General features: G+C 64.0%; 231 protein-coding genes and 2 tRNA genes (1 of these 233 cut by a window edge). 135 read left to right on the forward strand and 98 right to left on the reverse strand.

Annotated elements, in window-relative coordinates:
* Positions 1–38 precede the first annotated feature (38 nt).
* A complete protein-coding gene (locus Q0L48_RS00005) occupies positions 39–740 on the reverse strand; it encodes a pirin family protein (protein WP_296715893.1) in 702 nt (233 codons plus the stop codon).
* Between the two features lie 132 nt (positions 741–872).
* On the opposite strand from Q0L48_RS00005, the gene Q0L48_RS00010 reads away from it, so the two are divergent.
* Together Q0L48_RS00010 and Q0L48_RS00015 are read left to right on the forward strand one after the other, a co-directional pair.
* On the forward strand, positions 873–1,763 hold the full coding sequence (locus tag Q0L48_RS00010; protein WP_296715894.1) for a LysR family transcriptional regulator: 891 nt from the start codon (positions 873–875) through the stop codon (positions 1,761–1,763).
* Between the two features lie 288 nt (positions 1,764–2,051).
* Complete coding sequence (locus Q0L48_RS00015) at positions 2,052–2,447, forward strand: VOC family protein (RefSeq protein WP_054118497.1); 396 nt, start codon at positions 2,052–2,054, stop codon at positions 2,445–2,447.
* Positions 2,448–2,798: 351 nt separating this feature from the next.
* Here Q0L48_RS00015 and Q0L48_RS00020 read toward each other — a convergent pair whose 3' ends face one another.
* From Q0L48_RS00020 to Q0L48_RS00040, 5 genes are all read right to left on the reverse strand, one after another.
* The gene (locus Q0L48_RS00020) at positions 2,799–4,667 is read right to left on the reverse strand and encodes an ABC-F family ATP-binding cassette domain-containing protein (RefSeq protein ID WP_296715895.1); all 1,869 of its coding nucleotides are present in this window, start codon (positions 4,665–4,667) and stop codon (positions 2,799–2,801) included.
* 64 nt (positions 4,668–4,731) lie between these two features.
* Positions 4,732–5,385 carry a glutathione S-transferase gene (locus tag Q0L48_RS00025; protein WP_296715896.1) on the reverse strand — a complete coding sequence of 218 codons (654 nt, stop codon included), beginning with the start codon at positions 5,383–5,385 and terminating at the stop codon, positions 4,732–4,734.
* The gene (locus Q0L48_RS00030; protein ID WP_367273977.1) at positions 5,382–6,308 is read right to left on the reverse strand and encodes a rhodanese-related sulfurtransferase; all 927 of its coding nucleotides are present in this window, start codon (positions 6,306–6,308) and stop codon (positions 5,382–5,384) included. Before Q0L48_RS00030 ends, Q0L48_RS00025 begins: the two co-directional genes overlap by 4 nt.
* Positions 6,305–7,384, reverse strand: coding sequence for a branched-chain amino acid aminotransferase (locus Q0L48_RS00035; RefSeq protein WP_296715897.1), 1,080 nt, complete (start codon positions 7,382–7,384; stop codon positions 6,305–6,307). The genes Q0L48_RS00030 and Q0L48_RS00035 overlap by 4 nt, the downstream gene beginning before the upstream one ends.
* Positions 7,385–8,171: 787 nt before the next feature.
* Positions 8,172–8,729 (reverse strand): hypothetical protein, encoded by a 558-nt coding sequence (locus tag Q0L48_RS00040; protein WP_296715898.1) that lies wholly within the window; start codon positions 8,727–8,729, stop codon positions 8,172–8,174.
* Between the two features lie 49 nt (positions 8,730–8,778).
* On the opposite strand from Q0L48_RS00040, the gene Q0L48_RS00045 reads away from it, so the two are divergent.
* Complete coding sequence (locus Q0L48_RS00045; protein ID WP_296715899.1) at positions 8,779–9,543, forward strand: TlyA family RNA methyltransferase; 765 nt, start codon at positions 8,779–8,781, stop codon at positions 9,541–9,543.
* A gap of 106 nt (positions 9,544–9,649) precedes the next feature.
* Here the strand turns inward: Q0L48_RS00045 and Q0L48_RS00050 are convergent, their stop codons facing one another.
* Positions 9,650–9,901, reverse strand: a complete 252-nt coding sequence (locus tag Q0L48_RS00050) for a hypothetical protein (RefSeq protein WP_296715900.1) — start codon at positions 9,899–9,901, stop codon at positions 9,650–9,652.
* Between the two features lie 294 nt (positions 9,902–10,195).
* Here Q0L48_RS00050 and Q0L48_RS00055 point away from each other — a divergent pair, with 294 nt between their 5' ends.
* From Q0L48_RS00055 to Q0L48_RS00075, 5 genes are all read left to right on the forward strand, one after another.
* Positions 10,196–10,744: a TspO/MBR family protein gene (locus Q0L48_RS00055; protein ID WP_296715901.1), complete on the forward strand. Its 549-nt coding sequence runs from the start codon at positions 10,196–10,198 to the stop codon at positions 10,742–10,744.
* A 143-nt stretch (positions 10,745–10,887) separates the two neighbouring features.
* Positions 10,888–11,139 carry an accessory factor UbiK family protein gene (locus tag Q0L48_RS00060; protein ID WP_296715903.1) on the forward strand — a complete coding sequence of 84 codons (252 nt, stop codon included), beginning with the start codon at positions 10,888–10,890 and terminating at the stop codon, positions 11,137–11,139.
* Between the two features lie 15 nt (positions 11,140–11,154).
* Positions 11,155–11,754 (forward strand): recombination protein O N-terminal domain-containing protein, encoded by a 600-nt coding sequence (locus Q0L48_RS00065; RefSeq protein ID WP_296715905.1) that lies wholly within the window; start codon positions 11,155–11,157, stop codon positions 11,752–11,754.
* A gap of 13 nt (positions 11,755–11,767) precedes the next feature.
* Positions 11,768–12,826 (forward strand): 3-isopropylmalate dehydrogenase, encoded by a 1,059-nt coding sequence (leuB, locus tag Q0L48_RS00070; RefSeq protein ID WP_296715907.1) that lies wholly within the window; start codon positions 11,768–11,770, stop codon positions 12,824–12,826.
* Between the two features lie 27 nt (positions 12,827–12,853).
* Positions 12,854–13,942, forward strand: coding sequence for a glycosyltransferase family 2 protein (locus tag Q0L48_RS00075; protein WP_296715909.1), 1,089 nt, complete (start codon positions 12,854–12,856; stop codon positions 13,940–13,942).
* 129 nt (positions 13,943–14,071) lie between these two features.
* Here Q0L48_RS00075 and Q0L48_RS00080 read toward each other — a convergent pair whose 3' ends face one another.
* Positions 14,072–15,382 carry a phospholipid carrier-dependent glycosyltransferase gene (locus tag Q0L48_RS00080; RefSeq protein ID WP_296715911.1) on the reverse strand — a complete coding sequence of 437 codons (1,311 nt, stop codon included), beginning with the start codon at positions 15,380–15,382 and terminating at the stop codon, positions 14,072–14,074.
* 66 nt (positions 15,383–15,448) lie between these two features.
* Positions 15,449–15,841 carry a hypothetical protein gene (locus Q0L48_RS00085; RefSeq protein WP_296715913.1) on the reverse strand — a complete coding sequence of 131 codons (393 nt, stop codon included), beginning with the start codon at positions 15,839–15,841 and terminating at the stop codon, positions 15,449–15,451.
* A 74-nt stretch (positions 15,842–15,915) separates the two neighbouring features.
* On the opposite strand from Q0L48_RS00085, the gene Q0L48_RS00090 reads away from it, so the two are divergent.
* The 4 genes from Q0L48_RS00090 to Q0L48_RS00105 all read left to right on the forward strand — a co-directional run bounded on the left by Q0L48_RS00090 (position 15,916) and on the right by Q0L48_RS00105 (position 18,793).
* Positions 15,916–16,464 (forward strand): TetR/AcrR family transcriptional regulator, encoded by a 549-nt coding sequence (locus Q0L48_RS00090; RefSeq protein ID WP_296715914.1) that lies wholly within the window; start codon positions 15,916–15,918, stop codon positions 16,462–16,464.
* A gap of 10 nt (positions 16,465–16,474) precedes the next feature.
* On the forward strand, positions 16,475–17,692 hold the full coding sequence (locus tag Q0L48_RS00095) for an aminotransferase class I/II-fold pyridoxal phosphate-dependent enzyme (protein ID WP_296715916.1): 1,218 nt from the start codon (positions 16,475–16,477) through the stop codon (positions 17,690–17,692).
* 13 nt (positions 17,693–17,705) lie between these two features.
* Entirely contained in the window at positions 17,706–18,326 is a 621-nt protein-coding gene (locus tag Q0L48_RS00100) for a 2-hydroxychromene-2-carboxylate isomerase (RefSeq protein ID WP_296715918.1), read from the forward strand.
* Positions 18,327–18,538: 212 nt separating this feature from the next.
* The gene (locus Q0L48_RS00105; protein ID WP_296715920.1) at positions 18,539–18,793 is read left to right on the forward strand and encodes a hypothetical protein; all 255 of its coding nucleotides are present in this window, start codon (positions 18,539–18,541) and stop codon (positions 18,791–18,793) included.
* Positions 18,794–19,383: 590 nt separating this feature from the next.
* Here Q0L48_RS00105 and Q0L48_RS00110 read toward each other — a convergent pair.
* From Q0L48_RS00110 to Q0L48_RS00120, 3 genes are all read right to left on the reverse strand, one after another.
* Positions 19,384–19,938, reverse strand: a complete 555-nt coding sequence (locus Q0L48_RS00110; RefSeq protein WP_296715922.1) for a hypothetical protein — start codon at positions 19,936–19,938, stop codon at positions 19,384–19,386.
* A gap of 129 nt (positions 19,939–20,067) precedes the next feature.
* Complete coding sequence (locus Q0L48_RS00115) at positions 20,068–20,628, reverse strand: hypothetical protein (protein WP_296715924.1); 561 nt, start codon at positions 20,626–20,628, stop codon at positions 20,068–20,070.
* A gap of 371 nt (positions 20,629–20,999) precedes the next feature.
* Positions 21,000–21,707 carry a M15 family metallopeptidase gene (locus Q0L48_RS00120; protein WP_296715925.1) on the reverse strand — a complete coding sequence of 236 codons (708 nt, stop codon included), beginning with the start codon at positions 21,705–21,707 and terminating at the stop codon, positions 21,000–21,002.
* A gap of 146 nt (positions 21,708–21,853) precedes the next feature.
* On the opposite strand from Q0L48_RS00120, the gene apaG reads away from it, so the two are divergent.
* Positions 21,854–22,267 (forward strand): Co2+/Mg2+ efflux protein ApaG, encoded by a 414-nt coding sequence (apaG, locus tag Q0L48_RS00125; RefSeq protein ID WP_296715926.1) that lies wholly within the window; start codon positions 21,854–21,856, stop codon positions 22,265–22,267.
* 39 nt (positions 22,268–22,306) lie between these two features.
* Positions 22,307–23,095: a LysR family transcriptional regulator gene (locus tag Q0L48_RS00130; RefSeq protein ID WP_296715928.1), complete on the forward strand. Its 789-nt coding sequence runs from the start codon at positions 22,307–22,309 to the stop codon at positions 23,093–23,095.
* Between the two features lie 183 nt (positions 23,096–23,278).
* Here the strand turns inward: Q0L48_RS00130 and Q0L48_RS00135 are convergent, their stop codons facing one another.
* Positions 23,279–23,815, reverse strand: coding sequence for a hypothetical protein (locus Q0L48_RS00135; protein WP_296715931.1), 537 nt, complete (start codon positions 23,813–23,815; stop codon positions 23,279–23,281).
* A 449-nt stretch (positions 23,816–24,264) separates the two neighbouring features.
* On the opposite strand from Q0L48_RS00135, the gene Q0L48_RS00140 reads away from it, so the two are divergent.
* The 37 genes from Q0L48_RS00140 (at position 24,265) to Q0L48_RS00320 (ending at position 50,552) form a co-directional block, all read left to right on the forward strand.
* Entirely contained in the window at positions 24,265–24,777 is a 513-nt protein-coding gene (locus tag Q0L48_RS00140; protein WP_296715933.1) for an SLATT domain-containing protein, read from the forward strand.
* Positions 24,774–25,547 (forward strand): nucleotidyltransferase, encoded by a 774-nt coding sequence (locus tag Q0L48_RS00145; protein WP_296715935.1) that lies wholly within the window; start codon positions 24,774–24,776, stop codon positions 25,545–25,547. Before Q0L48_RS00140 ends, Q0L48_RS00145 begins: the two co-directional genes overlap by 4 nt.
* Positions 25,548–26,374: 827 nt before the next feature.
* Positions 26,375–26,746, forward strand: coding sequence for a 30S ribosomal protein S12 (gene rpsL, locus Q0L48_RS00150; protein WP_006831873.1), 372 nt, complete (start codon positions 26,375–26,377; stop codon positions 26,744–26,746).
* Positions 26,747–26,887: 141 nt separating this feature from the next.
* Positions 26,888–27,358, forward strand: coding sequence for a 30S ribosomal protein S7 (gene rpsG / locus Q0L48_RS00155; protein ID WP_072675064.1), 471 nt, complete (start codon positions 26,888–26,890; stop codon positions 27,356–27,358).
* 109 nt (positions 27,359–27,467) lie between these two features.
* Positions 27,468–29,600 carry an elongation factor G gene (fusA, locus tag Q0L48_RS00160; RefSeq protein ID WP_296715965.1) on the forward strand — a complete coding sequence of 711 codons (2,133 nt, stop codon included), beginning with the start codon at positions 27,468–27,470 and terminating at the stop codon, positions 29,598–29,600.
* A gap of 94 nt (positions 29,601–29,694) precedes the next feature.
* Positions 29,695–30,885, forward strand: coding sequence for an elongation factor Tu (gene tuf, locus Q0L48_RS00165; protein ID WP_296715966.1), 1,191 nt, complete (start codon positions 29,695–29,697; stop codon positions 30,883–30,885).
* 333 nt (positions 30,886–31,218) lie between these two features.
* Positions 31,219–31,530 carry a 30S ribosomal protein S10 gene (rpsJ, locus tag Q0L48_RS00170; RefSeq protein WP_017665146.1) on the forward strand — a complete coding sequence of 104 codons (312 nt, stop codon included), beginning with the start codon at positions 31,219–31,221 and terminating at the stop codon, positions 31,528–31,530.
* 267 nt (positions 31,531–31,797) lie between these two features.
* Positions 31,798–32,592 (forward strand): 50S ribosomal protein L3, encoded by a 795-nt coding sequence (rplC, locus tag Q0L48_RS00175; protein ID WP_296715969.1) that lies wholly within the window; start codon positions 31,798–31,800, stop codon positions 32,590–32,592.
* Positions 32,593–32,595: 3 nt separating this feature from the next.
* Positions 32,596–33,225 (forward strand): 50S ribosomal protein L4, encoded by a 630-nt coding sequence (rplD, locus tag Q0L48_RS00180; RefSeq protein ID WP_296715971.1) that lies wholly within the window; start codon positions 32,596–32,598, stop codon positions 33,223–33,225.
* Positions 33,218–33,526, forward strand: coding sequence for a 50S ribosomal protein L23 (locus Q0L48_RS00185; RefSeq protein WP_296715973.1), 309 nt, complete (start codon positions 33,218–33,220; stop codon positions 33,524–33,526). The genes rplD and Q0L48_RS00185 overlap by 8 nt, the downstream gene beginning before the upstream one ends.
* A gap of 23 nt (positions 33,527–33,549) precedes the next feature.
* On the forward strand, positions 33,550–34,386 hold the full coding sequence (gene rplB / locus Q0L48_RS00190; protein WP_296715974.1) for a 50S ribosomal protein L2: 837 nt from the start codon (positions 33,550–33,552) through the stop codon (positions 34,384–34,386).
* Between the two features lie 6 nt (positions 34,387–34,392).
* Positions 34,393–34,668 (forward strand): 30S ribosomal protein S19, encoded by a 276-nt coding sequence (gene rpsS / locus Q0L48_RS00195; RefSeq protein ID WP_296715975.1) that lies wholly within the window; start codon positions 34,393–34,395, stop codon positions 34,666–34,668.
* Positions 34,668–35,045, forward strand: coding sequence for a 50S ribosomal protein L22 (gene rplV / locus Q0L48_RS00200; RefSeq protein WP_296715976.1), 378 nt, complete (start codon positions 34,668–34,670; stop codon positions 35,043–35,045). Before rpsS ends, rplV begins: the two co-directional genes overlap by 1 nt.
* A 1-nt stretch (position 35,046) precedes the next feature.
* The gene (gene rpsC / locus Q0L48_RS00205; RefSeq protein WP_296715978.1) at positions 35,047–35,742 is read left to right on the forward strand and encodes a 30S ribosomal protein S3; all 696 of its coding nucleotides are present in this window, start codon (positions 35,047–35,049) and stop codon (positions 35,740–35,742) included.
* Between the two features lie 11 nt (positions 35,743–35,753).
* Positions 35,754–36,188 (forward strand): 50S ribosomal protein L16, encoded by a 435-nt coding sequence (gene rplP, locus Q0L48_RS00210; protein ID WP_296715979.1) that lies wholly within the window; start codon positions 35,754–35,756, stop codon positions 36,186–36,188.
* Positions 36,188–36,400 carry a 50S ribosomal protein L29 gene (gene rpmC, locus Q0L48_RS00215; RefSeq protein WP_296715981.1) on the forward strand — a complete coding sequence of 71 codons (213 nt, stop codon included), beginning with the start codon at positions 36,188–36,190 and terminating at the stop codon, positions 36,398–36,400. Before rplP ends, rpmC begins: the two co-directional genes overlap by 1 nt.
* A 10-nt stretch (positions 36,401–36,410) precedes the next feature.
* Entirely contained in the window at positions 36,411–36,701 is a 291-nt protein-coding gene (gene rpsQ, locus Q0L48_RS00220) for a 30S ribosomal protein S17 (protein WP_296715984.1), read from the forward strand.
* Positions 36,702–36,776: 75 nt separating this feature from the next.
* Positions 36,777–37,145 (forward strand): 50S ribosomal protein L14, encoded by a 369-nt coding sequence (rplN, locus tag Q0L48_RS00225; RefSeq protein WP_067405079.1) that lies wholly within the window; start codon positions 36,777–36,779, stop codon positions 37,143–37,145.
* The gene (rplX, locus tag Q0L48_RS00230; protein ID WP_296715986.1) at positions 37,145–37,465 is read left to right on the forward strand and encodes a 50S ribosomal protein L24; all 321 of its coding nucleotides are present in this window, start codon (positions 37,145–37,147) and stop codon (positions 37,463–37,465) included. Before rplN ends, rplX begins: the two co-directional genes overlap by 1 nt.
* Positions 37,458–38,045, forward strand: coding sequence for a 50S ribosomal protein L5 (rplE, locus tag Q0L48_RS00235; RefSeq protein ID WP_296715988.1), 588 nt, complete (start codon positions 37,458–37,460; stop codon positions 38,043–38,045). Before rplX ends, rplE begins: the two co-directional genes overlap by 8 nt.
* A 42-nt stretch (positions 38,046–38,087) precedes the next feature.
* Positions 38,088–38,393, forward strand: a complete 306-nt coding sequence (gene rpsN / locus Q0L48_RS00240) for a 30S ribosomal protein S14 (RefSeq protein ID WP_296715990.1) — start codon at positions 38,088–38,090, stop codon at positions 38,391–38,393.
* Between the two features lie 11 nt (positions 38,394–38,404).
* Positions 38,405–38,800, forward strand: a complete 396-nt coding sequence (gene rpsH / locus Q0L48_RS00245; protein WP_296715991.1) for a 30S ribosomal protein S8 — start codon at positions 38,405–38,407, stop codon at positions 38,798–38,800.
* A complete protein-coding gene (rplF, locus tag Q0L48_RS00250; RefSeq protein WP_296715993.1) occupies positions 38,800–39,333 on the forward strand; it encodes a 50S ribosomal protein L6 in 534 nt (177 codons plus the stop codon). Before rpsH ends, rplF begins: the two co-directional genes overlap by 1 nt.
* Before the next feature lies 1 nt (position 39,334).
* Complete coding sequence (rplR, locus tag Q0L48_RS00255; protein ID WP_296715994.1) at positions 39,335–39,679, forward strand: 50S ribosomal protein L18; 345 nt, start codon at positions 39,335–39,337, stop codon at positions 39,677–39,679.
* Positions 39,679–40,461: a 30S ribosomal protein S5 gene (gene rpsE, locus Q0L48_RS00260; RefSeq protein WP_296715996.1), complete on the forward strand. Its 783-nt coding sequence runs from the start codon at positions 39,679–39,681 to the stop codon at positions 40,459–40,461. The genes rplR and rpsE overlap by 1 nt, the downstream gene beginning before the upstream one ends.
* Positions 40,462–40,467: 6 nt before the next feature.
* The gene (rpmD, locus tag Q0L48_RS00265) at positions 40,468–40,644 is read left to right on the forward strand and encodes a 50S ribosomal protein L30 (RefSeq protein ID WP_296715998.1); all 177 of its coding nucleotides are present in this window, start codon (positions 40,468–40,470) and stop codon (positions 40,642–40,644) included.
* Positions 40,645–40,786: 142 nt separating this feature from the next.
* Positions 40,787–41,311, forward strand: a complete 525-nt coding sequence (gene rplO / locus Q0L48_RS00270; RefSeq protein WP_296716000.1) for a 50S ribosomal protein L15 — start codon at positions 40,787–40,789, stop codon at positions 41,309–41,311.
* A gap of 187 nt (positions 41,312–41,498) precedes the next feature.
* Complete coding sequence (secY, locus tag Q0L48_RS00275; protein ID WP_296716002.1) at positions 41,499–42,863, forward strand: preprotein translocase subunit SecY; 1,365 nt, start codon at positions 41,499–41,501, stop codon at positions 42,861–42,863.
* A gap of 103 nt (positions 42,864–42,966) precedes the next feature.
* Positions 42,967–43,614: an adenylate kinase gene (locus Q0L48_RS00280; protein WP_296716004.1), complete on the forward strand. Its 648-nt coding sequence runs from the start codon at positions 42,967–42,969 to the stop codon at positions 43,612–43,614.
* Between the two features lie 70 nt (positions 43,615–43,684).
* Positions 43,685–44,419, forward strand: a complete 735-nt coding sequence (locus Q0L48_RS00285) for an SRPBCC family protein (protein ID WP_296716006.1) — start codon at positions 43,685–43,687, stop codon at positions 44,417–44,419.
* 362 nt (positions 44,420–44,781) lie between these two features.
* On the forward strand, positions 44,782–45,150 hold the full coding sequence (rpsM, locus tag Q0L48_RS00290) for a 30S ribosomal protein S13 (RefSeq protein ID WP_296716008.1): 369 nt from the start codon (positions 44,782–44,784) through the stop codon (positions 45,148–45,150).
* 50 nt (positions 45,151–45,200) lie between these two features.
* Positions 45,201–45,590, forward strand: coding sequence for a 30S ribosomal protein S11 (gene rpsK / locus Q0L48_RS00295; RefSeq protein ID WP_054118179.1), 390 nt, complete (start codon positions 45,201–45,203; stop codon positions 45,588–45,590).
* A 124-nt stretch (positions 45,591–45,714) separates the two neighbouring features.
* A complete protein-coding gene (locus Q0L48_RS00300) occupies positions 45,715–46,770 on the forward strand; it encodes a DNA-directed RNA polymerase subunit alpha (protein WP_296716011.1) in 1,056 nt (351 codons plus the stop codon).
* Positions 46,771–46,889: 119 nt separating this feature from the next.
* Positions 46,890–47,309, forward strand: a complete 420-nt coding sequence (gene rplQ / locus Q0L48_RS00305) for a 50S ribosomal protein L17 (protein ID WP_296716014.1) — start codon at positions 46,890–46,892, stop codon at positions 47,307–47,309.
* Positions 47,310–47,395: 86 nt separating this feature from the next.
* Complete coding sequence (locus tag Q0L48_RS00310) at positions 47,396–48,823, forward strand: serine hydrolase (RefSeq protein WP_296716016.1); 1,428 nt, start codon at positions 47,396–47,398, stop codon at positions 48,821–48,823.
* 142 nt (positions 48,824–48,965) lie between these two features.
* On the forward strand, positions 48,966–49,487 hold the full coding sequence (locus tag Q0L48_RS00315) for a hypothetical protein (RefSeq protein ID WP_296716018.1): 522 nt from the start codon (positions 48,966–48,968) through the stop codon (positions 49,485–49,487).
* 162 nt (positions 49,488–49,649) lie between these two features.
* Positions 49,650–50,552, forward strand: coding sequence for a hypothetical protein (locus Q0L48_RS00320; RefSeq protein WP_296716019.1), 903 nt, complete (start codon positions 49,650–49,652; stop codon positions 50,550–50,552).
* An 18-nt stretch (positions 50,553–50,570) separates the two neighbouring features.
* Here Q0L48_RS00320 and Q0L48_RS00325 read toward each other — a convergent pair whose 3' ends face one another.
* The 12 genes from Q0L48_RS00325 to Q0L48_RS00380 form a co-directional block, all read right to left on the reverse strand.
* The gene (locus Q0L48_RS00325; protein WP_296716020.1) at positions 50,571–51,212 is read right to left on the reverse strand and encodes a trimeric intracellular cation channel family protein; all 642 of its coding nucleotides are present in this window, start codon (positions 51,210–51,212) and stop codon (positions 50,571–50,573) included.
* Positions 51,209–51,910 (reverse strand): PepSY domain-containing protein, encoded by a 702-nt coding sequence (locus Q0L48_RS00330; protein ID WP_296716022.1) that lies wholly within the window; start codon positions 51,908–51,910, stop codon positions 51,209–51,211. The genes Q0L48_RS00325 and Q0L48_RS00330 overlap by 4 nt, the downstream gene beginning before the upstream one ends.
* Before the next feature lie 24 nt (positions 51,911–51,934).
* Positions 51,935–53,305: an amidase family protein gene (locus Q0L48_RS00335; protein WP_296716024.1), complete on the reverse strand. Its 1,371-nt coding sequence runs from the start codon at positions 53,303–53,305 to the stop codon at positions 51,935–51,937.
* A 59-nt stretch (positions 53,306–53,364) separates the two neighbouring features.
* Entirely contained in the window at positions 53,365–54,198 is an 834-nt protein-coding gene (locus Q0L48_RS00340) for a hypothetical protein (RefSeq protein WP_296716025.1), read from the reverse strand.
* A 13-nt stretch (positions 54,199–54,211) separates the two neighbouring features.
* Entirely contained in the window at positions 54,212–55,612 is a 1,401-nt protein-coding gene (lpdA, locus tag Q0L48_RS00345; RefSeq protein WP_296716026.1) for a dihydrolipoyl dehydrogenase, read from the reverse strand.
* 110 nt (positions 55,613–55,722) lie between these two features.
* Positions 55,723–56,979 (reverse strand): 2-oxoglutarate dehydrogenase complex dihydrolipoyllysine-residue succinyltransferase, encoded by a 1,257-nt coding sequence (gene odhB / locus Q0L48_RS00350; protein WP_296716028.1) that lies wholly within the window; start codon positions 56,977–56,979, stop codon positions 55,723–55,725.
* A gap of 59 nt (positions 56,980–57,038) precedes the next feature.
* A complete protein-coding gene (locus tag Q0L48_RS00355; protein WP_296716030.1) occupies positions 57,039–59,837 on the reverse strand; it encodes a 2-oxoglutarate dehydrogenase E1 component in 2,799 nt (932 codons plus the stop codon).
* Positions 59,838–59,901: 64 nt separating this feature from the next.
* Positions 59,902–60,792: a succinate--CoA ligase subunit alpha gene (gene sucD / locus Q0L48_RS00360; protein WP_296716032.1), complete on the reverse strand. Its 891-nt coding sequence runs from the start codon at positions 60,790–60,792 to the stop codon at positions 59,902–59,904.
* Between the two features lie 47 nt (positions 60,793–60,839).
* Complete coding sequence (locus Q0L48_RS00365; RefSeq protein WP_296716034.1) at positions 60,840–61,133, reverse strand: GIY-YIG nuclease family protein; 294 nt, start codon at positions 61,131–61,133, stop codon at positions 60,840–60,842.
* A gap of 85 nt (positions 61,134–61,218) precedes the next feature.
* Positions 61,219–62,181: a malate dehydrogenase gene (gene mdh / locus Q0L48_RS00370; protein ID WP_296716035.1), complete on the reverse strand. Its 963-nt coding sequence runs from the start codon at positions 62,179–62,181 to the stop codon at positions 61,219–61,221.
* 249 nt (positions 62,182–62,430) lie between these two features.
* Positions 62,431–62,781, reverse strand: a complete 351-nt coding sequence (locus Q0L48_RS00375) for a hypothetical protein (RefSeq protein ID WP_296716036.1) — start codon at positions 62,779–62,781, stop codon at positions 62,431–62,433.
* Positions 62,782–62,932: 151 nt separating this feature from the next.
* Positions 62,933–64,057, reverse strand: a complete 1,125-nt coding sequence (locus tag Q0L48_RS00380; RefSeq protein WP_296716037.1) for a cell wall hydrolase — start codon at positions 64,055–64,057, stop codon at positions 62,933–62,935.
* 89 nt (positions 64,058–64,146) lie between these two features.
* On the opposite strand from Q0L48_RS00380, the gene Q0L48_RS00385 reads away from it, so the two are divergent.
* The 4 genes from Q0L48_RS00385 (at position 64,147) to uvrA (ending at position 70,158) form a co-directional block, all read left to right on the forward strand.
* Entirely contained in the window at positions 64,147–65,067 is a 921-nt protein-coding gene (locus Q0L48_RS00385; RefSeq protein WP_296716038.1) for an ABC transporter substrate-binding protein, read from the forward strand.
* Positions 65,064–66,071 (forward strand): iron ABC transporter permease, encoded by a 1,008-nt coding sequence (locus tag Q0L48_RS00390; protein WP_296716040.1) that lies wholly within the window; start codon positions 65,064–65,066, stop codon positions 66,069–66,071. Before Q0L48_RS00385 ends, Q0L48_RS00390 begins: the two co-directional genes overlap by 4 nt.
* Positions 66,072–66,839 (forward strand): ABC transporter ATP-binding protein, encoded by a 768-nt coding sequence (locus Q0L48_RS00395; protein WP_296716042.1) that lies wholly within the window; start codon positions 66,072–66,074, stop codon positions 66,837–66,839. It abuts the gene before it with no gap.
* Positions 66,840–67,254: 415 nt separating this feature from the next.
* The gene (uvrA, locus tag Q0L48_RS00400) at positions 67,255–70,158 is read left to right on the forward strand and encodes an excinuclease ABC subunit UvrA (protein ID WP_296716044.1); all 2,904 of its coding nucleotides are present in this window, start codon (positions 67,255–67,257) and stop codon (positions 70,156–70,158) included.
* A gap of 14 nt (positions 70,159–70,172) precedes the next feature.
* On the opposite strand, the gene Q0L48_RS00405 is transcribed toward uvrA, so the two are convergent.
* A complete protein-coding gene (locus Q0L48_RS00405) occupies positions 70,173–71,801 on the reverse strand; it encodes a trypsin-like peptidase domain-containing protein (protein ID WP_296716046.1) in 1,629 nt (542 codons plus the stop codon).
* A 271-nt stretch (positions 71,802–72,072) separates the two neighbouring features.
* Between Q0L48_RS00405 and Q0L48_RS00410 the strand changes: the two genes are divergently transcribed.
* Positions 72,073–72,780: a hypothetical protein gene (locus Q0L48_RS00410; protein ID WP_296716048.1), complete on the forward strand. Its 708-nt coding sequence runs from the start codon at positions 72,073–72,075 to the stop codon at positions 72,778–72,780.
* A gap of 165 nt (positions 72,781–72,945) precedes the next feature.
* Positions 72,946–73,236 carry a hypothetical protein gene (locus Q0L48_RS00415; RefSeq protein WP_296716050.1) on the forward strand — a complete coding sequence of 97 codons (291 nt, stop codon included), beginning with the start codon at positions 72,946–72,948 and terminating at the stop codon, positions 73,234–73,236.
* A 52-nt stretch (positions 73,237–73,288) separates the two neighbouring features.
* On the opposite strand, the gene Q0L48_RS00420 is transcribed toward Q0L48_RS00415, so the two are convergent.
* Positions 73,289–73,807 carry a septal ring lytic transglycosylase RlpA family protein gene (locus Q0L48_RS00420; protein ID WP_296716051.1) on the reverse strand — a complete coding sequence of 173 codons (519 nt, stop codon included), beginning with the start codon at positions 73,805–73,807 and terminating at the stop codon, positions 73,289–73,291.
* 949 nt (positions 73,808–74,756) lie between these two features.
* A complete protein-coding gene (locus Q0L48_RS00425) occupies positions 74,757–75,977 on the reverse strand; it encodes an argininosuccinate synthase (RefSeq protein WP_296716053.1) in 1,221 nt (406 codons plus the stop codon).
* A gap of 123 nt (positions 75,978–76,100) precedes the next feature.
* On the opposite strand from Q0L48_RS00425, the gene Q0L48_RS00430 reads away from it, so the two are divergent.
* Positions 76,101–77,465: an acyltransferase gene (locus Q0L48_RS00430; protein ID WP_296716055.1), complete on the forward strand. Its 1,365-nt coding sequence runs from the start codon at positions 76,101–76,103 to the stop codon at positions 77,463–77,465.
* On the opposite strand, the gene Q0L48_RS00435 is transcribed toward Q0L48_RS00430, so the two are convergent.
* From Q0L48_RS00435 to Q0L48_RS00500, 14 genes are all read right to left on the reverse strand, one after another.
* Positions 77,462–78,706 (reverse strand): cyclopropane-fatty-acyl-phospholipid synthase family protein, encoded by a 1,245-nt coding sequence (locus tag Q0L48_RS00435; RefSeq protein WP_296716056.1) that lies wholly within the window; start codon positions 78,704–78,706, stop codon positions 77,462–77,464. The genes Q0L48_RS00430 and Q0L48_RS00435 overlap by 4 nt on opposite strands.
* A 175-nt stretch (positions 78,707–78,881) precedes the next feature.
* Positions 78,882–79,631: a molybdopterin-dependent oxidoreductase gene (locus Q0L48_RS00440; protein WP_296716059.1), complete on the reverse strand. Its 750-nt coding sequence runs from the start codon at positions 79,629–79,631 to the stop codon at positions 78,882–78,884.
* Positions 79,624–80,295 carry a cytochrome b/b6 domain-containing protein gene (locus Q0L48_RS00445; RefSeq protein WP_296716060.1) on the reverse strand — a complete coding sequence of 224 codons (672 nt, stop codon included), beginning with the start codon at positions 80,293–80,295 and terminating at the stop codon, positions 79,624–79,626. The genes Q0L48_RS00440 and Q0L48_RS00445 overlap by 8 nt, the downstream gene beginning before the upstream one ends.
* The gene (locus Q0L48_RS00450; protein WP_296716062.1) at positions 80,292–81,068 is read right to left on the reverse strand and encodes an SDR family oxidoreductase; all 777 of its coding nucleotides are present in this window, start codon (positions 81,066–81,068) and stop codon (positions 80,292–80,294) included. Before Q0L48_RS00450 ends, Q0L48_RS00445 begins: the two co-directional genes overlap by 4 nt.
* 100 nt (positions 81,069–81,168) lie before the next feature.
* Positions 81,169–81,543 (reverse strand): glycine zipper 2TM domain-containing protein, encoded by a 375-nt coding sequence (locus Q0L48_RS00455; RefSeq protein WP_296716064.1) that lies wholly within the window; start codon positions 81,541–81,543, stop codon positions 81,169–81,171.
* Positions 81,544–81,664: 121 nt separating this feature from the next.
* Positions 81,665–82,135, reverse strand: coding sequence for a glycine zipper 2TM domain-containing protein (locus Q0L48_RS00460; protein ID WP_296716066.1), 471 nt, complete (start codon positions 82,133–82,135; stop codon positions 81,665–81,667).
* Between the two features lie 134 nt (positions 82,136–82,269).
* On the reverse strand, positions 82,270–82,920 hold the full coding sequence (locus tag Q0L48_RS00465) for an MOSC domain-containing protein (RefSeq protein ID WP_296716067.1): 651 nt from the start codon (positions 82,918–82,920) through the stop codon (positions 82,270–82,272).
* Positions 82,917–83,507 carry a bifunctional 2-polyprenyl-6-hydroxyphenol methylase/3-demethylubiquinol 3-O-methyltransferase UbiG gene (locus Q0L48_RS00470; RefSeq protein WP_296716069.1) on the reverse strand — a complete coding sequence of 197 codons (591 nt, stop codon included), beginning with the start codon at positions 83,505–83,507 and terminating at the stop codon, positions 82,917–82,919. The genes Q0L48_RS00465 and Q0L48_RS00470 overlap by 4 nt, the downstream gene beginning before the upstream one ends.
* Before the next feature lie 65 nt (positions 83,508–83,572).
* Positions 83,573–83,896, reverse strand: a complete 324-nt coding sequence (locus Q0L48_RS00475) for a PRC-barrel domain-containing protein (RefSeq protein WP_296716071.1) — start codon at positions 83,894–83,896, stop codon at positions 83,573–83,575.
* Positions 83,897–83,919: 23 nt separating this feature from the next.
* Entirely contained in the window at positions 83,920–84,444 is a 525-nt protein-coding gene (locus tag Q0L48_RS00480) for a hypothetical protein (RefSeq protein ID WP_296716073.1), read from the reverse strand.
* Positions 84,445–84,620: 176 nt separating this feature from the next.
* Positions 84,621–85,874, reverse strand: coding sequence for a 23S rRNA (adenine(2503)-C(2))-methyltransferase RlmN (gene rlmN / locus Q0L48_RS00485; RefSeq protein ID WP_296716074.1), 1,254 nt, complete (start codon positions 85,872–85,874; stop codon positions 84,621–84,623).
* Positions 85,875–85,951: 77 nt separating this feature from the next.
* The gene (locus tag Q0L48_RS00490) at positions 85,952–86,416 is read right to left on the reverse strand and encodes a hypothetical protein (RefSeq protein WP_296716076.1); all 465 of its coding nucleotides are present in this window, start codon (positions 86,414–86,416) and stop codon (positions 85,952–85,954) included.
* Positions 86,409–86,888, reverse strand: coding sequence for a GreA/GreB family elongation factor (locus Q0L48_RS00495; protein ID WP_296716078.1), 480 nt, complete (start codon positions 86,886–86,888; stop codon positions 86,409–86,411). Before Q0L48_RS00495 ends, Q0L48_RS00490 begins: the two co-directional genes overlap by 8 nt.
* A gap of 7 nt (positions 86,889–86,895) precedes the next feature.
* Entirely contained in the window at positions 86,896–88,863 is a 1,968-nt protein-coding gene (locus tag Q0L48_RS00500; protein WP_296716079.1) for a lytic transglycosylase domain-containing protein, read from the reverse strand.
* Positions 88,864–88,960: 97 nt separating this feature from the next.
* Here Q0L48_RS00500 and dapA point away from each other — a divergent pair, with 97 nt between their 5' ends.
* Positions 88,961–89,848, forward strand: a complete 888-nt coding sequence (dapA, locus tag Q0L48_RS00505; RefSeq protein ID WP_296716081.1) for a 4-hydroxy-tetrahydrodipicolinate synthase — start codon at positions 88,961–88,963, stop codon at positions 89,846–89,848.
* 172 nt (positions 89,849–90,020) lie between these two features.
* Here the strand turns inward: dapA and Q0L48_RS00510 are convergent, their stop codons facing one another.
* Positions 90,021–91,091 (reverse strand): succinylglutamate desuccinylase/aspartoacylase family protein, encoded by a 1,071-nt coding sequence (locus Q0L48_RS00510; RefSeq protein ID WP_296716083.1) that lies wholly within the window; start codon positions 91,089–91,091, stop codon positions 90,021–90,023.
* A 138-nt stretch (positions 91,092–91,229) separates the two neighbouring features.
* Here Q0L48_RS00510 and smpB point away from each other — a divergent pair, with 138 nt between their 5' ends.
* From smpB to alaS, 5 genes are all read left to right on the forward strand, one after another.
* Positions 91,230–91,712, forward strand: coding sequence for an SsrA-binding protein SmpB (gene smpB, locus Q0L48_RS00515; RefSeq protein ID WP_296716086.1), 483 nt, complete (start codon positions 91,230–91,232; stop codon positions 91,710–91,712).
* 247 nt (positions 91,713–91,959) lie between these two features.
* Positions 91,960–92,493, forward strand: coding sequence for a DUF2062 domain-containing protein (locus tag Q0L48_RS00520; protein ID WP_296717065.1), 534 nt, complete (start codon positions 91,960–91,962; stop codon positions 92,491–92,493).
* 125 nt (positions 92,494–92,618) lie between these two features.
* Positions 92,619–95,093, forward strand: coding sequence for a response regulator (locus tag Q0L48_RS00525; RefSeq protein ID WP_296716088.1), 2,475 nt, complete (start codon positions 92,619–92,621; stop codon positions 95,091–95,093).
* 142 nt (positions 95,094–95,235) lie between these two features.
* On the forward strand, positions 95,236–96,300 hold the full coding sequence (recA, locus tag Q0L48_RS00530; RefSeq protein WP_296716089.1) for a recombinase RecA: 1,065 nt from the start codon (positions 95,236–95,238) through the stop codon (positions 96,298–96,300).
* 245 nt (positions 96,301–96,545) lie between these two features.
* Positions 96,546–99,218 carry an alanine--tRNA ligase gene (alaS, locus tag Q0L48_RS00535; RefSeq protein WP_296716091.1) on the forward strand — a complete coding sequence of 891 codons (2,673 nt, stop codon included), beginning with the start codon at positions 96,546–96,548 and terminating at the stop codon, positions 99,216–99,218.
* 9 nt (positions 99,219–99,227) lie between these two features.
* Here alaS and Q0L48_RS00540 read toward each other — a convergent pair whose 3' ends face one another.
* The 7 genes from Q0L48_RS00540 to cpdR form a co-directional block, all read right to left on the reverse strand.
* Positions 99,228–99,410, reverse strand: coding sequence for a hypothetical protein (locus tag Q0L48_RS00540; protein WP_296716093.1), 183 nt, complete (start codon positions 99,408–99,410; stop codon positions 99,228–99,230).
* A gap of 102 nt (positions 99,411–99,512) precedes the next feature.
* Positions 99,513–101,276 (reverse strand): cation:proton antiporter, encoded by a 1,764-nt coding sequence (locus Q0L48_RS00545; protein WP_296716095.1) that lies wholly within the window; start codon positions 101,274–101,276, stop codon positions 99,513–99,515.
* 31 nt (positions 101,277–101,307) lie between these two features.
* Positions 101,308–102,948, reverse strand: a complete 1,641-nt coding sequence (locus Q0L48_RS00550) for a bifunctional GNAT family N-acetyltransferase/carbon-nitrogen hydrolase family protein (RefSeq protein WP_296716097.1) — start codon at positions 102,946–102,948, stop codon at positions 101,308–101,310.
* Positions 102,949–102,969: 21 nt separating this feature from the next.
* On the reverse strand, positions 102,970–104,193 hold the full coding sequence (locus Q0L48_RS00555) for an NADP-dependent isocitrate dehydrogenase (RefSeq protein WP_296716098.1): 1,224 nt from the start codon (positions 104,191–104,193) through the stop codon (positions 102,970–102,972).
* Positions 104,194–104,375: 182 nt separating this feature from the next.
* Positions 104,376–105,986 carry an ATP-binding protein gene (locus Q0L48_RS00560; RefSeq protein WP_296716100.1) on the reverse strand — a complete coding sequence of 537 codons (1,611 nt, stop codon included), beginning with the start codon at positions 105,984–105,986 and terminating at the stop codon, positions 104,376–104,378.
* A 148-nt stretch (positions 105,987–106,134) separates the two neighbouring features.
* Positions 106,135–106,209: transfer RNA gene (locus Q0L48_RS00565), tRNA-Val, on the reverse strand.
* A gap of 84 nt (positions 106,210–106,293) precedes the next feature.
* On the reverse strand, positions 106,294–106,671 hold the full coding sequence (gene cpdR, locus Q0L48_RS00570; protein ID WP_296716103.1) for a cell cycle two-component system response regulator CpdR: 378 nt from the start codon (positions 106,669–106,671) through the stop codon (positions 106,294–106,296).
* 125 nt (positions 106,672–106,796) lie between these two features.
* Between cpdR and Q0L48_RS00575 the strand changes: the two genes are divergently transcribed.
* On the forward strand, positions 106,797–107,786 hold the full coding sequence (locus Q0L48_RS00575) for an N-formylglutamate amidohydrolase (protein ID WP_296716105.1): 990 nt from the start codon (positions 106,797–106,799) through the stop codon (positions 107,784–107,786).
* 227 nt (positions 107,787–108,013) lie between these two features.
* Here the strand turns inward: Q0L48_RS00575 and Q0L48_RS00580 are convergent, their stop codons facing one another.
* Together Q0L48_RS00580 and Q0L48_RS00585 are read right to left on the reverse strand one after the other, a co-directional pair.
* Positions 108,014–108,805 carry a SapC family protein gene (locus Q0L48_RS00580; protein WP_296716106.1) on the reverse strand — a complete coding sequence of 264 codons (792 nt, stop codon included), beginning with the start codon at positions 108,803–108,805 and terminating at the stop codon, positions 108,014–108,016.
* 87 nt (positions 108,806–108,892) lie between these two features.
* Positions 108,893–110,347, reverse strand: a complete 1,455-nt coding sequence (locus Q0L48_RS00585) for an FAD-binding oxidoreductase (RefSeq protein WP_296716108.1) — start codon at positions 110,345–110,347, stop codon at positions 108,893–108,895.
* Positions 110,348–110,507: 160 nt separating this feature from the next.
* Between Q0L48_RS00585 and Q0L48_RS00590 the strand changes: the two genes are divergently transcribed.
* Positions 110,508–111,083: a hypothetical protein gene (locus tag Q0L48_RS00590; protein ID WP_296716110.1), complete on the forward strand. Its 576-nt coding sequence runs from the start codon at positions 110,508–110,510 to the stop codon at positions 111,081–111,083.
* 143 nt (positions 111,084–111,226) lie between these two features.
* On the forward strand, positions 111,227–112,735 hold the full coding sequence (locus Q0L48_RS00595; protein WP_296716112.1) for a DEAD/DEAH box helicase: 1,509 nt from the start codon (positions 111,227–111,229) through the stop codon (positions 112,733–112,735).
* Positions 112,736–112,738: 3 nt separating this feature from the next.
* Here the strand turns inward: Q0L48_RS00595 and Q0L48_RS00600 are convergent, their stop codons facing one another.
* Together Q0L48_RS00600 and Q0L48_RS00605 are read right to left on the reverse strand one after the other, a co-directional pair.
* Complete coding sequence (locus Q0L48_RS00600; RefSeq protein ID WP_296716114.1) at positions 112,739–113,494, reverse strand: hypothetical protein; 756 nt, start codon at positions 113,492–113,494, stop codon at positions 112,739–112,741.
* 188 nt (positions 113,495–113,682) lie between these two features.
* A complete protein-coding gene (locus tag Q0L48_RS00605; RefSeq protein WP_296716116.1) occupies positions 113,683–115,989 on the reverse strand; it encodes an ATP-dependent helicase in 2,307 nt (768 codons plus the stop codon).
* A gap of 273 nt (positions 115,990–116,262) precedes the next feature.
* Between Q0L48_RS00605 and Q0L48_RS00610 the strand changes: the two genes are divergently transcribed.
* A complete protein-coding gene (locus Q0L48_RS00610) occupies positions 116,263–116,721 on the forward strand; it encodes a hypothetical protein (protein WP_296716118.1) in 459 nt (152 codons plus the stop codon).
* Here the strand turns inward: Q0L48_RS00610 and rsmD are convergent.
* From rsmD to Q0L48_RS00625, 3 genes are read right to left on the reverse strand one after another with little or no spacing between them, the layout of a single operon-like run.
* Positions 116,718–117,299 (reverse strand): 16S rRNA (guanine(966)-N(2))-methyltransferase RsmD, encoded by a 582-nt coding sequence (gene rsmD, locus Q0L48_RS00615; protein ID WP_296716119.1) that lies wholly within the window; start codon positions 117,297–117,299, stop codon positions 116,718–116,720. The two genes, Q0L48_RS00610 and rsmD, sit on opposite strands and share 4 nt — an antisense overlap.
* Positions 117,296–118,363, reverse strand: a complete 1,068-nt coding sequence (locus Q0L48_RS00620) for a pseudouridine synthase (protein ID WP_296716120.1) — start codon at positions 118,361–118,363, stop codon at positions 117,296–117,298. Before Q0L48_RS00620 ends, rsmD begins: the two co-directional genes overlap by 4 nt.
* 28 nt (positions 118,364–118,391) lie before the next feature.
* Positions 118,392–119,570, reverse strand: a complete 1,179-nt coding sequence (locus Q0L48_RS00625) for an aromatic ring-hydroxylating dioxygenase subunit alpha (protein ID WP_296716122.1) — start codon at positions 119,568–119,570, stop codon at positions 118,392–118,394.
* Positions 119,571–119,640: 70 nt separating this feature from the next.
* Between Q0L48_RS00625 and Q0L48_RS00630 the strand changes: the two genes are divergently transcribed.
* Positions 119,641–120,987 carry an MFS transporter gene (locus Q0L48_RS00630; RefSeq protein WP_296716124.1) on the forward strand — a complete coding sequence of 449 codons (1,347 nt, stop codon included), beginning with the start codon at positions 119,641–119,643 and terminating at the stop codon, positions 120,985–120,987.
* Between the two features lie 175 nt (positions 120,988–121,162).
* On the opposite strand, the gene Q0L48_RS00635 is transcribed toward Q0L48_RS00630, so the two are convergent.
* The 11 genes from Q0L48_RS00635 to radC form a co-directional block, all read right to left on the reverse strand.
* The gene (locus Q0L48_RS00635; protein ID WP_296716125.1) at positions 121,163–122,461 is read right to left on the reverse strand and encodes a folylpolyglutamate synthase/dihydrofolate synthase family protein; all 1,299 of its coding nucleotides are present in this window, start codon (positions 122,459–122,461) and stop codon (positions 121,163–121,165) included.
* Positions 122,462–122,474: 13 nt separating this feature from the next.
* Entirely contained in the window at positions 122,475–123,326 is an 852-nt protein-coding gene (gene accD / locus Q0L48_RS00640; protein ID WP_296716127.1) for an acetyl-CoA carboxylase, carboxyltransferase subunit beta, read from the reverse strand.
* Positions 123,323–124,117 (reverse strand): tryptophan synthase subunit alpha, encoded by a 795-nt coding sequence (gene trpA / locus Q0L48_RS00645; RefSeq protein ID WP_296716129.1) that lies wholly within the window; start codon positions 124,115–124,117, stop codon positions 123,323–123,325. The genes accD and trpA overlap by 4 nt, the downstream gene beginning before the upstream one ends.
* Positions 124,114–124,353, reverse strand: a complete 240-nt coding sequence (locus tag Q0L48_RS00650; protein WP_296716130.1) for a hypothetical protein — start codon at positions 124,351–124,353, stop codon at positions 124,114–124,116. The genes trpA and Q0L48_RS00650 overlap by 4 nt, the downstream gene beginning before the upstream one ends.
* Complete coding sequence (gene trpB, locus Q0L48_RS00655) at positions 124,350–125,564, reverse strand: tryptophan synthase subunit beta (RefSeq protein WP_296716132.1); 1,215 nt, start codon at positions 125,562–125,564, stop codon at positions 124,350–124,352. The genes Q0L48_RS00650 and trpB overlap by 4 nt, the downstream gene beginning before the upstream one ends.
* A 103-nt stretch (positions 125,565–125,667) precedes the next feature.
* Complete coding sequence (locus Q0L48_RS00660) at positions 125,668–126,303, reverse strand: phosphoribosylanthranilate isomerase (RefSeq protein ID WP_296716134.1); 636 nt, start codon at positions 126,301–126,303, stop codon at positions 125,668–125,670.
* A 9-nt stretch (positions 126,304–126,312) separates the two neighbouring features.
* Positions 126,313–126,819: a GNAT family N-acetyltransferase gene (locus Q0L48_RS00665; RefSeq protein WP_296716136.1), complete on the reverse strand. Its 507-nt coding sequence runs from the start codon at positions 126,817–126,819 to the stop codon at positions 126,313–126,315.
* Complete coding sequence (gene pyrF, locus Q0L48_RS00670; RefSeq protein ID WP_296716138.1) at positions 126,816–127,490, reverse strand: orotidine-5'-phosphate decarboxylase; 675 nt, start codon at positions 127,488–127,490, stop codon at positions 126,816–126,818. The genes Q0L48_RS00665 and pyrF overlap by 4 nt, the downstream gene beginning before the upstream one ends.
* Positions 127,487–127,867 carry a DUF1049 domain-containing protein gene (locus Q0L48_RS00675; RefSeq protein ID WP_296716139.1) on the reverse strand — a complete coding sequence of 127 codons (381 nt, stop codon included), beginning with the start codon at positions 127,865–127,867 and terminating at the stop codon, positions 127,487–127,489. The genes pyrF and Q0L48_RS00675 overlap by 4 nt, the downstream gene beginning before the upstream one ends.
* Positions 127,868–127,943: 76 nt before the next feature.
* Positions 127,944–129,254: an adenylosuccinate lyase gene (gene purB, locus Q0L48_RS00680; protein ID WP_296716141.1), complete on the reverse strand. Its 1,311-nt coding sequence runs from the start codon at positions 129,252–129,254 to the stop codon at positions 127,944–127,946.
* 82 nt (positions 129,255–129,336) lie between these two features.
* On the reverse strand, positions 129,337–130,119 hold the full coding sequence (gene radC / locus Q0L48_RS00685) for a DNA repair protein RadC (protein WP_296716143.1): 783 nt from the start codon (positions 130,117–130,119) through the stop codon (positions 129,337–129,339).
* Between the two features lie 37 nt (positions 130,120–130,156).
* On the opposite strand from radC, the gene Q0L48_RS00690 reads away from it, so the two are divergent.
* The 9 genes from Q0L48_RS00690 (at position 130,157) to Q0L48_RS00730 (ending at position 137,545) form a co-directional block, all read left to right on the forward strand.
* Positions 130,157–133,348, forward strand: a complete 3,192-nt coding sequence (locus Q0L48_RS00690) for a YdbH domain-containing protein (protein WP_296716144.1) — start codon at positions 130,157–130,159, stop codon at positions 133,346–133,348.
* A gap of 107 nt (positions 133,349–133,455) precedes the next feature.
* Positions 133,456–133,623: a YnbE family lipoprotein gene (locus tag Q0L48_RS00695; RefSeq protein WP_296717067.1), complete on the forward strand. Its 168-nt coding sequence runs from the start codon at positions 133,456–133,458 to the stop codon at positions 133,621–133,623.
* Between the two features lie 26 nt (positions 133,624–133,649).
* Entirely contained in the window at positions 133,650–134,030 is a 381-nt protein-coding gene (locus Q0L48_RS00700) for a YdbL family protein (protein ID WP_296716145.1), read from the forward strand.
* Between the two features lie 152 nt (positions 134,031–134,182).
* Positions 134,183–134,530 (forward strand): AtpZ/AtpI family protein, encoded by a 348-nt coding sequence (locus Q0L48_RS00705; protein ID WP_296716146.1) that lies wholly within the window; start codon positions 134,183–134,185, stop codon positions 134,528–134,530.
* Positions 134,531–134,632: 102 nt separating this feature from the next.
* Positions 134,633–135,394, forward strand: a complete 762-nt coding sequence (locus tag Q0L48_RS00710) for a F0F1 ATP synthase subunit A (protein WP_296717070.1) — start codon at positions 134,633–134,635, stop codon at positions 135,392–135,394.
* Positions 135,395–135,458: 64 nt separating this feature from the next.
* Positions 135,459–135,683 carry a F0F1 ATP synthase subunit C gene (locus Q0L48_RS00715; protein ID WP_296716147.1) on the forward strand — a complete coding sequence of 75 codons (225 nt, stop codon included), beginning with the start codon at positions 135,459–135,461 and terminating at the stop codon, positions 135,681–135,683.
* A gap of 86 nt (positions 135,684–135,769) precedes the next feature.
* The gene (locus Q0L48_RS00720) at positions 135,770–136,264 is read left to right on the forward strand and encodes an ATPase (protein WP_296716149.1); all 495 of its coding nucleotides are present in this window, start codon (positions 135,770–135,772) and stop codon (positions 136,262–136,264) included.
* The gene (locus Q0L48_RS00725; protein ID WP_296716150.1) at positions 136,257–136,787 is read left to right on the forward strand and encodes a hypothetical protein; all 531 of its coding nucleotides are present in this window, start codon (positions 136,257–136,259) and stop codon (positions 136,785–136,787) included. The genes Q0L48_RS00720 and Q0L48_RS00725 overlap by 8 nt, the downstream gene beginning before the upstream one ends.
* Positions 136,788–136,936: 149 nt before the next feature.
* Positions 136,937–137,545 (forward strand): flavodoxin family protein, encoded by a 609-nt coding sequence (locus Q0L48_RS00730; RefSeq protein WP_296716151.1) that lies wholly within the window; start codon positions 136,937–136,939, stop codon positions 137,543–137,545.
* On the opposite strand, the gene Q0L48_RS00735 is transcribed toward Q0L48_RS00730, so the two are convergent.
* The 7 genes from Q0L48_RS00735 to aroA form a co-directional block, all read right to left on the reverse strand.
* Positions 137,533–138,510, reverse strand: coding sequence for an NADPH:quinone oxidoreductase family protein (locus tag Q0L48_RS00735; RefSeq protein ID WP_296716153.1), 978 nt, complete (start codon positions 138,508–138,510; stop codon positions 137,533–137,535). The genes Q0L48_RS00730 and Q0L48_RS00735 overlap by 13 nt on opposite strands.
* 4 nt (positions 138,511–138,514) lie before the next feature.
* Positions 138,515–139,270 carry a hydroxyacylglutathione hydrolase gene (gloB, locus tag Q0L48_RS00740; protein WP_296716154.1) on the reverse strand — a complete coding sequence of 252 codons (756 nt, stop codon included), beginning with the start codon at positions 139,268–139,270 and terminating at the stop codon, positions 138,515–138,517.
* Between the two features lie 119 nt (positions 139,271–139,389).
* The gene (gene rpsA / locus Q0L48_RS00745; RefSeq protein ID WP_296716156.1) at positions 139,390–141,096 is read right to left on the reverse strand and encodes a 30S ribosomal protein S1; all 1,707 of its coding nucleotides are present in this window, start codon (positions 141,094–141,096) and stop codon (positions 139,390–139,392) included.
* Positions 141,097–141,491: 395 nt separating this feature from the next.
* Positions 141,492–142,118, reverse strand: coding sequence for a d(CMP) kinase (locus tag Q0L48_RS00750; protein ID WP_296716158.1), 627 nt, complete (start codon positions 142,116–142,118; stop codon positions 141,492–141,494).
* Positions 142,115–143,134, reverse strand: coding sequence for a proline iminopeptidase-family hydrolase (locus Q0L48_RS00755; RefSeq protein ID WP_296716159.1), 1,020 nt, complete (start codon positions 143,132–143,134; stop codon positions 142,115–142,117). The genes Q0L48_RS00750 and Q0L48_RS00755 overlap by 4 nt, the downstream gene beginning before the upstream one ends.
* The gene (locus tag Q0L48_RS00760) at positions 143,131–143,412 is read right to left on the reverse strand and encodes a permease (protein WP_296716160.1); all 282 of its coding nucleotides are present in this window, start codon (positions 143,410–143,412) and stop codon (positions 143,131–143,133) included. Before Q0L48_RS00760 ends, Q0L48_RS00755 begins: the two co-directional genes overlap by 4 nt.
* Positions 143,409–144,728 (reverse strand): 3-phosphoshikimate 1-carboxyvinyltransferase, encoded by a 1,320-nt coding sequence (gene aroA / locus Q0L48_RS00765; RefSeq protein WP_296716161.1) that lies wholly within the window; start codon positions 144,726–144,728, stop codon positions 143,409–143,411. Before aroA ends, Q0L48_RS00760 begins: the two co-directional genes overlap by 4 nt.
* Positions 144,729–144,912: 184 nt before the next feature.
* On the opposite strand from aroA, the gene Q0L48_RS00770 reads away from it, so the two are divergent.
* The 21 genes from Q0L48_RS00770 (at position 144,913) to Q0L48_RS00870 (ending at position 160,052) form a co-directional block, all read left to right on the forward strand.
* Positions 144,913–145,251, forward strand: a complete 339-nt coding sequence (locus Q0L48_RS00770) for a TIGR02300 family protein (protein ID WP_296716162.1) — start codon at positions 144,913–144,915, stop codon at positions 145,249–145,251.
* Positions 145,252–145,451: 200 nt separating this feature from the next.
* Positions 145,452–145,527: transfer RNA gene (locus Q0L48_RS00775), tRNA-Ala, on the forward strand.
* 129 nt (positions 145,528–145,656) lie between these two features.
* Positions 145,657–147,138: a signal recognition particle protein gene (gene ffh, locus Q0L48_RS00780; RefSeq protein WP_296716164.1), complete on the forward strand. Its 1,482-nt coding sequence runs from the start codon at positions 145,657–145,659 to the stop codon at positions 147,136–147,138.
* Between the two features lie 53 nt (positions 147,139–147,191).
* Complete coding sequence (gene rpsP / locus Q0L48_RS00785) at positions 147,192–147,743, forward strand: 30S ribosomal protein S16 (RefSeq protein WP_296716166.1); 552 nt, start codon at positions 147,192–147,194, stop codon at positions 147,741–147,743.
* An 8-nt stretch (positions 147,744–147,751) separates the two neighbouring features.
* Positions 147,752–148,252 carry a ribosome maturation factor RimM gene (gene rimM / locus Q0L48_RS00790; protein WP_296716168.1) on the forward strand — a complete coding sequence of 167 codons (501 nt, stop codon included), beginning with the start codon at positions 147,752–147,754 and terminating at the stop codon, positions 148,250–148,252.
* 5 nt (positions 148,253–148,257) lie between these two features.
* The gene (locus tag Q0L48_RS00795) at positions 148,258–148,581 is read left to right on the forward strand and encodes a hypothetical protein (protein ID WP_296716170.1); all 324 of its coding nucleotides are present in this window, start codon (positions 148,258–148,260) and stop codon (positions 148,579–148,581) included.
* 8 nt (positions 148,582–148,589) lie between these two features.
* Entirely contained in the window at positions 148,590–149,141 is a 552-nt protein-coding gene (locus tag Q0L48_RS00800; RefSeq protein WP_296716172.1) for a hypothetical protein, read from the forward strand.
* A complete protein-coding gene (locus Q0L48_RS00805; protein WP_296716173.1) occupies positions 149,141–149,971 on the forward strand; it encodes a TIGR04222 domain-containing membrane protein in 831 nt (276 codons plus the stop codon). The genes Q0L48_RS00800 and Q0L48_RS00805 overlap by 1 nt, the downstream gene beginning before the upstream one ends.
* Positions 149,972–149,993: 22 nt before the next feature.
* Complete coding sequence (locus Q0L48_RS00810) at positions 149,994–150,260, forward strand: hypothetical protein (protein WP_296716175.1); 267 nt, start codon at positions 149,994–149,996, stop codon at positions 150,258–150,260.
* Positions 150,261–150,270: 10 nt separating this feature from the next.
* Complete coding sequence (locus tag Q0L48_RS00815) at positions 150,271–150,576, forward strand: hypothetical protein (RefSeq protein WP_296716176.1); 306 nt, start codon at positions 150,271–150,273, stop codon at positions 150,574–150,576.
* Positions 150,573–151,316, forward strand: coding sequence for a tRNA (guanosine(37)-N1)-methyltransferase TrmD (trmD, locus tag Q0L48_RS00820; protein ID WP_296716177.1), 744 nt, complete (start codon positions 150,573–150,575; stop codon positions 151,314–151,316). The genes Q0L48_RS00815 and trmD overlap by 4 nt, the downstream gene beginning before the upstream one ends.
* Positions 151,313–151,681, forward strand: a complete 369-nt coding sequence (rplS, locus tag Q0L48_RS00825) for a 50S ribosomal protein L19 (protein WP_296716178.1) — start codon at positions 151,313–151,315, stop codon at positions 151,679–151,681. Before trmD ends, rplS begins: the two co-directional genes overlap by 4 nt.
* 161 nt (positions 151,682–151,842) lie before the next feature.
* Positions 151,843–154,071, forward strand: coding sequence for a S9 family peptidase (locus Q0L48_RS00830; RefSeq protein WP_296716179.1), 2,229 nt, complete (start codon positions 151,843–151,845; stop codon positions 154,069–154,071).
* Positions 154,072–154,146: 75 nt separating this feature from the next.
* Positions 154,147–155,172 (forward strand): aspartate-semialdehyde dehydrogenase, encoded by a 1,026-nt coding sequence (locus Q0L48_RS00835; protein WP_296716180.1) that lies wholly within the window; start codon positions 154,147–154,149, stop codon positions 155,170–155,172.
* 4 nt (positions 155,173–155,176) lie between these two features.
* The gene (locus Q0L48_RS00840) at positions 155,177–155,743 is read left to right on the forward strand and encodes an aspartate-semialdehyde dehydrogenase (RefSeq protein ID WP_296716181.1); all 567 of its coding nucleotides are present in this window, start codon (positions 155,177–155,179) and stop codon (positions 155,741–155,743) included.
* Positions 155,744–155,750: 7 nt separating this feature from the next.
* Entirely contained in the window at positions 155,751–156,404 is a 654-nt protein-coding gene (locus tag Q0L48_RS00845) for a DsbA family protein (RefSeq protein WP_296716183.1), read from the forward strand.
* Positions 156,397–157,149, forward strand: coding sequence for an alpha/beta fold hydrolase (locus Q0L48_RS00850; RefSeq protein WP_296716185.1), 753 nt, complete (start codon positions 156,397–156,399; stop codon positions 157,147–157,149). The genes Q0L48_RS00845 and Q0L48_RS00850 overlap by 8 nt, the downstream gene beginning before the upstream one ends.
* An 80-nt stretch (positions 157,150–157,229) precedes the next feature.
* Positions 157,230–158,240, forward strand: a complete 1,011-nt coding sequence (locus Q0L48_RS00855) for a beta-propeller fold lactonase family protein (RefSeq protein WP_296716186.1) — start codon at positions 157,230–157,232, stop codon at positions 158,238–158,240.
* Positions 158,241–158,245: 5 nt separating this feature from the next.
* Entirely contained in the window at positions 158,246–158,719 is a 474-nt protein-coding gene (locus tag Q0L48_RS00860) for an ATP-dependent zinc protease (RefSeq protein WP_367273979.1), read from the forward strand.
* Complete coding sequence (gene rimK, locus Q0L48_RS00865) at positions 158,716–159,621, forward strand: 30S ribosomal protein S6--L-glutamate ligase (RefSeq protein ID WP_296716188.1); 906 nt, start codon at positions 158,716–158,718, stop codon at positions 159,619–159,621. Before Q0L48_RS00860 ends, rimK begins: the two co-directional genes overlap by 4 nt.
* A 35-nt stretch (positions 159,622–159,656) precedes the next feature.
* On the forward strand, positions 159,657–160,052 hold the full coding sequence (locus tag Q0L48_RS00870; protein ID WP_296716190.1) for a RidA family protein: 396 nt from the start codon (positions 159,657–159,659) through the stop codon (positions 160,050–160,052).
* 6 nt (positions 160,053–160,058) lie between these two features.
* Here Q0L48_RS00870 and Q0L48_RS00875 read toward each other — a convergent pair whose 3' ends face one another.
* From Q0L48_RS00875 to rpsF, 4 genes are all read right to left on the reverse strand, one after another.
* Complete coding sequence (locus Q0L48_RS00875; RefSeq protein WP_296716192.1) at positions 160,059–161,495, reverse strand: AMP nucleosidase; 1,437 nt, start codon at positions 161,493–161,495, stop codon at positions 160,059–160,061.
* 149 nt (positions 161,496–161,644) lie between these two features.
* The gene (rplI, locus tag Q0L48_RS00880; RefSeq protein ID WP_296716194.1) at positions 161,645–162,262 is read right to left on the reverse strand and encodes a 50S ribosomal protein L9; all 618 of its coding nucleotides are present in this window, start codon (positions 162,260–162,262) and stop codon (positions 161,645–161,647) included.
* A gap of 13 nt (positions 162,263–162,275) precedes the next feature.
* A complete protein-coding gene (rpsR, locus tag Q0L48_RS00885; protein ID WP_034954295.1) occupies positions 162,276–162,500 on the reverse strand; it encodes a 30S ribosomal protein S18 in 225 nt (74 codons plus the stop codon).
* Positions 162,500–162,865, reverse strand: coding sequence for a 30S ribosomal protein S6 (gene rpsF / locus Q0L48_RS00890; protein WP_296717071.1), 366 nt, complete (start codon positions 162,863–162,865; stop codon positions 162,500–162,502). The genes rpsR and rpsF overlap by 1 nt, the downstream gene beginning before the upstream one ends.
* A 214-nt stretch (positions 162,866–163,079) precedes the next feature.
* On the opposite strand from rpsF, the gene Q0L48_RS00895 reads away from it, so the two are divergent.
* Positions 163,080–164,027 carry a DUF808 domain-containing protein gene (locus Q0L48_RS00895; protein WP_296716197.1) on the forward strand — a complete coding sequence of 316 codons (948 nt, stop codon included), beginning with the start codon at positions 163,080–163,082 and terminating at the stop codon, positions 164,025–164,027.
* 8 nt (positions 164,028–164,035) lie between these two features.
* A complete protein-coding gene (locus Q0L48_RS00900) occupies positions 164,036–164,683 on the forward strand; it encodes a glutathione S-transferase family protein (RefSeq protein ID WP_296716199.1) in 648 nt (215 codons plus the stop codon).
* Between the two features lie 46 nt (positions 164,684–164,729).
* On the opposite strand, the gene Q0L48_RS00905 is transcribed toward Q0L48_RS00900, so the two are convergent.
* Both Q0L48_RS00905 and Q0L48_RS00910 read right to left on the reverse strand, forming a co-directional pair.
* Positions 164,730–164,969, reverse strand: a complete 240-nt coding sequence (locus tag Q0L48_RS00905) for a hypothetical protein (protein ID WP_296716201.1) — start codon at positions 164,967–164,969, stop codon at positions 164,730–164,732.
* Positions 164,970–165,004: 35 nt separating this feature from the next.
* The gene (locus Q0L48_RS00910) at positions 165,005–166,432 is read right to left on the reverse strand and encodes a Mur ligase family protein (protein ID WP_296716203.1); all 1,428 of its coding nucleotides are present in this window, start codon (positions 166,430–166,432) and stop codon (positions 165,005–165,007) included.
* A 55-nt stretch (positions 166,433–166,487) separates the two neighbouring features.
* On the opposite strand from Q0L48_RS00910, the gene Q0L48_RS00915 reads away from it, so the two are divergent.
* The 5 genes from Q0L48_RS00915 to Q0L48_RS00935 all read left to right on the forward strand — a co-directional run bounded on the left by Q0L48_RS00915 (position 166,488) and on the right by Q0L48_RS00935 (position 171,451).
* Positions 166,488–167,318 carry an LD-carboxypeptidase gene (locus Q0L48_RS00915; RefSeq protein WP_296716205.1) on the forward strand — a complete coding sequence of 277 codons (831 nt, stop codon included), beginning with the start codon at positions 166,488–166,490 and terminating at the stop codon, positions 167,316–167,318.
* Positions 167,319–167,355: 37 nt separating this feature from the next.
* Positions 167,356–168,294, forward strand: coding sequence for an ACP S-malonyltransferase (gene fabD, locus Q0L48_RS00920; protein ID WP_296716207.1), 939 nt, complete (start codon positions 167,356–167,358; stop codon positions 168,292–168,294).
* Positions 168,294–169,058 carry a 3-oxoacyl-[acyl-carrier-protein] reductase gene (gene fabG / locus Q0L48_RS00925; RefSeq protein ID WP_296717074.1) on the forward strand — a complete coding sequence of 255 codons (765 nt, stop codon included), beginning with the start codon at positions 168,294–168,296 and terminating at the stop codon, positions 169,056–169,058. Before fabD ends, fabG begins: the two co-directional genes overlap by 1 nt.
* 183 nt (positions 169,059–169,241) lie before the next feature.
* On the forward strand, positions 169,242–170,369 hold the full coding sequence (gene dnaN / locus Q0L48_RS00930) for a DNA polymerase III subunit beta (protein WP_296716209.1): 1,128 nt from the start codon (positions 169,242–169,244) through the stop codon (positions 170,367–170,369).
* Positions 170,369–171,451, forward strand: a complete 1,083-nt coding sequence (locus Q0L48_RS00935; RefSeq protein WP_296716211.1) for a DUF2855 family protein — start codon at positions 170,369–170,371, stop codon at positions 171,449–171,451. The genes dnaN and Q0L48_RS00935 overlap by 1 nt, the downstream gene beginning before the upstream one ends.
* Positions 171,452–171,485: 34 nt before the next feature.
* Here Q0L48_RS00935 and Q0L48_RS00940 read toward each other — a convergent pair whose 3' ends face one another.
* The gene (locus Q0L48_RS00940) at positions 171,486–173,252 is read right to left on the reverse strand and encodes an amidohydrolase family protein (RefSeq protein ID WP_296716213.1); all 1,767 of its coding nucleotides are present in this window, start codon (positions 173,250–173,252) and stop codon (positions 171,486–171,488) included.
* A gap of 104 nt (positions 173,253–173,356) precedes the next feature.
* Between Q0L48_RS00940 and Q0L48_RS00945 the strand changes: the two genes are divergently transcribed.
* Complete coding sequence (locus Q0L48_RS00945; RefSeq protein ID WP_296716215.1) at positions 173,357–174,310, forward strand: glycerophosphodiester phosphodiesterase family protein; 954 nt, start codon at positions 173,357–173,359, stop codon at positions 174,308–174,310.
* 17 nt (positions 174,311–174,327) lie between these two features.
* On the opposite strand, the gene Q0L48_RS00950 is transcribed toward Q0L48_RS00945, so the two are convergent.
* From Q0L48_RS00950 to Q0L48_RS00960, 3 genes are all read right to left on the reverse strand, one after another.
* Positions 174,328–174,510, reverse strand: a complete 183-nt coding sequence (locus tag Q0L48_RS00950; protein ID WP_296716217.1) for a DUF1328 domain-containing protein — start codon at positions 174,508–174,510, stop codon at positions 174,328–174,330.
* 110 nt (positions 174,511–174,620) lie between these two features.
* Positions 174,621–175,484, reverse strand: coding sequence for an alpha/beta fold hydrolase (locus Q0L48_RS00955; RefSeq protein ID WP_296716218.1), 864 nt, complete (start codon positions 175,482–175,484; stop codon positions 174,621–174,623).
* Between the two features lie 132 nt (positions 175,485–175,616).
* Complete coding sequence (locus tag Q0L48_RS00960) at positions 175,617–177,314, reverse strand: alpha/beta fold hydrolase (RefSeq protein ID WP_296716220.1); 1,698 nt, start codon at positions 177,312–177,314, stop codon at positions 175,617–175,619.
* A gap of 184 nt (positions 177,315–177,498) precedes the next feature.
* On the opposite strand from Q0L48_RS00960, the gene Q0L48_RS00965 reads away from it, so the two are divergent.
* The 5 genes from Q0L48_RS00965 to Q0L48_RS00985 all read left to right on the forward strand — a co-directional run bounded on the left by Q0L48_RS00965 (position 177,499) and on the right by Q0L48_RS00985 (position 187,826).
* The gene (locus Q0L48_RS00965) at positions 177,499–180,216 is read left to right on the forward strand and encodes an EAL domain-containing protein (protein WP_296716221.1); all 2,718 of its coding nucleotides are present in this window, start codon (positions 177,499–177,501) and stop codon (positions 180,214–180,216) included.
* Between the two features lie 147 nt (positions 180,217–180,363).
* Complete coding sequence (locus Q0L48_RS00970) at positions 180,364–182,535, forward strand: EAL domain-containing protein (RefSeq protein WP_296716222.1); 2,172 nt, start codon at positions 180,364–180,366, stop codon at positions 182,533–182,535.
* 79 nt (positions 182,536–182,614) lie between these two features.
* On the forward strand, positions 182,615–184,432 hold the full coding sequence (gene lepA, locus Q0L48_RS00975) for a translation elongation factor 4 (protein ID WP_296716224.1): 1,818 nt from the start codon (positions 182,615–182,617) through the stop codon (positions 184,430–184,432).
* 605 nt (positions 184,433–185,037) lie between these two features.
* A complete protein-coding gene (locus tag Q0L48_RS00980; protein ID WP_367273981.1) occupies positions 185,038–186,108 on the forward strand; it encodes a hypothetical protein in 1,071 nt (356 codons plus the stop codon).
* A 56-nt stretch (positions 186,109–186,164) separates the two neighbouring features.
* Complete coding sequence (locus Q0L48_RS00985) at positions 186,165–187,826, forward strand: hypothetical protein (RefSeq protein ID WP_296716226.1); 1,662 nt, start codon at positions 186,165–186,167, stop codon at positions 187,824–187,826.
* Between the two features lie 59 nt (positions 187,827–187,885).
* Here Q0L48_RS00985 and Q0L48_RS00990 read toward each other — a convergent pair whose 3' ends face one another.
* Positions 187,886–188,737 carry a hypothetical protein gene (locus Q0L48_RS00990; RefSeq protein ID WP_296716230.1) on the reverse strand — a complete coding sequence of 284 codons (852 nt, stop codon included), beginning with the start codon at positions 188,735–188,737 and terminating at the stop codon, positions 187,886–187,888.
* Between the two features lie 116 nt (positions 188,738–188,853).
* Here Q0L48_RS00990 and Q0L48_RS00995 point away from each other — a divergent pair, with 116 nt between their 5' ends.
* Positions 188,854–189,639: an outer membrane protein assembly factor BamD gene (locus Q0L48_RS00995; RefSeq protein WP_296717076.1), complete on the forward strand. Its 786-nt coding sequence runs from the start codon at positions 188,854–188,856 to the stop codon at positions 189,637–189,639.
* Here Q0L48_RS00995 and Q0L48_RS01000 read toward each other — a convergent pair.
* On the reverse strand, positions 189,626–191,146 hold the full coding sequence (locus Q0L48_RS01000; RefSeq protein ID WP_296716232.1) for a lipopolysaccharide biosynthesis protein: 1,521 nt from the start codon (positions 191,144–191,146) through the stop codon (positions 189,626–189,628). The two genes, Q0L48_RS00995 and Q0L48_RS01000, sit on opposite strands and share 14 nt — an antisense overlap.
* A gap of 104 nt (positions 191,147–191,250) precedes the next feature.
* Between Q0L48_RS01000 and Q0L48_RS01005 the strand changes: the two genes are divergently transcribed.
* The 4 genes from Q0L48_RS01005 (at position 191,251) to Q0L48_RS01020 (ending at position 196,597) form a co-directional block, all read left to right on the forward strand.
* On the forward strand, positions 191,251–192,126 hold the full coding sequence (locus tag Q0L48_RS01005; protein ID WP_296716235.1) for a sulfotransferase domain-containing protein: 876 nt from the start codon (positions 191,251–191,253) through the stop codon (positions 192,124–192,126).
* Between the two features lie 147 nt (positions 192,127–192,273).
* Entirely contained in the window at positions 192,274–193,941 is a 1,668-nt protein-coding gene (gene recN, locus Q0L48_RS01010) for a DNA repair protein RecN (protein WP_296716237.1), read from the forward strand.
* Positions 193,941–196,097 (forward strand): NAD-dependent DNA ligase LigA, encoded by a 2,157-nt coding sequence (ligA, locus tag Q0L48_RS01015; RefSeq protein WP_296716238.1) that lies wholly within the window; start codon positions 193,941–193,943, stop codon positions 196,095–196,097. Before recN ends, ligA begins: the two co-directional genes overlap by 1 nt.
* Positions 196,097–196,597 carry a CinA family protein gene (locus Q0L48_RS01020; protein ID WP_296716240.1) on the forward strand — a complete coding sequence of 167 codons (501 nt, stop codon included), beginning with the start codon at positions 196,097–196,099 and terminating at the stop codon, positions 196,595–196,597. Before ligA ends, Q0L48_RS01020 begins: the two co-directional genes overlap by 1 nt.
* Positions 196,598–196,606: 9 nt before the next feature.
* On the opposite strand, the gene Q0L48_RS01025 is transcribed toward Q0L48_RS01020, so the two are convergent.
* Positions 196,607–197,278 carry an SDR family oxidoreductase gene (locus tag Q0L48_RS01025; protein WP_296716242.1) on the reverse strand — a complete coding sequence of 224 codons (672 nt, stop codon included), beginning with the start codon at positions 197,276–197,278 and terminating at the stop codon, positions 196,607–196,609.
* Between the two features lie 241 nt (positions 197,279–197,519).
* On the opposite strand from Q0L48_RS01025, the gene Q0L48_RS01030 reads away from it, so the two are divergent.
* Positions 197,520–198,677 (forward strand): PAS domain-containing sensor histidine kinase, encoded by a 1,158-nt coding sequence (locus Q0L48_RS01030; RefSeq protein ID WP_296716243.1) that lies wholly within the window; start codon positions 197,520–197,522, stop codon positions 198,675–198,677.
* Here Q0L48_RS01030 and Q0L48_RS01035 read toward each other — a convergent pair.
* Positions 198,674–199,615, reverse strand: coding sequence for a 50S ribosomal protein L11 methyltransferase (locus Q0L48_RS01035; RefSeq protein WP_296716244.1), 942 nt, complete (start codon positions 199,613–199,615; stop codon positions 198,674–198,676). The genes Q0L48_RS01030 and Q0L48_RS01035 overlap by 4 nt on opposite strands.
* Position 199,616: 1 nt before the next feature.
* Positions 199,617–200,354: an SDR family NAD(P)-dependent oxidoreductase gene (locus Q0L48_RS01040; RefSeq protein WP_296716246.1), complete on the reverse strand. Its 738-nt coding sequence runs from the start codon at positions 200,352–200,354 to the stop codon at positions 199,617–199,619.
* Between the two features lie 109 nt (positions 200,355–200,463).
* Here Q0L48_RS01040 and sdhC point away from each other — a divergent pair, with 109 nt between their 5' ends.
* Genes sdhC through Q0L48_RS01070 form a run of 6 tightly spaced genes read left to right on the forward strand, consistent with a single transcriptional unit; the run spans position 200,464 to position 205,763 of the window.
* A complete protein-coding gene (gene sdhC / locus Q0L48_RS01045) occupies positions 200,464–200,844 on the forward strand; it encodes a succinate dehydrogenase, cytochrome b556 subunit (protein ID WP_296716247.1) in 381 nt (126 codons plus the stop codon).
* Positions 200,845–200,857: 13 nt separating this feature from the next.
* A complete protein-coding gene (gene sdhD / locus Q0L48_RS01050) occupies positions 200,858–201,244 on the forward strand; it encodes a succinate dehydrogenase, hydrophobic membrane anchor protein (protein ID WP_296716250.1) in 387 nt (128 codons plus the stop codon).
* Entirely contained in the window at positions 201,244–203,112 is a 1,869-nt protein-coding gene (sdhA, locus tag Q0L48_RS01055; RefSeq protein WP_296716252.1) for a succinate dehydrogenase flavoprotein subunit, read from the forward strand. Before sdhD ends, sdhA begins: the two co-directional genes overlap by 1 nt.
* A 14-nt stretch (positions 203,113–203,126) precedes the next feature.
* Positions 203,127–204,224 carry a saccharopine dehydrogenase family protein gene (locus Q0L48_RS01060; protein WP_296716254.1) on the forward strand — a complete coding sequence of 366 codons (1,098 nt, stop codon included), beginning with the start codon at positions 203,127–203,129 and terminating at the stop codon, positions 204,222–204,224.
* Positions 204,221–204,670, forward strand: coding sequence for a thiol-disulfide oxidoreductase DCC family protein (locus Q0L48_RS01065; protein WP_296716255.1), 450 nt, complete (start codon positions 204,221–204,223; stop codon positions 204,668–204,670). The genes Q0L48_RS01060 and Q0L48_RS01065 overlap by 4 nt, the downstream gene beginning before the upstream one ends.
* Before the next feature lie 46 nt (positions 204,671–204,716).
* Positions 204,717–205,763, forward strand: coding sequence for a C13 family peptidase (locus Q0L48_RS01070; protein ID WP_296716257.1), 1,047 nt, complete (start codon positions 204,717–204,719; stop codon positions 205,761–205,763).
* On the opposite strand, the gene Q0L48_RS01075 is transcribed toward Q0L48_RS01070, so the two are convergent.
* Complete coding sequence (locus Q0L48_RS01075) at positions 205,717–207,330, reverse strand: esterase-like activity of phytase family protein (protein ID WP_296716260.1); 1,614 nt, start codon at positions 207,328–207,330, stop codon at positions 205,717–205,719. The genes Q0L48_RS01070 and Q0L48_RS01075 overlap by 47 nt on opposite strands.
* Positions 207,331–207,452: 122 nt before the next feature.
* On the opposite strand from Q0L48_RS01075, the gene Q0L48_RS01080 reads away from it, so the two are divergent.
* Together Q0L48_RS01080 and Q0L48_RS01085 are read left to right on the forward strand one after the other, a co-directional pair.
* Positions 207,453–207,842 carry a BlaI/MecI/CopY family transcriptional regulator gene (locus Q0L48_RS01080; RefSeq protein WP_296716261.1) on the forward strand — a complete coding sequence of 130 codons (390 nt, stop codon included), beginning with the start codon at positions 207,453–207,455 and terminating at the stop codon, positions 207,840–207,842.
* Positions 207,839–209,509, forward strand: a complete 1,671-nt coding sequence (locus tag Q0L48_RS01085) for a M56 family metallopeptidase (RefSeq protein WP_296716264.1) — start codon at positions 207,839–207,841, stop codon at positions 209,507–209,509. The genes Q0L48_RS01080 and Q0L48_RS01085 overlap by 4 nt, the downstream gene beginning before the upstream one ends.
* A gap of 7 nt (positions 209,510–209,516) precedes the next feature.
* On the opposite strand, the gene Q0L48_RS01090 is transcribed toward Q0L48_RS01085, so the two are convergent.
* Together Q0L48_RS01090 and Q0L48_RS01095 are read right to left on the reverse strand one after the other, a co-directional pair.
* A complete protein-coding gene (locus Q0L48_RS01090) occupies positions 209,517–210,032 on the reverse strand; it encodes a hypothetical protein (protein WP_296716266.1) in 516 nt (171 codons plus the stop codon).
* Positions 210,016–210,882 (reverse strand): neutral zinc metallopeptidase, encoded by an 867-nt coding sequence (locus Q0L48_RS01095; protein ID WP_296716268.1) that lies wholly within the window; start codon positions 210,880–210,882, stop codon positions 210,016–210,018. The genes Q0L48_RS01090 and Q0L48_RS01095 overlap by 17 nt, the downstream gene beginning before the upstream one ends.
* Positions 210,883–210,978: 96 nt before the next feature.
* Here Q0L48_RS01095 and Q0L48_RS01100 point away from each other — a divergent pair, with 96 nt between their 5' ends.
* The 6 genes from Q0L48_RS01100 to Q0L48_RS01125 all read left to right on the forward strand — a co-directional run bounded on the left by Q0L48_RS01100 (position 210,979) and on the right by Q0L48_RS01125 (position 216,807).
* Positions 210,979–211,746, forward strand: coding sequence for a 3-hydroxybutyrate dehydrogenase (locus Q0L48_RS01100; protein WP_296716270.1), 768 nt, complete (start codon positions 210,979–210,981; stop codon positions 211,744–211,746).
* Positions 211,743–213,260, forward strand: coding sequence for a M28 family peptidase (locus tag Q0L48_RS01105; protein WP_296716272.1), 1,518 nt, complete (start codon positions 211,743–211,745; stop codon positions 213,258–213,260). Before Q0L48_RS01100 ends, Q0L48_RS01105 begins: the two co-directional genes overlap by 4 nt.
* A gap of 87 nt (positions 213,261–213,347) precedes the next feature.
* A complete protein-coding gene (gene guaB, locus Q0L48_RS01110) occupies positions 213,348–214,802 on the forward strand; it encodes an IMP dehydrogenase (protein WP_296716275.1) in 1,455 nt (484 codons plus the stop codon).
* Positions 214,803–214,811: 9 nt separating this feature from the next.
* A complete protein-coding gene (locus tag Q0L48_RS01115; RefSeq protein WP_296716277.1) occupies positions 214,812–215,069 on the forward strand; it encodes a hypothetical protein in 258 nt (85 codons plus the stop codon).
* Positions 215,066–216,244, forward strand: a complete 1,179-nt coding sequence (locus Q0L48_RS01120; protein ID WP_296716279.1) for an RsmB/NOP family class I SAM-dependent RNA methyltransferase — start codon at positions 215,066–215,068, stop codon at positions 216,242–216,244. The genes Q0L48_RS01115 and Q0L48_RS01120 overlap by 4 nt, the downstream gene beginning before the upstream one ends.
* Positions 216,245–216,306: 62 nt before the next feature.
* Positions 216,307–216,807 carry a tetratricopeptide repeat protein gene (locus Q0L48_RS01125; RefSeq protein WP_296716281.1) on the forward strand — a complete coding sequence of 167 codons (501 nt, stop codon included), beginning with the start codon at positions 216,307–216,309 and terminating at the stop codon, positions 216,805–216,807.
* A 6-nt stretch (positions 216,808–216,813) separates the two neighbouring features.
* Here the strand turns inward: Q0L48_RS01125 and Q0L48_RS01130 are convergent, their stop codons facing one another.
* On the reverse strand, positions 216,814–217,293 hold the full coding sequence (locus tag Q0L48_RS01130; RefSeq protein ID WP_296716282.1) for an RNA pyrophosphohydrolase: 480 nt from the start codon (positions 217,291–217,293) through the stop codon (positions 216,814–216,816).
* Positions 217,290–218,237 (reverse strand): alpha/beta hydrolase, encoded by a 948-nt coding sequence (locus Q0L48_RS01135; RefSeq protein WP_296716285.1) that lies wholly within the window; start codon positions 218,235–218,237, stop codon positions 217,290–217,292. The genes Q0L48_RS01130 and Q0L48_RS01135 overlap by 4 nt, the downstream gene beginning before the upstream one ends.
* 110 nt (positions 218,238–218,347) lie before the next feature.
* Here Q0L48_RS01135 and Q0L48_RS01140 point away from each other — a divergent pair, with 110 nt between their 5' ends.
* The 3 genes from Q0L48_RS01140 (at position 218,348) to Q0L48_RS01150 (ending at position 222,152) form a co-directional block, all read left to right on the forward strand.
* Positions 218,348–219,343, forward strand: coding sequence for a metal-dependent hydrolase (locus Q0L48_RS01140; protein WP_296716286.1), 996 nt, complete (start codon positions 218,348–218,350; stop codon positions 219,341–219,343).
* 119 nt (positions 219,344–219,462) lie between these two features.
* Positions 219,463–220,854 carry a deoxyribodipyrimidine photo-lyase gene (locus Q0L48_RS01145; protein WP_296716287.1) on the forward strand — a complete coding sequence of 464 codons (1,392 nt, stop codon included), beginning with the start codon at positions 219,463–219,465 and terminating at the stop codon, positions 220,852–220,854.
* Between the two features lie 80 nt (positions 220,855–220,934).
* Entirely contained in the window at positions 220,935–222,152 is a 1,218-nt protein-coding gene (locus tag Q0L48_RS01150) for a serine hydrolase (RefSeq protein ID WP_296716289.1), read from the forward strand.
* Between the two features lie 19 nt (positions 222,153–222,171).
* Here the strand turns inward: Q0L48_RS01150 and Q0L48_RS01155 are convergent, their stop codons facing one another.
* The 3 genes from Q0L48_RS01155 to purF form a co-directional block, all read right to left on the reverse strand.
* The gene (locus Q0L48_RS01155; protein ID WP_296716291.1) at positions 222,172–222,516 is read right to left on the reverse strand and encodes a PilZ domain-containing protein; all 345 of its coding nucleotides are present in this window, start codon (positions 222,514–222,516) and stop codon (positions 222,172–222,174) included.
* 133 nt (positions 222,517–222,649) lie between these two features.
* On the reverse strand, positions 222,650–223,366 hold the full coding sequence (locus Q0L48_RS01160) for an SDR family NAD(P)-dependent oxidoreductase (RefSeq protein WP_296716294.1): 717 nt from the start codon (positions 223,364–223,366) through the stop codon (positions 222,650–222,652).
* A gap of 4 nt (positions 223,367–223,370) precedes the next feature.
* Positions 223,371–224,551, reverse strand: partial view of an amidophosphoribosyltransferase gene (gene purF / locus Q0L48_RS01165; protein ID WP_296716295.1) — the 3' portion only. 286 nt of this gene lie beyond the right edge of the window; the window shows 1,181 of its 1,467 coding nt (coding positions 287–1,467); the start codon falls outside the window, past its right edge; it ends in the stop codon at positions 223,371–223,373.

Raw genomic sequence — 224,551 nt, forward strand, 5'->3', positions numbered from 1 at the left:
GACAGGGTGGGGGAACCGGCCGGCTCCGGGGGGAAGGCTTACGCTGCGTCGACCAGCACCACTTCGCTGTCTTCCAGCGCGGTGATGGTGACGCTGTCCAGCGCCGTGATCGCTACGCCGTCACGGGCGTTCGCCTCGACGTCATCGATCCGGATCTTGCCGGTGGCGGGCACCAGATAGAGGTGACGGTCAGCACTGCGGGGCGTGTAGGTCACGCTCTCACCCGCCTTGATCGTTGCCCCCAGCACCCGCGCATCGGCACGGATCTTGAGCGCGTCGTTATCGTTCGCCACGCCGCTGGCGAGCGGGACGAAGGCGCCGTTGCGGCTGTCCTTGGGGAACTGGCGCGCGCCCCAGCTGGGTTCGCCGCCGCGCTCGTCGGGGATGATCCAGATCTGGAACAGCGTCGTGTCTGTGCCTTCGCGGTTGTATTCCGAATGGCGCACGCCGCTGCCCGCGCTAATCACCTGCACGTCGCCCGCTTCGGTGCGGCCTTCGTTGCCCATGCTGTCGCGGTGCGTGATCGCGCCGGTGCGGACATAGGTGATGATCTCCATGTCGCTGTGCGGATGGGTGGGGAAGCCGGTGCCCGCAGCGATCTTGTCATCGTTCCAGACCCGCAATGCGCCCCAGTGGACGCGGGCAGGATCGTGATAGCTGGCGAACGAGAAGTGGTGGCGCGCATCCAGCCAACCGTGGTCGGCGGCACCCAGCGTGTTGAAGGGACGAAGTTCGATCATGGCGTTTCTCCTTGTTTCGGAGTGGCCCGCAACTGGGCTCGCTCTGTTGCAACGGGAGATAGGCGGTATGGTTCAAACGGATAAGTGCGATAAAACTTGCCAAGATGTTCGGATTATTTGAACATGCAGCCCATGAAACTCGGTGAACCCACCCTCGATCAGTTGCGCATCTTCATCGCGGTCGCCGACCACGGCAGCTTCGGCGGCGCGGCCAAGGCGATGGGGCGCGCGGTTTCGGCAGTGTCCTACGGTATCGCCCAATTGGAGGCGCAGTTGGCGCTCACCCTGTTCGAGCGCGAAGGATCGCGCCGCCCGGTGCTGACTGCGGCGGGCGAGGGTCTGCTGGCGGAGGCGCGCAGCGTTGCCGACCGGGCCGATGCGCTGCTGGCGAAGGCGCGCTCGCTCCACGCGGGGCAGGAAGCGGCGATCACGCTGGTGGTCGATGTCATGGTGTCCGGCGAGGTGACGGCGCACGTGCTTGGCGCGTTCCGGCAGATGTTCCCCACCTGCGCGCTGACTTTGCGGATCGAAGGGCTGGGCGCGGTCGCGGCCTGCCTGATCGATGGCGAGGCCGATCTGGCCATCGGCGGCCCGGTGATCGGCGATCAGCCGGGGCTGGAGCGGCAGGCGGTGGGGGAAATCGACCTGATCCCCGTCGCCGCGCCGTCCCACCCGCTTTCGCAACCGGGCATCGCGCCGGGAGAAAGCCGCCGCCACCTGCAGCTGGTGCTGACCGACCGTTCTCCGATGACAGAGGGCCGCGAGTTCTCGGTTCTCAGCCCGCTGACGTGGCGGCTGGGGGACTTGGGTGCGAAGCATTCGTTGCTGCGCGAAGGGCTGGGCTGGGGCAACATGCCGCGCGCGATGGTGGCGGGCGATCTGGCGAGCGGCTCGCTGGTGGAACTCGACCTGCCGGAAAAGCCCGGCGCACATTATCGCCTGAGCGCCCTATGGCGACGCGACACGCGGCTCGGCCCTGCGGCAAGCTGGCTGGTCGATGCGTTTCGGGAGGGGTTGGGGTAGGGGAGGTGTGAGGGCGGCACGGTGAACGGTGATGGCCGAAACCTGCCGGGCGGCTTTCCCATGGGGCTGGAGAAAACCTGCCGTTCAGGAATCGACCCCGTTGCGGTCGTTTGCTGCGGGCAGCGACTTCCTGAAAGCGGCCACAAGTTTATAGGGCCCGGAACCGCTGTAATCGGAACTTTCTGCCAGTTCGGCCTATGTTGTTCAACGGCATAGCTCGCAATTCGCCGCTTGCTCTGATCTCCCACTGCCTCCACAAGCGTCCGCGAAACGATAGGGAGATAGAGATTGCTGTTCCACACAATGGTAGGGTCCAACGACATCGAGCGGTCGCGGCAGTTCTACAACGCGGTTCTGGGTGTTCTGGGAATGCCAGAACCGATGAACAATATTGCCGGAAGCGGGCATATGCGCCTCTTCTACCCGAACCCGGGCGGAACAAACTTCATCGTCACTCAGCCGATCAACGATGAACCGGCGACTGTGGCAAACGGGGCTACGGTTGCTTTCTCTTGCAATTCACCCGAACAAGTTCAGCAATTTCACGATGTGGCCGTCGCCAACGGCGGAACATCAATCGAAGACGCTCCCGGTCCGCGGGAGTCTGCGATGGGAACGATCCACCTGACCTACGTGCGCGACCCTGATGGTAACAAGCTGTGCGGAATTCACATCCCCGGATAAGCTTTTTTAATTCGTCCCCAGCCTGCACCGCCGGGGCAGTGACCAATGGGGAGCGGCCCTTCCGCTCTCCACCCACTAACGGTCATTTCCAGCAACCGAATGCAATCCCGAAATCCGCCAGCCAGATATACCGCTTCGGCGGCTGGACGTCTGCGTTCCCGTCTAGCGACTTGAATGGTCCTTACCGCTAGCGCCCCCCCGGGCTTGATCCGGGCGCTTTCTTCCTCCCCTCCCCGTGGGGAGGGGTTGGGGGTGGGCGTACGACATCAGCGTGCGTTGCACACCCATCCCTAGCCGTAGGCGCTGCGCGCCAGCTTCGCTTCCCCTCAAGGGAAGGGTGTCAGGAAAGCCCTAAACCTGTTCCAACGCCTCCAGCACTGTCCCCGCGGCGAGCCATGCCTGTTCGGAATCGGCCAGCGTATCGGCCGCCTTGGCGCGGGCGCTCAGCAGGCTTTGCAGCTTTGCGCTGTCCGCTCCGGGCTTGCCACTGCTTGCCGCGAGGATCTGCTGATCCAGCCGCTCGACCTCGGCAGTCGCGCGGGCCAGGGCCTTTTCCGCCTTGTCCAATTCGGACTGGGCAAAGCGCGCCTGCGCCATGGTCTTGGGCGCGTTCGGCTTGGCGCCCGCGCTGTTGCCCTTGATCGCATCGCCCTTCGGCTTCCGGCCGAGGATGAAGTCGATGTAATCATCCATGCTGCCGGCATATTCGCGTGCGGTCCCGCCATCGACCAGCACCAGCCGGTCAGCGGTCAGTTCGACCATGTGGCGATCGTGGCTGATCAGGATCACCGCGCCGGAATAGCTGTTGAGCGCCTGAATCAACGCCTCGCGCGCGTCGACATCCAAGTGGTTGGTCGGCTCGTCGAGGATCAGCAGATGCGGCGCGTCGCGGGTGATCAGCGCCAACGCCAGCCGCGCACGCTCCCCGCCCGAAAGCTTGTCGACCCGCTGGTTCGCGCGCGGACCGGAAAAGCCGAAGCGGCCCAGCTGCGCGCGAATGGCGCCCTGCGATTGCCCGTCCATCGCACGGTTCATCAGATCGAGCGGGGTGTCCTCGCCCGCCAGTTCCTCGACCTGATACTGCGTGAAATATCCCACCTTGAGCTTGCCGGGCGCATTCACCGCGCCTTCGGCAGGCGCAAGCTGCGAGGCGAGCAGGCGCGCCAGTGTGGTCTTGCCATTGCCGTTGCGGCCCAGCAGCGCGATCCGGTCATCGGCCTCGATCCGGAAGTTCAGCCGCTTCAGGATCGGCGGGGCTTCGCCGTAACCCACCGCCGCCTGTTCCAGCGTGATCATCGGCGATTTCATCTCCGCCGGATCGGGAAAATCGAAGCTCAGCGTCGGATCTTCCATCATCGCGGCGATGGGCTGCATCTTGGCGAGCATCTTGGCGCGCGATTGCGCCTGTTTGGCGGTGGAGGCGCGGGCCGAGTTGCGAGCGACGTAATCCTGCAGCCGCGCGCGCTGTGCATCCTGCGATGCCTTGGCAGAAGCCAACTGCGCCGCGCGTTCGGCGCGCTGCTTTTCGAAGGCATCATAGCCGCCGGGATAGAGCGTCAACTGCCCGCCCTGCAGGTGGAGGATGTGATCGACCACCTTGTTGAGCAGGTCGCGTTCGTGGCTGATCACCACCAGAGTGGCGGGGTAGGATTTGAGGAAGTTCTCCAGCCACAATGTCGCTTCGAGATCCAGGTGGTTCGAAGGCTCGTCCAGCAGCAGGATGTCAGGTTCGGAGAACAGCAATGCGCCCAGCGCGATGCGCATTTTCCAGCCGCCGGAAAAGCTGTCGACCGGGCGCTTCTGCATCTCTTCGTCAAACCCTAGGCCGTTGAGGATCTTGGCTGCGCGCGCCGGGGCTGAATAGGCGTCGATGGCGAGCAGGCGTTCGTGGACATCGCCCATGCGGTCCATGTCGGTGCAGGTTTCCAGCTCTTCCAGCAGGCTGGCGCGTTCGGTGGCGGAGGCGAGCACCACTTCCTCCGGCGTCATGCTGCCGCTGGGGGCTTCCTGCGCGATATAGCCGATCCGCGCACGCGAAGGCTTGCTGATTTCACCGTCGTCGGGTTCGATCTCGCCGATCAATGCCTTCATCAGCGTGGACTTGCCCGCGCCGTTGCGGCCGATGAGGCCGACGCGCGCGCCCACCGGCACGGTTGCGCTGGCGCGTTCAAGAATGGCCCGGCCGCCAAGCCGCACTGTGACACCGTCGATGGTAAGCATGGGCGGGCCTGTAACAGGCTATGGCCGCGCGCCCAAAGGAAATCCCGCATTGCAGCAAATGCAGCTACGGCCCGAACCGGATCGGCGGGTCTCCGGCCTGCCAGGGCGCGAATTTGGGCATGACAGCCTTGAACAGGTCCGAAGCAAGGTGCCGTTCGAGCCATTCCTGCACATGCGGCAATCCCTGCGCGTCGAACCAGTCGCGATCGGTGTTGGCGAACTGGCGGATAAACGGGAACAGCGCGATGTCGGCAAGGGTGGGGCGATCACCGCGCAGATACGCGCTCATGCCAAGCCGCGCATCCAGATCAAGCAGCACCGACAAGCCGTGGGTGCGATGATCGAGGCGGAATGTGGCCTCATCGCCGCCTGCCTCATCGGGATAGCGGTTCGGGTATTTGTAACGGTCGAGATGGTGCTTGAACGGCCCGTCATTGCGCGAAATCAGCGCCGGATCATCGCCCGCCAGCCAGCCTTCGGGGTCGTTCTGCGCCAGCGCCCAGCGCATGATCGCGAGGCTTTCATCCAGCACGGTGCCGTCCTCCAGCACCAGCACTGGCACGGTTGCCTTGGGCGAGGCTTCGGCAAGCTGCGGCGGCTTGGCGGCGAGCTTCACCTCGCGCAATTCCACTGCGACCCCCGCCGTCCACAGCGCCATCCGCGCCCGCATCGCATAGGGGCAGCGGCGGAAGGAGTAGAGGATCGGGAGGGCGGTCATGGCAGCGCCTTGCGTACTGCGCCGACGTGCAGTTCGCCGCGTGCCTTGGCAAGCGCCTCCTGCCGCTGGCGCTCGGCATAACCGGCGCGTTGTTCGGGCGTGCGTTCGTCGATGCAGGCGGGGCAGCTCACCCCGTCCTCGTAATCGGGATGGGCAAGGGCGGCGGCATCCAGCGGGCGGCGGCAGGCGCGGCACAGTTGGAAGGTGCCTTGTTCGAGCCCGTGGCGCACAGTCACCCGTTCATCGAAGACGAAGCACTCGCCTTGCCACAGGCTTTCGGTTTCAGGCACGTGTTCGAGATACTTCAGAATGCCGCCCTTGAGGTGATAGACCTCGTCGATCCCCTCGGCACGCAGGAAGCTCGTGGATTTCTCGCAGCGGATGCCGCCGGTACAGAACATCGCGACCTTCTTTTTGCCATCGAGCAGTTCGTCGCGATGCTCGCGGAACCAGGCGGGGAAATCGCGGAAGGATGGCGTCTGCGGATCGACCGCGCCCGCAAAGGTGCCGACCGCGACTTCGTAGTCGTTGCGGGTGTCGATCACGATGGTGTCCGGATCGGCGATCAGCGCGTTCCAGTCATGCGGATCGACATAGTGGCCCGCCGACAGCGTCGGGTCGATGTCGGGTTCGCCCATGGTCACGATCTCGCGCTTCACCCGCACCTTCATGCGGTGAAACGGCATTTCGGGCGCGTTGGAGTATTTAACGTCGAGGTCAGCGCACCCCGGCAACTTGCGGATATGGCCGAGCACCGATGCCAGCGCATTGTCGCTGCCCGCAATCGTGCCGTTGATCCCCTCGCGGGCGAGCAGCAGCGTGCCCTTGATCCCATGCGCCTCGCACGCGGCGAGCAGGGGCGCGCGCAACGCTTCGGGGTCGGGGAATGGCGTGAAGCGGTAGAGCGCAGCGACCTGGATCAAACCCGCATCACCCAGCCGTGCGTGTCGGCGATCCGGCCGGTCTGGATGCCGACCAGCCGCTCGCGCATCTTTTGCGCCATCTGGCCGATACCGCCGGTGCCGATGGTAAACTCCCCAGAGGGCGAGGCGACGGTGCCGACGGGAGTGACCACAGCAGCCGTGCCGCAGGCCAGGGTTTCCAGCAGCGTGCCGCTTTCCGCCTCTTCGCGCCATTGGTCGATCCCGTAGGGCTCCTCGCGCACTTCAAGCCCTTCCTCGCGCAGCATCGCGATAAGCGAATCGCGGGTGATGCCGGGCAGGATCGTACCGGTCAGCGGCGGGGTGATGACGCTGCCGTCAGACCGGATGAAGAACAGGTTCATACCGCCCAGCTCCTCGACCCAGCGGTGTTCGACCGCGTCGAGGAACACCACCTGATCGCAGCCTTGCGCCGTGGCCTCTGCCTGCGGGACCAGCGATGCGGCGTAGTTGCCGCCGGTCTTGGCCGCCCCGGTGCCGCCGGGTGCGGCGCGGACATAATCCTGACTCACCCAGATTTTGACCGGGTTCACGCCCTTCTTGAAGTAATTGCCCGCCGCGCTGATGATCACCACGAACTTGTACTGCTTGGCCGGGCGCACGCCGAGAAAGGCTTCGGACGCGAACATGAAGGGCCGGATATACAGCGATCCGCCCTCGATTGGCGGCAGCCATGCGGCGTCGGCAGCAACGATTTCGCGCACGGCGGCGAGGAAGGTTTCCTCCGGGATTTCCGGCATCGCCATGCGCCGCGCGCTGGCGTTGAACCGCTGTGCGTTGGCATCCGGACGGAACAGCGACAGCCCGCCATCGGCATGGGCGAAGGCTTTCATGCCTTCGAATATCTCCTGCGCATAGTGCAGCACGCTGGCCGCCGGATCGAGCGGGATGGGCCCGCGCGGGCCGATCGTCGGCGTCTGCCACCCACCGAGCGCCTCGTCGTAATCGATCACCACCATATGATCGGTGAACACCGTCCCGAAGCCGGGATCGGCAATCAGCGCATCGCGAGTGGCATCGGGCGTGGGCGCGGGGTGAGGCGTGCGGGTGAAGTGCATGATTTGCGCCTAATCCTGCGCGGGGATTTGGGCAAGACGCGTGTTGCGGGATCACCCTTGGTCGCCCCTCCACCATTCTTGCGGACGGCTCCCCTCCTTTAGAGGAGAGGGCCAGAATGGGCCAGAGGCCCGCAAGGGCGACCGCCCGCCCGCAGGGGCCCGTAGCGCAGCGAAGGAACAGCCCCGAGGACGAACCTGCGGAGGCAGGTTCGCAAAGCAAAGGCCTGAAGCACAAATGAAAAGGGCAGCTCCGCGCCCCGAAATAAGGGGTGCATGGAACTGCCCTTGACATGGTCAGCGGCCGGAAGTGCCGCTCACGAAGCCTTACTTGGCCAGATAATTACCGAGTATGCTCCGTAGGGATCTTCACCGACCTCGCTACTGAACCATGAGACATCGGATCACCTCCTTTCGCGCTTGTGAGCCAGACCCGCCGCATCACCGGGGGCCGAGAGCCGCGATCGCCGCTGGCCTCGGGATGCAATGTGAATCATGGAGGTGACAGTGACAAGTCTTGTAAAAAACTTTTCCCGCGTCATACTCTGCCCCCGCCGCAAGAAGCGCGCGGATCGAACGCCTGAGGGATGCCTCGGGCGTTTTGCGTTTCGGCGGCGCGTTGTGGACAGCCTGCGGACAAGCCTGTGGATATTAATGTATAGAATCGGGTGTTCCTGATTGCCGGGCCGCAGGCCCGCAAGGCCACGCGGCCGCCCCGCAGGCGCTCTGCCGCACAGCGGCAGAAGCAGCGCCGAGGACGAACCCGCGGAGGCGGGTTCGCACTACAAAATTACCGACAATCCTCGATCACCCGGCTCACTTCGGCCCAGGCAGGCAGGTAAAGCGACGGCTGGCCGCCCGCCTCGATAGCGAATCGTCCTTTGCTCAGCGCCATCGCGTCCAGCAGGGGGTCGCCGGGTGCCACCTGTGTGCGTGCGACCATCCCGCTGGGGCTGGCGATCTGGGTGCGGGTTGCCGTTTCGCTGCGGATCGTGATCGGCCCCGCGCCTGCGCCGTAGACGGCCACGAACACATCGCGGCCATAGGCGCACGATATCGCAGCCAGCCGTTCATTGCCCGGAGACAAGAATTCGGCGACGCTCGAACCGTCCTGTGCAACGTAGCGCCATGTCCCCGGCGTTGCGGGCGCGTCCATCCAGTTGTCGCTCACCGGTGCCTGCACCGGCGGCGGCGGCACAGGAGCGGGGGCAGGTGCCGGGCGAGCCACCGGGCTGGGCGCAGGCGCGGGTGCGGGCGCCGAGGCTGGCGCCTCGACCGAGGGCACGCAGGCGGCAAGGGCAAAGGTCAGTGCGACAGCACCGAGAGCGTGGCAGTAGATCGCTTTCATGCCGCCACTTTGCGCGCTACAGCCCGCGCCTGTCCACCCCGGAATGTCCATGTCTGAACACTCGCCTCGTCCCGCAAAACCGCAAAAGCGCCGCATCGATCAGCTTCTGGTCGAGCGCGGCTTGGCTGAAAGCCGTGCCCGCGCACAGGCGCTGGTGATGGCAGGTCTGGTGTTCGTGGGTGAGGCCAAGATCGACAAGCCCGGCCACCAGATCGCCGATGACACCCCGCTGGATGTGCGCGGGCGCGATCATCCCTGGGTCAGTCGCGGCGGGATCAAACTGGCGCACGCACTGGAGCATTTCGGGCTCGATCCGGCAGGCGCGGTGGCGATGGATATCGGCTCCTCCACCGGCGGGTTCACCGATGTGCTGCTGACGCATGGCGCGGCGCACGTGTTCGCGGTGGACAGCGGCACCAACCAGCTGGCGTGGCGCTTACGCGAAGACCCGCGCGTCACTGTGCTCGAGCAGACCTCTGCGCGCATTCTCACGCCTGAACACATCGACCGTCCGTGCGATTGGGTGGTCTGCGATGCGAGCTTCATCAGCCTTGCCAAGGTGCTCGACGTGCCGCTGCAACTGGCCGCGCCGCAGTGCCAGCTGGTTGCGCTGATCAAGCCGCAATTCGAAGTCGGGCGTGAAGAGGTCGGCAAGGGCGGAGTGGTGCGCGATCCCGCTTTGCATGCCCGCGTGTGCGACGAAGTGCGCGGCTGGATCGAAGGGCTGGGCTGGGACGTACAGGGCATTGTCGAAAGCCCGATCACCGGGCCGCAGGGCAATGTCGAATTCCTGATTGCCGCCCGGCGCGGCTAAGCTGAGGCCGGTTGCCAAACAAAAACCGGCGGCAACCCGTGGGTCACCGCCGGTCTTGTCTGTCCGCTGCCCGGTGGTTCACACCGGGACGGGCAAGCCCGAAGGCTTACTCGGCAGCAGGAGCTTCTTCAGCCACGGCTTCTTCGACCATCGCGTCGGCGCCTTCTTCGACCATTGCTTCGCCTTCGGCAGCCATCGCTTCGCCTTCGGCAGCCATTGCGTCGCCTTCGGCAGCCATTTCAGTGCCTTCAGCGGTCATTTCGGCACCTTCTTCGACGGTTTCTTCAGCCGGGGCCGAGCAGGCAGCGGTGACGAGAGCGAGGCTGGCGACGGCGATCAGCGCAGAAAACTTCTTCATGATAATTCCCCTGTAACAACCGGAAGCGCGTGGGTTCGGTAACTCCCCGCCGCCGCAACGCTTCCGAATCACGGCAGGAATGTGGCGGGTATTAGCAGACGGAAGCACGCCAGCCCAAGCGCTTACTTAGGTTAGGATCGGCACTGTCAGGATTTGGTGCACCATATCGGCGGGTCGGCGTCCGAAAGGATATGATTTTCCGAGTATGTTTGGCGCTGATGCGCGGCTCTGTTATCCAGCGCGAACACGGGCGGGCGCAGGAGAATCACCTTAGCCTCGGCACGGGGAGAGATAATGAACGTCCTTGCTTCCAAAAAACAATTGCGCGCCAGTTTCCTGCGCTGGGCGCTGTTTCTGGTGCCGCTGGTGCTGCTGATCGGCTTTGCCGCTGGTCAGTTGGGCGGGCCTGACACGCCGTGGTTCGCCGGGTTGGAAAAACCTGCGATCTATCCGCCGCCGGCTGCGTTCGGGATCGTCTGGACCATCCTGTTCGTGATGATCGGCCTGTCGCTGGCACTGGTCGCCAGCGCCTGGGGCGCATCGGGTCGCGGGCTGGCGCTGGTTGTGTTCGCGCTCCATTTCATCGGCACACAGGCGTGGACGGGGGTGTTCTTCGGCCTGCGGGACATGAACGCCGCCATGGCGGTTTTGGGCTATGGGGTGGTCAGCCTGGTGGTCGCTCTGGTGCTGATCTGGCGGGTGCGCCGCGCCGCCGGGCTGCTGCTGCTGCCCTATCTGGCGTGGCTGTGCTTTGCCAGCGCGCTCAATTACCAGTTCATTGTCGCCAACCCCGATGGCGGACAACGCGGCGCCAGCGGCGCGGAAACGCGGGTCGAATTGTAGGCATCCACGGCGGGCGCATGGCACGTTCCGGACGGCGCAGCACGTCCGCAAGCGCGACTGCGCGCCCGCAGCGAAGCGATCGTTAGATCGCGAGAGCGAGGAGGATGCTTGCACTTCGGTGCAAGCATCCCCAAAAAGAAAAAATGCAAAGCCAGAACCCGATCATCGCCGACCTCGTCAAACTCGCCAACAGCGCCGCCGGGACCATGGCGGGCATGACCCGCGAAGCCCGCGAAAGCGCGCGCGAACGCATGCGTGAAGCGATGGGCGGGATCGATTTCGTCAGCCGCGAGGAATTCGACACGGTCAAGGCGATGGCCCAGAAGGCCCGCGAACAGGCCGACGCGCTCGAAGCGAAGGTCGCTGCGCTGGAAGCCAAGCTCTCCAAGAAGTAATCGGACGGTGCGCGCGTGAACCTGCGCGCACCCGCCATTCTGCTCGCCAGCCGCCAACAGGGCGAAACCGGCGCGATTGCCCGTTTGCTGACGGCCGAACACGGCCTGGTCGCAGGCTATGTCGCCGGCGGACGCGGGCGGCAGATGCGTGCGGTGATGGTGCCGGGCAACCGCGTGGCGCTGGACCTTGCGACCCGCGCCGCCAGCCAGTTGCCGTTTGCCAAGCTGGAGCTCGAACATTCCCGCGCCGCACTGATGACAGAGCCGCTACCTGCCGCCGCGATCCAGTGGGTGTGCGGGCTGACGGCGGCAGCGCTGCCCGAACGCAATCCCTATCACGGCATCTTCGAGTCGCTCGACGGTCTGCTCGATGCGATTGCGCTTGCCCCGTCGGCGCGGGGGTGGGTCAGCGGATTGATCGCCTATGAAACGATGCTGCTGCGCGAGCTTGGATACGGCGGTGGGCGGCCCGACAATGCGGGGGATTTCCCCGCGCAAATGGCCGCGCTGGCGGCGCTGGAAAGGCCGCTGGCGCACTCCCTGCTTGCGGGCGCGAGGGGCGATGTTATGGCCGCGCGAAAGCTGCTGATCGAGCGGCTGCAACGCATGGCCTGAGAGACGAACACCGATGAAGATTGCAGTTCTGCCCGGCGACGGGATCGGCCCCGAAGTCACCGCCGAAGCCGTGCGCGTGCTCGAAAGCCTTTCGCTGCCGGGGCTGACCCTGTTCGAAGGCGATGTCGGCGGCATCGCCTACAAGCGCCACGGCCATCCACTTCCGGCAGAAACGCTCGACATGGCGCGCGCAGCCGATGCGATCCTGTTCGGCGCGGTGGGCGATCCCGATTGTGACGCGCTGGAACGCCACCTGCGGCCCGAGCAGGCGATTCTGGGCCTGCGCAAGGAACTCGGCCTGTTTGCCAACCTGCGGCCCGCCAAGGTGTTCGCCGGGCTTGAGCGCCTCTCCCCGCTGCGCGCCGATATCGCCGCCAGTCTCGACATGTTGATCGTGCGCGAATTGACCGGCGACGTCTATTTCGGCGCCAAGGGCCAGCGCGTGACCGACAGCGGAGAGCGCGAGGGTTGGGACGCGATGTCCTATGCCGAACACGAAGTGCGGCGCATTGCCCATGTCGCCTTCCGCGCGGCGGCGGCGGGCGGGCACAAGCTGACCAATGTGGACAAGGCCAATGTGCTGGAAACCAGTCAGTTGTGGCGCGATGTGGTGATCGAAGTCGCGGGCGAATATCCGGGCGTGCCGCTCGATCACATGTATGTCGATAATGCCGCAATGCAGGTGGTGAGCCACCCGAACCGCTTTGGCGTGGTGCTGACCGGCAACCTGTTCGGCGATATCCTGTCCGATCTGGCGAGCGCGGCGGTTGGCTCCATCGGCCTGCTGCCCAGCGCCTCGCTGGGTGAGCGCACGACTGCATTCGGCACCTTCGGCTTGTATGAACCGATTCACGGCAGCGCGCCCGATATCGCCGGTCAGGGCAAGGCCAACCCGATGGCGACGATCCTGTCGGCGGCGATGATGCTGCGCCATTCCTTCGGGCGTGAGGCGGAGGCGGCGCGGATCGAGAACGCGGTTGCAGCGGCGCTGGCTGACGGCATCCTTGGCGGCGATCTCGGCGGCAGCCACGGCACGGCGGCAATCGGCGAAGCGGTGCGCACGCGGCTCTGACGGCTGCGGGCCGGGGGACAATCAGCGATGCTCGACCTCGCCATCATCCTGCCGACTCTGAACGAGCGCGGCAACCTTGCCCCTCTGCTGGAGCGGATCGCGGCGGCGATGGGTGATGTGCGCTGGGAGGTCATCATCGTCGATGACGACAGCCATGACGGCACGGCGGACGAGGCGCGCACATTGGCGCTGGCCGATGCCCGCGTGCGGGTGATCCAGCGGATCGGGCGGCGCGGGTTGGCGAGCGCGGCGATCGAAGGATTCTGCGCCACGCCTGCTCCCTATGTGGCGGTCATGGACGCCGACCATCAGCACGATCCCGCGCTGCTGCCCGCGATGCTGGCGGCGTTGAAAGCGGGGGAGGCGGACATTGCCGTCGCCAGCCGCTTTGCCGAGGGGGCCAGCACCGACGACTGGGCCGCGCCCGAACGCGAGCGCCTGTCCGCTTTCGCCAACGGACTTGCCCGGCGGCTGACCGGTGTGGAGCTGACCGATCCGATGAGCGGGTACTTCATGCTCGAAACCGCGCGCGCCCGCGCATTGGTGCCGCGCCTGTCGGGGATCGGGTTCAAGATCCTGCTCGATCTGCTGGCGACTTCGGACACGCCGATGCGGGTCAAGGAATTCCCGCTGCAATTTGCCGCCCGCAGGGAAGGGACAAGCAAGTTGGACCGCGCCGTGTTGTTCGATTTTCTCGCTGGGCTTTATGACAAGACTTTGGGGCAGGTGATCCCGACCCGGTTCGCGCTGTTCGGCACGGTCGGCGGGCTGGGCGTAGTGGTGCATTTCGCCGTGCTCTCCGCGCTGCTGTTCCTTATCGGCGAAGGGTTCGCGCTGGCGCAGACCGCGGCGGTGCTGGTGGCGATGAGCTTCAACTTCTGGCTCAACAACTGGCTGACCTATCGGGATAAACGCCTGAAAGGTGCAAGCGCGGTGCTGCGCGGCTGGCTCGGCTTCTGCGCGACCTGCGCGGTCGGCGCCTTCGCCAACGTCGCGGTGGCGACCTTTCTGGACGGGCAGGGCGTGTTTTGGGCGCTAGCCGCGCTGGCAGGCATTCTGGTGGGATCGGTGTGGAACTACGCCCTGTCGAGCCGCTTCGTTTGGGGGAGGTTTTGAGTGAGCGTTAGCGAGATGACGCTATTCGGTCACGAAGCGATCGCAAGGCCGACCGGCCGCCCGCAGCGACGTGACCTTCAGGTCGCGTGAGCGAGGATTTCGCGCGCCGGAGGCGTGCGGAAAGCAAAATCACCTCCACCCCACCAACCACGCCCACTTGACGAAACTCGCCGCGCCTTCCAGCGGGGCGGCAGCCAGCACCTTGTAGAACAGCGCGAACAGCCCCGCCGATGCGGCCAGCGTGCCCCATGCCAGCCATGTGCCCCAACCCGCACGGCGCAGGTCCGACAGCGCCAGCGCCAGCGCGCCAAGCAGGAAGAAGCTCGGCACGAAATAGTGGTAATAGAACTGCACCGGCTTTGGCGCGATCAGCCACAGGCCGAGCGCGGCGGCATAGCCGATCACCACCCCCAGCCGCGCCCAGTCGCTGCGCCACGCGCCGATCACCAGACACCACGCCAGCGCGGGTAGGCCGAGGAGCATTGTGAGCGGATTGCCGATCAGCAGCACCCCGCGCTGCGCCCCGTCGACGACCTCGTACAGATACCAGATGCCGCGCGTGTTGAGCAGCCATTGCGGCCAGTTGCTCTGGTAATTATGCGGCGTGAGCACTTGCTGTTGCAGGCTCAGTATGTTGCCATGCAGCCCGATCAAACCCTGCTCGGCGAGCGGGGAGGGGCGTAGATATTCGCTCATCCAGTATCCGGGCACGAAGGTCAGCGCATAGGTGACCAGCGGCACGATGCCGAGCCACAGGAACGCCTCGACCAACGTAACCCCCGGCACCGGCGCGCCGCGGCGGGAGAAGAACAATCGCCGCCGCCCAGCTGAAATCCGCGCGGCAAAGAACACCAGTCCGGGCAGCACCGCGATCGGGATCGCGTTCCACTTCGCCCCCATGGCACAGCCCAGCGCAATGCCGGTCAGCGCCAGCCGCCACCGGCCCTTTTCGGGCTGCGCGCAGGCTCCGGCAAATTGCCATGCGGCGACGGCCAGAAAGCTTGCCATGAATACATCGAGCATGGCGATGCGCGAATGGACGAACAGGTGGAAGCCGGTTGCCAGCAGCACGCCGAAAGCCAGCGTCGCGAAGCGATCTTCGCTGGCGTGCCACAGCGCGCGCATCGACGCGAACAGCGCCAGTGTGCCGAACGCCAGCGGCATCAGTCGCCAGCCCAGCGGATTGTCGCCCGCCAGCATCATGCCTAGCGCGATCAGTTCCTTGCCCAGCAAGGGATGCTCTCGATTGCGGTATTCACCGAAACCCTGCTCGAACAGCGCGACGAATTCGCGCGCGGCGGGCACGTAATGCACCTCGTCGAAGAACGGAATCGAAGGGATCGCCAGCCGCCACCCGGCGAGCAGCGCATAAAGCCCGGTGATCGCCAGACACCACGCCAATGGATCGCGCGGATGAACCGGCGGGGCGGGATTTGCCAAGTCTGGTGAGCGCCCCTCGGCCATGGCCTGCCGCTTAGGCAGCGGCAGGCGCTTGGGCAAGGAGGATTATGCCGCCTCGCTCGCCGTCCGCTCCAGCCAGAACAGCCGCGCACACATCGCCAGCAGGCCGATGCTGGCGGTTGAGCCGACCAGCAGCGCCCATAGCGGGACATTCATGCCCTGCCGTCTGGCCCGCGGCGCGATGAAGAACAGCGCAATCATCGCGCACATGATCAGATCCCACCACACCTGCACCCCGGTCAGGTTCCGGGTGTGGTTGGTGAAAAAGCCGATCACCCCCTCCTGCGCGATCTGCACGGCGGTGAACGCGCCGAACCCGCCGCACAGCATCGCTGCAGCGACAGTGCTGCCGACCTCGCGCTTTGCGAACAGGATGGTAAGAAGGGCGATAAGCCCGCCTGCCAGTGCGGCGACCCAAATGATTTCGAGGGTGTTCATGAATGCCTCTCTGTCTATGTAGCGATTGCTACAACGCCAGTTAGCTTTATGTAGCGTTCGCTACAAGAGGAAAAATGCCGACCGTTCCACTGTCCCGCGAAACATTGCTGCCCGCGCTGGCTGCGCATGTGCTCGAACATGGGCTGGGCGGTGCAAGCCTGCGTCCGCTCGCGCGCGCGGCGGGCACCAGCGACCGGATGCTGATCTATCATTTCGGCAACAAGGAGACGCTGATTGCCGATCTGCTGGGCTATATCGCCGATATCTACTCGGCCGCGCTCGATGCGGCGCTCGGTCCGCAGCGGCCACAGACCCGGCAGGAATGTCTCGCGCGGATTCTGGCCGAGGGGCGCAAACCGGCGATGGCCGCGTTTCTGGTGCTGTGGTGGGACATTGTCGCCGGATCGGCACGCGGGCTTCCCGGCTATCGCGAAGCCGCGCAAGCGATGATGACCCGCCAGCTAGCGTGGCTGGAAGGGCAGATGCCCGAAGACGATCCCGACCCGGCGGGCGGCGCACGGTATCTGATGACGCTGATCGAAGGGGCGTTGATGCTCAGCGCCGTTGGCCACGGCGAAACCGCGCATGAAGGCCTGCTTGCGAGCGGGCTGTTGCGGCTCTAAGCAGCGCGCCATGAAAAAGACCACCGGAATGGACCGCGCCGCGACCGCAAACTGGCGCCCCGCCACCAAGGCGCTGCGCGGCGGCACCTGGCGCAGCGAACATGGCGAAACGAGCGAGGCGCTGTTCCTCACCTCGGGCTATACCTACGACGACGCCCAGACCGTCGCCGACCGGTTCGCGGGCGAGGCCGAGGGGATGACCTATTCGCGCCTGCAGAACCCCACCGTCGCGATGCTGGAAGAGCGCATTGCGCTGATGGAAGGCGCGGAAGCGTGCCGCACGCAGGCGACCGGGATGGCGGCGATGACGGCTGCTTTGCTGTGCCAGCTCAAGACCGGCGATCACGTGGTCGCCGCGCGCGCCGCGTTCGGAAGCTGCCGCTGGCTGTGCGATCAATTGCTGCCCAAATTCGGGATCGATGTCACCATCATCGACAGCGCCGATAACGCCGCGTGGGAGGCCGCGATCCGGCCCGAAACCCGCGTGTTCTTCTTCGAGACCCCGGCCAACCCGACGCTCGATATCGTCGATCTTGCCCACGTTTGCGGCCTCGCCCGCGCGCACGGGATCACCACCGTGGTCGACAATGCTTTCGCCTCGCCGGTGTTGCAGCGGCCGATGGAGTTCGGCGCGGATGTGGTGGCTTACAGCGCCACGAAGCTGATGGACGGGCAGGGCCGCGTGCTGGCGGGCGCGATCTGCGCCAACAAGCAGTGGATCGACGAAGTGCTGATGCCGTTCCAGCGCAACACCGGCCCGACGCTTTCGGCCTTCAATGCCTGGGTGGTGATGAAGGGGCTGGAAACGCTGCCCTTGCGCGCTTTCAAGCAAAGCGAGCAGGCAGTGGCGCTCGGCCAGTTTCTCGAACCGCGCGTGCAGGCGGCGGGCGGACATCTGCTCCACCCCGGCCTGCCGAGCCACCCGCGCCACGCGCTCGCCACCGCGCAGATGGACGCGACGGGGCCGATCTTCGCGCTGGACGTGGGCACCCGCGCGCGCGCCTTTGCGCTGCTCGATGCGCTGCAACTGATCGATATCTCCAACAATATCGGCGATGCGCGCAGCCTGATGTGCCACCCGGCCTCCAGCACCCACGCCAACATGGGCGACAAAGCACGCGCAGCGATGGGCGTGACCGAAGGCCTGCTGCGGATCAATGTCGGTCTGGAAGATATTGCCGATCTGACCGAGGACATGGATCAGGCGCTCGCCGCCGCCGGTATCTGAGAGGGTAATTCACATGACCAACCGCGTTGAACTGGTGTTCGATTTCGTTTCCCCCAACGCCTATCTGGTGTGGTGGCCGCTGCGCGAATTGGTGAACCGATACGAGGCGGAACTGGACGTGATCCCGGTGTTCCTCGGCGGAATGCACAAGCTGACCGGCAATGCCCCGCCGATGATCCGCGACGCTGACGTGAAGGGCAAGAACGAATACGCGATGCTGGAAATGCAGCGTTTTATCGACCGCCACGACCTGTCCGATTACCGGATGCACCCGCAGTTTCCGTTCAATTCGATCACCTTGCAACGGATGCTGACCGCCGCTGACGAGGACGGACGCGGGGTGCAATTTGCCGAATGCCTGCTGCGCGCGATCTGGGAGGAGGGGCTGGACATCACCTCACCCGAAGCCATCGGCGCGGCGGTGAGCGCGGGCGGTTTCGACGCCGCAGACCTGTTCGCCCGCGCGCAGACCGATGCGATCAAGCAGCGCCTTGCCGCCAACACCGACGCGGCCGTCGCGCGCGGCGCTTTCGGCATTCCGACGATCTGGGTGGGGCGGGGCGACGGTGATGCCGAGATTTTCTTCGGCAAGGAGCGGCTGGGCCAGATCGAGGAACTGCTGGCGCGGGGGTAAAGCCGGACGGCGTTGCAGCTTTGCAGCAACACGTATTTGCAGCAACACGTAGATTTCGACTTCGGCCGCCCCCAGGTGGATATACAATAACCCACCGGATGCGACAATATTTCGCAAATGCCAACCTATGATAGGCTCTCGGTTTGACCTTGGCGCCAAGCACTGCGAACGTGTTTAGCCGTAATCTGAACACATTCGAAGGAGTTCAATAGATGCGTAAATCGATAATCATGACGACCATTTCGGCTTTTGCTGTTCTTTCTCTCGGTGCCTGCGCCGAAAGCGAAGAGGAAGCCCGTGAAGATCTGGTCGAGCAGCAGTACGAATCGCAGGAAGATGTGATGGAAGAGCAGGCCGATCTTGCCGAGGCGCAAGGTAATGAGGCTCGCGAAGAAGTACTGGACGAGCAGGCTGACGCCATGGGCGAAGCTGGCGACCAGGCGGAAGACACGATGATGGTCGAATAATCTTCGGTCGGCTCTAGCCTCGACCAAATAAGTAGGGCGGCTCTGCCTAAGCGGAGCCGCCCTGTTTTATTCGTTCTTTCTGCGTGAACGACGACGCATCATGCGGTCATGGTGCCGACCTTCGGGCGATCGGGTTCGCTTCCCGATCAAGCTTGGCCGTTATGTATTAGCCGCCATGCTGCAGGCAGATTCAGGATCGGCCAGAACCCAGCGATCACCGCTGCGGGACAATTCGGCCGAATTTCGGCGGTATTCATCGTCGCCTAGCGCGAAATCGCACGAAAAGCCGTCCGCGCCCATCCCGCCTGCCTTGCACAATGCGCTGCCGACATCGGCTTCGGGCGCGTCGCACTGCTCAGACCAGGCGGCTCGAAATTCGGTTTCACCGGGCGGAGCGATAGCCCGCTCGGCGGGTTCCTGTATGGCCGGAGCCTCTGCTCGGTCGGGTGCCGGCGCTTCGCCGGACCCGCAAGCAGCGAGAGCCCCGAAAGCAGCAATCAGCAGGATGCGCATGATCCTTGCGTCCTCTCTTCATCGTGTTGATCGTGTGAGAGGGGGCGCGCCTGCCGGAGTGCCCCCTGCCGTGAAATTCAGCGGGATTGCGGCTGTCCGCCCATCGCTTCACGCACCTGTGCCATGGTCGCCCGAACGGTGACCTTGCCCTGATCGTTCAACGCCAGCGAAGCCTTGGGAAGCGTCATCGGCCCGTCGCTTCCCTGAACGGCAACCGCGTTGCCCGAGACGCTTTCGATAGTTCCGAGGCTCTGGTTATCGGCGGTCTGCACTGCCGCACCCTGCGTCAGTGCGGCGTCGAGTTCCGCCTGATAGGCGGCCACCTGCTGGTCGAATTGCGCCACCAGTTCGGCGCGGGTCACGGCAATCGCCGGTCCGGTCGCGCCCTGGCTGATCGCTGTGCGGGCGATCGGAACATTTCGCTCGCCGACCTTGAGCACAACGACATCGCCCTGTTCGCCTGCGACGGTGCCGATTTCCGCGCCGTCAGAACCATAAATCACGGCGCCGGGTTGAACTGTCGCGGCTTGCGGTGCGCCGGGCGCCATGCCCTGCTGTCCGCCCTGCTGTGCCGCTGCCGGGGCGGTTACGGCAAAAGTCATTGCTGCAGTGGCTGCGAGAAGTCGCTTCATGTCGTCGTCCTTTCGTGAGGTCTTCGCGGGAATTCGCCGTGGGACCTAAGCAGCGCAGGCAGGGCAGCAACCGAAGAAGGGACGATCCGTGCATGAGCCGCTACGTGCGGAACAAGCGGCACAGGGTGGCTAGCGACCCGAAAGACCCGCCAACCTCTGGCGCACGACTTCGGGGACAGGCTTGGTGTTCTCGTCAATCTGCTCGCGTGTGAACAATGCCACCAGCCGATTGTCGATGACGGCAAAATGATCCTGCTTGAGAGCGATGACGCCTTCGTTGCGAAGGATCACGACCGAGTCCGCTTCGCGCTCGATCGCCACGATCCGTCCGACCGGCTCGCTATCCACGCTCCGCACCAGTCGGCCCGGCGCGAGGAATTCGTCACGCCGGGCGGCTTCTTCCCGGCGTTGCCGGTCTATCATCTGGTCGATATCGTCCTTCGTCGCGTTGATCGTCAGACTTTCGCCAGCCCGCTCGATCGATCGTATGGTGATCAGCGCGCGGTGGTTTCCGGTATTCACGACAACCGCTTCACCCCGCGTCTCTTCCACGGTTCCGACCATTTCGCCATCAGCGCCCTGAACGGGAACGCCCGGGGCGATGAACGGATCATTGGCTGCAAGGCTGGCGGTGCCGCATAGAAGGGAAACGACCGAGGCCGCAGCACTGAGGTGAGGGGTGAGCTTCATGAAGAATCTTCCCGTTTGCGCCAGGGAGTCGACAGTTTTGTCGGCTTTGTGGGCGTATGACCTTCTAACCGATTAGGCTAACTCTGTGTCACCTTTCGGCGCAATGATGCTTCGTTCTGTCTCGCATGGCGCTCCCGCAACCGGGGCGGGTAGGCTTTGTTGGACGGATTGGGTGCATCGGAATTGCGCAAAACAGGTTCCGATTCGTGTTCCGACAAGCTGCCGCTGTTGTCTGTCAGGCAGAAAGCCGACGTGCAGGTATTCACCCGGCTTCAGCCATTCACCACGCCTCGCTGAAGGGGCGCAGGTCAAGTTTGTGGGCCCGCGTTGAGTGACACGGGGAGCCAGGAGTAACGCACATAGAAGGCATCTCAGCCCGCCGTTACTGCCTCCAGCGGCACATCCATGATCGGATAGCGTCGCCACTCGGCCCAATCGTAGTGCCACCATTCATTGGCGAGCGGGACGAAGCCCTCGGCTACCATCCAATCTTCCAGCATGCGGCTGGCTGCCAGCGCCTCGGCAGGTGCTGCGGTGTTGCTGCGATAGGCTGCGGGGGTGAAATCGTCATAGGGGCTGGGCATTTCCACCTCGATCCCGCCCCGGTGCAGGCTGAGATCGATCGAACAGCCGCGATTGTGGCGCGATCCGCTGGCCGGATCGGCGACGAATTCGCGTTTTGCGGGCGGGGTTGCGTCCCACATCATTTTTGTGATGCGCCAGGGGCGGTATGCATCGAAGATCAGCAGGCCATATCCCGCCGCCTCGGCGCGGGTCTGTACGCGGGATAGCGCTTCGGCAACGGGCCGCTGCGTCACTGCGCGGGGCAGGGGATAGAGCACGCGGCCCATGAAATTGGCGGGTGTGGCATAGCGGATATCCAGCCGCAGGCGCGGATCGAAGCGGGCGAGATCGACAAGATCGGGCGCCGCGTTCGCCGCAGGATCGGAAGGCATTCTGAGCGCGGGCGCGCGGGTAGCGCAGCCGCCCAGCACCGCCGTCAGCCCGCCCGCGCCGATCCCGTACAGCATCGCGCGGCGGGACAAGGGCAGGGCGCCGTGCAGCCGGTGGTCGATCATGTCCGTATCTCTCCCGAAAGGCGCGCGATTTGTGCCGCGCCCCGGCACCGCAGGCAAGCAAATCTCGGCGCATACGGGATACAGGGTGGATTAAGCGCGTTGCCCCTCTTGTGACCCTGAACAGAATCGTTACCTTGAGGCCCGACATGAAAGAGCTCTTCCAGCACGCTGCCACGACCGACGGGGTCACCGTCCGGGTTGCCGTAAACTACCTGCCCGAACAGTCTCATCCTGAGGCGGGCAAGTGGTTCTGGGTCTATCACATCCGGATCGAAAACGCCTCGCACGAGCCGTTGCGGCTGCACTCCCGCCACTGGCGCATTACCGACGGGCGCGGGATGGTGAACCATGTCGATGGCGAGGGCGTGGTGGGCGAACAGCCGCTGCTCGCGCCGGGGCAAAGCCACGACTATGTGTCGGGCTGCCCGCTGACCACGGCGTTCGGATCGATGGAGGGGTTCTACACCTTCCAGCGTGCCGATGGCGCGCCGTTCGAAGTGCGTATCCCGTTTTTCCCGCTCTCCGCGCCGGAGACCGCCGAAGGCCGCTCGCAGCGCTGATGCTTGCGGTGCGCTGCGCTCGGGCCTAATCGCGTCGGCGTGAAGCGCACCCATCTCCCCCTCAATGCCCTGCGCGTGTTCGACGCAGCGGCGCGGCACCTGTCGTTCACCCGCGCGGCGGACGAGCTAGCCGTGACCCCCGCCGCCGTCGGCCAGCAGATTCGCGCGCTGGAGGATGTGCTGGGCGTCGTCCTGTTCCGCCGCACGTCGAAGGGGCTGGAACTCACGCCCGAAGGCACAGCCGGGCTCGACCCGTTGCGCGAAGGCTTCCTCAGGTTCGAGGAAAGCGTCGACGCGATGCAGGCGGGGCAGGCGTCTGACCGATATACCATCGCCGTCCCGCGCGAATTCTACGCCGAATGGCTCGCCCCCCGGCTGGCGCGGTTCCAGGCGGGCACGCCGGGCGTCCAGTACATCCTCGCGCCTGACGAGCACGCCGATTTCACCGAGGCGAACCTCGACCTTGCGATCCGGCTGGTCGACGGGCCGGGCGAGCTGGAGGGGGTGCAACTGGCCCCCGCCATGCGCGTCACCGTCGCCGCGCCGGAGCACCGTGAGGCATGGATCGACTGGCCCGGCATGACCCTGCCGGAAGGCGTGAACCCCTGCATCCGCGCCGGCAGCCCCGGACAGGCGCTCGCCTCGGCGATGGCGGGGATGGGACGCACGATCCTGCCGCTGGCGCTGGCCGAGGCGGCGATCGCGCGCGGCAGCCTGACGGTGCTGGAAGGGCCGGAGCCTGCGCAGCGCGCCTACTGGCTGCTCGCCCCCCCGCCGCAATGGCGCGCCAAGAAGGTGCGGAGTCTTGTCGGGTTTTTGAGTAGCTGAGTTCAAGTTCAGCGGGATTTTGTGTTCCGGGAGTTTTTGTGTTCCGCACGCCATCCGGCGTGCGAAATCCTCGCTCATGCGGCCTGAAGGCCGCGTCGCTGCGGGCGGCCTTGCAGGTGTGCTTTGCACGTCTGCGCCTTCGGCTTCGACTCCGCCCTTGCGGGCCTTCGGCCCGTTCTTGCGCTAGTCTTCGGCGTAGTCCTTTTCCTCGCTCAAAACCTCTTCGCGGATGTGTTCGTAGAGCCAGTGGCCGGGGCCGACTTCGCGCGCATCGATATATTGTGTGTGGCGGTGGCGGATCACGAAGGCGAGCATCGAGTTGACGCGGGGATTGGAAAGCCCCTCGGCCAGCGCCCGCTCGATCGCGCAATCCTCCAGCCACAGCACCCCCCAGCCCAGCGCCTCGTCCCACGCGGCAGCAAATCCCTCTGCACCCGGGCGTGCGCGCAGCTTGTACAGCGCTTCCAGACTGCGCCCGATCCGGATTGCCGCCGCCTTGACGATGCCGGTCGCGGCGAGTTCGCGGACGAATGCGCGCTGGAGATCGGGCGTGATCGAATTGCGGCGCGGGCGGCTGTGAAGATAAGGCGGGAAGTCGAGCAGCGGATCGCTGTCGGAGACCACCGCCGGTTCGAATTCCCACGCGACTTCGGAAGTGGCATGGCGCGGGATCTTGCGCTTGTTGCGCTTGCTGGGGGCGGGGGTTTCGGCGGAGTGCATGGGGGAGGGGTGGCAGGTTGAGGGGGAGTAGGAAAACACTTCCCGTCATTGCGAGGAGCGAAGCGACGCGGCAATCCAGAGCGATCCGCATGCCGCTCTGGATTGCCGCGCTACGCTCGCAATGACGAGGGAAGGGGAAGCCACCAACGGCGCGTGTGGCACCCAACGGCGCGCAGCGCCGCAAGGCCGGAGTCCAAGCCGAAGGCGCAGACGTGCGAAGCACACCTGCGCGGCCGCCGCGCCTTATGGCGCGTAGCCAAGCAGCGCGGGAAGCGAAGTTGAACAGCCGAAGGCTGGTCACCCGCTGCGCCGAGCGCTTGAGGGCGTAAACAAACAAACTCGCGGAGGGGAGGGGGTGGCGTCCTTCCCCCCTTTTCGTCGCCCCGGGCTTGACCCGGGGCTAGGCTTCCTGCTGTTATACCTGCAACATTTGGGTGATACACCGCGCCATGGCATCTGATCCGACGATATCAGCCTACGAGATTGGCAAAGAGCTTGAGCGGATCGAGGAAGACTGTATTCATTCAGGTAAATCGCACTTCAATGCGCATGAGCGTTGGAGCAGATATCACTATTGGCTGGGGATACCTGCTGTTATCTTTAGCAGTATAGCGGGACTCGCTTTCTTTCAGGATTATCCTCAAGTCGGTGGTGCCCTTTCTGCGATCGTGGCTGTTCTCACTGCGCTCTCCACATTCTTGAAGCCCTATGAGCGGGCGGCAGGGCACAAGAGCTCAGGTGATCAGTATCTTTCACTACGAAACGATGCGCGCGTATTTCGTACTATTAGGCTCAGCAATGCTTGCGACACCCAGAGCGCATTTAACGGTTTGGATGAATTCACCAAACGCAGAAACGAGCTAAACCAAGCCAGCGCGCAGTTTTCGAAAAGAGACTTCGTCAAAGCTCGAGCTGGTATCGAAGCCGGCGAAGCAGCGCACGCAGTTGATAAACCCGCATGACGGTCAATTCGTATCTCGTGAACAGGGCCAGCAACGCGATATTATCAGGCCCAGAGCAGGCTTCTATAAATGTGTCCATAAGTTCTCTCAAATCCCGCCTAGACAAATACTTCGGCTCGGATTTAACTAGTCACTTCCGTTTTGGTTCATCGACACGCAGCACCATCTTGCCGAGGAAAATGGATGAGAGTTCCGATATCGACTACATGGTCGTGTTCGCAGACGGTGGATTTACACCGCAAACTTATCTGAACCGGCTGCGAAAATTCGTCGATGCCTATTACTCTTCATCCGAATTTAAGCAGTCTTCGCCGAGCATCACGCTTGAACTCAATCACATAAAGTTTGACTTAGTGCCAGCGGTGACCAGCATTTGGGGTGACGGTTATCAAATCCCTAGCGGCCAAACGACCTGGCAAGGGACAAATCCGAATAATTTCAATGCAACTCTGACTGCTAAGAATACGGCCAATCACTCGCTTATCAAACCCACCATTCGGCTAATGAAATTTTGGAATGCGGTGAGTGGATACGTTTTCGAATCCTACCCCTTAGAGAAGTGGGTTGTTGAGCAATCCTACTGGCTTACCTACACTCAGCGCGAATATCTTTTCCAAACTGTCGACAAGCTTCCGGTTCCGTCAGACGCTCAGTGGCGGCGGGAGAAGGTTGAGCGTGCGAAACGTATTGTTGCTGAGACGCGAGAACTTGAAGCCGGTGGCTTTCCCTATTTAGCGGAGGCAGAGATTAAAAAGCTGATTCCCGCATAGATGATCGTTCGATCATCGACTGTCGGCTTCTTGCCGTAGTCTCCCGGTCGTGGTGGCTAGGGCCTAGGTCGTGCATCGCGTAGTTCCGTTCTTGACCCCACCCCACGCCGCTATGACGAACGCCAGCCCACCGGCCCCGCGAGTCCTTTGTTTTCGCCCTCAAGCGCCGGGCGGCGGACGTCCGTCCGCCTTGGCTTACGCGCCATAAGGCGCGGCGCGCGGTCGCGCTTGCGGCGCTGCGCGCCGGTTCATCGCCATGGGTAGGGGAGGTGGCTCCGCGCCCACCCCGCTGCGACTAACCTCGCCTGCGGCTCGCCAAGTCTCGCGCCCCTCCCGCAGGCGGGAGGGGGGACTCGCGCTGATACTCCCCTCCCGCTGGCGGGAGGGGTTGGGGGTGGGCGCGGCGTAGGACTGCTCTCCCCCTCCAACACTCGCGCTTGACCCCCCACCCAAACCCGCCTAAGGGCGCGCTTCATCCGGGGTCATACCCGGACAGAGCTGAACATTGGCGGCCCCGTCTTTCCCTCGCGGAAGGGCAACCGTCAAAGTAACCCGGTGGCCGAAGGGCCGGATTTGCGGGTGGAGCGTTTCAGTCTCATTCGTCATCCCGGCGCAGGCCGGGATCTCATGCCGCAGGCGGTTTGCTTGCGGCTCTGGGCCCCGGCCTTCGCCGGGGTGACGGGTTGGGCTTGATCTCTCCTCCTACATCTCCGGCACCCGTTCCACCCTCGACTCGATCCCTTCAGGGAAAGTGGGAACCGGATTGGCCTTTGGCCAGCTTCGCTTCCCCGCCCGGAAGGGTCGACAAAAAGGTGAAGTGAGAACTAATGCCGACAATCAACCAGCTGGTCCGCAAGGGCCGCGTCCCGCAGAAGGCCAAGTCCAAGGTCCCTGCGATGGAGCAGAACCCGCAGAAGCGCGGCGTTTGCACCCGCGTCTACACGACGACCCCGAAGAAGCCGAACTCGGCGCTGCGCAAGGTGGCCAAGGTTCGCCTGACCAACCAGCGCGAAGTCATCAGCTACATCCCCGGCGAAGGCCACAACCTGCAGGAACACAGCGTTGTGCTGATCCGCGGCGGGCGTGTGCGCGATCTTCCCGGTGTGCGTTACCACGTCCTGCGCGGCGTGCTCGATACACAGGGTGTGAAGGACCGCAAGCAGAGCCGCTCGAAGTACGGCGCCAAGCGTCCGAAGTAAGGTTCTACGCGGCCTACCGGCTTTGGCCCGCTCCCCCTCCCGGCTACCCTACGGGTTAGCATCTGGGTGGCCGGGAGGGGGAGCGGGCCGGAGCCGCAAGCCCTGACGGAGGTCAGGGCGCATTCCGAAGGAATTAAAAACATGTCACGTCGTCGTCGTCCCGAAAAGCGGGTCATCCTGCCCGATCCCCAGTACGGGGATCAGATCCTGTCGAAGTTCATGAACAACCTGATGTATGACGGCAAGAAGGCCGTTGCTGAAGGTATCGTCTACAGCGCGCTGCAGACGGTCGAGGCCAAGGCCAAGGCCGATCCGATCCAGCTGTTCCACGATGCGCTCAACAATGTGAAGCCGCAGGTCGAAGTGCGCAGCCGCCGTGTTGGTGGTGCGACGTACCAGGTGCCGGTCGAGGTTCGCCCCGAGCGTGCCCAGGCGCTCGCGATCCGCTGGCTGATCACGGCTGCGCGCGGTCGTCCGGAAACCACGATGGCAGCGCGCCTTTCGGGCGAGCTGATGGATGCCGCCAACAACCGCGGCAATGCGGTGAAGAAGCGCGAAGACACCCACCGTATGGCTGACGCCAACCGGGCCTTCTCGCACTACCGTTGGTAACAGATTGTGGGTTGGTCTGAAGCGGCGTCTTCCGGCTGACACAATCGTCACTATATGGGGGCCGAACCGCTGACACGGCGGCCCCCGACAGACGCTTAAGGAAACAACTATGGCCCGCGAGTATCCGCTGGAGCGCTATCGCAATATCGGCATCATGGCCCACATCGATGCCGGCAAGACCACTACGACCGAGCGTATCCTCTATTACACCGGCAAATCCTACAAGATTGGCGAAGTGCACGATGGCGCTGCGACGATGGACTGGATGGAGCAGGAGCAGGAACGCGGGATCACCATCACCTCGGCGGCGACCACCACGTTCTGGACCGCCGAAGATGCGACCATGGATCCGATGTCGGACCCCGACGCACTGCGCGCGGACATGCCCAAGCACCGCATCAACATCATCGACACACCGGGCCACGTCGACTTCACGATCGAAGTCGAACGCAGCTTGCGCGTGTTGGATGGCGCGGTTGCAGTATTCGACGGCGTCGCCGGCGTGGAACCCCAGTCCGAAACCGTGTGGCGTCAGGCCGACAAGTACGGCGTCCCTCGTATGTGCTTCATCAATAAATTGGATCGCACCGGCGCGGACTTCTATTACTGCGTGCAGTCGATCATCGACCGTCTCGGCGCGAAGCCGTTGGTGCTCTATCTGCCGATCGGTGCGGAGAGCAGCCTTGAGGGCGTGGTCGACCTCGTCAACAACCGCGGGATCGTGTGGCGGGACGAAAGCCTCGGCGCGAAGTACGAATTCATCGAGATCCCCGCTGACCTCGCCGACAAGGCAGCCGAATATCGCGAACGCCTGATCGAGACCGCTGTCGAGCAGGACGACGACATCATGGAGTCGTATCTCGAAGGCAATATTCCGGACGCGGCGACGCTCAAGTCGCTGATCCGCAAGGGCACCATGGCGCGTGCCTTCGTGCCGGTGCTGTGCGGCTCGGCGTTCAAGAACAAGGGCGTGCAGCCGCTGCTCGATGCGGTGGTCGACTACATGCCTTCGCCGCTCGACGTACCCGCGATCAAGGGCATCCTGCCCGACAGCGAAGAAGAAGCCGAGCGCCCCTCGAGCGACGAAGCGCCGTTTGCCGCGCTGGCGTTCAAGATCATGAACGATCCGTTCGTCGGGTCGCTCACCTTCACCCGCATCTATTCGGGTCGTCTGGCCAAGGGTCAGGTGCTGAACTCGGTGAAGGACAAGAAGGAAAAGATCGGCCGCATGTTGCTCATGCACTCCAACAACCGCGAAGACATCGATGAGGCATTTGCCGGCGATATCGTGGCGCTGGCGGGCATGAAGGACACCACCACCGGTGACACCCTGTGCGACATGGCCCATCCCATTATCCTCGAGCGGATGGAGTTCCCCGAGCCGGTGATCGAACTGTCGGTGGAACCCAAGACCAAGGCCGACCAGGAAAAGATGGGCATCGCGCTCAATCGTCTGGCGCAGGAAGATCCCTCGTTCCGCGTATCGACCGACCACGAAAGCGGTCAGACGATCATCAAGGGCATGGGCGAACTGCATCTCGACATTCTGGTCGATCGCATGAAGCGCGAGTTCAAGGTCGAGGCCAACGTCGGCGCGCCGCAGGTGGCGTACCGTGAATACCTCGCCCGCGAAGTCGACGTCGATTACACTCACAAGAAGCAGTCGGGTGGCTCGGGCCAGTTCGGCCGCGTCAAGGTCACCGTAATCCCCGGTGAGCGCGGTCAGGGCGTGATCTTCGAAGATGTTATCAAGGGCGGCAACATTCCGCGCGAATACATCCCGGCGATCGAAAAGGGCTTCCGTGAACAGGCTGCCAGCGGGCACCTGGTCGGCTTCCCGATCATCGATTTCAGCATCAAGCTGACCGATGGTGCGTACCACGACGTCGACTCGAGCGCGATTGCGTTCGAAATCGCCGCACGCGGTGCGATGCGTGAAGTCGCGCAGAAGGCCGGGATCAAGCTGCTCGAGCCGATCATGAAGGTCGAAGTGGTGACTCCGGATGATTATCTGGGCGACGTCATCGGCGATCTCAACTCGCGGCGCGGGCAGATCCAGGGCACCGACACGCGGGGCAATGCCCAGGCGGTCGAGGCGTTCGTCCCGCTCGCCAACATGTTCGGCTACGTCAACGAACTGCGCTCGTTCACGCAAGGGCGCGCCAACTACTCAATGCAGTTCTCGCACTATGACGAGGTTCCGGCCAACGTCGCAGCCGAGGTCAAGGAGAAACTTGCCTAAGCCGACCGATCGGTTTAGGGGCGGCGCCTGATTCAGCGGGCCCGCCGTTTTTCCCGCGAACACATCGTTTCATTCAAGAAGGTACACCAGAGAAATGGCTAAGGAAAAATTCCAGCGGAACAAGCCGCACTGCAACATCGGCACCATCGGTCACGTTGACCATGGCAAGACCACGCTGACGGCGGCGATCACCAAGGTGATGGCTGAAGTCTACGGCGGCGCCGCGGTGGATTTCGCCAACATCGACAAGGCTCCCGAAGAGCGTGAGCGCGGGATCACCATCTCGACCGCACACGTCGAGTACGAATCGGCTGCGCGTCACTATGCGCACGTCGATTGCCCGGGCCACGCGGACTACGTGAAGAACATGATCACCGGTGCCGCCCAGATGGACGGCGCGATCCTGGTCGTGAACGCTGCCGACGGCCCGATGCCCCAGACCCGCGAGCACATCCTGCTCGCCCGTCAGGTCGGCGTGCCGGCGCTGGTCGTGTACATGAACAAGGTCGATCAGGTCGACGACGAGGAAATCCTCGAACTGGTCGAACTCGAAGTGCGCGAACTGCTTTCGTCGTACGACTTCGACGGTGACAACATTCCGATCGTCAAGGGTTCGGCTCTGGCCGCTCTCGAAGGCCGCGATGACAACATCGGCAAGGATTCGATCATTGCCCTGATCGAAGCCGTCGACAGCTTCATCCCGCAGCCCGATCGTCCGGTCGACAAGCCGTTCCTGATGCCGATCGAAGACGTGTTCTCGATCTCGGGTCGCGGCACCGTGGTGACCGGCCGTATCGAAACCGGCATCGTCAACGTTGGTGACGAAGTCGAAATCGTCGGCATCAAGGACACCCGCAAGACCACCGTGACCGGCGTTGAAATGTTCCGCAAGCTGCTCGATCGCGGTGAAGCTGGCGACAACGTCGGTGCCCTGATCCGCGGCGTCGGCCGTGAAGAGGTCGAGCGTGGCCAGGTGCTGTGCAAGCCCGGTTCGGTCAAGCCGCACACCGAGTTCGAAGCCGAAGTCTACGTTCTGTCGAAGGACGAAGGTGGCCGTCACACGCCGTTCTTCGCCAACTACCGTCCGCAGTTCTACTTCCGCACCACCGACGTGACCGGCGAAGTGATCCTTCCCGAAGGCACCGAAATGGTGATGCCGGGCGACAACGTTTCGATCGGCGTCAAGCTGATCGCACCGATCGCCATGGACGAAGGTCTGCGCTTCGCAATTCGCGAAGGCGGCCGCACCGTCGGCTCGGGCGTGGTTGCCAAGATCACCAAGTAAGGTTCTGCTCCCTCTGGGAGCGTGACTGAACGCAAAGCAGGCCCGGCCGCTCGGAAGAGCTGCCGGGCCTTTTTGTGAGCAGCGGGCAGGGCGGAGGCTGGCAGAACGGCGTGGTCGTTTCATTGTCACGCAATTTCCTTTCCAATGCCCCTTGCCAGAATCCTACACGCTCCGTATAGGCGCGCATCCGCAGACGAGATTCGTCCCGTTTGTCACAAGTTTTGAAGAAGGCCGCCCGCTCTCGGGAAACCGGAAAGTAGCGGGGCCGGCCTTTGTTTTTGGGAAATGCCGGTGTTCCGGCAGATCCTTGGCTCTTTCGCATCGGTACAGGACATGGAAGCTCAGAATATCCGCATTCGCCTCAAGGCGTTCGACCACCGCGTTCTGGATCAGGCCACCGGCGAAATCGCCGATACGGCCCGTCGGACCGGCGCTCTTATTCGTGGCCCCATTCCGCTGCCGACGCGTATCGAGAAGTTCACCGTGAACCGCGGTCCGCACGTCGACAAGAAGTCGCGTGAGCAGTTCGAGGTGCGCACCTACAAGCGGCTGCTCGACATCGTGCAGCCCAACGCCCAGACCGTCGACGCGCTGATGAAGCTCGATCTGGCAGCTGGCGTGAACGTTGAAATCAAGCTGGCGTAAGCCGGCCGAAATGCCCCCGCTTTAAGCAGGGGCCTCTATCGTTGGGGCCAAAGCGCCCCACCTGACGATAGGGTGGATACCGCCGGATATTTATCCGGGCTGCGTCCCCCGTCTCGCTCCAGCGGCCATTCCGGCCTGCCAGAGCACTCAGCCCGGACGGGGCGATGCATGACAATTTGGGCTGAATGGGGCTGCGGCGTTTTGCGTCGCGGTCTCACACGCACCTGCGGATGGTCTGCAGGTGCCTCTGTTGAGGAGTAACTGACGATGCGCACCGGCGTTATCGCAAAGAAAGTCGGGATGACCCGCCTCTTCCAGGAGGATGGACGGCACGTGCCCGTAACCGTTCTCGCGCTGGAAGATTGCCAGGTGGTTTCGCACCGCACCGCAGACCGCGATGGCTATTTCGCAGTCCAGCTCGGCGCGGGCGAAGCCAAGCAGAAGAACGTTGCCAAGCCGCAGCGTGAACATTTCGCAAAGGCCGATGTCGGCCTGAAGAAGCGCGTCGCTGAATTCCGGGTCGAAGATGCCGATGGCCTCGTGCCGGTCGGATCGACCATCAGCGCCGAGCATTTCATCGCCGGCCAGATGGTCGACATCACCGGGCACACGCAGGGCAAGGGCTTTGCCGGCGCCATGAAGCGTTGGGGCTTCGGCGGTATGCGCGCGACCCACGGCGTTTCGATCTCGCACCGTGCTCACGGTTCGACCGGTCAGCGCCAGGATCCCGGCAAGGTGTTCAAGGGCAAGAAGATGGCCGGCCACATGGGCGATCGTCAGCGCACCCAGCAGAACCTCGAAATCGTCCGCACGGATGCCGAGCGCGGTCTGCTGTTCGTCAAGGGCTCGGTGCCCGGCGCGAAGAATGGCTGGCTGCTGGTTCGTGACGCCGTGAAGCTGCCGCTTCCCGAAGGCGTGCCGTTCCCCGGCGCTGTGCTGTCGAAGCACGCTCCGCAGGCCGAAGAGACCCCCTCGGTTGCCGAAACGGCTGCTGAAGACGTGGTCGTGACCGAAGCCGTCGAGACCGACGCTCCGGCCACAGATGAAAACAAGGAAGGCTGAGCCATGAAGATTAAGGTTCAGAACATCGATGGCACGGCGCTGAAGGGCGCTGACATCGAGCTTTCGGATGACGTGTTCGGCATCGAGCCGCGCGCCGACATCCTGCACCGGGTCGTTACCTGGCAGCTCGAAAATCGCCGCGGCACCGCCCGCCCGACGCGTGAGCGTTCGGACGTGGCCCGCACCGGCAAGAAGTTCGGCAAGCAGAAGGGCGGCGGTACCGCCCGTCACGGCGACCGTGCAGCTCCGATCTTCATCGGCGGCGGCAAGGCCCACGGCGCGCGCAAGCGTGACTTCGAGCAGTCGCTCAACAAGAAGATCCGTGCGCTCGGCCTCAAGATGGCGCTGTCGTCCAAGGCGAAGGACGGTCTGGTGATCGTCGATAGCCTCGAACTGTCGGACGCCAAGACCAAGGTTCTCAAGGGCCACCTCGCCACTGCCGGACTTTCGGGCAAGGTGCTGGTGATCGACGGCGAACAGGTCGATGCCGGTTTCAAGAAGGCCGCTGGCAACCTGCCGGGCATCAACGTGATGCCGGCGATGGGTGCCAACGTCTATGACATCCTCAACCACGATACGCTGGTGCTGACCAAGGCCGCTGTCGAAAAGCTGGAGGCGCGCTTCAATGGCTAAGAAACAGACCGTCGATGCGCGTCACTACGACGTGATCCTCGCGCCCCACATCACTGAAAAGTCGACGCTCGCGTCGGAACACAATGCTGTGGTCTTCAAGGTTGCGGGCACCGCGACCAAGCCGCAGATCAAGGAGGCCATCGAGGCGATCTACGACAAGAAGGTCGTTTCGGTGAACACCCTGATCATGAAGGGCAAGACCAAGCGCTGGAAGGGCAAGCCCTACACTCGCTCCGACGTGAAGAAGGCCATCGTCACCCTCGCCGAGGGTGAAATGATCGACATCACCAGCGGTATCTGAGGCCAAGGGACAGGAAACGAACAATGGCACTCAAGAATTACAAGCCAACCAGTCCCGCCCGGCGCGGTCTGATCCTGGTCGACAAGACCGCCCTGTGGAAGGGCAAGCCTGTGAAGGCGCTTACCGAAGGCAAGCGCAAGACCGGCGGCCGCAACAACAAGGGCCATGTCACCTCGCGCGGCATCGCCGGTGGTCACAAGCAAAAGTACCGCTTCATCGACTTCAAGCGTCGCAAGTGGGACATGCCGGCTACTGTCGAGCGGATGGAATATGACCCGAACCGCACGGCCTTCATCGCGCTGGTGAAGTACGAGGACGGCGAACAGGCCTATATCCTCGCTCCGCAGCGCCTTGCTGTCGGCGATTCCGTGGTGGCGGGCGAAAAGGTCGACACCAAGCCGGGCAACGCGATGCTGCTGGGTCAGATGCCGGTCGGCACGATCTGCCACAACGTGGAGATGAAGCCGGGCAAGGGCGGTCAGATCGCCCGTTCGGCCGGCACTTATGTGCAGGTTGTCGGCCGTGACCGTGCGATGGTTATCGTTCGCCTCAACTCGGGCGAGCAGCGTTACCTTCGCGCCGACTGCATGGGTACGGTGGGCGCGGTGTCGAACCCCGACAACGCCAACCAGAACTTTGCCAAGGCCGGTCGCACCCGTTGGAAGGGCCGTCGCCCGCTGACGCGCGGCGTAGCGAAGAACCCGGTCGATCACCCGCACGGCGGTGGTGAAGGCCGGACCTCGGGCGGTCGCCATCCGGTGACCCCGTGGGGCAAGCCGACCAAGGGTGCTCGCACTCGCCACAACAAGCAGACGGACAAGATGATCATCCGTTCGCGTCACGCGAAGAAGAAGAGGTAAAAGACGATGGCACGTTCCGTCTGGAAAGGTCCGTTTGTCGAGCTGAGCCTTCTGAAGAAGGCTGAGAGCGCGCAGGAAGCGAGCAACACCAAACCGATCAAGACCTGGTCGCGTCGCTCCACTATTCTGCCGCAGTTCGTCGGGCTCACCTTCACTGTTTATAACGGGCACAAATTCATTCCCGTTTCGGTTTCGGAAGAAATGGTCGGTCACAAGCTCGGTGAATTTGCGCCTACGCGCACATTCCCCGGTCACGCTGCCGACAAGAAGGGCAAGCGCTAATGGGCAAGGCTAAGGCACCCCGCCGCGTGGGCGATAACGAGGCGCTGGCCGTCGGCACCACGATCCGTGGTTCGGCGCAGAAGCTCAACCTCGTTGCAGCCCTGATCCGCGGCAAGAAGGCAGAAGATGCGTTGAACATCCTCGCCTTTTCGAAGCGGGCAATGGCGCGCGATGCGAGCAAGGTGCTCGCTTCGGCGATCGCCAATGCCGAAAACAACCACAATCTCGATGTCGACGCACTGGTCGTGGCGGAAGCCTCGGTCGGCAAGTCGGTGACGATGAAGCGGTTCCACACCCGCGGTCGCGGCAAGTCGACCCGCATCCTCAAGCCGTTCTCACGGCTGCGGATCGTGGTTCGCGAAGCAGAAGAGGCGTAAGATGGGCCAGAAGAGCAATCCGATCGGTCTGCGCCTGCAGATCAACCGCACCTGGGACAGCCGCTGGTACGCCGAAGGGCGTGATTATGCGCAGCTGCTCAAGGAAGATCTCGCGATCCGCAAGTACGTGATGGAAAACCTGCCGCAGGCAGCGATTTCGAAGGTCGTGATCGAGCGCCCGGCCAAGCTGTGCCGCGTGTCGATCTATGCCGCACGTCCCGGTGTGATCATCGGCAAGAAGGGCGCAGACATCGAAAAGCTGCGTTCGAAGCTGGCAACCATGACGCCGAGCGAAGTGAAGCTGAACATCGTTGAAATCCGCAAGCCGGAAATCGATGCCAAGCTCGTTGCGCAGGGCATCGCCGATCAGCTGGTTCGCCGCGTGGCGTTCCGCCGGGCAATGAAGCGCGCGATGCAGTCGGCAATCCGGCTCGGCGCAGAGGGGATCAAGATCACCTGCGGCGGCCGTCTTGGCGGCGCTGAAATCGCGCGGGTTGAATCGTATCGTGAAGGCCGGGTTCCGGCGCACACCCTGCGTGCTAACATCGATTACGCTGATGCCGAGGCGCTGACCGCCTACGGGATCATCGGCATCAAGGTGTGGATCTTCAAGGGCGAGATTCTCGCGCATGATCCCACCGCGCAGGACCGCCTGATGATGGAAGCGCAGACTTCCGGCGTCCGGCCGGCTCGTTGAGGTAACAGACCATGCTGCAACCGAAAAAACACAAGTTCCGCAAGGCCTTCAAGGGCCGGATCAAGGGTGAAGCCAAGGGCGGCACCTCGCTCAACTTCGGCTCCTACGGCCTCAAGGCCATGGAACCCGAGCGGATTACCGCGCGCCAGATCGAAGCGGCTCGCCGCGCGATCACGCGTCACATCAAGCGTCAGGGCCGGCTCTGGATCCGCATCTTCCCCGATGTGCCAGTGTCGAAGAAGCCCGCCGAAGTCCGTCAGGGCAAGGGCAAGGGTTCGGTCGAATACTGGGCTGCGCGGGTGAAGCCGGGCCGTATTCTGTTCGAACTCGATGGCGTTGCGGGTCCGCTCGCTGCCGAAGCGTTCGAGCGTGCAGCGATGAAGCTGCCGATCAAGACCAAGGTTGTCGCCCGCCTGGGTGACACCAGCCACCTGGGAGGCGAATAATGGCCGACTTTGCGGACCTTCGCACCAAGACCGATGATCAGCTGACCGCCGAACTCACCGAGCTGAAGCGCGAGCAGTACAATCTGCGGTTCCAGGCTGCGACCAACCAGCTCGAAGCCCCGTCGCGTATCCGTCAGGTGCGCCGGAGCATTGCGCAGATCAAGACACTGCAAAACGAGCGTGCGGCGAAAGCCGCCGCCGTGAAGGCTTGAGGAGTTAACAATGCCGAAGCGAATCCTCGTCGGGACTGTTACCTCCGACAAGACCAACAAGACCGTGACCGTGAAGGTCGAACGCAAGGTGAAGCACCCGCTCTACGGGAAGATCATCCGGCGCTCGAAGAAGTATCACGCGCACGATGAAAACAACGAGTTCACCGTGGGCGACGTCGTCCGGATCGAAGAGACCCGGCCGATTTCGAAGACCAAGACCTGGGCCGTCAAGGACCGGGTCATCGCGGGCGGCACGCAGGCGGTTGAGGCTGATCTCGACGTCGCGGAAGCCGGTAACTGATTTAGACGTAAACGGAACTGCCGGGCCCCAGTCGGATTGGGCGTCCCGGAAAGCCAGTGAGAAGGAACCGGATCGATGATCCAGATGCAATCCAATCTCGACGTCGCGGACAACAGCGGCGCCAAGCGCGTCCAGTGCATTAAAGTGCTGGGCGGGTCGAAGCGTCGTACCGCGGGCGTCGGCGACGTGATCGTCGTCTCCATCAAGGAGGCGCAGCCGCGCGCGAAGGTCAAGAAGGGCGACGTTCACCGCGCCGTCATCGTGCGCACCCGCAAGGATGTGCGCCGTCCCGATGGCACCGTCATCCGCTTCGACACCAATGCTGCGGTGCTCGTGAACAAGAACGAGGAGCCGATCGGCACCCGTATCTTTGGCCCGGTGGTGCGCGAACTGCGTGGCCGCGGCTTCATGAAGATCATCAGCCTTGCGCCGGAGGTGCTGTAATGTCGGCCGCCAAGATCAAGAAGGGTGACAGCGTCGTCGTGCTGTCGGGCAAGGACAAGGGCCGCACCGGAACGGTCGCCCAGGTCATGCCCAAGGACGGCAAGATCGTTGTCGACGGCGTCAATGTCGTCGCCCGTCACCGCAAGCCCAGCCAGACCAACCCGCAGGGTGGTATCGACCGGTTCCCGGCTCCGATGCATATCTCGAAGGTCGCTCTGGCCGATCCCAAGGATGGCAAGCCCACCCGCGTCCGGTTTGAAACCAAGGACGGCAAGAAGGTGCGCGTTGCTGTGAAGAGTGGGGAGACCATCAATGGCTGATGCCACCTATTCGCCGCGGATGAAGGCGAAGTACGACGCCGAAATCGTCGCTGCGATGACCGAAAAGTTCGGTTACAAGAACCGCCTCGAAGTCCCCAAGCTCGAAAAGGTCACGCTCAACATGGGCGTGGGTGAAGCGAGCCAGGACAAGAAGAAGGTTCATATCGCTGCCGAGGAAATGGCGCTGATCGCCGGCCAGAAGCCGGTCATCACCATCGCCAAGAAGTCGATCGCCCAGTTCAAGCTGCGCGAAGGCATGCCGATCGGTTGCAAGGTGACCTTGCGCCGCGACCGGATGTACGAATTTCTCGATCGTCTCGTGACTGTCGCCATGCCGCGCATTCGCGACTTTCGTGGGCTGAACCCGCGTTCGTTCGACGGCCGGGGCAACTATGCGATGGGGCTGAAGGAACAGATCGTGTTCCCTGAAATCAGCTACGACCGTATCGAGAAGGTGCGTGGGATGGACATTATCGTCACCACCACCGCCAAGACCGACGAAGAGGCGCGCGAATTGCTGCGTCTGTTCGGCTTCCCTTTCCCGGGCGAAGCCAAGGCTGAAGAGAAGGAGGCGGCGTGAGCCGTTTCCCCGTAGAGACACGAAAGAAGAGAGCTTAAGTCCATGGCGAAACTGAGTTCGATCAACAAGAACGAACGCCGCAAGAAGCTCGTGAAGCAGTACGCTGCGAAGTACGAAAAGCTTAAGGCGATCGCAAATGACACCTCGCTTGACGAGACCGAGCGGCTTGTCGCGCGGCTCAAGATGGCGGAAATTCCGCGCAATGCGAACCCGACCCGGGTGCGCAACCGTTGCGCGACCACCGGCCGCCCGCGCGGCTATTACCGCAAGTTCGGCATCAACCGTATCGAACTGCGCGAACTCGGCAACAGCGGGATGATTCCCGGTCTGACCAAGTCGAGCTGGTGAGGACAAGATAGATGGCTTTGACCGATCCCTTGGGTGACATGCTCACCCGCATCCGCAACGGCCAGCGTGCGAAGAAGGACTCTGTCCTGACTCCCGCCAGCAACCTGCGCGCCAACGTGCTCGAAGTGCTTCAGCGCGAGGGCTACATTCGTGGCTTCTCCGAAGATACTTCGGGCAAGCACAAGGCGCTGCGGATCGAACTGAAGTATTTCGAAGGCGAGCCTGCGATCAAGCACGTGGCGCGCGTCTCCAAGCCTGGCCGCCGCGTCTACTCGGGTTCGAAAGAACTGCCGACGATCCGCAACGGCCTTGGCATCACCATCGTCTCGACGCCGCGCGGCGTGCTTTCGGATGCCGAAGCACGCAACCACAACGTCGGTGGCGAAGTGCTGGCGGAGGTGTTCTGATGAGCCGCATCGGCAAAAAGCCGGTCGCGATCCCCGGCGGGGTTTCGGCCAGCATCGACAACGGCACGCTGAGCGTGAAGGGTCCCAAGGGCACCCTGACGCTCGGGCTGTCCGATCTCATCGACTACAAGGTCGAAGAGGGCGAGATCCTGGTCAAGCCGGCGAATGACAGCAAGCAGGCGCGTGCCTTCTGGGGCATGCAGCGCACCTTGGTGTCGAACCTGGTCGAAGGCGTGACAAACGGCTTCACCAAGACCCTTGTCATCAAGGGCGTCGGTTATCGTGCGAACTCGCAGGGCAAAACTCTGAAGCTGCAGCTCGGCTACAGCCACGATGTCGATCTCCCGGTGCCGGAAGGCCTCGAGGTGAAGACCCCGGATCAGACCACGATCGAAGTGTCGGGTATCGACAAGCAGTCCGTGGGCCAATTCGCCGCCGAAATCCGCCGCTGGCGCAAGCCTGAGCCTTACAAGGGCAAGGGTATCGCCTATCGCGGCGAGTACATCTTCCGCAAGGAAGGGAAGAAGAAGTAAGATGGCAAAGCTTTCCCTGTTTGAACGCCGTCGTCGCCGCGTCCGCACTGCGCTTCGTGCGCGTGCTGGCGGCAAGCCGCGGCTGTCCGTTCACCGCACCGGTCGTCACATCTACGCTCAGGTCATCGACGATGCCGCGGGCCGCACTGTGGCTGCTGCTTCGACGCTGGGCGTCAGCAACAGCGGCGCCAACGTCGCGGCTGCTGCCGAAGTCGGCAAGCTGATTGCCGAGGCTGCCAAGAAGGCGGGCGTGACCACTGTCGTGTTCGATCGCGGCGGGTTCCTGTTCCATGGCCGCGTCAAGGCGCTGGCCGATGCCGCCCGCGAAGGCGGGCTGGAGTTCTGATGATGGCTGACAACGCAAACACCGAGAACACCGAAGCCCAGACCGAGGTGCCCGCTGTGGCCACCACTCCTTCGGAAGCGGCCGACAACCAGTCGCCGGCGCAGGCCGGTGATGGTAACGCGCGTCAGGGCCAAGGCCGTGGTCGCGGTCGTGGCGGCAACCGCGAAGGCGGCGGCCCCGGCGGCGGAGATCGCGGACGCGGTCGCGGCGGTCGTGACAACAACCGCGGTGGCCGGCAGGAAGAAGACGACGGCATCATCGAAAAGCTGGTCCACATCAACCGCGTCTCCAAGACCGTGAAGGGCGGCAAGCGCTTCGGCTTTGCTGCGCTGGTCGTGGTCGGCGACGGGCAGGGCCGGGTCGGCTTCGGTCACGGCAAGGCCCGCGAAGTGCCGGAAGCCATTACCAAGGCAACCGCTGCTGCGCGCAAGAGGATGATCCGCGTTTCGCTGAAGGAAGGCCGCACCCTCCACCACGACGGCAACGGCCGTTTCGGTGCCGGCAAGGTGACCCTGCGCAGCGCGCCTCCGGGGACCGGCATCATCGCCGGCGGTCCGATGCGCGCCGTGTTCGAGAGCCTCGGCGTTGCCGATGTGGTGACCAAGTCGGTCGGCACATCCAATCCCTACAACATGATCCGCGCCACCTTCGACGCGCTGGCCGAGCAGACTTCGCCGAAGTCGGTTGCTCAGCGTCGCGGCAAGAAGGTCGCCGACCTGCTGGGTCGCGGCGGATCGAGCGCAGCTGAGGCGGAAGCCGATGCTGCCGCGATCGTGGAGTAACGCAAGATGGCTACCATCAAGATCAAGCAGGTCGGTTCGCCGATCCGTCGCCCTGAAAGCCAGCGCAAGATCCTTATCGGTCTCGGGCTGAACAAGATGCACAAGATTGTCGAGCGTCAGGACACTCCTGAAGTTCGCGGTGCGATCGCCAAGATCCCGCATCTGGTGCAGGTGGTCGACTGAATTTCGTGTGACGGGGAGGGATACGCTCTCCCTCGTCATCCCGGCGAAGGCCGGGATCCAGTACGGTCAGCGCGTCCGTTCTGAGGCATAGCTAACAACAGGCTCCGGCAATCGCCGGGGCAAACTCAAGCGAGTGCACACTATGAAACTGAATGACATCCGCGACAATCCCGGTGCCCGCAACGGCCGAGTCCGCGTCGGACGCGGTATCGGCTCGGGCAAGGGCAAGACTTCGGGACGCGGCCAGAAGGGCCAGAAGAGCCGTTCGGGCGTTGCCGTCAAGGGCTTCGAGGGCGGCCAGATGCCGCTGCACATGCGTCTGCCGAAGCGCGGCTTCAACAACCCCTTCGGCAAGGACTATGCCGAGGTGAACACCGGCATGATCCAGAAGTTCATCGACGCGGGCAAGCTCGACACCAAGGCGACCATCACCGAAGACGCGCTGCGGGCCGCTGGCCTGGTGCGCGGCGGCAAGGATGGCGTTCGCCTGCTCGGCAAGGGTGAGATGACAGTCAAGGCGACGTTCGCAGTCACCGGCGCGACCAAGGGCGCTATCGCTGCAGTCGAAAAGGCCGGCGGCACCGTCGAAGTGGCCCCGGCTCCGGTCCCCGAGCACGAGAAGAAGCAAGCCCGCCGCGAGGCCAACACGGCCGCCAAGGCGAAGTAATCGACGAAATGGTGAGCGCGGGGGTTCGACAAGAGCCTCCGCGCTCCCTATTTACGCTCTCGCGTGTCGGACCGGTGCTTTCGCATCGGAGGCAAAAGCCTTCCGTTTGCCGCGCAAGAGATGGTCTGCAGTGACGGTGCCGAACGGGCGCCGCGGCAGGGCCAAGAGCTAGGATCGATGAGACGACATGGCATCACGCGCCGATAATATCGCGAGCAATATGAACCTCGGCAACTTCGCCAAGGCGACCGAGCTCAAGCAGCGCATCTGGTTCACCATCGGCGCGCTGGTGGTGTTCCGGTTCCTGAGCTTCGTGCCGCTGCCGGGCGTGAATCCCCTGATTTTGGGCGAGCTCTACGATCAGACCCGCGGCACCATTCTCGACATGTTCAATGCCTTTTCGGGCGGCGCGCTGTCGCAGATGAGCATCATCGCGCTCGGCGTGATGCCTTACATCACCGCCTCGATCGTGGTGCAGATGGCCTCGGCCCTGCACCCGACGCTCTCCGCACTCAAGAAAGAGGGCGCGTCCGGGCGGCAGAAGCTGAACCAGTATACGCGCTATGGCACTGTGTTCCTGTGCGCCATTCAGGGTTATTTCCTGGCCGTGGGGCTGGAAACCTACGCCGCGCAAAGCGGCCTCGCTGCGGTGGTCAACCCCGGGTACATGTTCCGCATCGGCGCGGTGATCAACCTTGTCGGCGGGACGATGTTCCTGCTGTGGCTCGGTGAGCAGATCACCAGTCGCGGGATCGGCAACGGTGTTTCGCTCATCATCATGGCCGGGATTGTTTCGCAGTTCCCGACATTTGCCACTAACCTGTTCGAAGGCGGGCGCACCGGGTCCATCGCTCCGGCGATCATCATCGGCTTCATCGTCATGGTGGTTGTCCTCATCCTCGGTATCTCGTTCATGGAACGGGCACAGCGCCGCTTGCTGATCCAGTATCCCAAGCGGGCGACCCAGAACGGCATGATGCAGGCGGATCGTTCGCACCTGCCGCTCAAGATCAATACCGCCGGGGTTATTCCGCCGATCTTCGCCAGCTCGCTGCTGCTGCTGCCGCTGACGATTTCAAGCTTCGCGGGCAGTTCGGTCGATTCCGACAGCACCTTTGGCGGCGCGATCCTGTGGCTCAACCAGTATCTTGCGCATGGGCAGCCGGTCTACATGCTGCTCTATGCGATCGGGATCATCTTCTTCTGTTTCTTCTACACGGCGGTGGTGTTCAACCCCGAGGAAACTGCGGACAATCTCAAGAAGAACGGCGGCTTCATCCCCGGTATCCGTCCGGGTAAGCGGACCGCCGACTATCTTGAATATGTCCTCACCCGCATCACGGTTGTCGGCGCGATCTACCTCACGCTGGTCTGCGTGATCCCGGAATACATGATTGCCCAGACAGGCATTCCGCTTTTCCTTGGCGGCACCAGCCTTTTGATTGTCGTCAACGTCACGGTCGATACGATCAGCCAGGTCCAGTCGCATCTTCTGGCGCACCAGTATGGCGATCTCATCAAGAAGGCCAAGCTCAAGGGTCGGATGCGCTGATATCAGACGGAAGTCTGCTTGACGTGTTGCCACGCTTGGTTGAACCCGCAGTTCTGATAGCAAGCTTCCGGCGGAGACCGGCGGCAATAATGGGGGACGGTTCGTGAACATCATTCTTCTTGGTCCTCCCGGAGCAGGCAAGGGCACGCAAAGCGCCGGGCTGGTCGAACGCCACGGCATGCGCCAGCTTTCGACTGGCGACATGCTGCGCGCCGCAGTCAAGGCCGGAACGCCGGTCGGCCTCAAGGCCAAGGAAGTGATGGAACGCGGCGAGTTGGTTTCGGATGAAATCGTCTCGGACCTGATCGATGCCGAACTCGCTGCGATGGGGCCGGAAACCGGCGCGATTTTCGATGGCTACCCGCGCACCGCAGCCCAAGCCGACGCGCTCGACGCGATCCTTGCACGCAATGATCGCACGCTCGATCACGTCATCGAACTCGAAGTGAACGAAGACGCGCTGGTCGAGCGCATCACGGGCCGCTTTTCCTGTGGTAAGTGCGGCGCGCTCTACCACGACACCGCCAACCCGCCTCGCGTTCCGGGCGTGTGCGATGTGTGCGGCAGCACCGAATTCAAGCGCCGTCCGGACGACAACGAGGAAACCGTGCGGATGCGGATGCAGGAATATCGCGCCAAGACTGCGCCGATCCTGCCCGGCTACGAAGCGCGCGGCATCGTCAGCCGCATCGACGGCATGGCTGCGATCGACACCGTGGCGAACGCGATCGACGCCATTCTGCGCAGCTGAGTTGCTCGCGCCGCTTTCACAGCATCGATGTTTGGCCTAGAGCCTTCCCCACCTGAGGGAGGTTGCCGCAATGCCGAAGTTCCGTTTGTTCCACGCGCTTTGTGCAGCGATGCTGCTGCCTGCGGGTCCGGCTGCGGCCGAAGTTACCGGCACTGGCCCCAACGGTTTTGTCTCGCGCCACGAAGCCGTGGTGGAGGGCAGCCCGAGGGATGTGTGGCTTGCCCTGATTACCCCGTCTGGCTGGTGGGCTTCCGAACATACCTGGTCGGGGGATTCGACCAATCTCACGCTCATGCCTCAGGCGGGCGGCTGCTTTTGCGAGAAGATTCCGGAAACAGAAGAGGCGGGACGGTTCACGCTGGAGGGCAGTGTCGAGCACATGCGCGTGGTTCACGCCTATCCCGAACGCGCGCTCAGGATGCAGGGTGCGCTCGGTCCGCTTCAAAGCGAGCCGGTGACGGGCATCCTCACCATCGCGATCAGCGAAGTGGAGGGCGGCACGCGGATCGTGTGGGAGTATAATGTCGGCGGGACCATGCGTTACGAGGTGCCGGTGATCGCGCGTGCGGTCGATGGCGTCATGGAGATACAATTGACCGCCCTGGCCAAGCTGCTCGGCCCAGTCGAAGTCCCCCCGCAGCCGCAAACCGCACCCGAGGCGGACCGCGGCGAAGCGACCGAGCCTGAAGACGATGATGCATCCGCAACGGAATCCGTTCCGCTGCCTGAAACCGATGAGCCCCAGATAAAGGCACCCTCCGTCAGTGACGTCTTCGGCGATCTCGCGGACGAGGAAAGCTTCTGATCCGCCGCATCATCGCCGGAAGGGGGTAAACGCGCAGCAGCACTTTGACATTGCGCGCGCAGTCGGATTATTCTGGCCCGGCCCTGAAACGACGGCGCCCTGGGTAATTCTCCGGAGTGAGCGCCATTAAGGCTGCCCAGCGGTTGACCCCGCTGGCGAATCATCCTATGCGCGCGGCTCATTCGACATGCTCGAACCAAGTTCGGCAGGCACAACGCCCGCGTGTGCCGACCGGACTTTTTGCCGTTTCCTAACCTGCTTGCGTGCAGATCGGAGTGGCAGACGGGCAAATCGATGAATGAGCGTTGAGATAGGGGGCTGGCCTCACGGCTGTCAAACCCCTGTGGAGCATGGAGAAATAAGTGGCTCGTATTGCCGGGGTAAATATCCCCACCAACAAGCGCGTGATTATCGCGCTCACCTATATTCACGGGATCGGTCGTTCGAAGGCTGTCCAGATCGCTGACAAGCTCGGCATTGCGCATTCCGCGCGTGTGCAGGACCTCACCGATGAGGAAGTGCTGCGGATTCGCGAGACGATCGACGCCGATTTCACCGTGGAAGGCGACCTGCGTCGTCAGACCGCGATGAACATCAAGCGTCTGATGGACCTGCGCGCCTATCGCGGCCTGCGTCACCGTAACGGCCTGCCCGTTCGCGGCCAGCGCACCCACACCAATGCCCGTACCCGCAAGGGCAAGGCCAAGCCCATCGCGGGCAAGAAGAAGTAAGCTGGCATCTGCCTGCTTTTTCCTTCTGACGAGCTAAAGGACATATTACGATGGCACGCGAACCAGGCCGTATTCGGCGCCGTGACAAGAAGAACATCTCGAGCGGCGTTGCGCATATCAACGCCAGCTTCAACAACACCATGATCACCATCACCGACGCGCAGGGCAATGCAATCAGCTGGTCCAGCGCCGGGGCGATGGGATTCAAGGGCAGCCGTAAATCGACTCCCTATGCCGCGCAGGTCGCCGCCGACGATGCCGGCAAGAAGGCAGCCGAGCACGGTGTGCGTACGCTCGAAGTCGAAGTGAAGGGCCCGGGTTCGGGCCGTGAAAGCGCGCTGCGCGGTCTCGCCGCAGTGGGCTTCAACATCACTTCGATCCGTGACGTGACGCCGATCCCGCACAACGGGGTCCGTCCGTCCAAGCGTCGCCGCGTCTGATCCGCCGGGGTGCGGCGGCCAGTCTGCCGCCGCCACCCGAACGGGTCAGGTGCCGCGCCGCTGCGCAGAGCATCCGGCCCGCCCAAGTTTGAACCGCCCGCCCAGGGCGAATTAGGGGAAATCCATGTCCGTCAACACGAAGAACTGGCAGGAACTCAAGAAACCCAACACCCTCGAAATCAAGGATGGCGGCGATCGTCAGCGCAAGGTGACTTTCGTTGCCGAACCGCTCGAACGCGGCTTCGGCCTGACGCTCGGCAACGCTCTGCGCCGGGTGCTGCTGTCCAGCCTGCAGGGTGCGGCGATCACCTCGATCAAGATCGAGAACGTGCTGCATGAATTCTCCTCGCTCGCGGGCGTGCGTGAAGACGTGACCGACATCGTCCTGAACGTGAAGCAGATCGCGCTGCGCATGGAAGGCGAAGGCCCCAAGCGTTTGCAGCTTTCGGCTACCGGCCCCGGTGCTGTCACAGCGGGCGATATTGCCGTTTCCGGCGATATCGAGGTGATGAACAAGGATCTGGTGATCTGCCAGCTCGATGAAGGCGCGACGCTCAACATGGAGCTGACGGCTGACACCGGGAAGGGCTACTCGCCCGCCGTGCAGAACCGTCCGATCGATGCGCCGATTGGCCTGATCCCGGTCGACTCACTCTATTCACCTGTCCGTCAGGTGAGCTACAAGGTCGAGAACGCCCGCGTCGGGCAGGAGCTCGATTACGACAAGCTCTCGCTGACCGTCGAAACCGATGGCACTGTCACCCCGGAAGATGCCGTGGCCTATGCCGCGCGTATCCTGCAGGACCAGCTGACGCTGTTCGTGCACTTCGAAGATGGTATTCCGCAGCCGCAAAGCGCGATGATCGGTCACGCCGTGCAGCCGGAAGAAAGCGACGCCAACCAGCTCAACCGTTACCTTCTCAAGAAGGTGGACGAGCTGGAACTGTCGGTGCGTTCGGCCAACTGCCTCAAGAACGACAACATCATCTATATCGGCGATCTGGTCCAGAAGACCGAAGCCGAGATGCTGCGCACGCCGAACTTCGGCCGCAAGTCGCTCAACGAGATCAAGGAAGTGCTCTCGTCGATGGGCCTGCGTCTCGGCATGGACATCCCCGGATGGCCGCCAGAGAACATCGAGGAAATGGCCAAGAAGCTCGAACAGGAACTGCTCGGCTGATGAATTCGTGAGCCCCTGCGCAAGCGGGGGCTTACAATTTGGGCGAAGGTGGCGGCCCACAATGGCCACCGGGATGGAGCTACCTTGCACGGGCTCCTTACGAACGAAGGAAGTATACAATGCGTCATGGTATTTCGGGCCGCAAGCTGGGCCGCAAGTCTGGTCACCGCACCGCCCTGTTCCGCAACATGGCCGCCGCGCTGATCAAGCACGAGCAGATCAAGACCACGCTGCCGAAGGCGAAGGAACTGCGCCCCTACATCGAAAAGCTGATCACGCTGGCGAAGCGCGGCGGGCTGTCGAACCGTCGTCTCGCCATGAGCCGGTTGGGTGACGAAGCCCAGCTGAAGAAGCTGTTCGAGGTTCTGGGCGAGCGTTATTCGGATCGTGAAGGCGGCTATACCCGCGTGCTGCGCGCCGGTGTCCGCGCTGGCGATGCTGTGCAGATGGCGATCATCGAACTGGTCGAGCGCGATGAATCCGCTCGCGGCCAGGACTCCGGTCCGGTGCAGTCGGAAGACGAGTACGAAGACGCGTAAGGCGTTTCTTACAGGAATGAAAAGGGCCGGGGCGGGAACGCTTACCGGCCCTTTTCTTTTGCGCGGCGCGGGCTACGCTGCGCGCCATGATCCGCACCGCCTTTGCAGCGACCGCGCTGCTCCTTGCCGCTCCCGCCGCATCGCCCGCCTTTGGCCAGAGCCAGCAGCAGGCGCTCGACGCCCGCTACGACCGCGCGCTCGCGGCAGGATACAAGGCGCTGATGCTGTGCAGCGCGATTGCGATTGCCGAACGCAACGGCGGCGCCCGCACGGCTGAAAGCGTGGCGGCATGGGAACTCACCGGCATTCAGGCCCCGCTCGATGCCATCGTCGGCGAATTGCCTTATGAGGTCGTCCGCCGCCCCACCGGCGAAGTTGCGCATGTCGCAGTGAGGTGGGCTGACGATAGCCCCGCGCGCATTGCGGCCTATTTCGGTCCGGATACGGGATGCTCCACCCTGCCGATTGGCGCGCCGGATAGCGGCAGCAATACCCGGCAACCGCTGCCCACCAGCGCCGAAACCACCGAAAAAGTGATCGCGTCCGGCGTCATTCCGCGCAGCGAAGGCGGCAAGGTGCCCCCGCCGCCGCCGCTCGCCAAGGTGCTGGGCGCAGCTGTTGCGGGCGAATATGGCGAAGGCACGCGCACTACAGCGGCATTGGTGCGGTTGAAGGGCGACGGCAACGGCCTTGTCGAACGGGCCAATTACACCCCCGGCTTCGATCCAAAGACCCCGCAACGCACCTGGTCGGTCGCCAAGAGCATCGCCGCCACGCTGGTCGGCGCGGCGGTGCATCAGGGCGAGGCGAGTGTCGATGATCCGGTCGGGCTGAATTACTGGCGCAGAGGCGGTGACAGCGATCCGCGCAATGCCATCACCATAGATCACGCGCTGCGCATGGCAACAGGACGTTATTCGGACACGCCCGGCAACCGCACCGATCCGCTCTATTTCGGCGGTTCGACGGTTGATGAAACCGCAACCGGGTGGCCCGTTCTCCACGCACCGGGCACGGTGTTCCGCTATGCCAACAATGATACGCTGATGGCGGTCAAGGCAATCGGCCAATGGCTCAACTTTTACCCCCCGCACGAATTCTTCGCCAAGCTGGGGATGGAGCACACCGTCGCCGAAACCGATATTCGCGGCGATTATATCCTGTCGTCGCAAGTGTGGAGCACCGCGGGCGATCTTGCAAAGCTGGGCGAGCTTTACCTGAACGACGGCAAGCTCCCCTCGGGCGAGCGCATTCTGCCCGAAGGCTGGGTCCAATATGTCTCCACCCCCAGCGGACCGCAGCCCGACGGCCCGTTCGGTTATGGCGCGGGGTTCTGGCTGCTGAACAACTCCGAAGGGGTGCCGCCGGATACCTTCGCCGCGTTCGGCAATCGCGGGCAATATGTCGTGATCGTGCCGTCGCGCAACGTGGTGATCGTGCGGCGCGGGGAGGATCCGGTGGGCAGCCGGTTCGACATCGCCGCTTTCACCCGCGACGTGTTGGCGGCGCTGTAGCGATAAGCGCTCCGTTCATCCCGAAGACACTTTAGATTAACAATTCCTGTCAGCGCAATTCAGCTTCACCTCAGTGCGAATCGTCCACCTTTGTCTCAACACCGGCGCTATCCCGCACTGGTGCGAAGCGAGGATGAGACCCATGACGACCTTCAACACCAAATTCGGGCGGACCACGCTCGGTACGCTCGCGGCCGGTGCGCTGGCCGTCGCCGCAACCCCTGCCATGGCTGACGACCACCGCGATCGCGGTATCGGCGCGGGCGAGATTATCGCCGGCGCGGTCGTGATCGGCGGCATTGCTGCGCTCGCCGGAGCCTTCGATGGCGATGACCGGTATCGGGGGGACCGCTGGGATCGCGGCGACCGGCGCGGCTATGACCGTGGCTTTCGCGGCGGTACGCGCGGCGCGGTCGAGCGGTGCGTGCGCGCCGCCGAGAACCAGGCCCGGCGCTTCGGCGGTTACCGTTTTGCCGATGTCACCGATATCCGCGATGTCGACCGCAAGCGCTTTGGCTTCCGCGTCGAAGGTCGTATTCAGGTCGAAGGCCAGCGTGGCTGGGGCGGCCGGGGGCGCGATTTCGATCGCGGACGGTTCACCTGCCGTCTTGACGGACGCGGCGCGCCGCTGATCGATTTCGACGGCATTCGCGGCCTGCGCTGATCCTGCGCCCAGCTTAACAATAACGGCCCCGCTGCTCCTTACCGGGCGGCGGGGTATCGCTATCTACGCGGCGCGGTTCATTGCAGCGCAAGCCTTGCACGGTTAAGCTCGCTAACATCGGGGCGTTTGGTGGGCGCTCGCCTAATTGAGGAGGGAGCATCAATGGCTCTGCGTATCCCTGCGTTCGCCTTGGCGGGCGCGTTAGCTGTAACCACCGCCCTTTCACCCGCGCCTGCGCGCGCTGCGGATTTGCCCGCCATGCCTGCGTCGGCGAGCAGTTTTGCCGGCGCGTTCGATCACAGCCGGTTCGATCCTTCTGCCGCCACTGCCGATTGGCGCTGCCGTGGCTGGCGCTGTGGCCGACGAGGATGGGGCCGTCGGGGCTGGGGTGGAGGCTGGCGCCGTAACCGGGTCGATGCCGGAGACGTGCTGATCGGCGCAGCCATTCTGGGCGGCGTGATCGCCATCGCCAATTCCAACAATCGCCGCGAACGTGATCGCGATGTCGTGGTGATCGAGCGCGACCGCGACTTCCGTGATCCTGACCGCCGATATGACGATCGCCGGGTCGATCGGCGCAGCACAGGGTCTTCGGGCCTCGACAATGCGGTCGACCAGTGCCTTGCCCGGATCGAACGCGATGTGCGCGTCGAAGGCGTCGACAATGTCGAGCGCACCGGACGTGGTTGGCTGGTCAGCGGCTCGCTGTTCAACGGATCGCCGTTCCAGTGCCGGATCGGCAATGACGGGCGCATCGACGACATCGATTTCGGCGGCGGCTTCTCCGGCGTTTCCGGAAGCGGGGCGGATGATGGCAGTTGGGGAGCGGCTCCGGCTAACACCTATGCGATTGCCGATGATGTTCCCGCTGATGGGCAATTGAGCGATACGCGCTATGCCGATGCGCGCCTGGCAATGGGCGGAATGGCGCAGCCTCAGGCTGCCGCTCCGCAGAGCTTCGCGGCTGCTCCGGCGCAGTCACCCGTGACAGATCGGATGCCGGCCTATCCCGGTGGGCCGATTCCGGGCGAGGAAATCCCCGAAACCATCGACGGGGATCTGTAGACGCTTGGCGGGGAGGGCTTATCGGCCCTCTCTGCCGCCATAACTCGGCAGGCCCAATTCCCAACGGATCGCAGCAGAGCGCAGCGCAAAGCCGCAGGCGAACCCCGCGGCCCAAGCCCATTCCTTGTGGATCCCCAGCAGCGGCGCGGCCAGCATTCCGGCAACCGTCAGCACAGCGGTGAGCGCGGCAGGCGTGACGTAAAGCTCGGGGCTCATGATGATCGAAGGGCGGCCCGCCACCACATCGCGGATAATTCCGCCCACGGTGCCGGTGATGACGCCCATCAGCGCGGCAGGCACCGGCGGCACGCCGTAGGCCAGCGCCTTTGCGCTGCCCAGCACCGCATAGGCCGCCAGACCGGCGCCATCGGCATAGGCAATCCCTTTGCCCTCCCACAGCCTGACCGGAGTGAACCACGCGATCAGCGCCGTGGCGAGGCACACCGCCGCTACCCAACGGTCGCCGATCCAGAACACCGGCGCACCGATCAGCAGATCGCGGACAGTGCCGCCGCCCACACCCGTCACCAGCGCGAAGAACGCCATGGTGACGAAGGTCTGATGCAGCCGCGCCGCCAGCACCGCGCCGGATAGGGCGAACACGGCAATCCCGGCGAGATCGAGCCAGTCGAGGATCGGAGTGAGAACGGTCGGGGTCATGCGGCGGGCAGCATGGCAGGGCGCGCACGGCGGCGGCGGAACATCAGGACGCAGCCGATCAGCGCGCCCGCCAACGACAGGGCGGCGAACAGGATCAGCAGCGGGTGGCTGGTATCCTCGCGTTCGGAAAGATCCATGATGTGCAGCCCCCAGGCAAGATCGAACGCTCGCCACCAGCGGGTGCGCACCGCCTCGACTTCTCCGGTGTCGCGACCGACATAGACGCGGGTGCCATCGTCCAGCGCGACTTGCCACACCGCGAGCGGGCGGCGGAAATCGAACGGCGTCCGGTCGGCAGCAAACAGAGTGACGGCGGCAACATTGCCTCCGCCGACGATCCGGTCCGCCACCAGCGCCCGCGCGGCGGCGGCGTCGAGCGCGGGCAGCGGCGCTCCCGTGGCGAAATCGACCCGGCGCACTGTGCCGTCCATGCCGGTGAGGATCGCCACCGCGCGGCCTTGCTGCATGGCGACGCGCATCTCCTTCAGATCCGCTTCGGGCGCGGCAAGCGTGCTGCCGGGCAGCACCAGCGGCGTAGTCGGGATGTCGCGCCGCAGATGATCGCCGCGCACTTCCTCGATCGGGCGCGAGACCATCAACAGCCCCGTCGCCAGCCACATGACAATCGGCACGCCGACCAGCCAGCCGAGCCAGATGTGCCATTTGGCAAGGGTGAGCATGGAGGGTTTGCGGGCCATAATCCGCGCCATGGCGAAGCCGCGTCAGCCGTGCAAGATGTTCCCGATAGCCTCGGCGGCGGCGATGCAATCCAGATCGCTCCAGCGCGGCCCGATCACCTGCATGCCGCAGGGCAGCTGCGCACCCAGATAGGTGCCGCTGCCGATCGGCAGGACGGTGGAGGGCAAGCCCGGAAAGGTCGCCAACCCCGACCATGTCAGGGCGTTGCCGCCCGGTTCCTCTGCGCCGTTGATAGTGAGCTTGCCCTTGAACACGGCCTCATCGCGGTGCGGGACGGCCAGGACCGGCGCGGGCGGGGCGAGGACGAAGTCGTAGGTTTCGAACAACGCCTCCCACTGCGCCATGCAGGCGGCCTGCGCATCGAGCAAATCGAACCAATCGGTTGCGCTTGCCCGCTTGCCATCGGGGGCAGGTGCGCCGCGCGCCATCACCACGTTCATCATCTTGAGATAGTGGCGATATTGCCGCGTCTGATCGGGCAGGCAATCGCTTGTCCGGTCGATCCGCACCCCGGCGCTGGCGAGCGCCGCGATGGCGGCCTCGGTCGGCTCCATCACGCTGGCGTCGACCGGCGCGCCCGGCAATTGCGTGATCGCCAGCAGGCGGCAGTCCTGCAATGGCTTGGCACGGCGGCGCAGCGGCACGTCCGCGCCGACTTCGGTCAGTACCGCCAGATCGGCGGCATTGCGGGCGATTGGCCCGGCGATGCTGAGCGGGCTGTCATGCGCGGCGATGAACCCCTTGGCGCGCGACATGGCGGGGAAATCGTGGCCCTGCTTGGAAATCAGCCCCCAGGTGGTCTTGTGTCCCCAAACCCCGCAGAAATGTGCCGGCACGCGCACCGATCCGCCGATGTCGGTGCCGAAGTCGCACGGCACCATCCCGCTTGCCACCGCAGCCGCGCTGCCGCCGGATGACCCGCCGGGTGAACGGTCGGGGTTAAGCGGGTTGGAGGTGCGGCCATAGACCGGGTTGAAGCTCTGCCAGTCGGTAAGGTCGACAGGAACGTTGGTCTTGCCGATGATCACCGCGCCCGCCGCCTTCAGCCGCCGCACCAGCACCGCATCGCGCTTTGCGATCTGGTTGCGGTAGGCAGTGTGTCCGAAGGTGGTGGGCAGGCCTGCGACGTCGAAGCTTTCCTTGATCGTCATCGGCACGCCGAACAATGGCTGATTGGCCCCCGAGTCCTTCGGCGGCCCGGCAGCGTCCATCGCCTTGGCCGCTTCATAGGCGCGTTCAAAGTCGGGAACGGCCAGCGCATCGACGCTGGAATCGAGCTTCTCGATCCGAACGATTGCCGCATCGACCGTTTCGGCAACGCTGCGCCGCCCTTCGCGAATGGCGGCGGCTGTGGCGAGCGCGCCCGGTTTATCGGTTAGCTGCGGGTAAGACATGCGATGATCCCCTCTCCGGCACGGGGTCTAGCTGCTGATGGAGGGACGAGAAAGCGGTACTATGCCGCCTTTCCAGACAATTCTGGCGTCCTTCGCGCAGATGCGCCGAGTGCCAGTCCGAAACCGAGTATCGGCGATGCGCCGTAGCCGATCAGCGGGTAAGGGAAGGGGGCGATGACCGCCATCGCAACAAGGCCAAGCAACAGCGCCGCCAAGCCGTGAAATTCGGTGCGCCGGGTCCGCGGATCGACCGACAGAAACCACAAGGGCACAAGACAGAGCAGCGTTGCCAGCGCCGCAGCCTGGATCAGCGATCGCTCGGCCACCTGTACCAGCACATTTTCGGTGAAGATCTGCGGTTCGAGCGTGCCGTCGCCGACGTTCAGAACCGCAAGGGCCAGTCCCGCAGCGGCGATCAGCGCGTGGAGAGCGCTGCGGTGCAACCATGCCAGAACCGTGCTGGCTGCGGCCAGTCCGAGCAGCGCAGCTGCGTCCGTTTGCAAGGCCAGCGCCGCTGCAGCGAGAGCGAAAATGGCGGGGCCGAGCTTCGGCTCGCGCGCGGCCAGAACCGCCAGCAACGGAAGCAGCAATGCCCCTGAATGCAGCATCACCGGACCTGCCGGAATCCACCGCGCAACGCCGCCAACCTCCGGGCCGAACAGCAGCGGAGCGAACAGGCCAAGCGTGGCAATTGCCGCAACCATCAGGCGCAACCTGCGGCTTGCAGGCAATCGCCCCAGCCAAATCCAGACGAGCGCCAAGGTCAGCGCGCCCGCATTGATCAGCAGCAGGCGCGCGGGCGCATCATAGGCGTAGAGGTAACAAAGCCCGCCCGCAGACGGGAGCAACAGCGGCAGGGTGAGGCGGAGCCGGTCGACGGAGCGCGATTCCACCGCCCCTTCCGGCCTACATGTGGATCGGCTTGCCCGTCACCGCCATCGCCGCTTCCTTGAAGGCTTCGGCGTGGGTGGGGTGGGCGTGGCAGGTGTAGGCGATGTCTTCGCTGGTCGCGCCGAATTCCATTGCCTGCGCGGCCTGTGCGATCATCGTTCCGGCGAGGCTGTTGATCATCCACACCCCGACGACGCGGTCGGTCTCGGCGTCGGCGATTACCTTGACGAAGCCGTCGGTGTCGCGGTTCGCCTTGGCGCGGCTGTTGGCCATCATCGGGAACTTGCCGATCTTGACCGCGAGCCCGCGTTCCTTCGCCTGCTCCTCGGTCAGGCCCACGCCTGCGATCTCGGGCGCGGTGTAGACCACGTTGGGGATCACGTCATGGTTCACAATGCCGGTCTGCCCCGCGATATTCTCGGCCACGGCGATACCTTCATCCTCGGCCTTGTGCGCCAGCATCGGGCCGGGCACGACATCGCCGATGCCCCAGATGTTCGGCACCGCCGTGCGGAATTCATGGTCGATCTCGATCTGCCCGCGATTGTTGACGCTGAGGCCCGCCTTGTCGAGCGCCAGACCGTCGGTGTTGGGCCGTCGGCCGATCGAAACGAGCACATGGCTGGCGTCCAGCGTCTGTTCGTCCCCGCCTGCGGCTTTCTCGATGGTGAGGATGACCTTCTTGCCGTCCACCTTTGCGCCGGTGACCTTGTGGCCGAGCATCATGTCCATGCCCTGCTTCTTGAAGATCTTCTGCGCTTCCTTGCGCACTTCGCCGTCCATGCCGAGGAGCAGCTGGTCAAGGAATTCGACCACCGTGACCTTCGCGCCGAGACGCCGCCAGACCGAGCCGAGTTCCAGCCCGATCACGCCGCCGCCGATCACCACGAGGTGTTCGGGAACTTCCTCAAGATCTAGCGCGCCGGTGGAATCGACGATCCGCTTGCCTGCGTTGTCGACTTCAACGCCGGGAAGCGGAGTGACGCTCGACCCGGTGGCGATCACGATGTCCTTGGCCGTGACCTTGTCGCCGCCGACATTGACGGTGTGCGCGTCTTCGAAGGCGGCATGGCCCTTGAGCCAGGTGACCTTGTTCTTCTTGAACAGGAATTCGATCCCGCCGGTGAGTTCGCCCACGGCCTTGGTCTTTTCCTGCATCATCCGCCCGAGATCGAGCGTCGGCGTGGCAGTGATGCCCCAGGTCGCGAAATGGCCGTTGCGCGCCTCGTCGAACAGCTCCGAACCGTGCAGCAGCGCCTTCGACGGAATGCACCCGACATTGAGGCAGGTGCCGCCGAGCGTCTCGCGGCTTTCGACGCAAGCGGTCTTCAAACCCAGCTGCGCCGCACGGATCGCCGCGACATAGCCGCCGGGGCCGGCACCGATGATGAGGACGTCGTAATCGAATTCAGCCATAAAAAACTCCGCTCATCCTGAGCTTGTCGAAGGATTGTCCTTCACTTGGGGTCCGTCGCTCCAAAAGGAAGAGCAGGGCTTCGACAAGCTCAGCCCGAACGGAGAAATGTTTACAGATCAATCAGCATCCGCGTCGGATCTTCAATCGCTTCCTTGATGATCTTGAGCGCGGTCACTGCCTCGCGCCCGTCGATTAGGCGGTGGTCGTAGGACAGCGCCAGATACATCATCGGACGGATCACGATCTCGCCGTTACGCACAACCGCACGATCCTCGATGCGGTGGAGGCCCAGCACCGCCGACTGCGGCGGGTTGATGATCGGGGTGCTCATCAGACTGCCGAACACCCCGCCATTGGAGATCGTGAAGGTGCCGCCGGTCATGTCTTCCATCTTGAGCGTGCCTTCCTTGGCGCGCTTGCCGAAGTCGGCGATGTCCTGTTCGATCCGGGCAAAGCCCTTCTTGTCGGCATCGCGGATGACGGGGACGACGAGGCCGTTGGGTGCAGACACTGCGACCGAGATGTCGACATAGTCGTGATAGACGATCTCGTCGCCCTCGATATAGGCGTTCACGCTCGGCACGTCCTTCAGCGCGAGGCACGCGGCCTTGGCGAAGAAGCCCATGAAGCCGAGGCGGATATCGTGCTTCTTGGCGAACAGGTCCTTGTACTTGTCGCGCGCTTCCATCACCGCGCTCATGTCGCAATCGTTGAAGGTAGTGAGCAACGCGGCCTGATCCTGCGCGCCCTTCAGCCGCTTGGCGATGGTCTGGCGCATCCGGGTCATCTTGACCCGCTCCTCGCCGCGCGCGCCGCCGGTTGCTGCGGGTGCAGCGGCGGCGGCCGGTGCAGGCGAGGGCGCTGGCGCCGCGCCGCCGGACTTCTTGGCTTCGGCCGCGGCCAACACGTCTTCCTTCGTCAGGCGGCCGTCCTTGCCGGTACCCTTGATGGTCGAGGGATCGACCCCGTGTTCCAGAACCGCGCGGCGCACCGCGGGCGACAGCGTCTGCGCGGCGGCGAGCAGTTCCTCGGACGGGCCGGAAGTAGGGGCAGGGGTGGGCGCGCTGGCCGCAGGTGCGGGCGTATCGGCCTTGGCGGCGGCGGGAGCGGGCGTAGCGGACGCGCTCGCGCCTTCTTCGATCACCGCGATCACCGCGCCGACTTCGACATTGTCACCCACCGCCACGCGATGTTCGGACATCACGCCTGCGACCGGCGAGGGCACGTCGACCGCGACCTTATCGGTTTCAAGGCTGCAAATCGGCTCATCCGCCGCGACCGCTTCGCCCGGCTGCTTGAGCCATTCGGCGATGGTGCCTTCGGTGACAGATTCGCCGAGCGCGGGAACTTTGATTTCGGTGGCCATCAGTCTGCTTCCTACAAAAATTCAGTTTCCGCTCGACACGAACGGGGAGGGGGAGGTTATCACTTGATCCCCAGAGCATCGGCGATCAGCGCTTCCTGCTGCGCCTTGTGGCGGCTGGCGAGCCCGGTCGCAGGCGAGGCGGCGGCATCGCGCCCGGCATAGCGCGGACGCTTGCCCTGATGCCCGGCGGCGGTCAGCGAATCCTCGATCTGGTTCTGGACGAAGAACCACGAACCATTATTCTTCGGTTCTTCCTGACACCACACCACATCTTCGAGGTTCGTCATCCGGCCCAGCCGCAGCGCCAGCGGATCGCCGGGGAAGGGATAGAGCTGTTCGACGCGGACGATCGAGACATCATCGATCCCGGCCGCATCGCGTGCTTCCATCAGATCATAGGCAACCTTGCCCGAACACAGCACCGCGCGCCGCACCTTCTCGTCGGGAATCGCCTTGGTGTCGGACAGGATGCGCTTGAACTGCGATTCGCCGAGGAAGGCACCGCGGTCGCTCTTGGCCAGCGGGTGGCGCAGCAGCGACTTGGGACTCATGATCACCAGCGGCTTGCGGAACGGGCGCAGCATCTGGCGGCGCAGCACGTGGAAGTAATTGGCCGGGGTGGTGATGTTGCAGACCTGGATATTGTCGTTCGCGCACATCTGCAGGAAGCGTTCGAGCCGGGCGGAGGAATGCTCCGGCCCCTGTCCTTCATAACCGTGCGGCAGCAGCATCACGAGGCCGTTGGCGCGCAGCCACTTGGCCTCGCCGCTGGCGATGAACTGGTCGATCATGATCTGCGCGCCGTTGGCGAAATCGCCGAACTGCGCTTCCCACAGCACCAGCGTGCGCGGATCGGCCATCGCGAACCCGTATTCGAAGCCGAGCAGCGCATATTCCGACAGTGTGGAATCGTGCACTTCGAACTTGCCGTGGGGCAGGGTGTTGAGCGGCACATATTTGCGCTCGGTCTTCTGGTCGACCCACACCGCGTGACGCTGGCTGAAGGTGCCGCGCCCGCTGTCCTGGCCGGACAGGCGCACGCCGTAGCCTTCCATCACGAGGCTGCCGAAGGCGAGTGCTTCTGCCGTTGCCCAGTCGAAGCCTTCGCCGGTCTGGAACATCTCGCGCTTGGCGGCGAGCACGCGGTCCAAGGTCTTGTGGACGTCGAGGTCGCCGGGAACTTCGGTCAGCACGCGGCCGAGCGAATCGAACGCCTTGGGTTCGATCGCGGTGGCGACATTGCGGCGCGATGTTTCGGGATCGGCGGGCTTGTTCAGCCCGGCCCAGCGCCCGCCGAACCAGTCGGCTTCGTTGGGCTTGTAGCTCTTGCCCGCCTCGAACTCGTCTTCGAGCAGGCGGACGAAATCCTCGGCCATCGTCTCGCGGGTACCGGGCTGGACCACGCCTTCCTCGATCAGCCGGCCTTCGTAGATCTTGGAGACCTTGGGATGGGCGCGGATCTGGTCGTACATCAGCGGCTGGGTGAACTTGGGCTCGTCGCCCTCGTTGTGGCCGAACCGGCGGTAGCACCACATGTCGATCACCACGTCGCGGTGGAAGGTCTGGCGGTATTCGACCGCCAGCTTGCAGGCAAAGGTCACCGCTTCGGGATCGTCGCCGTTGACGTGCAAAATCGGCGCCATGACGCCCTTGGCCACGTCCGAGGGATAGGGCGAAGACCGCGCGAACTTCGGGCTGGTGGTGAAGCCGATCTGGTTGTTGATGATGAAGTGGATGCAGCCGCCGGTGTCGTAACCGGGGACGCCCGAGAGCGAGAGGCTTTCCCACACCACGCCTTGCCCTGCAAAGGCGGCATCGCCGTGGATCAGCACCGGCAGCACCTGATCCTTGTTCGCCAGATCGTCGCGGATCGCCTGCTGCGCGCGCACCTTGCCCAGCACCACCGGGTTTACAGCTTCGAGGTGGCTGGGGTTGGGGACGAGGCTCATGTGCACCGAGATGCTGTCGAACTCACGGTCGGTGCTGGTGCCCAAGTGATACTTCACATCGCCCGATCCGCCGACATCATCGGGGTTGGCCGAGCCGCCCGAAAATTCGTGGAAGATCACGCGGTAGGGCTTGGCCATCACGTTGGCGAGCACGTTCAAACGCCCGCGGTGGGCCATGCCGTAGATGATCTCGCGCACGCCGGAGCTGCCGCCATGCTTGATGACGGCTTCCAGCGCCGGGATCATCGACTCCCCGCCATCGAGGCCGAAGCGCTTGGTGCCGACATATTTTTTGCCGAGGAATTCCTCGTATTGTTCCCCGCGCAGCACCGCGGCGAGGATCGCCTTCTTGCCTTCGGGCGTGAACTGGATCGTATCGCCGGGGCTTTCGAACTTTTCCTGCAGGAAGCGGCGCTCGTCCGTGTCGGCGATGTGCATGTATTCGAGGCCGACCTTGCCGCAATAGACTTCGCACAGGCGCTGGTGAAGCTTGCCCACGGTGGTCCATTCCATGCCGAGCACGCCGCCGACATAGACCTCCTCATGCTCCTTGCCCGCAAGGCCATGCCACGCCAGCGTCAGATCTTCCGGCCCTTCGCGATTGGACAGGCCGAGCGGATCGAGATCGGCGGCCATATGCCCGCGCACGCGGTAGAGCCGCACCAGCGTCATCGCCGCAATGGAGAGCGCAGCGGCTTTCTCGACCGCCTTGGGATCGAGCGCCTTGCCCGCATCCTTCGCCGCCGCCTTGACCGCCAGCTTCATCTCGGTCGGGTCCATCGCCGCGACCAGATCGGAGGCGCTATCGCTCAGCGTATCGAGCCAGCCGCGCCGCTCCCACGAAGGGCCGGGCTGCGGGCCTTCCTGATCGGTCAGTTGCGGGATGAAGTTCTGCGGTTCGTTGCCCATCATGGGACTCCCGGGGAGGAGGAAGGATGGCCCCCGCTCATCGCGAGCGGGGGCCGGTATTCGGTTAGGCCGTTTCTTTCAGCATCGCGGCGAGCGTGGTGCCGAGTTCCGAAGGCGAGGGGCTGACGCGGATGCCCGCATCTTCCATCGCCGAAATCTTGTCCTGCGCGCCGCCCTGACCGCCGCTGACGATGGCGCCAGCGTGGCCCATGCGGCGGCCCGGAGGGGCGGTGAGGCCGGCGATGAAGCCGACCATCGGCTTGGCGCGGCCCTTGGCACGTTCGGCCTTGATGAAAGCGGCGGCTTCTTCTTCGGCCGAACCGCCGATTTCGCCGATCATGATGATGCTTTCCGTTTCAGGATCATCAAGGAACAGGTCGAGCATGTCGATGAAGTTGGTGCCGTTGACCGGATCGCCGCCAATGCCGACCGCCGTGGTCTGGCCGAGGCCCGCCATCGTGGTCTGGTGCACGGCTTCATAGGTGAGCGTGCCCGAACGGCTGACGATGCCGACAGAACCCTTCTTGAAGATGTTGGCCGGCATGATGCCGATCTTGCATTCATTCGGGGTCAGCACGCCGGGGCAATTGGGGCCGATCAGCCGCGACTTGGAGCCGGACAGCGCGCGCTTGGCGCGGACCATGTCGAGCACCGGAATGCCTTCGGTGATGCAGATGATCAGCTCGATCTCGGCATCGATGGCTTCGCAGATCGCATCAGCGGCGAACGGCGGCGGCACGTAGATGCAGCTGGCGTTCGCGCCGGTCGCTTCCTTGGCTTCGCGCACGGTGTTGAACTGCGGCAGACCGAGATGGGTGGTGCCGCCCTTGCCCGGGGTCACACCGCCGACCATCTGCGTCCCGTAATCGAGCGCGGCCTGCGTGTGGAAGGTACCGGTGTTGCCGGTCATCCCTTGGGTGATGACCTTGGTGTCTTTGTTTACGAGGATGCTCATTCAGGTCCGCCTCTTATTCGTCACCCCGGCGAAGGCCGGGGCCCAGTTTAGCCACAAACCAACTCGAACAGGTCGTTCCAGTCGGGGTTCATCTCTTCAATCCTGCGCAGCTTCCACGCACGCTGCCATTCTTTCATCTGCTTCTCGCGCGTGATGGCTGCTTCGATGGTGTCGTGGCGTTCAAACCAGACCAGCGTCTTGCAGCCATACTTCTTCGTGAAGCCTTCAATCAGTCCTTCGCGGTGTTCCCAGACCCGTTTTGCAAGGTCGGTGGTGACACCGATGTAAATCGTTCCGTTGCGGCGGCTTGCCATGATGTAGACAAAGCCTTCCTTATCCATTCAGTCGTCACCCCGGCGCAGGCCGGGGCCCAGATGCGAGGGCAGAACTGGTTCCCGGCCTGCGCCGGGATGACGATGAAGCAATTTAAGCAAGCGAGCTATCCAGCGCCTTGCAAGCCTCAAGCAGTTCCTTGACCGCATCGACGCTGACGCCGAGGTTCTTCTTTTCCTCGTCGGTCAGACTGATCTCGATCACGTCCTCCGCGCCGCCTGCGCCGATCACCACCGGAACGCCAACGTAAAGCCCGTCGACGCCGTACTTGCCGTTGACCTGCACCGCACAGGGCAGGATGCGCTTCTGATCGTAGAGGTAGGCTTCGGCCATCGAAATCGCGCTGGTGGCGGGCGCGTAATAGGCCGAGCCGTTACCAAGCAGCGCGACAATCTCGCCGCCGCCCGCGCGGGTGCGCTTCACGATTTCGCCGAGGCGGTCTTCGGAAATGCCCTTGATCTTGGCCATGTCCGCAACCGGAATGCCGTTGATGGTCGAGTAGGACAGCACCGGCACCATGGTATCGCCGTGGCCGCCGAGCACGAAGGCGTTCACGTCCTTCACCGACACGCCGAATTCCCATGCGAGGAAGGTCGCGAAGCGCGCCGAGTCCAGCACGCCGGCCATGCCGACAACCTTGTTGGCGGGCAGGCCCGAGAATTCGCGCAGCGCCCAGACCATCGCGTCGAGCGGGTTGGTGATGCAGATCACGAAAGCATCGGGGCAGTTGTTCTTGATGCCTTCGCCGACGGCCTTCATCACCTTCAGGTTGATGCCGAGCAGATCGTCGCGGCTCATGCCGGGCTTGCGTGCAACGCCAGCGGTGACGATCACCACGTCAGCGCCCGCGATATCGGCATAGTCGTTCGATCCGGTGATCTTCGCGTCGAAGCCTTCGACCGGGCCGCACTGGCTGAGATCGAGCGCCTTGCCCTGCGGCATGCCTTCGGCCACGTCGAACAGAACGACATCGCCGAGGCCTTTGGTGGCTGCGAGGTGGGCGAGCGTGCCGCCGATGTTCCCTGCGCCGATCAGCGCAATCTTGGTGCGGGCCATTATTTCGACTTCCTTCCCTGATCCATCGGGACGAAAATACGTTTGCGCGGCGCTGTGACGCGGCGCTGGTGCCGACCCCCGTCCCAAGCGGCTTGGCACCCGTTACATAGGGCGCGGTAAGCGGCCGGGAATATGAATGCAACCGTCAAAAGGTCTGATGCGGCAACTATCTTTGCAATCAGTTCGCAATTGCATTAAGTGCTTCAAGTCAACCCCTCAGGGAAACACCCTATCCCGCATACAGGTGGATCAGGCGGATATCTGCTCCGCGCTTGCCGCTGCGGCAAGGCGGCGGTCGAACATACCGGTGATCGCGATCCAGTGCGCGGCGCCGGGCGCGTTGCCTTCACTTGCCGCGCGCTCGGCCTCGTCATGGGCGATGCGGGGCGCATGCATGCCGTGGCGGGCGAAGTGGCGCAGAGCGTCGACCAGCACCGGATCGAAGGCGCCCGTGGCGTTCCCGGCCTCTGCGCTGCCGTCTGCGGCCCCCTCGTTATCGTTGACCGCCATCACGCGTACCCGTGTTACCAACCCGCGTCCGTCTGCGTGCTTTCCAGCGATGCGGGCAGGATCCCGGGCGAGGGCGAGGCGGATCGACATATGTGGGGGATTCCTGCTGCGAGCCGTTCGCCAAGGGGATTGGCGAAGCGTTATTGTTGTTGGCAGCAGGATTAGCAGCGCCAGACTAAACCTTGGTGTCCGGACAGGGTTTCGAACAGCTTAACCCTGATTGCGCGGTCGCGCGGGCGGCCTATTGCCCCGCATCTGCGGGCGGCGTTTTGTCCGGAGGGGTTTTCCACTGACCGGCGCGGGCATATTCCGGCTTTACCTGACCGGCTCCGGCAAGTGCGGTATCGGCAGGGATTGCAGCTTCGGGCGCGCTAACTGCCCCGGCGGCCCGCACCGGGGTCGCGTTGCCGGTGATCGGCGCAAGGTCGTATGCGATGGTGGGGCGCGATGCCTGTGCCTCGTCGATAGTATCGGCGTCTGCGCTGCGTATTGTCCTGCCTGCTTGCGGGCCATTCTCCAGCGCCGCATAGGCCATCGTGAACGCGCTGCGCGCGCCTGCTCCGCCGCGCAGCCGATAGAAACGGTGCGCGCCGATGGTGCCGATGTGGTCGAGCGTGCCCGCCCAATAGGGATTGACCCAGAGCGTGTGGTAATGGGTCGCATGCCCGACCGGCGCGTAGACGCTGCCTGCCAGCGCCGCGTTCGCCACCCGCTGCGCCCGCGCCCAGCTTGTGCCGCTTGGCCGCCGCGCCAGACTGCCGTCGCAGGTGAAGGAGAACTGGCATCCGGTCTTGCGCGCGGAACCCTGATACACCACGCCGCACACGCTGGCGGGCCATGATGGGTGCGCCACGCGGTTGAGCACCACTTGAGCCACTGCGCGCTGTCCGGCTTCGGTTTCGCTGGCGGCTTCGTACCACACCGCCTGTGCAAGGCATTCAGCCGCGCGGGCATGGGTAAGGCCGACACCGGAGGAGAAAAACGGCCGCGCTGCCGCGCCGACATCGATCAACGCACCCAACTCGCGGCCGTCTTCTGCGCCCGGCGACAGCGGATCGGCTTTCGGCAGGGCCACCAGCGCGGTGCCGGGGGGATCGGCGAGGTAGTAGAACGCCGATCCGGGAAAGCTCATGCCCGGCCGCTCGAACGGCAGCGCCGCATCGGCGGCTTGGCGGGTGGCGAGCGCGGTGTGCGGTTCGATCGCCGCGCCCGGCAGTGCCACAAGGCTTCCTGGGGCCGCGAGGGCGGGGATGGCAATCGCCGCTGCCAGCACCGCGAACCGCTTGCGCCAGGTGCCATGCGCCGGAGTGGCGGCAGGGCCGGCGAGGGAGGCGATCAACGCGAAGATGGCGGAACGGAGCGGCATGACGTCCAGCGCGCCCTAGCGCCCGCGCAGCCGCCCGGCGAGCGGCACGCGGCCCTGCGTCCCGAAACCGGACAGGCAGCGCCGCAGGTATGACCGCGCCGCCTGCGCCGGTCACGCCTGCTTGCGCGGCGGACGGGGCGGCCCTATCGCGGGCGGCGGACATGGCGCGGGATCGGCACATATCAGCGGCGAGGGGCAGGCGCGGCACGTTCGGCGTGCTGTTGCTGTTGCTGGCGGCAGCCTGCGCGCCTGCGGATGCACCGGGCGGCGGCACGGATAGCCCCACCATCGTCAGCCTGAACCCCTGCCTCGATGCGATCCTTGTAGAGGTCGCGGCGCCGGAACAGGTGCTGGCGCTGTCTCACTACAGCCGCGATCCGGGCAGCAGCTCGATCCCGCAGCACATCGCCGCCGGTTTCGCCATCACTGGTGGCACAGCGGAGGAAGTGATCGCGCTCGCCCCCGATCTGGTGCTGGCATCCAGCTTCATCGCGCCCGCCACCCGCAGCGCGCTGGAAGACGCGGGCCTGCGGGTCGAGACCTTCGGCAGCCCCACATCGGTCAGCCAGAGCATCGCGCAGGTGCGGCAGGTGGCGGCGCTCGCCGGACGCAAGCAGGCGGGCGAAGTGCTGGTGGACGCAATCGAACACGCCGCCGCACCTGTCAGCAATGCGCGCCCGATCACCACCCTGCTGTGGCAGCCGGGCGAGATCGTGGCGGGCGAGGCGACACTGGTGGCCGAGATGCTGCGGTCCCGCAACCTCGCCAGCCACGCCGCCGCGATGGGGCTGGGCCAAGCCGATTTCGTCGCGCTGGAAACGGTGCTTGCGCGTCCGCCCGAGCTGTTGCTGGTGGCAGGCGACAGCGCCGGTCAGCGCCACCCCTTGCTCGCCCAACTCACGCAAACCCGGGTCGAACCGCTGCCGTCGCGGCTGCTGTTCTGCGGCGGGCCGACGGTGATCGATCTGGCGCAGCGGCTTGACGATGTCCGCGCAGGACTTCGCCCGTGAACCGCGCCGTGCTGGTTTTTGCGGTGTTGCTGGCGGCGCTGGTGCCGCTGTCGCTGCTGGCGGGGCGTGTGTGGATCAATCCGTTCGATGTCGCGGGCAGCGGAGCGGCCAATGCCGCGCTGATCCTTGCCGAACTGCGCCTGCCGCGCGCGGTGCTGGCTATCATCGTCGGCGCAGGGCTGGGCGCGGCGGGGGCGGCGATGCAGGGGTATTTGCGCAATCCGCTCGCCGATCCCGGACTGTTCGGTATCGCGCCGATGGCGGCGCTGGGCGCGGTGGCGAGTTTCTGGCTGGGCGCTGCCATTCCGCCTGCATGGGCCGCGTGGAGCCTGCCGCTGCTGGCGTTGACCGGCGCGGGCACCGGAATGGCGCTGCTGGCGCTGATCGCCGGGCGCACGTCTTCGGACGCGGCGGGCGGCGCGGGCGGCGGGATCGCGCTGTTCACGCTGGCGGGTCTGATGATCGCCAGCCTTGCGGGCGCGCTGACCGCGCTCGCGATCACGCTTGCGCCCAATCCGTTCGCCCTGTCGGAGATCGTGATGTGGCTTAACGGCGCGCTGACCGACCGTTCGTGGCGCGAGGTGATGATCGCCGCGCCGCTGGTGGTGGCGGGAATCGCAGTGCTGGCGCTGGCGGCGCGCAGCCTCGATGCATTGACGCTGGGGGAGGAGGCGGCGCGATCGATGGGGCTTGATCCGGCGCGGCTGCTGTGGCTGCTGGTGATCGGCGTGGGGCTGACCGTCGGCGCAGGCGTGGCGGTGGCCGGGATCATCGGCTTTGTCGGCCTTGTCGTGCCGCATCTGGTGCGCCCGCTGACAGACCGGTTGCCATCCAGTCTGATCCTGCCAAGTGCGCTGGCGGGGGCCTGTCTGGTGCTGGCGGCGGACAGCATCGTGCGGGTGCTGCCGCTGGTCACGGAACTGCGGCTCGGCATTGCGCTGTCGCTGATCGGCGCGCCGTTCTTCCTGTGGCTGCTGGTCAAGATGCGGCGGGGGCGGCTCTAGATGCTGGCGGCACAGAACCTTTCACTTGATCGCGGCGGTGTGCGGGTGGTGGATGGCGTGTCCGCTGCTCTGCAACCGGGTGCGATCACCGCGATTGTCGGCCCCAACGGCGCGGGCAAATCATCGCTGCTGCTGGGGCTGGCAGGCCTGATCGACCCGGTAGAGGGCGCGGTGCTGCTGCAGGGCCGGGCGCTGGGCGACATCCCGCCGCGCGAACGTGCGCAGGCGATCGGTTATCTGCCGCAAGCGCCCGAAATCGCGTGGGACGTGGCGGTGGAGAACCTGGTCGCGCTGGGCCGCCTGCCGTGGCGTGATCGCGGGGCAGACGCAGTCGAGGCGGCGCTGACTGCGCTGGCCTTGCAGGAATTGCGTAAGCGCCCCGCCAGCCGCCTTTCGGGCGGGGAACGCGCGCGGGTGCTGCTGGCGCGCGTGCTGGCCGGAGAACCGCGCTGGATCTTGGCCGACGAACCGCTCGCCGCGCTCGACCTTGCGCACCAGCTCCGGCTGATCGCGCATTTCAAATCCTGCGCGCAGGCGGGGCAGGGCGTGGTGGTGGTGCTGCACGATCTGGCGCTGGCGATGAACCATGCGGACCGGGTGCTGGTGCTGGATCAGGGGCGGCTGGTCGCCAAGGGGCCGGCAGCCGATGCGCTGGCGCCGGACATGATCGCGCAAGTCTGGGGCATTGCTGCACGCTGGCTGGGCGATGACGGGGCAAAAGCGCTGGTGGCAAGCGAGCCGTCGCCAGCACGACCGCCCGCCCCCTGACCGGGGCGCTGACCTGCGACCGCAAGGTCATGCAGGCTAGCGCATCCCGGTTTCGTATTTCCTCCAGCTTAGGCCAGGTTGCGACCCTGGAAGGGACCCGGCGGGGGGAAGCAGAAGACGCCTTCGGGTTGCCCGACTGCGGCAGATCTGGCGACTATAGTTTTTCTGTAGGGTAATACAGTTTATCCGTAAGCTTTTGAAAAACATTATAGAAAATATACGTAGTCTCGGCTTCACTAGCCTTAGAGTGCCATGATCGGGAGCCGGAAGCTGCCCAGAGCAACCGGTTTTTTCGAAACTTCTGTGCACCTGCGGCGTTGCATCGGGGCAGTGGAGGGGCCATCTGCGATTCACCTCAGGCCCAGACGCAGCGCGGCCTTTACTTTAGCGAACATTTCCGGAACAAGCAGAGCCCATGAGCCTCACCACCATTTCCGTGCGCGGTGCGCGCGAGCACAATCTCAAGGGCATCGATATCGATCTGCCGCGCGATGCGCTGATCGTGGTCACCGGCCTTTCGGGCAGCGGCAAGTCGAGCCTCGCGTTCGACACGATCTACGCCGAGGGGCAGCGGCGTTATGTGGAGTCGCTCTCCGCCTATGCGCGCCAGTTTCTGGAGATGATGCAGAAGCCCGACGTCGAGCATATCGACGGCCTCAGCCCTGCGATTTCGATCGAGCAGAAGACCACCAGTCGCAATCCGCGCTCGACCGTGGCGACCGTGACCGAGATCTACGACTATATGCGCCTGCTGTGGGCGCGGGTCGGCACGCCCTATTCGCCTGCGACCGGCCTGCCGATCAGCGCGCAGACCGTCAGCCAGATGGTCGACCGGGTGATGACACTGCCCGAAGGCACGCGGCTGTTCCTGCTCGCCCCGGTGGTCCGCGGGCGCAAGGGTGAATACCGCAAGGAACTGGCCGAATGGCAGCGTTCCGGCTTCACCCGCGTGCGGATCGACGGCGAGATGTATCCGATCGAGGAAGCACCCGCGCTCGACAAGAAGTACAAGCACGACATCGAAGTGGTGGTTGACCGGATCGCGGTGAAGGACGGCATCGAAACGCGGCTGGCCGACAGCTTCGAACAGGCGCTGAAGCTGGCCGAGGGGCTGGCCTATGTCGATCTGGCCGATGGCGTGGTGCCGGGGCGCGAGGATGAGGGCAAGGGCGGCGCCATGAAAGGCGCAGGCCTCGCCGCAAACCGCATCGTCTTTTCCGAGAAGTTCGCCTGCCCGGTCAGCGGCTTCACACTTGAGGCTATTGAACCGCGCCTGTTCAGCTTCAACGCCCCGCAAGGCGCGTGCGCGGCTTGTGACGGGATCGGCGAAAAGCAGCTGTTCGACCCGCAACTGGTGGTGCCGAACGAGGCGCTGACGCTCAAACAGGGCGCAGTGGTGCCGTGGGCCAAGTCCAACCCGCCGTCGCCCTATTATATGCAGGTGCTGGCGAGCCTCGCCAAGGCTTACGGCTTCAATCTCACCACCCCGTGGGCCGATCTGGAGCCGGATCAGAAGCTGATCATCCTGCACGGCACGGACGGGATGCCGGTGCCGCTGACCTTCAAGGATGGCCGCCGCGAATACACCGTCAACAAGGCGTTCGAAGGCGTGATCGGCAACCTCAACCGCCGCCTGCTCCAGACCGAAAGCACCTGGATGCGCGAGGAGCTGTCGAAGTACCAGACCGCGCAGCCCTGCGAAGTCTGCGGCGGCAAGCGGCTCAACGAAAAGGCGCTCAGCGTCCGCATCGCCGACACCGACATCGCCACCCCCGTCGCGATGAGCGTGGCGGATGCCAAAGCGTGGTTCCTCGCGCTCGACGCGCAGCTGACCTCGCAGCAGAGCCAGATTGCCAAGGCGATCCTGAAGGAGATCAACGAGCGGCTGGGCTTCCTCGACAACGTGGGCCTCGACTACCTCAACCTCGACCGCACCTCCGGCACCCTGTCGGGGGGCGAGAGCCAGCGTATCCGCCTCGCTAGCCAGATCGGCTCCGGCCTGTCGGGCGTGCTGTATGTGCTCGACGAACCGAGCATCGGCCTCCACCAGCGCGACAACGACCGGCTGCTCGAAACCCTCAAACGCCTGCGCGATCTCGGCAACACCGTCATCGTGGTCGAGCATGACGAGGACGCGATCCGCACCGCCGACCACATCGTTGACCTCGGCCCCGGCGCGGGCGTGCATGGCGGCGAGATCGTCGCGCAAGGCACGCTCGAGGACATCCTCAAGGCCGAAGGATCGCTCACCGCCGATTACCTCACCGGGCGGCGCAAGATCGACATCCCGGCCAAACGCCGCAAGGGCAATGGCCACAAGATCGTGGTCAAGAACGCGCGCGCCAACAATCTCAAGGGCGTGACGGCCAAGATCCCGCTCGGCACCTTCACCTGCATCACCGGGGTGTCGGGATCGGGTAAATCCTCGCTCACCATCGACACGCTGCAGGCGGGCGCGGCGCGGGCATTGAACGGCGCGCGGGTGATCGCGGGGGCGCATGATTCCATCACCGGCCTCGAATATTGCGACAAGGTGATCGAGATCGACCAGTCCCCCATCGGCCGCACCCCGCGCTCCAACCCCGCCACCTACACCGGCGCCTTCACCCAGATCCGCGACTGGTTCGCCGGCCTGCCCGAAAGCCTCGCGCGCGGGTACAAGCCGGGGCGCTTCAGCTTCAACGTCAAGGGCGGCCGCTGCGAGAAGTGCCACGGCGACGGCCTCATCAAGATCGAGATGCACTTCCTCCCCGATGTCTACGTGACGTGCGAGGAATGCGGCGGCAAACGCTACAACCGGGAAACGCTGGAGGTGAAGTTCAAGGGCCTCAGCATCGCCGACGTGCTCGACATGACGATCGAGGATGCGGAGGAATTCTTCAAGGCCGTGCCTTCGATCCGCGAGAAGATGCGGATGCTGAACGAGGTCGGCCTCGGCTACGTCAAGGTCGGCCAGCAGGCGACCACGCTATCGGGCGGCGAGGCGCAGCGGGTGAAGCTCGCCAAGGAACTCGCGCGGCGCAGCACCGGACAGACGCTGTATATCCTCGACGAGCCGACCACCGGCCTGCATTTCGAGGATGTGCGCAAACTGCTCGAAGTGCTGCACCGGCTGGTGGAGGGCGGCAATTCGGTCGTCGTGATCGAACACAACCTCGACGTGATCAAGACCGCGGACTGGATCATCGACCTCGGGCCGGAAGGCGGCGTGCGGGGCGGGGAGATCGTCGCGGAGGGCACGCCGGAGAAGGTGGTGAAGGAGCCGCGGTCGTTTACGGGGCAGTATCTGGCGCCTTTGTTGGGGCGGCGATCCTCTTGAGAATGGTTAGGGCGCTATCCGAGAACGAACTTTTCGATACGAAACATTTCTAGGCAACCGTTGAAGTGGTGATTTTCGATATCGCCGTTCTCAATACCACGGCTAGCGACGCCGATAACTTGACCAAATTTATTGAAAACTGGGCCCCCGCTATTCCCTTTTACAATTTGCACAGAAACTCGAAAGTAAGGTGTGTCGTCAATTCGAGAAAAACCCATAATCTCACCACTTGAGACATTGCACGTGTCACCATCTCGATAACTGGGATACCCAGCGATCTTAATTTGATCCCCCGTGGCACATTTAGAAAAACTCAGGTCAGCCGCTGCGATTGATATTGCTCTCCGCCATTCGGGGTCAACTGGCTCTAATAAGGCAACGTCCTTCGGGGCATCTATCTTTACCACCCTCATTAGAATGGAAAATTTAGCTTGGTCGCTTAGAAATGCGTTTATGACCGGATAAATTTCACCAGCAAATTCCACATTGTGCAGATTCGTCAATATTTTCCCGCTAGGAAGCTTTATTCCGGAACCTTGGCAATACTCCATAATATTGTCATTTTCGCACTCAATCCGACAAGCTGCTTGAGCTAGTGCCTCTCGAGCACTTTTAGGCTTAGCGTAGTGCACTTCCTTAAACTTACGATCGGGCAATTTATTGAATCGGTCTGTCAATTTCCAAACGGTCAAGTCATCTTGACCTCTCACGTGGACTATGTGCGCAATACGGCCTCTAAGATGTGCCTCTAACGAGACCGCACCTCTCCAGTTAAACTTTTGTGAGAATATAGTTTCTGCTGCTTCAAGCCCGTGCTTTTCCCAAGCATGAATAGCACCACGTACCTCTCGTAAGAATGGTCGTGGGACATTGACAAATTCATTAATTACTATTCCGGTTATTTCTTGACGTGCCAAACGGTCAAGAACGCGAGTTTTTCGATCGTTGATCGAAAAGCCAGCGCTGTCCACTGCTTCAACCAAGGTTGATCCAGCGACCCATTCCCCAGATATATTTTCGACAATCTGAATTGGGAAAGAGCGTCTATTGGTGGAAAAAGTGATATCGTCAGCATATCGCGAATAAAAAGAGCCATGGGACTTGGCAAGAGTATTTAAAACTCCATCTAAGTGCGAGGCAATCATGTTAGCGATAATTGGCGACGTAGGTGCACCGATTGGAAGCTGTCCGTCCAGAGTGCATAACCTAGCGATTGTGGTCGCGATCGAAGAATTTAGATTATAGGGCTGTGCCATAAGACGCCATCGAATTCTGCCAAAATGTATCGAAGGAAAAAATTCCTTCAGATCAAAATTCAAAATCAATCTTTTTCCGAGGTGGAAAGAAGCATTCTTGCGAATTCCCCCTCCTGTAACAAAGCCGGTCACTCGTCTCGACGGTTTGAAAATCTCCTCAAGCAAGATTTTGAGTTGAGATTGCATATTTCTAAGCGGCCAAAAGGGCGCATTAATATGTCTTAGAGTGCCGTCCCTTTTCAACTCCGTCGATTTTGAATAAAGTAAGAATTGGTTCTTTGAAAATGCTCTTTCCTCAAGCAATTTCAAAGAAATTCCAAGCTCCTTCGCTAAGTCGTCTTTTGTCTGAATCCGATACAAGCGGGGGAGCGTTGCTGAGTGTTCCAACCTTCTCACCGTCGATATTTGCCCGTATGATTACATCCGGGCGATCATGTGTTTAGTTCCCGAATTATGCGCAGTAACGACGCACACATCAACCAACCCAGCAACGCACCCTTTCGGTGCCGCTCGGGAATTAGAAAGTCAAGGTATTACTGGCGTTTCTGCGGCTGGCTGCTTGGCTCTTCCTGGTTCAGTTCCCCCACTTTCCTACACCCCCCACTCCCGCATAACCTCCCGCGCGTTTCTCCCTCCCGCCCAAGGAGCCGCGCCCGTCATGTCCTCCACGCCTCCCGCTGCCAGCACCGACACACCCTCAACCCAGCTCATCGCTGCGCCTGATCGCGCTTCGCCCGCCGCCCCGCTCGCGCCCGCACCCGCACCCGCACCCGCACCCGCTCCCGCGCATCTGCAGACCCTCGCGCCGGCCGAGCCGTTCGGCGGGCTTTCGCGCGAGGTGCAGGCCCATTTCCTGACCGCGCTGTCGCAGTGGGGCAATGTCCGGGCGGCGGCGGGGCAGGCGGGGGTCAGCCGCGCGCATTGTTACCGGATGCGGCGCGCCTCGGGCGAGTTTCGCGAATTGTGGGATGCCGCCCTGGTGCTCGCCCGCCCGCAGGTCGAGGAAGTGCTCGCCGACCGGGCGCTGAACGGGGTGACCGAAAGCGTGTTCTACCACGGCGAGGAAGTCGCCACCCGCACCCGCTATGACGCGCGGCTGCTGCTGGCGCATCTGGCGCGGCTCGACCGGCTCGAGGGCAAGTACGTTATCAAGGAAGCCGCGGAGGCGTTCGACACGCGGATCGACCGGCTGCTCAACCCTCCGGTAATCCATGACTGGGACGACGACGAGGATGAATACGGCGCGGACGACGACCTCTACGCCGATGACTTCGACGACGATGATGTCGATGATGACCTCGACGACGATGATGCCGGCGATGACGAAGGGCGCGAGGACGATCCGGGCGAGGACGAAAGCGACTGACCGGGCACCCGCGCGGGGGGCGGATTTTCGGTTCCTGGACAGTGTCTCATGTGTCTCCTACACGCGCCCGCCGCCGCGAAATGGAGCGGCTCTGGCTCTCGCGGATGCCCTGATGTAGCATCGCGGTCCGGCCGATCATGCGGCGGGACAATCGGGGGTTGCGGAATGAGATCGTGGCAAACGGGCGGAATGGTGGCGGCGCTGGCGATGCTGGGGGCCTGCGGGCCGCAATCGCCCGAGGATATCCGGGCGGCCTCGGTCGCGAAGTGCGAGCGGCAGTTCGGCCGGATGGCGCCCGATCCGTCCAAGGGGGCGGCACTGTGCACCTGCCTGATCGACAGGCTGGCGGACGCGGGGCTGGAGATGACCGATATGCTGGGCGCGGACCGATCCAAGGTGGAAGGCATCGCGCGCAGCTGCGGCGCGAGCGCCGGGGTGACGATGCCGGGGATGTAAGCCTCCCGTTGCCGGGAACGGGCTATCGCCGTGACGCGCGGGGAAGGGGGGGCTAGTCCTCGATCAGCGCGAGTTCGACTGTGGCGTGACCGCGGCTGACAAGGCCGAGTTCCTCGGCGGCGGCGCGGCTGACATCGATCACGCGGCCGCGGCTGAACGGGCCGCGATCGTTGATCCGCACGGTCACGCTCTTGCCGCTGGCCGGGTTGGTGACGCGGACAAGGCTGCCGAAGGGCAGGGTGCGGTGCGCCGCTGTCATCGCGCCATTGTCGAACGCCTCGCCGCTGGCGGTGCGGCGGCCGTGGAACTTGCTGGCGTAGTATGATGCGCTGCCGCTGCCGATACTGGTGACGGCGGGCGGAGCGGGCTCGGCCTCGGCGGGGAGGGGCAGGCTGGCGTCGCCGAGCGGCATCATCTCGGGCGCGGCGGCGGGCTCGACCGGCTGCGCGATGTCGGCCGGCGTGGCGGCCATTGACGCGGCAAACGGCGCGATGGCGATCAGCAGGGCGCTCACCGCGAGGGTCAAACCGCCGCGTGATGTGGTGCCGGATGTGCGTGTTCCCGTCTGCATGACGCGGGGCTGTAGGTGGCGAAACTTACCCAAGGCAACCCGCGCCAACGCTTCGCCGCGCCAGGACTTCGGTTCGTCGCCAGATTGCGCGGGAAATGCGGCGGGATGCCCTTGGGGCGACCGATCAGGAGGGTGCCGCGATCGGATCGCGCCCGAGTCGCGGAGTTGGTGATGGTTGGGGAAAGGCGGGGAGGGCAATGCAAATGGGGCCGGCATTGCTGCCGACCCCACTCTCACCAGCGCGTGGCCACCCCTTGCTCTGACGATGTCCGGCGAACCTTCCATCGTGGTTGCTGCGGGGCGTACTTGGCGCCCGATGTCTGGCCCCTGCACATTCGGTCTTGCGACGTCGCGTGCCGAGATTGCTCACCGGCGCTCGCACCGGCATCCGGCTTTCGCTCATGCCCGGCTGCGTCATTCGGAGCCCGAAGCCCCCGACATCCGCTGCCTTGCGCATTCGCTTGGCCGAGACTGTGTAACTTGCCGTTCCAGGCTTGCGGCGGAACGGGACTTGCGCCCCCCTCCATCACCCGATCCGGCCAGTTTCCCAGCCTGTCCGGTGGCTCAGCTTCGCTCCCGTCTCGAACGAGCCGGCTTGCATTTGGCCGAAGCCTTCCGCATGCCACCTCTCGACGAGCGCGTGGACAAGTGCCACCGCCATCCTTGGGGTCTAAACCTTCAGAACTTCAAGGCCTTGCGGCCTTCCGTTCCGGTTGGTTTGTCTCCCGAAGACAAGTTGAAATTGCGCCTCAACCGGCGATCTGGCAAGATTTTCAGGGGTGAGTTATCCACTTCTGCCCGGATCGCCTGTGGACGAGAGTGGATAATTCAACGCTTCGTCGCATTCGCAGCGACGATACTGGCGGGACGGCAAGAAAACGCCGTCCGATTGTCATTTTTGGTGGCGCAACACAGATCGGCCCCGCGGCGACTCGCCGATGCCGCCGCTTCAGGCGTTGCGGTCGCGCCGTGCCAGCAACCGCAGGCGCAGCCCGTTCAGCTTGATAAAGCCTTCCGCGTCCTTCTGATCGTAAGCGCCCGCGTCGTCCTCGAACGTCACGTGCGCTTCGGAATAGAGCGAGTGCGGCGATTTGCGCCCGACCACGCTCGCCAGCCCCTTGTACAGCTTCAGCCGCACTGTGCCGGTGACCTTGTCCTGGCTGTGATCGACTGCCGCCTGCAGCATCTCACGCTCGGGGCTGAACCAGAAGCCGTTATAGATCAGTTCGGCATAGCGCGGCATCAGCTCGTCCTTGAGGTGCGCCGCGCCGCGATCCAGCGTGATCTGTTCGATGCCCCGGTGCGCGCGGGCGTAGATTTCGCCGCCCGGCGTTTCGTACATCCCGCGCGATTTCATCCCGACAAACCGGTTCTCGACCAGATCGAGCCGCCCGATGCCGTGCTTGCGGCCCAATTCATTTAGCGCGGTCAGCAGTGTGGCTGGCGACATCGCCTCACCGTTCAATGCCACACCGTCACCGTGCTCGAAATCCACGGTGATGTATTCGGGCGTGTCCGGCGCATCCTCGGGATTGACCGTGCGCGAATAGACGTAATCGGGGGTTTCCTCCCACGGATCCTCCAGCACTTTGCCTTCGGACGAGGTGTGCAACAGGTTCGCGTCGGTCGAAAACGGGCTGTCGCCGCGCTTGTCCTTCGGAACGTTGATCTGGTGCGCTTCGGCCCAGGCGATCAGCGCGGTGCGGCTGGTCAGATCCCATTCGCGCCACGGAGCGATTACCTTGATATCAGGATCGAGCGCGTAGGCGCTGAGTTCGAACCGCACCTGATCATTGCCCTTGCCGGTCGCGCCGTGGGCGATGAAATCCGCGCCGGTTTCGTGTGCGATTTCCACCAGCCGCTTCGAAATCAGCGGGCGGGCGATCGAGGTGCCGAGCAGGTAGTCGCCTTCATAGCGGGCGTTGGCGCGCATCATCGGGAACACGAAATCGCGCACGAATTCTTCGCGCAGGTCTTCGATGAAAATGTGATTGTCGGGAATGCCCATCGCCTGCGCCTTGGCGCGCGCGGGCTCGATTTCCTCGCCTTGTCCCAGATCGGCGGTGAAGGTCACCACTTCCAGCCCGCGCTCAACGCTCAGCCACTTGGCGATGACGCTGGTATCGAGCCCGCCGGAATAGGCGAGGACGACGCGTTTGGGATTGGACATGGAGGATTTCCTTGATGGATGAACGCGGCGCGCGTTAGCAGGCGGCTGGGCGTGCATCAATGCTTTGGTCAGACTTGCATGCCAAGGGTCTGGGCTTATGGCATTATCACTGACGCGGGGGACATGATGCTGACGATGTGGAGCAAGGCGCGCGAACTGGCGGAGCTGACCCCGCCCGAGCGGAACCGCTGGGTCGATTTCCTGCGCGCCGTGTCGATCATGGCGGTGGTCATGGGCCACTGGCTGATGGCCGGGCTGTATGTCGACGAGGCTGGCGCACTGCAACGCGGCGATCTGCTCAGCGTCGCTTCGTGGACGCACTGGTTGACCTGGGGTTTTCAGGTCATGCCGGTGTTCTTTCTGGTGGGCGGTTATTCGAACAGCGTCAGCTGGCAGGTGATCACCCGCAATGCCGCGCCGGGGCAGGCGGGCGTGTATCGCGACTGGCTGGCGAACCGGGTGCAGCGCCTGATCACGCCGACGTTCCCGGTGCTGCTGCTGTGGACGGCGCTCGCGGTGACGATGACCCAGATCGGGCTGCCGCGCGACCAGATCCGCATGGCAACAGAGGCGGCGCTGATCCCGGTGTGGTTCCTTGCGGTCTATCTGCTGGTTACGGCTTGCACGCCGATTGCGCACCGTGCGTGGCAGCGGTTCGGGTGGGCGAGCTTTGCCGTGTTCATCCCCGCCGCGATGCTGACCGACTGGCTGACCTTCACTGCCGGGGTTCCCTACGTCAATTTCACCAACTTCCTGTGGGTGTTTCTGGCGGTCCACCAGCTGGGTTTTGCGTGGCGCGCCGGGAAGTTCGACAACCGTGTGTTCGCGCTGGCGTGGTTCGCCGTGTCGCTTTGCATTCTGATCGCGATCACCGTTTATGGCTTCTATCCGGTGTCGATGGTGTCTGCGCCGGGCGGCTTTTCCAATTCGCTGCCGCCGACGCTGGCCCTGTTTGCACTCGGCATGGTGCAGGTCGGGCTGGTGCTGGCGCTGGAGCCGCTGGGGCGCAGGATGCTGGACAATCTCGGCATCTGGACGGCGACCGTGCTGATGAACGGGATGATCATGACGATCTATCTGTGGCACCTCACCGCCTTCGTGCTGGTGATGGCACTCGTGTGGCTGTTGCTGGGCGGCGCGGGTCTGGATTCGGTTCCCGGCACCGGCGCATGGTGGGCTTCGCGCCCGATGTGGATCGCGATCTACGTGCTCGCGCTGCTGCCGATGATCGCGTTCTTCGCGCGGCATGAACGCAGCTTCGGCCCGATCCGCGGCGGGCGCACCGTGCCGCGGCTGCGGGTGGTGCTGGGCGTGCTGGCGATCTGCGCCGGGCTGGGCGCGACGGCGGGACTGACTATCGCCAGTCCGGAAGGCATATCCGGAGTCCGCTGGTGGGTGGTGGCGCTGCCGCTGGTGGGCGCAGCGCTGATGGGGTTCGGCCCGGTCTATCGCCCGCGCAACCGGCCAGGCTTGCCCGAAGCCGGTTAGCCCCCTTCCTCGCCCTTGCCGGTAAGCAGGTAATCGCGGGTGATCGGCAGGGCGTGGCGGCTGCGGATGTACTGGATCTGATAATTGCACATGCTGCCATGCTCGAACACCGTCGCCGCGCCTGCGAGATAGAACGTCCACATCCGGAAGAACCGCTCGTCGTGGAGCGCGACGATCGCGTCGCGATTGGCCATGCAGTTAGCGTACCACTGGCGGATCGTGCGGGCATAATGCAGCCGCAGCGTTTCGACATCGGCGGCGATCAGACGGAACTTCTCGGACGCCGCCAGCGTCTCCGACAGCGCCGGGATATATCCGCCGGGGAAGATGTACTTGCGGGTGAAGGCATCGGTGGTGCCCGGACGCCCCATGCGCCCGATGGTGTGGAGCAGCATCACTCCGTCATCTTCCAGCAGGTTGGCGCAAGCTTCGAAGAAGGTTTCGAACTGCGCGCGCCCGACATGTTCGAACATCCCGACCGATACGATCCGGTCGAACTTGCGGCCCGAAGCCGCGGTGTCGCGGTAATCCTGCAGCACGATGTCGACTTTGTCCGCGACCCCGGCGGCGGCGACGCGCTTACGGGCGAGGGCGGCCTGTTCCTCGGACAAGGTGATGCCGGTGACGTGCACATCGTGGTGCGTCGCCAGATGGATCGCCATCCCGCCCCAGCCGCAGCCGATATCGAGCACCTGCTGCCCGGGCGAGAGCGCCAGTTTCGCGGCGATATGCGCTAGCTTCGCGCCTTGTGCTTCGCCTAGCGTCATGTCCTCCGCGGGCCAGTATGCGCAGGAATACTGCCAGTGCTCATCATCCAGCATCAGCGCGTACAGATCATTGCCGATGTCATAATGATGCGCGACATTCTGCTTCGCGCCGAGCCGGTTGTTGACCTGTTCCGCGGCAAAGCTTGCCCGGTTGATCAGCCGCTTCAGAGGATTGGGCCGCCCGATGTCGCCGCCCTTGTCCCAGGCATTGTTGGCGCGCAGCAGAGTGGCGAGGCCCATCACGTCGCCTTCCTCGATTAGCAAGCGCCCATCGATGAAAGCCTCGGCCGCGCCCAGTCGCGGGTCCATCACGATGTCGCGCGGCACGCGGTCGTCGGTGAAGCGCAGGACGATGTCGGGGAAGCCCGGCGCGGCGGTTCCATAGGTATCGGCGCTGCCATCGGCGAAGACAATGCCGAGCCGCCCTTGCCGGACAGCGCGCGAGAGAAAGCGGTCGAGGAGTGCCTTGCTCATGCGTCTCCTTTCGTGTTTGCCTGCCAGGAGGTTACCCGGTGTCGCTCGCCCCGCAAAGTGGCAATCCAGCGCAGTGACCGGGCCAGCGCAGTGACCGGGGTGGCATAGCGTCGAAACCGGCGTCAACTCCATGCGGGCCGCAGTGTTCCATGGCGCGGCCGATCAGACCGCAGGCTCAGATCCCTGCATACCATTGATAGCCCGCGAAATCCTCCCAGAAGCCGCCTTTGCCCGCGCCGATGTCGTCGAGGCTGGCGACCGCTTCGATGCCGGTGAGAAACTTGGCGTGCTTGTATCCCAACTGCCGCTCGATCCGGGCGCGCAAGGGCGCGCCGTTCTTTTCGGGCAGGGGTTCCCCGTTCAGCGCGTGGGCGATGATCGTCTGCGGGTGATAGGCATCGACCATGTCGATGCTCTCGTAATATTCGCGGCCATACAGCGTATCGGCGCAGCGCAGGACGATGAAATTCGCCTGTTCGCGCACCTTTGCCGCATCCAGCAGCGTGCCGAGCTGCGGCCCGGTCCATTCGCCGATCGCGCTCCAGCCTTCGACGCAATCGTGGCGGGTGATCTGGGTGCGCTGGGGCAGGGCGCGAATGTCTGTGAGGCTGAGCGCCAGCGGTCGTTCGACCAGCCCGCCGACCATCAGCCGCCAATCGGGAAAGCCCTGGCCAAGTTGCTGGCGGTAGAAATCGCTATCGACCGTCAGCGACCCGTTCCCGCGAAAGCTGGGCGAGCGGTCCTCGGGTGCGTATTCGGGCGCGAGGTTTTGCCTGCCCGCCAGCGTGCGGTGCGCGGCGCGGTGCCAGTCTTCGGCGGCGTTGAAAATGCTGCGGGCCGTGTCGCTGTCCGCCATTTTTGAGCACGCGCCCACGCCGAGCGCCGCGATCCCGGCGAGCAACCCGCGTCGTCCGATGTCAGCCATGCTCCGCGTCCTCCGTCTTGCGCCCGCCGGTGATCATCTCCCCGATCAGCCGCCACCCGGCCAGCGCCATCACGACGTGGATGACGAAAAAGCCGAAGATGCCCCAGGCGGCGATGAAATGCAGCGATCGCGCGCTCTGTCGCCCGCCAAGCCCTTCGACCAGCCATGGCACGGCAGGTTCGATGCCGGGGCTGATGGCCAGCCCGGTCAGCACCATCGCAGGTAGCAGCACGCCGAAGACGAGGCCGTAGAGGATCTTCTGCACCGGATTGTAACCGCCCGCTGCAGGTTCGCCCCCGGCGTGGGCGCGCAGCGAGGCGACGAACGCGCGCGACGTCCAGTCGCGTCGTCCGGTGGCGAGGTCGCGCCGGAAATGACCGTTCGCCAGCATCGCGATCCAGATCAGCAGCAGCCCGACGGCAAAGGGCCACACGGCGAGATTGTGCCAGTCGCGCGCCTCCGCCAAATCATAGCGTTGCGGGATCGTGGCCCACGCAGGAAAGCGCGCGACCCTTGCCCACGCGTCCGCGGGATCGAAGCCGTAATTGCCCCAATAAAGGTAGCGGTGGGCGTTGGAGATGTTCAACCCGGACATGAACAGCACCACGATGGCGACCGCATTCACCCAATGCCAAAGGCGGGTCGAAAGCAGGTGTCTCCTCATGCCGTGCGCTCTGCAGCGGCGCGTTCGCGCGCCAGCCAGATCACGTCGCGCGGCTGGTCGAGCAGGTGCTGGCCGCTGTCGATGAACAACGTCTCGCCGCTCTTCAGCGCGCCGCCCGCGAGGAACAGCGCGGCATCCGCGATCTCGCCTGCCCCGGTCTTGCGGCCGAGCAGGTTCATGCGGTGCGAAAGCTCGGTTTCCTCCTCGCGCTGGTCGTGGCTGGCGAGGATGGCTCCTGGCGCAAGGCCATAGATGCGATCCTGCGGTGACTGCGCGCCCTTGGCCAGCATCGCGATGGTCGCCGCCAGCGCGTGCTTGGACATGGTGTAGCTGAAGAAATCGGGGTTGGGATTGGCCAGCTTCATGTCTGTGATCTGAATCACTGTACGCGTGGCGGCGCTCGCCGCGTGGGCAAGATAGGTCTGGGCAATCCGGGCGGGGGCAAGGGCGTTGACCTGCATCGCCTCCCGGTACGTTGCCGGATCGAGCGTGGTTACACCGTCATACTCGAACACCGACGCCGAATTGACGAGGCAGCGCCAGTCGCCGATCCGGTTGGCCAGATCGCGGATGGTTGCCACGGCTGCTTCATCGTCGGTGAGGTCGAAACTGATTGTCTCGGCCGAGGGCAGGCTGGCCGCAAGCTCGTCTGCCTCCGTCGCTGACGAACGGTAGTGGATCACCACATGCCAGCCTGCTGCAGCAAAGGCGCGGGTGATAGCGCCGCCGATGCGGGTCGCCCCGCCGGTCACGAGGACTGCGGGGCGAGTCATTGGGCAGGCTTTGCGAAAACGGGCATGGCAGCGTGGCTACCAGTGCCGGCGGCGCGCATCAATCCGCAAGAGACCGTGCGCGCCTGCGATAAAGCGCGGATCAGCGGCAGCGCAAATCGCCCCGGTCGATCTCGCGGCCCAGCAGGCCGCCGCCGATCGCGCCGAGCAACGTGCCGACGGTGCGGTCACCGCGGGTGTCGATGGTGCGGCCGAGCAGCGCGCCTACCCCGGCCCCGATCACAAGGCCCGTGGTGCCATTGTCGCGGCGGCAGTAATAGCGATCACCATCGCGCCAGATGCGGTCGTCCCGGCCGAGGCGGCGCGGTTCGAAATACCGGCCACGGTCATCGTAGATGCGGGCCTCCTTGGCGCGCTTGCCATAGGCCTTGGCGTGCGGCGGAGGGTCGGCCTGTGCGGGCGCTGCCATGGGCAGGGTCATGGCTCCGGCGGCGAAGATGAGTGCGATCTTTTTCATGGCAGTTCCTTTCGGGTCGGCTGCTTCTAAGTTCAGGCTGCCCGAAAGCTGTATTCGGGAAAAGTGGTGAGCGGCAGGGCGAGGTCCGGCTCAGCCGGATGCCGCCCTGCCGCATCACACATTAACGGCAGCGGGATTCGCCCCGGTCGATCTCGCGGCCCAGCAGACCGCCGCCGACTGCGCCGAGGATCGTGCCCAGCGAGCGGTCGCCGCGGGTGTCGACTGCACGGCCAGCCAGTGCGCCGCCGACTGCGCCGATCACCAGACCCACGGTGCCATCATCGCGGCGGCAGCGGTAGCGTCCGTCACGCCCGCGCCATACGCGGTCGTTGCGGCTGAGGCGGCGATCATTGCGATAGCGACGGTCATCATCGTCCCAATCGCGGTCGCGGTCACGCCCGCGCCAGCGGCGACGATCACGCCGGTCGTCCCAATCGTCATCGCCATAAGCAGCCACGGGCGCGAAAGGCTGGGCGCTGTCATGGAAGCTGGCGAAGATCGGCGAGGGTGCGGCAGGCAGTTCGGCAGCCTGCGCGGGGGCGGCAAAGGCTGCCAGCGATCCGGCGGCGGCGATGAGGGCAAGGTGTTTCATGGTCGTTTCCCTTGTGGCGGCTCCCCGATGGAGCGACCCCCTTTTCGTTCAGCTAAGGCGAACGCAGGATGAACAATGCTTTCAGGAAGCAGCAGGTTCTGTTCACCTGCCTTCTGCGCACGATAGAGCGTTGATTAACCGCGTTTGGCTGCCGCTCTTTCGCGCAATTTGGGGCTGAGCGGGGGGAGATCGGCAAGATCGGTCAGTTCATTCGGCGTGGCTTTGCCCGCAACCAGCGCACGGAACACGCGCGCGACACTCCATTCGGTAGCGCCAAGCGCCACCCGTTCGAGCGAATCTCCCGCCGCCACTTCGCCCGGCTCGATCACCCGGAAATACCAGCCGCAGCGTCCGGTCCTGATGATGGCCGCGACCATGCCCTTTTGGCCGAAGCGGTGTTCGATCTTCCAGCATGGCTGGCGGGGCTGGCTGACTTCGATCAGCGCGCCGGTTGCCTTGGGGCCGATGCGGAAGCGGTCGCCGATATGCACCATGTCTTCGGTAAGGCCGCTGACCGCGAGGTTCGAACCGAAGGCGCCCGGCTCGTCCAGCAACGGGGAATTGCCGATTGCCTCGCGCCAGAAGGCATGATGATCGAGCGGGTAAAGGTGCAGCGCCATTTCCGGCCCGCCATGAACGCTGCGGTCGGCCTGTTCATCCGGGGCGAGACCATCGGTCAGCACCTGCACTGCGCCTTCACGCGGACGCTTGGCAAAGGCGCTCAATTCCGCGCCGTTGAAGGGGCGGGCGGTGCCGGTGCAGACGGCTTCGACGGTGCGGATCACGGCTTGCTCACAATGATGTCGATCCAGTCCCGATCGATATTGTCGAACCCGCCGGAGATGTACTGTCGGGTGTCCTCGATCTGCCAATCGGTGATCGCTGCATATTGCGCGGTGAGCCAGTCGGCATCGGGAAAATTGTAGAACCGGCCAAGGTTGTCGCGCCCTTCGTCGGTGCCAAGCTTGTAGCTGGCGAAATGCCAGCCGCCGGCACGCAAGGCGCGGTTGATCCGGGCCAGCACGCCGGCAAGTTCGGCGCGTGGGCAATGCAGCAAGCTGGCGTGCGCCCACACAGCGTCATACGCCGCGTCGGCATCCAGCTCGTGGAACGTCATTACCCGCGCGCCCAGATCGAACCGTTTGTTGGCCTTGGCGACCATTGCCGGGGTGCCGTCGGTCGCATCGACGCTGAACCCGCGTTCAGCCATCCGGCCCGAATCCTGCCCGCCGCCGCAGCCCAGTTCGAGCACGCGCGCGCCCGGTGGCAGGCGATCGAGGAAGGAATCGAGTTGATAGCTGTGGGATTGGCCCAGTTTCAGCACATAGTGCGGCGCGCGGGCCTGGTAGAAGGCGAGGGTTTGAGGGTCCACCGCGCCCTTATCGCTGTGATAAGGACGCGGTGCAATCTCCTGTTTGCAATCAGGTCGGCGCTGGATCAGGTCCGGTGGCGGCGCACCCGCACTGGTCCGCGCGGCATTTCGCGTTCGCGTTTGCGCGGCGTGAAGTAGCGGCTTTCCTCGACCGGATCGATATAGGCGTCGCCATCCCTGATTTCGATATCGCTGACCGGAACGCCGCGTCCGTCGTCCAGCACCAGCGCGGCGACATGCTCACGCTCGGGATCGACAAGCATTCGCGAAACCGTGCCGAGCCGGGTGCCGTCATGGCTGTAGAGGTTGTGCCCGCGCAGATCCTGATTGCGGTGTTCCAGCTTGTAATCGTCCAGTTCATCGAGGTCGATATAATCGTCGGTCTTCATGTCTCTCTCCTGTCCCGGGTGTGTCATGCCGCCTCGAGAATCTCGATATTGTCCTCGTTCACCACCAGCACGGCCTGCTGGTCCTGCATCGTCCGGATGGTATCATCGTCGAGCGGCACGCCCGGGATATCGTTAGTATCGGACGGATTGCGCACGGTGCCGCCGGTGATCCGCAGGCGCTGGCCGGGGTTGATGTCGATCGGCACTTCGCGCGGCTCGTCGATTACCAGCGCAAACATGCGGTTGCCGGCATCGTCGGTGATCCAGAAACCGCGATCGGTAAGCGGCCCGTCCACGCCGACTTCCGCGGTAAAGCCATCGCGTCCGTAATAGGTCTGCGGGTTTTCCAGAATGGCGGCGATCGTCATGACACCGGCTGGTTCGGTCATCATCGGCTCGGTCTGCTCGATCGCGACCGGCTCGGTCGTTTCGATGGCCTCGTCATCATCGGCAAGCAGCCACCAGATCAGCAGCGCCAGCAGCAGCAGCACCAGCAGCAACCACAGCCAGCTCTTGTTCGATTTATGCGTTACGGGAATTTCCGCCATGATCGCTCCTCATCGGCTTGTGCGGGCCAACGGGAAAATCCGAAGCGCCCATGTCCAAATCACGGACAGAAAGCCGGAAAATCGCGACGAATGACGTAACCTGGGTGAGTGACCTGCCGATTGGCGGGCCAGGCTGTGCGAAAATCAGGCCGAGCTTAATTGCGCAGGGTGCAACCTTAGCCGAGCGCGGCGGCGGCGGCTTCGCGATCCCGCTCAGCGCGGCTTTTCTTTTCCGCCGCGGTTTTCAGCTGCCCGCAAGCCGCATCGATGTCGCGCCCGCGTGGGGTGCGCACCGGCGCGGAAATCCCGCCCTGAAACACGATTTCGGAAAAGGCGCGGATACGGTCCGGAGTGGAACATTCATAGCCGCTGCCGGGCCACGGGTTGAACGGGATCAGGTTGACCTTGGCCGGCAGGTTGTACTGCCGCAGCAGCCGCACCAGTTCACGCGCGTCATCATCGCTGTCGTTCTTGTCCCGGATCATCACATATTCGAACGTGATGCGCCGCGCGTTGCTGGCACCGGGGTAATCGGCACAGGCCTGCAACAGGTCTTCGATGCCGTATTTCTTGTTAAGCGGCACCAACTCGTCGCGCACGTCCTTGCGCACGCCATGCAGGCTCACCGCAAGGTTGACGCCGATTTCTTCGCCGCAGCGTTCCATCATCGGGATGACGCCGCTGGTCGACAGGGTAATCCGGCGCTTCGACAGCGAAAGCCCGTCGCCGTCCATCACCAGGATGAGCGCGTCCCGCACGTGATCGAAATTGTATAGCGGCTCGCCCATGCCCATCATCACGATGTTGGTGAGCAGGCGGCCATCGGCGGTGTAGTGGCCCGCCTCGTCATCCTCGTCGACGATATCGGCCATGCTTGCCATGCTGCCCTTGGGCCATTCGCCCAGCGCATCGCGCGCCAGCATTACCTGTCCGACGATTTCGCCGGGGGTGAGGTTGCGCACCAGTTTCATCGTGCCGGTGTGGCAGAAGGTGCAGTTCAATGTGCAGCCGACCTGACTGGAGACGCACAGCGTGCCGCGCGTCTCGTCGGGGATGAACACCATCTCGTAATCGTGCCCGTCGGCGGTGCGCAGCAGCCATTTGCGGGTGCCGTCGGTGGAATGCTGGGCCTCGACGATTTCCGGACGTCCGATCACGAACCGCTCGCTGAGCCACGGGCGCATCGACTTGGCAATGTCGGTCATCGCCTCGAAATCGGTGACGCCGCGGTGGTAGAGCCAGTGGAACACCTGCTTGGCGCGCAGCTTGGCGGCCTTGTCGTCCAGCCCGGCGGCGGCGAACAATTCGCGGATGCGCGGGCGGGGCAGGCCGATCAGGTCAATGCGTCCGTCGGCACGCGGCGTGATGTCGCGCGCGGCAGGCACCGGGTCGCTGAGGCCCGGAATGGTCATGAGTGCAGTATCGGCCATGGGTGGCGCGGCATATAGTGGCAGCTTCGCGGTTTGACCAGTCGTCTAGCGCCGCGCGCACCCGCTCCCTTGTTGGGTCATCTGCGCTGCGCGCAACCTACCACTGCAGCATCGATTGCCGTGGCCACGCCTGCCAGATCATATCGGTCCGAAAACCCGTTCCCGCTCACGCGCATTGCGCTTGCCGAACGCAGGGCTGCGACGATCGCCGCATCCGCGCGCGCGTCCTCGGCCCAGGCATCGCGCCCGTTTGCGGCGAGGGGGAAGGTGGTGGAGCCGATCCGCAGGCGAACGGCGCTTTTCGCTGGCACCGCGCGCGACAAGCGGAAATGCACCTGATTGCGGATCTTCTGCGCCGGCCAGCTGCCGATCGAGGCAAACGCCCCGTCCTTTTCCTGCCCCCGCGGCTTGGCAATCGCATAACAGCGCGCCGCATCGGCATCGCGGAACGCCGCCCAGCTGTCATAGACGCCGAGGCTGTCCTTCGCGGCGAGCGGCGCGGCAAGGCAGACAAGGGCGCAGAGAATCGCAAGCCTATGCATAGCCGATTGCCAGCACTTCCCATTCCTTGCTGCCAGAGGGCAGGGTGACCACGCGCAGATCGCCGACACTGGCCCCGCGCAGCGCCTTGGCCAACGGGGAGCTCCAGCCGATCAGCCCCGCGCCCGCATCCTGTTCGTCATCGCCCACGAGGGTGACGGTCTGACGGTTATCGTCCTCGTCCGCGATCTCCACGGCTGCGCCAAAGAAAACCCGGCTGCGATCGACCTGCGCCGCGGGATCGACCACCCGCAGCGCCTTCATGCGGCGGGCGAGATAGGCCAGTTCGCGGTCGATCTCGCGCATTTTCTTGCGGCCATACAAGTAATCGCCGTTCTCGCTGCGGTCGCCATTGCCCGCAGCCCAGCTGACGATTTCGACAATCGCCGGGCGTTCGGTACCGAGCAACAGGTCATAACGCGCCTTCAATGCGGCCATCCCCGCAGGCGTTATCGGCGGCCCCTGAGGTTTCATCGCAGGATCAGCGCAGGAAGGCGTCGACGGGGCGCGGCAACCCGGCTTCATCGGGATACATGTGCGAATAAGTCACGGCATTGCCGATCACGCGCATGATGTAATAGCGCGTCTCGAAATTGGCCGGGATCTTCTCGATCCATGTCACCCAGTCGATTTCGCCCCGGCGCGGATCGCCATTGAGCCGCAGCCACTGGTTCACGCGTCCCGGCCCGGCATTGTAAGCGCCCGCCGCCAGCGGATAGGCGCCGCCGTAATAGCTCATCATCCGCGCGAAATAGGCATCGCCCAGCTGGATATTATAGCTGGGCGAACCGGTGAGGTTGGCGCTCATATATTGCATCCCCAGCTTGCCCGCCTGTTCGCGCGCGGTGCCGGGCATCAGCTGCATCACCCCGCGCGCCCCGGCGTGGGAAACGCGGGTGCGGTCGAATTCGCTTTCCTGACGGCTGATCGCATGGACCATCGTCCAGTCATTGACCACCGGGGTTTCGATGGTGGGAAACCCGATCCGTTCGAACCCCGTCAGCCCGTGCTCGCCTGCCTTCATGCCGATCACCACCGCCATTTCGCGCAGACCCGTTTCGGCAGCAAGCTGCGCGGTCATGGTGAGTTCTTCCGGCGTATCGGCCTCGTCGCCCAGCGCTTCGAAGAAACGCCGCTCGGTGCGCCAGTCTCTGCGGTTCACGGCCAGCGCGCGGATCGCCTGCACCAGCGGGCTCGCTTCGAATTGGGCGCGCGCTTCGGGTGTGATCGTGACAGCGGGCAACGGATCGAATGCCGGCATCGGCTGGCCCAATGCGGAAATTGCCAGCTGGCCATAGTAATAATGCGGCCACTGCGCAGCGTTCTCGAAATAGACCCGCGCCGCCGCTTCGTTGCCCGATTGGCGTGCGGCGCGACCGGCCCAGTAATATCCCTTCGCCTTGGTCAGCGGAGTGCGCGCGGCATCGCCGTAACGCTGGAACAGCGGTGCGGCAGCCGCGCCGTCGCCGAGGTTCCAGAGCGCGCTTGTCCCGCCCAGCCACATCAGATCGGTATACCGATCGCGCAGGGTGAATGACATTTGCGAGATGTCGGTGCCGGGGGCGAACAGATCGTCCCCGCGCGCGGCGATCTGCGCAGCTTCACGCGAACCCGAAGCCTTGGCGACCGCGAGCATGTCGCCGACGAAGTCCGCAGGATCGCGGGCCGGGCGCACGAATGGCGGGGCGGTGATCAGCACGCGCGCCGCTTCGCCCATCTGGCGCGAGGCGCGCAGGTGATTGACGAGATTGAAGACATAGCCCGCATCGGTCAGCGCGCCTTGCGGCACCGCCACCCCGGCCTGTTCAGGCGTGGTTCCGCGCAGCAACGCCAACCGCGCGAGCGCCAGCGGGCGATCGGCCTGATCGAGATTGACCAGCTGCCGCGCTGCCGCCTCGGCCTTGCCCTGCCACAGCAGCGAATCCATCCGCAGCGCGTGATCCTCGGGCGTGAACTGCGATCCGTACAGACCGGCGAGATAAAGCTCGGCCGGATCGCTCATCGTGCCGCCGCGCCATGCCTTGCGCGCCTCGGTGAAGGCTTCTGCCCGCTGCGCGCCAGCCAGCGCCAGCGCATAGCGCGCACGTGCCGGATTGGTCAGCGGCGGATTGGATTCGAAATAGCGCAGCAGATCGGCCTGCGGCGGCGCTTCGCTTTCGAGCGCGGCCTCGGCGCGCAGGCGCAGGATTTCGGAGCGCGGGAACGAGGGATAGGTCAGCACGAAACCGGCGTAATCCATGAACCCGAGCTCGCGACTGGCCTGCAGCACCTCCCATCGCGCCACTGCCGCAGCGATTGCGCCGGGCTGGCGGGCGACAAGGTCGCTGGTGCCCGCGGGCTGGGTGTAAGTCTGCGCCGCAAGCGGCATCGCGGCGCCGCCAAGCACCGCCAGTCCAGCAAGGGCGGCGCAGCGGGTCTTTTGCAAGGGAATGTGAACCATGCTGGACATAGTGCCGGTCGGCTCCTTAGTAGGCGCTTAACGAAGAGGGGTGGATGAGATTTTTCGCATCCTTTCCCCGTCTACTGGTCATGACAGGACAAAAGCAATGTTCAGCGGCTCGATACCCGCTTTGGTGACTCCTTTTCGCGGCGGAGCGTTTGATGAATCCGCGTTCCGGCGGCTGGTCGACTGGCAGATCGACAACGGCAGCGCCGCGCTGGTGCCGTGCGGGACCACGGGCGAGGCCTCGACCCTGTCGAATGCCGAACATCACCGCGTGATCGAAGTCTGTATCGAACAGGCAGCGGGCCGCGTGCCGGTGATTGCGGGCTGCGGTTCCAACGACACCCGCAACGCTGCGCTGCACATGAACTTCGCGAAAAAGGCAGGCGCGGCTGCGGGGCTGTGCGTCGCGCCCTATTACAACCGCCCAAGCCAGGCCGGATTGATCGCCCATTTCAGCTATCTGGCGGAAAACTGCGACCTGCCGATCGTGCTTTACAATGTGCCTGCCCGCACGGTCACCGACATCCTCGATGACACGGTGGTCGAACTGGTGCGGCGCTATCCTGACAAGATCATCGCGATCAAGGACGCCAGCGGCGATCTTTCGCGCGTGGCCGATCACCGCATGGGGATCGGGCGCGATTTCTGCCAGCTTTCCGGCAATGACGAATTGTGGCTACCGCATGCTGCTGCAGGCGGCAGGGGAGCGATTTCGGTGACGGCCAATGTCGCGCCTGCGCTGTGCGCGGAATTCCATGCCGCAATCGCCGCCAATGAATTGCAGAAGGCGCGGCAGTTGAACGACCGCCTGTTCCCGCTGCATTATGCGATGTTCTCCGACGCCAGCCCCGCGCCGGTAAAATATGCATTGAGCCGCGTGCATGACTGGATCGGGGCCGAAGTGCGCTTGCCACTGGTCGAATGCTCGGACGAGGCGAAGAATGCCGTGGACGAAGCGCTGGTGTCGTCCGGAGTGTTGGCAGGATAGGATTTTCCTACGCGCCGCCATTACGGGTAGGCTGGCCTCCTATGCCTTGCCCGTCGATCCTGCGCAGCCGTTCTGTCCGTTTGCAAAGCTGCGTCCGGGGCAGGGTTTTCGCTTCCTGGACAGTGTCTCATGTGTCTCCTACTTTCCGCGTTCATCACGCGAAAAGGCGAAATCACACCACTTCATCCTCATCCAGTAGCGCCTCTGGCGCCCCCTGCGGCTCGCTTGCCAGGATCGCTGCGGTAATGCTTTCGATACGTGCGCCGACGCGTTCGGGGTGGGGGATTTCGGCAATATGGAACAAGGCATCGCCCTGGTGCACCACCGGCAGGGTGGCGTGGCCGATGATAATGCCATCGGCCGGGCTGACCATGTCCTGTGCATCTTCGCCGAACAATCCGGTGACACAGCCCAGCACATCGCCCTTTCGCACCGGATCGCCGGATTCGCGGACAAAATGCGCCACACCGCCGCGCGGGGACCGGACCCACACCGAACGGTTGGCGCGAGCCGGGATGCCGACTTCGGTAAGGCCGTCATCCGCCTCGATCATGCCCAGATGCGCCAGCACGCGGTTGACCCCGGCAACGCCTGTCTCGACCGATAGACGGTCGAACCGCAGCGCCTCTCCCGCTTCCAGCAGCAGCATGTCGACCCCCTGCTTATGGGCCAGATCGCGCAAGCTCCCGTCGCGCAGCGGGCTTTCCATGATGACCGGCGCGCCGAACGCCATCGCCAGTTCGATCAGCCGCGTATTGCCCGCCGCGATACGGATTTGCGGCAGATTGTAACGGTGGATCGCGGCGGAATGGATGTCGATGCCGAGCGTGCAGCGCCCCACCACCTCACGGTAGAAGATGTTCGCCAACTGTCCGGCAATCGAACCATTGGCGCTACCGGGAAACGACCGGTTGAGATCGCGGCGGTCGGGCAGATAGCGCGACCGGGTCATGAAGCCGAAGATGTTGGCGACCGGCACCAGCAGCAACGTGCCGGCAAGGGTTTGCGGATCGCATTCCTGCGCAAGTCGCTGGATGATAGCGGTGCCGATGATCTCGTCGCCGTGGATCGCCGCGCTGACGAACACGGCCGGGCCGGGCCTTGCTCCGTGCAACACGCGGATCGCCAATGCCGAAGGCGTGCCGGTGGCCAGCGTGGTGATCTGGAAGGCGACATCGCGCGCGGTGCCGGGGGCTATCGTTGCACCCGCAATGGCGAATGGCTCCGGTTCCATACCTTGCATTGCTCGCCCCCCGTCCGCTGCACCCCTGTCTGCGATGCGTCAGAACGCCCGTCTACTGCGTCCATCGCCCGCTCGCCAAGCAAATCCGCCCGAACCCTCTCGCTTTTTCCCGGCTGCGCGCCTACATCGCCCGACCTTATGGCACGCCCGAAACCCCTTACCTTCGACAAGCTGAAGACTGTCGCCGAAAACCGCCGTGCGCGGTACGATTACTATATCGAGGACAAGTTCGAAGCCGGGCTCGCCTTGCAGGGCACCGAGGTCAAGGCGCTGCGGGCCGGCGAGGCGAGCATTGCCGAAAGCTATGCCGAGGTGAAGGACGGGCAGGTGTGGCTGATCAACGCCAACATCCCCGAATACAGCCATGGCAACCGCCTGAACCACGAACCGCGCCGCCCGCGCAAGCTGCTGCTGCACGAACGCGAGATCGAAAAACTGTTCGGCGCGGTCGAGCGCAAGGGCATGACGCTGGTGCCGCTATCGGTCTATTTCAACAGCACTGGCCGGGCGAAGGTCGAGCTCGCGCTGGCCAAGGGCAAGCAGACGCACGACAAGCGCGCGACCATCAAGGATCGCGACTGGAAGCGCGACAAGGCACGATTGATGCGGGACAGGGGATGATGCGGAAGTAGGGATGAAAAAATTCCGGCTTGCGGACGGATTCACCTACTGGTCAGAAACGCCTTGCTACCCATATTGCACTACATGGTGGCTTCATGAACCTTGCCGATTCACCTTTTGGGATGCCTGCGCCAGAGCGCGGCGGAGGAGTGCGTCTGTGACATCCTCCGATCCCGATCGGCCCGGCACCTCGAAGCCGCCGGCAAAACATTCCAAGACCTGGGCGATGGACATGCTGCGCAAGCACATGCCTTCGCGTGAGGAAATGGCGAACAACAAGTATCTAGCGCCCATTGCTCACCGGTTTCTGTCGCCCGAATTGTGGCGTTTCACCCGCCGATCGGTGCCGCGCGGGGTAGCGTTGGGGCTGTTTGCCGCTTTCATCATTCCGCTCGGACAGATTTTCCTCGCGGCCTTTCTTGCCCTGCCTTCACGGGCGAATGTGCCGCTGGCTGCACTGGTGACCTTCGTCACCAACCCTTTCACCTTGCCGTTCTGGCTGGTGGTGGCGAACAAGGTCGGCAACTTCACTCTGCGGATCGATGCCGATGGCCCCGCGCTGGCGTCCACCGCGATGGATACCGGGGCGTGGAGCATGGTCGCCGATTTCTTCCAGATGGCCGGAACCACCGCTTTCGGCTTTGCGGTGATGGCGGTGATCGCCCCATCGGTGGGTTATTTCCTGTCCGGATGGATCTGGCGCGCCGTGGTGGCCCGGAAACGGGCCAAACGGTTGAAGGTGATGGAGGCCCGGCTCGACCAGCGGCTCGGCTCGCACTAGGTACGGGCAGTGCCCGCGACCACACCGCGGGCTGAAATGCAGCAACAGGAACGAGCCGCTTGTCCAAGCCGAACAGCCGAGATTCAAAACCCACTACCCCGGCGGTCGTTGATCCGGGCGCGGCGATGGCCAACGCGCCGTCGTCATGGCTGCTGATGGTTCTGGCGGCGGCACTGATCTTCAGCACTGTCCTGCTGTATCTCGCCACCGCGAGCTGGTTGGTGGCGCTGGTCTTCGCGCTGGCTGTCGGCGTTCTGCTGGGCGGTGTGGTGATCATGGACAGGCGGCGCGACGTTCCGACCGAAAACCAGCTCGCCACGCCCGATTGGACGGTAACCGTCGCCGCGATCGAACGCAGCGGAGAGGCGGTCGCCATAACCGATCGCGCTAACCGGATGGTGTGCGCCAACAGCCTGTTTGTCGACAGCTTCGGCGCCGCCGCTGCGCCGCCTGCGCTGCCGTTCGACCGTGAGGCGCTGGAGGCGCTGACCCGGTTGGCCCGCGATGTCTGGCGCGACGGGTCCGGCACGCTCGAGATGCTGCCGGCGCCCGACGGCGAGAGCGACTGGCAGGTATCCGTCACCCGCGCAGGGCGGGGCGAAGATCACCTCGTCTGGCGGCTGCGTCAGAGTCCGCGCACCAGCGGCGTCAGCCTCGGCGCGCTCGACCTTTCGGGTCCGTTCGGCAAGATGCTAAGCCGCGCCGGGATTGAGACCGCAATCACCACTGCTGACGGCGTGATCCGCATGGTCAGTTCCGGTTTCGCCGAACGTGCGGCGGGCGATGACAGTGCGACTCTGGCCGGGCAGGATTTCGTCAGTTTCCTGCGCACCGACGACCGCGACCGCATCTTTTTCGCCCGCGAAGGGCGCGGGGGCACGCCGCAGACGCTGGTCGACATTCCGCTGATCGATCCTGCGACACAAGAGCGGCCTGCCGGGCCGGACGAGGCAACCTCGCTGATGCTGCTTATCGACAGCGGCGTGGGGATCGGCAGCGGCTGGGACGGCGCGGCGCAGGCCGGGGTGGCGCAGCTCGATGCGTTGCTCGGACAATTGCCGCTCGGCCTCGCCATGACCGATCGCGACGGCCGCTTCCTGTTCGGCAACGAGGCGTTCCTGCGCGCGGTTGATCGCGAAGGGCGGGGTCTTCCCTCCTTCCCCACCGATCTGGTGGTGCGCGAGGATAAGGCCGCGCTGTCCGATGCGGTGCGCCGCCACGGACGCGGACCGGCGACCAGCGGCGATGTGGCGGTGCGGCTGGTCAACAGCCCGGAAGAGCCGGTCTCGCTCGGGCTGGCCGGGGTGCGCGGGCTGGGCGAGGGCGCAGTGCTGCTGAGCCTTGCCGATTCGAGCCAGGAGAACCAGTTGCGACGTCAGGTCGCGCAGGCCACCAAGATGCAGGCCGTGGGCCAGCTCGCGGGCGGGGTCGCGCATGATTTCAACAATGTGCTGACCGCGATCATCGGCACCTGCGATCTGATGTTGCTGCGCCATATTCCGGGTGACAGCGATTATGACGACATCCAGCAGATTCGCGCCAATTCCAACCGTGCCGCTGCGCTGACCCGCCAGCTGCTGGCGTTCTCGCGCCAACAGACCTTGCGCCCGGAGGTGATCCAGCTGCCCGACGTGGTCAGCGAGGTCAGCCCGCTGATCAAGCGGCTGCTCGGCGAAAAGATCACGTACTACGTCCAGCATGATCGCAATCTCGGCGCGGTGCGGGCTGATCCGCAGCAGATGGAACAGGTGATCATGAACCTGGCGGTGAATGCCCGCGACGCAATTCAGGGGAACGGCGGCCAAGTGCGCGGGAACGGCACCGGGCGGATTTCGCTGTTCACGCGCCACTTGCATGCGACCGAAGTGGTGCAGCTGGGCTCAGAAGTGCTGCCCGCCGCCGATTACACCGTGCTGATCGTGCAGGACACCGGCGGCGGCATTCCGCCGCACGTGCTGCCGAAACTGTTCGAGCCGTTCTTCACCACCAAAGAACAGGGCAAGGGCACCGGTCTCGGCCTGTCGACCGCCTATGGCATCGTCAAGCAATCGGGCGGCTTCATCTTCGCCGACAACATCACTGACAAGGGAGGCCGACCGACAGGCGCGCGCTTCACCGTCTACTTCCCCGTTCATCGCGGCGAGGTGCCGAAGAAGCGCGAGGTGAAGGCGCCGCTTATCTCGTCCGAATGGTCGGCGGGCGGCAAGGTGCTGCTGGTGGAAGATGAAGACATGGTGCGCGCGGTCGCCGAACGCGCTCTGGCGCGGGCAGGTTACGAGGTGACGTCCTGCGCCAATGGCGAGGAAGGTCTGGTGGCGATTACCGAGCCCGATGCCAGCTTCGATATCGTCGTCAGCGACGTGGTGATGCCCGGCATGGATGGCCCGGCAATGGTGCGCGCGATCCGGGCGAAACTGCCCGAAATGCCTGTGCTGTTCATGTCTGGATATGCCGAGGAACAACTGCGCCGCGACATAGACATTCCGGATATGCACTTCATCGCCAAGCCTTTCAGTGTCGCTTCTATCGGTGACAAGGTGGGGGCCGTGCTGCGACACGCACGCTCCGAGCAGGCAGAGGCCGAAGCGACAGCCAAGTGATCGGCGGCAAGCATTTGCAGGCGCTGTAGGAAATTATTTTCGTTCCCCACTTGTTCTATCGGAACAAACGCGATACATCGATGTCCAAGGACGATCGTCGAAAACCGGCGATCGCCTCTAGGCAAGCGAAGGAGCGCGTGCGATGGCTACGTCATTGAAGCTGGTACAGAAGGAAAAAGACGTGGACCGTCAAAAGGCGCTCGAAGCTGCTCTTGCCCAGATTGACCGTGCCTTCGGCAAGGGTTCGGCGATGAAGCTCGGCTCGAAGGAAACCATGCAGGTCGAAGCGATTTCGACCGGCTCGCTCGGGCTCGATATCGCGCTCGGCATCGGCGGCTTGCCCAAGGGGCGCGTGATCGAGGTCTATGGCCCGGAAAGCTCAGGCAAGACGACGCTGGCCCTGCACGTGATCGCCGAGGCGCAGAAGGCGGGCGGCACCGCGGCTTTTGTCGATGCCGAACATGCGCTCGATCCGGTCTATGCCAAAAAGCTGGGCGTCGATATCGACGAGCTTATCATCTCGCAGCCCGATACCGGCGAGCAGGCGCTCGAAATCGTCGACACGCTGGTGCGTTCCAACGCGATCGATGTCTTGGTGGTCGATTCGGTTGCGGCGCTGGTGCCGCGGGCTGAAATCGAAGGCGAAATGGGCGATTCGCATGTCGGCCTGCAGGCCCGTCTGATGAGCCAGTCCCTGCGCAAGCTGACCGGCTCGATCAACCGTTCCAAGTGCATGGTGATCTTCATCAACCAGCTGCGGATGAAAATCGGGGTGATGTACGGCAATCCCGAAACCACCACCGGCGGCAATGCGCTCAAGTTCTATGCCTCGGTCCGGCTCGATATCCGCCGCACCGGGCAGATCAAGGACCGCGACGAAATTACCGGCAACGCCACCCGCGTGAAGGTCGTCAAGAACAAGGTCGCCCCGCCGTTCAAGCAGGTCGAGTTCGACATCATGTACGGCGAAGGCATCTCCAAGATCGGCGAGATCATCGACCTTGGTGTGAAGGCGGGCTTGGTAGAAAAGTCGGGCAGCTGGTTCTCCTATGACAGCATCCGCATCGGTCAGGGTCGTGAAAACGCCAAGACCTATCTCAAGGAGAACCCGGAAGTTTGCGACCGGTTGGAAGCTGCGATTCGCAGCCGCACCGACAAGGTCGCCGAGGAGATGATGACGGGGCCGGACGCGGACTCCGACGACTGATCCTCAAGCGGGCGTGTCGGGAGTGTCCTACTCCCGGTGTCTCCAAGCGCTCGAAAAACCGGAAAACCGGCGCAGACCTCCCCGCAGGTTTGGCGCCGGTTTTTCGTTGCGCTCGCTCAGCCTGCTGCTGGCCGATGTGCCGCGTTGCCGATTGTGGATCGCAGGCAACACTGACGTCGTGCGGTGCACCGCCTGCTAAGCGCGCTGCATTGCCTAAATCGCCCGCATTGCCTAACTGCACGACCATGAGCTCAACCAACGAAATCCGCCGGTCCTTCCTCGACTATTTCGGCAAGACCGGACACGCCGTCACGCCGAGCGCCGCGCTCGTTCCGTACAATGATCCGACGTTGATGTTCGTCAACGCCGGCATGGTGCCGTTCAAGAACGTGTTCACCGGACTCGAGACGCCGCCCGCACCGCGCGCCACCTCCTCGCAGAAATGCGTGCGCGCCGGGGGTAAGCACAATGATCTCGACAATGTCGGCTACACCGCCCGGCACCACACCTTCTTCGAGATGCTCGGAAATTTCTCCTTCGGGGATTACTTCAAGGAACAGGCGATCGAACACGCCTGGACCTTGCTGACCCGCGAATGGGGCCTGCCCAAGGACAAGCTCACCGTCACGGTCTACCACACCGATCACGAGGCGCATTCGCTGTGGAAGCGCATCGCCGGCCTGCCGGACGAACGCATCATCCGCATCGCCACCGCCGACAACTTCTGGTCGATGGGTGATACCGGTCCGTGCGGCCCCTGCTCCGAAATCTTCTTCGATCACGGCGATCATATCTTCGGCGGCCCTCCGGGCAGTCCGGACGAGGATGGTGATCGCTTCGTCGAGATTTGGAACCTCGTGTTCATGCAGTACGAGAGCCAGGCCGATGGCACCCGCCGCGACCTGCCCAAGCCTTCGATCGACACCGGCATGGGGATCGAGCGCGTCGCCGCCGTCCTGCAAGGCGTGCACGACAACTACGATACCGACACTTTCAAGGCGCTGATCGCGGCTTCGGAAAACCTCACCAATGTGCCTGCACAGGGGGAGCACGCCGCATCGCACCGTGTCATCGCCGATCACCTGCGCTCGACCAGTTTCCTGATGGCCGACGGGGTGTTGCCCTCCAACGAGGGGCGGGGCTATGTGCTGCGCCGGATCATGCGCCGCGCAATGCGCCACGCGCATTTGCTGGGCAGCACGGAACCCTTGATGCACCGGCTCGTCCCCAGCCTGGTCGCAGAAATGGGTCAGGCCTACCCCGAACTCGGCCGAGGGCAGGCGCTGATCGAGGAAGTGCTCGAACGCGAGGAAACCCAGTTCCGCCGCACGCTCGACAAGGGATTGAAGCTGCTCGACGAGGCAACCGGCACCATGGAATCGGGCGGAGAGCTCGACGGCGAAATCGCCTTCCGGCTCTACGACACCTACGGGTTTCCCTATGATTTGACCGAAGACGCACTGCGCGCCCGCGACATCGGAGTTGACCGCGCGGGCTTCGACGCTGCCATGGCGCGCCAGAAGGCAGCGGCGCGCGCGGCATGGAAGGGCTCGGGCGAGGCAGCATCGGGCGAGGTCTGGTTCGACATCGCCGAACGCGAAGGCGCGAGCGAGTTTACCGGCTACGCCTCGACCGCGGGTGAAGGCCGGGTGGTCGCGATCGTCAAGGGCGGAGCCGAAGTGGCCCAAGCCGCAGCCGGCGATGAGGTGGTGGTGCTCACCAATCAGACTCCGTTCTATGGCGAAAGCGGCGGCCAGACTGGCGACAGCGGCACTATGGCCAGCACCGGCGGGTTGCAGGCAACAGTCACCGACACCTCCAAGCCGCTGGGCCGCCTGCACGCGCACCACGTCCGCATTGACGCCGGCCAGGTCGCAGTCGGCGACACGGTCGAACTCAAGGTCGATGCCGAGCGGCGCGACCGCGTGCGCGCGAACCATTCCGCCACACACCTCGTCCACGCCGCTTTGCGCGGTCGGCTCGGCGAACACGTGACGCAGCGCGGATCGTTGGTGGCAGAGGACCGTCTGCGGTTCGATTTCTCGCATCCGGCTCCGCTGACGCCCGAAGATATTGCTGCCGTCGAAGCCGAAGTGAACGCCGAAATCCGCGCCAACGAGGTGGTGGGCACGCGCCTGATGAGCCCCGATGACGCGGTCGAGGCGGGTGCGCTGGCGCTGTTCGGCGAAAAATACGGCGACGAAGTGCGCGTGCTTTCCATGGGACGCGCCGGCACCGGCGGTCGCAATTACTCGGTCGAATTGTGCGGCGGCACCCATGTGCGCGCCACCGGCGATATCGGCGTGTTCCGGATCATCTCCGAAAGCGCGGTGTCTTCGGGCGTACGCCGCATCGAGGCACTGACCGGAGAGGCGGCGCGGCAGTGGCTGGTGGCGCGAGAAGATGCGTTGAAGGCAGCTGCCAGCGTGATCCGGGCCACCCCGGAAGAAGTGCCCTTGCGAATTGCGGCGCTGATGGACGAACGCAAGCGGCTCGAAAAGGAGCTGGCCGAGGCGAAGAAGGCGCTGGCGCTTGGCGGTGGCGGATCGACGGGCGGGGTGGCTGTACCGGCGGACGAGACCGTGGCAGGCGTTACGTTCAGCGGTCAGGTGCTCGAAGGGCTGGACCCCAAGGAACTGCGCCCGCTGCTCGATGCGGCCAAGCAGCGGATCGGATCGGGCGTGGCGGCGGTGGTTGCGGTGAACGACGGCAAGGCCAGCATCGCGGCGGCGGTGACTGACGACCTGACCGGCCGCTTCAGCGCAGTCGATCTCGTGCGCGCTGGCGTGGAATCGCTCGGCGGCAAAGGTGGCGGCGGGCGGCCAGACATGGCGCAGGGCGGCGGTCCGGACGGCGCAAAGGCCGCCGATGCGCTCTCGGCTATCAAGGCTGCGCTGGCGGCTCAGCCCGCCTTGTAGGTGACGCCCTCAGTTGCCAGGCGTGCGCTTGGTTTGCGGGTCGCTGCCATGCGAGACGTCATAGCCCTCGGTATCACCCGGACTGCCGCGGCGGTCCGTCGGGGCCTTGTCCTTGAGCGGACCTTTCACGTTCTGCGGCTTGAATTTCTCGTCATTGGGGGTCGGCTTTGCCGGATCGTTGTTGTCGCTCATTTTTGCTCTCCTCGCGATACCAACGCGGGGGAGAGGAAAATGTTCGGTCCGGTGCGACAGGTCGCCTTGGGCTGTCGGTCGGCGCTGGTCTGATGGCGCCGTTCAGGCTTCGGCGTTGGTTGTGCGCAGCTTGGGCTTTTCGGTCAGCCCACCTTCGCGCTCCAACTGTTCGCGGAATTCGTCGCGCTTGGCGTGAATCGAGGCGATCACAGGCCCCATTGCGATGCCGATGTCGACCAGCACCGCCTCCGATAGCTGGAGCGAGCTTTCCAGCGTTTCCGGCACGGCATGGCTGGCCCCGGCGCGGTAGAGCGCCGCGGCATGGTCTGTATCGCGCGCACGGGCGACGACCAGAAGATCGGGATAGGTACTGCGCAGTTTGGCGACGAGACGCTGGGCGAGCACGGGCTCGTCCATCGTCAGCACCACCGCCGGAGCGGTTTCGACGCCCAGGCGGGTGAGCGAATCGCCGCGTCCCGCATCGCCGAACACGGCGCGGTAACCGTCTCGCTGGGCACGTTCGATCAGGTCCGGATCGGAATCGAGCAGAACATGCGGCTGCCCGTGGGTGCGCAGCATGTCGGCGACCAATCGTCCCACGCGGCCGCAGCCGACGATGATCGTGCGATCCTCGTTATCGTCTTCATCGGGAAGCTCGGGCGCGCCGTCGACCCGCCGCGCAATTATGCGGCCGAGCTTGGCCAGCAGCGGCGTTACAGTCAGACCGATGGCGGTCACCGTCTGCCAGAATTGCGCGGTCTCGAAATCGACCACCATGGCGGCGGTCGCAGCGGCCAGCACGATCAACGTGGTCTCGCTGGGGCTCGCCATCATCACACCGGTTTCGGTCGCAGTGCTGCGGCGCGCGCCCATCACTCGCAGAAGAACGCCGGTGACGAAAGCCTTGAACACCAGCACACCGACCACCGCGAGCGCGATCGAAGTGATGTCCGCGCTGATTGCCATCAGGTCGATGCTCATGCCGATGGTGATCAGGAACACGCCGAGGGCAAGTCCCTTGAACGGCTCCATGATCATCTCGACTTCGGTGTGATATTCGGTTTCCGCGATCAGCAGCCCGGCGATCAGCGCACCGACGATTGGAGACAGACCCACCAATGCGGTGGCGAGGCTCGCGCCGATAACGACCAGCAGCGAGGCGGCAAGGAACAGTTCGGGGCTTTTGGTGCGGGCGGCCTGCGAGAACAGGCGGGGCAGGGCAAAGCGGCCCGCCACCAGCAGCACCGCGATCACCAGACCGCCCTGCCACAGGGTTTCGGCCAGCCCGCCCCAGCCGTCGTTCTGCGCCGCCGGGGCGAGCGCGCCGAGGATGAAGATGATCGGCACGATCATGATGTCTTCGAACAGCAGCATCGATAGCGCCGCGCGCCCCACCGGCGAGCGCGTCCCCGAAATCGGTAACACGATCGCGGTCGAAGAGAAGGCAAGCGCAAAGCCGAGCGCAATTGCCGCTGTCCAATCGAGCATGCCGGTCAGGCCGAGGAAGGCGGCGAGCGAAGAGCCGATGATCAGCAGTTCGAGCGCGCCCAGGCCGAACACCAGCCGCCGCAACTGCCACAGGCGGTTGAACGACAGCTCCAGCCCGATTGCGAACAGCAGCAGGACGATGCCGAAATCGGCAAAGGGGACCAGCACCTCCGGATCGTCGATCGTGATGTGGGTAAGCCAGGGTATTCGCTCGACCAAGGAGCCGAGCCCATAGGGGCCGACCAGCACGCCGATCAGGATGAAGCCGATGATCGGGGTGATGCGGAACCGGGCAAATACCGGAATCACGATCCCCGCCGCGCCGAGGATCACCAGCGCGTCGGACATAATGGGAGAGAGAGTGAGTTCGCCGGCCACGCTTATGGCTTAGCGTGGCGGAAAACCCGTGTCACCCACCACCTGCAGACGGCGGCCCGAGCGGGCGCGATAAGCCTGTTTCGCGTTCTTCGCCAAGCGGATCCTTGATGTTGCCGACCCGCTTGTCCCATTCGATCCGGTAGAGATCGAAGCGGCGATCGGCGAGGTTCATGACCGTGCCCTCGGCCCGCGCCCAGCTGAGATCGGCGAGGTTGACGTCACTGATTGTCAGTGTTTCGACATTCTCGGTCGCCTCGGCCGCGATCCCGTCACGCGCGAAGGGGAAATCGCACGGGGTGAGGATGCAGCTTTGCGCGTATTGGATGTCCATGTTTGCGACATTGGGCAGGTTGCCGACATTGCCGCTCATCACGACAAAGCACTGGTTCTCGATCGCGCGCGCCTGCGAGCAGTACCGCACGCGCATGTAACCCTGCCGGCTGTCGGTGCAGAACGGCACGAAGATGATCCGCGCGCCTTCGTCCACCAGCCTCCGGGCGAGTTCGGGGAATTCGCTGTCGTAACAGATCAGCACGCCAATCGGGCCGCAGTCGGTCGGGATCGCGTCGATGCTGTCGCCGCCCTTGATGTTCCACCAATAGGCTTCGTTCGGGGTAGGGTGGATCTTCTCCTGCGCGTGTATCGATCCGTCGCGCAGGCAGACATAGGCGACATTGTGGATGTCCCCGTCAGCCATGCGGGTCGGGTGCGAACCGCCGATGATGTTGATGTTGAAGGCCAGCGCCATTTCCGACAGGCGCTGCCGAATGCGCGGGGTGTAGTCGCTGAGCGTTTCGATGGCTTCGAGCGGGGTCAGTTCGCGCTCTTCGGCCGACAGCAGCATGACCGTGAACATTTCGGGAAAGACAATGAAGTCCGCCTCGTAATCCGCTGCGACATCGACGAAATATTCGATCTGCTTCATGAATTCATCGAAGCCGGAGACGGCACGCGATTGCAACTGGCAGGTGGCGATGCGCACGCTTTCGACATCGCGCGGCAGGCGGTGCTTGGGCGGCGCGTCGCTGTCCACATAGGGATTGCGCCAGATCATCCGCACCGCATTGCCGCGGCTGGCCTTGTCCTCGGGCAGGTATTTGGGGAGGATACCGTCCGGCTCGAAACCGTTGGCGAGCTGGAATCGCAGCACCGGATCGTGAATCTTGCTTTCGATCACGAGGTCCAGATATTCCTGCGGCGTATCGGCGCGATTGCTCTTGCGGCGCTTGGCGCGGGCATAGCCCGGCATCCGTCCGCCGAACACGATACCGGTCAGGTCGAGCCGTTCGGCAAGTGTGCGGCGTTCCTCATACAGACGCCGTCCCAGACGGGTGCCGCGCACCGCCGGGTCGACGCATAATTCATAGCCGTAAAGCCAGTCCCCGGTGGGATCGTGGCGGCTACCGAAGCCGTTGCCGGTGACTTCATCCCAAGTGTGATCGGACAGCGCCAGCCGCTCGTCCAGCCGCATCGACGCGCAGTAACCAACCACCGCGCCATCGAACATGGCAACGAAGCAGCCTTCGGGGTAGTTGTTGATCTGCCCGCGAATCTCGCCTTGGGTATAGGCAGGCAGATCGTCATAGGCGCGGCGAACGAGTTCCCCGATCGCGCGCACGTCCTTGAGCTTGGCCTGACGTATTTCCAGCCGCGCTTTCGATCTGCTTGCCAAAATTCCTCCTAAAGCCGGACCTTAAGCCCAGTTTGCCATTTCTTTTTCGAGATTCTGCACGATCGTCTCGAAGAACTGTTCGGTGGTCTGCCAATCCTGACCGGGGCCGATCAGCAGCGCCAGATCCTTGGTCATGTGGCCGTTCTCGACCGTCTGGATGCACACCCGCTCAAGCATCTCGGCAAACTTCACCACATCGGGCGTGTTGTCGAAGCGGCCGCGATACATCAACCCGCGCGTCCATGCGAAGATCGAGGCAATCGGGTTGGTCGAGGTCGACTTGCCCTGCTGATGCTGGCGGTAATGGCGGGTGACGGTGCCGTGCGCGGCTTCTGCTTCGACCGTCTTGCCATCGGGGCTGAGCAGAACCGAGGTCATCAGACCGAGCGAACCAAACCCTTGGGCCACGGTGTCCGACTGCACGTCGCCGTCGTAGTTCTTGCACGCCCACACGAACTTGCCCGACCACTTGAGCGCGGAGGCGACCATGTCGTCGATCAGGCGGTGTTCGTAGACCATGTTCTTGGCCTTGAACTTCTCGGCGAAGCCTTCGTTATCGAACACTTCCTGGAACAGATCCTTGAAGCGCCCGTCATATGCTTTCATGATGGTGTTCTTGGTCGACAGATACACCGGCCAGCCGAGGTTGAGGCCGTAGTTGAAGCTGGCACGGGCGAAATCGCGGATCGAATCGTCGAGGTTGTACATCGCCATTGCCACGCCGGCGCTGGGGAAATCGAACACGTCGAGGTCGATCTTGGTGCCGTCTTCGCCGTCGAACACCAGACGCAGCTTCCCGGGGCCGGGGATCAGGGTGTCGGTCGCCTTGTACTGGTCGCCGAAGGCATGGCGGCCGACCACGATCGGATCGGTCCAGCCGGGCACCAGCCGCGGCACGTTGTCGATCACGATCGGTTCGCGGAACACCACGCCGCCCAGAATGTTGCGGATCGTGCCGTTGGGCGACTTCCACATCTTCTTGAGGCTGAATTCCTCGACCCGCTGTTCATCCGGCGTGATCGTCGCGCACTTCACACCGACGCCGTGTTCCTTGATCGCGTTGGCCGAATCGACGGTCACCTGATCGTCGGTCGCATCGCGATTCTCGATCGACAGGTCGTAATAGCGCAGATCGATGTCGAGATAGGGCAGGATCAGCCTTTCGCGAATCCACTGCCAGATGATCCTGGTCATCTCGTCGCCATCGAGTTCGACGACCGGGTTTGCGACTTTGATTTTCTGCATGGCTATTAGGCCCCATTCTCATCGCCCGTCCGCGGGCTGCCTGTGAGTGAACAGGATGTCGTGAAAGATCCCGCGCGGGCTTTAGCAGGGCTTGGCGCGCTTGCAAGCCGGGTCCCCTGCAAGTGATTTGCAAAATCCGCGGCGTCCGGTGGACTGCACGGCAGGTCGTGCCGGTGCGCCGATCAGGCGACGCCGCGCGACGGAGGCGAGGCAGCAGAATCTTGGTCGTCCGAAGCGGATTCGTCGCTTGCCTCCCGCAACAGGTCGGCCATGCCGGGAACGGTAATGCTGCGATCGCCGCCGAAATCCTCGCGCACCACGATCAAGCCGCCGCGTTCGAGATGATCAAGCAAGCGGCGCACGCGGCTGGGCGACGAACTGCCGTATAGCCGGGCAAGTTCGCCTTCATCGGGCATCGGCGCGTCGTGCGCTGCTGCCACCAGAATGGCGAGATAGGGGGCGAGGACATCATCATCCACCGCGCCCGCCATGGATTCGATCTGCGCGCGTGCCGGTGCGGCCAGACGTTCGACCCCCGCGACCTCGAAGGCGAAGAGGCGGCGGAAGCGGGCAAGGTCGACATGCGCGCTGGCAACACCTTGCTGGCGGCAGCGAATCGCGAAATCGCGGAACAGCGCCGTGGCCGGGCGGAATGTTGCACCATCGCTGGCTGCGATTTCGCGCACAATGTCGGCTATGCCGGGTGCGCTCTCATCGTCACTGCTAGCGGGGCTGACGGCGCGCAGCCGGGGCGGGGGTGCTTCCGGTGCTTGCGGTTTGACAGTACTGGCGTCGGCTTGGCTGCCGATCGGTGCCAGCGGCGGCTTCGCCTCTGGCACTGGCAACGTCGGCACCGATTTCAAAGCCTGCTCCAGATCGGCCGCCGGTCGGGTCGGCGGCGCAGGCGCTTTGCGTGCCGACTGATCGCTTGCCGCTTCGGCGAGCCGATCATTGAGCAGCGCCTCCATTTCATCGCCGGGTGCATCGGGCAGAGGCAGCAGCACTTGTGCCGCGTTCTTGCCCGCAGTGCGAACCGGGCCGATCTGCACGGCCACCGGGCGTCGGCTGATAGCGGGGCCAAGGCCGAGGAATTGTCCGCGTTGCAAATCGCGGATGCGTTCCGCCTGCCGCCGGTCCATGCCGAGCAGATCGGCGGCGCGCTGCATGTCGATATCCAGAAACGTCCGGCCCATCAGGAAGTTCGAAGCTTCCGCTGCGACATTCTTGGCCAGTTTGGCCAGCCTCTGGGTGGCGACGATCCCGGCCAGCCCGCGCTTTCGCCCACGGCACATCAGGTTGGTCATCGCCGACAGCGTCAGGCGGCGGGTGTCGTCGTTCATCTCGCCAGCAGCAGCAGGCGCGAACATCTGCGCCTCGTCCACCACCACCAGCGCCGGAAACCAGTGTTCGCGCGGGGCATCAAACAGCGCGGTGAGAAACAGGGCGGCGCAGCGGATTTGCTGTTCCACCTCCAACTCCTCCAGCGCCAGCACGACCGAAGCGCGGTGCTGCCGCACGCGGCCCGCCAGCGCCTCGATCTCGCGTGGGGAATAGGCAGCGGCGTCGATCACGACATGGCCGTAATGATCCGCCAGAGTCACGAAATCGCCTTCGGGATCGATCACCACCTGCTGCACCCGGCCGGCGCATTCCTCTAGCAACCGGCGCAGCAGATGCGATTTGCCCGATCCGGAATTGCCCTGCACCAGCAGACGCGTGGCCAGCAGCTCTTCAAGATCGATGAAGATGCTTTGCCCCGTATTGTCCCGGCCCATGTCGATTGCTGCGCTCACCCATGCGGGCTTAGGCACACCGGGCGCAGGCGGGAAGGCGCTCCGGCCAGTTTTCCAGTGATAAGGGCCGAACCGGCGCGCCATTCACCGCAAACCGACGGGCAAAGAAAAACCCCGCCAACTCTGTGGAGTTGCGGGGCTTTTGCGATGGTGGGCGTAGCAAGGATTGAACTTGCGACCCCTACGATGTCAACATAGTGCTCTACCACTGAGCTATACGCCCGCACCATCGGAAGCGGCGCCTCTTGTCGAAGCGGAGGCGGCCATTACCGCAGCACCGATCAGGGCGCAAGTGATTCGGGCAGGCTTAACCGGCCTCCTCGAATGCCCGCTCTACTTCCAGCACCAGATCGCGCAGGTGGAACGGTTTGGACAGCACTCGTGCGCTCGGCTGTTCGCGGCTGGCGCGCAGGGATACTGCGGCAAAGCCGGTGATGAACATCACCTTGGTTCGCGGGGAAATCTCGGCGCAGCGCTGCGCCAGTTCGATTCCGTCCATCTCGGGCATGACGATGTCGGACAGCAGCAGATCGAAATCGCCGGTTTCGAGCAACGGAATGGCCTCGGTGCCGCGATCGACCGCACTCACGCGGTAACCCGCATTGGTCAGCGCACGTTCGAGATAGGTGCGCATCGCCTCTTCGTCTTCGGCGAGCAGGATGTGCGGGGCATTGGTTCCGGTCATGTCCGGCAACTAACACGGCGGGCTTAAGAAATCTTTGTCTGTCGCGGCGAAACCACGGGATAGGTGCTGGCACCCGGCATCAGCCTTTGACAGACAAGCACAAAAGCTTCAGCACAGTTGTCCAGATGCGTCTCTCTCCGCCCGGTTCCGATGATCCCGCCGCCTTTCCGCAAGGCGACCATTTGCGCGTCAGCGGCGGGCGGGTGCCGGGGCTGAATGATGCTCCTTCCTACAGCTTTGTCGTCCCGCGCCGGATGCGGTTGCCGGTTCTGGTGGCGGTGCCGCACGCAGGCCGCGCTTATCCGCCGCAGGTCGTGGCACGGATGCGCGATCCGGCAGGCGCGCAATTGCGGCTGGAGGATCGCCTGGTCGACCGGCTCGGCATTGCCATCGCCGAAGCGACCGGGGCGGGCCTGCTGGTCGCTCACGCGCCGCGCGCGCTGCTCGATCTGAACCGGGCCGAGGATGACATTGATTGGGACATGGTCGAAGGCGGGCAGCCCGAAGGCCTTGCACCGCAATCGCCAAGCGGGCCGGGCTGCAATCGCCGTGCGCGCAGCGGTCTGGGGCTGGTGCCGAGGCGTCTGCCGGGATCGGGCGAAATCTGGCGCGGGCGGCTGCCACGCGCCGAATTGAAAGCACGAATTGCCGGGATTCACCGCGCTTATCACGCATTTCTTGCAGACGAACTGGCAAAGATTCGCTCGGAATGGGGTGCGGCCCTGCTGATCGATCTGCATTCGATGCCCCCGCTCCGCCCTGCAGACGGCGAGCGCGAAGCACCGCAGATCGTTCTGGGCGACAGGTTCGGGATCAGTTGCAATCGCGGGTTGATGGCCTGCGCGCTGCGTCACTTCGAAGCGCGCGGCTGCACGGCTACGCAAAACCGGCCCTATTCGGGCGGCTATGTGCTTGATCGCCACGGCGCGCCGCAAGACGGGATCCATGCGCTTCAGATCGAAGTGTGCCGCACGACCTATCTGGATGATCGTCTGGCCGAGCCGGGCCTAGGGTTGGCGGCAATGGCACGATTACTAGCGTCGATGGTGCGCGAGATGGGGGCGGAGACGGCCGCGCTCGGCGGCGGCGGTAACCTTCTGCAAGCGGCCGAGTGAGCCGACTCAGCGCGAAACAACGAACCACCCCGATGCATGAGGGGGGAGTGCACGGGGTGGTCAAGGTTCAGGGGATTGCGCTTTTAGCGCCTCATCGGCGGACGCATGAGGGAGAACGCCGCCGACATCCCTGAAATAGAAATCGGGCGGCCCCGTTTCAACCGGAGCCGCCCGTCTTCCTTTGTGTCATGCGATGCAAGCTGGTCGACGTGCGACGAGCCGTGCGATCAGTTGGGCACGCCCTGCGGAGCAGACTGCGCCACCGGCACCTTGCCTTGTGCCATCTGCCGTTCGAACAGCGAACGCATCAGGTTGAGCGAGAACAGGTGAGCGTGGATCAGGATCAGCATCCCGTTCTTGTTCAGGGCGTCCAGCTTTTCGATCGGCAGTTCGCGCAGCTTGGCTTCGTCCACCATGCGGAAGCCGCGATAGATGAACGGCGTGTCGGGCTGGTCGTTGCGGGTGATCGCAATCTCGCCGTCCATCAGGATGCCGAGCTTGCCCAGTTCGTCCATGAACGCCTTGGTGCGCTGACCGGCTTCTTCGAACCGGCGGCAGAATTCGAGCACGCCTTGCGTGTATTCGGTCGGCTCGGCCTTTTCGTCGAAGAAGGCCAGACCATCATCGCGCTTGCTGATGAAATCGACCGTCGGGTCGAAGCACAGCGACAGATCGTCCGCTTCGGGGCGCAGGCGGGCCAGCATGAACGGATAACGCCGCACATAGGCCGGGACATAGACCTGGCTGGTCAGCTTGTTATTTTCGTCCATGAAGGTGTTCACGCCTTCGTTCAGGCCGAACAGCGCGATCGGAAGCGGATTGTCACCGGCGGTGAACACGATCGGATAGTTGCGCTGCGCATCGATGAACTCGTCGCTGGTCAGCGGAACCGCATGGGTTTGGGCGAGGAACGCCGCACCTTCTGCCGTACCGACCTTCCAATCGGCATGGTCGCGGCTGTTGAGCGGAAGCAGATCTTTGTAGAACAGCGGAAGTTGCGGTTGCGGCGCGCTGGCCATGAATTCGTCTCCGAGAAAAATCAGTTGCGGGTGATCCCTGCGGCAGGCTCCCCCCGCCGGACGCGGCGCCTGTAGGCTTTTGCGGCTTCAGGTGCAAGCCGCAGGGACAGACATCAACAGCTTGCCGGGGTTCAGCAGTCCCATCGGATCGAGCGCCTGCTTGACGCTGTTCATAACCGCCAGCGCCACCGGATCATGCAGCCGGGCAAGTTCCGCCACTTTCATCTGCCCGATCCCGTGTTCGGCGCTGATCGAACCGCCCCATTCGCTCACCAGATCATGAACCCGCGCGCTGACCGCCTTGCCTTGCGTTTCCTCCCATTCCCCCCGAACCGATCCGGCGGGCGCAAGGACGTGGAAATGCACGTTGCCATCGCCCAGATGGCCGAAGGCGGCGGCGCGGGTGCCGGGAAACTCCGCCTCGATCAGCGGGCTGGCAGCAAGAATGAATTCAGGCATCTTTTCGACCGGTACCGAGATATCGTGCTGCATCGCCGGGCCCAATGCGCGCTCGGCAGCCGAGATCGAGTCCCGCAAGTGCCAAAAGTCTTCGGCCTGACGATCATTCGCGGCGATCACCGCGTCTGCGAACATTCCTTCTTCCAGCGCAGCGGCAAGGCTGGCTTCGAGCCGTTCGCGCAAGGCAGCGCTGTCGCTGCTGGCGGACACGCATTCGATCAGCGCATTCCACGCATGCGCTTCGTTCAATGGCGCGCGCGCTGAGGGTTGGTGAGCCAGTACGCTGTCGAGGCAATGGGAAGGCACCACTTCAAAACCTTCGAGCGCCTCGCCCAGATCGCGCTCCACACGGCGTAGCAGGCTGCGCGCGGCAGTGATCGATGAAAGGCCCGCCCATGCCGTTACCCGCCCGGTTGGCGCAGGCAGCAGCCTGAGCGTCGCTGCGGTGACGATCCCCAAGGTGCCTTCGGAACCGATCAGCAACTGTTTGAGATCAAACCCGCGGTTATCCTTCCTGAGCGGGGTGAGGGTATCGAAAACCTCGCCATTGGCGAGCACCGCTTCCAGCCCCAGCACCTGCGCGCGCATCGTACCGTGGCGCAGCACCTGCGTGCCGCCTGCATTGGTCGAAACCAGCCCGCCGATGGTGGCCGAACCTTTGCCCCCTAACGTCAGCGGGAACCGCATCCCGGCCTCCTCCGCCGTGTCATGCAGGTGCTGCAGGATGACTCCTGCCTCGCACACGATCTGCCCGGCGTCGGTATCAAACCTGCGAACCCGGTCCATCCGCCGCAGGCTCAGCAGCAACGCGGTGCCGGTTTCATCCGGCGTTGCGCCGCCCGCCATGCCGCTATTGCCGCCCTGCGGGACGATCGGCACGCGGAAGCGGGCGCATAGCGCGACCAGCGCGGCGACTTCCTGCGTGGTGGCAGGAGATGCCATCGCCATGGCGCGCCCCGTGTAGCGTCCGCGCCAATCGGTCAGCCACCCCTCCATCCGTTCGGGATCGGTGGTGAGACCGCGCGGGCCGAGCAGGGTCGCGGCTTCATCGAGAAAGGCGGGGGCATTCGAGGCGATAGACATTGTTGCTCCCTTGCCACAGTCCACGGCAATTGTGCCAGCGGTTTTGCACCCTGTCGCGGTCCAGTTAAGGCACGGTTCAATCGCCGCCGTTAGGGCAGGGCGGGTCGGTTGCACCAGTCGCCGCACGATGCCGTCCCGCGAGGAGAGACTTTCCGTAGCCATGTCCAGCCTGTTTGCCCTGACAGCGTCTGCAACGCTGCTGCTGCCGATTGCGGTGGGCGCGGCTTTGCCGGCGGAAAGCGGGTCAGCGGCTGGCCACGAACGGTGGTCCGCGCCGCAATGCGACGCTGCAGCGTTGCAGGACGAGCCGAAGATCAATCCGCTTTCGACCCTGCGCGCATCCCAGACCGCGCGGCAGGTGCGGATCGAACAGCGTGTGGTGGTGCGGATCGCGCCGCGCCCGCCCGCCGCGCGCCAGAACATGTTGGCAGAGCTTCCCCAACGCGCGATCGCCCCCCGGTTCGAAGAAGCGCGCAAGGAAAAATGCGTCCCGCTTGACGGGATAGCAGGCGTGCAGACCGGCAGCGGCAACCGCCTGGTGCTGTTTCTGCGCGATCAACGGATGATCTCCGTCAACCTCGACAAATCGTGCCGCGCGCGGGACTTTTATTCCGGTTTCTACGTCGAGAAAAACAAGGACGGGCGGCTGTGCGTCGACCGCGACAAGCTGCAATCGCGTACCGGAGTTCGCTGCGAGGTCGAGGCGATGCGCCAGCTGGTCCAGGTTAGCGAGTAATGCTTCGGTGCGCGATGCGCGCGTTTCCTTGACTTTCTCGCCAGTTTGAGTGAAAGCCGCCAGAGCCTTGCGGCGCTTCTTGCGCGCGCAGGCCAGCAATCACGGCAGCAACCCTGCCCGCTTACCCGGACACCACACACCGCATGACCTTCGCCGATCTCGGCCTTTCGCCCGAATTGCTCAAAGCCGTCGAGGACGCGGGCTATACAACGCCAACCGCGATTCAGGCGCAGGCGATCCCCACCGTGCTGATGATGCGCGACCTGATAGGTATTGCGCAAACCGGCACCGGCAAGACCGCCAGCTTCGTGCTGCCGATGATCGACGTGATGGCTTCGGGCCGCAGGCGCGCGCTGATGCCGCGTTCGCTGATCTTGGAGCCAACGCGTGAACTCGCGGCGCAGGTGGCCGAAAACTTCGAGAAATACGGCAAGAATCACGATCTGAAGATGGCGCTGCTGATCGGCGGCGTGCAGATGGGTGACCAATTGAAGGCGCTATCCGACGGCGTCGACGTGCTGATCGCGACGCCCGGACGCCTGATGGACCTGTTTGAACGCGGCAAGATCATGCTCAACGGCTGCGAGCTGCTGGTGATCGACGAGGCTGACCGGATGCTCGACATGGGGTTCATCCCCGATATCGAATTCATTTGCTCCAAACTGCCCGAAACCCGCCAGACGATGCTTTTCTCGGCGACCATGCCGCCGCCGATCGAGAAGCTGTCGAAGAAATTCCTGACCAATCCCAAGCGGATTGAAGTCAGCCGCGCGGCGTCGACCAATGCCGACATCACCGCCTTCAAGGTGCCGGTGAAGTCGCGGGCGAAGAAGGATACGCTGCGCTGGTTCCTCGAGAATGATCTGGTGGAAACCGCGATCATCTTCGCCAACCGCAAGACCACGGTGCGCGAACTCAATCAGAGCCTGACCCGCTTCGGCTTTCGCTCGTCCGAAATTCACGGCGACATGGACCAGTCGAGCCGGATCAAGGAGCTTGACCGGTTCAAGGCGGGCGAGGTGAATATTCTCGTCGCCTCCGACGTCGCGGCGCGCGGGCTGGACATCAAGGGCGTGTCCCACGTCTTCAACTATGACACGCCGTGGCACCCGGACGATTACGTCCACCGCATCGGCCGCACCGGCCGCGCCGGGGCCAAGGGCCGCGCGTTCACCTTCGTCTCGGATGAAGACGCCGAAGCGATCAGCAATGTCGAAAAGCTGACCGGCAGCGCGATCAAGACTTTCGGCAAGGATGATGTCCGGGTCGATCTGTCGGCAGCGATTGCCAAGGCTGAAGTCTCCGAAGAACCTGCAGATAAACCCGAACCGCGCGAGGAGCGCCCGGCCAGAAAGCCCCGCCGCGCCAAGGACGAACCGCGCGAGGAACGCGCGCTGCGCGAAGAGCCTGCACCGCGCGAAGAACGTGCTCCCCGTGAAGAACGTGCTCCCCGTGAAGAACCCGCTCCCCGTGAGGAACGCGCTCCGAGGGAAGAGCGTCCCCGCCGCGAAAAGTCAGCCCCGCGCACCGATCGCGTCACCGCCAGTGATAGCAGCAAGCCGCGCCGCCGCTATCAAGAGGACGAGGAACCCGTCCCCGCCGGCGAATGGAACGGCCCGCGCCCGTCATTCCTCGACATCGGCTTCGGCTGAGGTTTAGTTCTCCGGTGGGAACGCCGGAGGCGAGGCCGTGATCGGGCCCACCCAATAGATGCCGTCATAGGACGCGCGCAGCTTGCTAGGTGTCTCGCCTAGACCGATATAGGGTGGGCGGTCGCTTGTCATACGAACATCCGCTCGGTTAGCCTTGCATTCTCGTTGGCAAGTCCAAGCTTCTCCGCCGCCGCCGTGCTGTAGTTCTAGACTGACGACGGAACCATAGCTGCGTAGCCGCATCGCCATCGGTTCGAACAGTGGCCCGCCGATACTGACCGGTGCGGTTGCCGCGTGCAAACCGCCTACCAGTACGATGACCCTGTCATAGTTCTTACGGCGCGCCCCCTCGGCGATATTCTCGGCTTGCGCGGCCTGGTGAGGGCCTTGGCTGGGCAAATCGGCGAAGCGGACCTTCTGCGCATCGTCGCACGTGCCGTTGAAGGCGACAATATCGACCTCCGCACCCCCATCCTTCAGCGCATGGGCGCCAAGCACCAGCGCCAGCATCGCTTCGCGCCCCACGCCATCGAAACGCCCGCGCCAGCCGCGGTCGGGGAGCGCGGCGCGGAAGGCGTCATGCGGCAGCGCCCACGCATCCTGCCAATCAGCGTTGGCAACGGACGGATGCTCTACCGCCAAAAGCACGCGGTGGCTCAGGATTGCCTCGGCGCAGACGATCCGGGCGATCAGCGCTGGGGCCGCGGGTGCCATGCGTTTCGCCGAACACCACGAAATCGGGATCACGCGCGAGGACATCGGCCCAGCCTTCCGGCGCGGTGCAGTCGGTTTTATCGGATTGAGCTTCACTTTGTGCGGCAAGTGCGGCGGGCAGGCACAGGGCAAGGGCGGCCAACAGCGACTTCATGATCGAGGCTCCGACGCATCAGGGCTGCGGCCAGCCTAACATGCCTAGGGTTCACCGAAAAGACTGCGAAATCAGAACGCTACTCCACCACCTTCACGAAACTATCCAGCACGCGCTTCTCACCGGCATCCTCGAACTGGATCGTCAGCTTGTTGCCTTCCTGATCGATCACACAGCCGGTGCCGAATTTGTCGTGGCTCACCATCGCGCCGATCGCGATGTCGCTGCGTGCTGGCGCGGCGAAACTGGCTGCTGACCGCGTGTTCTCGCGCACTCGTGCAGGCCGCGTGTCGTATCCGGATGCCAGAGCGCGCTGCCAGCCGGGGCCGCGGGTCTGGGCGCGTTCGGGCCGGTCGCGAGCGACGTGGGCGAACGGGTCTTCCTGCTCGCTCCAGTTGGCACGCCACAGGGAAGCGCCGCCGGTCAGCGTGGTTTCCTGCTCGATATGCTCTTCCGGCAAATCCTCGATGAAGCGCGAGGGGATGGAGCTGGTCCACTGGCCATAGATGCGCCGGTTGGCAGCGTGGAGGATGGTGCAATGCCGCCGGGCGCGGGTGATCGCGACATAGGCGAGGCGGCGTTCCTCCTCGAGGCTGGCCAGCCCACCTTCGTCGATTGCGCGCTGACTGGGAAACACGCCTTCCTCCCAGCCGACGCAGAAAATGTTGTCGAATTCTAGACCCTTGGCGGCGTGGATCGTCATGATCGTCACCCGTTCGCCATCGTCGGCGCGGTCATTGTCCATGACGAGGCTGACATGTTCGAGGAAGTCGCCGAGGCTTTCGTAGTCCTCCATCGCGCGCGCGAGTTCCGAAAGGTTTTCCGTGCGACCGGCGCTTTCGGGAGAGCGATCGGCGGCCAGCATCGCGTTGTAGCCCGATTCTTCCAGCACCAGTCGCAGCAGATCGGACGGCGTCACAGTCTCGGCCGTTTCGCGCCAGTGCAGAAATTGCCGCATCAGCCCGCCGATGGTGTTCGCCGCGCGCGCGGGAAGTTCGTCGCTGTCGGCCAGTTGCAGCGCCGCCGCCGCCAGCGGCAGACCCATACGGCGTGCATGCTGGTGCATCTTCTCCAGCGCCTTGGCACCCAGCCCCCGCTTGGGGACATTGTGAATGCGCTCGAATGCCAGATCGTCCTGCGGCTGGGCGATCAGGCGCAGATAAGCCAGCGCATCGCGGATTTCGGCGCGTTCGTAGAACCGGAATCCGCCGATGATGCGGTAATTCACCCCGATCTGGATGAAGCGATCTTCGAACTCGCGGGTCTGGTATTGCGCGCGCACCAGAATGGCGACCTTGTCCAGCGGTGCGCCCTGACCTTCCAGCCGCTCGATCGCCTCGCCTACCCGGCGCGCTTCCTCGGGCGCGTCCCACACGCCGATCACCTTGACCTTGTCGCCGCCGTTTACTTCGGTCCACAGCGTCTTGTCATGGCGCTGGCTATTGGCGCGGATCAGGCCCGCCGCCGCACCGAGGATGTGCGGGGTGGAACGGTAATTCTGTTCCAGCCGGATGACCTGCGTGCCCGGAAAATCCTTTTCGAAGCGCAGAATATTGGCGACTTCGGCCCCGCGCCACGAATAGATCGATTGGTCGTCGTCGCCGACCACGCAGATGTTCTTATGCTCCTGCGCCAGCAGCCGCAGCCACAGATACTGCACCGCGTTGGTGTCCTGATATTCGTCCACCATAATGTAGCGGAAGCGGCGCTGGTAATCGGTGAGGATATCGCGATGATTGCGCAGGATGTTGAGCATGTGCAGCATCAGGTCGCCGAAGTCGCAGGCGTTCAGCGCCGTCAACCGCTCCTGATAGCGTGTGTAGAGCGCCGCGCCGCGCCCGTTGGCGTAGGCCTCGTTTTCTGCCGCATCGAGATCGGCGGGGTTCAGACCGCGGTTTTTCCAGCGATCGATCAACCCGGCAAGCTGGCGTGCGGGCCAGCGCTTCTCGTCAAGGTCTGCCTCGGTGATCAGCGCCTTGAGCAGACGGATCTGATCGTCGGTGTCGATGATCGTGTAATTGTGCTGCAATCCCACCAGTTCGGCATGGCGGCGCAGCATCTTGGCACAGATCGAATGGAAGGTGCCGAGCCACGGAATGCCCTCCGCGCCGGGGCCGAGATGATGCGCCACGCGTTCGCGCATTTCGCGGGCGGCTTTGTTGGTGAAGGTGACGCACAGGATCTGGCTGGGGTAGGCGCGCCGGGTGGCCACAAGATGCGCCAGCCGCGCGGTCAGCGCCGCGGTCTTGCCCGTACCCGCCCCCGCGAGCATCAGCACCGGGCCTTCCGTGGCGAGCACAGCAGCACGCTGCGGCGGGTTCAACCGCGCAGCATAATCTGGAACGTCATCGCGCGGCGGCGCAGGGCAGGGCAGGTTGTCGCTCATGGTTCTGATGTGAACAGGTAGGGAACAATGCAGTCACGGGCAAGCCGCGAAGCGACGAATTGCCCCGGATAGAGAGCAGAGGGAATTCAGTCCGCCGTTTTTCTGCGTCGCTTTCCGCCCGGGCGTGGCGGCACCGGGATGCCCGGACCGGGGGATGGATTGCCTTGCGCGCTCCCGCCGCTCAAGTGGGGGACATCCGGCGAGCAGGGGACTGAACCGCCGGGTGAGACTTTGCGTTCGTCATGCTTGGGCAAACTTTTGTGGAGAACCACCATGCACAAGCACTTCAATAACCTGGGCCTTGCCGCGATCGCTGCGGCCGTATCCATGACCCCTGCGATGGCATCGGCCCAAGACACCACCGAGCACTCGACAACTCATGGCACGACAACGCCGCATACTGCGCCGATGACGCAGTCCGACCCGCAGCAGCCGATGCAGCAGCGTCCCGCCACACCGCCCATGGCCCAGACGATGACGGAACAGGGCAGTGCGATGACGGATGCCGAACAGCAAAGCCTGATGGCCGCCTGGCCGGAGGAAAAGCAATCATCTTTCAAGCAATGGCCTGCCGAGACGCAGGATTACTTCTGGTCGCTCACGCCCGAGCGCCAGAGCATGTTCTGGGCGCTGGCCGATACAGACAAGGTCAAGCTCAGCAACATGCCCGAACAGCAGCGCGAATCCGTGTGGGCACAGATCGAGGCGCAGCTCGATCCCTCGCGCAGCTAGACTTGTGCCTCCGGGGCCTTCGGGTCGGCATCGGCAGCAGCCAAGCGCAATAGCGTAATCTTGCCTTTGCCGACCCGACGCTGGCTTTCGATTTCGAGACCCTTGATGGCCACATCTTCAGTGCCTGCGGTCTCGAGCGAAATCCACGTCTGTGCACCGATCCAGCCCAGCCGCAGCAGCCGGTCGAGTCCAACCTCGCCCGCGCTGCTGCGGTAGGGCGGATCGACCAAAATCAGATCAAGCGGGGTCGTGGCTGCGCGCAATTGCGTGACCGATCCGGCCTCGACCCGCGCCCGCAGCCCGGCACCGACCGATGCGATGTTGGTGCGGATAGCGGCGAGCGCATCGCGATCCTGCTCAACGAACAGGCAGGTGGCCGCACCGCGCGACAATGCTTCTAGTCCCAGCGCGCCCGATCCGGCGAAAAGATCGGCGACCGTGAGGTGTTCAAAACTGCCGAGGCGACTGGTCAGCATCGAGAACATTGTCTCGCGCATCCGGTCGGCGGTGGGCCGGGTGGCTTCACCCTTCGGCGCGATCAGCTTTCGCCCGCGCCATTCGCCTGCAACAATTCTCATGAACGCGGCCCACGCGGAGCATTGCGAGTGGGCGGCGTCCGCTTGCGCGATGTCGAGCCGGAGCCGCCGCGCGGTTTGCCCGAGCCTTCGGGGCTCTTGCGCGGCGCTGCTGCGATTGTGGGCTTGGGTGCATCAGCAGCCTTTACAGGCTTACGGGAAAACGAGGGGGCATCGGCGCCTTTGCGCGGGGCAGGGCGCGCAGCCGGACCTTTGCGTGCCGGGGGGCGGGCAGGACGCGGCGGCTTGACCGCGATGGCCTCTTTTTCCGCCTTCTTCACGCCGCCGCGCGGGATCGGCACGCCGGTCATTTCGGACAGGAACCGTGCCACGGCCTTACCGGTCAGTTCGACCGCCTGTCCGCGCGGCAGATCGCCCAGGTTGAACGGGCCGTAACCGGTGCGGATCAGACGATTGACCTTCAGGCCGAGATGTTCGAGCACGCGGCGCACTTCGCGGTTTTTGCCTTCGGTAATGGTCATTTCGACCCACAGATTGCGCCCGCTGCTGCGTTCCAGATTGGCGTTGATCGAGCCGTAGCGCACGCCGTCGACTTCCACGCCCTCCATCAGGTCTTCAAGCTGGCTTTGCGTCACCACGCCGAACGCACGCGCACGGTAGGTGCGCGGGACGAGCGAGGATGGCAGCTCCATCATGCGTTTCAGGCCGCCGTCATTGGTGAGCAGCAGCAGCCCTTCGGTATTGAGATCGAGCCGACCGATCGGCACCATCCGCCCGGCGTCCTTCGGCAGGGCATTGCGCAGCGCGGTATAGATCGTCGGGCGGCCCGCCGGGTCGCGCTCTGCGGTGATCAGGCCGGTGGGCTTGTGGAACGCGAACAACCGCGTCGGTTCGGCGGCGGTCACAGGCTTACCATCGACCGTCACGCCAGCGAGGCTGGGCAGGATCGTTGCGGGCGTATCCAGCACTTTGCCATCCAGCGCCACGCGGCCCTCGGTGATCATGCGTTCGATCTCGCGGCGGCTGGCGACGCCTGCACGGGCGAGCAGCTTGGCGATGCGATCGCCTTCGGGGCGATTGTCGGAGCGGGGCGGAGCGGTGGGCATCAAGCGCCCTTAGGTTCCCGCCCGCGCCTTAGCAATGGGGCGCAGCCTCGTTCGCCGCTTGCAAGGCTTCGCTGACGATCTGGTCGAAGCGCGCGATCCCGCCTTCCAACGTGCCGAGCGTGAGGTGATCGACCGCGCCGGATTGCAGCCCTTGCTGCCCGAGTTCGGCTGCGCGGAAATCCTCCGAGGCGAACACCCCGCCGTCGAGCAGGCTCCAGCTCCGTTCCCAATGGGCCTGCGCCTTTTCGGTCTGCGGTGCCTCCGGAATGAGCATGAAGTCCTCGACCAGCGTCAGATCATGTGCCTGCGGCATGAGCACCATCACGTTCACGTAATCGGGGCTGGGAACGATAATCGTCGCAGGTAGCAGCTGGTAGGCGAAGGTCACGACCCGGCGCAGCTCGCGCATATTGGTGAGGTCGAGGCCCGCCATATCCTCCAGCCGCCCGACGGCTGAGCGCTGGTGCGGGCCGATCTGGTCGCCTGCGGTTATCCCGTCCTTGAAGAACGGGCCGATAGTCGAAGCGTGCAGACGCGTGACATGGTAGCTTTCAAGGAAAGCATCCATGATCAGCTTCCAGTTCCCTTTGACCGTGTGCAGCTTGCGCCGGAACAGGTGTGCATCCGGCATCCCGAACGCGGCAAGATCACTGCCTAATTTTTGGGCATCGCTGAAATCGGCGGGGTTCTGCGGTGCGAACCAGATCAGCCCCCCTGCCTCGAAACTGGGCAGTTCGACCAGACCGTGATCGGCTTTGTCCAGACCGGGAAAAGTCTCGGGCCGTGGTAGGGCGAGCAACCCGCCATCGAGCCGGTATGTCCACGCGTGATAGGGGCACACCAGCCGCTTTGCGCACTGTACTTCACTACCCTCGACCAGCCGCGTGCCGCGGTGGCGGCAGACGTTGAGGAAAACGTGCGCGGTGCCATTATTGTCGCGGGTGATCAGCAACGGGCGGCCCGTCGCGTCATGCGGCACTGCCATGCCCGGATCGGGCAGCAGCGCCGATGGGCAGAGCACCTGCGGTAACCGGTCGAACAATGCCGCCTTTTCGCGCGCGAAGTGATCGGGGCAGGTGTAATTGCTGGCAGGCACGGTCTGGATGCCGCCTGTGACCTTGGCGCGGCCCTCGCGGATCGCCTCGGCCAGCGCGAGCTGCCCCTCGGTCGGACGCAAATCGGGCATATCTGTTGTCGGCGCGTTCATCGCTCTTTGCTCATCCTCATCTCCGGCCCTAATGTGGCAGACATCGGGATCAAGCAAAAGGACATCATGCATGAAAGAGATCGGGGCAGCGCCGCGGCGCGATTGGGTGAGCGCGCTCAAGCCCTATCTCGAGAAGGAATCGCTGGCGGCGTTCTTTCTCGGCGTGTCCTCGGGCTTTCCCTATGCGTTGATCGGAGCGACGCTGACAACGCGCCTGGCGCAGGACGGCATCGACAAGAAAACCGTCACCGCCTTTACGCTGGTGTTCCTCGCCTACAACTTCAAATTCCTGTGGGCGTGGATCGTCGACGGGGTGCGCTTGCCGGTAATCGGGCGGCTGGGCCAGCGGGTCTCATGGATGCTGCTCACAGGCGTGCTGGTGATGGCGGCGGTGGCGAACCTTGCGCTGGTCGATCCGTCGGCCAATATCGGCTGGGTGGCGACTTCGGCGATCCTTGTCGGGATTGCGGGCGCAACTTTCGACATCGTGATCGACGCCTACCGGATCGAGACGCTCAAGCCCGAACAGCTGGGTGTGGGGTCGGGGATGACCCAATACGGCTGGCGGATCGGCTCGGTTTCGGCGGGCGCGCTGGCGCTGGTGCTCGCGGCGCGCGTGGGGTGGGAGATCGCCTATATCGCCTGTGCCGGGTTCGCGCTGCCCGCAATGATCACCGCGCTGGTAATGGGCGAGCCAGCCCGGCGGCAGATCGCGGCACGGACCAAGGGCATCGCCGCCGGTTTTCGCGCAATTTATGGCCCGTTCACCGAGTTCTTCATGCGCAAGGGCGCGATGCTGGTGCTGTTGTTCATCCTGCTGCACAAGATCGGCGACACGCTGGCGAACCTGACGGCGCGGCTGCTGCTCGAAGACAAGGGCTACAGCAACGACGAGATCGCCATCTATGATGTCGGCGTCGGGTTCTGGGCGTTCCTGATCGGAATATTCGTCGGCGGGGTGCTCTATTCGCGGCTCGGGATGAAGCGATCGGTGTTGCTGAGCCTTGTGCTGATGGGCGTATCCAACCTCAGCTTCGCGTTGCTGGCGGCGGCTGACAAGACGAATTTGGGCCTTGCCGCCACCTTCACCTTCGAGAACTTTGCCAGCGGTATCGGCGGGGTGACGGTGGTCGCCTATTTCGCCGCGCTCACCGACCTGCGCTTCACCGCCTCGCAATATGCGCTGATCTCGGCGGCGGCGAGCATTGTCGGGCGGGTGCTGACCGGGACGACGGCGGGCGCGATGGTGGAGGCGTTCGGTTATGTGAACTTCTACCTGTTCACCACAGCGGCGGCGCTGCCGGGAATCGTGCTGTTCTGGCTGATGATGCGCGCGGGGTTGATCGATGCCTCGATCGGCACGGCGGGGACGGTGAAGACGGAGGACGGGGGCGGGGACGCGGGGAACGGGGCCTGAACCGCCGCAAGTTCGCTTTCCTACTTGGCTGTTTGTGGACACGATCGCCTGTATGACCGCTGGCAATCACCTCACTGTCTCAGCTGCGATCATGGGTACGGGCAGGCGGGGATTTCTGTTCCTGGACAGTGTCTCATGTGTCTCATACACGGCTGCGGACAGCGCAGGCGGGGCGTCAGTCCGGCGTTTCGTCGTTCAACCGCAGCACCTCGCCCGCGAGGTAGAGCGAGCCTGCAATCAGGATGGGCAGTCTGTCATTTGGGATGCCTGCCATCGCGGATATCAGGTCAGCAGCAGGCTTTGCATCGGGGCCGAAGGCCGCTGCCGGATGCCAGTCATGCCCCGGCACCGGCACAGCGGTGATGCTGGCGGTTGCAGCCGCAAGCGGCAAGGTCAGCGCCGCCGGGTCTTTGCCTTCGATCATGCCGATCACCAGATGCAGGCGCTGGCCCCGGAAGTGCTCGCCCAGCATCGCGCCTGCTTGCGGATTATGTCCTCCATCAAGCCAAACCTCGCGGGTGCCGGTCAGCGGGCCCGGTGCAAGGCGCTGCATCCGCGCAGGCCAGCGAGCGGCCTTCATTCCGCGCGACATCGCCATCGGCTCGATGACAATCCGGTCCTGATGCTGGAGCATTGCCAGCGCGAGGCCCGCGTTGTCCGCCTGATGTGCTCCAGCCAGCGCAGGACGGGGCAGGGTGAAGGTGGCGGCACTGTCGCGATAGGTCAGTATTGTGCCCCCTCGGCAGTCCCACGTATCGCCTTTCATCCCCAATGGCGCGCCGACACGGCGGGCAGCAGCGATCACCTCGCGGTTCGATTCGGGGCGATAGGAAAGGCTGAGCAGCGGCACGCCTCTTTTGGCAATACCCGCTTTCTCGAACGCAATGCGCGCCATCGGTTCCTTGGGCACGCCTTCCTCGGGTGCCAGCAGAAACCGTTCGTGGTCCAAGCCGAGCGCGGCAATCCCGCAGGCCGCCAGCACCTCAGGCTCCAGCACATTGGTCGCATCGAAGCGCCCGCCCATGCCGACCTCGACCACGCACGCATCGGCTGGCGTGCGGCTGAAGGCGAGGAAGGCGGCGGCGATCGTGACTTCGAAGAAGCTGGGGCCGAGGTCTTCGCCTGCATCGAGCACTTCTGCAAGCACCGCCGCCAATTTTGCATCGGAGATCAGTTCTCCTGCCAGCCGGATGCGCTCGTTATAGCGCACCAGATGGGGGCTGGTGGTCACGTGGACACGGTAGCCTTGCGCCTCCAGCATCGCGCGCAGGAAGGCGCAGGTAGACCCCTTGCCGTTGGTCCCCGCAACATGGAACACCGGCGGCAATTTGCGGTGCGGATTGCCGAGGCGGTCCAGCAATGCGCGGATCGTCTCCAGCCCGAGCCGCCCCTGCGGCACACTGAGCGCACTCAACCGGTCAAGCTGCGCCTGTACCGCCGGATTGTCGGAACGGCCGAAATCGAGCGGCTTCACGGCAAAGCGCGGGCTAAGCCGCCTTCACCGGCTGCAGGTAATCCAACACCTGCGCCAGCGTCGCCTTCAACTCCCAGCGCGGCACGACCATGTCGACCATGCCGTGCTTGTGCAGATATTCGGCGCGCTGGAATCCCTCGGGCAGCTGTTCGCGGATCGTGTCCTGGATCACGCGCTGGCCCGCAAAGCCGATCAAGGCGCCGGGTTCGGCAATGTGGATGTCGCCCAGCATCGCGTAACTTGCGGTCACGCCGCCGGTGGTCGGGTCGGTCAGCACCACGATATAAGGAAGTCCGGCCTGCTTCAGCCGCCGGGTCATCACCGTTGCGCGCGGCATCTGCATCAGGGACAAAATCCCCTCCTGCATCCGCGCGCCGCCCGCTGCGGTGACGACGATGTAGGCACAACCGCGGTCGATTGCCTTCTGCGCGCCCTCGCAAAACGCCTGTCCTACGGCCATGCCCATCGATCCGCCCATGAAGCTGAAATCCTGCACGCCGATGACCGCCGGGCGGGCCTCGATCATGCCGGAGCCGACCACGAACGCGTCTTCATGCGGATTGGCGGCACGCGCGGCCTTGAGCCGGTCGGTGTACTTTTTGGTATCCTTGAAGCCGAGCGGGTCTTCGGTGACCTTGGGCAGTGGCAACACTTCGAAGCCGGGATCAAGCAGCAGCCCCAGCCGCGCATCCGCGCCGATCCGCCCGTGATGCTCGCATTTCGGGCAGACGCTGAGGTTGTCCTCGTACTCGGCGACGAACAGCATTTCCTGGCACGACGGGCACTTGATCCACAGATCACGCTCGGTGGACTTCTTGTCGGCAGTAAAGCCGAGCGAATTGCGGACGCGGGTGAACCAGTTCATGCTGCTTGCTCCTGTCGGGCGGTGTGGACCGCGCTGGCGAGGGCCGAGGTCAACTCCCTTAGCTTGGCCGGAGCGTCAACGCCATGTTCGCCGCAGATTTCCACCAAGGCCGAGCCGACCACCACGCCGTCAGCCACCTTGGCGATGGCGGCGGCCTGTTCGGGCGTGCGCACGCCGAAGCCAACAGCGATGGGCAGATCGGTCGATTGCTTGAGCCGCGCCACGGCTTCCTCGATGCTGGCCTGCACGGCCTGCTGCTTGCCGGTGATCCCGGCGACCGAGACGTAGTAGATAAACCCTGCCGAGCCGCTCAGCACCTGCGGCAGGCGTGCGGCATCGGTCGTCGGGGTGGCGAGGCGGATCGGGGCGATGCCCTTGGCGCGCAATGCCGGGCCGAGCGCGTCGTCCTCCTCGGGCGGGATGTCGACGCAGATGACGCCGTCAACGCCCGCTGCTGCGGCGGCGTTCGCGAACCACTCCGGCCCGCGCCGCACCATCGGGTTGGCATAGCCCATCAGAACCAGTGGCACATTGGGGTGCCGGGCACGGAAATCGGTGGCGTAGCGCAGCACGTCCGCCGTGGTCGTGCCAGCGCCGAGGCTGCGCAGATTGGCGCTCTGAATCGCGGGGCCATCGGCCATCGGATCGGTGAAGGGCATCCCCAGCTCGATCACATCCGCGCCGCCTTCGACCAGCGCATCGAGATTGGCCGCCGTGTAGCCGTCGCCTGCGGTGATGAAGCAGACGAGCGCGGGGCGGGAGGCGGCGAAGGTGGTTGAGAGGCGGGTCATTGGAAGTTACGATCTTTCATACGCTTGGTGCGGTCGCGTCGCTTTGCCCAGCGCTCATCTAGGGGAATGGTGAACATTGTGGCCAAGGTCATGACTGCTGCCATTCCGATCCAGAAAGGCAAGGAAGAGAGCGTGTAATCAGCAAGCCCAATCCAATTCAGAAAGGCAAAGGCGCCGAATATCCACGCGGTCCAAAGAACCGCATGGATCAGCGCCTTGACGAACAATCGCTTCAAAGCTCCACCCCGAGCTTCTCCGCCACGGTGAAAATATCCTTATCCCCGCGTCCGCACAGATTCATCAGCACGATGCTGTCCTTGGGCATGGTCGGCGCGACCTTCGCCACAGCGGCAATCGCGTGGGCAGGCTCCAGCGCAGGAATGATCCCCTCGGTGCGGCACAGAAGCTGGAAGCCTTCCAGCGCCTCGTCATCGGTCACGGCGGTGTAATCGACGCGGCCCGATTCCTTCAGCCACGCGTGTTCCGGCCCGATGCCGGGGTAGTCGAGGCCTGCGCTGATCGAGTGGCCCTCGGTGATCTGGCCGTCTTCGTCCTGTAGCAGGTAGGTGCGGTTGCCGTGGAGCACGCCGGGCGATCCGCCGAGCAGGCTGGCGGCGTGTTCATCGCCGTCGAGGCCGTGGCCCGCCGCTTCGACGCCGAGCATCTTCACGTCGGCGTCATCAAGGAACGGGTGGAACAGCCCCAGCGCGTTCGAGCCGCCGCCGATGCAGGCGACCAGCAGATCGGGCAGGCGGCCCGTGCGGCTCAGCATCTGCGCGCGCGCTTCCTTGCCGATCACGCTCTGGAAGTTGCGCACCATCTCAGGGTAGGGGTGCGGGCCTGCGGCCGTGCCGATGATGTAGAAGGTGTCGTGGACATTCGCGACCCAATCGCGCAGCCCTTCGTTCATCGCATCCTTCAGCGTCGCGCCGCCGCTGGTGACGGGGATCACCTCCGCGCCGAGCAGCTTCATCCGGAACACATTGGGCGATTGCCGTGCAACGTCCTCGGCGCCCATGTAGATCACGCAAGGCAGGCCGAATCGCGCGCAGACCGTGGCGGTGGCAACCCCATGCTGGCCCGCGCCGGTTTCGGCGATGATACGGGTCTTGCCCATGCGCATCGCCAGCAGAATCTGCCCGATGCAATTGTTGATCTTGTGCGCGCCGGTGTGATTGAGCTCGTCCCGCTTGAACCACACCTGCGCGCCGCCCAGCTCCTCGGTCAGGCGCGGGGCGAAATAGAGCGGCGAGGGGCGGCCGACATAATGTTCGAGCAGGTCGTCGAACTCGGCAGCAAACGCGGGGTCAGCCTGCGCGGCGCGATATTCGCGCTCGAGATCCAGCACGAGCGGCATCAGCGTTTCGGCGACATAGCGCCCGCCGAACTGGCCGAAATGGCCGCGATCGTCAGGCTGGTTGCGGAAGGAGTTGAGGGGTGTGTTCATGAATTTCCGTTCGGGCTGAGCTTGTCGAAGCCCTGTCCTTTCTTCGAGAGCGAGGCGTAGAAAAAGTGCAGCCCTTCGACAAGCTCGGGGCGAACGGGTATTTCTATGCAGGCCTTGCCGCTTTGCAGAAGGCAGCGATTTTGTCCACGTCCTTGAGGCCGGGTGCGCTTTCGACGCCGGAGGAGGTGTCGACCAGCGGCGCACCGGTCAGGCGGATCGCTTCGGCAACATTGGCGGGGGTGAGGCCGCCTGCAAGACCCCACGGGGTCGGCGCCTTGTAAGCCTTCAGCACGTCCCAATCGAAGCGCGTGCCATTGCCGCCCGGCAACCCGCTGGCAGGCGCATCGAACAACAGCATGTCCGCCGCGCCGTGGAACCGGGCTGCATCAACCAGCGAATCCGCATCGCGCACACCCAGCGCACGCCACGCCGCAACGCCGGTATCGGCGCGGAAGCGGGCGAGGGTTTCGGGGGTTTCGCTGCCGTGAAACTGCACCACATCGGGGCGCACCTCGCGCACGGCTTCAGCCAGAAGCGCAGGCGAGGGGTTCACCATCAGCAGCACCATCTTGACCTGCGGCGGCGCCAATTCGCGCAGCCGCGCAGCCTCCGCCAGCGACAGATGACGCGGGCTTTTGGCGAAATGCACAAGGCCCACATAATCCGCCCGCGCTTGAACAGCAGCGGCGAGTGTTTCGGGTGTGGAAAGCCCGCAAATCTTGACGAGGGTGGAAGGCATGGCGCGTCCCTACGCCGGGCCGAGCGGCTTTTCCAGCACGGCGAAGGTAATCGGCGGATCGCGCAGGACAGGGAAGGGCCGCGTCTCGCCGGTGCGCCGGTAACCGCGCCTTTCGTACCACGCGATCAGCGCATCGCGACTGTCGATCACGGTCATCTCCATCGCCGCGATACCGAGAGCGCGGGCGTGTTCCTCCGCCGCATCGAGCAACCGCCGTCCGATGCCGCCCGATTGCAGATCAGGCGCAACACTCAGCATGCCGAGATAGGCGAGCGCGGCGTCTTTCGCAGTCACGGCAACGCAGCCGATGAGGTCTGCTCCATCACGCGCCACCAGCATCGTCACAGCCGGATTGGGCAGCAGCGCCTCGACCTCACCGGGCGCGACACGTTCATCGTCGAGAATATCGGCCTCGTGGTTCCATCCGCGCCGCGCCGAGTCGCCGCGATAGGCGGATTCGAGCAGGGATTTCAGGCCAGCAGCATCATCGCGGGACGCCGCTTCGATGACGATCAAAGCGTCGCCTCGATCGCGCGGGCCGCTGCCTCCGGGTCTTCGGCGCGGCTGATCGGGCGGCCGATCACGAGCACGCTTGCGCCATTGTCACGCGCCTGACGCGGGGTGACGACCCGCTTCTGATCGCCGGTGCCGCCGCCAGTCGGGCGCAGGCCGGGGACGACGAAGTAGCCGTCCTTCCACGCCTTTTTTACAAAGCCGACTTCCTGTCCGGAACACACCACCCCGTCCAACCCCGCCGCGTGGGCGAGTTCGGCGAGCCGCATCACCTGCGTTTCGGCGCTGCCGTAAACCCCGGTGGCGGTCAGATCATTGGCGTCGAGGCTGGTGAGCGTCGTCACGGCGACCACCTTGCAACCATCCGCAGCGGCAGCCTTGGCATCCTCCATCATTGCCCGCCCGCCGCTGGCGTGAACGGTGACGATCGCGGGTTCGTAGACATGGATCGCCTGCATCGCGGCGGCGACGGTGTTGGGGATGTCGTGGAACTTCAGATCGAGGAAGATCGGCAGGCCCAAATGCGCGATTTCATGCACACCATGACTGCCGTGGGCGCAGAAAAATTCCAGCCCCAGCTTCACCCCGCCGATATGCGATTTGACCTTGGCTAGCAGCGCTTTGGCTGGCTCGAGCTGCGGGATGTCGAGCGCGAGGTAGACCGGGTTGCTCACTTGGTAACTCCATCGCTGCCACTATCTGTCGGGGACAGCGGATCGGCCGGTTGTCCCGCTTTCATCCCGGAATTATCCACAGGCCTGTCCACGACTGCGGCTGGCGTCTGGGCGTCGTTCTGGCGGGCGAGCGCGGCGGTCTTGAGCGAGTTCTCCAGCGCTCGCACGCGGCGGTTGAGCCCCCATTTCACGCTCAGGTGATAGGTCAGCAGCGGGACGAACCCCAGCGCGAACGCCAGTAGCGCCAGCACCGGTAGCTTGGTTTCCATCACGAGGTTCTGCCACAGCGTCACCTCGACCGGCTTCCAGTTGTAGATCGAGAAGATCAGGAACCCGAGCAGCGCGAGAACCCAGATGATGGTGCGAAGGATCTTCACAGGCGGAGCCTCTCCCGTTGGCCTTGTGCTGCGGCGAGCCTAGGCGATTTGCCAACCGTGTCCAGCATCGCCGCCTTCAAGCGAACACCCGCGCGAAGATCGTGTCGACATGGGCAAAGTGGTACGCAAGGTCGAACTTCTCCTCCAGCTCTGCCGGGGACAGTGCGGCGGTCACATCGGGATCGGACTTGAGCAGATCGAGCAGCGACAGGCTGCCGCTTGATTCCCAAACCTTCATCGCATTGCGCTGCACCAGACGGTAGGCATCCTCGCGGCTTACGCCTGCCTGCGTCAGCGCCAGCAGGACCCGCTGCGAGTGGACGAGGCCGCCCATGCTATCGAGGTTCTTCTGCATCCGCTCAGGATAGATCAGCAGCTTCTCGACCACGCCGGTCAGACGGGCGAGAGCAAAGTCGAGCGTGATGGTGGCATCCGGGCCGATGAAGCGCTCCACCGACGAGTGCGAGATATCGCGTTCATGCCACAGCGCCACATTCTCCAGTGCGGGCAGGGCATAGGCGCGGATCATGCGGGCCTGACCGGTCAGATTTTCGGTCAGGATCGGGTTGCGCTTGTGCGGCATCGCTGAAGAACCCTTTTGCCCGGGCGAGAAGTATTCCTCCGCCTCCAGCACTTCGGTGCGTTGCAGGTGGCGGATCTCGACCGCGAGCCGTTCGATACTACCCGCGACGACCGCCAGCGTGGCGAAATACATCGCGTGGCGATCGCGCGGGATCACCTGTGTGCTGACCGGTTCGATGGCAAGGCCCAGCTTTTCGGCCACGTGCGCCTCGACCGCCGGATCGACATTGGCAAAGGTGCCGACCGCACCGCTGATCGCGCAGGTCGCGATTTCTGCCCGAGCCGCGACGAGCCGATCCCGGCAGCGGGCGAACTCGGCATAGGCCTGCGCCAGCTTCAGCCCAAACGTCACCGGTTCGGCATGGATGCCGTGGCTGCGGCCGATGGTGGGGGTGTATTTGTGTTCCATCGCGCGGGTCTTGATCGCCGCGAGCAGCGCGTCGGTGTCTTCCAGCAGGATATCGGTCGCGCGCGCCAACTGCACCGACAGCGTGGTGTCGAGCACGTCGGAACTGGTCATGCCCTGATGCATGAAGCGCGCTTCGTCGCCGACCTGCTCCGCCACCCAGGTGAGGAAGGCGATCACGTCGTGCTTGGTCACCGCCTCGATCGCGTCGATAGCCTCGACATCGATCTTCGGATTGGTCGCCCACCAGTCCCACAGTGCCTTGGCCGCAGACGGCGGCACCACGCCGAGCTCGCCCAGCTTCTCGGTCGCATGCGCCTCGATCTCGAACCAGATGCGATATTTCGCCTCCGGCTCCCACAGGGCGGTCATGGCAGGGCGGGCATAACGGGGGACCATCGGCGGCTCCGGATGAGGGGTCTGACTTGGGGGAGCGGCTAGGCGGGCCGGGCGCGGATGGCAACCCTGTCAAATCGGCCTGTCAGATAAGCCCCTTGGCGCGCAGGCTGGTGTGCCCTTCGCGGCCGATGATGACGTGATCGTGCACGGTCACGCCGAGCAGCCGCCCCGCCTCGGCGATGCGCTGGGTGATCTGGATGTCGGCGCGGCTGGGTTCGGGATTGCCGCTGGGGTGGTTGTGGACCAGGATCATCGCCGAAGCGCCCACATCCATCGCCCGGCGGATCACCTCGCGCGGGTGGATCGCCGCTTCATCAATCGAGCCGTCGCCGAGATGATGATCCTCGATCAGCCGGTTCCGCGTATCGAGATACAGGATTCGCACCCGCTCCACCGTCAGATGCGCCATGTCCGTGGTGAGGTAGTCGATCAGCGCCTGCCAGGAACCGAGCACCGGCTTCTTGATGATTTCGCCGCGCGTCATGCGGCGGGCGGCGGTGGCGACCGATTTGAGCGCGGCGGCGCTGGTTTCGCCCACGCCTTTGACCCGTTGGAGCGCCTTGGGATCGGCATTGAGAACGCCTGCGAGGCTGCCGAACTGTGCGATCAGGGCCTTGGCGATGGGCTTGGTGTCGCCCTGCTTGATCGCGGCGAACAGCAGGTATTCCAGCACTTCGTAATCGGCCAGCGCCTCTGCCCCGCCGTTCAGCAGCCGTTCGCGCAGGCGCGCGCGGTGGCCTGCACCGGCGGCCTTGCCCGCCTCCGGCGCTGGCCCGGAAGCGCTTGCATGCGCCTCGCCAAAATCGAAACCGTCTTCAGCTTCCGGCAATGCGACCCCCGGCAGGAATTGACCCTGCTCTCTCATTGCCTTTGGGGGACGATGCGCGCAAGGGTGCGAAACGATGGCGGTGCCCGAGACGCAAGCTGATACTCCTCCGCCCGCGGCCTCGCGCCGCCTGTGGCCACGTGGTTGGCGTGCCCGCTTCGGATTGGGCGGCGCAGCAGTGGCGCTCGCGGCAGGCAGCGTCGCGTGGTTCGATCGCGAGCGTATCGCTGGCGATTTCATCGATGATTACCTCGTTCAAAGCGGCGTTCCCGCCACATACGACATTATCGCCATCGGCCCCCGTGCACAGGTAATCGAGAACCTCGTGATCGGCGATCCCGCGCGCCCCGATTTCACCGCGCGGCGGATGGTGGTGGAGCTTGGTGTGGGCTGGGCCGGACCCGAAGTGCGCCGCGTCAGGCTCGACGGCGCACGGCTCTTCGGCAGCTATCGCGGCGGCGAACTCAGCTTCGGTGCGCTCGATCCGCTGGTCTTTACCGACAGCACAGCGCCGCCCGCCCTGCCCGGCATCGACATGACGATCACCGATGCCCGCGCGTTGCTGGAGAGCGATTACGGCGACGTCGGCGTGAAGCTGGACGGGGAAGGGCGGCTGGATGACGGGTTCGCCGGAAAACTCGCCGCCACAACGCGGGGAATCGGTACGCCAACCTGCCGCGCCGATGCTGCGACACTTTATGGCACGATCACGACCTCCGCCGGTGCACCGCGCCTTGCTGGGCCGCTGCGAATGTCCGGGCTGGATTGCGGCGGAGCGCGGCTGACGCAGGCCGATGTCGGCACCGAACTCACGCTCGCACGCGATTTCGGCCGCGCTGAAGGCGACTTCGCACTTGAAGGCACCGGCCTTGCGTATGCCGACTATTCGGGTGCGACACTGACCGGCACCGGAAAGCTCGCATGGTCGGGCACAGGACTGGTGCTCGCGCATGATCTGGGGATTACCGATGTCGCGACGCCGCAGGGACGAATTGCCCGTTTCGCTGCCGAAGGGACGTGGAAGAGCGGCAGCGATGCGGCGCGCGGGACCTGGCAGGGGCGCCTTCAGGGCGAAGGGCTGGCGGCGGATGCGGCGCTTGGGCGGTCGCTTGCGTCGGCTGAACGCGGGCTCGAAGGCACCCTGCTTGCGCCGCTGATCGCAAAGGTGCGCGGCGGGCTGGCGGAGGCACTGGGCGGGGCCAGCTTCAGCGCCGAGGCTCTGGTGCGGCACAAGCCGGGCGAAGCGGCACTGGTCATCCCGGAAGCCGCTCTCACCAGCCGCGCGGGGGAGCGGGTCGCCGCGCTTTCGCAGGTCAATGTGGCGCTTGCGGACGGAGCGTTGGCGGGTCTGCGCGGCAATGTCCTGATCGGCGGCGCGGGCCTGCCCAATATCAATGGCCGGATGGAGCAGGGGGGTGGCGGTTGGGCGCTGCGGATGACGATGGCCGAATATAGCGCGGGCGCGAACCGGGTGGAGGTTCCGCGCCTGACCTTGCGGCAGGAACGCGGCGGTTCGCTGCGGTTCGACGGGACCGTGAGAGCCAGCGGCGATCTGCCGGGCGGCGCGATCAGCGGTCTCGACTTGCCGATCGAAGGGCGCTGGTCGGCGGCGCGCGGGCTTGCGCTCGGCACGCGCTGCACGGCCCTGCGGTTCGGATCGCTGGCGCTGTCGGGAATGGCGCTGGAAGGGCAGGGGATGACCCTGTGTCCGGAAGGCGACGCGCCGCTGCTGGCGTATGATGATACGCTGCGGTTGGCGGCGCGCAGCGGGCCGGTGGAACTGGCCGGAACGCTGGGCGAAAGTCCGGCCTGGCTGTCCGCCCGCAGTCTTGCGTTACGCTACCCCGCACCGTTCGAGGTCGAAGGACTTTCGGCCCGCTTGGGCGCTCCCGGCAGCGAAGCGCGGCTGAGTGCGGCCAGCCTCACCGGCAGCCTTGCTGGCGACATCGGCGGCAGCTTTACCGGCGGATCGGCCGCGCTCGATCTCGTCCCGCTCGATCTGGGTGCGATCACCGGGCAATGGTCCTTCGCCGATGGCGTCCTGCGCGTGGAGGAGGGGGCCTTCATGCTCACTGACCGCCCGGCTGAGGGACCGGAGCGATTCGCGCCGCTGCTGGCGCGAGGGGCGGTGCTGTCACTGGCGGATAATGCCCTCACGGCAACGGCAAGCCTGCGTCATCCGGCATCCGGCCGGGAGGTTGCCAGAATCGCCATCGACCACGATCTGGCCAGCGCCGCCGGTGGCGCCAGCCTGACAGTGCCGGGCCTCGCATTCGATCCCGCCCTGCAGCCCGAAGACCTGTCCTACCTTGCCCAAGACATCATCGTTTTTGCCGAGGGCACTGTCTCGGGCACAGGCCGGATCGACTGGGTTGGCGACACCATCACCAGCAGCGGCACTTTCGGCAGCGATGGCCTTGCCTTTGCCGCCCCGTTCGGTCCGGTGCGCGGGTTGAAGGGAGATGTGCGCTTCACCGATCTGCTCAATCTCACCACCGCGCCCGATCAGGAACTCACCATCGCCGCGATCAATCCGGGGGTGGAGGTGCTGGCGGGCAAGGTGCGATTCGATCTGAAAGACGGCGTGCTGCTCAGCCTCAAGGATGCGCGGTTTCCCTTCATGGGCGGCAATCTGATCATGCGCCCGCTGGAAATGGACTTCAGCCAGCCCGAAGAACGCCGCTATGTGTTCGAAATCATCGGCCTCGACGCCGCCACGTTCGTTGCCGAGATGGAGCTGACCAATCTTTCGGCCACCGGAACCTTTGATGGGACGGTGCCGATTGTCTTCGACAAGGATGGCAATGGCCGGATCGAAGGGGGGGTGCTGCTCAGCCGCACCGGCGGGGGCAATGTCGCCTATGTCGGCGAACTCACCTACGAGGATCTGGGCACAATGGGCAATTATGCATTTTCCGCGCTGAGATCGCTTGATTACCGGCAGATGAGCGTGGGGCTGAACGGCAACCTTGCGGGCGAGATCATCACCAGCTTCCAGTTCGATGGCATCGGACAGGGCGAGGGCGCGAGCAGCAACTTCGTCACCCGCCGACTTGCGAAGCTGCCGATCCGCTTCAAGATCAACGTCCGCTCGGAAAATTTCTACCAGCTGGCGACCATGGTGCGTTCGTTCTGGGACGTGGATTATCTCGGCAACCCGGTCGATCGCGGGTTGCTTCGGTCCGAAGGCGGCCGCTTCGTTCCCGCCAACCCCGTCGCACCGTCCGGCAAACCTGTTCAACCTCCCGAAAGCGAAGACCAGCCATGACACATGCCGAATTGACCGTGCGCCTAGGCGCTGCCACGTCGTGTGACGCAACACGGGGAGGGCAGGCAGGGATGGAACGGCGAGAATACGTGAAGGCCGGAGCTACTATGGCGGCAGCGGTGATCCTTTCGGCAGGCCTGGGCGGCTGCATCAACATAGCCGCCCCGGACGAACCGATCGTGATCGAACTGAACGTCAATATCCGGCAGGAAGTGATCTATCGTCTTGCCGAGGACGCGGCCAACACGATCGAAGAAAACGCGGACATCTTCTGATGGGCCGACGACGAGGAGGAAAAACGATGCGCAGATTGACCTTTGGCGGACTTGCCGCCGCCGCGATGCTGGGCATGGTGGCAGCCCCGGCCATGGCGGATCGCGATCCTGCCTATGCTGCTGCGCGTGCGGCAGGCGAGGTGGGCGAACAGCCCGATGGCTATATCGGCATTGTCGGCCCCGCCAACCCGGCGTTGCAGCGGGTGGTCGACAACATCAATATCAAGCGTAAGGCAGTTTACTCGGAAAAAGCCAAGGAAAACAAGGCGACGATTGAGGCTTATGCGCTGAGCTCCGGATGCCAGGCAATCGCGCGCACCACGCCGGGCGAAAAGTATCGCGCGCCCGACGGCAGCTGGCAGACCCGCACCAGCGCCCCCCCGATCCGGGACCCGCGCTGTCCCTGATCTTTGCACGCCTGCAAAGGCAGGCGTGCAAACAAGAGCCCAAACAAACACTCCCCCATGTTGACACCTATGTGCCCCCCTTCTAAGGGGGCGGCGCCCTCGGCGGGCACCTGGTTGCACGTGTCTCGTCCTTCCGTTTTCAGGAAACCGACATGAGCGATGAGAAACCCGCCCGAGAACCCATCGTCGAGGATGCGCGGATTGACGCGCTCGAAGCGCGGCTCAAGGTCGCACGCGAGCGTGAAGAGCAACGCAACCGGTCGCAGGTGCAGGGAACCGATGCGAATTACCGCAGCGGCAACCGCGCACTGGCCAGCCTCCTCGGCGGGATTATCGGTGGCCTGGTGATCGGCTTTGCGGTGGATGCGCTGGCCGGGATCGCGCCTTGGGGCCTGTTGACCGGACTGTTCCTCGGAACGGCGTCGGCCTTCAGAAGCATTATTCTTGGCGCGAAAACGCGCCCCGCAGAAGAGGCCGAAGGGCGTGACGGCAAGGGTTAAACCCCTGCTTGACCCGCCCTAGACCCCCTCTAGGGGCGTGTTTCATGTGAAACATTTGAGGACCGACAGATCGTGGCAGCCGAAGAAGGCAAGGTCGATCCGATGAAGCAGTTCACCATCGAGCCCCTGTTCGGCTCGAACTGGCAACTGGCTGACGGATTGAACATCGCATTCACCAACTCCGCGCTGTGGATGGCGGTGACCGCTGTTCTGGTGACGGCATTCGTCGCTGGCGGTATGCAGCGTCAGGTGGTGCCGGGCCGCTGGCAGATGGCAGTCGAAAGCATGACCGGCTTCATCGACGATCTGCTCGAAGCCAATGTCGGCAAGGCCGGGCGCAAGTATGTTCCTTACATCTTCACGCTGTTCATGTTCATCCTGTTCGGGAACCTGCTCGGCCTCGTGCCGGTCGGTCTGATCCCCGGGGTGCACGCATTCACTTTCACCAGCCACTTCACCGTCACCGGCGTGCTGGCGCTGATGAGCTTTGCCATCGTGCTGGTGGTCGGCTTTGCCAAGCATGGCTTGCACTTCTTCTCGCTGTTCGTGCCGAAAGACACACCGCTGGTCATGGCGATCTTCATCGCCCCGATCGAGTTCGTGTCCTTCATGGTGCGTCCGTTCAGTCTTGCGCTGCGTTTGTTCGTGGCGATGATGGCCGGCCACGTGCTGCTCAAGGTGCTGGCGAGCTTCGTCATTGCCGGCGGCGGCGCAGGCATGGGCCTCGGCGTTGCAGTCGGCGTCCCCAGCTTTATCCTGATGGTCGCAATCAGCGCGCTCGAGATTCTGGTTGCCGGCATTCAGGCTTATGTGTTCGCGCTGCTGACCTCGTTGTACATCAACGACGCGGAAAACCTTCACTAAGGACGCTTTTCGCGTTCTTCAAAACCCTCACCAACAACAAGATTTCTTCAAGGAGTTTAATACCATGGACGCACAAGCTGCAGCTCTTCTGGGTGCCGGTCTCGCGGCGATTGGCGCTGGTCTGGCCGCTCTCGGCGTGGGCAACGTGTTCGCATCGTTCCTCGAAGGCGCGCTGCGCAATCCGGGTGCTGCCGACGCGCAGCAGGGCCGCCTGTTCATCGGCTTCGCGGCTGCCGAACTGCTCGGCCTGCTGGCCTTCGTGATCGCCGTTCTGCTGATCTTCGGCTAATACCGGTGTATGGAGTGGCCGGGCGGCGCGTGATTTGCGCGCACCCGGCCTCCCCGTCACATAGTTTGCGCTAGCAAAGGTCGATAATGCCTCAGATCGTTCAAATCGCTGACACGCTTTCAAGCCAGGTGTTCTGGCTGCTGGTGTTCTTCGGCCTGACCTTCCTCGTCGTGGGGCTGGGCATGGTGCCGAAGATCATGGGCACGGTCGAGCTGCGTGACCAGCAGATCTCCGGTGACCTCGCCGCTGCGCAAGCCGCGCGCGATGCTGCCGACAGCGAGGAAGCAGCCTGGCGCAAGCGCGAAAATGAAAATCGCGCTGCCGCGCAAGCGGTGGTCGCCGAGGCCAAGGGTGCGGCGACCAAGGCGAATGAGGCGAAGCTGGCAGAGGCGCAGACGCGCCTCGATGCCCGTCTTGCCGAAGCCGAAGCCGGGATCGATGCCGCCCGCTCCAGCGCGCTGGCCGAGATCGAAGATGTTGCCGCCGATGCGGCGCGCGATATCGTTGCCCGCATCGCCGGCGCCGATGTCGAACCAGCCGCGGCGCAGGCTGCGGTCAAGGAGGTGATGGCGCATGGCTGATATTCTCACGATGCTCGCCACCGGAGCGGATGGCTACGCCGAACCTGCTGCGCTCGGGCTCGATTCCTATCAGTGGGTCGCGCTGGCGATGAGCGTGCTGATCGCGGTGTTCGTGTGGAAGAAGGTGCCCGGCATGATCACCGGCGGGCTCGACAGCCGGATCGCCGAGATCCGCACCCAGCTCGACGAAGCCAAGGCTTTGCGGGCCGAGGCCGAAGCGCTGCGGGCGGAATATGCCGCCAAAATCGCTGCGTCCGAGAAGGATGCCGAAGCGATGCTGGCGGGTGCCCGCGAAGAAGCCGATGCGATCCTCGCCCGCGCCGAGGCCGATAGCGACCTGATGGTCACTCGCCGTCAGCGCATGGCCGAAGACAAGATCGCCGCTGCCGAACGCGCTGCGGTTGCCGAGGTCAAGGCGCGCGCCGTGACCGCAGCGGCTGCCGCTTCGCGCAAGTTGATTTCCGAACGCCATGACAGCACGGCCGACCGGAAGCTCGCCGACGAAGTTATCGCTTCGCTCTGATCTTGTTGCGAACCTGCGATTTATGAAAGGGCGGTCCGTAGAGGCCGCCCTTTTCGCATGGTCCGCCCGTCGCACCGTCAGGGCAATCGATCCGGCACCGTGAAACAAACCCACAAGGCGCGGCTTGCTCCTGATGAAAGGAGACTGCCGTGACACTTACCGCTTGTGCCATCAATTGCTCGCTCGCTCCCTCGGACAGTCGCGAAAGTTCGACCGATGTGATGATCGGCGTGCTGCGCGACGCCTTCGCCGAACATGATGTTCGTGTGGCCGATTCGATCCGTATCGCCGATCACAACGTCAAGCCGGGCGTGACGTCAGACGAGGGCGAGGGCGACGACTGGCCGAAAATCCGCGAACGCATCCTTGCCGCCGATATCCTCGTGTTCGGCACACCGATCTGGCTGGGGCAGGCGTCCTCCGTCGCCAAGCGGGTGCTTGAGCGGATGGACGCCTTCCTGTCCGAAACCGACGATGCGGGCCGGATGCCGAGCTATGGCAAGGTCGCGGTAGCGGCAATCGTCGGCAACGAGGACGGCGCACATTGGGCAACCTCGCAGCTGTTTCAGGCGCTCAACGATACAGGCTGGACCATTCCGGCGGTGGCCGCGTGCTACTGGGTCGGCGAGGCGATGGGCAGTACCGATTTCAAGGATCTGGACCAGCAGCCGGAGAAGGTCACCCAGACGGCATCGATGGTCGCCAGCAATGCAGCGCACTTGGCGGGCCTGTTGAAGCGCGCGCCCTATCCGGGCTGAAACACGATCTTGCCCACCAGTTCGCGCCGCGTCATCGCGGTGAAGCCTTCGCGCCAGCGCGATAGCGGCAGCACCCGGTCTATGGCGGGAGTGATGCGCTCTTGCTCTGCGAGAGCAGAGATTGCCTGTTGTATCTTCTGACCCCGCTCGGGAAACCGCCGCGCATATTCTCCGGCGCGCAGGCCGATGATGCTGAACCCCTTGATCAGCGGAATGTTGGTCGCGATGTCGGCGATCCTGCCGGACGTGAAGCCGACCACCATCAGTTTGCCGCCGAAAGCGACGCAGCGGGTCGATTCGTCGAACACATCGCCGCCGACGGGATCGAAGACGATGTCCGCCAGCGTGCCGCTGGTGATCTCCGCCACCTGTTCGCGGAAGCGCCGCTCAGCCAGAAGCACCGCATTGGGCCGGGCGAGGGCGGCGATCCGCTCCACCTTGTCGGGGCTTCCGGTCGAGGCAATCACCTTGGCACCCAATGCGATGGCCAAGTCGCAGGCGGCAAGTCCCACTCCGCCGCTCGCGCCGTGAACCAGCACCCATTGGCCTTCCTGCAACCCGCCCAGTTCGACCAGCCCGGTATAGGCGGTGGAGTAAGCCGCCCCCATCGCGGCGGCGGCGGGGAAATCCATGCCGCGCGGCATCATCGATAACTTGTCGGCAGCCACATTGGCGAGTTCGGCAAACGCGCCCGTCTTGTTACCGCCCATGACCCGGTCACCGGGCGCAAAGCCGCTGGCCGGGTCTGCCTCCAGCACTTCGCCTGCGAATTCCAGCCCGCTGGTGAAGGGCAGACCGGGTTTGAACTGGTAGCCGCCGCGGGTCATCAAGAGGTCGGGAAAGTTCAGCGAAGCGGCGCGCACCCGCACCAGCACTTCGCCGGGCGCGCGGACTGGTTCGGGGATGTCGGCAAGCACAACGCCGGACAGATCATCCGAGAGGTGCTCGACTCTGAGAGCCTGCATCGACCTAGAAGTTGTCCTTTGCCGATCGCAACGCCGCGAAGGTTTCGTGCGGGGCGTTGCCGCCCCAGCGTGCCATCATCGCCGGATCGTCGGCGCGAAGGAAGGGATTGGTGGCCAGTTCGCGCTCGAGCGTTGTGGGCACGGTCCATTCGTCGCGCGCGCGCTTCGCTGTGATCTCGTCGGCATAGGCCTGAAGCGCGGCGTTGTCGGGATCGGCGTGGAGTGCGAATTTGGCGTTGGAGGCGGTGTATTCGTGCGCGCAGTACAGCACCGTTTCGGGCGGCAATGCCTTGATGCGCGCGAGGCTGTCCCAGAACTGACCCGGCTCGCCCTCGAACATCCGGCCGCAGCCCAATGCGAAGACGGAGTCGCCGACGAAGGCAATACCCGCGCTCGGCAGATGGAATGCAATGTGGCCATTGGTGTGGCCCGATACGTCGATGACCTGCGCTTCGACCGATCCGATCGTAACCGTGTCACCATGGGCGATGATGCGGTCGACCGGGAACTTCCCTTCGACTTCGGCCGGGCCGGTAATGGTGCAGCCGGTGGCTTCCTGAATGACCGCGTTGCCGCCAGCGTGATCGGGGTGCCAGTGGGTGTTCCAGATCTGCGTGATCCGCCACCCTTTCAGATCGGCCTGGCGGAGATACTCCTTGCCGTCTGGCGTGTCGATCGCCGCCGTTTCGTGGCTGTCGGTATCGTGGATCAGATAGCCGTAGTTGTCGCTAAGGCACGGGAATTGGTGAACATGGATCATGGCTTCCACCCTACAGGTTGCGCCGCCAAAGGGAAAGGCCCGCCTGCTCGGTTGAGCGGGCGGGCCTTCCATTCAGGCGCTAAAGTGACTCCTGCTTTCGCAGGTGCGTACCTCTAGCCTCAATCTTCCTTCTTCTTCAGCGCGGCGCCGAGGATGTCGCCGAGCGATGCACCCGAATCCGACGAACCGAACTGTGCCACTGCTTCCTTTTCCTCGGCGATCTGACGCGCCTTGATCGAGAAGTTCGGCTTCTTGGAACGGTCGAAACCGATGACCATCGCGTCGATCTTGCTGCCGACCTGGAAACGGTCGGGGCGCTGTTCGTCGCGGTCACGGCCAAGGTCGGCGCGCTTGATGAAGCCGGTTGCACCGTCTTCGCCAACCTGCACTTCGAGGCCGCCGTCGCGCACTTCGAGCACGGTGACGGTAACGGTCTGGTTCTTGCGAAGAGCACCGCCGCTGGTGGCGCCTTCAGCCGAGGGCGCACCCTTTTCGAGCTGCTTCATGCCGAGGCTGATGCGCTCCTTGTCGACATCGACATCGAGCACGACGGCCTTGACCATTTCGCCCTTGCGGTGGAGCGCCAGCGCGTCCTCGCCCGAGATGCCCCAGGCGATGTCGGACATGTGAACCATGCCGTCCACGTCGCCGTCGAGACCCACGAACAGGCCGAATTCGGTGGCGTTCTTGACTTCGCCTTCGACGACCGAACCGATCGGGTGCTTGTCGGCGAACTCGTCCCACGGATTGCCCTGGGCCTGCTTGAGGCCGAGGCTGATCCGGCGCTTGTCGCTGTCGACTTCGAGCACCATGACTTCGACTTCCTGCGAGGTCGAAACGATCTTGCCCGGGTGGACGTTCTTCTTGGTCCAGCTCATTTCCGAAACGTGGACGAGGCCTTCGATCCCGGCTTCCAGCTCCACAAAGGCGCCGTATTCGGTGATGTTGGTGACCTGACCCGACAGCTTCATGCCGACCGGATACTTGGCGGCCACGCCATCCCACGGATCGCTTTCCAGCTGCTTCATGCCAAGGCTGATGCGCTGCGTATCGGCGTTGATGCGCACGATCTGCACAGTCACGGTGTCGCCGATATTGATGACTTCGCTCGGGTGATTGACGCGCTTGTAGCTCATGTCGGTGACATGCAGCAGGCCGTCGATGCCGCCGAGGTCGACGAACGCACCGTAGTCGGTGATGTTCTTGACCACGCCGTCGATCACCTGACCTTCGGCCAGATCGTTGATCAACTCGCTGCGCTGTTCGGCGCGGGTTTCTTCGAGCACGGCGCGGCGCGAGACGACGATGTTGCCGCGGCGGCGATCCATCTTGAGGATCTGGAACGGCTGCGGAATGTCCATCAGCGGGGTGACATCACGCACCGGGCGGATATCGACCTGCGAACCGGGCAGGAACGCAACAGCGCCATCGAGGTCGACGGTGAAGCCGCCCTTGACGCGGCCGAAGATGCGACCTTCGACGCGCTTGCCTTCGCCGAATTCGCTTTCCAGCTTGTCCCACGCTGCTTCGCGGCGGGCGCGGTCGCGCGACAGCATTGCTTCGCCGTCAGCATTCTCGACGCGGTCGACGAAAACTTCGACTTCGCCACCGACGGTCAGGCCGTGGTCGTCTTCGCCGCGGGCAAATTCCTTGAGGGGGATGCGGCCTTCGCTCTTGAGGCCGACGTCGATCACGGCAAAGCCGTTTTCGATCGCAGTGACGGTTCCCTTGACGACGCGGCCTTCGAAGCCTTCGTCGCCGGCACCGCCGAGTTGTTCATTGAGCATCGCCTCGAAATCGGCGCGGGTGGGCATTTGGGTTGCCATATTGCAGGTCAGTCCTGTTTGTTCGTTGTGCTACCGGCCACCGGTTTTTCCGGGGTCTTAAACTGCCTCCCGTGCACCATTGCGCGGGCTTGCAGGGCAAGAGGCCGAGTGCTCCGCGTCGCCGGATGCGAAAACGCGAAGGTTCTTCAACCGTGAAAGATTGCGAGAACGGCCGCGCGCCTAGTCGAGCACCGGGCAAAAAGCAAGGATATTCCCCTCTGGCTCCCTGCGGCGCGGACCAGGCGGGCTGGCCTGTAGGAGACACATGAGACACTGTTCAGGACTCAAAAACCTGTTGCCGCTGCAATGGGGCAATACGGGCTGCATCGGGACAGGAAAAGGCGGGCGTGTCATAACGCGACTTTCCCGCATCGCGGACGAGTAGGAAAGCCCCGTCAGGCCGTACCCAACCGGGTGCGTACCGCCTCGATCACCGCCTCGATCGCCTGTTCACGGCCGAAACTGGTGGTGTCGATCACCAGCGCATCGGGCGCGGCGCGCAAAGGGGCATCGGCACGGTTGATGTCGCGCGCGTCGCGGCGGACGATGTCCTGCTCGATCTCGGCGAGCGGGATGTCGATTTCGCGGCCGGTCATTTCCAGCCACCGCCGCCGCGCGCGTTCCTGCACACTGGCGGTCACAAACAGCTTCACGTCGGCATCGGGCGCGATGACGGTGCCGATATCGCGCCCGTCGAGCACCGCGCCGCCCGGTTGCAGCGCGAAGGCGCGCTGGCGTTCGTAAAGCGCACGGCGCACTGCCGGGTGCACCGAAACCCGACTGGCGAACCCGCCGGCTTCCTCTGAACGCAAGGCATCATCATCCAGCAACGCATCGGCAAAGTCGCACGCGGCCAGCGCCGCTGCCGGATCGTTCGGATCACCGCCGCCAAGCTGCACTTGCCGCCCGACCGCGCGGTAAAGCAGACCGGTATCCAGATGCGGCAGGCCGAAATGCGCGGCCAGTGCCTTGGCGATGGTGCCTTTCCCCGAAGCGGTAGGGCCGTCGACAGCGATAATCATTCCGTAGTCTCGCGCGCGTCGATACGCATCATCCAGTCGCGATAGATCGCTTCGGCGACCGCGGGACGCTCACCGATGAACGCGTGCGACCCCCCGGGAACCACCGCCAGCTCTGCGCCGGGGGTCAGCGCGACGAAATCCTGCACGGTGTCGATCCGCGCTTCATCATATTGACCGACCACGAACAGCACGCGGCTGCCATCGATCCGGGACAGTAGCGGCGTGGCGTCATAGTTGGCGAGCGAGCCCGACGCACGAAATTCGGTTGGTCCCCACATCGTGTTGTAGACCACGGCGTTCCCACCCTTGCCGCGATAACGCTGGCGAAAGGCGACGGCTTCGGGCGAGGGGGCAGGGCGGTCGGGACGGCCATTATAGGCGGCGTAGAAGGCGGCGGTTGCCGGTTCGCAGACGTCCGGCCCGGGCGGGGTCCGGCTTTCGCAGGCGCGGATTGCAGCGGCGACTTCATCCGGCAGGTCACGGATCAGCAGATTGGTGCCGGTGATCCAGTGCGGGGTGGAAATGAACGTGCCACTCAGCACCGCAGAGGCGGTGTGCTGTGGGTATGCAGCCGCATATTCGAGCGCAAGCGCCGATCCCCAGCTGTGGCCGATTACGTGCCAGCGTTCGACTCCGAGGCTCTGGCGGATCGCTTCGAGCTCGGCAACGAAGCGCTCGACCCGCCAGTTTGCCGGGTTTTCGGGGCGGTCGGACATGCCGCTGTCGAGCTGGTCGTAAAGGATGACGGCGCGCTGATCGGCAAGGCTCAGCAGCCCGCCGAAGCCCAGATGCGTACCGCCGGGGCCGCCGTGGATGATGATGACGGGGGTTGGCCCTTCGCCGATCACGCCGTTGACCCGCGCCCACACCTTCCCGCCCTCGACAGAAACGCGATGTTCGGAGGTGGCAACCGACCAATCGGCTGCCGGGTCGTCAGGGAGAGCGCCGGTGTCCTGCGCCTGTGCGGCAAACGGCAGCAGGGCCAGCGCCGCGGCTGCGAGTATTCTGCAGATCATCGCTGTTCTCCCTCAGAGGCGCTCGCCCGCCATGCGCGCACGAGCCCGAAAATCGCGATCGCGGCCCAGAAGCCTTCGAGCACGAGGCTGGCCCAGTTGGTGTGGACTAGTAGCGACACCGTCAGCAACGCCGCGCCCGTCAGGTTGGTGCCATGCAGCAGGAACGGGTTGGTCTGCTTCGCCAGCGTCAGGTAGGCATAGGCGCCGATGATGCAGGCGGTGCCGCACAGGCCGACGATGCTGGCCCAGTCGAGCGGGGCGTCAAGCGGAGTGGTCATCGCCCGGCCTCGTCGAGCAGGCCCATGAAGGTGGGGAAACTGGTGTTGATCGGGGCGGTATCGTCCACATTGACGCCATGACGGCTCACCAGGCCCGCCACCGCCATGCTCATAGCGATACGGTGGTCGAGCCGGGTGGCGACGCTTGCACCGGCGGGCGTGCCGGACAGCGGTTCGCCGCCGGCGCCGTGGATGGTGAGGCCGTCTTCATGCTCATCCACCCGCGCGCCCGCCAATTGTAGCGCGGCGGCCATCGCGGCGAGGCGGTCGCTTTCCTTGACCCGCAATTCCTCCAGCCCGGTCGTGCGGGTGGTGCCGCTCGCCAGAGCGGCGGCAACGAACAGCACCGGGAATTCGTCGATCATCGAGGGCGCGAGGGCGGGGTCGATATCAATGCCGGTGAGCTGCGCATGGCGCACCCGCAGATCGGCGACCGGTTCGCCGCCGACTTCGCGCGCATCGACTTCGGTGATGTCCGCGCCCATCTGGCGCAGCACTTCGAGCAATCCGGCGCGGGTCGGGTTGAGGCCGACATTGCGTATCGTCAGGTCGCTGCCCGGAACGATGCTGGCCGCAACCATGAAGAACGCCGCCGAGGAGGGGTCGCCGGGCACGGTCACGTCCATCGGCTTGAGGTCGGCCTCGCCGTGAATGGCGATGATCCGCTCTCCGCCTTCTTCCGCGATTTCGAGCTTGGCACCGAAACCGGTCAGCATCCGCTCGGTATGGTCGCGGGTCGGCACCGGCTCGATCACGCGGGTCATCCCCGGCGTGTTCAGGCCCGCCAGCAGCACCGCGCTCTTGACCTGCGCGCTCGCCACCGGGAGCCGGTATGTGATCGGTACGGCGGGCGCAGCGCCGCGCAGCATCAGCGGGAGGGTGCCGCCCGGCGAGGCTTCGATGCTCGCGCCCATCTGTGCCAGCGGGGCGATCACGCGGTTCATCGGGCGGCCCGAAAGGCTGGCATCGCCCACAAAGGTCGCAGTGATCGCGTGGCTGGCGACAAGGCCCATCAGCAGCCGGGTCGAGGTGCCCGAATTGCCCATGTCGAGCGCCTGTTTCGGCTCCAGCAGGCTGCCGAGTCCTGCGCCGTGCACTGTCCATGTGCCGTCATCGCTGCGGGTGATATCTGCCCCGAACTGGCGCATCGCGGCGGCGGTCGCCAGCACATCCTCGCCTTCGAGCAGGCCGGTAATCCGGCTCCGCCCCACGGCAAGCCCGGCGAACATCAGCGCGCGGTGGCTGATCGACTTGTCGCCCGGAACGCGGATAGTGCCGCGCAGGGGGCCGGATGGCGCAAAGGTGTGGCTGGTCATCAGGCGGCGGTCTTTGACAGCGCCCCGCGCTTCTGGCAAGGCGCGCCGCGCGCGGGCCGGGACGCTCTTGATCATGCTCTTGATAAAGGGCTTGCCGGAACCCACAAATCCTGAACAAGTCACCCGTGATTGTGAATCCGTTTCGCTTGCCCCTGCCGGGGTCGGCCAGTTTTGAGGAATGAAAATGGCAAAGCCCGAATGGGGTACCAAGCGTACCTGTCCCAAGTGCGGGGAACGTTTCTACGACCTGGGCAAGGATGACCCGGTCACCTGCATCGAGTGCGGCGAAAATTGGTCGCCCGAGCCGGTGCTGAAGTCCAAACAGCCGATTCCGTTCGAGGAAGAAAAGAAGAAGAAAGACGTCGAGGCCGATTCCGATCTGGGCGGCGATGAGACCGATGATCTCGATGACATCGAGGACATCGACGACGATGACGATTCGCCCGATAATGATGTCGATCTCGGCGGAGACGACGATCTCGGCGTTGCCACGAACAAGGGCGACGACGACGACGAATCCTGATGTTCCGCACGCCATCCGGCGTGCGAAATTCTCGGCTGGTCAGCCTTGCGGTTGCGTTGCAACCGTTTCAGCGATCGGCATTCGGTTTGGCTACTATCGCGCCGGATCGATCAAAATACACTTGCAATGGGAGGGCGGCCCTTATAATGGCCGCCTCCCGCAAGCAGAGCGCAATGCTTTGCTCGCATGATGACTGGCTCGGGGCCTTAGCTCAGCTGGGAGAGCGCAACACTGGCAGTGTTGAGGTCAGCGGTTCGATCCCGCTAGGCTCCACCAGTCATTCTGATCCAAGTCGGAGAGTTCGCCCCTCGGGGGCCCTTTTCGCAACGCTGGCTGACGAGGTTTCGTCCGCCGGCGTTTTTCGCGTATTCCGGGGCCCACGGTTCCCGGCAGGAGAAGTTGGCGATGTTTGACACTCTGTCCGACCGTCTTGGCGGGGTCTTTGACAAGCTCAAGGGCCGCGGCGCGCTGCGCGAACAGGACGTGCGCGATGCCATGCGCGAAGTGCGGATCGCGCTGCTAGAAGCCGATGTCGCGCTCCCTGTCGCCCGCCGCTTTATCGATGCCGTCACCGAAAAGGCTGTCGGTCAGGACGTGCTCAAGTCGGTCACTCCCGGCCAGCAGGTCATCAAGATCGTCCATGACGAGCTGGTGGCGACGCTCGGCGGGATGGAGACCGAGGGTCTGAACCTCGATGCCAAGCCGCCGGTCGTGATCATGATGGTCGGCCTGCAGGGCTCGGGCAAGACCACCACCACCGCCAAAATCGCCAAACTGATCCGCGAACGCCACGGCAAGAAAGCGCTGATGGCCTCGCTCGACGTCAATCGTCCGGCCGCGCAGGAACAGCTTGCGGTGCTGGGCACGCAGGTGGACGTCGCGACCCTGCCGATCGTGCAGGGCCAGCAGCCGGTCGACATTGCGCGGCGCGCGATGGAAGCGGCGCGCTTGCAGAATTACGACGTGTTGCTGCTCGACACCGCGGGCCGCCTGCATGTCGATGATGCGCTGATGGCCGAGATGAAGGCGGTCGCGGGCGTTTCGACGCCGGGCGAAGTGCTGCTGGTGGTCGATTCGCTCACCGGTCAGGACGCGGTCAACGTCGCGCAGAGCTTCTCGGGCGAAGTGCCGCTGACCGGCGTGGTGTTGACCCGCATGGACGGCGATGCGCGCGGCGGCGCGGCGCTTTCGATGCGTGCGGTCACCGGCAAGCCGATCAAATTTGCAGGCACCGGCGAAAAGCTCGACGCGATCGAAGTGTTCCGCCCCGGATCGGTCGCGGACCGCATTCTCGGCATGGGCGACGTTGTCAGCCTGGTCGAGCGCGCGGCTGCGACGATCAAGGAAGAAGACGCCGAAAAGCTTGCCCGCAACATGGAGAAGGGCAAGTTCGATCTCGACGATCTTGCCATGCAACTGCGCCAGATGCGGCAGATGGGCGGGCTGGGGATGCTCGCCGGAATGATGCCGGGCATGAAGAAGGCCAAGGCGGCGATGGCGTCTTCGGGCATGGACGACAAGGTGCTGGTGCATCTCGAAGCGGTGATCTCCTCGATGACTCCGAAGGAGCGCTCCAATCCCGACCTGATGAACGCCAAGCGCAAAAAGCGCGTTGCGGCGGGCAGCGGCACCGATGTGCAGACGGTCAACAAACTCCTGAAGATGCATCAGGAAATGGCCCGCGCCATGAAGCAGATCAAGAAGATGGGCGGCATGAAAGGCCTTGCCGCCATGTTCGGCGGCGGCGGCGGCGGCGGAATGGGCGGCATGGGCGGTCTTGGCGGCGGCGGCGCAGGTGGCCTTCCCGGTCTGGGCGGCCCCGGCGGAATGGGCGGCCCGATGGGCGGTTTGCCCGGTCTGGGCGGCCCTCCGCGCGGCAAGAAATAGATTTCAGTTCAATAGTTAAAGTTCAATTAATTCCAATCGAAAGGTAACATCAAATGTCCATTTCCATCCGGCTTTCGCGCGGCGGTGCCAAGAAGCGTCCCTATTACCGTATCGTCGTGGCCGACACCCGCAGCCCGCGCGACGGCAAGTATCTCGAACAGATCGGCACCTATAACCCGCTGCTCGCCAAGGACAGCGCCGAGCGTGTGAAGTTGAGCGAAGACCGCGCCCGTTACTGGCTCGGCGTCGGCGCGCAGCCGACCGACCGCGTTGCCCGCTTCCTCGACGCCGCCGGCGTGCTCGAGCGCGCGGCGCGCAGCAACCCCAAGAAGGGCGAGCCGGGCGAGAAGGCCAAGGAACGCGCTGAAGAGCGTGCAGCGAAGATCGCCGAAGCCGAAGAAGCCGCTCGCACCGCTGAGGAAGAAGCCAAGGCCGCTGCCGCAGCACCCGCCGCTGAAGAAGCTCCGGCTGAAGAGGCGCCGGCTGATGAAGCTCCCGCCGAGGAAGCTGCCGCTGAAGAAGCGCCTGCCGCTGAAGAAGCGCCTGCTGCCGAAGCTGCTCCGGCCGCTGACGAGCCTGCCGCCGAAGAAAAGACCGAAGGCTGATTGCCGGAATGACCAAGCCCGTCACCCTCGCCGCCATTGCCGGCGCACACGGGGTGGCGGGCGAGGTGCGCCTGAAGCTGTTCGGGGAGAGCGTGGCGGGGCTTTCCAGCCACAAGAGCTTCAATGACGGCGCGCTCACGCTGCTGAAAATCCGCGACGACGGGAAGGGCGGGGCGGTCGCCCGCTTTGCTGAAAGCACCAGCCGCGCCGATGCGGAGCGGCTGCGCAGCACCCTGCTGACCGTTCCCCGCGATGCGCTGCCGCCGCTGCAAGAGGGCGAGTTCTATCACGCCGATCTGCTCGGCCTGCCGGTAGTCACCGACACCGGTGAGCCAGTCGGCAACGTGCTCGCGATCGAGAATTTCGGTGCTACCGACATTATCGAGATCACCCGCGATCCGGTGCCCGAAAAGGGGCCGAAGACCTTCATGGTGCCGATGATCCCGGCCGCGGTGCTGGAGTGGGACGAACACCGGCTTGTGATTGCGAGCGCTTTCGCCGAAGACTAGGGGCCATGCTTACTGCCCTCATCGCAATCGTGCTGTTTGTGCTGTTCATCCAGATGGTCACGCTTGGCGCAGTGCTGCTGACGCGGTTCGTTTTGGGTCGGCAAAGCCGGGCGCGCCGGGTGTTCGTGGCCGTCATGTGCGGTCCGCTAGCGATGATCGTGCCGACCTTCGGGTTGATCTATTCGGAGCAGGGTAACTTCGATCCCGAGCAGTTTGTCGGAATCGGCATATTGCTGGCGGTCGGTGCGATGATCGCATGGCCGGTAGCCCACTTCGCCACGCGGCGGCTCGACCGGCTGACGCAGTTCGACCCCCGTGTTTTCGATTAGCCATGCCAATGCCAGCGCCAGCGGTTGAGACGGAACTCTGGCATCGCATTGCGGCCCACCAGATCGGCCCATCGGGCGCATCGCTCACCTTCGCCGCGCGCCTCGCCCGCGAAAACCGCTGGAGCCTCGCGTATGCCGAACGGGTGATCTTTGAATACCGGCGCTTCTGCTATCTGGCGGTCACCGCCGGGCATCAGGTCACCCCGTCCGACGCCGTGGATCAGGCGTGGCACCTCCATCTCACCTATTCGCGCGACTACTGGCAGACCTTCTGTCCTGATGTGTTGTGCACAGACCTGCACCACGGCCCGACCAAGGGCGGATCGACCGAACGCGATCGCTTCTACCGACAATATGCCGCAACTCTCGCAGCTTACGAGACCAGCTTCGGCGAGGCGCCGCCAGCGGACATCTGGCCCTCGGCCACAAGGCGGTTTTCCCGCGATCCGCAGAGTGTGCGCGTTAACTTTTTCGATGTTATCGTCCTTAGACGCCGGGTCGCTCTGGCGCTGGGTCTGGCCGCTTTGGTGGCGGGCTGGCTCGCGGGAAGGATAATGTAATGCAGCTGTTCTCGTCCTGGACGGGCAGCGATTTCCTGTTGTTTTACGCTATGCTGCTGGGATTGGGGACCTACGCAGCGTGGTGGATACCGGCGCACCTGCGTGACGCCGGACGACCTGACGAATCCGCCGATCCTGAAAATCTCGCTATTCTCGCCGGAGGCGCATCGCGGTTTGCCGATTCGGTTCTGGCCGATCTGTTCGCGCGCGGCGCGTTGGTGGAAGCCGGCGCGGGCAAGATGGCTGTCGCACAGCGGAGCCTGCCGGCGACGCCCGCTGGCAAGGATCTGCTCGCCTTCGATGCACCGATTGCGCTGACCGATGCGCGCAAGCGGCTTGGCGTCCATGCCGAGCGGATCGCTGCGCGGCTGCGGCGCAACGGCTTGCTGCTGCGCTCGGAGCAAGAGAACCGGTTGCGCCTGCTCTCGATCACGCCGTTCGCGGCCTTGTTGCTGCTCGGCCTCTATCGCCAGCGGGCAGGCAGCGCGTTGGGCGAGCCGACCGGGTTCCTGATTGCCCTGCTGTTGCTGACCCTGGCGCTGGCGGTGTTCCGCTTCGTCAAGTCCGATCCGCGCACGACTGCCGGGATCGCCTCAGTCGAGCGCGCTCGCGGACAAGCCTCACGCCTCGCCCGCGCACCGCGCCCCGAAGAGGCAGCGCTGGCGGTCGCACTGTTTGGCACAGCCGTGCTGGTCGGCACGCCGTGGGAGCCGGTGCACGCGATGCGCCAGCAAAGCAGCGGCGACGGCGGCGGAAGCGGCGGCGACACCAGCAGCGATGGCGGCGGCAGCGGATGCGGCGGCGGTGGCTGCGGCGGTTGCGGGGGCTGAATTCCCGGCGTAAGCGGCGGGTATGACGAAGCTTCCTGTCGTATTTGACCAAGCCGCGCCGATCCCTGTGCACGTGCTCAACAAAGGCGGCTCGCTGATCGCCGGGCGCGACACCCGCTTAGTTGCGCAGGGGGACGAGGGGGAGGCGACGTTTTTCGCCGAATTCGATTCTACAGAAATAGCCGCGTGGCTGACGAGCTTCGATACGGACAGGTATTATGCGCGGTCTGATGTGTTTGAATTGATGGTCGATACGCAGGCGAATGATGGAGTGAATTGGAATGGATAGGGCGGTAGCGATGCTCCTGTTGGTTCCCCTTGGCCTCGGTTTGCTGACCGCCTTTATGGGAGCCGACCTTCTTTCGCGGCATCTGCTGAGTGTGCCAAAACGGTTTCGTTCGCTTTTCGCATTCGCTCTTTCTGCGGTCGCGGTTCTGTTAGCGCTTTATGGCCTCGACTTTGCTGGACAGGCACCCCGGCTTGCGACTGGGAACCCTCTGGACGGCAGCGGGGCAGTGATTGCGTTTTTCTTCGGGCTGCCCTTCTACCTTATCATTTTCGTCATCTGCTGGATTGTGGTCGCCAAGCGGTTTGGAAAACCATGACCTTCGCTGCCACCATCCTTACGCTCTATCCCGAGATGTTCCCCGGGCCGCTTGGCGTGTCGCTCGCTGGCCGCGCTATGGTGGAGGGCAAGTGGGCGTGCGAGGCGGTGCAGATCCGCGATTTTGCCACCGACAAGCACCGCACCGTCGATGATACGCCCGCAGGCGGCGGGGCGGGGATGGTGCTGAAGTGCGATGTGCTGGCGCGGGCTTTGGACAGCGCGCCTTCCGCTGGTCGCCCCATTCTCGCCATGACACCGCGTGGCAAACCCATCACCCAAACACGCATCCGCGAGCTCGCAAGCGGCCCCGGCGTGATCATTCTGTGCGGGCGGTTCGAGGGGTTCGATGAGCGCCTGTTCGACGCCCGTCCGGAGATCGAACAGGTCAGCCTCGCCGACATCGTCCTGTCCGGCGGCGAGATGGCTGCGCTCACCATCCTTGACGCTTGCATTCGGCTGCTTCCCGGCGTAATGGGCGCGGCTTCCAGCGGGGATGAAGAGAGCTTCGAACAAAGCCTCATCGAATACCCGCACTATACCCGACCTCAGCAATGGGAAGGGCGCACGATCCCCGAAGTGCTGCGATCGGGGGATCATGCGAAGATCGCTGCTTGGCGCAAGGCAAGGAGCGAGGAAGACACACGGTCACGCAGGCCGGACTTGTGGGAGCGCTATGAGGGCGCTCGGGTCCAACCTGCCTCTGGCGCGCGGCGAAAAGACAAGGAACCGGACCAGTGAACCTGATCCAGCAAATCGAAGCCGAAGAAATCGCCAAGTCCGGCAAGGACATCCCCGAATTCCGCGCAGGCGACACCGTCCGCGTCGGCGTGAAGGTGAAAGAAGGCAACCGTGAACGTGTTCAGAACTACGAAGGCGTCGTGATCGCCCGTTCGAACCGCGGCATGGGCAGCAACTTCACCGTGCGCAAGATGAGCTTCGGCGAAGGCGTCGAGCGCGTTTTCCCGCTCTACTCGCCGATCGTCGAAAGCATCACCGTGGTCCGCCGCGGCGTGGTGCGTCGTGCGAAGCTCTATTATTTGCGCGGCCGCACCGGCAAGAGCGCACGTATCGCAGAGCGCCGCGATTTCGCTCCCAAGGCGTAAGGCTTACCAGCCAGCAATTCGCGAAGGGCGGTCCTGCGGGGCCGCCCTTTTGCATTCCGGACGGTTTTTCGTCATTGCGAGCGCCAGCGAAGCAATCCAAGGTCCAGCCTTGGATTGCCGCGCCGCCTGTCGGCGGCTCGCAACGACGAGGTGAGCCTTGAATGCGTTCCATAATTGCTGCTGTTGCCGTGTGTCTTGCTATTCCCGCCCTTGCGGAGGGTGTCATGCCTGAGGAAACCCCCACGCTCAGCTTCGAGCGGGTCTTTGCCAGCCCGGATCTCAACGGCGAAAGCCCGAGATCGGCCAAATTGTCGCCCGATGGCCGCTACCTGACCCTGCTGCGCAACCGCGCCGACGATACCGAGCGTTACGATCTGTGGGCCTTCGACCGCCAGCGCAAGGAATGGGCCATGCTGGTCGATTCGGAGAAGCTGGGCAGCGGACGCGAGCTTTCCGAAGAAGAGAAAATGCAGCGCGAGCGTGGGCGGATCGGCAACCTGAAGGGGATCGTTTCCTACCAGTGGTCGAGCGACGGTGAGGCGCTGCTGGTCCCGCTCGACGGCGATCTGTATCTGGCGAAGCTCGACGGGACGATCATCCGGCTTACCGATACCAAGGAAACGGAACTCAATGCGGCGTTGAGCTCCAAGGGCGGATTCGTTTCCTTCGTTCGCGGCCGGCAGCTTTGGGTCGGCGAGATTGGCGGCGAAGCTGCGCCGATCACGCCCTTGGAAAGCAACAAGGATGTGCGCTGGGGCGAGGCCGAATTCATCGCACAGGAAGAAATGCGGCGAAACCAGGGTTTCTGGTGGAGCCCTGACGATCAACGCATCGTCGTCGAGCGGTTCGATGAAAGCGGAGTGGAAATCGCGCGCCGGGCGGCAATCGGCGCCGACGGAACGCGCATCTTCGAACAGCGCTATCCGTTTGCCGGTACGCCGAATGCGGTCGTCTCGCTGTTTGTCATGAACCCCGATGGCAGCGAACGGGTCGAGATCGATCTGGGCGATAATGACGATATCTATATTCCCGCCGTCGACTGGGCACCTGACGGCAAGGCGATCTATGTGCACCGCCAGAACCGCGATCAGACCGTGCTCGACATTCTGAAGGTCGATCCGGCGACCGGATCGAGCGAGGTGCTGTTCACCGAAAAAGCGGCGATTTCCGATTACTGGCTCAATCTGGGAAGCGATTATCGCTGGCTGAAAGATGGCTCCCTGATCTGGTGGTCGGAGCGTGACGGTTTCGGGCATCTTTATCGGTTTGCTGACGGTGAATGGACTCAGCTTACCAGCGGCGAATGGGTGGTCACCGGTTTGGTTGGCGTGGATCAGGCTGCCGGCAGGCTCTATTTCACCGGAACCAAGGACGACGTGCTGGCGCAGCAGATCTATGCGCTCGACGTCGCCGAGCCGGGCGCAATCACCCTGATCAGCGATCCTGCCTTTGTCCACTCGGCCTCGATGGATGGTAAGGGACAGACGCTGCTCGTCACCCGTTCCAATGATGACACACCGCCGCAAAGCTACCTTGCCGACAGTGCCGGCAACCGGATTGCGTGGGTGATGGAAAACGCGCTCGACGAAGATCACCCCTATTCACGCTATCTGGCGGGTCACCGGCCGACACAATACGGCACGATCAAGGCGGAAGATGGCACCGACCTGTATTGGGAAATGGTCACGCCGGAACTCGAACCGGGCAAGCGCTATCCCGTGTTCTACCATCATTACGCCGGGCCCGGACCGCAGAAAGTCAGCAAGAACTGGGACGGTGCAGAGCGGCAGGCGATTGTCGACAAGGGCTATATCTGGTTCGTCCTCGACAATCGCGGCAGCGCCAATCGCGGCGTGGCTTTCGAACAGCCGATCTACCGCCGGATGGGAGGGGTCGAGGTGCGCGATCAGAAGGCGGGCGCGCAGTTCCTCAAGACGCTCGATTTCGTCGATCCCGACAAGATCGCCCTCGATGGCGGATCCTATGGCGGATACATGACGATCAAGCAGCTTCAGGCCGATCCGGGCCTCTACGCCGCCGGGATTGCAGCTGCTCCTGTCACCCGCTGGGAATTGTACGATACCCATTGGACAGAGCGTTACATGGGCACGCCGCAGGGCAATCCGGAAGGCTATGCCAGCGCCAGTGCGGTCAAGGATGCAACGAAGATCAGCGATGCGCTGCTGCTGATCCACGGCATGTCCGACGACAATGTGGTGCTAGATCACACGACCGAGCTGGTGGCCGCAATGCAGGCGGCCAACGTGCCGTTCGAAATGATGCTCTACCCCGGCTTTGGTCACGCCATCCGCGGTCAGAATATCAGCCCGCACCTTATGAATGCGAAGTTCCGCTTTCTGGAAGCGAACGGGGTTACACCGCCAGAGTGATACTGCCCGAGCGAATGCTTGCGTAAGGCGCAATCAACGCTATCTCGCAGGCGAGACTGATCAGGAGAACGTTTAGTGGGTTATCGGGTGGCAGTGGTCGGCGCGACCGGCAATGTCGGGCGCGAGATGATGCAGGTTCTGGCCGAGCGCAACTTCCCGTGCGACGAGGTGGCTGCGGTCGCCTCGTCACGATCGGTCGGTAGCGAGGTCGAATTCGGCGACACCGGCAAGATGCTGAAGTGCAAGAATATCGAGCATTTCGACTGGGCTGGCTGGGATATCGCGCTGTTTTCGGCCGGATCCGGCCCGGCCAAGGAATACGCGCCCAAGGCGGCGGCAGCCGGTTGCATCGTGATCGACAATTCGTCGCACTACCGCATGGACCCGGACGTGCCGCTGATCGTGCCGGAAGTGAACCCGGACGCGATCGACGGCTACAAGGCCCGCAATATCATCGCCAACCCCAACTGCTCGACCGCGCAGCTCGTCGTCGCGCTGAAGCCGCTGCACGATTTCGCGAAGATCAAGCGCGTGGTGGTGAGCACCTACCAATCGACCTCGGGCGCGGGCAAGGCCGGCATGGACGAACTGTTCCAGCAAAGCCGCGCGATCTTTGTCGGCGATCCGGTGGAGCCTTCGAAGTTCACCAAGCAGATCGCCTTCAACGTGATCCCGCACATCGACAGCTTCCTCGACGATGGCTCGACCAAGGAAGAATGGAAGATGATGGTCGAGACCAAGAAGATCCTCGATCCCAAGATCAAGCTGACGGCGACCTGCGTGCGTGTGCCGGTGTTCGTCGGCCATTCCGAAGCGGTGAATATCGAGTTCGAGAACGAAATCAGCGCCGAACAGGCGCAGGATATCCTGCGTGAAGCCCCCGGCGTGATGCTGATCGATAAGCGTGAGGATGGCGGTTACATCACCCCGGTCGAATGTGTCGGCGATGCCGCGACATTCATCAGCCGCGTGCGCGAAGACCCGACGGTCGAGAACGGCCTGACGCTGTGGTGCGTCTCCGACAACCTGCGCAAGGGCGCTGCGCTGAACGCGGTTCAGATCGCCGAACTGCTCGGGCGGCGGCACCTGAAGAAGGGGTAGACTGATGCGGATCGCTCTTTTTGCGCTTGCGGGCGCGCTGGCTCTTTCCGGCTGTGACAGCGGCGACGTGCCCAGTCCGGCCGAGCGTCAGCAGGGCCAGAATGAACAGCAGGCGGTGCCCGCCAACGTCGTCGTATTGCGCAGCGAAGGCCTGACCGCCGGCACGGAATCGTTCTTCTTCGCGGCCGGGCAAAAAGAAGTTGAAGCCGCGCTTGGCCGGGTGCTGGGCGCACCGCTGCGATCGGGCGAGAATGCCGAATGCGGCGCGGGGCCGATCACCTTCACCGACTTCCCCAACGGACTGACTGCGCATTTCCAGGACGAGCGGCTGGTCGGCTGGAACTGGCATCTGGCGCAGGACGGAGACTTGCCCGGCTCCGGCACCGTCAAACTGGGCGGCGACGTGCAACTCGGTTCGGCGCGGAGCCTTGTCGAAGCAGCGCCCGGCTATTCCCCCGTCGAAGGCAGCACGCTGGGCGAGGAATTCGCGCTGGGCGACCGGATCGGCGGCTTCGTTGCCGCCGACAAGGTCGAAATGCTTTATGCCGGAACGCAGTGCTTTTTCCGGTGAGGCGCACGTGACCCTGAGCGCCGATCTGTATTTCAGCTTTCGGTCGCCCTATTCCTATCTGGCGATCGGGCGCTATCGGGCGATGGCCGAGGCATATGATCTCGCCATCGCGCTGAAGCCGGTTTATCCGCTGGCGATCCGCCAGCCCGACTTCTTCGAGCGCAATCATCCCAACTGGCTCGGCTACACCTTGCGCGACATGATGCGGGTGGCGCAGTTTCACGGCATTCAATTTGGCACGCCGCGGCCTGATCCGATCATTCAGGACATGACGACGCGCCAGATTGCTTCCGATCAGCCCTATATCCGGCGGATAACCCGTCTGGGGCAGGCGGCGGCGCGGTGCGGGGCGGGTCTGGTCTTCGCGCATGAGGCCGCGCAGCTGATCTGGGGCGGAGCGACCAACTGGCATGAGGGCGATTACCTTGCCGGGGCGGCCGCGCGCGCGGGTCTCGATCTAGCCGAACTCGACGCCGAAGTGGCCGCCGACGCCGACGCGCTCGATGCCGAGATCGCCGCCAATCAGGCCGCGCTGGAAGCGGCGGGTCACTGGGGCGTGCCGACGCTGGTGTTCGATGGTGAGCTGTTCTTCGGGCAGGATCGCGTCGAGATGGTGCAGTGGCGGATGGAGCAGAAGGGGCTTACGCTGCGGCATGGCTGATCAATTCACCTCCTTCGACGGCACCAGCCTAGCGATCCACACCGAAGGCGAGGGCAGGCCGGTGATCCTGCTACACGGGCTGTTCTCCTCGGCCCACATGAACTGGATCAAATGGGGTCACGGGCAGAGGCTCGCAGCTGCGGGCTTCCGCGCGATCATGCTCGACTTCCGCGTTCATGGGGACAGCGCGGCACCGCATGATGCGAGCGCCTATCCCCCCGGCGTGCTGGTGCGCGACGTTGCCGCGCTGGCAGAGCATCTGGGGCTCGTGCCCGGCATGTTCGATCTGGTAGGCTTCTCGTTGGGCGCGCGCACGGCGATCCATGCGGTCGCCCATGGTATTCTCGAGCCGCGCAGATTGGCGATCTGCGGCATGGGCGTATCGGGCCTTGCCGAATGGGAGCGCCGCGCCAGCTTCTTCAAGCGGGTTATCGACGAATTCGACACGATCAAGCCGGGCGATCCGGCTTATGTCGCGCGGACCTTCCTGAAATCGCAAGGCGTCGATCGGGTCGCGGCGCGGTTGCTGCTCGATGCGATGGATGATTTCGATCTTACGAAGCTCGCCACCATCACCATGCCCGCCGCTGCGATCTGCGGATCGGAGGATGACGATAACGGCTCGGCCGAGGAACTGGCCGCGATGCTGCCGGATGCGCGCTATATCGCAGTGCCGGGCAGTCATCTCAATAGCGTAACCAAGCCCGAGATGGGCGAGGCGATTGTCTCGTTCCTGTCCGAATGAGCCGGGCGGCTTGATTCGCCTTCCGGTGACGTCCACACCCTGACGCATTGTCGCTCAAGGGTCGCACGCGGAGGTTTGCCATGAGATTGATCGCCGTACTGACTGGCGCATGCTGCGTTGTGCTGGCTGCCTGTGCGCCGGTCGAAGCGACTCGTGAGGCTGGGCCGCAGGCGATGGCGCCGACGCTGTTTGTTGCGGCCAAACGCGGCAACACTCTGTCGAAGGTCGATCTGGCGAGCGGGGGGGAAGTTCTGCGCCTGCCGAGCTGCACCAACCCGCATGAACTGGCGACCTCGCCCGATGGGCAGCACGTGGCGCTCGCCTGCTACGGCGGAACGACGGTGGATGTGTTCCGCACCGACAATCTCGAACGGGCCGCCAGCATCGATCTCGGCGCGAACGCGCGCCCGCACGGGATCGTGTGGCACCCGGGCGGCGATCTCTACGCTACTGCTGAAGGGCGGCGTTCGGTGTTCTGGATCCGTCAGCCTCTGTCCGAAACACGCGAGTTGTTCGAATACGGCACTGGCAAGCAGGGCAGCCACATGCTCGCCGTAAGCCCCGATGCGCGCACCGCATGGACCACCGATCTGGGCTCACGGACTGTCACGCGCGTCGATCTCGTCACCCGCCGCGCGCCGCTTTCGGTGGCGGTGGGCGAGGAGCCGGAAGGCATCGCTCTGTCACCCGATGGCACAATCCTGTGGGTCTCCGCGCGCGGATCGAACCAGGCCTTTGCGCTCGATCCGGTGACGATGGAGGTGCGCGAGACCGTGGCGACCGGCCGCTTCCCGCTGCGCATCGCGGTCCGTCCAGAAGGCGACGTGGCGGTCACGTCCGATCTGCAGGACGGCAGCCTCAGTGTGATCGACACCGCCAGCGCCGAAGTGATCCGCACCATTGCCGTCTCCAGCCCCGCAGAGGTCGAGGCGCGGTTTCAGGTCACGATCCTGTGGTCGGACGATGGTTCCAAAATCTACGTCGCCGAAACCGCCAGCGACACCGTTGCCGAGGTCGATTACGCCAGCGGCACGGTGCTGCGCCGCCTGACTGTGGGCGAGGGCGGGGACGGGATGGCGATCCTGCCTTGAAGGATGTGAAACCTCTTCCGGTGGTCGGTTGGCGCGAACTCGTCAGCTTGCCCGAACTGGGTCTTGCCGGCATCCCGGCGAAGATCGACACCGGCGCGCGCACGTCCTCGCTCCATGCCGAGGTGATCGATGACTTTGTCCGCGCCGGCCAACGCTTCGTGCGATTCGCGGTGGATTGGGATGGCAAGCGCCACTGCTGCGAGGCGGTGCATGTCGATCTGCGCGGTATCACCAGTTCGAACGGCGAGAGCCAGGAACGCTTTGTCATCAAGACGCCGCTGACGATCGGTAATTACAATTTCCGGGCGGAGATCAGCCTGGCGGACCGTTCCCAGATGCAATTCCCGATACTTATCGGGCGGACCGCGCTCAGGCGACGTTTCGTCGTCGATAGTGGTCATTCTTGGCTGCAATCGGCGGCAATTGCGGATAGAGGCGCAGCCGCCGGTAGATCGCCGGTTTCGAAAGGGTTTCCATGAAAATCGCGATGCTGGCGCGCAACGCCAATCTCTATTCGCACAAGCGCCTGAAGGAAGCCGCCGAGGCGCGCGGCCATACGCTCGATATTCTCAACACCCTGCGCTGCACGGTGCACATCGCCAGTCACCGTCCGCAGGTGTTCTATAACGGCGAGCCGGTGCCCGCCTATGACGCGGTAATCCCGCGGATCGGGGCGTCGATCACCAACTACGGCCTTGCGATCCTGCGTCAGTTCGAAATGCGCGGGTGCTGGCCGCTCAACGAAAGCGTCGCCATCGGCCGCAGCCGCGACAAGCTGCGCAGCTTGCAGATCCTCGCCAAGCACGGGCTGGGCCTGCCGCTGACCGCCTATGCCAATGATCCCAAGCAGGCCGAGGAGATCATCAAGGCAGTCAAAGGCCCGCCGGTCGTCATCAAGCTGATCGAGGGCACCCAGGGAATCGGGGTGGTGCTGGCCGAGACGATGAGCAGCGCCAAGTCCGTGATCGAGGCGTTTCGCGGTGCGAATGTGAATATTCTGGTGCAGGAATTCATCAAGGAAGCCGGCGGCACCGATATCCGCGCGCTGGTGGTGGGGGGCAAGGTTGTCGCTGCGATGAAGCGCACCGGCGCGCCGGATGATTTCCGCTCCAACCTCCACCGCGGCGGCAGCGCTCAGGTCATCAAGATCACGCCCGAGGAACGCTCCACTGCCGTGCGCGCGGCCAAGCGCATGGGGCTGAACGTGTGCGGGGTGGACATGCTGCGCAGCAATCACGGCCCCGTCATCATGGAGGTCAATTCCTCGCCCGGCCTCGAAGGCATCGAAAGCGCGACCGGCAAGGACATCGCAGGCATGATCGTGGATTTCATTGCCGCCAATGCCAAGGACGGGCAGACCAAGACCAAGGGGACCGGGTAAGCCAGTTTCGGCGCTTCACAGGGAGGGAAAGTCCGATGCAGATCACAACGCATAACCCAACGCCGTGGCTTCAGCACTTCGGGCTCAACCACGCTGTCGAAGTCAGCGGTGGCACTCGGACGCTCTACCTGTCCGGCCAGACCGCGTCCGATCCCGACGGCGCGCCGCTGCATCCTGGCGACATTGTGGCGCAGTACAAGGCGGCGTGGGCGTGCCTGGTTGCTGCGCTGGAGGCGGCGCAGATGACGCCTGCCAACCTCGTGCGGATGAACATCTACACCACCGATGTCGATGCCTTCATGGCGACGGCTGAAGAGACCACCGCGCTGCATATCGCGGCCGGCGCGCAGATATCCTGCACCTTGCTGGGGGTAGCGCGGCTGTATGATCCTGCGATCATGATCGAACTGGAAGCGACGGCGGTCGCCTGATCGCGCTTACCGGAACGGCGGCTCGTTGAACGCCCGCAGCTTGCGGCTATGCAGCCGGTCGCCTTCGTCGCGCAAGCGCGCCACAGCGACGATGCCGATCTGCAAGTGCGCCGCGATGGCTTCCTCGTAGAACTTGTTGGCTTGTCCCGGCAGCTTGATCTCGCCGTGCAGCGGCTTGTCCGACACGCATAGCAACGTGCCGTAGGGCACCCGGAAGCGGTAGCCTTGGGTGGCGATCGTGGCGCTTTCCATCTCGATCGCGATCGCGCGGCTTTGCGAAAACCGTTTGGCGGAGGAGGAATAACGCAGTTCCCAGTTGCGATCATCGGTGGTGACGACCGTGCCGGTGCGCATCCGCTGTTTCAGGTTCGCGCCCTGTACGCCGGAAACTTCTTCGGCAGCGAGGGCCAGAGCCTGCTGGACTTCGGCAATCGGCGGGATCGGCACTTCGGGCGGCAACACCGCATCGAGCACATGATCATCCCGCAGATAAGCGTGAGCGAGCACGAAATCGCCAATCTTCTGGGTCGAACGCAGGCCGCCGCAGTGGCCGATCATCATCCACGCATGCGGGCGCAGCACCGCGAGGTGATCGCAGATCGTCTTGGCGTTGGACGGGCCGACGCCGATGTTCACCAGCGTGATCCCGCGTCCGTCCTCGCGGATCAGGTGGTAGGCGGGCATCTGGTGCCGGCGCCATGCGGTATCGTTGAGCTGATCCTGCGCGTGAGGGGTGTTTGCGCGGATGTCGAGCCCGGCGGCACCGGTCAGTGCGACATAGCCGTTATCGCCGATCTGCTTGGCGCCCCAGTTCACGAATTCATCGACATAGCGGTGATAGTTGGTGAACAGGATGAAGTCCTGAAAGTCGGCCACTTCGGTGCCGGTATAGTGCTTGAGCCGGGCCAGCGAGTAATCGGTGCGCAACCCGTCGAACAGCGACAGCGGCATGTCCTGATCTTCGTCGAACTCGATCCCGTCGGACAATTCGTCGCCGATCAGCGCAAGGTCGGTCGACGGGAAGTGCGCCGCGATTTCCTGCGGGGAGATCCCGACCATTGCCGCCCCGGCTTCGCCATCGAGTACGTAGGGGAACGGGATTTCCTGACGCGAACGTCCGACGCTGATTTCGATCTCGTACGCGTCCCCGATCAGTTCGAGCTGTTCGGTGAGGTAGGATGCGAACAGATCGGGGCGGGTGATGGTGGTGGTATAGCTGCCGGGCATTTCCAGCCGCCCGAACGCGCGGCTGCGATCGCGCGGAGCGCCGATCCCGGCATAGGTCAGGGTGAGTTGCGGATAGGCGTAGCTGCCGTCCTCGCGCTTTCTGAGCGGAGGCACCGTGCCGTTCTTCCCGAAGGCGATCACATCGTCACGCAGGGCGCTGACGGCGGCATCATAATGCTGCTGCAACTGGGCGAGGACGTTCGGGATGTCGATCATGGCGGCTGATGTGCTCCGTTGTTGTTATCTTTCAGCGACAGGACGTACGTGCGCGGCGCATGTTCCGGGCCTGCTTACAGAAAGGGCGCGGAGGTCATGCCGACCACCGCGCCCTTCCGTATTCTGTCGGCCTTGCGGGGCCGGGAAGGTCAGGCGTCGTCGCCGTCTTCGCTGCGCTCTTCGAGCAGTTCGGCGGGGATTTCACCGGGTTCGAGGTTGGTGTCGATGCGGGTGGCATCGGCCTGTTCCTCGATCTCGCGCTGTTCGTCTTCGAACATCTGCGCCAGCACGTCGACGCCGTCGCTCTGCAGCTTGGCTTCGTCGTCCGAACGCGCGACGTTGGCCTTCACCGTGACGCGCACTTCGGGGTGAAGCGCGATGGTGACATCGTGCATGCCGATATTCTTGATCGGTGCGCCCAGAATGACCATGCGCTTGTCGATCTCGTGGCCCTGATCGGCGAGCCCGGCGACCATGTCGCGGACGCTGACCGAACCGTAGAGCTGCCCGGCGTTCGATGCGGCGCGGATCAGCACCACTTCTGCGCCGGCGATCTTTTCGCCCTGCTTCTGGGCTTCGTCGCGGCGTTCGGCATTGTCTGCCTCCAGCCGGTCACGATTGGCTTCGAACACCTTGCGGTTGGCATCGTTGGCACGAAGCGCCTTCTTCTGCGGAAGCAGGAAGTTGCGTGCGTAGCCATCCTTCACGGTGACGACGTCACCGATCGAGCCGAGCTTTTCGATCCGTTCGAGGAGAATGATATCCATGTCGTCTCTCCTCCTACTTCACGATGTACGGAAGCAGGCCGATGTGGCGTGCACGCTTAATCGCCTTGGCGAGTTCGCGCTGCTTCTTGGCGGAAACGGCGGTGATGCGCGAAGGCACGATCTTGCCGCGTTCGGACATGAAGCCCTGCAGCAGGCGCACGTCCTTGTAATCGATCTTCGGGGCGTCCTTGGCCGCGAACGGGCAGGACTTGCGGCGGCGGAAAAACGGGCGGGCCATCAGTCGCGCTCCTCACGTTCGACGCGGCGTTTCCGCTCGCGTTCGTTCTTGCGCATCATCACCGAGGGGCCTTCCTCGTGCTCGTCGACGCGGATGGTCACGTAGCGGATGATGTCTTCGTTGATACGGGTCTGGCGCTCGAGCTCGGCAACAACGCTGCCGGGGGCTTCGATGTTGAGCATTACGAAATGCGCCTTGCGGTTACGCTCGATCTTGTAAGCGAGCGATTTCAGGCCCCAGGTTTCGGTCTTGGTGACCTTGCCGCTGCCTGCCTCGACGATTTCGGTGGCTTGCGCCGCCAGCGCGTCGACCTGAGCCTGGCTCAGATCTTGACGCGCGAGAAAGATGTGCTCGTAGAGCGCCATCTCGCGTCCTTTCATGTTACTGCCGATCGCTGGCTTCATCCGCTCGTGCGAACGGGGCCCCTCCGGCTTTCTTCGATACCTCGCGAGGGCGGTTCCCTTGCGAAGAGCGCGGCCCTTACAGCTTTGCGGGCCAATTGCAAGACTTGTCGGGAGCATCACGGACGGGCAGGCGATTGCCGAGGCGCAAATGATTCGCGCACAAAGGGGAAATAACGTGCCGTCAGGTCTTGTCGCACTACTCGACGATATTTCCGTGATCGCCAAGGCCGCTTCGGCCTCGATCGACGATATCGGCCTTGCGGCCAGCAAGGCGGGCAGCAAGACCGCCGGTGTGGTGATCGACGATGCGGCGGTGACGCCGAGCTATGTCACGGGCCTTTCCCCGGCGCGCGAACTGCCGATCATCTGGAAGATCACCAAGGGCAGCCTCAAAAACAAGCTGCTGATCCTGCTGCCGGGCGCTTTGGTGCTGTCCGAATTTCTGCCGGGCGCGATCATCTGGCTGTTGATGCTGGGCGGCGCCTTCCTGTGCTATGAAGGCGCGGAAAAGGTGATCGAGAAGCTCGGCGGGGACAAGCACGGCAAGACGCTGGAGGACGAAATCCGCGATCCGGTCGCCTTCGAGAAAAAGCGCGTTGCCGGGGCGATCCGCACCGACCTGATCCTGTCGGCGGAAATCATGGCGATTACGCTCAACGAGGTGTCGGCCGAAACCCTGCTGATCCGCGCCGGGGTGCTGGCGGTGGTCGCTGTGGTCGTGACCGTGGTGGTCTATGGCGCGGTCGGGCTGATCGTGAAGATCGACGATGTTGGCCTCTATCTCACCAAACAGGCGAACGCGGCTAAGCAGGCTTTCGGCCATTTCCTGCTGCGGTTCGTGCCGAAACTGCTCGTCGCGCTGTCGATCATCGGCACTGTCGCGATGTTGTGGGTCGGGGGCGGGATCATCGTCCACGGCACCCACGAAGTCGGCTTCAATGCCATCTACAATGTCGTTCACGGCGCTGAATATGCCTTGGCGGGTGCAACCGGCGGCGCGGGCGGAGTGCTGGGCTGGGTCACATATGCGGCATTGTCGGCTGTGGTCGGTCTGGTGCTGGGCGCGGTGATCGCATTCGTCCTGCACAAGGTGCTGGGCGTCGGCGCCGAGGAAGCGCACTAGCTCGGGCCATGATGACACCCGTTCTCCACACCTGCGCCGGTTCGCGGGGATTGCGCGCGACCTGGGCGGCGGAAGAAGCCGGGGTGCCAATCGACCTCAGGATTCTGCCGTTCCCGCCGCGCTATCTTGCGCCTGAATATCTGGAGCTGAACCCGCTCGGCACGGTTCCGTTGCTGATCGACGGCGACACGCGGCTGACCGAAAGCTGCGCCATTGCGCATTACCTTGCCACACGCGGCGGCACCTCCGAACTCGCCATTGCACCGGGGGAGCGCGATTACGGCGAGTATCTCGATTATACCTACCACGCCGACGCGACGATCACTTTCCCGCAGACGGTCTATATGCGCTTTGCCATCTTCGAGAAGGACAAGGGCTGGGCCGATGCGGGCCACGCCTACGCCAAGTGGTTTCACAAGCGCTTGGTGAAAGTCGAACAGCGCCTCGATGTCCGCGAATTCCTGTGTGCGGATCGCTTTACCGTGGCCGATATCTGCGTCGGCTATGCGCTGATCCTAGCGCAGAGTGTCGGGCTGGACGATGGCGTGCCGCAAAGCCTCAAGGACTACCGCGCCCGCCTGACCGCGCGGTCCGCATACCAGCGGGCGGTTGCACGCGAAGAAGCGGGACGAACTGCGCTGAACCGCGAGGGCTGAGCCTCGCAAGTCCGGTCGCTCGTCGGGGGTCTACCCGCCAGCCGTATCAGGTGGCACTGCGATCCAGATCATGCCCGCAGCGGGTGCACACGCGGTTCGGCCACGGAACCACGAAAATCCCCCGGAAAAAGGCGTTCTTGCCGCACGCCGGACAGTTGAAGCGCAGCATCGGCGCATTGGCGATCACCAGCAGCACGATGGCGGCGGCAAAGGCCAGACTGGAATGACCATGGAACCGGTCGACCACCACCACCAGCAGCACCGCCAGCGTCAGCACGCCCATCATCCGCCAGGCATGACGTGCAGCGCGGGCATAAAGCGTCAGGGCAGGCGGGTGAGCAGCGATTGCGCGAACTCCGTCAGCGTATCGTCGCGCGCGCCCATCACCACGACCCTGTCTCCCGGCCGGGCAAGTGCGGCGATCCGTATGCCGCAATCCTCGCGTGCCGCAATATGTTCGGCCTTTCCGCCCGCCGCGTTGATCAGCTGCACGATCCGCTCGGCGCCCTCGCTACGGTCGACCGTCCCGCCGAAATAGACCGGATCGCACATGATGGTGATGTCGTCCGGCCCCAGTTCGCGGGCGAAAGTCTGCGCCAGCTCCGCGCCCATCTGGCGCAAGGGGCCGTAACCGTGGGGCTGGAAGAACGCGATCACCCGCCCGTGACTGGCCTTCAGCGTCCTGAGCGTCGCTGCGCATTTTTCAGGGTTGTGTCCGAAATCGTCGATTACCGTCACGCCCTGCGCGCTGGTGCCGATCACGTCGAACCGCCGCGAAAGCCCGGCAAAGCTGCGGAGCGCATAGGTTGCGTTACCGACCCCGATACCGGCCGCGCTCGCGGTGGCGATGGCAGCGAGCGCATTCGAGAGATTGTGCAGGCCCGGCATCGGCAGGATCAGCGGGAATACCTCGCGCCTCAGGTTGTCTATCACCGCTGCGCGAATGCCGAACTCGCTCTGATCGATCGAGTCCGGGTCGACGGTGATGTCCGCATTCCGGCTATGCACGCCGAAGGTGACGCAATGCGCCGCACGCGGCACCAGATACCCTGCTTCCGGACTGTCGAGGTTGATCACCGCCGTTCCGGCCCTGGCAACGAAATCGCCGAACAGGACGCGCAACTCCTCGATACTCTTGTGATCGAGGCTGACGTTGAGCAGCACGCCGATGGTGGGCCGGTAGAGCGCAATCGACCCGTCGCTTTCATCGACTTCGCTGACGAACAGTTCCGGACGGCCGATGCGGGCGCTGGCGAAGGGATTTTCGGCGCTGACGAAGTTCTTCATCACGGCGCCGTTCATCACGGTCGGGTCGTAATCGCCTTCATGCAGGATCCACGCGATCATGCCGGTGACGGTCGACTTGCCCGAAGTGCCGCCGACTGCAATCGAAAAACCGGCTTCGTTGAACAGCGCGGAGAGCAGTTCGGCGCGGCTAAGCCTTTCGCAGCCGAGTTCTTTCGCTCGCGCGACTTCGGGCACGGTGTCCTCGATCGCGGCCGAGGCGACCAGCACCTGATCGGGCGAGGTCACGCCGCTGCCATCCTGCGGGAACAGCGTAAAGCCGCGACTTTCCAGCCACGCGAACTTGGCGGGCGTGCGTCCGGAATCGCGGCTGCGGTCCGATCCTGCAACCGGATGGCCCAAGCCATGCGCGATCTGTGCAAGCGGGAGCATGCCCGACCCGCCGATGCCGCAAAAGAATAGCGGGCGCCCCGTGAGCGTCCCGACTTCGACCCCGTTATCCATATCCCGCAGGGTTATTGACTTGCGCCGAGCCTGACAAGCAACATAGGCAGGGCACATGACGAATATCGCAATCTGCGCACCGGCCACGCCGATCACCCGCGAGCAGAGCCTTGCGCTGGAGGAACTGGTTGCAGCGGAGTTTCCCGCGCACCGGGTGACGTTTCACGATCAGTGCTTCGAACGGCAGGGGCACTTCGCCGGGGATGACCTGCGGCGACTGACCGCGCTGCTCGAATGCGCCAATGATCCGGCATTCGATGTCGTGTGGTTCGCGAAAGGAGGATACGGCTCCAACCGGATTGCAGAAGCGGCGGTGGCGCAGATGAATGCGAGCGCGCGGGCCAAAACCTATGTCGGGTTTTCCGACTGCGGATATCTGCTCGCCGCGCTTTACCGGGCGGGTATCGGGCAGAGCGTGCACGGCTCAATGCCGGTCAGCGCTCGTTCCGAAGGAGGGCGCGAGGCGATCCGGCGGGTGCTGAACTGGCTTCAGGGTGACACCAGCGGAGTCGAACCCACTCTCGACGGCAGCACGCCGGCAGCAGCGTTCAACCTCATCACGCTGGCGATGATCGCGGGCACCCCGATGATGCCCGACCTTAGCGGCCATGTGGTGATGGTGGAGGAAGTTTCCGAACATCTTTATGCGATCGACCGGATGTTCTTCCATCTCGCCGGAACGCTGCCGCGCATCGCCGGGCTGCGATTGGGCTCGATTACGGACGTTCCGGAAAACTATGTCGAATTCGGCCAGTCGGAGGAAGATATCGCCCGTTTCTGGTGCGCGCGGGCGGGCGTTCCTTACCTGGGCCGCGCGCTGATCGGGCACACATCTGCCAACAGGGTTGTGCCCTTCGGACTTGCCAGCCCGCCCGCGCAGACGTAACCGCGCCCGCCAAAATAGAGCGAAAACGGGGTTGATGATGCGCGCGTTTCTTTTTCCGGGGCAGGGTAGCCAAAAAGTCGGCATGGGGGCCGAGTTGGCCGACGCGAGCGAGGCCGCACGCGATGTGTTCGGCGAGGTCGACGAAGCGCTGTTGCAGAAGCTTTCCACCCTGATGCGCGAAGGGCCGGAAGATCAGCTGACCCTGACCACGAATGCGCAGCCCGCGATCATGGCCAATGCGATTGCCACGCTGCGGGTGCTGGAGCGCGATTTCGGCATCAAGCTCGAAGCGCACGGAAACTGCGTCGCGGGCCATTCGCTGGGCGAGTATGCGGCGCTGTGTGCGGTGGGGGCGTTCAGCCTTACCGATACCGCGCGCCTGTTGAAGCTGCGCGGCCGGGCGATGCAATCCGCGGTGCCGGTGGGCGAAGGCGCAATGGCAGTGCTGCTGGGCGCGGATATCGAACAGGCCAAGGCGCTGGCCGAGGCCGCTGCGCAGGGCGAAGTCTGCGAAATCGCCAACGACAATGATCCGACACAAGTCGTCATCTCAGGTCACACAGCCGCGATCGAGCGCGCCGTTGCACTGGTCAAGGAGTTCGGGATCAAGCGCGGCATGATCCTCAATGTTTCGGCCCCATTCCACTGTTCGCTGATGCAGCCCGCTGCCGACCGCATGGCCGAAGCATTGACTATCACCTCGCCTGCCGCGTTCACTCTGCCGGTCTACGCCAATGTTACCGCCGCCGCCGTCACCGATCCCGAGCAGGAGCGCGCATTGCTGGTCGAACAGGTCACCGGCCGCGTGCGCTGGCGCGAAAGCGTGCTTGCCATGCGTGCCGATGGGGTCGAAAGCTTTGTCGAGCTGGGCGCCAAGGTGCTTGGCCCGATGGTCAGCCGGATCGACAAGGATGCGCAGGTGACCAACCTGATGACGATGGCTGACCTCGAGGCGTTTGCGAAGGAGATGGCATGATGTTTTCATTGAAGGGCATGAATGCGCTGGTCACCGGCGCAAGCGGCGGGATCGGATCGAGCATTGCCCACGCGCTCGCCAGCCAGGGCGCGCGGTTGGCGCTGTCGGGGTCGAACGCGGCCAAGCTGCGCGCCTTCCGCGATGAACTCAACGAAACCTACGCCCATCACGATCACGACGGCCATGTCGAGATCACCTGCGATCTGGGCAACACGACGCAGGTCGAGGAGTTGATCCCGGCGATGCTCGATACGCTCGGCACGATGGATATTCTCGTCAATAATGCCGGGATCACCCGCGATAACCTCGGCATGCGGATGAAGGATGATGAATGGGATCAGGTGATCCGCATCAACCTCGAAGCCGGGTTTCGCCTGATGCGCGCGGCCGCGAAGCCGATGATGAAGGCGCGGTTCGGGCGGATCGTCAACATCACCAGTGTCGTGGGCGCGACCGGCAATCCCGGCCAGATGAACTATTGCGCGGCCAAGGCGGGTCTGACCGGCATGACCAAGGCGTTTGCGCAGGAAGTCGCCAGCCGCGGCATCACCGCCAACTGCGTCGCCCCAGGCTTCATCCGCACCGCGATGACGTCAGCGCTTGATGAAAAGCAGCAGGCGGCGATCAATGGCCGAATCCCGATGGGCCGGATGGGCGAGGGCAGCGAGGTCGGGGCCGCCGTCGCCTTCCTCGCCAGCCGCGAGGCGGCCTATGTCACCGGAGAAACGCTGCACGTGAACGGCGGAATGGCGATGTTGGGCTGATCGACGGGTGCTGGGTCTGATCGGAGGGGTAATGTTTACCCCTTATCCCCAGCCGAGTAACCGCTGGCAAAGCCGCCAACTTGCCCGTTTCGCCGCCTGCGCTAAGGTTTTATGCACTTTCCGGCGCTTGGGGGCGATTCCTCGCGGCTCCTGCGCCACAAACAGGAACGATAGGGACAAGCGATGAAGGCCACGATCGAACGCGCGACGCTGCTGCGATGCCTTTCCCATGTTCAATCGGTGGTTGAGCGGCGCAACACTATTCCGATCCTCTCGAACGTCCTGATCGACGCCAGCGACGGTGGCTCCGTCCGCGTGATGGCGACCGATCTCGATCTGCAGGTGGTCGAAACGATGTCGGCATCGTCGGTCGATCAGCCCGGCGCGATCACGGTGTCCGCGCACCTGCTGTTCGACATCGCGCGCAAGCTGCCCGAAGGCAGCCAGGTCAGCCTGACCACCAACGACAACCGTTTGGAGGTCAAGGCCGGCCGGTCGAACTTCAAGCTGCCGACTCTGCCGCGCGATGATTTCCCGGTGATCGTCGAAGGCGACCTGCCGACCAGCTTCGAAATGCCCGCGCGTCTGCTGGCCGAACTGATCGACCGAACCCGCTTCGCGATCTCGACCGAGGAAACGCGCTACTACCTCAACGGCATCTTCTTCCACGTCACCGACGAGGACGAACCCCTGCTGAAAGCCGCCGCCACCGATGGCCACCGCCTCGCGCGCTTCACCGTTCCGCGCCCCGATGGCGCTGCCGGTATGCCCGACGTGATCGTGCCGCGCAAAGCCGTGGGCGAATTGCGCAAGCTGTTGGACGAGGCGCTGGACGGCAATGTTCTGATCGACCTTTCAGCCAGCAAGATCCGCTTCACCTTCGGCGGCGAGGGCGGGGTGGTGCTGACCAGTAAGCTGATCGACGGCACCTTCCCCGATTACAGCCGCGTGATCCCGACCGGCAATGACAAGCTGCTGAAGGTCGATCCCAAGCTGTTTTTCTCCGGCGTTGACCGCGTCGCCACCATCGCCACGGAAAAGACCCGCGCGGTCAAGATCGGGTTGGATCATGACCGCGTAACGCTGTCGGTCACTTCGCCCGACAATGGCACCGCGGCCGAGGAAATTGCGGCGGATTACAAGTCCGAAGGGATGGAGATCGGCTTCAACGCCAATTATCTCAAGGACATCCTCGGCCAGATCGATGCCGAAACGGTCGAACTCCACCTTGCGGATGCGGGCGCACCGACGCTGATCCGCGAGAACGAGGCAAGCCGCGCGCTGTACGTTCTGATGCCGATGCGGGTGTGATGACCATCACCCAGGTCCACGTTCGCAAAAATGCGCTGACCGACGCGGCGCTGGCCGAAGTGCCGCTCGCGCCCCTCGCCGATGGGGCGGTGCGGCTTGTGATCGAGAGTTTCTCCGTCACCGCCAACAACATCACTTACGCGGTGGTGGGCGACGGGTTCAAATACTGGGATTTCTTCCCCGCGCCGGACGGCTACGGCATTGTGCCGATGTGGGGCCACGCGCAGGTGATCGAAAGCAATCACTCCGACATCGCCTTTGCCGAGCGGGTGTATGGCTACTTGCCGATGGCGAGCCATCTGGATGTTCGGCCCGGCAGGATCACCGCGTCGGGCTTCATGGACACGACAGATTATCGCCAGCCGATGAGCCCGGTCTACAACAGCTATACGCGCCTTGCGGCCGATCCGGAGCATGATCCGGCGCGTGAGGCCGAGCGCATGATCTTCGGCCCACTGTTCCGCACCGGCTTCCTGATCGAATACTTCCTGCGCGCCAATGACTGGTTCGGGGCCGAGCAGTTGGTGGTCACCAGCGCTTCGTCAAAGACCGCGATGGGGCTGGCCAGCGTGGCACGGCAGAACTCGCCCGGTATCCGGCGCATCGGCCTGACGTCCAAAGGAAATGTCGGGTTCGTCGAAGCCAGCGGACTGTACGATCAGGTCGTCGCCTATGACGATCTGGAGCGCCTGGCCGTGCTTCGCAGCGTCAACGTCGATTTCGCGGGCAATGCCGAACTGCTCGGCCAGTTGCACCGCCACTTCGATGCCGCGCTGGCGCATTCGGCGCTGGTCGGCGTGACCCATATCGAAGCGCGCTCGACCTTCGGCGGCGGTGAGGCAATGCCGGGGCCGAAGCCCGTCCTGTTCTTCGCGCCCGACCATGCCGTGGCCTTTTTCAAGGCGCATGGCGCAGATGAAGGCGGCAAACTGGTCGCCGCGGCGTGGAGCGAATTCCTCAAGGCGGCAGAAGGCACGGTCGCGATCGAACGGCACAAGGGGCTTGAGGCAGCGCGCGCCGTGTTCCTCGAAATGGTGTCGGGCAAGGTCGACCCGGCCAAGGGCATCGTGATCGAGCCCTGAGCCGGGTGCCCCGACCGGGCGGTGCGGCGGCGGATTACTCCGCCGCTTCCGCCATCTCCACCCGCTGCGGGCCGCGGATCAACCCGCCGGGAGTTTCGCCGGTCCATGTGCCGTCGCGGAAGGTGACGGTGCCGTTCTTGATCGTGCAGACATAGCCAACAGCCTTCTGCAACAGCCGCTTGCCGCCTGCCGGAAGGTCGAAGGCGAGCCACAGCTTGCCCAGCTTCAGCCGGTCCATATCGATCACGTTGAGATCGGCGAGATAGCCCGGCGCGATTACGCCGCGATCCTCCAGCCCGTAGAGCAGTGCGGTGTCGCGGCACTGGCGCTTGATCGCCTGCTCCAAGCTGATGCGCTGCCCGCGCTTGCGGCTTTTCACCCAGTGTTCGAGCATGAAGGTGGGTGAGGCCGCATCGCAGATCGTCCCGCAATGTGCGCCGCCATCCGACAGCGAGTTCACCGTGTCGTCGGCGTGCTGGAGCGGGTGGAGGAAATCGAGGTTCCCTTCCGCATAGTTGAGGATCGGCAGGTAGATGAATCCCTTTCCGTCATCGCGGCACAGCAGGTCGTATGCATATTCCTGCGCGTCGATACCGGCCGCCGCAGCGCGCGCGTTGACGCTGGCGTCCGGCCCCGGCTCGTAATCGAAATCGGGATCCATTTCATATTGCAGCGCCCAGCCCTGGGTGATCACCATCACCACGCCGATGATGTCCATCGGCGCTTCGCTGTAGTCGTTCGGCTCGGCCAGCAACTGCGCCTTGAACGCCGGATCGAGCAATTTGGCCTTCTGTTCTTCCCACGGCAGTTCCTTGATCGCCTGCCAGCTCGGGCGGAAGGCGAAGGGGTTCACCGTGCCCTGCCACGCCATGATGATGCCGTTGCCGCGCAGGGCGATCTGGGCGACGATGTTCGCGCCGTTGTCGTTCTCGGCGCGCATCTGGGCAATCTGCTCGTCGAGCGACATTTCCTTGGCGATCGATTGGAGCGCGGCGAAGGTGACGGGAATGCCGGCCTCGCGCGAAAGCTGGCCCATCCATTCGAATTCGTTCCATTCGCGCTTCAGGTCGCTCGCCATTTCGAACACCGCATGACCGCCCGCCGCTCTGGCGCGGCCCATCGCCTTGCCGATGGCGACGAGTTCTTCCGGCGTGGCGGTGGTGCCGGGGACGAGTTCGCCGTCGACCGACTTGTGCAGCACGGTGCGCGAAGTGGAGAAACCCAGCGCGCCCGCACGCACGCCTTCTTCGACGATGGCGGACATGGCGGCGATATCGTCCGCTGTCGGCACCGCGCCGGGCTGCTCGCGGTCACCCAGCACAAAGGCGCGTACCGCGCCATGCGGGACATGGGTGCCGACATCGACCGTGCGGGGCAGCTTTTCGAGCGCGTCGAGATATTCGGGGAAGGTCTCCCAGTCCCACGTCATGCCTTCGGCCAGCGCCGTGCCGGGGATGTCCTCCACCCCTTCCATCAGGCTGATCAGCCATTCGTGGCGGTCGGGCTTGGCGGGCGCGAAGCCGACGCCGCAATTGCCCATCACCACGGTGGTGACGCCGTGCCAGCTGGAGGGCGCCATTTCCTGATCCCAGGTCGCCTGCCCATCATAATGGGTGTGGATGTCCACAAAACCGGGCGCGACGACCTTGCCGGTCGCGTCGATTACCTCGGTAGCGGTGCCGCTGATCTGGCCCACGGCCGCGATCAGCCCGTCCTTTACGGCGACATCGCCGGCAAACGCCGCAGCGCCGGTGCCGTCGACGATTGTCCCGCCACGGATGATCAGGTCATATTGCGCCATGTTCTCTCTCCCTTATGGAAGGGATGATGTCGCAAACCGGGCGGCCCTACAAGAGGGCGGTGATCCGGACGACAAAGCGCAAGGCAGAGCCAGAGGGCAGAACAATGGGATATCGTGAGATTTTGAGGGCCGGTTTTGCGGGACTTGCAGGGCTTGCCGCACTGGGCGCGCCGCTTTCCGCGCAAGATGCGGGGCCGTGGCGGATGACGCCCGAAAGCGACCTATCGGCGATGCTCGATTGCTTCGAGGCTGCGGGACAGACGCTGATTTCCGCGCATCGCGGCGGGCCGACGCCGGGCCTGCCGGAAAACGCGATCCCGACGATGGACGCATTGCTGGCCGCGCATCCGGCGATCATGGAAGTCGATGTCGCGCAGAGCGCCGACGGGGTGCATTTCCTGCTCCATGACGACCGGCTCGATCGCACCACCACCGGCTCGGGCGAGGCTGCCGCGCAGGATTGGGCGACGCTGAAACAGCTTCGCCTGAAGGACAACTGGGGCTGGGTCACGCCCTATGCGATCCCGACGCTGGCCGAGGCGCTGGCGTGGGCCAAGGGGCGTACTGTGCTGCAGCTCGATTTCAAACGCTCGGCCGATTACGCCGAGGTGGTCGCAGCGGTGCGCGAAGCGGGGGTGGCCGACAGCGTCATCCTGATCGCCTATTCAGTCGGTCAGGCGCGCGCCTTGCACGAACTCGCGCCCGAGATGCTGCTGTCGGTGTCGGTCGAGGCTCCGGGCGATGTGGCCGAACTCAAGGCGGCCGGTATCCCGGAAGCCCGCATGGTCGCCTTCACCGGCACCCTCCTGCCGCGTCCGGAACTTTACGCCGAACTCGACCGCGCCGATATCGAGGTGATTTTCGGCACGCTCGGTCGCCCGCCGCGCTCGTTAGACGCGGTGATCGACCGGTACGGCCTGGACGCGCGCTATGCCGATCTGGGGCGCGAAGGCGCCGATATCCTCGCCACCGACCGACCGCGCGAAGCGGCAACCGCGCTGGCCGAGGCAGGGCGGTTGCCGAAAGCGGGGCAGTGCGGGGTTAGCCGCGGCGGGTGAGCCGGAGCGGTTGACCGTCAAAGGCGCTTGCCCAAGCCCTTCGCTGCCTTCCAGCCCAGAACGAACAGAATCAGACTGCCGATCAAGGCGAGCACAAAAATGATGATCGCGATATCGACCAAGGCACCCGCGATGCCGCCGAAGCCGAGTACAGCCGCGATAAGCGCGATGATCGCAAGTGTAATAGCCCATCCATACATAAATATTTCCTCCGTAATGTGATCACACTACGGTTTCAGGAACATGTATGTTCCACAAACGCGGCCAGTTGCCGCGTCCGTGGGATGAGCTTTACTTGTGCAGGGCCAAATTAAGCGGCCGCTGCCCGTTTGACTTCCTTCACCGTGTCCGGCGCATCGAGGAATTCGCGGATCGCAGCCACGCTTTCATCGGCGTGGGTCAGCAGGAACAGGTGCCCTCCGCCAGCAAAGGTTTCAAGCCGCGCATTGGGGATCATCGCCTTCAGGATCTTGCCATTGATGACCGGGACGATCTGGTCGTCCTCACCCATCATGATCAGCGTTTCCTTTTTCATGAAGGGCAGGGCAGGCAGGCTGCTCCAACCCATCATGCACATCAGCTGATACATGTAACCGCGCGGGGAAGGGGGCTTCAACCGCCCGATATGGCTGTCCTTCTGGTGACCGGCCCCGTCCTTGTCGAGGCCGCCGTACAGCGTGGCGAAGTGTTCGTTCATGAATTCGGGGTCGATATAGCGGCGCGGATCGGCCATCTTGGTGAAGGCGGCCGGGTTGCCCGGCACCATGATCATGCCCGGCGTGGTCGCGATCAGGGTCAGTCGCCGGGTGCGCTTGGGGTGCTGGAGGGCAAAGTGCTGCGCCATTGCGCCGCCCCACGAAACGCCCATCACGTCGACTTCATCCAGCCCGAAGCGCCCCAGCAACTGCGCGGCTGTCCAACTCATGGTCGCCGGGTTGTAAGGGACCACCGGATCAGGCGATTCGCCCGTGCCCGGCATGTCGAACATGATGAAGCCGCGTTCCGGCATGGAGGCGGCGAGCGGAGCGACCGCTTCGATATTGGCGCCGATGCCGTTGAAGAACAGAACCGGCAGATGATCCGACGGCATATCGAGCCGCCAGGCCGCAACCCGTAGCGTCCGGCCGCCTACCTGTTCCATTGTGACGACTGCGCCGTCCATTGCATTGGCCACGAAAAACCCGTCCTTTCTGTGCGCCTTTCGAGGCGCGGATTGAGCGCGTGTCGTCGATCCCGTGACGATCGCGCCCATGATAATCTTCGCGCAGGCACTGCCCCCCGGCAATACCTACGCTGCACTGCAATATCAGACTTCTTCGATAACGTAGAGTCCCGGAGCAGGGTCGGTCGGCTGATAGGTGCCATTCCCGAGTTCAGCCGGTGCGGGTTTCTTCTTGCCGGACCGCGCCTGCACCCATTCCATCCAGAGCGGCCACCAGCTGCCTTTGACTTCCTCGACGCCTTTCAGCCAGTCGTCGCCGGTGGCGGGCAGCTTGCCCTTTTTCTTCTGGACGAAGTATTTCGCCTTGGGATTGGTCGGCGGGTTGAGGATCGCCTGCATGTGGCCCGATTGGCTGAGCACGTAGGTGACATCCTTCGAACCGAACAGCTGGGTCGAACGATAGGTCGCCTTCCACGGCGTGATGTGATCGGTCACCCCGCCCAGAATGAACAGATCGGCGGTGACCTTCGACAGGTCGATCTTGTGATCCACCATTTCCACCTCGCCCTGCTTGGTGAAGGCGAGCGTTTCGTAGACGGTGAGGAAATCGCCCATCAGGCTGGCCGAAAGGTTGGTGGCATCGGCGTTCCAGAACAGCACGTCGAAGGCTGGCGGATCGGCGCCGAGCAGGTAATTGTTGATGACGTAGTTCCAGACGAGATCGTTCGGGCGCAGCCATGCAAAACCGCGCGCCAGATCATCGGCCTTGATCACGCCCGCCTTGCTGGCGCGCTGGCGGGCGATCTTCATGCCGTTTTCGGACACTAGCGATCCGGCTTCGATATCGGTCGCCTTGGGGTGCAGCACGCAGACCATCAGCGTCAACGTGCCGAGCAGGTCGGAACCATCGGCGGCAAGCTTGCTGGCGAGCATCGCGGCGGTCTGTCCGCCCGAACAGCCGGCGGAAACATTAACTTTCTTGGCCCCCGTGATCGCCGCGACCGCCTCCATCGCTTCGCGGCAGGAATGGACGTAGTCGGCCATGCCCCACTTGCCCTGTTCCTTGGTCGGGTTGCGCCAAGATATCACGAAGGTCTGGATGCCGTTGTCGAGCTGCCATTTGACCACCGACTTATCCGGGCTGAGATCGTTGATATACATCTTGTTGATCTGCGGCGGGATGGTGAGTTGGGGGATTTCGTACACCTCGTCGGTCGTCGGGGCGTAGTGGATCAGCTCCATCATCTCGGTCCGCAGCACCACCGAACCCTTGGACGTCGCGACATTCTCGCCCAGCTTGAACGGGCGCTTGTCGACCTGACTGACCATGCCCTTGTTGTGAACGAGGTCGTTATAGGCGTTTTGCAGGCCCTTGATCAGGCTGAGCCCGCCTGAGTCGATCACCCGCTTCTGCGCCGTCGGATTGCCGGCCAGCGTGTTGGTCGGCGAAAGCCCGTCGAGGATGATATTCGCGATGAAATTCGCGCGGTTGCGTTCGAGTTCGTCGAGGTTCAGTTCATCCAGCCAGCTGCGCATGCCCTTTTGAACGGCCAGGTAATATTGTGCCCCTGCGCGGAAGAACGGGTTGTACTGCCACGCAGGGTCCATGAACCGCTTGTCCTTGGGATCGGGCGCGAGTTCGCTCTTGCCGGTCATGATCTTGACCATGTCTTGCGCCATCGCGGTCGAGTGCCGGATGAACCGCGAGGGATCGGAAGCAGTCTCACGCAGCAAAAGCGCAACCGCACTGACGAAATCCTCTCGCGCAACGCCGATCAGTGGCCCCAGCGCAGTGGTCGACTGGGCAGCTTCATTCTCGAGCCGTACTGTGCTGTCTGGCATCGGATCCCCTATTGTCTTGTTGTTATTTTCCCCGGCTCAAGGCCGCAGCCAAGATGCAGCCAGCGAGACCAACTTGCAAGCACTGGTGCGGGGGTGCTGCCGGCCAGCATTTCCGCGCATTTAAAGGTTTTGTTAACCGATCCGATTCACGCTTTTCGAAGGGGTGCTGGGGCATTGCCTCGTCATGTCAGGCTCGCCCGCCAAATTACCTGCAACACACGGATTCGTCGCGACCGACCTAACGGAAGTCGATGCCGTCGACGGGCGCGCTGCGCCGGACGAAGGCGACACGCGCGCTGCGGGTGAACGACGGGCGAGCGAGCGTCTGCAACCGGCACGGCTCGCGGATCTGGCGCAGGACGCCAACGAATCCATAGAGGAACAGCGGTTCTATCTGCCGCAGGGCGCCCGCGGCATGGCGGTTTCGCTGATTGTCGCCCTCGGCATTGCTGCTGCAGTTTCACCCGCCTTGCCGGAATGGCCCTCGGCGCTTGCGGCGGTGATTTCCATCGGCCTGTTTGTAGCCTGCCCCTGGTTCGCCGCGATCGAGCGCCGAAACGAAGCTTCGCTTCCGACGCGATTGCTGCTGGTCGTGGTGGCCAATCTCCTGCCGATGGCCTGCGCCGGCTTCGTGCTGGGATCGGGGATAGCCGACGGGCTGCCATGGCAGTGGTCGGTCGCCACGCTGGTGTGCATCAATGCGGCGGCATCCGTATTGTTCGTAGGGCGCATCGCCTCGCTGTTCGGTGCCAAGATCGCAAGCTGGGCAGGGCTCGTGCTGATCGCAACGCCAAGCCCGCTCACCGTCGCTGCGTTAACCGGTGCGGGGGTTACGCTGGCCCTGATCGCGCGGGTAGAATGGCGAGCGGCCGAGCGACGCCGCGAACTTCGCAATGCGCGCGAGCGGGTCGCAGCGCGGGCAGAGGACATCCTCAAGAGCTTCGAGGAAAGCGGGCAGGGCTGGTTCTGGGAAACCGATCGACGCGGGCTGATTACCTATATCTCGCCGAAGGTGGCGTCCTTGCTGGCGCGCGGGGAAGAGAGCTTGCGCGGGGTTCCGCTGCGCGAAATCATGGGTTCCGGCCCCGAAAATGCCGAGGCCGAGCGTTCGCTCGCCTTCCATGTTTCGGCGCGCTCGGCGTTTCAGGATCTCGAATTGCTTGCGGCCGCGCCCGGGGAAGAACGCTGGTGGGCGCTGACGGGGCGTCCGGTTTACGATTCCTACAAGAACTTCTGCGGGTTCCGTGGACATGGAACCGATCTGACCGAACAGCGCCGCAGCGAACAGCAGGTTTCGCGTCTGGCGCTTTACGATTCGCTGACCGGCCTGGCTAACCGCGTCCAGATGAGTCAGGCGCTCGAACAGATTCTTGCCGCCCCGGCCAAGCGCGAACGCGCGTGCGCCGTGCTGATGCTGGATCTCGACCGGTTCAAACAGGTCAACGACACGCTCGGCCATCCTGCTGGCGATGCCTTGCTGAAACAGGTGGCGCAGCGGCTCGAACGCGTGATCGGTGCCGATGGACGCTGCGGCCGGTTGGGGGGTGACGAGTTCCAGATCATTCTGCCCGGGGACCGCAGCCGCGAACAGCTGGCAACATCAGCCGACGATGTGATCGAGGCTCTTTCAAAGCCCTATATGATCCTGGGGCAAAGCGTGGTGATCGGTGCCTCGGTCGGGATTGCGCGCGCACCGACGGACGGGAATACAAGCGAGCTGCTGATCCGGAATGTCGATCTGGCGCTCTATGCCGCGAAGGACGCCGGACGCGGGGTGTTCCGCTTCTACGAGCCGGGACTACATGCCGCGGTCGAGGAGCGGGCGGAGCTTGAGCAGGATTTGCGCGGCGCGATCACGCGCGGCGAATTGCAGCTTTGCTATCAGCCGATCGTGTACGCCGCGAGCGAGACAGTCGTCGGTTTCGAGGCGCTGATGCGCTGGAACCATCCGCGCCGCGGATTGCTTTCGCCGTCGCGCTTTATCCCGATTGCCGAAGATTCGGGCCTGATCGAACGGCTCGGCCAATGGGCCTTGCAGACTGCCTGCGCCGATCTTGCGCGCTGGCCGGAGAAGATTCGCTGTTCGGTCAATGTTTCGGCAATGCAATTCGCCAACCCCGAACTGCCGACCATCGTTGCCAGCGCGTTGGCGCATAATGGGATTTCGCCTTCGCGGCTCGAACTGGAGATTACCGAAAGCGTATTCGTCAGCGATACGCCGGGGATCGAGGCGACGTTCCGGGCGCTCAAGCAACTGGGTGTGCGATTGGCGCTCGACGATTTCGGGACCGGCTATTCTTCGCTCGGCTACCTTCGCAAAGCGCCGTTCGATCGCATCAAGATCGACCGCAGTTTCGTGCGCGGCGCGACCGAACAGGGCAGCCGCAACGGGGCGATCATCGCCGCTATCACCAGCCTTGCCGAAGTGCTGCACATGGATACCACCGCCGAAGGGGTCGAAACCCACGACGAACTGGAACTGGTCCGGCTGCTCGGCTGCAGTCATGTGCAGGGGCACATCTATTTCGAACCGATGAGCGTCGAAGATGCCGCCGCGCTGGTTCTGGGCGATCTTGTTGCTGTTGCCAGCGGTCCGCTCTCGTCCCGCGCGCAGCGGCATGTTCTGCTGCGCCGGGTCATATTGGTGCATGGCGGCGGCCGCCAGAATGTGACCTTGCGCAATATCTCCGAAGGCGGCGCCATGATCGAAGGCTTGTGGAACATGGAGGTGGGCTGCGAAGTGCGGATCGAATTCAGCCCGGCCCAAGCGGTCAACGGACAGATCCGCTGGTCGCGCGAGAACCGGATGGGTATCGAATTCCATCTGCCCTTGCGCACACGAGACGATGGCTCCTTCGCACTGCCCAGAGGCAGCCATGTGGAGCTGGCCGATCAGGCTTAGCAAGTGATTATCCTAAGGCTTTAACTCTTCGGCTTAGTCAAAAAATAACCATCCAGCTTTACTCCTGACACAGCAATCGGAGCAATCCGCGTGAAAGCGGGTGCTGCGAAATTGGAGGTTGTGCCGAAAGTGTCCCTTAAGGGTCTCTTGTCAGTCCGTGGTTCTGCCGCGTCGCGCGCGCCGCGCGGCGAAGTCGCTTCGGCCCTGTCCGATGGCGAACGACTGGCGATGCTCGATGAACTCGAACGATCGGGGTTGGGCTGGTTCTGGGCGAGCGATGCCGCAGGCAAGCTGACCTACATTTCGGCCAAGATTGCCGAGCGGCTCGATGTGTCGCTCGATACCTTGCTGGGCCAACCGCTCACCGCGATCTTTACGGCGGCCGAACGCGAAGGCCGTTCCAAGTCGTTGCCGCTGATGATGGGCGCGCACAAGGCCTTTTCCGGCATGGCAGTGCGCGCGGCGCGGCGGCCCGATGGCCCGGTTCTCCGGCTGGCAGGGCAGCCGATCTTCAGCGACGGCGACCGGTTCCTCGGTTTTCGCGGCACCGGCGCGGATATTACGAACGAATTCTTCCGGGAGGAGGAGACCGCTCGCCTTGTTCGGGTCGATTCGCTCACCGGCCTGTCCAACCGCCATCGCATGGCCCACCACATCGAAACCACCCTGACCGCGTTCAAGGCGGCGAAACGCAATTGCGCGGTTATGATGCTGGATCTCGACCGGTTCAAGCATGTCAACGATACGCTGGGCCATGCTGCCGGCGACCAATTGCTCAAACAGGTTGCAGAGCGCCTGACGCGCGCGATCGATCGTGAGTGCGAAATCGGCCGATTGGGCGGCGACGAATTCCAGGTCATGCTGCCTGATATCGACGACCGCGGCGTGCTGGGCGAACTGGCGGCAAAGATCATCGCCATGCTGCGCCAGCCCTATAGTCTGGACGAAGGGCGCTGTGTGATCGGCGCATCGGTGGGTGTCGCGATTGCTCCGCATGACGGCGTGACCTGCGACGAAATCGTGCGGGCTGCCGACCTTGCGCTTTATGCCGCCAAGAACGGTGGACGCGGGCAATATCGTTTCTTCTCGGGCGAGCTTGAGAATGAGACGATCTTTCGCCGCAGGCTGGAACAGCATCTCGGAGAGGCGCTGCAAGAGGAGCAGCTTTTCCTGCAGTTCGAACCGATCGTCGACGCCGCGTCGCAGGCGGTGCAGGGGCTCGAGGCGCATGTGTGCTGGGACCACGCCGAACGCGGGATCATCGATCACGAGGAGTTCGCCCAGATCGTCGAAGGGTCGAGCCTGCTTGGCGAGGTCGGGATGTGGGCGATCGGCGAAGCCTGCCGCAGCGCGGCGCAGTGGCCCGAGAACCTGCGCATTGCGGTCAACGTGCCGGTGCCGCTGTTCCTGTCCGAGACCTTCGTGGAAGACGTCAGCGCGGCGCTGGATGCCACGGGCATCGCAGCCGGAAGGCTGGAACTGGAGATCAGCGAGGCTGTATTCTTCGGCGACACCACGATCGTCGACCGCACGCTGGCAAGCCTGTTCAAGCTCGGCGTGCGCATGACGCTGGACGAATTCGGCTCGGGCTATTCCTCGCTCGCCTATCTGCGCCGTGCTCCGTTTGATGCCATCAAGATCGATCAGAAGCTGGTGGCCGAATCCGAACGTCACGATAGCCGCGAACTGGGGCTGGTGCGCGCGATCGTGGCCTTGGCCGGAGCGCTGGGGATGGATACCATCGCCAACGGCATCGAAAGCCCGGCGCTGCTCGCGATGCTCAACGAATCAGGGGTGCGCTATCTGCAAGGCCCGATTTTCAGCGAGCCGGTCGATCAGGATATGGTCGCTGATGAAATCGCCGGCGGAACATGGAAGATCACGCCCGATTCGAACCGCACCCGCCGGGCCAAGCGACGGACCGTTTTCCGTAAGATTCAGGTGTTCCACGATGATTACGCCTACGAGGTCACGCTCCGCAATCTGTCCCGGACCGGTGCGTTCATTCAGGGTCTGGCGGATGTGCCCAAGGGAACGCAGTTCGTGGTGGATCTGGGCGGCGGACAGCTGGCGGTCGCGACCGTCACCCGATCGAGCGGCGACACGCAAGGCCTCGAGTTCGAACAATCGCTGATCGATGATGGCTCGGGCGGGCTGTGCACCCGCAACCGCGTCTCGCCCTATGCCTTGGCCTCAGCCGGAGCACCGCTCGCTGCACTGGCGCCGGGGAGCTATCAGGGAATGATGGGCGGACTGATCGATCAGAGCGGCGCGCCCAAGTTCGGCTATGCCCCAGGCTCCCGGCTCGAAGCGGGCTGACACGGCGATTCTGGCGGGGAAGGATGTTGCGTTTTTCTCGAATGACATCGCCGTGACCCGGCGCTAAGTCGCGGGAGCAATGACAGACCTTTCCAAGATCCGCAATTTCAGCATTATCGCCCACATCGATCACGGCAAGTCGACGCTTGCCGACCGGCTGATCCAGTTCACCGGTGGCCTCACCGCGCGCGAGATGTCGGAGCAAGTCCTTGATAACATGGACATCGAGAAAGAGCGCGGGATCACCATCAAGGCCCAGACCGTGCGCCTCAACTACACGGCCAAGGACGGCGAGACCTATCAGCTCAACCTGATGGACACCCCCGGCCACGTCGACTTCGCGTACGAAGTCAGCCGCTCCCTCGCCGCGTGCGAGGGCGCGTTGCTTGTCGTGGACGCGGCACAAGGCGTCGAAGCCCAAACCCTCGCCAACGTTTACCAATCGATCGAGCACGACCACGAAATCGTCCCCGTCATCAACAAGATCGACCTGCCCGCCGCCGAGCCCGAAAAGGTCCGCAACGAGATCGAGGAGATCATCGGCCTCGACGCATCGAACGCGGTCATGACCAGCGCCAAATCGGGCATCGGGATCGAGGACGTGCTCGAAGCCGTCGTCACCCGCATCCCGCACCCGCAGGGCAAGATCGACGCGCCGCTCACCGCCAGCCTCGTGGATTCGTGGTACGACCCGTACCTTGGCGTCGTCATCCTCGTGCGCGTGATCGACGGCAAGCTGACCAAGGGCCTCAACATCCGCTTCATGCAGGGCGGCACCCAGCACCTCGTCGACCGCGTCGGCTGCTTCACCCCCAAGCGCACCGACCTTGGCGAACTCGGCCCCGGCGAAATCGGCTTCATCACCGCCCAGATCAAGGAGGTGGAGCAGGCCCGCGTCGGCGACACCATCACCACGGTCAAAAACGGCGCGAGCCAAGCGCTGCCGGGCTACAAGGAAGTGCAGCCGGTGGTGTTCTGCGGGCTGTTCCCGGTCGACGCCGCGGACTTCGAAAAGCTGCGCGAAAGCATCGGCAAGCTGCGGCTGAACGACGCCAGCTTCTCCTACGAGATGGAATCCAGCGCCGCGCTCGGCTTCGGCTTCCGCTGCGGGTTCCTCGGCCTGTTGCACCTTGAAATCATTCAGGAACGGCTCAGCCGCGAATACGACCTTGACCTCATCACCACCGCGCCTTCCGTGGTGTACCGCATCCATCTTGGCCACACCAAGAACGAGGATGCCAAGGTCATCGACATCCACAATCCCGCCGATTGGCCGGATGTGAACCGGATCGAGATGATCGAGGAACCGTGGATCAAGGCGGTGATCTACACCCCCGACGAATATCTCGGCAGCATCCTGAAACTGTGTCAGGATCGCCGCGGCGTGCAGACCGAACTCACCTATGTGGGCGGCCGCGCGCAGGTGACGTATGAACTGCCGCTCAACGAAGTGGTGTTCGATTTCTACGACCGGCTGAAGTCGATTTCACGCGGATATGCCAGCTTCGATTACGAACAGATCGGCAACCGCGAAGGCGATCTGGTGAAGATGAACATCCTCGTCAACGCCGAAGCGGTCGACGCGCTCAGCCTGATCGTCCACCGCCACGTCGCCGAAGAGCGCGGGCGCGGCATGTGCGAACGCCTGAAAGACCTGATCCCGCGCCACCTGTTCAAGATCCCGATCCAGGCCGCGATCGGCGGCAAGGTGATCGCCCGCGAAACCATCGCCGCGATGCGCAAGGACGTGACCGCCAAGTGTTACGGCGGGGACATCTCGCGCAAGAAGAAGCTGCTGGACAAGCAGAAGAAGGGCAAGGCGAGAATGAGAGAGTACGGCAACGTCTCTATTCCTCAGGAAGCTTTCATCGCCGCTCTTCGTATGGGTGAAGAGTAACCTCTCTCATTCTGAGGATGCGGGAGCGCCGCAGGCGGCCTGCCCCGGCGAAGGCCGGGGGGAATGTCTCGATCCCGCAGGAAGCGTTCATCGCGGCGCTAAGAATGGGCGAGGAGTAACGCTCTCTGTCTCTGTCCTGCAAAAGAGTTGATCTGAAATTCAAACGCGCGGGCTATGCTCTTGCAATAAGTCTGTTAGAAAACAAAAAGTGACGGGGTCCCGCTGCCAGATCATCGCAATGGGTCGCTTCAGCAAAAGCGTTTATCGCCACGTTGTCTATGGGGGAGGATTGAAGTGACCTCCTGTTGAAGAAAAGCGGATCAAAAAGTGGAAATGCACAAATCGATCAAATGGCTTCATCTCTCGGATGTTCATTTTTCCGGTAGAAACTCATACGATCAAAACCGGCTAGTTTCCGCCCTGTTGAAATCATTGCCAAATTTAACCCAGAGGTTTGGCGCTCCGGACTTCGTTTTTTTACGGGTGACATCGCTAATACCGGTAAGGCCGAATAATATCGCGAAGCAGAAAAATTCTTTGAAGATTTGTTGTCCACGTTGGGATTGGAACGAAAGAGGTTACTTTTGGTCCCAGGCAATCATGATGTGGACCGCGCATTCAATGCAGGCCTTAGCCGAGAATTCAACGAACGAAGAGATATCGATAACCTGTTCGGGGGCAACTCGGTTTATAAAATAGAAAAACGGCAGCGTGCTTTCAAAGAATGGTATGAGGGTTACTTTACCGATCGTCAATTTCCATTAGAGTCGACGACTTATATCATTGAAAACTTTGAAAATCAAGGGTTACCGATTGAGATCGTCGGAATAAATTCGGCGGCATTTTCATTTGACGACCAGGATCAGGGAAAACTTATTATTTCCCAGCGTTGCATTGAAGAAATTAACAAATCTCAGCGCGCCGATGGAACTTTGAGAATTGGTCTAATTCACCATCCGTTGTCTTGGCTATCTGAGATCGAGAGGTTGCCTGTCCGAGCTGCAATTAGTGATGCGTTTGATTTATTGTTGCATGGCCATTTGCATGGGAACGAGGTTGAGATCGCGCATGGCTCAAGCGGGCACTTGATTACGATAGCTAGTGGAGCTTTGTACCAAGGCTCGAATTGGTTAAATGTTGCTAATTTTGCAACACTCGCGGGTTCGGATTTAACTGTTCAACCAATTCGGTATCATGATTCACCGAGGGAGATTTGGACACAGGATACCTCACTTTTCCCGAATGATCCGGCATATGCTGGTCGCTTTTTCGTCCAGCGCCGCAGAAAAGATACAACAGGCGCATTGCTGTCGATTGAGGGCACCTCAATCGAGCAAATCCTTACAGCAGATAACTTATCCGGCGGATGGCAAAGCGGCCTTTTCGTGGCACCTTCCGGAAAGCTGATCTACACTGAGCCCCGCCTTTGCCGCAAACCGCAATCAGCGGCATTGGAATTCGATGAGACCTTGGATGCAATTTCTATCTCGGATTTTCTAGAGTGTAGAAAATCGTATGCAATCGACACTCGCTCTGAATATGGCGGATCAACCTTGCTCGGCAGGCTCTCGACTGAAATGTCGCTTCGCGGAATGAGTTATTTTTCCGGCGATGCGCGCACTTTACCCAATTATAAGAAAAAACTCGTTGAGAGTATAACAAATGGTAAAAAATAGAAGACAAGTCAATTATTATATTATTAGATAATGTGGATCTCGAGAGAGATCGAAAGATGATTTCTGAACTCGGTAAAATTGAATGCGTATCCCGTATTATTGCTGTTTGTGCCAATAGAGGGCTTACGCCAGCAAGTGGGATTGTGTTGCAAGAGATTGGCCTCCAGTTCGAACAATTGTACCTTTGGACACTGTCGCGCGCTCAGATTAGGGAGTTGACAGAATCGTTTTTTGACACAGACGATTTTGAGATGACTTCACTAGTCACTCAAAAGGTGTATGATGATCTGCTGGGTCTGTGCATACCTTTGACTCCTAATAACGTCATTATGTACATGAAAATACTTTTCGTTGATGGGAATTTTATTCCTATAAACCGAGTTGATATTCTTCAGAAATTTTTGATGGACTCATTGAGAAGGCCGAGCGATAGTTTTACGGGTTCCTTCAATTATAGAAATAAAATCGATATTATTGCGGAATTTTCTAAGCTATTACTTCGAGAAGAAAGGGGGTACTTCACACAAAAGGACTGGCTTAATTTTTGTGATGAGTTCAAAGCGAGGACACTTTTAGGTTTTAATTCCAACTCTATTTTAGATGAAATTCTAGAAGCCCGCATATTTGCGAGATCAGGAGAGCGTATCTTTTTCAGGTATGGATTTTTCTATTCTTTCGCCCTTGGATCTGCCTTGAATAGCGATCAAGGGGCACTTGATGAATTTCTCCAAGATCGTAACTACACTAGCGTCTCTGATGTGCTTGATGTTGTGACTGCACTAAATCCAAATAGCGACCGAATAATCGATGCGTTAGGTAGTGATCTTGTCCGGGCACTTCAAGAGTTTCAGGAGCAAGTAGTAAAAGAAAATTTTGACCCTTTGTTGGATGCTCTTTGGGCGTCAAATGATAAAGAAGATGAGCAGACATGGCAGCCTATTGCGAAAGCAATTTCCGAGGGGCCCGAAAAGCCCGAGAAGATTGATAGCCTCAAGTCATCTTATTTGGCAGAGGCTCGGACCGCTGATCAAGAAGTAACAATAAAAAAGTTCCACGAAATTGAATACAATTTGGTTATAATTAAAAAAAATCTTGTCGAGGTTTTGAAGAATGTCAACGACGTTGATCGTGATAAGAAGGTGTCTGCTTATGAGAGCCTTCTAAAAGCTGAGCTTTGTTCTTTCCAAGTTGGAACGGTATTTGCACCCGAGTTGGCTCAAAGTAGGTTTTATCGTTGGGGTGCCATAGCCTTCCTCGACTTTAACAAGGCTGCAAAGGATTTAAATCCCGTGTCGGCTGAAGCCATCTCGAATGTCGTTGTTTCGCTGTCGCGTTCCGTTGCGATAAAGAGCCGTCAAGATCTTGCATTTCAGAAGCTCGGAGGAATTTTTGCTGACCGAGCACTAAGGACTGTTTCAGTAGGTTATCTGGAGGTTTTGAATTTTTACCACCTGATAGGCGGCAGAGCTGAGGGATGGGAGAAAGCGGCAGAGCACCTGCTTGAGAAGGCAAGTCCGGGGAGTCTGTACCTTTTGATAATGTTACGGGGAATATTGGATGAACTTAAGCATGACGTGGTCAGGATAGGCGACCGCTCAAAACTTAAGCGCCTCGTAGCTTATACACGGGCAAAGCGTATGTACGTCGTTTCAAAGCCAAGTGATCAGCAGATCGCGAATTTTATTCAAAAAATGAGCAAGGAAGAGTTGATAGCGTAGCGGCTTAATCGGCATCCAGCAGGTGGTTACCCTCTCCGTTCCGGGGAGAATCGCCGTCTTCAAGGATCAAACCCCTCATCCTTCAACGTCCACTCCGTCTTCGGCGGCTCCGGCTCCGGCGACACGTACGGCCCCGGCGGTGTTGACCAGGGGCCGTCGCTCAGCGGCGTGATATTCACCAGCGCCCGCGCGGCCTCGCTGGCGGCCTGTGCGTCGAGATCGCGCTCGCGCAAAGCCACGAACCGCGTCCATGCCTCGCGGGTTTCTTCGGATAGCTTGGCCCACTGCGCGGCCTGCTTGGCCTCGATCCGGCGGCGCATTGCGGTGATCTTGCGGTCGATGCTGGCCTGCACCTCGGCGCAGGAGACATTGCTTTGCTGCGCCTCCCATTCCTCGCGCCATTGTTTCTTCAGCCGCTCGACCTGCATCGCGCCGACCGCGTTCAGGCCCCCCATGCCGGAAACGCGCCGGCCATCCGCGAACCGCTCGGGCGCGCGGTTGCGCAGCATGAACATCAGCAGCCGGTCATTATAGCGCGTGCGGGTGCCGATCAGCGCGCCATAGGAATAGAGCGGCTCCTCCACGCCATTGAGCGCGCGGTCCATCGCCACGTCCTCGATCCGCTGCACGCCGAAGTCGAGCGCGCGTTGCCATGCGGCGCGGAACTCGTCGGCTCCGGGCTGGCGGCGCAGGTGGTAGGCGCCGGCCTGGCTCATGTCGGCGGTCTTGCACGCGGCCGCGACCGATCCGGTATCGGCGAGCGCTTCGATGAAGGTGCGCTGGCGTTGGGGCGTCCAGCCGTCGTGGCGTTCGCATTGGCGCGGGACGGGGGTGAAGGCGAGCAGCTCTCCTTGCGCGACAATATCGCGGACGGGGAGGCGGGCGGTGCGGGGGTCTGATCGTCGGGTCATAAGGAGATTTGGATCACAAAACCGCCGAGTAGGAAAATGTGGGCGGGGAGGGGCAGGCGGTGCGCCTTCACTTGGCGTTCAGCGCAGGCATCGTTATAGAGCGGGCCATGGCCACCATGTTCCACACCCGTATCGCGCGCGCAGCCCTGCTCGGCGCGACCCTTGCCACCGTGTCGGCCTGCGCCGGCAGCACCGAGGGCGCGGATGTCGCCTACGTCGCGCGCGATGTCGAATCGCTCTATGGCGAAGCGCAGCGGCGGCTCGATAACGGCAACACGCTGGTCGCCGCCGCGCTGTTCGACGAGGTGGAGCGCCAGCACCCCTATTCGCCCTGGGCCCGCCGCGCGCAGCTGATGAGCGCGTTCAGCTATTATATCGCGCGCGATTACAACAAGGCGATCCAGAACGCGCAGCGGTTCCTGTCGATCCACCCGGGCAACAAGGATGCGCCTTACGCCTATTACCTGATCGCGCTCAGCTATTACGAGCAGATCAGCGATGTGAACCGCGACCAGAAGATCACCGAGCAGGCGCAAACCGCGCTGCGCGAGGTCAACCGGCGCTTTCCGCAGACCGAATATGCTGCCGATGCGCGGCTGAAGCTCGATCTGGTGGCCGATCACCTTGCGGGCAAGGAGATGGAGATCGGGCGCCATTACCAGCGCATGGGCCTGTGGCTCGCCGCCGACATGCGGTTCCGCAACGTGATCGAGAAGTTCGACACCACCAGCCACACGGCCGAGGCATTGTACCGCCTCACCGAAAGCAGCATCGCGCTGGGCATTCCGGAAGAGGCGGTGAAGTATGCCTCGGTGCTGGGCGCGAACTACCCCGGCAACGAGTGGTACGAAAAGGCGTTCAAGCTGGTGAACAAGCACGCAGGCGGCGTCACGGCGTCCTAGCCTTCGCGCGTTCGAGCAGAGAACGCCGCGTCCGGTTCAGGAACGCGAGGCTCGCACGTTCGGCCCCGTCGGGCCTCCCTGCGCCGAGCCATATGAGCGTGAGGAAAGCGGGATAGAGGATCGCGCCCAAGCCAACGGCGAGGCCCACCTTCAGGAACGGCTCGTCCAGCATCGGCGACACGGCGGCGCGGCTCATGATCGCAAGAATGGCCGCGCTCATCGCGCCCGCAGCGACCAACGGGCGCCACACCACCGACAATTGCGTCGCTACCGAGATCCCGGTGATGATGGCGACCAGACGGACGTTGAGGCCGATGTTGATCAGGCTCGACAGCGCGCGCCCGGCGACCATCCCCATCAGCGCGCCGATATCGGTCGCCATGCCCGCGAGCAGGCCCGCAAAGACGATCGGGATGCGGATCATGAACACCCGCATATCCCGTTTGAACACCTCTTTCGTGCGGTTGAGCGCCATCGCCAGCGGTTGCGAGCTTTCGCTCACTTGCAGCGCGCTCAGGATGACAAGCACCTGAATCACCGGAACGGCCGGCAGCCACGCGCTGCCCATGGCCAGTTCAACCAGCGAGCGTGCCACCAACGCAAATCCGAAACCGACCGGCATCGCCAGCAGGCACACGAGACCCTGCGCATTCAGATAGGCGGTGCGCAGGCGATGCAAGTCGTCCTGCATTCTTGAAAACGCCGGGAAGAACAGCGTTCGGATCGGCCCCAGCCCTTCCTTGACCGGCAGATAGGCGATGCGATTGCCGACCGAATATTGGCCCACCGCGCTGGTCGGAACGAACAGCCCCAGCAAAACCGGGTCGAGCCGCCAGTTCGCCGTCTGGATGCCATTGCTCAAGGTCAGCCAGAACGAAAACGACAGCAGGTCGCGGTATCCCCTGAACGAGAACCGCGGGCGATAGGGCCGGATCGCATAGGACACAATCACCCGCGCCAGCTGTGCGGCAAGGCTGCCCAGCACCAGCGCCCAGAACGAACGGAAAAGATAGGCAAGCGTGATCGCAACGGCGAAACCGACGAATTTTGACGCTACGTTCAGCGCGAATTCCTGCCAGAATATCAGCTTGCGCGTGAAGGTCACCAGCATCGGGTTTTCCAGCCCGCCGATGACCGTTGCCCCGGCCAGCACGAAGAACAGGTCGATCAGCCGGGCGTCGCCGTAAATCCTTGCAAACACAAACCCCAACGCGGCCATTACTGCTGCCAGCAGCACCGCTCGTATAAGGTTCAAGGTCCAGGCCGTGTGATAGTGATGGGCTTGCGGTTTGCGGTGCTGGATCAGCGCATGCGCGAGTGAAAGCTCGGTGATGGCGGCAACCATCGCAAAGATGGATTCGGCCAAGGCCACCAGACCGAAATCTTCCGGCACCAGCAGGCGCGCAAGTACAAGGGTGCTTATCAGCCCCAGACCGTTGACCAGCAGCCGCGACGATCCGATCCAGGCTGCGCCCTTCGATAGCGAGCCTCGTGCGCTTCCGGTCATGGCAGCGTCCCGATCATGGGCGGGAAGTGCACCAAACAGGACGGCTGGCGGCGGCGATGTCCGAGATTAGGGACTTGGCGCGCTGCAGCCCTGATGTGCGGCGCATGAAACCGGACTTCATTATCGCAGGCGCGCCGAAATGCGCTACGACCGCCCTGTTCGATTACCTGGCGCAGCACCCGCAGGTTTTCGCCAGCAATCCTAAGGAACCGCATTACTTCGCGTCGGCCGCGCTGGGCCATCCTGTCATGCAGGGCGATTATTCGCTGGAAGACTATCAGAACCTGTTTGCCGGTCGGGCTCCGGGGCAGCTCGCCGGGGAAGGCTCCACGCACTACCTTCACCACGCGGCCGCGGTTGCACCGCTGATGGCCGCACAGGTTCCGAACGTGAAGCTGATTTTCTGTCTGCGTGAGCCGGTTGCGCGGGCCTATTCCCATTTCCTGTTCCGCTACAGCGTGGCCGGGCCATACACGCTTGGCGGAATGGGGCAGGTGCGCAACTTCACCGACTTCGCGCAAGATGCCGAGGTGTTCCGGATGGGCGATTATGCCGCCCAGCTCGAAATTTTCTACCGGCATTTCGACCCGTCGCAGATTCACCTCGTCTTTTTCGACGACATGGCGCGCGATCTGACCTTCTGTCTGCAGGGAATCTGCCGTTTTCTCGGGATCGATCCGGAACACGCATTCGATCTGACGAAGCGGTCCAACGAAACGGTCTATCCGCGAATGCCGGATGTGATGCCGCTGGCGGATCGGTTCGCCACGCGGGCCTATCGGCGGCTGACGATCCCCCAGCGGCGCAAGCTGCTTGGCTTGCGAAGATCGCTGATGTTCGGGCGCGGCGCGCCGAAACCCGGAATGACGCAAGCGGAAGGGAATTTCGTGCAATCCTTGTATCGCGATTCCGTTAAGCAGCTGGAGGTTCTTACCAACCGTGATCTGGCCTCTTGGCAAAGAGCGCGGCAAAAGCCTTAACCTGCGTTTCTCTGACTGGCGGATGGTAGCGCGCGGGGGCACGGAAGTCTTCGGCTCTGCAAGGGGGCGGATGACCGTGAATTCGGGGATTGCCCGATGCTTCCCACGTGACGCGCCCGCCCGCCTGCGCTATCCGTTGCGGCACCCATGCTGACCCGGCTTTCGATCCGCAATATCGTCCTTATCGAAGCGCTCGATCTCGATTTCGCGCGCGGGCTGGGCGTGCTTACGGGGGAGACGGGGGCGGGCAAGTCGATCCTGCTCGATGCGCTGGGGCTGATCCTTGGCGACCGCGCAGAAACGTCGCTGGTGCGCAGCGGCGAGGACAAGGCCAGCGTTACCGCCAGTTTCGAATTCGCCGCGCTGCCGCCCGCCATCGCCGCCGCGCTGGACGATGCCGATATCGCCATCGAACCGGGCGAGCCGCTGCTGATCCGGCGGCAGGTCAAGGCGGACGGCGGTTCCAAGGCTTTCATCAATGATCAACCCGCCAGCGTCGCGCTGCTGCGCGAACTCGCGCCTGCGCTGGTCGAATTGCACGGCCAGCACGATGATCGCGGGCTGGTGAACCCGCGCGGACACCGGCTGCTGCTCGATCGCTATGCCGCAACCGACACCGCCGGGCTGGAGCGTGCCTATGCCGCATGGGCGCGGGCCGAGGCGCAATTGTCCGAAGCACGCGAGGCGGTGGAACAGGCCAAGGCCGATCAGGACTTGCTGATCGCGCATCTGGCGGAACTTTCGACGCTGGGGCCGGTCGCGGGCGAGGAAGCGCGCCTCGCCGCGACCCGCGCCGATATGCAGAAGGGCGAGAAGCTGGCCGGTGATCTGGAAACGCTGCGCCATGTCTGGGAAGGATCGGATTCGCCGCTCGCTGCGCTGCGAGTGGCGGCGCGCAAGCTGGACCGGATCGCGCCCGAACACCCCTTGCTTGCGGAGGCGCTGGCGGCGCTGGACCGCGCGGTGATCGAAGCGGGCGAGGCGGAGGAGAAACTGCAAAAGGCCGCCGAGGCGCTGCTGCACGATCCCGCCGCGCTCGACGCTGCCGAAACCCGCCTGTTCGAACTGCGCGCTGCCGCTCGCAAGCACCGCTGCGATGTCGACGACCTGCCCGAACTGATGCGCACGATGCGCAGCCACCTCGATGCGATCGAGGGCGGGGAGGCGCAGCTGGATGCGCTGGAGGCGGCGGCGAAGGAAACCCGCACCGCCTATGTCGCGGCGGCGGAGAAATCCCACGCGGCGCGGGTCGCGGGCGCGGCCAAGCTGGACAAGGCGGTGGCGGCGGAACTTGCGCCGTTGAAGCTGGATGCCGCGCGCTTCCTGACGCAGGTAACGAAGCTGCCCGAAGACCGCTGGGCCGCGCACGGCATGGACGCGGTCGAATTTCTGATCTCGACCAACCCCGGCGCGGATTTTGCACCTTTGGGCAAGATCGCGAGCGGCGGCGAGCTGTCGCGCTTCATCCTCGCGCTGAAGGTGGCGCTGGCGGAGAAGGGCGGGGCAGCGACGATCATCTTCGACGAAATCGACCGCGGCGTGGGCGGGGCGGTCGCCTCTGCCATCGGCGAGCGGCTCGCGCGGCTGGCGGCGCAGGAAGGGCAATTGCTGGCAGTGACGCACTCGCCGCAAGTGGCAGCGCGCGGCGGCCAGCATTATCTGATCGCCAAGGCCTCCAGCGGGATCGTGACCAAGACCAGCGTCGCGCTGCTGGATGCAGCCGGGCGGCAGGAGGAAATTGCGCGGATGCTGTCGGGCGCCGAGGTTACGCCGGAGGCAAGGGCGCAGGCGGATCGGTTGCTGGAGGGGGTTTGATGGGCGAGACCGCAGCTGTCTCCGAAGCTGAAGCCGCGAATGAATTGATGCGGTTGGCGCGCGCCATCGTGAAGCATGACCGGCTGTATCACGCCGAGGACTCGCCCGAGATTACGGACGCCGAATACGACGCGCTGGTACGCCGCAATGCGGAGCTGGAGGCGGCGTTTCCGCACCTGATCCGCGAGGATTCTCCGTCGCGCAAGGTGGGCCATGCGGTCGCGTCCTCGCCGCTCGGCAAGGTCGCGCACGAGGTTCGGATGATGAGCCTCGACAATGCCTTTTCGCCCGAAGAAGTGGCCGAATGGCTCGCGCGGATGCGGCGGTTCCTGAACCTGCCCGAAGGCGAGCCGCTGGCTATCACCGCCGAGGACAAGATCGATGGATTGTCCTGCTCCCTGCGCTACGAAAACGGCGCATTGGTGCGCGCCGCCACGCGCGGTGACGGGCAGGTGGGCGAGGACGTGACACCGAACGTCGCGCACATCCCCGATATCCCGCAAAAGCTTCCCGCTGGCGTGCCCGAGGTCTTCGAGGTGCGCGGAGAGGTCTATATGGAAAAACAGGCCTTTACCGCACTCAATGCTGCGCAGCATGAAGCGGGTGGAAAGCTGTTCGCCAACACCCGCAATGCCGCTGCCGGAAGCTTGCGGCAGAAGGATGCGAGCGTCACCGCGAAACGCCCGCTGCGGTTCTGGGCGCATGGCTGGGGGGCGGTATCGGAGCTTCCCGGCAGCACGCAGGCCGAGGTCGTTGAAACGCTGAAACGGTGGGGCTTCCCGGTCTCGCCGCTGTTTACCCGGATCGTGGGTGATGCTGCCGATCTGGTCGCGCATTACGACGCCATCGGGCGGGCACGTCCGGATCTGCCCTATGATATCGACGGGGTGGTCTATAAACTCGACCGGCTCGATTGGCAGGAGCGGCTTGGCTTTGTGGCGAAAGCCCCGCGCTGGGCACTGGCGCACAAGTTTCCGGCCGAGCGCGCCGAAACGGTGGTGCAGGGCATCGACATTCAGGTGGGCCGGACCGGCAAGCTCACCCCCGTCGGCAGGCTGGCGCCGGTGCTGGTCGGCGGGGTGACGGTCACCAACGTGACGCTCCACAACCGCGACGAGATCGCGCGGCTCGGCCTTCGCATCGGCGACCGGGTGGTGATCCAGCGCGCGGGCGATGTGATCCCGCAGGTGGTGGAAAACCTCACGCGCCCGAAAGAAGGGGGCGAACCGCGCCCTGCATATCCCTTCCCCGATCACTGCCCCGAATGCGGCAGCGAAGCGGTGGCCGAAGAAGGCGAGGTCGATGTGCGCTGCACCGGCGGGCTGATTTGCCCGGCCCAGCGCACCCAGCGGCTCGAACATTTCGTGTCCCGCAAAGCGCTCGATATCGAAGGGCTGGGCGAGAAGACCATCGCACAGTTCTTTGTTCTGGGGTGGCTCGAAAGTCCGGCGGATATCTTCCGGCTGCGGCAGCGGCGCAGCGACATTCTCGCCCTTGAAGGGTGGCAGGACAAGTCTGTGGACAACCTGTTGGCAGCGGTGGAAACCAAGCGCACGCCCGATGCCGCGCGGCTGCTGTTCGGCCTAGGCATCCGCCATGTCGGCGAAGTCACCGCGCGCGATCTGATGAAGGCGCTGGGCGATCTGCCGTCGCTGCGCACCGCGGCCGAAGCGTTCCATGCCTATCGCACCGACAACCCGCCCACGCCGGACGAGAAGACATCGCCGTTCAAGGCGCGGATGGATCAGGCGGCCAAGGACATGTTCGGCGTGTCCGATCAGTTCGGGGCAGCGGTGGCGCACTCGCTCGCCGATTTCTTCCACGAACCGCACAATGTGGCGGTGTGGGAAGACCTGCTCGAACAGGTGAGCCCGCCGCGTTACGAGGTGAAAACCGTCGCCAGTCGGGTGGCGGGCAAGACTGTGGTGTTCACCGGCAAGCTCGAGACCATGAGCCGCGACGAGGCCAAGGCGCAGGCCGAACGCCTCGGCGCCAAGGCGGCGGGCAGCGTCAGCGCGAAAACCGATCTGCTGGTCGCCGGGCCGGGCGCGGGATCGAAGATGAAGAAAGCCGCCGAACTCGGGATCGAGGTGATCGACGAAGCAGGCTGGGCGGCGATTGTCGCCGAAGCGCAGGAAGTTTCGGGCGGCGGCTGATGGACCTGCTCCATGAACTTGCGCCCCAATCCCTGCGCATCGCCGCACTGCTTCGCGCTCGGGGCGAGAAAGTGGCGGTCGCCGATGGCGCCACCGGCGGCCTGATCGCGGCCAGCCTGCTGACCGTGCCCGGCGCGCTCGATTTCTTCGTCGGCGGCGGGGTGGTCTATTCCTTCCGTGCGCGTGACGTGCTGTTCGATGTGCCGCGTGATGCCTACAAGGGAATGCGCGGGGCGACCGAGGACTACGCGCTTCTTCAGGCCCGCGCGATTGCTGCCAATTTCGGCGCGGATTGGGGGCTGGCCGAAAGCGGCTCGGTCGGCGGGTCGTCGCATCCGAGCGGCGCGCCCGCCGGGCGCAGCGTTGCCGCAGTGGTCGGCCCGCCGGGCGAACATATCCGGCTGCTCGAAACCGGCAGCGAGGTCCGCATCGCCAACATGGGCGCCTTCACCCGCAACGCGCTGCAAGCTTTCGAGGATGCGCTGCTCGCCGCGTCTTAGAGAAAGCGCCTAATCGTTGGGCATCAGATAGATCTCGCGCACGGCCGATGTCGCGGGCTGTTCCAGTGCGAACAACACCGCATTGGCAACATCCCCGGGCTGGATCTTGCCGGACTGGGGCGTATCAAAAAACGGCGTGTCGACCATACCCGGCGCTATCACCGTCGCGCGTCCGCCCCATTCGCGCATTTCTTCGGCCAGGTTTTCGCCGAAGCCGTGGACGAACCACTTGGTCGCCGAATAGACCGATCCCTTCATGTGGTCGCGCCCGGCCTTCGATCCGGTGACGACGAAATGCCCCTTGGTCTTCTTGAGGTGCGGCATCGCGGCATGCGCGGTGTAGAGCACGGCGAGGATGTTGAGGTGGATCATCGCGTGCCATTCCTCAGGGTCGCCCTGTTCGATCCCCGCTTTCGACACGCCCTTGCCGGCATTGGCGAACACCGCTTCGAGGCCGCCGAAATGGTCGGCAGCCTTGTCGATCGCGGCGGCGGCCTGTTCGCGGTCGGTCACATCGCAGGGGAGCGCCAGTGCGGCATCGCCGATGTCGCGCGCCAGGGCTTCCAGTTTGTCGGCCGAACGGGCGAGCAGCGCCACGTTCCAGCCCTTTGCGGCGGCTGCACGGGCCGTGGCAGCGCCAATCCCGGAGGATGCGCCGGTGATGAGAAGAGTGCGGGCCATGAATGTCTCCTGCGTTGATGTGTGTCCCCACCCTATGAAGCGAGCGGGACGCGGCAGTGTTCCGACAAATATCGTCGCCTGCTTCTGCCGGGCCCCGCTTATCCGATGCGTGCCGGTGTCAAAGCCTTGCCTGAGCGCGACATGAGTGACACGGGCGGCTTCGCCTTGGCTCCCGGACGCGCTAACGTCCGGTCAGCAGACGGCTTGATGATACGGCTATCGGACATGGGAGCGTTGAACATTGTTTGAAAACAAGTCCCAATCCGCAGGAGAGCAGCCGAGTCGGTGTTCGTGCGCGCTGCCTTCTGATCTGAAAGACGCCCCGGACTACAGAAAAATGTACGAGCGGGTATCCAAAATGGCTTCCATCGGAGTCTGGGAATACGACCTTTTGCGGCACGAATTGAGCTGGTCCGACGCTGTCTACGATTTGTTTGAAGTACCCCGCGGCCAGCCCATCACCCGCTGTGCTGCCGTCCGATTTTACAGTGACGATTCCCGCATCGAGATGGAGGCCTTGCGGGCGCAGGCAATCGAAACCGGCGGTAGCTTCGGCATCGATATCAAGGTCACGACCGCACTGGGCACCCAGCGATGGATCAATTTGACGGCAGACGTCGAGCAGGAAAACGGCATCTCAGTCCGGATTTTTGGCACCAAGCAAGACATTACTGAACGAAAAAGGGCGCAGGAGCAGGTCAAGCATCTGCAGTCCGAGCGGACCCACACGGCCAGCCGGGCCGCGATGGGCAGCATAGCTGCGACACTGGCTCATGAACTCAATCAGCCGCTCGCTTCGATAGTCAATTATGCGACGGGGACGGCCGAGTATCTGAAATCGGTGCAGATTCCGGCCCCGGCGGCGATCGGATTGCGAGAAATCGAGGTGAACGCTCTACGCGCAGGCGAAGTCATGCGCCGGATGCGGAGAATGATCGAGAAAGGTCGCGGCAATTCCGAGCCGTTCGACCTGACGACAGTTCTGAAAGACGCGGTCATCGTGGCTTGCCCGCCTTCTGCCAAGGTTTCGTTCAAGCTGCAGTTCGCACATTCGGGAACCGTGGCAGCGGACCGCGTCCAGGTGATGCAGGTCGCGGTCAATATCATCCGCAATGCGAGTGAAGCCGTGGAAGGCTCCCGCGATCAGGAGATTTCCATTGAAACTCATGAGGATGGAGATTTTATCATTGTGACGATCGCGGACACCGGACCGGGGCTGCCAGCGGATCTCAACCTGTTCGAACCGGTGGACTCGGCCAAGGCCGGTGGCATGGGGATCGGTCTTTCGATCTGCAGGACAATCGTCGAAGGCAACGGCGGAAAGATTTGGGCTTCGAGCGAAGCCTCCGGTGCACAATTCTGCTTCAAGCTGCCTAAGCTCGACAGCTCGCCGGACTAGCGCAGCCGCGCCCAATCTCGGCGCCGTCGCAGCCACAGGATTGCCCAGTCGCCGCGCTGGAGCCGGGCTGCCATGCGGAAGCCCGCGCGCAGCATCGCCCGCCTGACCGCCGCCTCCTGATCGCCCGCCAGCAATCCGGCCAGCAGCAGGCTGCCGCCGGGCGTAACCGCCTTGGCAAAGGCCGGAGCGAGTTCGACCAGCGGGCCGGCGAGGATGTTGGCGATCAAGAGATCGTAAGGTCCGCGCACCTGTATCAGCGGATCGTCCATTCCTTCGGCGACGATCATCACCGTTTCGCCTGCGCGCGGCCCCATCGGGACCGCGTTGGTTGCGGCGTTTTCCTCGACCACCGGCACGCAGACCGGGTCGATATCGGTGAGCGTCACTTTCGCGCGTGGCCACAGCGCCAGTGCGGCAAACCCGAGCAGCCCGGTGCCGGTGCCGATATCGGCAACGTTGCGAGCGATCACGCCGCTCGCCTTCATGGCGTCCAGCATTTCAAGGCACCCCGCCGTGGTGCGGTGCTGGCCGGTGCCGAAAGCTTGGGAGGCGGGAATGATGAAGTCGATCGCGTCGGGATCGGCGGGGTGTTCGGGGGTATGGATATGGAAGCGCCCGGCGCTGATCGGTTCGACATTGTGCTGGCTCAGCGTCACCCAGTCCTGGGGCGGCAGTTCCTCGACCGTGATTTTCGGCGCCCCGGCTTCTGAAACGCCTTCGAAGAGGCCCGCAAGCGCGGCCTTTTCCGCTTTGCCCGGTTTGCGCGGGAACCAGCCTTCCAGCACCCAGTCGTCGGGCTTGTCCTCGGCGACTTCGTGGCCTGCGATGACCAGTTCGTGGTCCCAGTCGTCAACCAGGTCATGCGCCAGCAGCGCCGCCTGCACGGTGCGCTTGGGCGCGTGGGCGGTGAGTTTCCAGGTGGTTTCAGCGGAGGTCATTTTAACGAACGAAGCTCGCTCCGTTGGCGTCGATCACCGTGCCGGTCATGCTTGGCGGGGCGTCGAGCGCGCAGAAGGCGATGATGGCGGCGATCTCGTCGGGCGTCGCCACCCGGCCCAGCGGAATGTCCGCCAGCAGCCCCGGTCCGCCGCGGCTGGCGAGGTAATCGCCGGCCATGCTGGTGTCGGTAAAGCCGGGGGTGATCGCGAAGCTGAGGATGCCGTCCTTGGCATAGGCGCGCGCAATCGTCTTGTGCATCGCCACCATCCCGCTTTTGGCGGCGGCGTAGTGCCAATGCGCCGGGCTGTCCCCGCGATAGGCGGCGCGGCTGGCGACATGGACAAGGCGTCCGGCGAAACCGCGCTCCTGCCAGTGCAACACCGCAAAGCGCGAAAGCTGCGCGGCGGAGGTGAGGTTGACCCGCAGCGTATCCTCCCACGCATCGAGCCATTCGATATCGGAACGGTCGAGCCGGTTCGCTTCGAATCGTCCGGCATTGTTCACCACCGCATCGATTTTGCCATCCGCCAGCTCTAGCGTCTGTTGCCACAGCGATTGCGCGGCCAGCGGATCGCCGAAATCGGCGGGGATGATGGGCGGCCCGTCACCGCTTTCCGCCTGCGGGCGCGAGGCCCCACCTGAAGAATGGCCGATCACCTTCGCCCCCCGCGCTGCCAGCGCGTCCAGTGCAGCCTTGCCGATTCCGCGGCTCGATCCCGTAACAAGAATGTGTCCCATGCAAGCGCCTATCCGAAACTTTGCAAGCTGTGTCCACCGCTCGCCGCTTGCCTCAGGCAGCGAGAACGCTAAGTGGGAGGCTCAATTTGCAGGACTGTTCGGGATCACCATGGACCAAAGACCGCTTTCTCCCCATTTGCAGGTGTGGCGCTGGGGGCCGCACATGCTGGTATCGATCCTCCACCGCGCCACGGGTGACGGGCTGGCGCTGGTCGGCCTTGGCGTGCTGGTGTGGTGGCTGGGCGCGCTGGCCAGCGGGCCGGAAGCCTATGCCACGTTCCAGGCCGTGATGGGCTCGATTCCGGGCATGGTGGTGCTGGTGGGCCTGTCGTGGGCGTTCTTCACCCACATGATGAGCGGGCTTCGCCACTTCGTGCTGGATATCGGCGCGGGTTACGAACTCGATACCAATCGCATGTGGTCGATCGCCTCGCCGGTGATCGCCATCCTTCTCACCGCGGCCTTCTGGGCCTTGATCATGCTGCGCTGAAGGGGGCGGAACAATGGGCAACGGAACTTCCATCGGACGCGTGCGCGGGCTGGGCTCGGCGCATCATGGCCCGCATCACTGGCTGGTGCAGCGGTTCACCGCGATCGGCAACCTGGTGCTGATGAGCTGGCTGCTGGTCAGCTTCATCGTCATCGGCGATTTCGGCCATGCCAGCGTGGTCAAATGGCTCACACAGCCGCTCACCGCCACGGCGATGATTCTGCTGGTGGTCAGCCTGTTCTGGCACGCGCGGCTGGGACTGCAGGTGCTGACCGAAGACTATATTCATGACGCCGGCAGCAAATTCGCTGCGATCTCGGTGCTCAATCTTGCAACTATCGGCGGCGGCGCTTTTGCGATCTTCAGCGTGGCCGCGCTCGCATTCGGAGGACAGGCCTGATGGCTACGTCAGCAGCACGCGGAACCGCCAATGATGTCGGAGGCGCGCATCTGAAGGGCGCCTACACGATCACCGATCATACCTATGACGTGGTGGTGGTGGGAGCGGGCGGTTCCGGCCTGCGCGCCACAATGGGTGCAGCCGAATCCGGCCTGCGCACCGCCAACATTTCCAAGGTGTTCCCGACCCGCAGCCACACCGTGGCGGCGCAGGGCGGCATCGCGGCCAGCCTCGGCAACAACAGCCCGGATCACTGGACCTGGCACATGTACGACACCGTAAAGGGGTCTGACTGGCTGGGCGATCAGGATGCGATCGAATATCTCGCACGCGAAGCCCCGGCAGCGGTTTACGAGCTGGAGCATGCGGGCGTGCCGTTCAGCCGCAATGCCGATGGCACCATCTATCAGCGTCCCTTCGGCGGGCACATGCAGAACATGGGCGCAGGCCCGCCGGTGCAGCGCACCTGCGCCGCTGCCGACCGCACCGGCCACGCCATGCTCCACGCGCTGTACCAGCAGAGCCTGAAATACGACGCGGATTTCTTTATTGAATATTTCGCGCTCGACCTCATCATGTCGGATGTGGGCGGCGAGAAGAAGTGCGTCGGTGTGATCGCGATGTGCCTCGATGACGGGACCATCCACCGCTTCCGCGCGCAAAGCGTCGTGCTGGCAACCGGCGGTTATGGCCGCTGCTATTACACCGCCACATCGGCTCACACCTGCACCGGCGACGGCGGTGGGATGGTGCTGCGTGCGGGCCTGCCGTTGCAGGACATGGAGTTCGTGCAGTTCCACCCGACCGGCATCTACGGTGCGGGCGTGCTGATTACCGAAGGCGCGCGCGGGGAGGGCGGATACCTCACCAACTCCGAAGGCGAACGCTTCATGGAGCGCTACGCCCCGTCGGCAAAGGACCTGGCATCGCGCGACGTGGTGAGCCGTTCGATGGCGCTGGAAATGCGCGAAGGGCGCGGCGTGGGGCCGGATGGCGACCACATCTACCTGCACCTCGATCACATCGACCCAGCCGTGCTGGCACAGCGCCTGCCGGGCATCACCGAAAGCGGCAAGATCTTCGCCGGTGTCGATCTGACCCGCCAGCCGCTGCCCGTCACCCCGACGGTGCATTACAACATGGGCGGGATTCCGTGCAATTATCACGGGCAGGTCGTGACGCTCGGGCCGGACGGCAACCCGGATCACGCCATTCCCGGCCTCTATGCCGTGGGCGAGGCAGCCTGCGTTTCGGTGCATGGGGCCAACCGCCTCGGCTCGAACTCGCTGATCGATCTTGTGGTGTTCGGCCGCGCGACCGGGCATCACCTGCGCGACAGCCTGCAGGCCAATGCCAAGCAGCCCGAACTGCCCGCCGACAGCGCCGATTTCGCGCTGACCCGGCTCGATCATTTCCGCTACGCCGAGGGCGGCTCGCCCACCGCGCAGATCCGTGCCGAAATGCAGAAGGCGATGCAGAAGCACTGCGCCGTGTTCCGCGATCAGAAGCTGATGGACGAAGGCGTGGCCAAGCTGGCCGAGCAGAACAAGCGGATGGAGGACATCCACGTCACCGACAAGTCGCTGATCTGGAACAGCGACCTGATCGAGACGCTGGAGCTTGACAACCTCATGAGCCAGGCCAACGTCACGATGGCATCGGCGGCGAACCGCAAGGAAAGCCGCGGCGCCCACGCGCACGAGGATTTCCCCGATCGCAACGATGCCGAGTGGATGAAGCACACCATCGCATGGTTCGACGGCTGGGGCGGCCGCGGCAGCAACAGCCGCATCGATTACCGCCCGGTGCATGAGTATACGCTGTCGGACGATATCGCGTATATCGAGCCGAAAGCGCGGGTTTATTGAGGATCTGACGAGCGGTGCTGCGCGTCGCCATCATCGGTGGCTACGGCAATTTCGGTGCGCATGTGGCGCGCAGCCTCGCTTCTAATCCTGCAATCCATTTGATAATCGCAGGGCGCTCGCTGGCCAAGGCAAAGGACTTTGCGGCCACGCTACCCGCAATCAATCCCGCCGAGGCCGGATACTATGATCTTGACGGTCCTGCCGAAGCGCTCGGCGCGGTGCGGCCTGATCTCGTCATCAACATGGTCGGGCCCTATAATGGGCAGGGCTATGCTGTCGCGGAGGCGGCAATCGCCTGCGGGGCGCATTATTGCGACATTGCCGATGCGCGTGAATTCGTCACTGCCATCGGCGTGCTGGATGATGCCGCGCGCGATGCGGGTGTCACGGTCCTGGCCGGGGCGAGTTCGGTTCCAGCACTAACTGCGGCCTATTGCGACGAAGCAGCGCAGGAGATGCGGACGATCCGCACAGTTGAATACGGTATCAGCGGCGCGGAGCAATCCAATGCGGGCGCGGGCACGGTGGCGGCGGTGCTCGCCTTCGTCGGCCAGCGGTTCACTCACCTGATCGGCGGGCGCATGACCGAGGTTACCGGCTGGGGCGACTTGCGCCGGGTCGAGTTGCCGGGAGTGGGCGTGCGCTGGTTCGGACGGGCCAACGCAGCCGATCTCGATCTGTTCGCGGCGCGCTATCCGGGTCTGACCGAACATTCCTTCTGGGCAGGCCACGCGATCGCGCCGATGCATTTCGGCACCGTTGCTATGGGTTGGCTGGCGCGCTTTGGCCTGTTGCCGCGGCTTGACCGGCTTGCGCCGCAACTCGTGCGCATCGCCAGCCTGTTCGATTGGCTCGGCACAGGTACCAGCGGTTTCTTCATGACCGTCACCGGCGAGGGCGCGGACGGCACGCCCATGACCCGCCGGCACTGGATCATCGCGCGGTCGGGGCACGGCCCTTACATTCCGTGCATTCCGGTGATCCTGATTGCGCGCCAGTTGGCGTACGGGCGCCGGTACGAACCCGGCGCGCGGCCCTGTCTCGGTGTCATCAGCCTGGCCGAATACCGCGCCGAATTCGCCAACTTCGATATCGAGGCCAAGGACGGATGACCCCGCAGCCCTACAGCTACCGCAATTCCTCCGGTGTGCCGGAATTCGACGATACTCGCCCGGTGTTCATTTTCGATCATGTCTGCGTGCTGTGTTCTGGTGGTGTGTCCTTCATCCTGAAGCACGATCGGGAGGGCGCAATTGCCTTCACCTCTGCGCAAGGCCCGCTCGGGCAGGCACTGTGTTGCCATTTCGGGATCGACTGGGACGAAAGTTATGTGTTCCTGCGCAATGGCCGCGCCTACACCAAGAGCGACGGATATTTCGAAGTTGCCCGTACATTGGGCGGGTGGTGGCGGCTTGGACTCATGTTTGCCATTATTCCGCGCGGCTTGCGCGACTGGGCCTATGACCTTGTCGCCCGTAACCGTTACAAGTGGTTCGGAAAGACCGCCAAGGCCTGCGCGCTTCTCACCCCGGAGCAACGCGCACGGCTGATCGGATAGCAATCGCGCTTGACCCGCCTCCCGCGCGAGGGCAGCTTGCTCCCCGATGAACAGGGGCAGGATCATCATGGGTCTGTTGGCGGCATTGCTCGCTGCGCCCGCGCTGTCTCAATCCTCGGCCCAATCCGCCACCCCCGATCGCGCCCAGCCGCCGCCGCACACAGCGCCGTTCCCCGACCTCGGCAGCGGTGACAGCCGAACGGAGCGGCGCAAGTCCTACGAACTCAGCCCGCAATTGCAGCGCGGGGTGTCCGCTGCGGAGATCCGCGAACAGCAGCGCAGGCTCGATGCCGCGCTCGCTGCGCTCAGCCCGCAGCAGGCGGGCACGCCGGAAGCCTACGTCGTCACCGTCGCGCTCGACAGCGATCCCGTGTTCGCGCGCGAGGCGCGGGAGGCGGCGCGGGTGCTGTCGGCGCGCTATGGGGCGCAGGCCCGCACGCTGGTGCTCGCCGGACCGGACGGCGTGCGCGACGATGCGCCGCATGGCTCGATCACCGCGTTGGTGCTGGCGCTGAGCCATGTCGGCAGCATCATGGACGGGGCCGAGGATGTGCTGGTGCTCTACACCACCAGCCACGGGCTCGATCTGGGGCTGGCCTACCATTTCGGCGATAGCGGCTATGGCATTCTGTCGCCCGGCGGGCTCAAGGCGGCGCTGGAGGAGGCGGGCATCCGGCGGCGGGTGCTGATCCTGTCCGCTTGCTATTCCGGCGTGTTCGTGCCGCTGCTCGCCAGCCCGGATACCGCAATTCTCACTGCCGCCGCCAGCACGCGCACCTCGTTCGGCTGTGCGGCGGAGAATGACTGGACGTTTTACGGCGACGCGCTGATCAACCGCGCGCTGCGCCAGCCGGTCGGGCTTGAGGATGCCGCGCGGGCAGCGGGACGTTCGGTCGCGGAATGGGAGACGAAGGCGCGCGTCCTCGCCTCATTGCCGCAGGTCAGCATCGGTGCGGGGGCCAAAGCGTGGTTGCCCCAGATCGAGGCGCAGATGCCGCGCATCGCCAGCGCGCCGGTGGGCAAGCCGGCGTTCGACCCGGCGCAGTTTACGGTTCCGGTGCGCGCTGGACCGGTGCGCGCCGGGCAGAAATGATAGTCACCGGATCAGCCAGTATCTCGCCCTTCATCCAGCCTTCGCCCTTGGCAGGGTCGATCGGGCTGGCATGGATGGCGGCGACCACGTCCATCCCGTCGATCACGTAACCGAACACCGCATAGCCATTGCGCCACACCGGATCGCTGGCGGCGGGATCGGCGTCCAATCCGGTCTGATCCTCGATCATGATCGAGAAATCGCCATTGGCGCTGCCCGGTTCGCCCATCGCCATCGACAGCGCGCCGTGGGTGTGGGTGAGGCCGGTCTGGCTGGTCGGTTCATGCGCGATGCCGGGCAGAATACGCTTGGGATCGAACTGGGTGCCGCCTTGCAGCAGCCCGTTGGGCTTCGGCTCCCGGTCAAGCCGCATCGCGCGGTAGAACACCGTGCCGTCGAACCGCTTTTCATCGACATAGCGCAGGAAGTTGCTCGCCGTGACAGGCGCGCGTTCGGTTTCGAGCGCGATGGTGATGTCGCTAATGTCGGTGGTCAGCACGACATCGACGTGGCTTGCCTCAGGAAACGGGCGGGTGCCCGGGCGGGCAGTCGCCTTGGTAGCGGGTGCGGCGGCGATCACTGGCGGAGCGCCGGGGGCGGGCGCTGTCCCCTTGATTTCGAACTTCATCAGCAGCGTGCGCTGGCATCCGGCGCGCTCGCCGCCATCGCAATTGCGGAAATTGTCGTCCGAGACGAGGTAGAGGAAGGTGCGCCCGGCTTCCTCGCGCACCGCCAGCCCTTCGAAATTGTCGAGGGTGAGCGGCGGGGCCAGCACGGCGAGGGTCTTCGGACCATTATCCGCGCCAAGTTCGACAATCGCGGCGCGATTGCCCTCGTTCGCGTTGTAGCTGCGAAACAGGACGTAGCAGGTGCCATCCGCCTTGCACGCCGCGTCGGTCGGCACGCCGCCTGCTTCGGCAACGCCTTCGGGCGCGGCGAGGTGGAAGGCTTGTGCACCAGCAGGCGTGATCCGCAGACAATTCGGCCGCGCCGGATCGACCCATTCGCCGCATACCAGCAATCCATCATCATAGGCCGCGAGCGTTTCGACCCCGCCATTGTCCGCCGCCCCGACGATCAGCGCCGCTGCGCCATCCTCGCTTCCGCTGGCGGCGGCATCGGGGGAGGGGTAGCGCCAGATGCGGTGCTCGCGCTCGAACGCGATCAGCCATTCGCCCGTGGGTAGCCGGGTGATCGCCTCGGCATCGCTGCGATCCTTGTCGCCAAGCTTGCGCCCGCGTTCGTCGAGCAACGGGCCCAGCGTCACCAGCGCAACATCGACCAGGCGGCCCTGCACATCGCCGGGCGTCAGCATCAGCCAGCGCCCGTCGTCGGCCACCGCGTAGAGCCGCCCGTCATGCCATTCGAGCCCGGAAATTCCCCCGATCCCGGCCTTGTCGGGCGCGATTTCCACGCCGCCGCGAAAGACCAGTTCTCCGACTTCGCGGTCAGGTTCGCCGGTCGCCAGATCGACCGGGGTGGTGAGCGGCAGGAATTCATCGGTCTGGGCCAGCACCGGCGCAGCGAGCAGCAGGACGAGGGCGGAAAGAAGGGTACGGATTGTCATCCGTCCGAACATATCGGCGCTTTATCGAGGCGCAAGCGGGGAAGCGCGCCATTCATCGGGCAGCAATGTTTACAACCGTAGTCGTAGTGACTACAGGTGTAATCAACCTTGAGGGAGGCCCCATGAACACCCCTGAAGAACCGATTGGCGAACGCATTACCGAAGCCGAACTGGCGGTGATGGACGTGTTGTGGGAACGCCCGCGTCAGACCGCCGCCGAAGTGTGCGAAGCGGTCTGCACGCGCCGGGGCTGGAGCCTTGCGACGGTCAAGACCCTGCTTGCCCGGCTGGTCCAGAAGGGCGCGATCTCCGCTGCGCCCGATGGTCGGCGTTTTCTCTACACCCCCCTGATCGCCCGCGCGGCTTACGTTGGCGGGGAATCACGCCGTCTGGTTGATCGGCTGTTCGGCGGGCGCGCGGCCTCGCTGGTGGCGCACTTGGCCGAAAGCGAGGCGTTGAGCGAGGATGATCTCGCCGAGATCGAGGCCCTGTTGAAGGAGCTTCGGCCATGAGCGCGGTGATGGTGGAAACGCTGGCGTGGACCGGCGTGCTGATCGCCGCCGTGCTGGTGCTGCGCCGTCCCGTGGCGCAGCTGTGCGGGCCGCAATATGCCTATGCGCTGTGGGCGTTGCCGCTGCTGCGGTTGCTGCTGCCGCCGCTGACTTTGCCGGCATGGATGGCGCCTGCGCAGCCTGCCGCCGCGCCGATTGCAGCAAGCGAACCGTTGGTGTGGCAGGCCGAAGCCATGTCCGCACCGGCTGCCCCTGTGGACACCGGCTTCGATATCCTCTCTGTCATCGGCACTCTGCCACTGGCAGAGGCGCTGCTGCTGGTGTGGCTGGGCGGGGCGGGGGTGTTCGTGTGGCGCCGCTTCGCCGCCTATTTCGCCTTGCGTGACGAACTGCTGGCAGAGGGGCGCGAGGTCGGCCGTGTGCCTGTGCGGTTCGGCGCGATCCGGCTGGTCGAAACCCCCGGCACGCTGGCCCCGCTCGCCTTCGGGGTGGCCGATCCGGTGATTGCCATGCCGCCGGGCTTCATGGCGCTGCACGATCGGCGCGCGCGCGATCTCGCGCTGGCGCATGAACTGGCGCATCATCGCGGGCTCGATCTGGTGGTCAATGTGCTGGTCCAGCCGCTGTTCGCGCTGCACTGGTGGAACCCGCTCGGCCATTATGGCTGGCTGGCGCTGCGGCGCGATCAGGAAGCAGCCTGCGATGCCCGCGTGATCGGCCGCGCCGATGCCGATGAACGCGCCGCCTATGCCCGCCTGATTGCCGGTTTCGCCGCTGTCCCCAACCTTGCCCCCAATGCCGCAATTGCCGCGCCGATGGCGTGTCCGGTGCTGGGCGAGAAATCCATTATCCACCGTCTGAGGAGCCTGTCGATGTCCAACTTGTCCCCCCGCCGCCGGATTGCCGGACGCGCCTTGCTGGCTGCCAGCGTGCTCGCCCTGCCGCTGACCGCGACCATCAGCTATGCCGCATCCGAGGCGGAGCAAGCTGCGCCCGAATCGCCGCCGCAGCCGCCCGCGCCGCCAGCAGTGCCGCAGGTGCCCGGCGCGCCCCAGCCGCCCGAGGCTCCCGAAGCGCCTCAGCCCCCTGCGCCGCCGCAGCCGGGCGAGGCGATCATCGCGATCGATCCGGATGGCGAGGGCCATGCGACGCGGGTCGAAAGCTCGACCTATGTCACCGAGACGGTGACGCACGACAAGGACGGTAAGGTGCACCGCACCCGCGTCGTCAGCCGCAACGCGCCCGATCAGGCCAGGCTGACCGAGGAAATGCGTGCAAGCGCCCGCCTGAATGCCGAGCAGCGCGAGGAGCTCCACGCGGAACTCACCCGCGCTCTCGACGAGGCTGACCGGGCGATGGCGGACATCCCCGCAATCGTCAGCAAGGCACTGGCCGAGGCCGAGGTGGCGCGCGCCGCTGCGCCCAAGGTCATGATGCTGAACAATTGCGATGCGAGTTTTGACCAGCCGAGCCAGACCTTCACCGGCAAGGATGGCCGCAAGACGATCATGATCTGCCAGTCGCGCATGTTCGCTCTGGCGCGTCAGGGGCTGGAGGAAGCCCGCACCGAGATTATGTCCGACAGGGACATCCCCACCGACACCCGCAAGCAATTGCTCCGGACGCTCGACAGCCAGATCGCGCGCTGGAAGGAAAAGGAAGGCTGAGGCGGGGCTAGTTGCCCGCTTCGACCACCGGCTTGGGCCGCGCGGGGTATTTGCACCCGCGGCCCATGCCCACACCTTTCAGGAACGCCCGCCGCACCATTCCCGCCGTGTAGGCGGCGCGCAGCAGCCGGTCGTTGCTGGCCGCACCCGTCACCTCGCGCACGATCCCGCGGAACGGCAGGAACGATCCGATCACGCCTTGCGCGATACGCCCTTCGCTCAGCCGGTCGTTCCCGTCCTCATCGGCAATATCATAATCCGCGCCGAGCACACGGTCGAGCTCGGCGATATCCGCTACAAGCGCGTTGCATGTCTCCATCCCGGCCATTGCATAGGGATCGAGTGCGGCGATCTGGAGCGGCTCGGGGATGTCGCGTCCGTCGAGATTGAGGTCGCGCAACGGGGTCTTGGCGACTTCGGTGGCATCGGGATCGGGCATCACCTGCGCGCTTAGCGGAGCGGCTGCAAGCAAGGCCAGTCCGCCCACACCCAACACGGCCACGAACCTATTCGAAAAAGACATTGCAGGCGGTATCATCATTGCTCTCCAGTCCCAGCCTGAGTGCGGACATCCGCTGGCGGCTGGTGCCATGGGTGAAATTTTCGGGGTTTATGCGCTGCCCCGCGCCGCGCTGCAAAGTATCGTCACCAATCGCGCTGGCGGCGGCAAGGCCTTCTTCCAGATCGCCGGGTTCTATCGCCGAACGGTTCTTGCCCGCCCACATCCCGGCATAGCAATCTGCTTGAAGTTCCATCGCCACCTGCAGCCGGTTGGACTGCGACGGATTGCGCTGCTGTTCGCGCCGCACCTGCACCGCCAGACCGGTAATGTTCTGGATGTGGTGGCCATATTCATGCGCGATCACGTAAAGCCGCGCGAAATCGCCGCCGGTGCCCGCCATCTGCTCCAACTGGTCATAGAAGCTTGTGTCGATATAGATACCCTGATCTGCCGGGCAGTAGAATGGCCCCACCGCAGACGAAGCGCTGCCGCAGCCTCCGGTATCGACTCGCCCGTTACGATAGAGATCGAGCACCGGGCGCGAAAACGCGATACCGTTGCGTTCGAAAGTCCCCTCCCACGTCGTATTGAGGCTGGCGAGCGCGGCGCAGGCTTCGTTCGCATAGGCGCTGGTGGCGCAGACTTCCGCCTCGCTCATGTCGCTGGCGGGGGCGGCTGCCGGAGCGGTTTGCTGCTGCACGCCTTCGACCAGGCCGATGGTCTGCATCGGGTCGATTCCGAACACCAGCGCACCTATGAGCGCAATCACCAGCGTGCCGCAGCCGATCCCGCCCGCGCGGCGCGCACCGCGGCCACCGCCGCCGCTGGAGCGAACCTCGATATCCGCTGTGTTGAAGGGGCCTAATCGCAACTGTCATTCTCCTGCATGTTCAAATCGCTGGACAGTCGCTTTGCACCCGTCAAAAGCTGGATTGTCATCAGACCACAAGTGCAGGAGTCGTCGCCAATGCTCAAGGGCCAGATTCTTTCCGGACGGCGCGCTCTCGTCACCGGATCGACCTCGGGAATCGGGCTGGCTGTCGCACGCGCATTCGCGGCCGAGGGGGCCGAGGTGATTCTCAACGGGTTTGGCGATGCCGCCACGATCGAGGCGCTGTGCGGCGAACTGGGCGCGAGCTATGTCGGTGCCGACCTGATGAAACCCGACGAGATCGCGCAGATGATGGCGGTGGTCGGTGACATCGACATTCTCGTCAACAATGCCGGAATGCAGCACGTTGCCCCGGTCGAGGATTTTCCGCCGGAGAAGTGGGATGCGATTCTGGCGCTCAACCTGTCGGCGGCGTTTCACACCACGCGTTTGGCTGTGCCGGGAATGAAGGCGAAGGGTTGGGGGCGGATCATCGCCACCGCCAGCGCGCATTCGCTTTCCTCCTCGCCGTTCAAAAGCGCCTATGTCGCGGCCAAGCATGCGATGGCGGGCTTTACCAAAACCATTGCGCTGGAATTGGCCACCCACGGGATCACCGCGAATTGCATCAGCCCCGGCTATGTCTGGACACCGCTGGTCGAAAACCAGATCCCCGACACCATGGCCGCGCGCGGGATGACGCGCGAGCAGGTGATGAACGACGTACTGCTTGCGAAACAGCCGACCAAAAGCTTTGTGCTGCCAGAGGATGTCGCCGCGCTGGCGCTGTTCCTGTGCGGCGATGCGGCGCGCAACATCACCGGCGCCAACTACGCCATCGACGGGGGCTGGACGGCCGAATGAGCGAGCTTGCGAACCGGGCGCCTGCCCGGCTGCTCATCGCCCTGCTGGCAAGCCTGCTGCTTGCCGCCTGCGCGCGCGCGCCGGTCGCCAGCGTTCCGGTTTCCGAGCGCGTCCTGATCGAGGAGCGCCTGCGTGCCGATATCGCCACGCTGGCAAGCGATGAGTTCGGCGGGCGCAAGCCCGGGACTGCGGGTGAGGAGCGCACGCTCACTTTTCTTGAACAACGCTTTGCGGAAATCGGGCTGCTGTCCGGCACTGGCGATCCGGGCAGCTATTGGCGCGCGCCGGTCGATCTGGTGTCCGCCCGTCCGCTGACAAGCAAGCTGCAACTGGCGCGCGGACGCAATGCGCTGACGGTGCCGGAGGAGGACGGCGTGGCCTTCACCCGCCGCCGCCGCGCGCTGGCAGCGGGCGGCCCGGCGACAGGTGTGCCGGTGGTGTTCGTCGGTACCGGCGAAGGCCCGGTTTCGCCCGATAATGTCGCCGGTGCGGTGGTGGTGCTGCTGGGCGCTGACGGGCCGGACCTGGCGCGGATGGCGGAACCGTTCCGCGACCGCGCGACCGCAGTGCTGACTGTGCTGCCCGATACTGCCGCAATCGCCCGCCTGCGCAGGGCGAACGAGGTGGAACGGATCGAGCTTGCGGTCGAGGAAGTCGATACGCTGGGCGCCTATGTAACCGACGCCGCGCTCGCCAAGGTGCTGGGCGAGGCCAACTGGAAGCGGTTGAAGGCGCGCAGCAGGGAAGCGGACTTTACCCCGATAGAGATCCAGCTTGCGATCAGTATCGATGCCGCTGCCGACCGGCGCGAGTTCACCAGCAACAACCTTGTGGGCGCGATACCCGGCACGGTGCCGGGTTCGGGCGCGCTGCTGGTGCTGGCGCATTGGGATCATCTGGGCGAATGCGGCCCGCCCGAAGCAGCCGACCGGATTTGCAACGGCGCGGTCGACAATGCCAGCGGGCTTGCCGTGATGCTGGAACTGGCGCGGCGGCTGAAGGACGGCCCGCCGATGGAGCGCGACGTCTATTTCCTCGCCACCACCGCAGAGGAGGCCGGATTGCTCGGCACGCGCGCTTTTGCCCGCAATCCGCCGGTCCCGCTCGACGATATTGTGGCCGCCTTCAACCTCGATATGCTGGCGCTGGCTCCTGCCGGCGCGCCGGTGGGGTTTGTCGGCGAAGGGCGCACCGCGCTCGACCCGCTTATCCTGGCCGAGATCGCGCGCAGCGGGCGTAGCACTGGCGACAAGGCGCTGGCGGAAAGCTTCGTGCCCCGGCAGGATGGCTGGGTGCTACTGGATAAGGGCGTGCCTGCGGTGCTGCTGTCGAGCGCCTTCGGCAGCCGTGCGGTGCTGAACCCGTTTCTCCAAGATGGCTACCATGATCCGTCCGATCAGGCCGAGGGAATAGCCTTGGGCGGAGCGATCGACGATCTGCTGCTGCACGAGGTTCTGGTGCGCATCCTCGCCGATCCGGCGCGCTATCCGGCACCCGGAACGGTCGCACCCTAGCGCAAACGCGAATCCGCGGTTACATGGGCCGCCACGAATCTCCCCCCGATTCCCCCGCTCGCACGCGAACCTACGAAAGTGGCACCCATGGATATCCCGCTCGGCCTGACCTTTGACGACGTGCTGCTCCGCCCGGCGGAAAGCAGCGTGCTGCCGAGCATGGCCGATACCAGCACCCGCCTGACCCGCGACATCGCGATGAATATCCCGGTGCTGTCATCGGCGATGGACACCGTGACCGAGGCCGACATGGCCATCGCAATGGCGCAATTGGGCGGCATCGGCGTGCTGCACCGCAATCTCGAAGTGGCCGAGCAATGCGCCGCGGTGCGCGCGGTCAAGCGGTACGAAAGCGGAATGGTGGTCAACCCGATCACCATTGATCCCGATGCGACGCTGGGCGATGCACAGGCGCTGATGCAACTGCACCGGATCAGCGGCATTCCGGTGACCGATCGTAGCGGCAAGCTGGTCGGCATCCTGACAAACCGCGATGTGCGCTTCGCCGAAAACCCGAAGCAGCCGGTGCGCGAGCTGATGACGACTGAAAATCTCGCCACCGTGCCATTGGGCACCGGGCAGGAAGATGCGCGCCGTCTGCTCCATGCCCGCCGGATCGAAAAGCTGCTGGTGGTCGATGATGCCTATCACTGCATCGGCCTGATCACGGTCAAAGACATCGAGAAAGCGGTGAATTACCCGCACGCTACCAAGGACGGCACAGGCCGGCTGCGCGTCGCGGCGGCGACCACCGTGGGTGAAGCCGGGTTCGCCCGCACCGAAGCGCTGGTCGATGCCGAGGTCGACGTGATCGTGATCGACACGGCCCACGGCCATAATGTCGAAGTCGCCCGCGCGGTCGAGCGGGTGAAGAAACTCTCCAATTCGGTGCAGGTGATCGCGGGCAATGTCGCCACCGCCGAGGCGACCCGCGCGCTGGTCGATGCCGGGGCCGATGCGATCAAGGTCGGGATCGGGCCGGGATCGATCTGCACCACCCGCGTTGTCGCGGGCGTGGGTGTGCCGCAGCTGACCGCAATCATGGAAAGCGCCGCCGAAGCCGCCAAGTCGGGCGTGCCGGTGATCGCGGATGGCGGTCTGCGCACCAGCGGCGATGCGGCCAAGGCATTGGCGGCGGGCGCTTCCAGCGTGATGATCGGTTCGATGCTGGCCGGCACCGCCGAAAGCCCGGGCGAAGTGTTCCTGTATCAGGGCCGCAGCTACAAGGCGTATCGCGGCATGGGCAGCGTCGGCGCAATGGCACGCGGCAGTGCCGATCGCTATTTCCAGCAGGACGTCAGCGCGATGAAGCTGGTGCCCGAAGGGATCGAGGGCCAGGTGCCGTTCAAAGGCGCGGCGGCCAATGTCGTTCACCAGTTGGTCGGCGGGATCAAGGCGGCGATGGGCTATACCGGCTCTGCCACGATTGCCGATCTGCAGGCGCGTGCGAAGTTCGTGCGGATTACCAATGCAGGCCTGTCCGAAAGCCATGTGCATGATGTCGCCATCACCCGCGAGGCACCGAATTACCCCACGCGCTAGGAGGCGAAAGTGATCGAATTCGTGCCCATCATGCTGTTCATTCTCGGCTGGCATCCCGACCGGATCGGAGAAATCGACCTGCAACGGCCGCAGATCCTGTTCGCCACCATGGCAGAATGCGAACAGGCCGGAGCAACAATGTCCGCGCGCATGTCGCAGGCCGCGCAGGACAAAAGCGGCGCGGTTTACATGCATCGCTGCATGGCCACGCCCGCGGCATCCGAATTCGATGCGGCCTGGGCGCAACTCGAAAAGCAAGGGCAATGATCCCCGCAGCGCGGGTTCAGGCCGCGATCGAGTTGCTCGACACCATTATCCCTGCGGCACGCGGCAAAGGCGCGCCTGCCGACCGGATCATCGCCGAATATTTCCGTGCCCGCCGCTATGCCGGATCCAAGGATCGCCGCGCGGTGCGCGATCTGGTGTATCAGGCGATCCGCCTGTGCGGGCCGGTGCCGCAAACCGGCCGCGCCGCGATGCTGGCGGTAGCAGGGCAGGACGAGGCCATTGCCGCCCTGTTCGACGGATCGCCGCATGGCCCTGCGCCGCTGACCGAAGGCGAGCCGGTGGCGAAGACCGGCCTTGCACCCAAATGGCTGGCCGCCGCCTTGCGGGCATCGGGGCTGGGCGGGCCGGAAATCGCCGCGCTGCTGGACCGCGCGCCGCTCGATATCCGGGTCAACACGCTGAAGGCCGATCGCGCCGCCATCGACCTGCCCGAAGCGGGCGAGCCGCTCGCCGCGCCGCAGGGCCTGCGCTTTGCCTCGGGCACGCAGGTCGAACAGTGGGATGCCTATACCGACGGCCTGATCGAAGTGCAGGATCACGGCAGCCAATTGATCATCGATGCGCTGCCGGTGGCACAGGGTGACACGATCATCGACCTGTGTGCAGGCGCGGGCGGCAAGACGCTGGCGCTGGCCGCACGGCTGAACAACACGGCGAGCATTGTCGCCGCCGATACCGACAAGCGGAGGCTGGGCAATCTGGCTCCGCGGGCCGAGCGGGCCGGGGCGGCAATCGATAATATCGTGCTGCTCGATCCCTCCCGCGAGATGCGGGCGCTGGGCAACTGGGCGGGCAAGGCCGATCACGTGCTGGTCGATGCGCCCTGTTCGGGCAGCGGCACCTGGCGGCGCAGTCCGGAAGGGCGCTGGCGGCTCGACCCGGCGGAACTGAAGCGGTTGAACGCGCTGCAGGATCACGTGCTCGATGTGGGCAGCTATCTGGTGCGCAGCGGCGGCTCGCTGGTGTTCGTCACCTGCTCGGTGCTCGATGCCGAGGGGCCGGACCGGATCACCGCCTTCCTCACCCGCCATCCCGGCTGGCAGGCGGAGCCGCTGGCGCTGCCGCTGGGCCGCGCGCGCGGGCTGGGCCACAGGCTCGATCCGCACCATGACGGGACGGACGGATTTTTCATCGCCTGCTTGCGTTCACCGTGATAGCTTCGCATGATAGACCCATGCAATCCGGTTCCCGGTCTCAAGCCCTGAAGGAGCTTCTGATGCGTTTCGCGCCTGCTGCCGCCGCTCTCTCGCTATGTCTGGCCATTTCGGCGAGCGTGATCAATGCAGGTGCAGGCGACAACCCCGATGCGCGCGCGACTGCGCTGGTGGCGCAGGGGCAGGCGGCACTGGCTGCGGGCGAGACGCAGGCGGCAGTGGACGCCTTCGAAGCCGCGCTGGCGGTGGACCCCGGCTACACCCCGATCTTCATCGACCTTGCCGAAGCCGCGCGGCAGCAAGGGCTGCAGGGCAAGGCAATCCGTTACTACCGCGAGGCGCTGGAGCGTGATCCGGGCAACTTCGCCGCGATTTCGGGCGAAGGCGCGGCGCTGGTGGAAAAGGGCGCGCTGGAAAAGGCCAAGCGCAATCTGGCCCGTCTGCAAAGCCTGTGCGGCGATGCCTGCCCCGAAACGGTCGCGCTGCAGAGCAGCATCGCGCGCGGTGTTCCGGCACGGCTCGCTGCGGATACCGCAGCCGAAGGCGCCGCTGTCAGCAACTGACGCGGATCAGATAAACTCGCGGAATTCCGCCAGCACCGCAGTGTAGACATCACGTTTGAAGTCGACGATTACGTCGGGAAGCAGCCCCGGCGCGATCCAGCGCCATTCGTTGAACTCGGGCGGATCATGCGCTTCGAGGTCGATATCGGCATCGGTGCCGAGGAACCGGCCGAGGAACCAGTGCTGTTCCTGCCCGCGATATTTGCCTTTCCACACCCTGCCCAGCAAGTCGTCCGGTATGTCATAGAGCAGCGGGCGCGAGGCGGGCGCGACCACTTCGACCAGATGCGCGCCGATGCCGGTTTCCTCCTCCAGCTCGCGCAAGGCGGCGGTGCGCGTGTCCTCGCCCGGATCGATCCCGCCCTGCGGCATCTGCCAGAAACCGTGCGCCTTGGTGTTGATCCGTTGGCCGACGAACACGAGTCCCTCGGCATTCAGCAGCATGAAGCCCGCGCAGGGGCGATAGGGCAGGTTTTCGCGGTTCATGCCGGGTTTCCGAGCATGAATGTCATCGCCGCGACAATCCGCTCAACGTCGGCCTGAGTGCTGGGCACGGCGGCCCGCAGATTGGTGAAGGAGTGCGTCACCCCGCGCATTTCGAGGAACAGGCAATCGCGCCCGGCATCCACCAGCGCCTTGGCGTAGGCGCGGCCCGAATCGCGGATCGGATCCAAGCTGGCGGTGACTACGATGGTCGGCGGCGCGGTGCTGTGATCGGCAAGGATCGGGAAGCCGCGCGGGTCTGAGCGGTCCGCACCGTAGGCTGCATCGAAGAAGCCCATTGTGTCGGCGGTGAGCAGAAATCCTTCGCTGAACGCCGCCATGCTGCCTGACCCTTCCGCATCGGCGACCAGCGGGAAGATCGGCACTTGTAGCACCACCGGCACGGCGGCGGGATCGGCACCGAGCAATTGGCTGACGACCACGGCGGCATTGCCTCCGGCGCTGTCGCCGATGGTGACGATGCCGGTCGCCGCGCGGCCCAGCGCCTCGGGGCTACCTGCCACCCAGCGCGCCCCCGCCTCGCAATCGAGGATCGCGGCGGGGAAGGGCGCTTCGGGCGCGCGGGCGTAGTGGACGGCGACCACCGGCAGATCGAGCAAGGCCGCCAGTTCGGTGCACAGCGCATGGTGCGTGTTGAGATCGCCGATCACGAACCCGCCGCCGTGGAAGAACATCACCACCGGGCCGGGCTGACGCATCTCGCGCGCGTCGTAGAGCCGCAGCGGAATGTCGCCAGCAGGGCCGGGGCAGGAAAGGTCGCGGATCACGGCTAGGTCGCGGGCGGGCCGGTCCGCCATTCCGTGCAGCGCGATATAGGACGCCCGCGCTTCCTCCAGCGTCATTTCCGCCATCGTCGGCCCACCCATCGCGGCGAGCGCATCGATGAAGGCCTTCATGTCGGGGCGGATATAGGGGGCATCGGTCACTGTGGTTATCTCCCGCAAATTCTTTGGCCGTGCGATAGGCGAGGGAGCGGAACTTTTCCAAGCGCATTTGCACTCGCCGCAGCGACGCGGGCGCGCTAGGCAGCGAAGCGATGGATAATCTGACACATAGCCTTGTCGGCGCGGTGCTGGGGCAGGCGGGCTTGAAGCGCACCACTGGCCTTGCCATGCCGGCGCTGATCATCGGCGCGAACCTGCCGGACGTGGACGCGGCGTGCTTCTTCTGGCTGGAGGGCACCGAGCACCTCGCCTTCCGCAGAGGCATTACCCACGGCCCGCCCGCGCTGGTGCTGCTGCCGCTGGTGCTGGCTGGGCTACTGTGGGCGTTTGATCGCTGGCAGACAAAGCGAGGGACACGGCCCGAGGGACGGCTGCCGGTGCGGTTTGGGTGGCTCTATGCGATGGCGTTTATCGGCTGCCTCAGCCACCCGTTCTTCGACTGGCTCAACGTCTACGGCATCCGCCTGCTGGAGCCGTTTTCCTCGCAGTGGTTCTACGGCGACACGCTGTTCATTATCGATGTGTGGCTGTGGGCGCTGCTGATCGGCAGCGTGTGGTGGTCGCGGCGGCGGGAGACGGCGGGCGGGGAGTGGATGCGGCCTGCGCGGGTGGGGATTGCTGCGGCGTTGGCGTATATCGGGGTGAATGGCTTTATCTCGTTGACCGCGGCTCATAATATATATGAGACGGACATGAGTGACACTCACGAACAAATCTCTAGCCCGGTTCCCTTGGCGTTCTGGCGGAGAGAAGTGCTTGTGGGCGGTGAGGGTGAGTGGTTTGTCGAGAAAGACGAGCCGACGGTTCTTCTTGGAACAGCGGGTGGTCGTCCGGCCGAGCCGATCACCCTTCGGCCATCGCTGAAACCCATATCCGATGATGCCTGCAAGTTGCCTGATCTCGCCGAGGCCTGCCGCACCAACCCTCAACTCGACGCCTTCCTGTTCTGGTCACGCGCGCCCTTTGCGACCCGTGCGGCGGATGGCTCGGTGATCCTCTACGACGCCCGCTTCTACGATCCGCGCGCGCGGGGGCGGTTCTCGGTCGCGCTGCCGGATGTGGCGTGTGAGGAACTACCTGCGGGCTAGGCGCATTACGTCCCCACACCCGTTCGGGCTGAGCTTGTCTAAGCCCTGTCCTTTCCTCGGGACCAACGGAAAAAGAGAAATGCAGCCCTTCGACAAGCTCAGGGCGAACGGAGTTTGTTTTGTCCAACACACAACTCGTATGGCTGCGGCGCGATCTGCGGCTAGCTGATAATCCAGCGCTCTACCACGCCGCCCAAGCCGGGCCGGTGGTGGCAGTCTATGTGCTCGACGATGACGCGCCCAAGCACCACGCCTATGGCGGCGCCTCACGCTGGTGGCTGCATCATTCGCTCAGCAGCCTTGCACAGAGCCTCGAAGCGCGTGGCAGCAAGCTGATCCTGCGGCGCGGCGATGCGGTGGAGGAACTCGCTAAACTGGCCGAGGAAACAGGCGCAGCCGCCATCCACGCCAACCACCACTACGAACCGTGGTGGCTGAATTGCGAACGCAAGCTGGCCAAGTCGCTCGACCTGCAACTCTACCACGGCAACTACCTGATGGTGCCGGGCAGCATCACAACCGGCACCGGCGGCCAGTACAAGATCTACACCCCGTTCAGCCGCGCCGTGCGCGCCGAATTCCCGCCGCGCGATGAACTCCCCGCGCCCGAAACACTTTCGCCGCCCGATAGCTGGCCCGCCAGCGACGACCTCAGCGGTTGGAACCTGCTTCCCACCAAACCCGACTGGTCAGGGGGCCTGCGGGATTTCTGGCAGGTGGGCGAGGATGCCGCGCACGAGCGCCTCGAATGGTGGCTCGATCACGTCGACGATTACGACGACAAGCGCAATCACCCCAGCGTCGACAAGGTCTCGCGCATGTCACCGCACCTGCACTGGGGCGAGATCTCGCCCATCCAGATATGGCACGCCTTCAAGCACAAGCGTTCCGATGGCTGGCGCACCTTCGAGGGCGAGCTGATCTGGCGCGACTATGCGCAGAACGCGATCCTGCAATTCCCCGCCTATGCGAGCAAAAACTACCGCGAGGATTTCGACCGCTTCCCCTGGCGCGATCCGGCGACCGACGAAGCCGCTGCGCGCGATCTGAAAGCCTGGCAGCAGGGCCGCACCGGCTACCCGATCGTCGATGCCGGGATGCGGCAGCTTTACCAGACCGGGTGGATGCACAACCGCGTGCGGATGATCACCGCCAGTTTCCTCATCAAACACCTGCTGATCGACTGGCGCGCAGGCGAGCAGTGGTTCTGGGATACGCTGGTGGATGCCGATTATGCCTCCAACGCCACCAACTGGCAGTGGACGGCGGGGACGGGGGTGGATTCCAACATGTTCAGCCGGATCATGGCCCCGCTGACTCAGTCGGAGAAGTTCGACGCGGCGCGCTACATCCGCGAATACGTCCCCGAACTCGCCAAGCTGGAAGCGCCCTATATCCACGATCCCGAGGAATTCGGGCGGCGGCCCAGCGGCTATCCGCGCAAGATCGTCCCCCACAAGGCCGCGCGAGAGCGGGCGCTGGCGGCCCTGAAGGCGATGAAGGGGGGCTGACCTTCTGCACCGGGGGGCTTGCCCGTCCGCCGCGCTCCAGCCTATGCATCGCTTGCAACATAATCGAGAGGGCGAGTGACATGGGCGCGGCACAGCGGATTGCAGGATTGGTATCGGGCGCAGCACTTGCAGCCCTGCTGGCGGGATGCGCGGGTTCTTATGCCCCGGCGCAGGGCGTCGCCGCCGCGCCTCCGCCGCCGCCCGCCAAGGTAGCAATCGTCCAGCCTCCGGCCCGTGACCAGTCCGAATTGCAGGTCCTGTTCTGGAACGATGAGCAGCGTTCGCAGCGGTTCCGCGCGATGGAGCAGTGGTTCGCAGGCCACGAAGTCCCCGCCGCCAAAACCCCGCGCGCTCTGCCCGAAGGCGCGCCGCTCAGTGCCGAACTGCAGGCTGATCTGAAGGCACTGATGACGCAAACCAACGCCGCCGGGATCATGGTGCTGGAAGACGGCAAGGTTCGCTACGAAGCCTATGGCCTCGGCCTGGGCGAGACTGATCGCTGGACCAGCTTCTCGGTCGCCAAAAGCTTTACTTCGACCTTGCTCGGCGCAGCGGTGAAGGACGGCTTCATCAAAAGCCTGTCCGATCCCGTCACCGATTACATCCCCGCGCTGGCCGGTTCGGCCTATGACGGGGTGACGGTGCGCCAGCTCGCCACGATGACCAGCGGGGTGGCATGGAACGAGGATTATACCGATCCCGCCAGCGACGTCGCGCAGATGAACCGCTTCGTGGTCGAATATGGCCCCGACGCCATCGTCGCGCAGATGAAGGCACTTCCGCGCGAGGCTGAACCGGGTACGAAGTGGGTCTACAAGACCGGCGAAACCAATCTGATCGGTGTGGTGGTCGAAAACGCGGTGGGCCTGCCGCTGGCCGAATATGCCAAGGCAAAGATCGTCGATCCGGCGGGCTTCGAAGGCGGCATGTTCTGGATGGTCGATCCGCGCGGCGGCAATATCGCCGGGTGCTGCCTGTCGCTGCGGCTGTCGGATTATGCCCGCATGGGCCAGCTCGCGCTTGAAGGTGGCAAGGGCGCGGTGCCCGCAGGCTGGTTTGCCGAAGCGACCGACAGCGTGGTCGATTTCGGCAATTTGGGTGCGGGCTATGGCTATCAGTGGTGGACCTATCCCGCCGGCGCTTATGGCGCGCAGGGCATCTTCGGGCAGGCGATTACGCTGGTGCCGGAAAAGCAGCTGGTCGTCGCGGTGGTCAGCAATTGGCCGAGGGCAACTTCGGGCGAGCTGCGCGGCAAGACCAGCGCGGTGGTGATGAAGATCGCGGCCAGTCTGGACTAGTTCCCGGACTCCGCCGCGATCAGATCACCTGCCGATAGACGCCGATATTGCTGTACCGCTGCAGGATATTGTCGTGGACGATCGGGCTGAGCAGCTCGTTGAAGGCGCAGCCGACGATGCAGTTGTCCCACCACACCACCTCGGCCTGCAGCGATTCGAGGCCGGGCAGGGTCAGCCAGCACACCTGGCCATCATGCATCCGGTTGATCGAAGCGGCGGAGAAACCCGAGATCGACAGGTCATGGACCACGCTTTGGAACGCGCGTCCGCCCGATGCCCGCAAGGTCGCCGGAATTGTCAGCCGGGTGCGGGGCGAGCAGCGATCCTCCTGCGCGGCAAGGCGATAGGAATTTTCCGGTGGCATCGCGTTGAACCTCTTTTCAGTCGATTGCTGCTGCGCGCAGCACAACTCACCGAAATGTGCCCGTAAAATCCCTAAGGACACGTATCGAGGTGCGGTTAACGTCCGGTTAGGCAAACCGGCAGCTTGCAGGAGATCATTCGATCCGCTCGCGGTGCAGACTGTCGAAGCCGTCGGTCAGCAGTGCGACGAGGCGGTCGGCCACCACCTCGGGCGATTTGATCGTCTTGGGATCTTCGCCCGGAAAGGCGCGGGCGCGCATTTCGGTGCGGGTCGCGCCGGGATCGATGATCGCCACCCGTACTTCGCCGGCGCGTTCGCGCTCGGCGGCATAGGTTTCGAGGATGTTGTCGAACGCCGCCTTGGTCGCGCCATAGGCACCCCAATAGGCCCGCGGCGTAGCGCCCACACTGCTGGTGAGGCCGACAACCCGTGCGCCCTTGGCATTGCGCAGCATCGGATCGAACCCGGCAAGCAGCGCCTGGGTTGCGACCACATTGGTCAACAGCGCCTGATTGAACTGCTTCGGTTCGGCCTGCGCAATCGGTGTCAACTCCGGCAGATAGGCCGCTGCAATCACGAGGATATCGAGGCTGTTCCAGCGGCTCCCGATCGCGGTTGCGAGGCGGGTGACCGCATCCGGTTCGGTCAGGTCGAGCGGTGCGATGGTGGACGTGCCGCCCAGATCGTGGATCGCGTCTTCGACCGCTTCCAGCGCTTTCACCTTGCGCGCGACAAGGATGACGTGCGCCCCGGCTGCGGCCAGCGCCTTGGCGGTGGCAGCGCCAATCCCGCGGCTCGCGCCAGTGACGAGCGCGGTGCGCCCCGAAAGCGGTTTTGCATTTTCGGTCATGGAATTATGCGGCCTTCGGGTCAGCGAATGGGAGTTCGGCGGTCTTCTGCTCGGCCAGCGCGAGATCGGTCAGCGATGTGGGGTATTCACCGGTGAAGCAGGCATCGCAGAATTGCGGACGCGCGTTGTCGCGCTTCTCGCGCCCGACCGCGCGGTAAAGCCCGTCGATCGAGATGAAGGCGAGGCTGTCGGCCTTGATGAATTCGCGCATCGGCTCGATTTCCATGCGCGCGGCCAGCAGCTTGGAACGTTCGGGGGTATCGACCCCGTAAAAACAGCTATGCGCGGTCGGCGGACTGGCCACGCGGAAATGCACTTCGGCAGCGCCCGCTTCGCGCATCATCTCGACGATTTTCATGGAGGTCGTCCCGCGCACGATCGAATCGTCGATCAGCACGATCCGCTTGCCAGCGACGAGCGCGCGGTTGGCGTTGTGTTTCCGCTTCACGCCCGAATGGCGCGCGCCGTCTGACGGGGCGATAAATGTGCGCCCGACATAGTGCGAGCGGATGATCCCGAGTTCGAACGGCACGCCGGAGGCTTGCGCGAAACCGATGGCAGCGGGCACGCCGCTGTCGGGCACCGGCACGACCAGATCGGCCTCGCACGGCGATTCGAGCGCCAATTGCGCGCCGATGGCCTTGCGCGCTTCATAAACGCTGCGTCCGGCAAACACGCTGTCGGGGCGGCTGAAATAGACGTGTTCGAAAATGCAGGGCCGCGGGGCCGGGCTACCGAACGGACGGACCGAGCGGATTTCTCCGGCAAAATCGACCATCACCAATTCGCCCGGCTCGACTTCGCGGATGAATTCGGCGCCCACCACATCGAAGGCAACCGTTTCCGACGCGAACAGGATCGCATCCCCCATCCGGCCCATCACCAGCGGACGAATGCCGAGCGGGTCGCGGCAGGCGATCATGCCTGCAGGCGTCATCACGATCAGCGCATAGGCCCCCTCGACCAGACGCAGCGCGTCGACCAGGCGATCGGCGATGGTGGGATAGCGGCTGGTCGCGACGAGGTGGATGATCACCTCGGTGTCCGACGTCGACTGGAAGATCGAGCCTTTGTTGACCAGATCCTTGCGCAGGGTGCCGGCGTTGGAAATATTGCCGTTATGCGCCACCGCAAAGCCGCCGCTGGCGAGATCGGCATAGAGCGGCTGGACATTCCGCAGGCCTG

The organism is Erythrobacter sp. (assembly GCF_024305245.1).
Lineage (GTDB): Bacteria > Pseudomonadota > Alphaproteobacteria > Sphingomonadales > Sphingomonadaceae > Erythrobacter.

Coding starts and splice junctions, on each gene's coding strand:
- Q0L48_RS00755 (WP_296716159.1), bottom strand. CDS start 143,134: ATGATCTGCAGAATACTCGCAGCCGCGGCGCTGGCCCTGCTGCCGTTT.
- Q0L48_RS01005 (WP_296716235.1), top strand. CDS start 191,251: ATGAAACCGGACTTCATTATCGCAGGCGCGCCGAAATGCGCTACGACC.
- Q0L48_RS00625 (WP_296716122.1), bottom strand. CDS start 119,570: ATGAACGCGCCGACAACAGATATGCCCGATTTGCGTCCGACCGAGGGG.
- accD (WP_296716127.1), bottom strand. CDS start 123,326: ATGAACTGGTTCACCCGCGTCCGCAATTCGCTCGGCTTTACTGCCGAC.
- rpsJ (WP_017665146.1), top strand. CDS start 31,219: ATGGAAGCTCAGAATATCCGCATTCGCCTCAAGGCGTTCGACCACCGC.
- Q0L48_RS01125 (WP_296716281.1), top strand. CDS start 216,307: ATGCGTTTCGCGCCTGCTGCCGCCGCTCTCTCGCTATGTCTGGCCATT.
- sdhC (WP_296716247.1), top strand. CDS start 200,464: ATGGACCAAAGACCGCTTTCTCCCCATTTGCAGGTGTGGCGCTGGGGG.
- Q0L48_RS01020 (WP_296716240.1), top strand. CDS start 196,097: ATGGACCTGCTCCATGAACTTGCGCCCCAATCCCTGCGCATCGCCGCA.
- Q0L48_RS00610 (WP_296716118.1), top strand. CDS start 116,263: ATGCACAAGCACTTCAATAACCTGGGCCTTGCCGCGATCGCTGCGGCC.
- Q0L48_RS01140 (WP_296716286.1), top strand. CDS start 218,348: ATGGATAATCTGACACATAGCCTTGTCGGCGCGGTGCTGGGGCAGGCG.
- Q0L48_RS00320 (WP_296716019.1), top strand. CDS start 49,650: ATGGCTCTGCGTATCCCTGCGTTCGCCTTGGCGGGCGCGTTAGCTGTA.
- Q0L48_RS00090 (WP_296715914.1), top strand. CDS start 15,916: ATGCCGACCGTTCCACTGTCCCGCGAAACATTGCTGCCCGCGCTGGCT.
- secY (WP_296716002.1), top strand. CDS start 41,499: ATGGCATCACGCGCCGATAATATCGCGAGCAATATGAACCTCGGCAAC.
- Q0L48_RS00120 (WP_296715925.1), bottom strand. CDS start 21,707: ATGATCGACCACCGGCTGCACGGCGCCCTGCCCTTGTCCCGCCGCGCG.
- rplR (WP_296715994.1), top strand. CDS start 39,335: ATGGCAAAGCTTTCCCTGTTTGAACGCCGTCGTCGCCGCGTCCGCACT.
- Q0L48_RS00540 (WP_296716093.1), bottom strand. CDS start 99,410: ATGAGCGACAACAACGATCCGGCAAAGCCGACCCCCAATGACGAGAAA.
- Q0L48_RS00770 (WP_296716162.1), top strand. CDS start 144,913: ATGGCAAAGCCCGAATGGGGTACCAAGCGTACCTGTCCCAAGTGCGGG.
- mdh (WP_296716035.1), bottom strand. CDS start 62,181: ATGGCCCGCACCAAGATTGCGCTGATCGGCGCAGGGAACATCGGCGGC.
- Q0L48_RS00335 (WP_296716024.1), bottom strand. CDS start 53,305: ATGTCTTACCCGCAGCTAACCGATAAACCGGGCGCGCTCGCCACAGCC.
- Q0L48_RS00555 (WP_296716098.1), bottom strand. CDS start 104,193: ATGCAGAAAATCAAAGTCGCAAACCCGGTCGTCGAACTCGATGGCGAC.
- Q0L48_RS00185 (WP_296715973.1), top strand. CDS start 33,218: ATGGCTAAGAAACAGACCGTCGATGCGCGTCACTACGACGTGATCCTC.
- Q0L48_RS00480 (WP_296716073.1), bottom strand. CDS start 84,444: ATGGCGGAAATTCCCGTAACGCATAAATCGAACAAGAGCTGGCTGTGG.
- rpsR (WP_034954295.1), bottom strand. CDS start 162,500: ATGGCCCGCCCGTTTTTCCGCCGCCGCAAGTCCTGCCCGTTCGCGGCC.
- rplO (WP_296716000.1), top strand. CDS start 40,787: ATGAAACTGAATGACATCCGCGACAATCCCGGTGCCCGCAACGGCCGA.
- Q0L48_RS00940 (WP_296716213.1), bottom strand. CDS start 173,252: ATGGCGCAATATGACCTGATCATCCGTGGCGGGACAATCGTCGACGGC.
- Q0L48_RS00145 (WP_296715935.1), top strand. CDS start 24,774: ATGACGGTCAATTCGTATCTCGTGAACAGGGCCAGCAACGCGATATTA.
- Q0L48_RS00725 (WP_296716150.1), top strand. CDS start 136,257: ATGGCTGATATTCTCACGATGCTCGCCACCGGAGCGGATGGCTACGCC.
- Q0L48_RS01155 (WP_296716291.1), bottom strand. CDS start 222,516: ATGCCACCGGAAAATTCCTATCGCCTTGCCGCGCAGGAGGATCGCTGC.
- Q0L48_RS01150 (WP_296716289.1), top strand. CDS start 220,935: ATGGGCGCGGCACAGCGGATTGCAGGATTGGTATCGGGCGCAGCACTT.
- Q0L48_RS00800 (WP_296716172.1), top strand. CDS start 148,590: ATGCCAGCGCCAGCGGTTGAGACGGAACTCTGGCATCGCATTGCGGCC.
- Q0L48_RS00630 (WP_296716124.1), top strand. CDS start 119,641: ATGAAAGAGATCGGGGCAGCGCCGCGGCGCGATTGGGTGAGCGCGCTC.
- rpsN (WP_296715990.1), top strand. CDS start 38,088: ATGGCGAAACTGAGTTCGATCAACAAGAACGAACGCCGCAAGAAGCTC.
- Q0L48_RS00520 (WP_296717065.1), top strand. CDS start 91,960: ATGCCTTCGCGTGAGGAAATGGCGAACAACAAGTATCTAGCGCCCATT.
- Q0L48_RS01025 (WP_296716242.1), bottom strand. CDS start 197,278: ATGGCCCGCACTCTTCTCATCACCGGCGCATCCTCCGGGATTGGCGCT.
- trmD (WP_296716177.1), top strand. CDS start 150,573: ATGACCTTCGCTGCCACCATCCTTACGCTCTATCCCGAGATGTTCCCC.
- Q0L48_RS00965 (WP_296716221.1), top strand. CDS start 177,499: ATGTCAGGCTCGCCCGCCAAATTACCTGCAACACACGGATTCGTCGCG.
- Q0L48_RS00455 (WP_296716064.1), bottom strand. CDS start 81,543: ATGAAAAAGATCGCACTCATCTTCGCCGCCGGAGCCATGACCCTGCCC.
- Q0L48_RS00045 (WP_296715899.1), top strand. CDS start 8,779: ATGTCTGAACACTCGCCTCGTCCCGCAAAACCGCAAAAGCGCCGCATC.
- smpB (WP_296716086.1), top strand. CDS start 91,230: ATGGCACGCCCGAAACCCCTTACCTTCGACAAGCTGAAGACTGTCGCC.
- Q0L48_RS00330 (WP_296716022.1), bottom strand. CDS start 51,910: ATGGCCCGCAAACCCTCCATGCTCACCCTTGCCAAATGGCACATCTGG.
- Q0L48_RS00690 (WP_296716144.1), top strand. CDS start 130,157: ATGGCGGTGCCCGAGACGCAAGCTGATACTCCTCCGCCCGCGGCCTCG.
- Q0L48_RS00460 (WP_296716066.1), bottom strand. CDS start 82,135: ATGAAACACCTTGCCCTCATCGCCGCCGCCGGATCGCTGGCAGCCTTT.
- sdhD (WP_296716250.1), top strand. CDS start 200,858: ATGGGCAACGGAACTTCCATCGGACGCGTGCGCGGGCTGGGCTCGGCG.
- Q0L48_RS00475 (WP_296716071.1), bottom strand. CDS start 83,896: ATGAAGACCGACGATTATATCGACCTCGATGAACTGGACGATTACAAG.
- Q0L48_RS00720 (WP_296716149.1), top strand. CDS start 135,770: ATGCCTCAGATCGTTCAAATCGCTGACACGCTTTCAAGCCAGGTGTTC.
- Q0L48_RS00910 (WP_296716203.1), bottom strand. CDS start 166,432: ATGGATAACGGGGTCGAAGTCGGGACGCTCACGGGGCGCCCGCTATTC.
- Q0L48_RS00960 (WP_296716220.1), bottom strand. CDS start 177,314: ATGCCAGACAGCACAGTACGGCTCGAGAATGAAGCTGCCCAGTCGACC.
- Q0L48_RS00450 (WP_296716062.1), bottom strand. CDS start 81,068: ATGACTCGCCCCGCAGTCCTCGTGACCGGCGGGGCGACCCGCATCGGC.
- Q0L48_RS00580 (WP_296716106.1), bottom strand. CDS start 108,805: ATGGCCAGCGCGCCGCAACCGCAACTTCCGCTGTTCTACAAAGATCTG.
- Q0L48_RS00875 (WP_296716192.1), bottom strand. CDS start 161,495: ATGATCGACATCCCGAACGTCCTCGCCCAGTTGCAGCAGCATTATGAT.
- Q0L48_RS01160 (WP_296716294.1), bottom strand. CDS start 223,366: ATGACCGAAAATGCAAAACCGCTTTCGGGGCGCACCGCGCTCGTCACT.
- aroA (WP_296716161.1), bottom strand. CDS start 144,728: ATGACCAGCCACACCTTTGCGCCATCCGGCCCCCTGCGCGGCACTATC.
- fusA (WP_296715965.1), top strand. CDS start 27,468: ATGGCCCGCGAGTATCCGCTGGAGCGCTATCGCAATATCGGCATCATG.
- Q0L48_RS00435 (WP_296716056.1), bottom strand. CDS start 78,706: ATGAGCAAGGCACTCCTCGACCGCTTTCTCTCGCGCGCTGTCCGGCAA.
- sucD (WP_296716032.1), bottom strand. CDS start 60,792: ATGAGCATCCTCGTAAACAAAGACACCAAGGTCATCACCCAAGGGATG.
- rplC (WP_296715969.1), top strand. CDS start 31,798: ATGCGCACCGGCGTTATCGCAAAGAAAGTCGGGATGACCCGCCTCTTC.
- gloB (WP_296716154.1), bottom strand. CDS start 139,270: ATGATCCATGTTCACCAATTCCCGTGCCTTAGCGACAACTACGGCTAT.
- Q0L48_RS01035 (WP_296716244.1), bottom strand. CDS start 199,615: ATGACCTCCGCTGAAACCACCTGGAAACTCACCGCCCACGCGCCCAAG.
- tuf (WP_296715966.1), top strand. CDS start 29,695: ATGGCTAAGGAAAAATTCCAGCGGAACAAGCCGCACTGCAACATCGGC.
- Q0L48_RS00585 (WP_296716108.1), bottom strand. CDS start 110,347: ATGTCTATCGCCTCGAATGCCCCCGCCTTTCTCGATGAAGCCGCGACC.
- Q0L48_RS00420 (WP_296716051.1), bottom strand. CDS start 73,807: ATGCAGACGGGAACACGCACATCCGGCACCACATCACGCGGCGGTTTG.
- Q0L48_RS00115 (WP_296715924.1), bottom strand. CDS start 20,628: ATGAAGCTCACCCCTCACCTCAGTGCTGCGGCCTCGGTCGTTTCCCTT.
- purB (WP_296716141.1), bottom strand. CDS start 129,254: ATGGTCCCCCGTTATGCCCGCCCTGCCATGACCGCCCTGTGGGAGCCG.
- Q0L48_RS00495 (WP_296716078.1), bottom strand. CDS start 86,888: ATGAAACCTCAGGGGCCGCCGATAACGCCTGCGGGGATGGCCGCATTG.
- Q0L48_RS00995 (WP_296717076.1), top strand. CDS start 188,854: ATGTTCCACACCCGTATCGCGCGCGCAGCCCTGCTCGGCGCGACCCTT.
- Q0L48_RS00035 (WP_296715897.1), bottom strand. CDS start 7,384: ATGCACTTCACCCGCACGCCTCACCCCGCGCCCACGCCCGATGCCACT.
- Q0L48_RS00525 (WP_296716088.1), top strand. CDS start 92,619: ATGGCCAACGCGCCGTCGTCATGGCTGCTGATGGTTCTGGCGGCGGCA.
- rpsL (WP_006831873.1), top strand. CDS start 26,375: ATGCCGACAATCAACCAGCTGGTCCGCAAGGGCCGCGTCCCGCAGAAG.
- Q0L48_RS00430 (WP_296716055.1), top strand. CDS start 76,101: ATGATGCTGACGATGTGGAGCAAGGCGCGCGAACTGGCGGAGCTGACC.
- Q0L48_RS00900 (WP_296716199.1), top strand. CDS start 164,036: ATGATGACACCCGTTCTCCACACCTGCGCCGGTTCGCGGGGATTGCGC.
- Q0L48_RS00425 (WP_296716053.1), bottom strand. CDS start 75,977: ATGTCCAATCCCAAACGCGTCGTCCTCGCCTATTCCGGCGGGCTCGAT.
- Q0L48_RS00095 (WP_296715916.1), top strand. CDS start 16,475: ATGAAAAAGACCACCGGAATGGACCGCGCCGCGACCGCAAACTGGCGC.
- Q0L48_RS00950 (WP_296716217.1), bottom strand. CDS start 174,510: ATGTATGGATGGGCTATTACACTTGCGATCATCGCGCTTATCGCGGCT.
- Q0L48_RS00445 (WP_296716060.1), bottom strand. CDS start 80,295: ATGAGGAGACACCTGCTTTCGACCCGCCTTTGGCATTGGGTGAATGCG.
- rplP (WP_296715979.1), top strand. CDS start 35,754: ATGCTGCAACCGAAAAAACACAAGTTCCGCAAGGCCTTCAAGGGCCGG.
- leuB (WP_296715907.1), top strand. CDS start 11,768: ATGAAGATTGCAGTTCTGCCCGGCGACGGGATCGGCCCCGAAGTCACC.
- odhB (WP_296716028.1), bottom strand. CDS start 56,979: ATGGCCACCGAAATCAAAGTTCCCGCGCTCGGCGAATCTGTCACCGAA.
- Q0L48_RS00830 (WP_296716179.1), top strand. CDS start 151,843: ATGCGTTCCATAATTGCTGCTGTTGCCGTGTGTCTTGCTATTCCCGCC.
- rpsC (WP_296715978.1), top strand. CDS start 35,047: ATGGGCCAGAAGAGCAATCCGATCGGTCTGCGCCTGCAGATCAACCGC.
- Q0L48_RS00325 (WP_296716020.1), bottom strand. CDS start 51,212: ATGACCCCGACCGTTCTCACTCCGATCCTCGACTGGCTCGATCTCGCC.
- rpsQ (WP_296715984.1), top strand. CDS start 36,411: ATGCCGAAGCGAATCCTCGTCGGGACTGTTACCTCCGACAAGACCAAC.
- Q0L48_RS00440 (WP_296716059.1), bottom strand. CDS start 79,631: ATGGCTGACATCGGACGACGCGGGTTGCTCGCCGGGATCGCGGCGCTC.
- Q0L48_RS00375 (WP_296716036.1), bottom strand. CDS start 62,781: ATGTCGATCCGCCTCGCCCTCGCCCGGGATCCTGCCCGCATCGCTGGA.
- Q0L48_RS00605 (WP_296716116.1), bottom strand. CDS start 115,989: ATGAGCGACAACCTGCCCTGCCCTGCGCCGCCGCGCGATGACGTTCCA.
- rpsG (WP_072675064.1), top strand. CDS start 26,888: ATGTCACGTCGTCGTCGTCCCGAAAAGCGGGTCATCCTGCCCGATCCC.
- rplQ (WP_296716014.1), top strand. CDS start 46,890: ATGCGTCATGGTATTTCGGGCCGCAAGCTGGGCCGCAAGTCTGGTCAC.
- Q0L48_RS00365 (WP_296716034.1), bottom strand. CDS start 61,133: ATGGATAAGGAAGGCTTTGTCTACATCATGGCAAGCCGCCGCAACGGA.
- Q0L48_RS01080 (WP_296716261.1), top strand. CDS start 207,453: ATGAACACCCCTGAAGAACCGATTGGCGAACGCATTACCGAAGCCGAA.
- Q0L48_RS01120 (WP_296716279.1), top strand. CDS start 215,066: ATGATCCCCGCAGCGCGGGTTCAGGCCGCGATCGAGTTGCTCGACACC.
- Q0L48_RS01105 (WP_296716272.1), top strand. CDS start 211,743: ATGAGCGAGCTTGCGAACCGGGCGCCTGCCCGGCTGCTCATCGCCCTG.
- rpsS (WP_296715975.1), top strand. CDS start 34,393: ATGGCACGTTCCGTCTGGAAAGGTCCGTTTGTCGAGCTGAGCCTTCTG.
- rimM (WP_296716168.1), top strand. CDS start 147,752: ATGACCAAGCCCGTCACCCTCGCCGCCATTGCCGGCGCACACGGGGTG.
- Q0L48_RS00735 (WP_296716153.1), bottom strand. CDS start 138,510: ATGCAGGCTCTCAGAGTCGAGCACCTCTCGGATGATCTGTCCGGCGTT.
- Q0L48_RS00075 (WP_296715909.1), top strand. CDS start 12,854: ATGCTCGACCTCGCCATCATCCTGCCGACTCTGAACGAGCGCGGCAAC.
- Q0L48_RS00285 (WP_296716006.1), top strand. CDS start 43,685: ATGCCGAAGTTCCGTTTGTTCCACGCGCTTTGTGCAGCGATGCTGCTG.
- Q0L48_RS00410 (WP_296716048.1), top strand. CDS start 72,073: ATGTCCTCCACGCCTCCCGCTGCCAGCACCGACACACCCTCAACCCAG.
- lpdA (WP_296716026.1), bottom strand. CDS start 55,612: ATGGCTGAATTCGATTACGACGTCCTCATCATCGGTGCCGGCCCCGGC.
- rplX (WP_296715986.1), top strand. CDS start 37,145: ATGTCGGCCGCCAAGATCAAGAAGGGTGACAGCGTCGTCGTGCTGTCG.
- rlmN (WP_296716074.1), bottom strand. CDS start 85,874: ATGGCCGATACTGCACTCATGACCATTCCGGGCCTCAGCGACCCGGTG.
- Q0L48_RS00715 (WP_296716147.1), top strand. CDS start 135,459: ATGGACGCACAAGCTGCAGCTCTTCTGGGTGCCGGTCTCGCGGCGATT.
- Q0L48_RS00695 (WP_296717067.1), top strand. CDS start 133,456: ATGGCGGCAGCGGTGATCCTTTCGGCAGGCCTGGGCGGCTGCATCAAC.
- uvrA (WP_296716044.1), top strand. CDS start 67,255: ATGAGCCTCACCACCATTTCCGTGCGCGGTGCGCGCGAGCACAATCTC.
- rplD (WP_296715971.1), top strand. CDS start 32,596: ATGAAGATTAAGGTTCAGAACATCGATGGCACGGCGCTGAAGGGCGCT.
- Q0L48_RS00395 (WP_296716042.1), top strand. CDS start 66,072: ATGCTGGCGGCACAGAACCTTTCACTTGATCGCGGCGGTGTGCGGGTG.
- Q0L48_RS01090 (WP_296716266.1), bottom strand. CDS start 210,032: ATGTCTTTTTCGAATAGGTTCGTGGCCGTGTTGGGTGTGGGCGGACTG.
- fabD (WP_296716207.1), top strand. CDS start 167,356: ATGCGCGCGTTTCTTTTTCCGGGGCAGGGTAGCCAAAAAGTCGGCATG.
- rpsE (WP_296715996.1), top strand. CDS start 39,679: ATGATGGCTGACAACGCAAACACCGAGAACACCGAAGCCCAGACCGAG.
- Q0L48_RS00805 (WP_296716173.1), top strand. CDS start 149,141: ATGCAGCTGTTCTCGTCCTGGACGGGCAGCGATTTCCTGTTGTTTTAC.
- Q0L48_RS01085 (WP_296716264.1), top strand. CDS start 207,839: ATGAGCGCGGTGATGGTGGAAACGCTGGCGTGGACCGGCGTGCTGATC.
- Q0L48_RS00600 (WP_296716114.1), bottom strand. CDS start 113,494: ATGTCCTCGCGCGTGATCCCGATTTCGTGGTGTTCGGCGAAACGCATG.
- apaG (WP_296715926.1), top strand. CDS start 21,854: ATGAAAGAGCTCTTCCAGCACGCTGCCACGACCGACGGGGTCACCGTC.
- Q0L48_RS00945 (WP_296716215.1), top strand. CDS start 173,357: ATGGGATATCGTGAGATTTTGAGGGCCGGTTTTGCGGGACTTGCAGGG.
- trpA (WP_296716129.1), bottom strand. CDS start 124,117: ATGACCCGCCTCTCAACCACCTTCGCCGCCTCCCGCCCCGCGCTCGTC.
- Q0L48_RS00510 (WP_296716083.1), bottom strand. CDS start 91,091: ATGCAAGGTATGGAACCGGAGCCATTCGCCATTGCGGGTGCAACGATA.
- Q0L48_RS00810 (WP_296716175.1), top strand. CDS start 149,994: ATGACGAAGCTTCCTGTCGTATTTGACCAAGCCGCGCCGATCCCTGTG.
- Q0L48_RS00760 (WP_296716160.1), bottom strand. CDS start 143,412: ATGACCACTCCGCTTGACGCCCCGCTCGACTGGGCCAGCATCGTCGGC.
- guaB (WP_296716275.1), top strand. CDS start 213,348: ATGGATATCCCGCTCGGCCTGACCTTTGACGACGTGCTGCTCCGCCCG.
- Q0L48_RS00705 (WP_296716146.1), top strand. CDS start 134,183: ATGAGCGATGAGAAACCCGCCCGAGAACCCATCGTCGAGGATGCGCGG.
- Q0L48_RS00100 (WP_296715918.1), top strand. CDS start 17,706: ATGACCAACCGCGTTGAACTGGTGTTCGATTTCGTTTCCCCCAACGCC.
- rpsP (WP_296716166.1), top strand. CDS start 147,192: ATGTCCATTTCCATCCGGCTTTCGCGCGGCGGTGCCAAGAAGCGTCCC.
- Q0L48_RS01065 (WP_296716255.1), top strand. CDS start 204,221: ATGACCCCGCAGCCCTACAGCTACCGCAATTCCTCCGGTGTGCCGGAA.
- Q0L48_RS00085 (WP_296715913.1), bottom strand. CDS start 15,841: ATGAACACCCTCGAAATCATTTGGGTCGCCGCACTGGCAGGCGGGCTT.
- Q0L48_RS00750 (WP_296716158.1), bottom strand. CDS start 142,118: ATGATTATCGCTGTCGACGGCCCTACCGCTTCGGGGAAAGGCACCATC.
- rsmD (WP_296716119.1), bottom strand. CDS start 117,299: ATGAGAATTGTTGCAGGCGAATGGCGCGGGCGAAAGCTGATCGCGCCG.
- rplI (WP_296716194.1), bottom strand. CDS start 162,262: ATGGATATCATTCTCCTCGAACGGATCGAAAAGCTCGGCTCGATCGGT.
- Q0L48_RS01000 (WP_296716232.1), bottom strand. CDS start 191,146: ATGACCGGAAGCGCACGAGGCTCGCTATCGAAGGGCGCAGCCTGGATC.
- Q0L48_RS00355 (WP_296716030.1), bottom strand. CDS start 59,837: ATGGGCAACGAACCGCAGAACTTCATCCCGCAACTGACCGATCAGGAA.
- Q0L48_RS00110 (WP_296715922.1), bottom strand. CDS start 19,938: ATGAAGCGACTTCTCGCAGCCACTGCAGCAATGACTTTTGCCGTAACC.
- radC (WP_296716143.1), bottom strand. CDS start 130,119: ATGAGAGAGCAGGGTCAATTCCTGCCGGGGGTCGCATTGCCGGAAGCT.
- Q0L48_RS00870 (WP_296716190.1), top strand. CDS start 159,657: ATGCAGATCACAACGCATAACCCAACGCCGTGGCTTCAGCACTTCGGG.
- Q0L48_RS01075 (WP_296716260.1), bottom strand. CDS start 207,330: ATGACAATCCGTACCCTTCTTTCCGCCCTCGTCCTGCTGCTCGCTGCG.
- rpsH (WP_296715991.1), top strand. CDS start 38,405: ATGGCTTTGACCGATCCCTTGGGTGACATGCTCACCCGCATCCGCAAC.
- Q0L48_RS01100 (WP_296716270.1), top strand. CDS start 210,979: ATGCTCAAGGGCCAGATTCTTTCCGGACGGCGCGCTCTCGTCACCGGA.
- Q0L48_RS00315 (WP_296716018.1), top strand. CDS start 48,966: ATGACGACCTTCAACACCAAATTCGGGCGGACCACGCTCGGTACGCTC.
- Q0L48_RS00935 (WP_296716211.1), top strand. CDS start 170,369: ATGACCATCACCCAGGTCCACGTTCGCAAAAATGCGCTGACCGACGCG.
- Q0L48_RS00380 (WP_296716037.1), bottom strand. CDS start 64,057: ATGCCGCTCCGTTCCGCCATCTTCGCGTTGATCGCCTCCCTCGCCGGC.
- Q0L48_RS01130 (WP_296716282.1), bottom strand. CDS start 217,293: ATGAACCGCGAAAACCTGCCCTATCGCCCCTGCGCGGGCTTCATGCTG.
- rimK (WP_296716188.1), top strand. CDS start 158,716: ATGAAAATCGCGATGCTGGCGCGCAACGCCAATCTCTATTCGCACAAG.
- Q0L48_RS01070 (WP_296716257.1), top strand. CDS start 204,717: ATGAACAGGGGCAGGATCATCATGGGTCTGTTGGCGGCATTGCTCGCT.
- Q0L48_RS00140 (WP_296715933.1), top strand. CDS start 24,265: ATGGCATCTGATCCGACGATATCAGCCTACGAGATTGGCAAAGAGCTT.
- Q0L48_RS00590 (WP_296716110.1), top strand. CDS start 110,508: ATGTCCAGCCTGTTTGCCCTGACAGCGTCTGCAACGCTGCTGCTGCCG.
- Q0L48_RS00010 (WP_296715894.1), top strand. CDS start 873: ATGAAACTCGGTGAACCCACCCTCGATCAGTTGCGCATCTTCATCGCG.
- rpsA (WP_296716156.1), bottom strand. CDS start 141,096: ATGGCAACCCAAATGCCCACCCGCGCCGATTTCGAGGCGATGCTCAAT.
- sdhA (WP_296716252.1), top strand. CDS start 201,244: ATGGCTACGTCAGCAGCACGCGGAACCGCCAATGATGTCGGAGGCGCG.
- Q0L48_RS00300 (WP_296716011.1), top strand. CDS start 45,715: ATGTCCGTCAACACGAAGAACTGGCAGGAACTCAAGAAACCCAACACC.
- Q0L48_RS00040 (WP_296715898.1), bottom strand. CDS start 8,729: ATGAAAGCGATCTACTGCCACGCTCTCGGTGCTGTCGCACTGACCTTT.
- Q0L48_RS00025 (WP_296715896.1), bottom strand. CDS start 5,385: ATGACCGCCCTCCCGATCCTCTACTCCTTCCGCCGCTGCCCCTATGCG.
- Q0L48_RS00105 (WP_296715920.1), top strand. CDS start 18,539: ATGCGTAAATCGATAATCATGACGACCATTTCGGCTTTTGCTGTTCTT.
- Q0L48_RS00700 (WP_296716145.1), top strand. CDS start 133,650: ATGCGCAGATTGACCTTTGGCGGACTTGCCGCCGCCGCGATGCTGGGC.
- Q0L48_RS00840 (WP_296716181.1), top strand. CDS start 155,177: ATGCGGATCGCTCTTTTTGCGCTTGCGGGCGCGCTGGCTCTTTCCGGC.
- Q0L48_RS00490 (WP_296716076.1), bottom strand. CDS start 86,416: ATGCATAGGCTTGCGATTCTCTGCGCCCTTGTCTGCCTTGCCGCGCCG.
- recA (WP_296716089.1), top strand. CDS start 95,236: ATGGCTACGTCATTGAAGCTGGTACAGAAGGAAAAAGACGTGGACCGT.
- rplF (WP_296715993.1), top strand. CDS start 38,800: ATGAGCCGCATCGGCAAAAAGCCGGTCGCGATCCCCGGCGGGGTTTCG.
- dnaN (WP_296716209.1), top strand. CDS start 169,242: ATGAAGGCCACGATCGAACGCGCGACGCTGCTGCGATGCCTTTCCCAT.
- recN (WP_296716237.1), top strand. CDS start 192,274: ATGCTGACCCGGCTTTCGATCCGCAATATCGTCCTTATCGAAGCGCTC.
- dapA (WP_296716081.1), top strand. CDS start 88,961: ATGTTCAGCGGCTCGATACCCGCTTTGGTGACTCCTTTTCGCGGCGGA.
- rplN (WP_067405079.1), top strand. CDS start 36,777: ATGATCCAGATGCAATCCAATCTCGACGTCGCGGACAACAGCGGCGCC.
- Q0L48_RS00595 (WP_296716112.1), top strand. CDS start 111,227: ATGACCTTCGCCGATCTCGGCCTTTCGCCCGAATTGCTCAAAGCCGTC.
- Q0L48_RS00500 (WP_296716079.1), bottom strand. CDS start 88,863: ATGTCCAGCATGGTTCACATTCCCTTGCAAAAGACCCGCTGCGCCGCC.
- Q0L48_RS00815 (WP_296716176.1), top strand. CDS start 150,271: ATGCTCCTGTTGGTTCCCCTTGGCCTCGGTTTGCTGACCGCCTTTATG.
- Q0L48_RS00990 (WP_296716230.1), bottom strand. CDS start 188,737: ATGACCCGACGATCAGACCCCCGCACCGCCCGCCTCCCCGTCCGCGAT.
- rplB (WP_296715974.1), top strand. CDS start 33,550: ATGGCACTCAAGAATTACAAGCCAACCAGTCCCGCCCGGCGCGGTCTG.
- rpmD (WP_296715998.1), top strand. CDS start 40,468: ATGGCTACCATCAAGATCAAGCAGGTCGGTTCGCCGATCCGTCGCCCT.
- Q0L48_RS00050 (WP_296715900.1), bottom strand. CDS start 9,901: ATGAAGAAGTTTTCTGCGCTGATCGCCGTCGCCAGCCTCGCTCTCGTC.
- ligA (WP_296716238.1), top strand. CDS start 193,941: ATGGGCGAGACCGCAGCTGTCTCCGAAGCTGAAGCCGCGAATGAATTG.
- rplV (WP_296715976.1), top strand. CDS start 34,668: ATGGGCAAGGCTAAGGCACCCCGCCGCGTGGGCGATAACGAGGCGCTG.
- cpdR (WP_296716103.1), bottom strand. CDS start 106,671: ATGACCGGAACCAATGCCCCGCACATCCTGCTCGCCGAAGACGAAGAG.
- Q0L48_RS00385 (WP_296716038.1), top strand. CDS start 64,147: ATGACCGCGCCGCCTGCGCCGGTCACGCCTGCTTGCGCGGCGGACGGG.
- rpmC (WP_296715981.1), top strand. CDS start 36,188: ATGGCCGACTTTGCGGACCTTCGCACCAAGACCGATGATCAGCTGACC.
- Q0L48_RS00310 (WP_296716016.1), top strand. CDS start 47,396: ATGATCCGCACCGCCTTTGCAGCGACCGCGCTGCTCCTTGCCGCTCCC.
- Q0L48_RS00620 (WP_296716120.1), bottom strand. CDS start 118,363: ATGCCCACCGCTCCGCCCCGCTCCGACAATCGCCCCGAAGGCGATCGC.
- alaS (WP_296716091.1), top strand. CDS start 96,546: ATGAGCTCAACCAACGAAATCCGCCGGTCCTTCCTCGACTATTTCGGC.
- Q0L48_RS00005 (WP_296715893.1), bottom strand. CDS start 740: ATGATCGAACTTCGTCCCTTCAACACGCTGGGTGCCGCCGACCACGGT.
- Q0L48_RS00415 (WP_296716050.1), top strand. CDS start 72,946: ATGAGATCGTGGCAAACGGGCGGAATGGTGGCGGCGCTGGCGATGCTG.
- Q0L48_RS00135 (WP_296715931.1), bottom strand. CDS start 23,815: ATGCACTCCGCCGAAACCCCCGCCCCCAGCAAGCGCAACAAGCGCAAG.
- Q0L48_RS01040 (WP_296716246.1), bottom strand. CDS start 200,354: ATGGGACACATTCTTGTTACGGGATCGAGCCGCGGAATCGGCAAGGCT.
- rplE (WP_296715988.1), top strand. CDS start 37,458: ATGGCTGATGCCACCTATTCGCCGCGGATGAAGGCGAAGTACGACGCC.
- trpB (WP_296716132.1), bottom strand. CDS start 125,564: ATGAACACACCCCTCAACTCCTTCCGCAACCAGCCTGACGATCGCGGC.
- ffh (WP_296716164.1), top strand. CDS start 145,657: ATGTTTGACACTCTGTCCGACCGTCTTGGCGGGGTCTTTGACAAGCTC.
- fabG (WP_296717074.1), top strand. CDS start 168,294: ATGTTTTCATTGAAGGGCATGAATGCGCTGGTCACCGGCGCAAGCGGC.
- Q0L48_RS00060 (WP_296715903.1), top strand. CDS start 10,888: ATGCAAAGCCAGAACCCGATCATCGCCGACCTCGTCAAACTCGCCAAC.
- Q0L48_RS00850 (WP_296716185.1), top strand. CDS start 156,397: ATGGCTGATCAATTCACCTCCTTCGACGGCACCAGCCTAGCGATCCAC.
- lepA (WP_296716224.1), top strand. CDS start 182,615: ATGACAGACCTTTCCAAGATCCGCAATTTCAGCATTATCGCCCACATC.
- Q0L48_RS00915 (WP_296716205.1), top strand. CDS start 166,488: ATGACGAATATCGCAATCTGCGCACCGGCCACGCCGATCACCCGCGAG.
- Q0L48_RS00660 (WP_296716134.1), bottom strand. CDS start 126,303: ATGCCTTCCACCCTCGTCAAGATTTGCGGGCTTTCCACACCCGAAACA.
- Q0L48_RS00055 (WP_296715901.1), top strand. CDS start 10,196: ATGAACGTCCTTGCTTCCAAAAAACAATTGCGCGCCAGTTTCCTGCGC.
- Q0L48_RS00905 (WP_296716201.1), bottom strand. CDS start 164,969: ATGATGGGCGTGCTGACGCTGGCGGTGCTGCTGGTGGTGGTGGTCGAC.
- Q0L48_RS00710 (WP_296717070.1), top strand. CDS start 134,633: ATGAAGCAGTTCACCATCGAGCCCCTGTTCGGCTCGAACTGGCAACTG.
- rpsF (WP_296717071.1), bottom strand. CDS start 162,865: ATGGCGCTCTACGAGCACATCTTTCTCGCGCGTCAAGATCTGAGCCAG.
- Q0L48_RS00855 (WP_296716186.1), top strand. CDS start 157,230: ATGAGATTGATCGCCGTACTGACTGGCGCATGCTGCGTTGTGCTGGCT.
- Q0L48_RS00985 (WP_296716226.1), top strand. CDS start 186,165: ATGATTTCTGAACTCGGTAAAATTGAATGCGTATCCCGTATTATTGCT.
- Q0L48_RS00795 (WP_296716170.1), top strand. CDS start 148,258: ATGCTTACTGCCCTCATCGCAATCGTGCTGTTTGTGCTGTTCATCCAG.
- rpsK (WP_054118179.1), top strand. CDS start 45,201: ATGGCACGCGAACCAGGCCGTATTCGGCGCCGTGACAAGAAGAACATC.
- Q0L48_RS00020 (WP_296715895.1), bottom strand. CDS start 4,667: ATGCTTACCATCGACGGTGTCACAGTGCGGCTTGGCGGCCGGGCCATT.
- Q0L48_RS00575 (WP_296716105.1), top strand. CDS start 106,797: ATGCGTCTCTCTCCGCCCGGTTCCGATGATCCCGCCGCCTTTCCGCAA.